Consider the following 230686-nt stretch of genomic DNA (forward strand, 5'->3'; position numbering starts at 1 on the left):
GCCGCGCAGAAGCTCCTATTCGGCTACACCGAGATGGGCGACCTGACCCCGCTGTTTTCCGACTACTTCGACACCCAGACCGGGCACAAGCGCGAGACGGATTCCTACCGCAAGATTGCCGACGCGATCGGCCTGCCACCCGCCCAGGTGCTCTTCCTTTCCGATATCCGCGAGGAGCTGGACGCCGCGCGCGAAGCCGGCATGCGAACGACGCAGCTGGTCAGGCCGCCGCAGCCGCTGACGGACGCCGGTCACCCTGCCGTGGCGGATTTCGATGCCATCACACCTTGATCCACGTCGGCGGACGCCGATCTACGTACTAGGGGCTTTCATTGCCGGCGCGTTGCTCACCGTGGGCCTGCTGCACCTGGGTCCGCCGTCGGCAACGGCGCGCCGCGAGCCCGTCGCGGTAACGGCGCTGGCGCCTGCGCCGACGCCCGCTGACACAGTGGCTGGAGTCCATCCCGCCGTCGCGACAAGCACAGCCATCGACGACACCTCGGTGGACGTCGACTCGGGCGACTGGCCCAGCGACGCACCGACGCCGGAACAGGTGTTCGCCGCCCAGCCTGAGGCCATGCGCAAGGCAGTCGCCGCGCTCGCCCCGCGCGCACCGGGCAAACCCAACGTCTATGTGCTGGCGTTTGGCGGCGATGGTTCGGAAGACGTGTTCCGTAACGAGGCCGAATACGTCGACAGTCTGGTGAGCAGGCGTTTCGCCAGCCCGGGGCATACGCTGGTGCTCGAGAACAATCCGGCGACGCTGTCCACGCGTCCGCTGGCAAGCTGGACCAATCTCGAGGGCGCTGTCGACGGCCTGGCGAAGGTCATGGATACCCGCGAGGACATCCTCGTCGTCTACCTCGCCACGCACGGCGGCAGCGACCACTCGCTCCTGGTCGACATGGACCCGATTCCCCTCGACCAGCTCGACCCCGAAGGGCTTGCGCAAATCCTGTCGAGGCACGCTTTCCGCTGGAAGGTCGTCGTGGTTAACGCCTGCTACTCGGGCGGCTTCATCCCGAAACTGAGCGGACCGGGAAGCCTCGTGCTGACCTCGGCACGCAAAGACCGCACATCGTTCGGTTGCGGCGTCGACTCGGACATCACCTACTTCGGTCGCGCATGGCTCGTCGATGGGCTGAACGCCACTCCGGACTTCGTCGAGGCATTCGGCAAGGCGAAAACGGAGATTGCTTCCTGGGAAGCGAAGGACGCGCTCGAGGCGTCCGAACCGCAGATCGCCGTTGGCGATGGGATCGAGGACAAGCTGGCGGCCTGGCGTAAGAGCTTGAAGGCCGGGCCTGCCGTACCTTTCGAACCCGCGAAGTAATCCTGTATTTGTAGGAGCCGGCTTTGCCGGCGATCCCGCGACAGCGGGGCCAGGCTGCCGCGAGCACCCTATCGCCGATGAATCGGCTCCCACATCCCACATCCCACATACCACATGAGCCGCTAGATCAGGCCGAGGTATCCAGCGAAAAGCGGTCGGCGTCCATCCATGCGGGGAACCGTTCGCGGTGAGCCTTCAGCGGTGCGGGATCCAGCGCCACGGTGACGACCTGCTCCTGCGTGCCCAGTTCCACCAGCGCCTCGCCGACCGGATCGATGACGCTGCTATCGCCAGCGTAAGGCAAATCGTTGCCGTCCACGCCGACGCGGTTCACCCCGATGACGTATGCAAGGTTTTCGATCGCACGCGCGCGCAACAAGGTGCGCCACGGCTGGCGACGCGGCGCCGGCCAGTTCGCGACGAACAGTGACAGGTCGTAGTCCATGCCACCGGCGGCTTCCTCGCGGCGGCCATTGCGCAGCCACACCGGGAAGCGCAGGTCGTAACAGACCTGCGGCAGGATGCGCCAACCCTTCAGTTCCACGATGAGGCGCTCGTTGCCGCCGCCATAGCGTGTGTGCTCGCCCGCCATGCGGAACAGGTGCCGCTTGTCGTAATAGGCCAGTGAGCCGTCGGGCGATGCCCAGATAAGGCGATTGAACACGGTATCGCCTTCGCGAATCACCAGGCTGCCGGTCAGCGTGGCGTTCACTTCGGTGGCGAGTGCGCGCATCCAGGCCACCCCGGTGCCGTCCATCGTCTCGGCGTTGGCGAGCGTGTCGTTCGTGAACCCGGAAAGGAAGGTCTCGGGTAGCACGATGAGGTCGCTGGGCGCGGCGCCACGCACCAGCTCGCCGTAGTAGTCGCGGTTGCCGGCCGCGTCGTGCCAGCGTGTCGCGCCCTGTACGAGGGAAACGGTCAGAGTTTGCACAGCAGCTCCGCGGCGGCTTCCATGGTGGCGTCGTTCTTGGCGAAGCACAGCCGGACCAGTCGCGTGTCCGGTGCGCTTTCGTAGAACGGGCTCAGCGGGATCGCGGCCACGCCACCTTCGCGCACGAGCCACTCGCTGAAGTTGATGTCGTCCAGGTCACGGATGGCGCTGTAATCGACCAGCTGGAAATAACCGCCCGGTACGTCCAGCAGCTTGAGCCGCGAAGGCGCGATCAGCTCGCGAAATCGATCGCGCTTGGCCTGGTAGAACGCCGGCAGGTCGAGGTAATGCTCGGGCGTGGACTCGAGGAACTCGGCAAATGCCCACTGCGCCGGATTGAACGTGCAGAAGGTCAGGTACTGATGCACCTTGCGGAACTCGGCGGTAAGCGCCTTGGGCGCCACGGCATAGCCGACCTTCCAGCCCGTGCAATGGTAGGTTTTGCCGAACGAGGAAACCACGATGCTGCGCGCGGACAGTTCCTCATGGCGAAGTACGCTCTGGTGTTCCGCGCCGTCGAAGACGATGTGCTCATAGACCTCGTCGGACAACACGACGATGTTCGTGTCGCGCACGATGGCGGCCAGTTCATCGAGATCCGCTCGCGAGAGCACCGCGCCGGAAGGATTGTGCGGCGAGTTAATCAGGATCATGCGTGTCTTCGACGTTACCGCCTCGCGCACGCGCTGCCAGTCGATCGCGAAAGTGGGCAGCGTGAGCGGGATATGTACCGCCGTCGCGCCCTGGAGCTCGATGGCCGGTTCGTAGCTGTCGTAGCAGGGGTCGAAAACGATGACTTCTTCCCCTGCCCTGACCACGGCGGCGATGGCGGAGAACAGCGCTTCGGTAGCGCCCGAGGTGACCGTGACCTCGGTGTCCGGACTGACCCGATGGCCGTACAGGCGTTCGGTTTTCGCGGCGATCTGCTCGCGCAGCTTCGCGATGCCGACACCCGGGGCGTACTGGTTCTTGCCTTCGGCCATGGCCCGCGCGATCGCTTCGCGCAAGGGCTCGGGCGGCTCGAAATCAGGAAAGCCCTGGCCCAGGTTGACCGCCTTGTACTCCAGCGCGAGCTGGCTCATGACGCTGAAGATGGTCGTGCCGACCTTGGGAAGCTTGGTTTCGAGCTGCATCGAACGTCCTTACTCGTTTGGACGGCCAAACGTGGCCGAAGGGCTCGATCCTAACATGCGGGCCATGGTGATCGCTCCGGCCTGGCTGGGATCGGCCGCCACCTTGTCGCAGTCCTTATGGAACTCGGCCTGCGCCTTGGGCAGGCGGTCGGCGAGGAAGTCCACGAAGCTGCGGATGGCCGGCAGCAAGCCGCGGCGGCTCGGGTAGACGAAGTGCAGCGTGCCCTGGGCGGTGGTGTATTCGGGCAAGACCCACTCCAGGTCACCGCTGGAGATAAGCGGGCCGCAGTAGTCCTCGGGCAGCAGGGCAACGCCACAGCACTGCACCGCCGCCGCGATCAGCATCGAGAAATCGCCGCTGACCAGGCGCGGCTTGACCTCGACCGCCGCCTTCTTGCCATGGGAGTCGACCAGTTCCCACACCTGTGCGCCTTCATGCTCGTACATGGACAAGGCGGGAAGCGCCGCCAGTTCGTCGAGGGTCTTCGGGCGGCCGTTGCTGTCGAGGAATTTCGGGCTCGCGACCAGCAGGTTGCGCGCATAGCCGATGCTTCGAAGGACCAGGGTGGCGTCCGTATCCAGCTTCTCGCGGACCCGGATGGCCACGTCGAAGGCTTCGCCGATGACATCGACACGGCGATTGGTCGCGGTCACGCGCACCTGCACCTTCGGGTGCTCGAGCAGGAAGGCCGGCAGCATCGGGCCGAGCACGTTCTGGGCGAGCGAGACGGGGCAGCTCACCCTGACGATGCCGCGCGGCTCGGTGCGCAGCTCGTCCACGGCGTCCTGGGCGGCCCGTGCCTCTTCGAGCACGGCGCGGCAGTGGGCGTAAAAGCGCTCACCGATCTCGGTCACGACGAAACGGCGGGTAGTGCGCTGGAGCAGACGTACACCCAGGCGCTCTTCAAGCTGGGCGATGCGCTTGCTCAGGCGGGACTTGGGGATGCCCAGGGCGCGGCCGGCGGCCGAGAACCCGCCGTGTTCGACCACGGAGGCGAAGAAATACAGATCGTTGAGGTCCTGCAGTGCGCCTTCCATCGTAGGTCCGTCGTTTCTGATTCGAAACAATGAGTCTACTCCAGGCCGGCTAATCAGGCGATTGTCGCTGGCGTATCGTCTTTCCTGTCCCGCATCCTGCGGTCTACGACTGAGGAAAACCCATGAAACTCCTGCATATCGATGCCAGCGCGCTCGGCGCCTACTCTGTTTCCCGCGGCCTGACGGCGGCCGTCACGGCGGAGTTCGTCAAGAACCACCCGGGCATCGAAGTCACCTACCGTGACCTGCACGCTGCCCCGCTCGGCCATTGGGGTTTGCCCGCTGGCGAGAACGATCCGGCTGCCGCCGAAGGCGCCGCCGTGCTTGAAGAGTTCCTCGCCGCCGACGTCGTCGTCATCGGTGCGCCGATGTACAACTTCGGCATCACCAGCTCGCTGAAGGCATGGATCGATCGCATCGCCGTCGCCGGCAAGACCTTCCAGTACACCTCGGCCGGCCCGGAAGGCCTGGCGGGTGGCAAGCGCGTGATCGTCGCGTCCTCGCGCGGCGGCGTATACAGCCTTCCCGGATCACCGGCCGCTGGCATGGACTTCCAGGAGCCCTACCTGCGCGCGGTGTTCGCTTTCCTCGGTGTCACCGACATCGAGTTCGTCCGCGCTGAAGGCGTCGCCATGAGCGACGACCACAAGACGCAGGCCATCGGCGGTGCGATCGCTTCCATCGGCGGCCTGCTGCGCAAGGCGGCTTAATCAGGAGCCCTGCTTGCCGGGCTTCTGTTTGGGATTGTTCTGGGATTCCTTTGGGTGCCCCTCGCCGGGCACCTTGGGCTTTCCCTGCGATGGTTTGAGGTTTTCTTCGCGGTAGCCGGACGTCGGCTGGTCTTTATCGCTGGTCATGGTGTCCTCCTGGCGCATCGTCAGTGCCTTTGCTGGCAGGCCGCGTGGCCGCACTCGCAGGCACCTCCTACATTCTGGCTCTCGGTCGCCATGCGACAGCTCTCGCTGCAGAAGTCGCGCGACACCGGGACCTGGCAATTACAGCCGACGTGATCACAGGGTTTGGTCGCCTCGTTCATGCCATCGCCTCCTTAGCCGCTTGAAAGGAACTCGAGCGAGCGTGCGCGGGTCGGCGTCTATTTTTCGTTACCGTGCAGCGAATGATCCTGCGCGTCCAGCGCAGCCCATCCGTGCGCTTCCACCAACAGGCCGCTGAGACTGCGTACGTCTTGCAGGTTGTGCGCGGCGACGCGCACGAGGTCCCCGGAAGAGCCGCCGCGAAGATAGGTTAGCCACGCGCGTGGCGCTTCCGATCCCGGCAGATCGTCTTCACGCACGATGCGCAGCAGTTTCCGCTCTGCTGTCTGCATCTTGCAGTTCTCCCAGATCTGGCGGTACCGACGCCGCATGGGATGTAGCAGATCCACGTGCGTCAGGCCGGCGAGCGGATTGGCCATGCGCGCGAGGCGATACCGCGTAGCGAGCAAGGGTGCGTCGTAGGATTTTCCGTTGTAGCTGACTAGTACCGTGTCGGCATCGATCCATTCGGAAAACGTACGCAACATGGCGGCTTCGGCGGCCATGGTGGTGATGTAGAGCTGGCGCACGCGCAAACCACCGTCATGCCAGTCGGCGGCGCCGATCATGAACGCGCGCGTGCCCGTGCCGCCGGCGAGTCCCGTGGTTTCGGTATCGAAGTGCAGGAGATGTTCGCGACGCGCGGTGGTGAGCCGGGCGAAAGTGAGGTCGAGTTCCGAAGGGGCATCTGGCCAGGCGAAACATTGTTCGAGGTAGCGCAGGCCGGGGAAGATTTCATCACCGGGAACGTCACGGCTGAAGTTGCGTGGTGGCAGGCGTGGCTGGCCGAGGCGTTCGCGCACGCCGGCCATGCGACGCAGCGCAGCGAGATCGATGGTGGTGGAGGCTCGTTGTGGGAGCCGATTCATCGGCGATTCCTGCGAAGCGAGGCCAACCCCTTTCGCCGCTGAAGCGGCTCCCACAGGAGCAGAAGGCTTGCCGCCAGCCTGGCGGCGGAGGGCAGCCAGCCTCGAGGCCAGCTCGCTCACGCGGCGGCTCCGAGCAGACGCAGCACGCGGGCGGTAAGCGCTCGCGGCGTTTCCTCGCGGTTCTCATCCGCCGCAAGGACGGGACCTACGCAAGCGGGACAGCCGGCCTTGCACTCGCAGCCCTCGACCGTAGCCAGTGCGTGCGTCACGAGCTCGGGTGCGCGCAGGAACAAGGGTTCACTCAGGCCGACGCCACCCGGGAAGTTGTCATAGAGATACACGGTGGGCAGAAAGCGCTCGAGTGCATCCGGCAACGCGAGGCCACCGTCCGGCGCGCGGATCTGCCCGCGACCCGCGGCGTCCACCTGCGCCGACCAGCCGCCATCACCCGACCCTACGGCTTTCTGCAAATCACGCGGCTCGGCCATCACCGCCACCACGGCAGCCGTGTGCAACGCATAGGCGGCGCCGAGGAAACCGTCGAGCGCATGCTGGCGTGAGCGAAAGGTATCGTCGAGCACACTCTGCGGCAACTGCCACCACACTGCCGTGGAATGCAGCTCCTGATCCGGCAGGTTCACCGGACCGTAGCCGATATTCTCGTGCGTGTAGTAACGGATTTTCTTGTAGCCGGATACGCGACGCACGACATGTACTTCGCCGTGTCGTGCACTGCCCTCGCCCGCCTTGCTGCCGTCGAAGCACTCGAGCTCCTTGAGCTTGGTGTAGTCGATGGCGTCCGTGTAGTAGTCAACGCGTGTGCGCGTGCAGTAGGCCTTGCGTCCTTCCCAATCGAGTTTCTCGACCTGGTACGGCACCGACTGGATCATGTGGATCGCGCCCTCGTAGAGGGTCAACGCCGCTGCCGAATAGTCGACCTCGGCGATGATCGTCTGCCGCCCCTCGGTGCGATCGACGACGACGAAATTGCCATCGGCGACCGAGCGCAGGCTCACCGCGTTGGCCGGATAACTATCCGCGATCCACTCCCAACGCTCGCCTTCCTGGTGCAGCACTTCGGCTTCGGCGAGGACCTGCAGGTAGGGGCCGGCGTCGTCCGGGCCGAAGGCATCCCCGGCGATAAAAGGCAGTTCGAAGGCCGCACAACGGATGTGGTCGAGCAGGATCAGCGGCTGGTCAGGCTGGATGCGTGCCTGCTCCGGTGTCGCTTCGGTGAGGAAGGCCGGATGTCGCATGAGGTACTGGTCGAGCGGCGCACTGGTGGCGACCAGCACGCCCAGCGAAGGTTGCTGGCGGCGCCCGGCGCGGCCGAAGCGCTGCCACGTGGCGGCGATCGAACCCGGGTAGCCATTGAGCACCACCGCATCGAGACTGCCAATGTCGACGCCGAGTTCGAGCGCCGACGTGGAGACGATACCGTCGACATCACCCGCGCGCATGGCGCGCTCCACCTCGCGGCGTTCGGTCGGCAGGTAACCGCCGCGGTACGCGCGTATGCGTGGCGGCAGGCGCGTGTCGTGGTCGAAGACGTCCTTGAGGTATTTGGTCAGTACTTCGACCATCAGCCGCGACTGCGCAAAGACCAGGGTCTTCATCTTCGCCTTGATCGCCACGCGCGCGATCAGGTTGGTCTGCGACCGGGCCGAAGCGCGTAGCCCGAGATCCGGATTGATCACCGGCGGATTCCACAGAAGGATGTGTTTGTCGCCACTGGGTGCGCCGCTGCGCGTGATGGTGACGACTTCGTCCTCGATGAGCGCTTGTGCATGCTCGGTGGCGTTGCCGATGGTGGCCGAGCACAGGATGAACTGCGGGCGCACGCCGTAGAAGGCACAGATGCGCCTGAGGCGTCGCAGCACATTGGCCAGGTGCGAGCCGAAAACACCCCGATAGGTGTGGATCTCGTCGATCACCACGTAGCGCAGGTTCTCGAAGAACTGCGCCCACTTCGTGTGATGCGGAAGGATGGCCTGGTGCAGCATGTCGGGGTTGCTGACCACCACGTCCCCGTGCAAACGAATGGCCTGGCGGGCATCGCCCGGCGTGTCGCCGTCGAACGTGAAGGCCTTGACGCCGAGATCGCCGGCCCGATTGAGCTCGAGCAATTCGGCGACCTGGTCCTGGGCCAGCGCCTTGGTCGGGAACAGATACAAGGCCTTGGCACCGGCCTCCAGCACCGACGACACCACCGGCAGCGTGTAGCACAGCGTCTTGCCCGATGCCGTCGGCGTGGAAACCAGGACATTACGGCCCGAGCGAGCGGCCTCCCACGCTTCCTGCTGGTGGCTGTAGAGGCGCTCGATACCGCGCGCCATCAGCGCCTTCGACAAACCCGACGGGAGGTCGTCCGGTAGCGGTACGAACCGGCCTTCGCGGCCGAACACGGTGAATGCCGTGGCGACGCGATCGCTGTACTTGTCGCTGAGCCGCCGGGCCAGCGTGCTTCCGTCATGGCTGATCGCCAGGGCGGAATCCGCCTCGTCAGTGAGGCGGGCTTTGAGGTAGGCGGCCATGGCGGCATCCGGGGGACAGGGGCGCCCGTTATCCCGCGCGACGATCTCAAATCCTGCGACCCCTGCCGAAATTGATTACCGGTGTGGGAGCCGCTTCAGCGGCGATAACCAGGTTGCCGCGATCCATCGCCGGCATAGCCGGCTCCCACAACAAGCTCAGGACGCTACGCCAGCCGCCAGACACCGTCTTCCTCCTCCACCTTGATCGCCACCTCGTGGCCCGGCAGGTTCTGGATCGACGTGATGAGCGCCAGCGCATGGCGCATGGCATCGTCGCGGGTCGGGAACTGTCCAACCAGGTCGGCGTTGCGGCGCAGGGTCCATTGACCGTGCGCCGAGGCGTTGAAGGGAACGTAGAGAATCGTGCGCTGCAAGAATGCCACTCCGCCGGGTGAAGGCCGGAGGCCCTCATGCAGGCGAAGCTAGGTGGCCTATCGTCGCGGAGGCGTTACGACGAGGTCGCCGCGCCGGTCACGTCAACCGGCAGAGGTGGTGCGCGCCGCGTCGAGCCAGTCGGCATGGCTGATGCCGCGTTCCATTGCGGCGTCGACTGCCAACCTCTCTTCCTCGAATTCGTCGAGCAGGGTGATCATGACGAAGTCGCGCGGGCCAGCGTGCATGGCAGGCTCGACGATGTACGCCGCCTTCCACACGCCGGAGGGAGCTCTCAGCGTGCGTACTTCCACCGAATACTGGCCAACGGTTCGACGGTGCACGATGCAACTCCCCCTATGGGCGGTGTGTGTGCCTGTGTGTCGATTCTTACGCCCTCACGACCCGGATGACAAGCCATGTCAGGCTTTCGGAGGAGCCTGTGCCGCGAGGCCTTCGCCACTGGCGGGGATGGTGAAGGTTTTCGTCTCGCCCTGGCCGACCGAGGCGTCGGCATCAAGACGCTCGCCACTGCATGCGCCGTGCGACAGCACGCTCAGCTTGCGCGTGCCCGAGGGAACGTGAAGCACCAGCTGTTGCCCGATTTCCATATCCGCGACGACCTTGTCGTCGAGATAGATGGCACTGGAGCAGCCGCCGCCCCACAGGCCCTGCTCGCGCACGATATTCAGCGTCGCGTTGCCGTCGGCGGTGTCCTGGTTGGAGAACGTCGTGCTCGAAAGCACATCATGAATCTCCACATGGCGCTGGTTCTGGGTGGCGCAGCCGGCGAGCAGCACGACACCGGCGAGGGCGATATAACGCATGGGGGTTGGCTCCGCGGGGAATGTGAAGAGCATTGGTTTCCGCCTGTGCACGATCTGTGAAAACGGCGCGGCGCCACGCGCCCACGTCGCGTAGACATGCGCACACGAACAATCCCGCGCCCACACCCCAAGGATTGCCCCATGGCCAGCCGAGACTGGATCGACATCGACTCGTTCGAAGCGATCGACGACACCGAGCAATTCGACCGGCCTGACATCCCACGCGTCGAGGCGGTGCTCAGCGGGGCGCCCGAGCGCGATTGGCAACAGTTCTTCATCGTTCGCGCCCGTGCGCTGGAGCAGACCCACCCTGGCCTGAAGATGGAGATCCTGGCCGACCGCCTGGGCTTTCACACGCGCGCCAGCAACGTGGAAGAGACCTGTCGCCTGGTCCATGAGGCCGTCCAGGGCACCAACCATGACTTCGCCGCACAACGGGCGGCCGAGGAACAGCGCATCGCCGACCGTAACGACGAAGTTCACGAACTGATGTCCCGGGTCAAGACGATCAATGCCGCGTGGCCGCCCCAGGAGCCCACGAGCTGACACCCCACGGAAAGTCTGGGAGGGATAGAATCCGCCCATGAACTTCACGCCGTCAGCGGGTCCCAATGCCCTGGTCTTCGATCGGGCGAGCATGGTTGCCGAGACGGTGGCCATGGTCCTGGAGGATGCCGGCTACCAGACCCGGGCGACCATGACCTACCGGGATGCGCGGCGCGCCTTCCAGGAAATGAACGAACTCGTCCTGATGGTGGTGCACGCGGACACACCGGGCGAGCGACGCGGCCGGGAACTGCTCAACGCCGCACTTCGCGACCGGCCGGACACGGCGATTGTCATCGTGTCCAGCCGGTTGCCCGAAGACCTGGGGCCGGCGCCGAGCTCGGCGGTCTTCCTGGTCAAGCCCTTCGATCGAGAGCAACTGCTCGACGCCGTCGAACGAGCCCGACTCGCGCGACCGGCCACCTGATCGTCGCGTCTACGCCGCGCGCCTGATCGCGGCGCTATGCTCGCCACCATGTGCGGACGTTATGCCACTTACGGCCCGGTAAGCGTGTCGCGCGAAGCCCGCGACGTGCTCGATCGTCTCGAGCTGGATCTCATCAGCGAGATCAACCAGCGCGAGGACCACTTCAATATCGCGCCGACCCAGCGTGCACTCGTGGTCACGGCCGAAGACGCCGCGCTCCACGTCGGTTTTTATCGATGGGGACTCATTCCTTCCTGGGCGAAGGACATGAGTATCGGCGCGAAGCTGATCAATGCACGCCGTGAAGGGATCGCCGCCAAGCCCGCGTTCCGTGCCGCCATACGCCGGCGCCGTTGCCTGATACCTGCCTCCGGTTACTACGAATGGCAGGGTGAGAAGGGCCACAAGCAGCCGTACTTCGTCCGGCCGCCGGACGGTAGCCTCATGGTGTTCGCGGGGTTATGGGAAACATGGCGCGACGCGGAGAACGCGCCGCTGCGCACGTACACCATCATTACCGGCGAGCCCGGCAAGGTCGGCGGCGACATGCACGACCGCCAACCGGTCATCCTCGCGCCGGGTACCTGGGAGGAGTGGCTGTTCGCAGCGCCCGACAAGGCAGTCGCGCTGCTGGACGCCGCCAACGAACCGGATCTCGTCTACTACCCCGTGACGAAGGCCGTCAGCTCGCCAAGAAACGATGGGCCCGAACTGGTCGAGCCCATCGAGCTCCCGCTTACCGGGCCGGGGGAGTAGCAGAAGTCGACGGAGCAGCCGGCGCCATCGGAGCGGCCGGTGCCGAGGGAGCAGCCGGTGCCAAAGGAGCAACCGGTGCAGCCGGAGGAGCCGACGAGAGGCAGGAAATCGCTTCCTCGCGATAGCTGCCGTTGTAGTCGCCCTTCACCTTCTGCAGTTCATACATCACGACCTGCGAGCCGGAGCCGCTGGCGGTGATCTCCAGGCGCTCGTAAGCGCCGTCCTTGCTGGCGTTGACCGTGCCCTTGTCTTGCTTGGCGTCGCCCTTGGCATCCGGCGCCAGCGCCTGCCACTTGGGCAACACGCACTGCACGTAGGCCGTCACGGTCTTGTCCGACTTGCTGCTGAGCTTGGGCAAGGTGTCCTTCATGCCGCTGGTGGCGCAACCCGCGAGGAGGACGGTGGCGGCGATCGCAAGAACGTGTTTCATGCTGGATTCCACGGTTAGGTCCCGGGATTCTAGCGGGTTCGCACGCTTGCCATCAGCCACCCGCACGAGCGACCGTGTTGGCTTCGACATGCGCCAGCTGTCCGTTCGTGCACTTCAGGTAGCCGGAGGATGCGAGCCAGCGCTTATCCGGGTAGTACGAGAACACCATCTGCCCGCCCTTGAGGGCGTCGATCAGCTGGTGCGCAATCGCCGTACGCACGGCCGGGCAACCCCAGCTGCGACCGATGCGACCGGCGACCTTCGCCATCGCCTCGTTCACGTAAGCGGCACCGTGGATGACGATGGCGCGAGCGAGCGCCTGATCGTTCACACCGGGCTCGAGCCCGGTCAGCCTCAGCGAATACCCGTTCTTACCCATGTACGTTTCCGACGTGCGAAAGAGGCCGATGCTGGAGGCAAGGCTTTCCGGCGCGTTGGAGAATCGTGTGGCGTTCGCGTCACCGCTGTTCTTGCCGTGGGCAACCAGCTCCTGGAACAGCAGCTTGCGCTTGACGGTATCGAACACCCACAGGCGCGGCTCGGAGGACGGCTTTGAGTAATCGATCACGGCCAGGCGATCGGAAGGCGCACCGCCCTGCGTCTGCGCGCATTCGGAGGCCTGGACGGCAAGTCCGATCACCTTGGGGTCGGCCGAGGGAGCCAGCCTGGCCAGTGCATCACCGAGGGTGTCGGCGGCGTGGGCCTGGGCGGGAAGGAAAAACGCGGCGCCGAGGAGCGGCGCGGACGCGATAAGCGTACGGAGCGATCGAATCATGCGGTAAGCCGGGAGGTGTTACGACGGGGCATCCTAACGCGCTGATCATTTATTGACCACAACACCGTCACATCTCTGCCCTTGATATGTGTGAAAGCGTGCAGGTACGCCAACGAATTCGGAATCGATTGATAATGACTATGGAAAAATGCGTGCCCGGCCGGCTTGTGCTATCGCTCATGGCCGCTTTTCTCCCTCTCTGCGCCGCGGCTCAAACGCCACCGGCCCCGTCCCAGGCCGCATCCGCCGCTTCGCCGCCGCCCATCGTCGCCCAGTTGCCGGCGACTGCGACCAGTGTCGCGGCACCCGCACCACCACCCGCCGACGACCTGGTAGCCACGGCCATTTACGGCCGCCTCCAGCAGATGACCCCGCTCCAGGGTGGCCCCCTGAGCCGACCGGACGCCGCGCTTGGCAAAGCCGTGAGTGACTTCTATGCCCAACGCCACTTCACCGCCGCCTGGTCCAACCCGACGAACGTGCAACAGCTGCTGGCCGGCCTGGCCTCGGTCGACAGCGACGGACTGCTCCCGGACGACTACGACCTCCCTGCCCTCAAAGCCACCGTCGATGCACCGGACTGGAGCACGGCATCGCCGGAGCGCCGTGCCGACTTCGACGTGGCCGCTACCGGCGCCTACATCACGGCGCTGGTCCAGCTCGCCCGCGGCAAGGTCGACCCCATGCGTCTGGACCCGACCTGGAACTTCGACCCGGCGGTGATCGACGCACAGCAGGGCATGTCCATGCTGCAAACCTCGATAGACGAAAGCAGCGTCGACCAGGCTTTCGCCATGGCGCGGCCGCAGAACCCGCTCTACGCCCAACTCCGCGACGCGCTCACGCAATTGCGGGCCATGGCAGCGCAAGGCGGCTGGCCCAGCGTTCCCGACGGTCCATCGTTGAAGCCGGGCATGAAGGATCCCCGCGTCGGTGCGCTCAGGGCCAGGCTCGTCGCTGGCGGTTACCTCGACCCTACCCTCGCCTATGGGGACCACTACGATTCGCCGTTGACCGACGCGGTCAAACGCTTCCAGGCCGACCAGTACCTGGACGCCGACGGCAGCGTCGGCGCCGATACCCTCACGGCGCTTAACGTGCCGATCGAAACGCGCATCGGCCAGGTACGAGTCAACCTGGAGCGGGCACGTTGGTTGCTGCATGCGCTGGAGGGCACCTTCGTGGTCGTCGACGTGGCCGGCTACAAGATCAGCTTCTACCGCGACGGCAAGCCGGTGTGGAAGTCACGTGTGCAGGTGGGCAAGCCCTACCGCAGCACGCCGATCTTTCGCTCGCAAATCACTTACATCACCTTCAATCCGACCTGGACCGTTCCGCCGACGATCCTCAAGAACGACATCCTGCCCAAGGTGCGCGCCAACAGCGCCTACCTGGCCAACAACCGTATCCGCGTTCTGGATAGCAACGGCAACACCATTTCCGCTGCCGGCGTGAACTGGGCAAACCCGCGTGGCATCACCCTGCGCCAGGACGCCGGTCCGGGAAATTCGCTGGGCCAGGTGGTGATCCGCTTTCCCAACTCCTTCGCGGTCTACCTGCACGACACACCCCACCAGGACCTCTTCTCCAAGACCAAACGCGATACCAGCTCCGGCTGCATTCGCGTCGAACATCCCCTCGAACTCGTGCAGCTGCTTTTCAACGACGACGAGAAATGGAATCGCCAGGCGATCGACGATCGCATCGCCATGAAGAAGACGCAGAACGTGACCCTGCCGACGTCGGTACCCGTGCTGCTGGCGTACTGGACCGTCGACATCAGCGACGATGGCAAACTCGCGTACAAGCCCGACGTCTACGATCGCGATGGCCCGCTGCTGGCGGCATTGGACAAGCCGCAGCCCCTGCGCACCCCCTGAGCCGGGCCGTTTGCCGCAGTCCGGCGTGCCGCAGGGGCCGTATACTGCGCAGATGAACGCCCCCCTCGAAGCGACCGAAACCACCCTCCACGACCAGGTGCGCGACGAGGGCTTCGCCTTCGTACAGGGTGACGCCATGCGTCGACTGGTCGAGCACATCGCACCGGTGGCCGACTGGGAGGCGTTTGCCGCCAGCTGGAATGCGCTCGAGCCGGATACTTACCTTGCAGCAACCGGGCGTTTTCGCCGACGCCGCCATGCGGTGTTCGCCGCCTCGCCGTTCGGCCACGTCGAAGCCCGACCGCACCAGGCGCACTTCCAGACACTCTCTTACAACACGCTGCAAGGCGACATCGAGCGCTGGTTCGCCCCGGTGCTGCCGGAGATCGCCCAGAGCGAGACCCTGCGCGCGATCCTCGACTTCTGTCGTGACTTTTTCGGCGGACTGTCGCCGGAGGTGGCCCAGTGGCACGTCGAGGCCCACCAGTTCCGTATCGAAGCCACGGCTGGTGCGGCAGGCGAGCCGACGCCCGAAGGCAGCCACCGCGACGGTGTGGATTATGTGTTGGTGCTCCTGATCGATCGAGAAAACATTGCCAGCGGCACGACGACAATCCATGCGCCCGACGGGCGTTCGCTCGGTGAGTTCACGCTCGCCCACGCGTTCGACGCCGCCCTGATCCACGATCCGCGCGTGTTCCACGGCGTCACGCCGGTCACGCCGCTGGACCAGAGCAAGGCCTCCCACCGGGACGTGCTGGTCGTGACCTTCCGCGCGGTGTAACCATCGCGCCGGCTGCACCGGCGTTTCACGGCCGCTGAGGCGTACTGCGCGGACCGCAGCCACGGAGCCTCGCCGTGACCACACGATCCACAGTCATGTTCCTCGTCACCGCCCTCGCGGCGACCTCCGCGTTCGCCCAGGACGCGCCGAAAGCCGATAACACGAAGATCAACCAGCGCGACCGGCATGGCGGGCAGACCACCGCTTTCGACCAGCCGAATGACGCCGAAGACATCAAGGTCGCCGCCGCCGTGCGCAAGGCCATCGTTGGAGACGATTCGCTCTCCCTGTCCGCACACAACGTGAAGTTCATCGCCTCCGATGGCACCGTCATCCTGAGGGGTCCCGTGAAGGACGACGCCGAGAAGGCACGCGTCGAGTCGATCGTGAAGGGCGTGCCCGGCGTTGCGACTGTCCAGAACCAGCTCGATAGCAAACACTGACCCGCGAGGACCGTCATGAAAGCATCCGTCTACTGCACCACCCGCACCGTCGAACAGGCCGAGCACATCGTCCTCGAACTCAAGCAGGCCGGCTTCACCAGCGACGATATTTCGGCGCTCCTGCCCGACCGTCGTGGCACGCGTGACTTCGCGCACGAACATCACACCAAGGCACCCGAAGGCGCGACGGCAGGTGGCGTGGTCGGCCTCGGCCTGGGTGCCGGGCTGGGCTGGCTGGCCGGTATCGGTGCGCTGGCGATACCGGGTGTCGGACCGTTCATCGCGGCCGGCCCGATCATGGCCGCGCTTGGCGGCGCGGCAGTCGGCACGGCGACCGGCGGCATCATCGGCGCCCTCGTCGGCATGGGCATTCCCGAGTTCGAGGCCAAGCGATACGACGCCAAGGTCCGTGAAGGCAGCATCCTGATTTCGGTGCACACCGAAAGCAGCCATCAGCGCGACGTGGCCCGCGACGTCTTCAAGCGAAACAACGCCGACGACATCTCCAGCGGCTCCGAAGCCAGCGTTCCTTCCTGATTGTTTTTGTGGGAGCCGATTCATCGGCGAAAACCCGGCCGCGACAACCTTCGAGTCATCGCTCCGCAGGAATCGCCGGCGAAGCCGGCTCCCACAAAAATCTCCCAGACAGATTTACAGCGCGGCCGGATTTACAGCGCTGCGTCGAACAGCGCTTTTGCTTTTGCCAATGCTTCCGCGTGCGTCGCCTCCTGCGGCACTTTCACATCCGCGCAAATCGGAACGCTCGCCTTCGCCGCATCCGTGCAGGTGCTCAGGAAGTCGTAATGCCCGACCCCGGGTAACCGCGTGATCGTCGCACCAGGAATCGCCTTCGCGGCAAGGTTCGCGTTCGTCGCCGGCTCGGCCACCTTGTCATCCAGACCGACCACGATCGCCGTGGGCACGTGGATCCGTACAAAGCTATCGGGCGCGATCGCCTGCACCAGCGCCGGTGCGAGCGTAAAGACAGCCTTCACTCCGGGAATCGAATGATCGTCCGTGGCGTGCGCAATCTGCGCCTTGATCGCGGGATCCTCGTAAGCCTTGTGGAACAGAGCAGGCCCGGAAATCTCCGGTGCTTCCTTCTGCGGCTTGCAGACACCGTCATCGGGATGACTGTCGCAGAAGGCCCTCAGGTGGGGGATATCCGTGCGCGCTCCGGCCAACAGAAACGCCGTGAAGCCGCCCGCCGAAAACCCGGCCACACCCAGGCGCACCGGATCGATATGCGCCGCGATGGCCTTGTCCTTGCGAACGGCGGCGAACGCCGCCTTCAGGTCTTCGGCGCGCTCCCACCACATCGCCGCACCGGCGGCGGTCATCGGCCCCATGCCGTTGTTGCCCGGATGATTCACCCCGACCACGACATAACCGTCTCGCGCCAGCTCCGTGCCGAACCAGCTCATCATGCGGGCCGTCCCGCCGAACCCGTGCGAAAGCAGCACGACCGGATGACGCCCGGGCGAGAACGGCGCGTCCTGCGCGGCGCGACCGGCGAGAAACAGCGGATGACCGGGCGAGCCCATGTCCAACGGCTCTTCCTTCACCCCGTCGACGGCGGGATACCACACCGTAATCGCCAGCGCGTCCGAGTGCGCCGCATCGCGCATGGCGGCGGTGGGCGTCGTGGTAGAGCGGTGCGTCTCGCCCACGGTGGTCGCCGAAGCGACACCAAGGATCGAGGTGAGTGCCAGCGCCAGGCAGGCGCGCGTCGTGAACGGCATGGTGGATCCCCTCTGTTGGTGACGGATTGGATGCGGTCAGGGCGCCAGGGGCACCCAGATTTCGACGCCACCCATGCCTGTCCGGGGGTCGAAGGCGGCATCGTAACGCTCGAAATCAGGCGCGTCGGCTGCCATTAGTCCCGAGGCGGGAAGCCAGGTTTCAAGGAAGGCGCGCCAGGTAAGCGGAATGGAGCCGATGTGCGCGGTGTGCCGGACGACGGCGTATGGACGTCGCGCTAGGCGCAGTCGCGTGTAGTCAGCCGGCAGGCCTGAGAAGTTGGCTACTTCATGGCCACAGAGATAGTCGAAGTTGCCTTCGTCGTCATAGTTGAAGCAGACGCCGTAGGCATAGTCCCGGTTCGAGCGCGCACAGGCATCCTGCTCGTAGCGCTGCCACTGTGCGGGAATGCCGGCGGAGTTCGAGGCGAGGTAGCGCGCGCCAAGGCCTGCGATCAACAGCGGGCCGGCCTCTTCCACGCGTGGAACCTGGACCTCAGGCATCGGTTCCTGCATCACCCGCATCGCCTCGACCATCCGCAGCCCCTCCAGCGAACCGCGCTGACGGACCTCCTCCGGGGTGGTGCCGAACTGCTCGCGGAAAGCTCGCGTGAACGCCTCGTGCGACCCATATCCGGCCGATAGCGCCACATCGAGGATGTCAGGTGCCCCGGCCGCCAATTCGCGGGCAGCCTCGGAAAGACGGCGGGCGCGCAGGTAGCGCACCACCGGCCAACCGGTAGCGGCCTGGAAGACACGCGTCAGGTGAAACGGCGACACGCCAGCCGCCGCCGCGACATCGCCCAGGGCCAGCCCGGCGCCGAAATGGCTTTCGATGTACCAGAGAGCTTTCTGCGCGGCGGCCATGGTCGCAGTCCTTATCGAAGTAGGCGCAATCCTAGCGCCCTGTCAGCTGCGGCACTTGATTGCGATTGCGGCCCGTTTTCGTGGCGAACCGGGGTGGCCGCCGTGTCACAATGGGCCCACATTCGATCGAAGTAGTGTCATGAATTCGTCCGGTAAATATGACTTCAAGCAGTTCCAGGACGAACTCGCCGCACTCGACCGCCAGAACGCCGCCGGCAAGCCGCCAGCGGTCGCCCCGCCCGTCGAAAAGCCGGTTGAGAAGATCCCTGAGAAGCCCGTGGAGAAGCCGCGCCGCGGTAGGCCGCCCAAGGTCGATCCGCTCGCCGACGCCCGCGCCGCATTCAACGCGTTGCGCGTGAGTTACGGCCTCAGCGTGGCCGACGTAGTGGCGTGGTTCCCTCCGGAGGAAGGCATCGCCTACCTGCAGTCCCTGATTGCCAGCGCCGAACCCAAGCCACGTAAGCCACGGACCAAGCGCTCGCCGGACGCCGAGTAAGCCGCCGATCGATGACCGTCCACTCGCGCACCCCGACCGTCCGCTCGATCCTGTTCACCCTCAACGGGTCCATCATCCCGGTGATCTGGCGGCGCGTGCTGTACACGGTGCTGCTTTCGGTCGGCGTGGTCTGGGCGGACTTTCATCTTTTCACGCTGAAAGTCGGCCTGAACGCGGCACCGCTCACCCTGATGGGCCTGACGCTGGCGATCTTCCTCGGCTTCCGCAACACCGTGGCCTACCAGCGCTGGTGGGAAGCCCGCACGCTGTGGGGCGAGTTGATCGTCGCCAGCCGCAATGTCGCGCGGCAAACGCTGGCCTTCCTGCCCGACGCGAGCCAGACCACCCGCCGCGAACTGGTGCATTCCGTGATCGCCTTCGCCTATGCGATGAGGCACCACCTGCGCGCCAGGGATCCCACAGCGGACCTGACGTCGTGGCTACCACCACCGACCCTTGTCAACGTCATGGCCTCGCCCAACCGGCCGAGTGCCCTTCTCGCTCACATGGGTATCGCCTACGCCACGGCGGCACGAGCGGAAAGCACGAATCCGATCCTGCTTGCCGCGATCGACAAGGAGCTGGGATCGCTGTCGCATGTGCTTGGCGGCTGCGAGCGGATCCAGGGGACACCCCTGCCCTACGCCTACCTCCTGCTGCTGCACCGGACGGTGCACATCTACTGCTTCCTGCTGCCGTTCTGTCTGGTCGGCCTGGTGGGCTGGTTCACGCCGCTGCTCGTTGGCGTGCTCGCCTACACGTTCTTCGGGCTCGACGCCCTGGGTGACCAGATTGAAGATCCGTTCGACATCCTGCCGAACGATCTTCCGCTGGATGCTTACTGCCTTACGGTAAAGAACGACCTGGTGGCTCTTGTTGGCGACGGCTCGGCTGACGCCGTCGCTTAGAGATCGCCGATGAATCGGCTCCCACAGGAGCCGCCGCACCGCCGATGTGTTGGAGCCGATGTGTGGGAGCCGATGTGTGGGAGCCGATTCATCGGCGATGCCCTCTCCCATCCCTCCCATCCCTCCCACCTCCCACACTCAAAACACCTTAACAAGCACCCAAAACAGCCCCGCCGCCAGCGCAATCGACACCGGAAGGGTGAGCACCCAAGCCATCAACATGCTGCGCACCGTGCTCCACTGCAGCCCCGAGCCATTCGCCACCATCGAACCGGCAACGCCCGACGACAGCACGTGCGTCGTACTGACCGGCAAACCGAAACGATCCGCAGCTCCAATAGTGATCATGGCCACCAGCTCAGCCGAAGCGCCCTGCGCATAGGTGAGATGCTCCTTGCCGATACGCTCACCGACGGTACGCACGATACGGCGCCAGCCGACCATGGTGCCCAGACCCAGCGCGATAGCGACAGCCACCTTGACCCAGGTCGGAATGAACTTCGTCGATTTATCGAGTAGTCCGTGGTAGTTGCCTAGCACCGCCTGGTCCTCCGGCGCGAACTGCGGCTGCTTGCTCTTCTCCATCAGCCGCAGCGCTTCGGAGCTGAGATACATGCTGTTGCGCACGTTGTTGATCTCGCCCTGCGGCACATCCGCAAGCGACGGACGCTGGGCTACCTGGTCACCGATGCGATCGGTGAGCGCGACGAGCGCGGAGAACGTCGCCGGCGTGGCCTGCTTGGTCTGGATGTAATGCTCGATCTCATCACGCGGCGACGCGACAGCCGGCGCGCCCGTGGCGTACTTGGAAAGGGTCTCGCTGGCGTGATGGGCGACAGACACGAAAGTCTGCGTCTCTCCCGGGGTCACGGCCTTGTTCAGTGCGTAAGCGCTAGGCACCGTACCGATCAGGATCAACATGATCAGGCCCATGCCCTTCTGCCCGTCGTTCGAACCATGCGCGAACGACACGCCCGTGCAGGTGAGGATCAGCAGGCTGCGAATCCAGAACGGCGGCGGCTTGTCGCCGTGCGGCTCCGCGTAGAGTTCGGGCGCTTTCACGAAACGTTTCAGGGTCATCAACAAGACGAAAGCCAGACCGAAGCCGATCAGGGGCGAGAACAGCAACGCTTTGCCAACGCTCAGCGCCTGGCTCCAGTCGACGGCCGCGTTCGCGTTGCCCGCATTCATCAGCTGGTTCATGAGACCCACGCCGATGATCGACCCGATCAACGTATGCGAGCTCGATGAAGGAAGGCCGAGGTACCAGGTGCCGAGATTCCAGATGATGGCTGCCAGCAACAGGGCGAACACCATGGCAAAGCCGGTCGAGGATCCGACGTTGAGCACGAGGGCGATGGGTAGCAACTGCAGCACCGCATAAGCCACCGCGCCACTGGAGATCATCACGCCAACGAAGTTCCAGCCGCCTGACCAGACGACGGCGAAGGTCGCCGGCAGCGACCGCGTGTAGATCACCGTCGCCACCGCGTTGGCGGTGTCGTGGAAGCCGTTGACGAACTCGAAGCCCAGTGCGATCAGCAAGGCGATGCCGAGCAGGACGTATTCGAAGGCAGGACTGGTCGGCGCGACGTGGAGGTCGTGGCCTAGCTGCGAACCGACGTAGATCGCTGCAGCGAGCAGGACGGCGGCGAATACGCCCAGGCTCAGGTAGCGGGTTAGCGGAGAGCCGGCTGTCGGCTCGCTCAAAACCGTACTGTTCATGGCGCGCCTCCGGTTAGGACAGACCAGAGGTAGCAAGGGGGTGTGACCGTCTTGTGTCAGTTAGTGAAAATCACCCTGAATGGCCAGGTTCGATGGGCAGTGGTGGCCGCCCGTGGCCGAAACTCCAGAGTTAACGAGGATCTGGGTCGTCCCCGTCCGCTTTGTCGCCGTCAGCCACCGTTGTCGCTGCACCGGCCTCACCCGAGACGCCTGTGCGAATGGACTTGTCGTCTGACGTCGTACGGGACGAAAACACCCACACCGTAAACACCAGGAACCCACCGAACGTGACTGCAAGCAGTGCAATGGAGGGGGACCGAACGTAGGAATAGAACGAGTTCAATGCGTCTGACAGGCCGTTGTGCGCCTTGCACAGAGCAAAGAGAAGAAGATAGAAACCCGCGAATCCGACTGCGAAAACGTGACCGAGCTTGAATTGCCGAAGGAAGCGGGCCATGGACCCAGTCTTGTGGCGAAAGATAAGCACAAAAAGAAGGCATAACAGAAAGAACGAGAGCACGATCGATCCTCATTGGTTGATTGGTAGTCACCGGCGTCCGCCAAGCGGCCTGCGACGGGGCCCTCCAATCGCAAAGATTGTGATGATGGCAATCTCTACGACTGGACCGCCGATCTCTATTCGATACATTCGTACATATCGTCGCCAAAGAGCTCGATCCGAGGATGTCGCTCAGCGCCAGAATGACGTTATCCCGCTTTTTCGACACAACCCATAACGAGAGGTAAGGTCGCTTCACCCACCGGCCCGATCGGGCCCCGGAGGAGCGATGAAGAAGTCGCGGTTTACCGAAGAACAGGTCATCTACGCGCTGCGCCTGGCCGAGTCCGGAACGCTCGTTACGGATGCCTGCCTGCACGGAAACGCTCTGTGCGTTCAGCGTGCCAGCATTGATCACATCGCCGCGTGTGGCGACGGACAGCGCGCCGCCGCTCTGCAGCACGCCGGTGTTGATCAATGTATCAGCCGACAGCAACGTGCCATGGTCGCTGGAGATAATCCCCTCGTTCGTCAGCGTCGTGCCGGACTGGATCGCCACCTGGTCGCCGGCGATCAGCGCGCCCTGGTTCTTCATGTGGTCCGCTGTCGCCTTGGACAGATACACCACGGACGAGAGCACGTATTGCCCATCGACCACCGTGTCCACCAGCCAGACGATGTCCGATTCGTGAGTGATTATGCCTTGTTCGTTCCGGATCAGAAGCCTCCGGACGCCATGACGCCGCCAGACCTACTGAGGTCAGACACTGTCGTATAAAGCCCCGGCTTATCGCAAAGGCCTAAACTGAACATCTGCTTGCCCTCCCAATTCCTCCTGAAGGCGATCAGCGAGCGCTTCTCCTCGAGCATTGTGTAAATCCCGCGCAATGTCCGACTCGAATCTGGAGTCAGGCGGATACTCCTGCGAAAATGTACGTTGAAACTGCGCATCCCATTCCGCGATCTCAGCAAGAAGACGCGACGATATGCCGAGTTCGGACAGCTCAACATGCCCCATATTATCTATATGAGGATTGAATAGCGGAGGGGCCCCGTACTCAGCGGACATTCTGAGAATCTTCATTTCAGTGGCTTCCATGTGCTAACAGGGTTGGCCCGAACAATAAATCCGTTTGAGCCCACACCAACGGAAATATACTTCGAGACGCCGCCATATGTAATCTGATAGACAGGCGCAGATCCGTTCGTTCCAACGATAGTGCCTCGAGTCACTGCCTCCATAACAACTGCAGGAATGTCGGACTGAGCGATTCCTTTGCTGACAAAGTCATCACCGTGTCGTTCAATGATATGTTGAAGACCTGCAGTCTGCGAGCCCGTTTCAAGGAAAACTACCGCGCCCTCTGACGTCGTTCCGGTCGCGACTACGTTCTGGGAAGTAAATCTCACGCCGTTTGCCGCGAGCGTATCTAAATCCGCTTGGCTAACCGCAAGATTGAGATAAGTCTCACGAGAATAGACATTGAATGCGGTCCACTGATTCACAGACCTATTTGCGGCGAAGGCCTCATAGGCAGCCGGGGACAGCTGCGTCACGGCGTAGGCAAGTTCAGCCGTATTCGGCGATAGACCCGCGTACTGAAAGAGCTGACCACCGGCCGTGTATGTAAACTGGCCGTTTACCATGGCGTACGCGCCTGCGTTGGCGTTATCCCACGCGGACGTCCAAAGATAACCGCCCGCCGCACAGCCCGAACCTGTAATGCACATTGCAAGACCACCAAAGGCCTGCACGCCTGCCGTCAGCCACTGAAACGTTCCGGCCGCCCGCGTCCCCACATTATTGTCGCTCAGGTAATCACGGATGCTGTCGATCGTCGATAGTTTGAACTGGTCCGGCGCTATTTGGTTTAGCTGCGCAAGCGTTGCCTGATACTGATCCGGAGTCATCGTTTGAAGTGTGGCGCTCACTTCGTCTTGAGTGTGCCCACTCATAAGGCCCAGGTTGTCACCGCTCCAGCAGTGGGTCTGGTTGCATGCGACCGCCCACACGGTGTTTCGATCGGCGCCTTGAGCGACTAGCTTATCAACCGCCGACGTCTCCTCAGGATGCATAGCGCGGTTGTATAGATCGCCAGCAAGGCCAGCCAGTGCGCCCTGCTGTGCGTCCCCACCCGCAAGCCACGAGCCCGCAGCACCCGAAACCGTCGAGGCTGCGGTCTGCTTCCATCCCTGAAGCCCGTTCGTATAAGTACTGATTCCCTCGGCGAAACCGGCACTCACCGCACCGTTCAAGAATTTTCCGCCGGTCAATTCGCTCGCCGTACCACCCGCGAGAGCATGCGCTGCAACCTTTTCGATACTACCGTTCGCGTAACCCTGAGTCAGAGTTCCCGCCTCATAGAACAGGCCCGCGCTAACCGCGCCGCTGTAAGCACCCTTGAGCGCTGCCTGCTTCCAGTCATTGCCCTGACTTGCGGCGCCGGCCGCACCGCCAGCGGCGCCAGCGACGGCGCCGGTGATAGCGGCCGCGCCTAATCCTGCTGCTGTTCCGCTAGAGGCAGCGGCGCCCGTCATCGCCGCTGCGGGCCCGCTTGCTAGGCCAGCCGTGAAGTACGTCACGACGATGGTGACCACGGCGCCGTAACCCTTCGTGATGCTCATGCCACTGGGTATGCGTTTCATCGACGCTTTGCCACGCGACCGTAGGGTCATTCTGTAGCGCGTAAATCCAGCCCGAGGAGGGATTGGCGGTGGCTGCACGCGCGATGGCCTGCGCTTGAGTTTCGCCTTCTTTCTGCCCGATGCCTACGGTAATGCCGCCTGCGGCCGCGATAGCCAACGGACCGCTGAACGTGCTCTGCCGCTCAGTGGTATCGATCTGTCCGCGGTGGTCCTGACCCTGATAGGCGACGTTGTGCTTGCTCGAGTCGCGCTGATAAGCGCTGCTATCCGTCGCCGTCACGAAGTCGATGTGACCACCGCTGACAAGAGCCGTTCCGGTGTCGCTGTGGACGTCAATCGCCTGGTAGGTTTGGTCGCCCGCACTGGCCAACACGATGGGGCCGTGCGCATCGAGTGTCGTGCCTACCGTGGTCACCTGCTGGGTTTTCGTTTCTTCCTTGCGCGTGCCTTGGTGCGGATTGGGCACCTGCTCGAAGCCCGATTCGCGGATACTCTGGCTGCTATCAGTCGTGTGGGTATCCTGAGCCGCGAGAATGGAAATATCATTTCCAGCTGCAACGCTGATGCCGCCGGCAGCGCTTCTTATCGCGCCACCCACAACCAATACATCGTGGCCCGCATCGATCACTACACCGCTCTGACCACTAACAGTGGTGCCCACCGCGTTGGTATCGGTTATGTCGTCGTGATTCGTGACCGTTCGGGTGCCGTAATAGTGACCGCTGCTCTTTCGGTCACTATCCGTCGTCGTCTCGCGCGTATCGAGGTCGGACAGGAGGTCTACGTCTCCACCGGCATGAAGCGCCACGGCACCGTCTGTGCTGGCAATGGTGGCGGCCAGCGCTGTCACATTTCGACCCGCGGAAATGAGAACTCCGTCGCCGCCACTCAGCGAAGTGCCAACGGCAGTCGTGTACGAGATGCTTTCCTCGCTATTGCTTTTGCTCTGCTTACCGAGCTGGCCAACCGCCGCATTGCCGCCGTAGGCACTGGACTTCGTGATGCTCTTATCGTGCTCCTCGGTGTGCACATCGTGTGCGTCGGTCAGATTCACGTCGCGCCCGGCCACGACGGTCACGCCGCGCTCGCCGCTTGCCTGGGTCGCTTGCAGGTTGACGTCGTTTCCGGCGTCGATGGCCACGCTACTGCCATTGATCGCTGTACCAATGACGTTACTGTCGGTGACGCTGTCGTGCGTACGCGTAGTCCTGCCTGAAAGCATGCCTCCGCTGGAGTGCTTGGCGTCGATCGAGCTGCTGTGGTTTTCCTGGGCGGCGTTAAGCGTGACGTCGTGGCCAGCACTTAGCGCCACGATGCCGCCGCCACCCGAAATGCTGGCAGCCGTCGCCGTCAAGTCATGCCCCGCAATCGCAGTAACCCCATTTGCACCGGTCAGACTCGTGCCCCTGACCGTCTCATCGCTCGTCGACTTGTTCGTAACGGTATGCCCGTCGATGTCGAGATCCGTCTTACCGCGTCGATCCGTCACAGCGTTGAGAGTGAGGTCATTGCCAGCCGTCAAAGCGAGCTGATTACCCGCCCCGAGCTGCGCACCGTCGCTGGTGAGGTCATGCCCCGCCTGAAGGACGAGGCTCCCGCCCGCATTGATCGCACTCGTCGCATAAGTCACTGCGTACTCACCATGCGAGGCTGTCTCACTCCGCGTCGCATGGCTCTGCGCCGCCATTGCCAGCACTGTGGCCTTTCATTCCCTGTTGCATCCCTGCTGAATATTCAAAGGTGCGCGTGCTGGTCCGTGCGTACGCCGCGCAAAACGTGCGGCATCGTAATGGACGATCGCTGGACGAACAACACGCGTTTGTCGAACCGACCTATCGGCCATCGCCACGGATTCTTTAGGCCCCGGAGAGCGATGCCGAAATGCATGACCACGCTTCTCATGGTATTTAGTCCGGATGCCACAACCGACCGCGCCGAGTATCCAAGCCGCCCTCGCCGCTCTGGCCGGTCGTGAATGTCGTGGCGTGGCTCGCGCCCTGGCTGACGTGAAAGACCGTCATCGGGGCATCCACGAAGCCCGCAAATCCTTACGGCGACTCAAGAGCCTTCTGACGCTCGGTGCGGAACCCTTCGCCAACCAGCTCCCGGCGCTGACCGAACGAATCGGCAAGCTGGCCACGGGCCTCTCCCCGTTGCGTGACTCCCACGTGGCGGTACACACGGCTCAGGTGTTGGCCGGTCCCGGCCCCTCGACCGAATGGCAGCAAGCCATCCATGCCCTGGAAAACCGTCGCGACGGCCGACTGGCCGCGGCGCTGACCAAGGATCCGCGCTTCCTCAAGCGGCGCCACCAGATTCGCGATCTCGGCGACGCCATCGAGGTGCTGCCCTGGAAGGCCGTCACCCGACGCACCATCGAGCAGGCGATCGCGCGCTCGGAGCGGCGGGTGGAAAGTGCCGAGAAACGGGTGCGCAAGGACGGCTCGATCGCCAACCTGCATCGTTGGCGGCGACGGGCCCGGCGCCTGCGCATGCAGTTGGAGTTCTGGCGCAAGGTATTGAAGGCCACCGGCAAATCCGCTCATAAGCGAGGGCCGCAGGACAAAGCAGCAGTGCATGCCATGACCCGGCTCTCCGACGCGCTCGGCGCGAAGCAGGACTTGCGGGCATTGCGCGCCACGTTGCGCACGCTCAAGGCGCCGCTCACGCTGGAACCGCTGCTCGAGCGCATCGCCCACGAGCTCAAGGCGCGACGAAAGATCGGCTGATGCCGGCCGCGATGCCCTAAGATCGCTGGATGACCAACCTCTCTCCGGCCGCATCGACGGCCTTGATCGACGTACGCAAGGCCGCTCAGGCCATGAAGCAGGCCGCCACCGACACCGCCACGGTGGCCGATGAACTGCGCCGCTACCAGAAGTTCGCCAAGCCCGGCCAGCCGTCGCCACATCTGGTGCAGGTCCGGCAGAGCCAGGCCAGGGTGCGCCAGGCCAGCAACCACGCGAAGCAGGCATTCCTGAAGGCATCCACCGCGTTCGTTCGCGAGGCGGCACTAAAGGTGCCGACGCGCCAGTCGCTCGAAACCTATGTCACGGCCTGGCTCGCAGCGAACCCCGAGGCGTGAGCGCTCGCCTCCCGGGGTTCTAGCCAGGGCTCAGGGCTTGGCTCCGTTGAGAGCCTGGATGACTTCAGGGTGGGATTTCTTCAGGTCGAGGTCGGTGGCGAGCTTTTCGCCATGCGCGGCGAGGAATTTACATCCGTCGAGCGTCGTCGATCCGGCGTTCTCACGTACCGCGCTGTCTTCCAGCGCCTTGCGCACATCGGGCTCCGAGGAAGCGATCGTCGCCTGTAGTCTGGCCATCACTTTTGCCTCGGATAGCCCATGCGCCTGCAGGACCGACATGGTCCTGGCATAAGCACCGGCGTTTTCGTTGACGAAGGTATTGACGAAGGCACTGACATCGACCGCCTGTTTGTCGCACACCTGTTTATAGGCAACGCGATTGAAGGTGTAGAAGGAAATGAAATTCTTCGCCGCCTCGAACTGAGGATCGGTCGGTGCGTGGCCGGCAGGCGCGCCCGATGGCGGATATGCCGGCGCTGCTGCCGGTACCGCTGCCTGCGCCACTGCCGCAGTCGCCGCGACGCTCGCGATCAAACCCACGGCGATCATGTTCAAACGGGACGGCATGCGTCATTGCTCCAGTCAGATCCACGGAGGCATGCCGTGACACGGCCGGATAGGACCCCGGCGACACCGCACGGTGACATATCCGGCACAACACGCCTACCCACTGGCCGAAAACGGTGACCGTCGTTGTCATGCCGGACATGGTGACGAGACAAGACATTTTTCCGGCCCTGCCGCGACGCATCAATCGACTTTCCCGACAATCCCAGCGTACTGGGTCAGAATGGCGTGACGGCGCCATTGCGGCGCGGCATGAGGTGTTAAAACGTTCTTCACGTCCACCGTCACATTTCGTCACATGGCAAATAGACAACGTTGTCATCGAGGACTACATCAGACGCCACCAACCCAGGCAGGAGGCGTTCGATGTTCACGAAGACGACAAGCGTGCGATCCCATGCGTTGCTCGGTGGCTGCTCCGGTACGTTGGGGGTAGCGATTGCCCTCGCCCTTTCTTCCGTCGTACCGATGCAGACGGCCCATGCCGCCGGCGCGTGCGCGGCGGCATGGAACGCCGGCTCGGTGTATACGGGCGGAAGCACGGCCAGCGAGAACGGAGTGAATTACGGCGCCAACTGGTGGACCCAGGGTGACGACCCCGCCACGCACAGCGGCGGAAGCGGCTCGGGCCAGCCCTGGACATCGCAAGGTTCGTGTACGGGCGGTGGCACCACACCTCCGCCGGACGACCCGCCGCCGCCGAACAACCCGCCACCGGCCGCAGGCGATCTGCTGTTCAGTCCGTACAAGGACATTACGATCAACCTCGACTGGAACACGAACATCATGTCGACGCTGGTCACCGGTACCCGCATTCCGGTCGTCGGCAGTGGCAGTCTCGTCTCCACCCAGGTGCCCAACCTTGGCGCCATAACGCTCGCCTTCGCCAGTGGCGAATGCGGTAGCGAGAACTGGGGCGGACTGCCCGCCGCGTCGTTCGCCGGCGCCAACATCAGCCGCCTGAACAGTGCCGGCATCAACTATGTCGTGTCCACCGGCGGCCAGGCAGGCACCTTCACCTGCGGCAGTAACGCGGGCATGGCCAGGTTCATTTCGACCTATATGAGCCCGCACATGGTCGGCGTCGATTTCGATATCGAGGCTGGTCAGACACCAGCGCAGATCAATTCGTTGATCGCCGGGGCCGTCGCTGCGCAAGGTCAGTATCCCAACCTGCGCTTCTCGTTCACCCTGGCCACGCTCGCCGCGTCCGATGGCAGCTTCGGTGGAGTCAACACGACGGGCGACATGGTGGTTCGCGCCGTGAAGGCCTCCGCGCTGGCGAACTACACGATCAACCTGATGACGATGGACTATGGCTCCGGGGCGAGCTCGGGCATCTGCGTCGTCGCCAATGGCAGCTGCGACATGGGCCAGTCCGCCATCCAGGCCGTGACCAACCTGCAGCACACCTACGGCATTCCGCTGAGCAGGATCGAGATCACGCCGATGATCGGGGTGAACGATGCATCGAGCGAAGTGGTCACCCTGGCCAACGTCGACAAGATCACGGCTTACGCCTCGACCAACAAGCTCGCGGGTGTGCATTTCTGGTCGCTGGATCGCGACACGCCGTGTGCCGGAGGGTCGGCTTCGCCGACGTGCAATTCCGTGCCCAGCACGACGGCACTGCAGTACACGAAGCGCTTCCTGAGCGACCTGGGGCGCTGAGAAAACGCCCAGCCAACCCTCATGGCGGGCACCCCGTGCCCCTGGACCCGAAGCTCGGGTCCAGGGGCACATGGCGTTCGTGAACGCCGTCCGAGCCGCCATTGACACGCGGAATCGGCAAATATAACGAAAGTGCTTACCGATCCTCCGCAACGCAGCACTATTCGTTGTCAGACTTGCCCAATGAGCCAGGGCACTTCGTACGGATAAGGAGGTGAGCGTGGAAGGAACCAGCAACGACCGTGTCGCATGGACGCAGATGGTGGCCGCCGCCGCTTCCTACGCCGCGTGTTACGAACTGACCCGCCATTTCTCGTTCTCCCACTGGATACTCCCGACGGGGCTACGGCTGGCCTGCGCGCTGCTGGTGCCGCGCCGCTTCTGGCCGGCGCTGATCATCGGCGAGACGCTACCGGTGCTGGAGAACGCCGCCCTGTGCATCCCGCGCTTCGGCATCGTCTGGGGATTGCTCGCCTCGACCCCGTTGATCGCGCCCTGCATGTTGCTTGTCGCATGGATACGCCGTTACGCCGGCATCTACCGCGACAGCGGCGAGATCAACATGCCGATGATCCTCTTCGCCACCGCGGGCGCTGCGGTCATCACCGCGGTGTTTACCGAAGCGGCACTGCTGGCCGCGCTGGCATCCGCCCCGGGCAGGTGGCCGGAAATCGATCCGGTCGCTTACTTCTTCGCTTACCTGCTCGGCGCCTATCTGGGTGCACTGACCCTCACGCCCACGATCCTGGCGCTACGTGAACGCTTCGCCCGAAACGAACATGTGTCGTGGTCCATCGTATGGGCGAGCCCGCTTGCGCGCGAACTTGTCTTTGCCGCCCTGCCCGTCTTGCTGGTGCTGACGCTGGGCGCGCTCTCCTCCGACGGTCACATGCAGCAGGGCCTTCGCCTTGCGATGGCCATACCGGTCGTTGTCATCACGGCCAGGCACGGCTGGCGTGGTGCCGCCGTAGCGGGCATGTTCGCCAGTATTGCGATGGCTTCGACGTCATCCACCCTGATGGATCCGAAGATGATCCAGACCCAGGTCGTGCTTGCGCTGATCGTCTCCACCTCGCTCATGGCCGGCGTGTATGTCGCGCGCCGCTCCACGGCGCGCGACGGCGTCAGGGTCATGAACGCGGACGCCGACGCGTTGTAAGCGTCGGCGTCCGCAACCCGATCAGGGGCCGTGGACACTGCACTCGGCGGGATTCTTGCAATCGCCGATGACCAGCAGGCTGATCGTGCCATTCGGCTGCGGTGTGGCCAGCACGCTGCTGCTGTCATCCTGGTAAATGGTCTCGCCCGTGGTGCCGGCAGGCACTGAGGACGGCTCGGATGGCGTCGCGAGCTGGTTAGCATCGATACCGATCGGCAAGCCGAAGATATCGCCGCCGGCATTGCCGAAGGCGGCACGCACGTTGCCGTTGAGATCGTTGATCTGGACATAACGGACGCCCAGACGCTCGAAAACATACACGTGGTAGTGCGGGCTGGCGCTGACGTCGGTCGCGTTAGGCCATGCCTGGCCGAGGCCGGTGGACGGCGGCGTCGCGGCGGCAGCGGTCGAGGCAAAGCCGGCCGACAGCAGGCCGGCCAGAAAGAGCTGTTGCATGCGTCCCATGGTGGTTCCTTATCCGAGTGAGAGTCCTCGGCCCGGGCGCCCGCCCGAACCGTCCGTCGACCACACATCGGCCGTCAAGGCGTGTGATCGACTTCGCAACTCTCTCGGAACCCCGCTACGAATGGGGCCTGGCTGCCGAATATGCACACAGCTGGCACCGAATTCCGGCCCGCGATTCAGCGGCGATGTGGCTTCCGGACGCCTGCCCCCTAGGCGTCTGTTGCAATATCGATCATAATGCGATCGATTCTCATTTCTATTGGCCCACCATGCATACCGCCGCGCTTCCGGCTCGCCGCCGCCTCACCCTTTCCATCCGCGCTGCCGTCCTCGGCACCTTCCTCGTCGCCGGCGTGGTCCATGCTGCCGATGAAAGCGACGATACCCAGCGCAAGCCCCAGGACAACGCGACCACGCTGTCGGGCGTCCAGGTCAGGGCCGACGTGGTAGCACCCACCGCGGCATACGCCGGTGGGCAGGTGGCCCAGGGTGGGCGTTTCGGCGTCCTCGGCAACCAGGACATGATGAACGTCCCGTTCGCCATGACCAGCTACACGGACAAGCTCATCCGCGACCAGCAGGCCCACACCCTGGGCGACGTGGTCGCCAACGACCCGGCGGTCCGCACGGGCTTCGGCTACGGCAATTATTCGCAGACCTTCGTGATCCGTGGGTTCCAGCTCAACTCCGACGACATCGGCTTCGATGGCCTTTACGGCCTTCTGCCGCGTCAGCTGCTGGCGCCGGAACTGGTCAGCCGCGTGGAAGTGTTCAAGGGCGCCAGCGCGTTCCTCAACGGCATCTCGCCGGGTGGCTCGGGCGTCGGCGGCAGCATCAACATCGCGCCCAAGCGCGCCACGGTCGACCCGATCACCCGCGTCGGTGTGGATTACGGCAGCGACGGGCAGATCGGTGGCACGGTGGACATCGGCCGTCGTTTCGGCACCAACAACGAGTTCGGCATCCGCGTAAACGCCGTCTCGCGTGACGGCAGCACCGCGGTCGATGGCGAGAACCGTCGCGTCAACGCCATCGGCATCGGCTTCGACTACACCGGCGAGCGCCTGCGCATCACCACCGATCTTGGCTACCAGAAGCAGACGATCAACGGTGGCCGCTCGGTGGTCTTCGTCGGCAACGTGGTGCCGAAGGCTCCCAGTGCCAGCAAGAATTACACGCAGTCATGGTCGGGCTCGTCGCTGGAAGACACCTTCGGCGTCGTACGCGCCGAATACGATATCAACGACTGGCTCACCGCTTATGCGGCCGTCGGTGCGCACCACGGTAACGAGTTCGGCGACTACGTCAGCCCGACCGTCAGCAATGCCGAAGGCGATGCCACCGAGTCTCGCTTCACCGTGCCGTACGTCGCCAATACCGGCACTGGCGAAGCGGGCTTCAACGCCCACTTCGATACCGGCGAGGTGAGCCACCGCATCACCCTTGGCTTCTCGGCGCTGGACACCAACAAGAAGGCGGCATACGCAGGCTCATCGACGTTCAACACGAACATCTACAATCCCGTCCAGGTCGCCCGTCCGGGCTACATCTACAACATCGGCCCGATCAGCGACCCCGGCTACACAGGCCGCACACAGCTACGCAGCCTGGCGTTCTCCGACACGCTCGGTTTCATGGACGACAAGCTGCAGGTGACCGTGGGCGTGCGTCGCCAGAAGCTTCATACGCTCGGCTATGCCTACGCAGTCAATGGCGTCAACGGTGCCAAGACCGCGGAATACGAGAAGTACACCAACAGCCCGATCTTCGGTATGAACTACCGAATCAGCGAGCAGTTCTCGGTCTACGCGAACCACATCGAGGCACTGACTCAGGGCGACACCGCGCCTTCCCTTTTCAACGGCGCGCCAGTGACCAACGCGGGCACCGTCTTCGCCCCATACAAGTCCAAGCAGAACGAAGTGGGCGTGAAGTGGGATGCGGGCACGTTCGGCAGCACCTTCGGCCTCTTCCAGATCAAGCAACCCAGCGGTTATGTGGATCCGACCACGAACACGTACACGATCGCCGGCGAGCAGCGTAACCGCGGTGCCGAATGGAGCTTCTTCGGTGAGCCGACCCAGGGCGTTCGCGTGCTCGGCGGTGCCAACTACATCCAGCCGGAGCTGACCAAGACCGACGGCGGCCTGAACAACGGCAACGACGCGATCGGCGTACCGCGTTTCCAGGCCAACCTCGGCGCGGAGTGGGATATCCCGAACACGCCGGACATCACGCTCAGCGCACGCGCGGTTCGCACGGGCAAGCAGTATGTCAACGTGACGAACACGCTGAACATCCCTGCCTGGACCACGTACGACGTGGGCGCCCGCGCCTCCAGCACGCTCGAAGGCGTGCCGGTAACCTTCCGCCTTACCGTGCAGAACATCACCAACAAGGGCTACTGGGCCTCGGCCACGGGCGGTTACCTCACCCAGGGCACGCCGCGCACGTTCCTGGCCTCGGCCACGTTCGATTTCTGAGCGAACCTGATGCTCTTTGTGGGAGCCGCTTCAGCGGCGATGGGTGTTACCGCAAGCACCCGATCGCCGCTGAAGCGGCTCCCACAGGATCATCGCGCGGCGTGGATCTCGGCGACGTAGCCGCCGGGGAACTGCACCATCGCCGCGTGTCGATCGCTCTCCTCGTGCGCCGGCACGACCACCTTCGCCCCGGATTGCGTCGCCCGCGCCAACGCGGCAGCGAGATCGTCCACCTCGTAGCCCGTGACCTCGGTGCCGTAGGGCCATACGAGATGACCGTCCGTAACCAGCACCGTTGCCTTGCCATACCCGGATGCCAGGCGGATGCGGCGGTACGTGCCCGATGTCCCGCCAATTTCCGTCACGGGTGCCTTCGCGTCGTCGGAGACGACCTTGCCGTGTGCGAACCGCGTGAATGCCGTGACGAACTTCGCCGCACTGGCGGCCGGCAGGTAGATGCGATTCTCCGGTACGTGGCGTAGTGCTTCGTAGCTGGGTTTATTCGTGTGCCAGTAGAGCTGCATGTTCACTCCGCCCGGCCAGCTGATCACGGCATCACGACCGATCGGATCGTCGAACGCGGTCACCACCGTGGCGGCACCGGCTTGTTCAGCCGCCTTGATCGCGGCATCGAGGTCGGTGACGAGATAGCCCGTGCGCTCCAGGCCGAACGGATACGGCACCGGCGTGCGGAAACCGAAGACGGACACCGCACCGGAGGGGCTCTGCACGAGCTGGGTCGATGTGCTCGACGGCGTCGGCGTCACCGTGGCAATGCCCTGCTTCGTCGACTGCCCTTCGAACGTGGCCGCGAAGCTACGCACGAAGGCGTCGACATCCTGTGGCGCTACGTAGACGTGCGTGGTGTCGTACTGCGGTCCTACGGAAAAGTCGGATGTGGTGGCGGCGGCGAAAGCCGGTGCGGCGGCGAGGGCGACACCGAGAAACAGGGGACGAAGGCGCATGAATGTTTCCTGCGTGGATAGGGGATAGCGCCAAGGCAGCTCGCCCATTGTAGGAGCCGATTCATCGGCGATGGGTCTGCCGCGAGCACCCTATCGCCGATGAATCGGCTCCTACAAGGGGCGGGGCTTGTCCGCGAGGACGGGGTTACTTGTCTGCGACGGTCCACAGCAGGGGGAGGTGCAGGTCGTCGCAGCCGTGCTCGCAGACGAACGTGCCGTGCTCGCCTTTGAGGGAAAGATGCCGGCCGCTGCTCAGCTTCAGGTCCATGGTCCCGTCCCAACCGCCGGGAGCGTGCGAAACGTCCTTCTTCGCAAGCGTAAAAGGCTGCGAATAGGCCTTGGGACCCCAGTGCCAGCTCACCGTTCCGCGCTGGCCATCGACGACGATATCGGCGCCGTCCATGGACTTGCCCGAGAGGTGGAGGTCGTCACCCGTGCAGCCTGAGACGAGGATGGCGAGACAGCAGATGAGCGGCTGGAGGCGAAGCGTCACGGGCAATCCTCGTTCAGGGTCGCAGGATCATCGGCCCGTGCCCCTCAAACTTTAGTGAGCACGCTCGCCATGCCACATTTGCACAATCCATTGGCCCGGCAACTTGGGACACTGGGAGCCAGCTTCCCTACGCACGGACCCTCGAGTGAACGTATCCGACACGGCGCTACTCCTGGCCCGGTGGCAGTTCGCCTTCACTGTGTCCTTCCACATCATATTCCCGGCCATCAGCATCGGGCTGGCCAGCTTTCTTGCCGTGCTGGAGGGCCTTTGGCTGAAGACCGGCAAGGTGGTCTACAAGGAGCTGTTCTTCTTCTGGTCGAAGATCTTCGCCGTGGGCTTCGGCATGGGCGTGGTCTCGGGCGTGGTGATGAGCTACGAGTTCGGCACGAACTGGTCGGGCTTTTCAGCCTTCGCCGGCTCGGTCACCGGCCCCCTGCTCGCCTTCGAGGTCATGACCGCCTTTTTCCTCGAGGCTGGCTTCCTCGGCATCATGCTGTTCGGCTGGACCCGGGTCGGGCCGAAGGCGCATTTCTTCGCCACGCTGATGGTGGCCACCGGCACGCTCATCTCCACCTTCTGGATCCTCTCGTCCAACAGCTGGATGCAGACGCCGCAAGGCTACGAAATCATCGACGGCAGGATCGTGCCGGTCGACTGGCTGAAGATCGTCTTCAATCCCTCGTTCCCTTACCGTCTCGTGCACATGGCGCTGGCCGCGTTCATCGTGGCGGCCATGCTCGTCGGCGCCTGCGCGGCATGGCACCTGCTGCGTGGACGGCGCGACGCAGGTATTCGCAAGTCGTTCTCCATGGCGCTGTGGATGATCCTCGTGGTCGTGCCGATCCAGATTGCCGCGGGCGACGCGCATGGCCTCAATACGCGCGAACACCAGCCGGCAAAAATCGCAGCCATCGAAGGCCTGTGGGAAACCGAGCACGGTGGCACCTCGCTCAACCTGATCGGCTGGCCCGACATGGAGAACGAGACCACGCATTTCGCGGTCACCGTGCCGCACCTGGGCAGCCTGATCCTCACCCACAGCTGGGACGGCGAGATCCAGGGACTGAAGTCCTTTCCGCGTGAAGACCGCCCGAACTCAACGATCGTCTTCTGGAGCTTCCGGATCATGGTCGGCATGGGCTTGCTGATGTTGCTGCTCGCGCTGCTGGGCCTGTTACTCAGGCGCAACGCGCGCCTCTACGAAGCGCGCTGGTTCCAGCGCTTTGCCCTGCTCATGGGGCCGAGCGGATTGATCGCGCTCCTCGCCGGCTGGATCACCACCGAAGCGGGGCGCCAACCATGGGTCGTGTATGGCGTGATGCGGACCCGCGACGCGGTGTCGACCTCGCTCACGGTGGACCAGGTCGGCACCTCGCTGATGATCTTCATCATGGTGTACTTCCTGGTCTTCGGCACCGGCATTTACTACATGCTCAAGCTCATGGCCAAGGGTCCCGACCTGCCACGCGACCAGGCCGAAGGTTCCTCTTCCGACGATACCGGCCGGGGTCGCGATCGTTTCGATCATCGCCCGCTGTCCCGTCCTACCGATCCCATCGACGAGTAACCACGCCATGCATATCGACTTGCCCGTGATCTGGGCGGCCATCATCGGCTTCGGCGTGTTTCTCTACGTCATGCTCGATGGCTTCGACCTCGGTATCGGCCTGATCTTTCCGTTCTTCGATCGCGAAGGCGAGCGGGAAGTGATGCTCAACACCGTGGCCCCGGTGTGGGACGGCAATGAAACCTGGATGGTGCTCGGTGGGGCTTGCCTGTACGCCGTGTTCCCCGTGGCCTACTCGGTGCTTCTTCCGGCCACGTACCTGCCGATCATCGCCATGCTTTGTGGGCTGATCTTCCGCGGCGTGGCGTTCGAGATCCGCGCAAAGGCGCGGCGCACGCAGCACCTGTGGGATCTCGCCTTCATCGCGGGCTCGGGCGTGGCGACGTTCGCCCAGGGCGTGATCCTGGGCAGCCTGTTGCAGGGTATCGACGTCCGCGACGGCAAGTTCGTCGGCGGCCCCTTCGACTGGTTCTCCCCGTTCAACCTGTTCACCGGCATCGGCCTGCTGCTGACCTATGCCACGCTCGGTTGCGGCTGGTTGCTGATGAAGACCGAAGGCGAACTACAACGCCGCATGGCCGTGCTGATGCGTCCACTCACGCTGTGCCTGGCCGCGGCGGTAGGCATCGTCAGCATCTGGACCCTCCTCGGACAGCCCGGGGTGGCCGAGCGCTGGCTGACCATGCCCAACCTGCTGTTCTTCCTGCCGGTGCCCGTACTCGTCCTCGCGTGCGTGATCGGCATCCTGACGAGCGTGCGGCGCGGGGCCGACCGGGCGCCCTTCCTGCTCACGCTGGCCATTGTCTTCCTGGGCTACAGCGGCCTGCTGATCAGCATCTTCCCGAACATCATTCCGCCCTCGCTGACCATCTGGCAGGCGTCCGCGCCACGTTCGAGCCAGGTGTTTACCCTGGTCGGCGCGGCCATCGTCATTCCGATCATCCTTTCGTACACCATCCTCGCGTACTGGGTCTTCCGCGGAAAAGTGCGACAAGGCGACGAGGGGTATCACTGATGTCGAAGCACCCGCGCCTGCGCCAGGCGGCCTGGTTCGTCGCACTTTATCTCGGGGGCATCGCCGCGGTAGCCTGTGTCGCCGGGCTGTTCCGGCTGCTGGTACCGCACTGAATCGATGTTCCAAAAGGCCGTCCATTTCACATTCTGATGACGCCTCGGGCCTCCGTCACGCTGTATGCTTCTCCCGGGTCGAATCAGGGACTTACGCCGTGCACCGCCAGGAAACCGATAGCCTCACCATGGGCGACATCATCTTCGACGCCGTAGCCATGAACGAGGCCGCGGTAGCCGGCGACCTTGACGAAAGCCGCTTCCGCGCGCGCCGCATCGCCTCCCTGGCAGCACCTGAAGGCTTCGACGGTATCGCCGAGGCGGCCTCGACCCTCAGCCGCCTGCTCGGACCGCCCGGCAGCGAACCGCAACCGGGCTATGGCGCGGCCATGGTCGCTATCTCCAACGAGATCGACCTCGCCTTCGGCGACGCCTGATTTATCGCGCCCGCTTATCGGGCAGGACAAGTGTCCCGACTGTTATCCGCGATGCCGGCGATCAACCAGTGGCCGTCGATACGCACCAGGTTCACCGCATCCGTTCCGCAGTGCTTCACCTGCCCGTTGACCAGGAAGTCGTATGACGCCCAGACGAAGGCGATGTCGCCGTCGACGCGGACCAGCGGATCGTACATGCGCTCCTCGATGCGGTCCTTCGCGGGCTTCATGTGGTCGGCAAATTCGCCCAACGTCATGCGCACCACTTTACCCTTGCGCAACAAAGCCACGCTGCCTTCGGGCTGAACCGTAGCCCGTATGGCAGCGCTGTCGTACTTCGCCATGCCATCGAAGAATGCCTGCACAGGTGCGAGCACCGCCTTGTCGTCACCGTCAGCAGCTGACGAAGGCATGGCGGTCGCCAGACCGAGGACGGTGAAGGCGGAAATAGCAAGAGACCTGGCATTCATAAGCAACCCATGACGTGGCTGAAAATGTGGGAGCCGATTCATCGGCGATCCCGCGGCAGCGGGCCGGGTCACCTCGACCGCCCACTCACGCAAGCGTACGCACTTTCGCCTCCCGCGCGAACTGCCGCGTAACCGCTAGCTTGACGAAGGCATCCGCGTCCGACGCCTTGACCACGCCCGCATCGGCTTCCAGTCCCGCCTTGGCAAAGAGCGCACGTCCACCGTCGTCCAGGGCCAGGGCCTTCAGGTGCCCGAAGGCATCGCGAACGAAGTCGATCGCAGCGGCTTCCTTCGCCAGTGCAGCGGCGCCATCCGCCGACAGGACCACGGCCACGGCATCGAAGTTGATCGACGGCGTACCCGCCAGCTGGCCGTCCGCAGCGAGCAACTTGCCATCGGCCAGTTTGGCTCCGCCGACCTTTGGCGCAACGATCTTTACCGTGGCCCCTGCTCCCTCTATGGCCTTGCGCAGCTTCGCCACCGCGGCGGCGTCGGAGCCGTCGTTGATCAGGATGCCCACGACACGCCCCTGCAGGGTCGCCTTCATCTTGCCGACGATCTGCAAGGCGGGAGAGGGCTTCATCGGCACGACGGGAGCGGCCGCCTTCGGCGCCTTCGGCAACGGTGACATGGCCAGGCCGGCGGCGACGCGCCTGGCGAGATCCTCGTCGACATGGCGAAGGTGACCGACGATCGCTTCACGCACGTGCACTGCCTCCACTTTCGACAGCTCGAACACGAACGCCGAAGCGATATGCGCCTGCTCGAATGCCGTCTGACTGGTAAAGAACAAACGCGCCTGACTGTAGTGATCGGCGAATGCCTCCGCACGTACGCGCTCTCGCGTCCCGTCTTCCTGCACGGCAGCGCTGCGGAAGCCACGGGTGGGATCTTCGCGCGGGGAGTCGGCCTGCAAAGAACTCGGCTCATACGCAACGCGACCCTTGGGCACCTGCGTCTGCATGTGCCCGTCGCGTTGCTGGTTGGCGAACGGGCACTTCGGCGCGTTGATCGGCAGCTGGTGGAAGTTCGGCGAACCCAGGCGCGACAGCTGCGTGTCGAGATAAGAGAAAAGCCGACCCTGAAGCAGCGGATCATTGCTGAAGTCGATGCCGGGTACGAGGTGCGACGGGCAGAAAGCCACCTGCTCGGTCTCGGCGAAGAAGTTGTCCGGCCAGCGGTCCAGCACCATCCGTCCGATGATCTTCAACGGGATGAGTTCTTCGGGGATGAGCTTGGTCGAGTCCAGGTGATCGAACGGAAACTTCGCGGCCTGCGCCTCGGTAAAAAGCTGCACGCCGAGTTCCCATTCAGGGAAGTTGCCGCCCTGGATCGCCTCGAACAGATCGCGGCGATGGAAATCCGGATCGGCGCCGGCAAGCTTCACCGCCTCGTCCCACACGGTCGACTGCAGGCCAAGCTTCGGCCGCCAGTGGAATTTGACGAAGGTGGATTTGCCCTTGGCGTTGAGCAGGCGGAAGGAGTGGATCCCGAAGCCCTCCATCATGCGCAGCGAGCGCGGAATGGTGCGATCGGACATCGCCCACTGGATCATGTGCATCGACTCAGGCGTCAGCGAGATGAAGTCCCAGAACGTGTCGTGCGCACTGGCCGCCTGCGGGAAGCCGCGATCGGGTTCCATCTTCACCGCGTGGATCAGGTCCGGGAACTTGATCGCATCCTGGATGAAGAACACCGGGATGTTGTTGCCGACCAGGTCCCAATTGCCTTCCTTCGTGTACAGCTTCACGGCGAAGCCGCGTACGTCGCGCGGGGTGTCCACCGAGCCCGAGCCACCGGCGACCGTGGAGAATCGCGTGAATAACGGCGTACGCTCGCCTACCTCGGTAAGTACGCGGGCGGTGGTGTACTCGGCCAGCGAGGCCGTCAGCTCGAAGAATCCATGCGCGGCTGAACCGCGCGCGTGCACGATCCGCTCCGGAATGCGCTCATGGTCGAAATGGGTGATCTTCTCGCGGAGGATGAAATCCTCCAGCAGCGTCGGGCCGCGGGCATTGGCCTTTAGCGAATTCTGGTTGTCGCCGACCACCAGGCCCTGGTTGGTCGTCAGCGGCGCGTGATCGCCGCCGGCCGTCTGGTGGAGTTCATCGCCCTGCCCGCGTCGGTCTTTGGGGAGTTCTGCGGCGTCTTTCTTGGCCATGGCACACCTCGGCTTGGTCGGGCGCCTAACATGCACTACGTGCCGTCAAAGCAGCCTTCACCGGTGTGAACCCGAATCAGGTGAGCATCACCACTTTGCCGATCGCTCCGCGGCTCTCCAGGAACGCGTGCGCCTTGCCGCCGTCGCGCAAGGGGAACGTGCCGGCAATCGTAGGAACCAGCGAACCTTTGCGAATAAGCGCGAACAATTCGGAGGCGCGCTGCCTGCGCACGTCGGCGTTGACGAGCACGTTCCATAGGTCACCGCCGGTGAGGGTCAGCGAGCGATCCATCAGCAGGCGCGGATCGACGGGGGCCGGATCGCCGCCGGCCATACCGTAGAACACGACGGTACCTCCCGTGCGAGTCGCTGCGAGGCTGTCGCCCAACGTGCTCCCGACCGAATCGTAGGTGACATGCACGCCCGCGCCCTCGGTCGCGTCCTGCACGCGCTCGACCAGATCCTCGTAGCCCATGACCATATCGGCGCCGGCGCGGCGCGCGGCGTCACGCTTGGCGTCGGACGAGGCGACGCCAATCACCAGCACGCCCCTGGCACGTAGCATCTGCACAAGAAGGAGGCCCACGCCGCCCGCAGCGGCATGCACCAGGGCCACCTGACCCGGCTGGGGCGTCGAGCTATCGGTGACCAGGTACTGCGCGGTCAGCCCTTGCAACAGGACGGCCGCGGCCGTTTCCGCCGAGATGTCGTCCGGCAACGGAATCAGCTTGTCCACGTCGACGACGACCAGTTCGGCGTTGGCGAACGGCATGTCGGCGAAGCCGACGCGGCTGCCTTGCGGATAAGGGCTCCCGGGCGACACGACGACGCCTGCCCCTTCGTAGCCAAGAATCCACGGCGCCGCGCCGGAGAGATGGTAGGTGCCATTGCGCCGGTACACGTCTGCGAAATTCAGGCCGACGGCCTGCGTACGGACGAGCACCTGGCCCGGGCCGGGAACCGGGTCGGCGATGCTGTCCCAACGCAGGACATCGGTACCGCCGAAGCGGTCGAACAGGAGGGCGTGCATGGGCGGACCTGTGGCCTTGTACCGGGATGGTGGCCGTATGGTAGGGCAGATATCGCCCCTCGCGCCCGGGCGGCGTATAACCCGTGAACACAGTCACATTCGCCACGTGCGGGGATCCCATGAACAGCAACGCCGCTTTGCAGCACGCCAGGGGCAGCTTCAGCGTCGAGGTCAAACCGCAGACGCCGGACAACCCCGCCGCCGAGGGCTCCGGCTTGTCCCGCCTCTCATTGCAAAAGCAGTTCCAGGGCGACCTCGAAGGTACCGGCCAGGGCGAGATGCTCGGCGCCGGCGACGGCAAGACCTCGGGCGGTTATGTGGCGCTGGAGAAGATCAGTGGCACGCTCGGCGGTCGCAAAGGGAGCTTCGTCATGATCCACCGCGCGCTGATGGTGGGAGGCGCCCCGACGGAGTGGACGATCGAGGTCGTTCCGGAGTCGGGCACGGATGAGCTGAAAGGCTTGAGCGGTTCGATGAAGATCATCATCGCCGATGGCAAACACAGCTATGAGTTCACCTATTCGTTGTAGGAGCCGGCTGCGCCGGCGAACCCTCAGCTTCCCGGCCCTGCGAATGAGGCGATGCAATGATCAGGCGAGCGCGCCGGCGTACTTGCGGCAGTGCTCGAGGTAGCCACCTTCGTGTGCCTGTACCAGCTCAACCACGCTACGCCATAGCCACGACGGCGCTTCGATGTTCTGCGGGCGGTTGCGTGCGAGTTCGCCGAGCCAGCTTTTGCGCTGGTCGCGATTCAACTGGGCCGCGTGCGCCCTGCCCACCACGTTGCCCAGATACCGGGCGACGTCCATGGCATCGGCGGGCTCCATCTGTTCGAGGTCGATCTTCAGGTCTTGCGGGCGCAACTCGCGAACGAAGACGGTCTTGCCCTGGATGCGCGAGGCCATCATGCGCTGCCCCAGGTTGGGGGCAAGGTGGAGCGCTCCCTCCTTCACGCGGAGCGCGTTGTCGCGAGGCATCTCCGCCGTGGCGCTTCGCGGCGCGGCAGCGCGCAGTGCTTCCTTGACGTCGACCAGGCAAAGCTCCTTGCCGCCGCTCACCCGCATCAGCAACGCATAGCGGAGTCGTCCCAGCGAGCTGCAGCCCTTGACCCAGTATTTGGCGTCGACGAGTTCGACAGTGGCATCGTCCTCGCGGTGCACGAGTTGCGTGACCAGATTCTGCATCTCGATACCCGAGGCCAACGCCTCGAGCTCGGAGCGTTCCTTCTCGGTGACCGGCCAGAAGCGGCGGCCCAGCGGAATGGTCGGCTTCGGCCCGGCGATGCGCTCCTCGGCCAGATGCTTCCAGCGGCGCCTGGTCGCCGCCTTCATGACCAGACTGATGCACGACGGACGCTCGACGAGGCGATACTCCTTTCGCCCGCTACCCATGGCGCGCTCGTAGCCGTCGATGAGTTGCTCGACCATGCGCGCGGTGATCACGCCCGGAAGGTCGGAACCGCGGGCGGCGGTGGCGAGCGACACAGCCAGGCGAACGATGTCATGCGCGGGGTTGCCCATCACCGTCTGGTCGAGGTCGCGGATCTGGATGTCGATGCCGCCGTTGTTGTCAGCGACCGGACCGATATTGCTTACATGGCAATCGCCGCAGATCCAGATGTCCGGACCCTTCGGCAACGCTCGTCCCGCATGTTCCAGCCAGTCGTAGAACTGCACCGTGTTGCCGCGGACGAAGGCGTGTGCCGAGCGTGCCATCTTGAGGTTACGTAGCGCCGTGAGGCTCGCTGCGCGATCTTCCGGTTCAACGGTTCCCTTGACTGCCACGAAGCGCCTCGTAAGTTCTTGCGCATCGATAGTGAGCGCGTATGGCCAGGGAGCGTGTCGTGGGGGGCGTGAAGTGAGTGCGAGGCGGAGGAGAACTGGCCCGCTGTCGCGGGATCGCCGATGAATCGGCTCCCACAGAGTCTGTGCAAGTCCGGCCATGGTTAGAAGGGTTTAGCCGGGGCGCGGGTCGGGGCGGGTTGAGACCAGGCGCAGGAAGGCTTCGTGCTGGTAGCGGCTCATGCGCAGTTTTTGTCCCGTGTCCATGGTGACCACATGGTGGCCGTTGAACCACGGGTGGATGGCCTGCACGCGACGGACGTTGATGATCGCCGAGCGGTGGATGCGGGCGAACTGGTTCGGGTTGAGTCGTTCGGCGAGAGCCGCCATGGTTTCCCGCAGTTCGTACTGACGATCGGCCAGGTGGATCTGCACGAGGTTGCCATCGGCCTTGATCCAGACGATGTCGCCTACGTCGACGAAGGCCACGTGTTCGTCGGTACGCACCGGGATGCGCTCCAGATAGTTATCGCGCTGTTTGAGCGCATCGAGCACTTGTTGAATGCCGGAGCCGCCAGCGGCATGCACCGCCACGGCGGACAACCGTGACTTGACGCGCTGCAAGGTCTCGGCGAATCGCTGTCGGCTGAAAGGCTTGACGAGATAGTCCACGGCGTTCGCTTCGAAGGCCTTGACGGCGTACTGCTCGAAGGCGGTGACGAAGACGGTGGCGGGCATGCGGGACGCGCCGATCGTCGCGACGACATCCATGCCATGAATGCCGGGCATCTGGATGTCGAGGAAGACCAGGTCCGGCGACTGGTTGCGGATGGCCTGAACGGCGGAGACGCCGTCGCCGCACTCTTCGAGTATTTCGATCTCCGGGTCGTCACGCAGCAGGCGCACGATGGCGCTGCGGGCCAGCGGCTCGTCATCGACCACCAGCGCGGTGATCGTCATGCGGTAACGACCTCGGGCGCGTCGTCGATTTCCTCGATCTCGCGAAACGGCAGCTGGATGCGGCAGACCACGCCTTCGGGCCAGATGATGTCCAGGCGCACGTGGGCAGCGTCGCCGTAGAGTTCACGCAGGCGCAGTTCGGTGTTGGACAGGCCGATACCGTGCCCTGCCCTCGTGCCGATGGCCTGTCCGTTCTTCTCCAGTGTGCTGTTTCGGTTGCGCACCTCGATGCGGAGCGTGTCACCGTCGCGGCGGCTCTCGATCTCGATGCAGTCGGCACCCAGCCGCTCGCCGATACCGTGGCGAATGGCGTTCTCCACAATCGGCTGGAGGATCAGGCTGGGCACGGCGCAATCGAGCGTATCGGGCGCCACGTAGATGCGCGTGGTGAGACGATCCTTGAAGCGCATCTGCTGGATACCGAGGTAAAGGTCCAGCAGCACCAGCTCGCGTCGCAGGCTGATCTCCTGGCCGTCGTAATCTTCGAGGAAGGCACGAAGCAGCTCGCTCAGGCGAAGCAGCATGTCTTCGGCGGAGAGTGCGTCCTCCTTGAGCAAGGTAGCGATGGCGTGCAGCGTGTTGAACAGGAAGTGCGGCTGCAACTGCGACTTCAGCGCCTGCAGGCGCGACTGCGCGAGTTCGGTCGCCAGGCGGCCGGCCTCGACTTCACGCCGCGTCTTCTCATCATGGAAGTACATGGCCTGCTGGATCGCGAACAGGGCCCAGTAGGTGAGCAGCCCCGTGGCGAAGTGCTGGCCGATGAACTGGCTCAGTTGTTCGCCAAGGGAACTCTCTTCGGTGAAGATCGAGAAGAAGGCGCCGATCAGCTGCGCCAGCATGGTCACGCCAAAGCTCAGCGGCAGCTGCATGCCAAGGCCACGCAGGCGTACCGGCGGGCGGATCGGAAACCGTGCCGCCAGGCGAAATACCTGGGGAGCCAGCGCCGCCCACACGTACCACTGGATCAGCGACCAGCGCAGGTAGTCGAAGATGCTCCAGGTGTGGCCGGAGAGGTCGTCCTGCAGGTAGTGCTGCTCGGCGAACACCACGGCGACGATCGTCCAGAGGCCGACATAACGTGCCAGCCCGATCTGTGCGGTACCGAGTCGAACCTTCATGGCGATGCGTCCGAGCTGGGATGGCGCCCATGTTAGGCCCCGGCCGTGGCGGCGGGAAGCGTGACGTATGACCCACTACGATTCATCCGCGCGCCACGACGATTCGTCACGAAACGCTTTTCGTCGTGCCCGGGAAACGGTTCCCTGAGGCCTCGAACAACCAAGGAGAGCCTCATGCGCACGAAACCGGTCCGTCTTGCCTTCGCCGTCGCGGCGCTGGTTGTCCTCGCCGCGGCCTGTCCCGCCCTTGCCGCCGACTTTCAGCCTCCGTCGGGTCCCGGCCGACTCTTCCGTATCGTCAACGCCAGCTTCGACAGCGTGACTGCGCTGGAGGTGGCCAACACGAACGCGACCGGTTACGAGTCGATCGACCTGCGCGAGCCGCTCCAGGGTGGGCTCACCTCGACCACGGTGCGCTTACCCGAAGGCACCTGCCTGCGAGATGTGCGCGCGACATTTCGCGACGGGCGTAGCGAGGTCTACCGGGACGTCGACGTCTGCAAGGCCAGCGGACTCCGGCTGTCCGCGAAGGGATTACCAGCCGCGCACTAGCGTGATGGTGATTTCCAGCATGATGAGCACGACGATGGATATCTCCAGAAGCTCCGCACGGCGGCTGGAGGCCTCCTCGTAGAGCGCTGCATAAGTGTCGCGGATAATGGCGAGCTTGCGGTCCACCGAGGCGCCAAGCGTGGGCACGCGGAACAGCCCCAGTGCGGTGCTGTAGACGCGGGCCAGGTAGACGTCCTCGGTGACCTGCAGCGCGTTGTCCACACGTTCGGTCAGTTCGGTCACCTCGGCAACGAGGGTGTAGAGCCGCCGGGCCAGGTTGGCGAAACGTCGCGACGCGAACACCGAGGCGGCGCTGCGCGCGTTCTCCACGCGGTCGTACATGCGCGGAAGCTCGTCGTCGAGCAAGGTGTCGTAGTAGCGGAATTCGACGAGCTGGGCGTTGGCCACTTCGATCACATCGGCCACGTCGGAATCGCGACGGGGCTCATAGATGAAGGCGCGATCCCAGGTAAGCACTACCAGGTCGTCGGCGTAGTAAGAAAAGCTGCGCGACATCAGTTCCTTTCGCGCGGCCGGCGACAGGCGCCGTTTCTCGCCGGAAAGCAGGCTGGTCAGGTCGACACGATCCTTCAGCGCCGCCGCATCCATTGGCTCATCGAACGCATGCACGGTACCGATCAGGTAGTCCTCTTCGAGGGAGGCATCGATGGCGGGTCGGTCCAGGGCGGGCGAGATGATGTCGCGAACGCGCGCGAGCAGTTCCGTCCAGAAGTCCATGGGGCCGGCCGGCCCGAGCAGACGATCGAGTGCATCGAAATCGGCGACGAACTGGCTCCATGGCTGGTTCTTGACCTTCACCCGCGCGGCCAGCGCCGCCACGCCGAAGTCGTAGAGGCGCACGGACAGCTGCACCACGACCGGGCCCGCACCCAGCATCAATTCCACTTCGCCCAGGGCAAGCCACAAGGGGGCGACGCCAAAAGCTACCGCCTTGGGCGGAGTGCTGGACAGGTACGAACGGCTGAACGCGCTACTGGCACGCGCCGCCCAGAGCGTCTGGGCCTGCACGAGGTCGATGGTGTAAGCGATGTCGATCAACCGCAGCGCGGTCAGTTCACCGGACGAGACCGTCAGTTCCTGGGATGTCACGGATGCAACCTGATGCGAAAGACGACCCAGTCTAGACCCGGTTCGTGACACTCGGCTGCGATCGGCCTGCAAAGCACTGCTTTGTGCAAGAGCTGGTATCCACGGTCCTTTAGCTTAGACAGGTATGCTGGCCGTCCGCCCGGCCACCCCTTCCCTGCTCCGGAGTCAGCCCATGTTCGTCATTCGCCACGCCGCCGACCGTGGCCACGCCAACCATGGCTGGCTCGATTCGCATCACAGCTTCTCGTTCGCCGACTACCGCGACGAAGACCACATGAACTTCGGGCCGCTTCGCGTGATCAACGAAGACCGGGTGGCCGCCGGCGCCGGCTTCGGCACGCATTCGCATCGCGACATGGAAATCATCAGCTACGTGCTCGAGGGCGAACTGGCCCATAGCGACTCCATGGGCAACAAGGTAGTGATCCGTCCCGGCGAGGTGCAGATCATGTCCGCCGGCAGTGGCGTGACCCATTCGGAAGAAAACCACGCGAAAACGCTTACCCACTTCCTGCAGATCTGGATCATCCCCAACCAGCTTCACCTGCAACCAGGCTACGAACAGAAAACCTACCCTGACGCCGAGAAGCGCGGCAAGCTTCGCCTCGTCGCCAGCCAGAGCGGCGAACACGGCTCGGTGACCGTACACCAGGACGTGCGCCTCTACGCCGGCCTGTTCGGTCCGGACGAAACAGCCCACCACAACATCGGCTACGAGCGACTGGTGTACGTGCACGTCGTACGCGGCACGGTGCACGTCAACGGCCATCCGCTATCGGCAGGCGACGCGGCGAAGATCACCGCCGAAGAACGCGTGGTCCTGAGCGATGGCGTCGACAGCGAGGTACTGGTGTTCGACATGGCTGCCCTGGACTGACGCCATGCCCGCGCCGGCAGCCATGACCGATCGGGACCCCCTGGTCGTCCTGCTCACCCTGCTTTCGCTGACCACCGGCATTGTCGATGCGACGAGCGTGCTCGGGCTGGGCAAGGTGTTCACCGCGAACATGACCGGCAACGTCGTGTTCCTGGGCTTCGCTGCCGCCGGTGCTAGCGGCTTTCACTGGGAGCTGTACGTGATCGCGCTGATCGCGTTCGGCCTGGGTGCGATCGGCGCCGGGCGACTCGGCAGGTTTTTCACCGGTCGCAGCCGGCGCCGCTGGCTCATCGTCTCCGCCACGATCGAAGCCAGCCTGCTCTGGATCGCTGCAGCCTGTGCGTTCGCCGCTCCGTCGGATACCGCCGCGGGCCTGCGTCTTACGCTGATCGCCCTGGTTGCCATTGCCATGGGGGCGCGCAATGCGACAGTGCGGCAGTTGAACGTTCCCGACCTGACCACCACCGTGGTCACCCGCACCATTACGGGGCTGGCCGCGGACTCCCGCCTCGCCGGTGGCCCGGGACACAACCTCGGCCGGCGAGTGCGCGCCATATTGGCCTTGTTCGTCGGCGCCGCCGTTGGTGCGTTCATGGTCCTGAGATGGGGGCTTGCCCCGCCCCTGGCCCTTGCCGGTGCGGCCGTGCTCGCCCTGTCGCTGGCCCTTGCGAAGGATGAAGCCAAGGAGTGAAGCTTACTCACGGCATCCCGGCTTTCCTCCCCTGAAGAGGTTCGTATGGCGACACGTACGCTAGCCCTGTGCACTCTTTCCCTGCTGACCGGTTGCTTCGCCGTGTCTGCAGAGGACGCGCCCGCGACACTGACCAGGCAGCTGGTCGCTTCCACGCAGGCTCTTGTCGACGCCATCCCGAAAGGTGACAGGGCGACATGGCAGCGACTTCTTGCCGACGATGCCGTGCTGGTCGACGAGTTCGGGCGGGTCACGCACAAAGCCGACACCATCGCATCCCTCCACCCCTTCCCTGAAGGCTTTTCGGGCAGCATCGAGCTTCGCGAGGCGCACGTGACCCAACATGGGAACACCGCGACCCTGCAGGTCGAGGAGTACGAACAGGAGACCGTGTTCGGTCAGAAGCTCACGGTGCGATACCAGGCACTTCTCACCTATGTAAAGGAAGGCAGCGACTGGAAACTGATCGGGTACGCCGACGTTACCCTGCCGACCGAACCGCCGAGGGTCGATGTGAAGAACGTACGTGCGGACGATTATGCAGGTACCTATCGCTATGCCCCGTCGCGAGCATGGACTGTCGTAAACAAGAACGGCGGACTCAGCTACACGACACACGCCGGCGGCACACCCAACATGCTCGAGCCCTTGGGCGGAGATATTTTCATGGGAAGCGACGACGAGCGGAACATTCTCATCTTTCGCCGTGGTGTCGATGGAAAAGTCGACAAGGTCATTGAGCGGCGCAAATTCAACGACCTGACGCTAGTGCGGGATAAGCAGTAGGCGCCCCTCCGCATCCTCAGCATAAGTCTTTGGAAACAGGAGTCGACGATAGCTCCTTCCGTTTATGCAGAACGAAATCGGTTGCGTCTATTCGCCGCGACCACGAACATCGCGTGAGTCAACGCCAGTCAATATAACGCGACTGTGGCGGTGAATTCCGGCTCGCGAGTGTGCGCGAGCCATGAGTGTTCAGCGATGGAATGCCGACATGAAATGGACTTTTATCCCATCGGTTCTTACCGTGCTCATCGCTACCATGGCGACGACTCCACCTGTTCATGCCCAGCACCTGATGTCGATCCCGGTTTTCAGGATTGACTTCGAACATGTGAAGGCATTTCGAGCGGTGGCCGACGTCCAGGGAACGGAATTCAGCCTCACGGAGAGAGGCGATAGAAGTGGTCCTGGCAGCCTCGCACTGAGTTCGGTAGAGAAGCCTGCCGCCCTTGACCCCCTGAGCCGCTCGCTTGATGAGAGGGCGATCTCCGAGAAATACGGCGATATCGAGGGGCACTTTCTGAGGATTGACGGCTTCAGCGGGAGCACAGAGGTGGCACTCACCCTCCGGAGGAGATCGCGCGTTGTTACGTTTGACTACGTCCTGAGCAATTCGGTCAGGCGTACGGACCCGTTCGACTACCTATTCATCTGCCGCTATTCCTCGGGCACGACCGATCGATATCCCGTCAGGGTAGCCAATCCTCCAAGATTGGCAGAAAGAACGCGCGGCAAGGTGACGTGCAGCGCTCCCGAGAATGCCTATGTGCAATCCATCGTCTTCTCGAACGCCACAGATGGCTCATATGAAACGTGGGTCGACAATATTGTCGGCGAGCGAAATATCCAGAGCGCACGCTGGAAAATCAGGGCAAGGCGATGAGCTCAGCCACTAGCTGCTGAGACGACTGGTTTCCCTGGCTCGAGCGACGCGCCGGCCAGCCAGCGTGATCTTCCAGTACTCGTCCGCGTCCTTCAGGACTAGCCCGAGTCGGGCCAGGCGGTCGCACACCGCGCAGTCGAGACGACCGATGGCCAGAAAGCTCGTGTCATCGAGCTGGCGCAACGTGGCCAGCTCGTGTTCGTCCAGATGGATGGCCGCGCCCCTGGCTCCGGCCAGGTGCGGTGATCGATGCTGCGCTGGCATGTGTTCTCCCTGTCCCAAGGCCATCATGGCGTTGGCGGGCGGTCGAGTCACCGACCTTGCCGGTAACCTGCCGATTCTGCGCATGGTTCGACCGCCGGGATCAGGACGGCGAGGTATCCAGCACGCGGGCGCCGGTGATGATCATGCGCAGCATCTGCGAGATCTGTTCAATGAGCTCGGGGTCGCGCTCGGGGGGCTGGTCCATCGCCACGGCACCCATGGCGAACACCAGGCGGGTAATCGCCTTGGAGACCAGCGCCGGCTCGTGCAGTCGGGCGCGTTCAGCGGCAGCCAGCCGGATCAGGTCGACCCGCAGCTCGTCCTCGAAGTAGCTCAGTTCACGCTCCACCGCCTGCTTGAAGGCGTCCGAGCCCACCGCGCCTTCGCGCAGGAGCACGTGCAGCAGCTTGTCGTCCGCGCGCAGCTGTTCCATGAACGTCTCGACCGACACGCGGATCACGCTGCGGTCGGTCGAGGTGGCGCGCTCGCGCGCCTGGCCGATGATGGTGCGCAGCGAGCGGCCGGCCAGGTCGATCAGGGCGATCGCCAGCTCGTCCATGTCGCGGAACTGGCGATAGAAGCTGTTCGGCGAAATACCGGCTTCGCGGGTTACCTCACGCAGGCTCACTGTCGACAGGCTGCGGTGCGGCCCGATCAGCTTCAGGGCGGCGATGATCAGGTCCTCACGCGCGATAGCCGGCTTCCGCGGCAGCGGAAGGTCGGATGACGGGGTCAGGATGATCGAGGTCATGGGGCGTCGGCAGCAGATGTGGCCTGAATCATACCCCGCCCAGCAGAATGCACAACTGTATACACAGGTGTGCGTGCATGCGTATAGTGTGCCCCATGAACGCGATACTAGCCCCGCGGCCCCTGTGGCCCATCCGCCTGGCCCGGCGCGTGGTGTCCCCGGCCCTGTTCGATTTCTGGGCCACCCGACTAAACCCGCTCTGGACCCTGGAACAGCCGCTGGCACGGCTCGTGTCGCGCTCCCAGGCCAGCCGCGACGCGGTCACGCTGGTGCTCCGGCCCAATCGCCATTGGCAGGGCATGCTCCCCGGGCAGCACGTCAATGTTGGCGTGGAGATCGAAGGCCGTCGGCTGGTCCGCAGCTACAGCCCCACCCCCCTGGACGACGGCAGCCTGGCGATCACCGTCAAGGCGATCGCCGGTGGCCTGGTGAGCGGGCATCTGGCCCGCGACGCCCGCATCGGTGACCTGATTTCTCTGGATACCGCCTTTGGCGACATGGTGCTGCCGGGCAAGACCGACGACCTGTTGCTCCTGGCTGCCGGTAGCGGCATTACGCCGATGCGCGCGTTGCTTCGCTCGTTGGCCGCGCGCGGGATGCCGATAAAGGTGGACCTTATGTACTGGGCACGCAGCCGCGACGAGTTGTGCTTCGTCGACGAACTGGATGCGCTGGCCGCAGCACACCCGCGCCTGCACGTGCGTCACCTGCTGACCCGTGAGGGTGCCGAGCCGGATCCGCGGGTCGATACCGTGCCGCTCGATGCGATCGCGGCGCTGGCTGATCGTCGTGTGCTGGCCTGCGGGCCCGGCGGCTTCGTGCAGGCCGCACGCCACCGCCTGGACGGCCAGGTGGCGCACTTCGACGCCGAAGCCTTCAGCATGCCGGCCGCCGCTGCCGCCGGGGACGAAGGCGAAGTACAGGTGCAGCTCGCGCGTAGCGGCCGCACCGTGCAGCTCTCCCGCGGCATGTCGCTGCTGGAAGGCCTCGAGGCGCAGGGCATTCGTCCGCGCCACGGCTGCCGCATGGGCATCTGCAACACCTGCGCCTGCGGTCGCCAGTCCGGCACCACGCGACAACTGCTCACCGGTGATCTCAGCAGCGAACCTTCCTCGCAAGTGCGCCTGTGCATCAGCGCGCCGAGCACCGACCTGATTCTGGACCTCTGAGTATCCCTATGAGCCGTGTCCGCAACCGCACCCTCTCGTCCGCCGAGCTGCAAGCCTTCGGCGATGAACTCGATGCCATCCGCGCCCGGGTCACCGCCGACATCGGTCCGCGTGATGCGGCGTACATCCGACGCATCGTCGCCTCGGTGCGCTGGTGCGGCGTCGCCGGCCGTGCGCTCCTTTTCCTCGGCGCGTTCGTACACAGCGTACTGATCCCCGCGTGGATCGCCGGCGTCGTGCTGCTGGCCCTGTCCAAGATCCTCGAGAACATGGAGCTGGGTCACAACGTCATGCACGGCCAGTACGACTGGATGAACGATCCCAAGCTCAACGGCCACACGTACGAATGGGACATCGTCGCGACCGGCGAAAACTGGCGCAAGACGCACAACTTCCAGCACCACACCTATACCAATGTCCGCGGCATGGACGACGACATCGGCTACGGCTTGCTGCGCATCTTCCCCGAGCAGCGCTGGCGTCCGTTCTACCTGATGCAGCCGGTCATCGCGATGGTGTTCATGGTGTTGTTCCAGTGGGGCGTGGCGATCCAGGAACTTCGCGTGGGTCGCTGGTTCGCCGGCAAGAAGTCCACCGCGCAGATGCGCGACGATTTCCGCCCGGTGGGCCGCAAGATGGGCCGCCAGCTGCTCAAGGATTACGTGGTGTTCCCACTGCTGGCCGGTCCGTTCTTCCTGCCGGTACTGCTGGGCAACATGCTGGCCAACACGCTGCGCAGCATCTGGACCTTCATCATCATCTTCTGCGGTCACTTCACGGCGGATGCCGAAGTGTTCCCGAAGGAATCGATCCGCAATGAATCGCGTGGCCACTGGTACCTGCGCCAGCTGCGTGGCTCGTCCAACATCGCCGGCGGCAAACTGCTGAACGTGCTTTCGGGCAACCTCAGCCATCAGATCGAGCACCACTTCTATCCCGATCTGCCGGCCAATCGGTACGCCGCGATCGCCGTCGAGGTGAAGGATATCTGCGCGCGCTACGGCCAGCACTACAACACCGGCTCCCTGCCCCGTCAGTTCGGCCAGGTCATCTGGCGTATCTGGCGGCATGCGTTGCCCAGCCGTCCCGGCAAGAAGCTGCGCGCGACCGAGCCGGCATTGCAAGGCGGCTAACCGGCACGCCTTACGCCGGTTCGACGACCTCGGCCATGGGCTGCCGGTGTTCCGCTCGCCAGCGGCTCGGCGTCTCGCCTGTCATGCGTCGGAACACATTGGAAAAGTGGGGTTGGTCGGCCATGCCGCAGGCCAGCGCAATCTCGCTCAGCGGCTGATCGGTCGAGAGCATCATCCATTTTGCGTACGCGATGCGCCGCCGCATCAGATACGCGCGCGGTCGCTCGCCGAAGCGCCCCTTGAAGGCGCGGCAGAAGTGCCCGACCGAAAGGTGCACGACGCTCGCGAGCTGGTACAACGGCATGTGCGCACTGAGGTTCGCTTCCATGTAGGCAGCTATGTGCCGGGCCTGAAGTTCACTGAGCCGCGCTTCGGGCCTGATATAAGCCACGTTTAATGCCTTTGCGACAGGCCGTGCAGGCGACGCATGCCCGCGAGCAGCCGGTGGAAGATATCCGCGTGCGACTCCGGGTTCACCGGCAGGTCCTTGAATGCTTCGGACGCGATGGCCCGGAAAGCGACGAGTCCGTCCAGCATGTCCTGCCCCGCCGAAGGATTGGCCTGCAGGATCGGCGTCAAAGCCGTCTTCGGAACCCAGGCGACGGAAACATGCCCGATGGCGCGCAGCTTGATGGGGACGCTCTCGCCGGTGAGAACACCGGCTCGTCCCACGGCATCGCCCGGCGACAATCGCGCGATCTCGACATAGCGCCCCGCGTGCTCCGCGAGCAACCCGGCGACACCGGAGGTGACGATGTAGAGCGCCCGGCGTTCGTCCGGGCACTGCACGCCCACCTCGTAGATCATCTGCCCCGGCTCGAACTGTTTTCGATCCATGGCATCGGCGAGTTGGCCGAGCTCCGCGTCGCTGAGGGAACGGAACATCTCGATCTCGCGAAGCAGGCTCACGGCGTCCTTGGACAGATCATGCACGGGTTGACCAGAAGACAGCGGGATACCGTTGGCAAGGAAATGCCTGTGGATCTGATCGATCAGTTGATTGCGCACCTTTACCTTCGCACTCATCGCATCGACGTAGACCACCACCCGGTAGTCGACGTGCTTACCCTTCAGGCCAATGGCGGCGACGGTCGGCGGTGGCGCAAGGAGAATGCCGCGCGTACTGGTCACCGCGTCCGTCAACGCGGCGATGACGCTGGCAGGACGCGCATGCGTGGTTACCTGGATGGGTACATCCACGCCGTGCGTTTTCTCCGGACGGCTCTGGTTGATGATGTTCGACTTGGCCGCGGAACTGTTCGGTACGATGACGGTGTTGCCATCGCCGTTGAGCAGGGTCGTCGCCCGCCAGTTGCTCTCGATGACCTCTCCCTGGATATCCCCGATGGAGACCGAATCGCCGATGCTGAAAGGCTCCGTCGCACTGAGCACGACGCCGGAGAAAACGTCCGCGAGCGTGCTCTGCACCGCCAGGCCGATCACGATGGCCACGGCGCCCGAGGTCGCGAGCAGACCGCCGACCGGAAGATTGACGACAAACACGAGGCCGGCTAACAAGGCACCCATGAACGTGAGCGCGCGGACCACGTCGCGAAAGAGCTTTTCGCGCAGGCCCTGGGGAAGCACGAAGGCGCTCATCAGGGCCGTCGCGATCTGCGCGAACTGCAGCCACCACATCAGCTCCAGCGCCTGGGCAAGGAAATGACGCAGCGGTTGGTCCTTCCACGGCGCCTCGCCGAACGGGACCATGCCATAGGTCCACAGGACGTACGACAGCAGGAGGAACAGTGGTATCCGCACGAAAGTGTGCTGATTCCTGCCGCGGAAGCGCAGGAAACGCCAAGACAGGAAATCGAGGGCGAGAACGCCGATGCCCAATAACATGGCGCGATCGAGGAAGGTCACGTGTTCTCCCCGTGGGGCTTGGATGGCAGCGTCCATGCTTTCAGACTAACGGAGCCATCGTTTCACGGAATCGTGTATAGCGACAAGCTGACTATGCTTTTTTACAACGGTATCCCGATGTGTCGGCTCAGCCGGCGAAGCTGGATCACCAGGTCAAGCTTCGATATCCAGCCGGCGTCGTCCAGTTGCGCGCCCAGGATCGCCTCGAGCCGTGCCAACCGGTAGTTGAGCGTGTTCGGGTGGATGCCGAGGGCGCTGGCGGTGAGCTTCCGGTGCTGGCCCTGGTCGAAGTAGGTCGCCAGCGTGGACAGCAGTTCCGGCTCGATCGATATCCGTTCCAGCAGTGAGTTGAGGTAGCGCAGCACGTTGTCGGTGCCGAGCACGCTATCGGTCACGGCCTGGTCGGAATACAGGAACACCGGCGGGTCATCGCCACGACGCCGCCCCGCCTGCAAGGCCTTGAATGCCTCGTCCACCGAGGTCGCCCATCCCACGGCACCCTCGTTCATCAAGCCCACGCCGACGCCATGAACCTGCGAAACGGCGCGAACCAGCGAGTGCGCATGTGTCCGCATCCGGCGGTCGGTGGTGAGCATGGATTCGCCGCGCACTGCCGGGACCCAGATCACCAGCCGTCCCTGGTGTACTGCACTGACCAGGTCGTCGGTCGGCAGCTTGAGCTGCCGGGCGATAGCCAGCACCAGTTGCTCCACTTCGCTCTCGTGTCGCGAGGCGAGGATGTCCGGGATGGCAAGGTCGAGCGCCAGGGCAACGCGAGGCATGGTCGAGTCCAGCCCCAGGGACTCGCAAGCGCGGCGGAAGCCGCTTGCATCGTCCGGGAAACTGAAGACCACGCACACCAGCTCGTTGCGCAGCGATTCACGCCATCTCGCCTGCCGCTGCTGCTCGTCGACATAGGCGACGCCAATGGACTGCGCCAGCTGGTCGAAGAACCCGAGCAGGCAGGGACACACCGTGGTGAGTAGCCCTTCGAGGACCTCGCGCTCCTCCAGGCCCACTTCCACCATCGCCCCCCAAAGTTCCTGCGAACCGATGCGAATGGCCGCGAGCAGCGCCGTCAGCGGCACACCCAGATGCACGCGGCGCCGACCATAGGCCTCCAGAAGATCGCGGTCGCCCGGGCCTGGCGAACGGCCGCCGAGCAACGTCTTGAACCAAAGCGCCACGGAGAAGGCGACGTGGGCATGCACGTCATCCCTGTGCGGCCCGGGAAGCGTGCGATACGCCTCGTCCGAAACCGTGATTGCCGCATACACCCGCTCGACGATACGGGCTTGGTCACTGGCTAGTTGCTCGGTTTTTGCCCGTAGTTTTGACCCCATTTCGGGAATGGTTACCGATATCCGCACAACATCCCTTGCATCCGCTCGCGCCTGTTCGCGCTCAATGCCTGTTGTAGCAGTTGACACATGGTGGGCCCATCGTCAAAAACGTGGTTCGGCTTGTGGAGTTTCACAGTTGCCCACGCGCATACTCATTAAAGATGGCCGGCATGCCCGGCGCGCCATGGGAGGATCCGCTTGTCCATGCACACTCCGCGCCTGCAGGGCCGCCTTCGGGAGATGGCCCGGGCGATCGCCGAGGATCCCGAACCCATCGTTGCGCGGATCGGCCGTACGCTGATCGACAACGACCGGGACTATGCGGCCCTCTCTGCGACGGTCAAGCAGGACGTTCGTGACTTCCTCGCCTTCTCCGCCGGCGTGTGGTTCCGCACCATCCTGGAGGGCGATGCCCCCACCGAGGCCGAACTGCGTGTCCTGGGTGACACGGCGCGGCGCCGGGTGCACCAGGGGGTCAGCCTTACCTCCCTGCTGCGCGCCGTGCGCCTGGGCTCGCGCGAACTGTGGTCGACGCTGCTGGAGGTGGCAAAGGACGATGCCGAGGCTCGCGACGAACTCGTTCTGGTGTTCTCCACCTATCTGCTGGACTACTTCGACGATCTGGCCGAGCGCATCGCCTCGGCCTACCTCGACGAGCAATTCCAGCACGCACGCTGGCGGGACGCCCTGCGTTACGAGTTGACGAGCGTCATTTTCAGTTTTCCGGACGACGATGCGGCCTTTCACAAGGCGGCATCGGCTCTCGGCCTCGACCCGTCAGCCCCGCGCGTCTGCCTCGCGCTGGATGTGGTCATGCCGCAGGTACTCCCTTCCCACGTGGAGGGCGAACTCGATCGCACGCTCCTGGCCATCTCACGCTGCATCGGTATCCCCGCCGATGACCTCGTCCGTTCCTTGTACCGCGAGCGCCTGGTGATCTGGCTACCGTTGACCCGCGGGGACTCCGTGCTCGCCGCCGACAACCTCGTGCAGCGGCAGGCCACGGAACTCGCGAACGCGGTCAACTGCGTCAGGCGGGTCGGCATCGGCCTGATGAACCAGGGCGCCCGCGGCTGGTCGACCAGCATGGATGAAGCCTTCCGCGCGCTGGACCAGGGTCCGCGACTGGCCCCGCAACGCCGTGTGTTCGCTTTCTCGGACATGGTCCTCAATGAAAGCGTGTTGCGCAGCGGCAATGCCCTGCGCTATCTCGACGCCATGGTGGAACGCCTTTCCCACGAAGTCGAACTGCTCACGACACTCGCGGTGTTCTTCGACAGCGGCCAGCATCGCAAGCACGCGTCCGAGCAGTTGGGTATCCATCCCAATACATTGAACTACCGGCTTGGTCGCATCGAGGAGATCCTCGGCGGCTCGCTCGACGATGCCGCGTGGATGTCGCGACTGCACGTGGCGCTAACGCTGCGCCGCGCGAGCGAGCGCGATCCGCCTGTGTAAAAACACATCCTCGTTGTGGGTTCGCACGATGCACGCGTGGGGCCTCAGGCGGTTCAATGGTTCCCCTTGGCGCCCGGCCATGGAGACCTCGCATGGATCACTTCGTGCCGCGGGCAAGCGGCAGTCTTGCCGAACTGGCGATCGCGCTGGCTCGGCATCCGCAGGCCATCGTCGAGCGTGCGAGCCATGCACTGCTTGAGGGTGATCCGGCCTACGCGGCGCTGCCGCCATCCATACGGGCGGACGTGCGCGAGTCGGTGGAGTTCGCGACACGGCTATGGCTGAGGGCCATCGTCGACGGTCGCTCGCCCGGCGATGAAGAGCTCATGACGATGGCCGAGTCCAGCCGCCGTCGCGTGCACCAGGGCGTGCCCCTGCCCAGCCTTCTGCACGCCGTGCGCCTTGGCTCTCGTGAACTGTGGCACACCCTGCTCGAGCAATGCGGCAGCGGCCCGGAGAGTCGCGAGCAACTGCTCACCCTGTTCTCTCCCTTCCTGCTCGACTTCTTCGACGCCATCTCACAACGGCTCGCGTCCGCTTATGTCGACGAGCAATACCAACGCGCGCGCTGGCGGGATGCCCTGCGCTACGAACTGCTAACCATCATCTTCAGCTTCCCGGACGATGCGGCTGCCTTCCGACGCACGACGGAAGCCCTCGGTCTGGATCCCGAGACGCCACGAGTAGCCCTGGCCCTCGATGTCGACCTTTCCGAAGTACTGCCCTCGCGCATGGAGGGTGAACTGGATCGCATCGTGCTTTCGGTCTCGCGTTGCCTGAAAGTTTCTGCCGGTGAACTTGTCCGGACGTTTCACCGTGGCCATGTGCTGATCTGGCTACCGACGGTGCGCGGCGACTCCGTGCTTGCGACGGATACCTTCATGCGCGCCTATGCCAGCGAAGTCATGGACAGCACGCGCGACGTCCGCGCCGTTGGCATCGGCCTCATGAACGCCGGGCCGACCGGCTGGGCCGCGAGCGCCAACGAGGCGCTCCGCGCCCTCGAGTCGAGCCGGCTCACGGCGGTAGCCGGCCCGGTCTCCTCCTATTCCGACTTCGTCCTCCAGGAAAGTGCCCTGCGCTCGGACAGCGCCCTGCGCTACCTCGAGGCACTGATCGACCGCCTGTCACACGAGCAGGAGCTCCTGCAGACGCTGTCACTGTTCTTCGAATACGGCCAACACCGCAAGCAGGCCTCGGAGCGGCTGGGCATTCACCCAAACACCCTCAACTACCGACTCGGTCGCATCGAGGAAATCCTCGGCGCGGACCTGAGTGACATCAACTGGCTGGCCAAGCTCCACGTTGCCATTCAACTGCGGCAGGTCAGCGATCGTGCCGGTGCTACGGAGCGACCATGATTTCACCGACCATTTCCGTGTTCGGCTCATTCTTTCCCACCTGGCTGCTTTTCGCCTTGCTCGGGGTGATCTTCGCCTTCGTAGTGCGCGCCATCTGCGTGGCACGGCACTGGGATGCCGCGCTCCCGCTTCCGGTCCTTTTCTATCTGGCCTGCGCCGCGGCGTTTACGTTCGGCAGCTACCTCGTGTGGCTGGCATGAACGCGCCCTCGCGCCGTGCCGGCACGGTGGCGACCGTCATCGCCGTCGCCCTCGCGGTCGGTTTCTTCACGCTGGTGCTTTTCCGCATCGATTCGCAACCACGCACTCACGTGGCCTATCTGTATGCCGACACCACGGCACTCGCGCCCGACGTGGATGGGCGCATCGTCGCGATCCACGCACACGACAACCAGGCGGTGCATGCCGGTGACCTGCTGGTCGTGATCGACCCGGAACCGTATGAACTGCGGTTACGCCAGGCACACGCGCAGGTCGCCGCCCTCGAAGCACAGGTGAGCCTGGCTGGCCGTCAGGTCACCTCGCAGAACTCAGGCGCCCAGGCGGCGCAGACGAATGTCGTACGTGCACGGACACAGCTGAAACTCGCCGACGAAACGCTCGCGCGGCTACAGCCCATGGTCGCCCCCGGCTATGTCACCCAGCAGAAGCTGGACGAAGCCGTGGCCAACCAGCGCTCCGCCGCAGCCGCGCTGGACGCGGCATCGAGCCAGGCCGATCAGGCGCGGCAAGGCGTCAGCGACACGCACACGCTGGAAGCCCAGCTCGAAGGTGCCCGTGCCGCCCTGCTGCTGGCCGAACGCGACCTGCGCATGACGCGGCTGGTCGCGCCGTTCGACGGTGTGGTGACGGGGCTGCAGATTGCCGAAGGCACGTACGCAGTCGCCGGACACCCGCTGTTTACCCTGGTCGACGCGCGTCATTGGTACGCGGTGGCGGACTTCCGTGAGACCGATCTGGCAGGGATTGCCGTAGGGGACCGCGCAGCTGTCTGGCTGCTCGGCGATACGGCGCGCAGCGTAGCGGGTCATGTGGAGAGCCTCAGTCCCGGCGTGCAGGGTGACGTGGGGGGCGGTCCCGGACTCCCCACGGTGGAGCGGTCGCTGAAATGGGTGGTCATCGCCCAGCGTTTTCCCGTGCGGATCCTGCTCGATGACCCGCCTCCGGCACGCATGCGCATCGGCGCGACGGTGACCGTCGTCGTGCGGGGACCCCATGTTCACTGACGACCGGACGGCATGGGTGAATATCGTTCGCAGCGAGCTGAGGATGGACCGCGTGCGCTGGGTGCGCATGGCCAGCATGACCGGCTGCGCCACCTTCCTTGCGACGGTGTTCCTCGTCTTCCGCGTGCCCTTGCCCGCGTATGGCGCCTATGTGGTGCTCATGGCAGCGCAGCGCGATGTCGTCACGTCGATCACGCTGTCCATCGGTGCGCTTGCTGCCGCCACGGCCGGCATCGCCTTCAGCACCCTGTTGTATATCGCGGACGTCGGCGAGCCTGCGCTTCGGGTGCCGGCCATGGCCGTGGTGATGTTCGGGGCGATGTACCTGTCGCGCATGCCGAAGGTGGGACCGATCTTCTTCCTCAGCGGCTTCATGTTAGTGGTCACGCAGACGCTGGTCGACCAGATCCCGAATACCGAGGCGCTGACGCACCTGCTGTTGTGGCTGCTTCTGCTGGTCTTCTGCGCCTGCACCCTGGTACCGCTGGTCGAGCTTTTCGTCGGGCGCAAGCCCGGCGCGGTGTTCGCCGACGGCATTGGCGAACGGGTGGCCCTGCGCACGCCGACGATTTCCTTGCGCGAACTCACCACCCTGGCTTCGCGTCTCGGTCCGCGGGCGCTGCGTCGTCTCGCTGCCGCCGTGCAACTCGAACAAGTCGCGGCGATCCACTCAACCGCCGGGAACGACGCGCTACTGGCCCGCGCAACGCAGCATTTCGCCAGGCAACTGGACAACCCCGGCGATGAAACCGGCACGCCCCTGCCCCCGTCGCCTGCCCAGCGCGATCACGTGGCAAGGGTGAGGTTCGCCTTCAAGGCCACGCTCGCCGCCATGCTCTGTTACATCCTCTATTCGGGACTGGACTGGTCAGGTATCCGCACCTCGATCATCACCTGCTTCTTCGTCGCCCTGAGCAGCACAGGCGAAACCATCCACAAACTCGGGCTTCGACTCTCCGGAGCGCTTATCGGCGGCGTACTGGCCGGTGTGTCGATCGTCTTCCTGTTTCCCGTCATGGACGATATCGGCGGTTTCGTCGTGCTGTTCGCTTCGGTCACCCTGCTCTGCACATGGGTAGCCACCGCCAGCCCGCTGCTCGCCTATGCCGGCCTGCAGATGGCCTTTGCCTTCTACCTCGGCGTGCTTCAGGACAGCGGACCGACCGATGACCTCACGGTGCTGCGCGATCGACTGGTCGGCATCGTGCTGGGCAATGTCGCCATGTCGCTGGTGTTCTCGACGCTATGGCCCGTCAGCACGACCGCGGCGGCGAAGGCCGTGCTCGCCCGTGTGATCAGGCGGCAGGCGCGGCTGCTCAACGAAAAAAAGCCGCCGGCCGCGGTGGACATCGTCGCCACCGCCGTCGACCTGGAAGAAGGGTCGCGCCTGAGCCTGCTTGCGTCCTTCGATATCGGTGAAGCGCGACACCCGGAGGCTGCACCGCTGGGCATGCTTGCGCCGCTCGCGCAGGTGGTGGCCTGGTCCAACGTGTGCCTTGTGGAACCCGGTGCAGACGAAGGCATCCGCGCGTCGATGCTCAAGGCGCTGGATGCGCTGGACGAGGAGACGACACATGCACGTTAGCCCTCGCGCAGCCTTTTACGCGCTTGCGTTGCTGTCCCGGGCAGCCATGGCCACACCTCCCGAAGAGGCACCGGTCCATGTCGTTCCCGGCCAGCGCTACGATCTCGCGGCGCTGATCGACATGGCCGAACAGCTCAGTCCCGAAACACGCGAGGCCTGGAATGAAGCGCGCGCCGCGGCAGCAGGCGCCGGCATCGCGCGCAGCGCCTACCTGCCGCAGATTGCCATCGAAGCACTTGGCGGTGCGCAGCGAACGCCACTGCCGGTGCCATCGAATCTCGTTCCCAAGGGCTACTTCGTCTCCGACACACGCGAGGTCATTCCCACCCTTACCGCAAAGTGGTTGCTGTTCGACTTCGGGCGGCGCGATGCCAATCTCGACCGTGCCAACGCGCAGACCTTTATCGCCAACGTCGCGTTCACCGGCGCTCACCAGACGCTCGTTTACACGGTCAGCCACGACTATTACGCGCTCGGCGCGTCCGCTGGCAAGCTGGGTGCCGCGAAGAAAGGTCTCGACACCGCGCGTATCGACAACGACGCGGTGAGTGAGCGCCGCCAACGTGGTGTTGCCACCTCGGTCGAGCAGGCACGCTCGGACCGACAGCTTGCGCAGGCGCGGTTCACCGTGGTCCGCGCGCAGGGCACGGCCGACCTCGCGCGCGCTACCCTCATCGCCGATATCGGCTTGCCGGCCGGGAGCGCACTGGAGGTTGCCGACAATGCCGCCGAGGTGCTTCCGCTTCCGCCTGCCAGCAACGTGGACAAGTACGTGAACGAGGCCTTGTCCGACCGGCCGGACCTGATCGCTGCGAAAGGCAAGATCGACGCGGCCGATGCGGCGATACGCGAAGCGTCCGCGGATTTTCGACCCACCATCGGTGCCACCGGACAGGCCTTCTTCAACGACGGGCGCCTTCGTTCGGACGGCGGGCCCTGGTCGTCCGTTCACCGGCCGGGTGGCGCGATCTTCCTGCAGTTCTCATGGACGCTCTTCGACGGCGGCGCCCGGCGGTCGAAGCTGGCCCTCGCGACCGCCCAGCGCGATGCCGCGACGGATGCCTATCACCGGTCCCGGGACGTCGCCGGCAAGCAGGTCGCCGAGGCCTTCAGTGCCTTGCAGACCGCGCTCGCCTCGGCAACCGCGGCCGCTGAAGTCACGCGCACCGCGACCATCGCCCATGATGCTTCGCTGGCTGCCTTCCGCCATGGCCTGGCGACCTTTGACGACCTGGCTGGCGAAGCCAATGCGCTGAGCACGGCACGGGCCGACGAGGAGGACGCGCGCGCCAGTGCTTTCACGGCGGCCGCCGCATTAGCGTTGGCAACCGGTCAGTCCAGGGCGACCGCGGAGCGCCTGCCATGACCGCTGACACGGTCCGACTGACGATGCGCGGCTTCAGATGCCCCCTCACCGGTCCAGACCATGCCCCTTCAAGGTGAGCGAAATATCGAAATGCCAGATATTGCGCGAGCCATTTTCCGGTGAGGCCAGACGATGCTGTAGCGATCCCAGGTCGTCGTGAACTTTCGGATAACGCGGACCATCGGAGCGGTTGCTTGACAGGTAGAGCTCGCCGAAGACGCGACCAGGCACCGGGGCGATGTCCAGCGATGCGCTGTTGATGTCGCCGGGAAGACGCTCCGGCTTCGCCCATTTCCCATCGTCCCCCCGGAAGCTGATGTAGATGTCAGTGCTACCGACCGAATCGCCCTCGTTGCCCGAGTACACGATGTAACGCTCCTGGGGATCGATACCAGGGTCCATGCGGTTCTGCGCCACGTCACCGAGCTCGACACGCTCCGGCGGCGAGTACCCCGACGGCGTGCGCCTTGCGACATAAATCTGATACAGCTTGCCCGAGTCGGGACGATGGGCGGAGAAGTAAATGTTGCCGTTGGCGGCGATGGATGGATTGTAGATCTGCGCGCCGTCGTTGAGCTGCCCATCGACATGTACCGGCGCACTCCACTTACCGTTCGGCTGTTGTTCGACGTACCAGAGATTCGTGCCCGGGAACTGCTTGCCACCCAGCTCCGCGACGAGCGCGGTACCGCCTTCCTGCACGGGACGGTTCGACACGAAGTAGAGACGCTTGCCGTCCGGTGAAATGGCCGGTTCAGAGTCGTGCCACTGCCCGGAGAACGGCGCGATCTCGGGCGTGGACCACTGCTTTCCGTCGCGGCGCGAGACCAGGATCGTATCGTCCTTCTCTGCAAAGTCCGATCGCATGAAATAGACAGTCTTCCCATCGGGGGTCACCGCCGCGGACGTCTCCTGCAGTCCCGTGGAGATGACACCGGGGGCCAGCAGCTCGCCGGCCATGGCAGTGGCGGCGATAAGGCCGAGAAAGAGACTGGTCGTCAGGATGTAGGTGCTCGATCGCATGACTTGTTCCTCGTCACAGGGTGGCTTGACCCCATGAACGATGAGCCTTCGCGAAGGCACCCGCATGCGAAATGTGATCGATGGTGTTGCGTGTGGGACGAACGGCGCGCAGCGCGGTGCGAACGGTCAGCTCATGCCCAACGCATGGCGCGCACTTGCGCGAAAGCGGCGGCTGAGGTTGAGCCGCGTACCGTCATGCAGAACCACTTCCGCACTGCCCTGGAAGAGCGGATGCACTTCGGCGATACGGTCCACATTGACCACGATGCCCCGGTGGATGCGAAGGAATCGCGTGGGGTCGAGCGTCGCCAGCAGTCCCGTCAGCGGTTCACGATGCAGGTGTGATGTACCGGCGGCATGGATACGTACGTAGTTGCCATCCGCGCGGATCCAGTCGATGTCCGCGGTAGCGATGACGCGGATATGTTCGCCGCTCGGCACACTGATCCGTTGCAGGTACGACGTCGCCGCGGTTGTCGGGGCGACGTTGAGGCCCTGCCAGTGCTGCCGCACCCGACACATGGCCTGGTCGAACCGGGCCTGGTCGATCGGCTTCAGCAGGTAGTCGATGGCATTGGCGTCAAAAGCCCGCAAGGCGTGCTGGCCGTAGGCTGTCGCGAAGACGATCATTGGCAACGCAGTTCGCTGCATCCCGTGCAGAAGACGGAAGCCGTCCATCCCGGGCATGCGGATGTCCAGGAAGAGGAGCTCCGGCTCCAGTGCCGCGATGGCCTGCTTCGCCTCAGCTGCGTTGCCGCACTCACCCACGACGGCGATATCCGGGTGCGAGGCCAGCGCCTGGCGAAGCGCAAGGCGCGCGAGCATTTCATCGTCGACGAGCAATGCACGGATGGCCGGCGCGCTCATGCCACCTGCTCCCGGTACGGGAAGCGCATCTCCACGCGCGTGCCACCATCGGCGCGCCGCGACAGCTCGAGCGTGGCCGAGCCACCGAAAAGCATGTTCAGCCGGGTTCGCGTGTTTCCCAGGCCAATGCCGTCTTTGGCACCCTCCGGCGGCAGTCCGAGCCCGTCGTCGTCGACCTGCACGTGCAGATCGTCGCCATGGCGACGCGTCACGATACACAGCGTGCCCCGCTCGGGCTTGTCCAGGAGGCCGTGTCGCAGGGCGTTTTCCACAAGCGGCTGCAGGATCATGTTGGGCACAAGCGCACGCACCGTGTCGCCGGCTACATCCATATGGGTGACCAGCCGGTCCTGGAAACGCACCTGCTGGATACCGAGGTAGCACTCCAGGAACTCGAGCTCACGCGACAGCGGTACCTGTTGCGCGTGCCGCTCCTCCAGCGTGAGCCGGAGGAAATCGCTGAGCCGCGAAATCATCAGGCGCGCCTGCATGGGATCGGCAAGCGCGAGCGCCGAGATGGCATTCAACGTATTGAAGAGGAAATGTGGCTGAAGTTGCACGCGAAGCGTCTGCAGCTGGGATTGGACGAGCTGCGTTTCCAGGTGTGAGTTACGCAGTCGCTCGTCGCGCAGACGCTGCTGCGAGTCGATCGCGCGAAGCAATACCAGCAACACCCAGTACGTGATGAAACTCAGGTGGGCGTTGTAGACGAACTGCATGTGCACGAAGGCCCCGAAGGAAATGTCCTTCATCGAAGGCGATGGCCCGCAGATCGACCAGTACAGGGTCAGCGTGAGCAGGACCTGCGCCGTCGCCAGAACCAGACCGGCCGGCACATGGATGGCAAGGAAGCGACCCCAGTTTTCCTTGGTGGTCACCCGGCCAAGCCAGGCGACCAGCGGCGTGATGAACATCCACAGGTAGAAGTCGATGAAGGTCCAGATGAGGGGCCTGCCCCAACCGACACTGTGGCCTTCCGCGCGGGAAGAGATCACCGAACTCGCTGCATAGGACACGGCAAGTACTGTCCACAGGGCCAGCACGAGGCCCCACTTCTTCCACGCTGGCCATGTCATCGGATCGGTCACGGCGTTTTCCCCAACGGAACGGGTCAAGTATGCGAGGGGTTCCAGGTCCAGAACAGTGCCGTCAGTCGGGTGCATGGTGGAACGCTACGACAAGATGGCGCGGGTGTCCTGCGCAACAGGGCGGACGGCGTGGCGCCTGTGACAAGCGGTACGGTTCGCGTGTCTAACGGTCGTCGCAACTACGCCGGACGGATGAATGCCACCAGCGCCCGGGCAGCGGGTGTGAACGCGATCGGCCCGGTAATGACCATGCTGACGATGATCGTGGAAACGCCCCAGATATAGGCCGGATGCACGCGACGCCGGATGATCATGTCGTAGATCGGCCCGGCCAGGCCGAAAGCCAGAATGGCGGCAAACATCACCATGGGCGCGGCGCGGCCAAACGATTCCATCGGCAACAGCCGCCCGATGCCGGGACCGAGGATGGAGATGGTCGCGCAGAGCATCAGGCGCTTGTGCCACTCCGCCTTCTTGCGCGCAAGCACGCCCGCGGTAACCAGGCCACCGAACACCACGATGCCGATCGTGTTCATCACGAGGAATAGCGGCGGCGGGAAGAACGACGGCACGGCGTTGAAGCGAATCGCGAACAGAGTAGCCGCCAACCCCATCACGAGCATCGCGAAGGCGAGCGCCGCGCCAATCCATCCGATCCGGCGGTGAAGCTTCAGCGAGCCGCGCGCGACGATTGCCGGTTGCGCGACGAACAGCACGATCCACAGCGTGAAAACCATGCCGTGGATGGCCAGCAGAAGCGGAAACCTCGTACCGGCCGTGAAATCGTCCGGCACCGTGCGCGAGAAGCCGGCAATGATGACCGCTGCCATCGCCAACGACATGACAAGGTAAAACGGCGGCCGCACGACCCTCGACGAGGTCCGGCCAATGTCCACGCTGCTCATTCCTCATCCCCGGGAAAGCTGCCACGAACGAGCCTAGCGGCGTGCGGCCGCTTCCGATAGCGCCCAAAAGTCGGGTACGGAGAGGTATGTCGCAAGGATTACGGAGATGCGTCGTGCCGATGGAGCGCCGTGATGATCCTCGCGACCACCTCGCCGATGCCTGTGCCGCCGTGGATGCTGATGCCAAGGCGCGCAACGACCAGCCGCTCCGACGGCACGATCACGATGTACTGACCGAAGGCACCGCGGGCGAAGTACATGTCTTTCGGCAGCTCCGGCAGACCCCACGGGGCGTCCCAGACCGGCACGCTGCCCTTGTTGACGAGGTTGGTCCAGAAACCCGCGCCATAGCCCGTATCGAGCGTCTGCGAGTGGCTGTAAGACACCCAGCCCTCGGGGAGGAGGCGTTGGCCGTTGACCACGCCGTCGTCGAGGTAAAGCTGTCCGAAGCGAGCAAAGTCCCGGGTGGAGGCGTAGACATGGCTCGAACCAACGGGCGTGCCCGCCCCATCGGTCTCGATCACCGCGTGGCGCATTCCCAATGGCGTGAAAAGCTCGCTGCGCACGAAGCGTTCCGCGGCGACGGCATCGCGAGCGCCTGCAGCATCCATCGCCATGCGCGAGAGCAGCACGTAACCGAGGTTGCTATACGCCCAGGCGGTACCGGGTGGATGCCCTGGCGGCACGGTGGCCGCATACCGGGCCATGTCGCTTTCGAGGAAGAACATGCGCGACATCGGGTTGAGCGGACCGTCGGTCTCGTCGAAAGGCAGGCCACTATCCATTCGCAGCAGGTGATCGACGGTGCCATCCCTGCGAAGCCTGCCCTGGCCGACCAGAATGCCGACCACGGCGTTGGTGACCGACTTCGACAGGGAATGCCCCCAGATCGGCGTTTTCGGCCCATAGCCGGGCGCATAGCGCTCCGCGATCAGTTTGCCGTCGTGGAGCACGACGATGCCCTTGGTCAGTCGCGGATTCTTCGGGTCGGGTTCGGAAAAGGCCTCGTCGAGCGCCTGACGGATGGCCGGGTCGGTGGGCTCGACGACCACGGAGCCCATGGGGTCGGACACATCGCCGGCATCGTTAACATCCGTGGTACTGGCGGGACCAAGGCCAGCGACATCGGGCACTTCCTCGTTGCCGTGAATGAGCAGGCATCCCAGCCCATCCCGATACACCGCCCGCGCCCCGAATGCGCCCAGCACCGTCGTCCGCACCTCGCGCCGTTGGCTGTCGACATCGTATCGAAGCGCCCATCCGATGCTGCGCATGTTCGGCAGCTGCTCCTCGCGGAAGAGGCGGTCGGGATCCACGTGCGAGATGAAGGCCGCGCCGCAAAGCGAACGGCTCACCGAGTTGGTCGCCGTGCGGAAGAGATCGCCGACCGATAGCGCATGGAAGCCGGCTGCCCCCGCCACGAGGACCACCACCACGCCGCCGACGATCTTGATGCTGCGAGAAACCATGCGCCCTTCCCTCCCCTCTGGTCAGGGCAGTACTTTCGCCCCTCACCGCCGCGCGTGCCAGCGGTAAGGGACGAACCGTGCAGAATCGGGGACGAAGGGGCGCAGAGCCTTCGGTGCCCACCCTCGCTGCTCAGACAGTCCTCCGCGCTCGGTTCGGAAGACCGCTTCGCGGCCCATGTCTTATGTGGCCTGCGGCCGCTCACTTGTGCGGAACTCGCCTCGAGGGTGGGCACCGAAGGCTCTCCCGAGCCCTGAGGTTCGCGTGGGTCGAGCCAAAGCGCGCGCGGCAGCATCGTCGGCCGGCATGTCAGCACGGGCGCGAGGAAGGTGTTGGGCAACCGGGTGCTAGCAACCGCGTCCGCATCGCCCCGGGCTCCGACAACGGTCGGGGGCAACGACGGCACCACGCAACGGCTCTCCTTCCACCCAACCGTATCGTCGTGAGAGACCTTGGTGTCCACCCTCGAGGCGAGTTCCGCACAAGTGGAGCGGCCGTAGGCCAGATAGATACATGGGCCGCGAAGCGGCCTTCCGCACCGAACGCGGAGGACTGTCTGAGCAGCGAGGGTGGGCACCAAGGTCTCCCCCGCGAGACGCCCAAGTGTAGAGGGCGACGGCGACGGCGAGCCATGCGCGAGGTGCGAAAGAATGCACGGCCTGAAAGCTGAGCGCCCGGCCCCGGTAATCCGCGAAGAACTTTTTCCTTGCTCTGACCGGGAGTAATATCCGGGGCGGCAGAGATTCCGGAGGCTAGCCATGAATGACCGGAACACGTTCACATCTTCGTCGGACATCATCAGCGACGCTGCGGAGCTCGCCGATGCGGTGGTCTCCAAGGACCTGACCGAAGCCCGGTTCCTGGCCGCCCTGGTTGTCATAGAAGCGCGTGAATCAGGCCAGCTGCGGATCATGGCCGCGGCGGCGAGCGTGATGGCTGCGCTGGGCACGAACGAAGCCGCTCCGCTGCCGGAGCTGGGCGTCGCGCTTCTGGACCTCGCGGATGAACTGGCGACGCTTGCGGCAAGCCATGCTGTCGCTCACCCGGATATTGCCTGGATAAAGTTCTCAGGCAGGCGATCGATGGCGACTGTCCCGGATCATCCCAGGCCTGCCCGCTCGCCACGAGTCCTGATCGTGGAAGACGACCCGACGCTCACGGACACCATGGTCCAGGCACTGGCGCGTTCGGGCATGACGGTGGTCGGTTGCGCAAGAGACGCCCGGACCGCCAATCAGATGCTGCGCCGACAACCGACGGTCGTCCTCGTGGACTACACCTTGCTGGACGGCCAGTGCGACTCCTTCATCGACCGCGTTCGTGCCACCGGGCTTCCCGTCGCAATGCTCACGGGCTTCCGGCCCAATGAGCTGCCCACGAAATACCGCCAGCTACCCATCCTGAGCAAGCCGTACGGAATAGACGCGTTGACGGCCCTGGTAGAGCGCCTCGGCTAGAAATTCGGTGACGCCTCCCATAGGAGCCGCTTCAACGCCGAAAGATCCTACGCCAAGGCCGCACGCGCGTATGAGCATTGGGACGTCCATACTTCCATCTTCACTTGACTTTGACTACGAGCCATGTGAATCCTCTGGAAGTCAATACAGCCCGAAGCCCCTCGCATGCCGAATTCACCGTCCCTGGCGATCGTTTACGAACACCCCGAATGGTTCAAACCGCTCTTCGCCACACTCGATCGTCGCGGCGTGGCGTACCAGGCCATCCAGTTCCAGGACCATGGATTCGATATCGCGGAGAAGGACGCACCGGCTCCGTTGGTGTTCAGCCGCCTGGCGATGAGCTCGTTCCTGCGTCAGGACGAGCACCCCATTTTCTACGCGCAATCGCTTTACGCGCACTGGGAGTTGAACGGTACGCGGGTGATCAACGGTACCCCCGCCCTCGCCATCGACGCGTCCAAGGCGCGCCAGATGTCGGTGATCAAGTCGCTGGGCCTGGATATCCCCGCCACGCATGTCGTTCATCGGCAGGCCGACATCGTCGCCGCCACGAAAGGCCTTCGCTTTCCTGTCATCGTGAAGGTGAACATCGGTGGGTCGGGCGCCGGAGTGTCACGCTACGACACGCTGGACGAGTTGAAGCAGGCCGTTGCCGACGGCACCACGCCGAAGGGCATCGACAGCGTCACCCTGGTGCAGGAATACATCCCCGCGCGCGACCAGCACATGGTTCGCATGGAAACCCTGGACGGCAAGTTTCTTTACGCCATCTCCCTCAATACCGACGGCGGAACGTTCGACCTGTGCCCCGCCGATGTCTGCCTGATCGACAAGCCGACGGTCACGGTGCGCGAGTACAGGCCCGATCCGGAAGCCATCCGCGCGGTCGAAGCCATCGCTCGCGCAGCGAAGCTCGATATCGGCGGCATCGAGTTCATGATCGACGATCGCGACGGCGCCCGTCGCTTCTACGACATCAACGGCCTTTCCAATTTCGTCGCCGACCCGCTCAACGTGCTGGGCTGGGATCCACACGAGAAGCTGGTCGACTACCTGACACACGCCATCGACGCCACCACGGGGAAAGCAGCATGAGGTATGGATTCTGGGCACCGGTTTTCGGCGGATGGTTACGCAACGTCCGCGATGAAAACATGGAAGCCAGCTGGGAGTATCTCAGCCGCCTTTGCCGACGCGCCGAGGAGATTGGCTACGATCTCACGCTCATCGCCGAACTGAACCTCAACGACATCAAGGGTGTTACCGAGCCCGCGCTTGACGCCTGGTCGAGTGCGGCCGCGCTGGCGGCGGTGACGCACAAGCTGGAGATCATGGTGGCGGTGCGCCCCAATTTTCACCAGCCAGCCTTGTTCGCCAAGCAGGCCGCCAATATCGACCGCATCTCCGGCGGCCGGCTTGCCCTGAACGTGGTGTCCTCCTGGTGGGCTGACGAGGCCAACCAGTACGGCCTGCAATTCGACCAGCACGACGACCGTTACGCACGAACAAACGAGTGGCTTCAGGTGGTCGACGGTCTCTGGTCGCAGACCCCCTTCACCTTCACGGGCGAGCGCTACCAGCTGAAAGATGCCATCTGCGAACCGAAGCCGCTTTCGTCGCCCCGTCCCACCATCTATGCCGGTGGAGAATCCGAGGCGGCCAAGTCACTCATCGCCGAACGCTGCGACGCCTATGTCATGCACGGCGACGAACCCGAATTCATTGCCGAGAAGATCGCGGACATGCGAGCCCGTCGTGAACGCCTCGGCTTGCCGCCGATGCAATACGGCATGGCCGCCTATGCGATCGTGCGGGACACCGAAGAAGAGGCGCTGGCCGAAGTCGAGCGCATCACGGAACTGGACACCGAGGCTCCCGGCTTCGCCAACTTCGACCAGTGGCTTTCCGGAACCCAGCTCGAGCGCGAGCTGAAGATCAAGGAATACTCCGTGTCCAATCGCGGCCTGCGTCCCGGCCTGGTCGGTACGCCCGAGCAGGTCCGTGCACGCATCGCCGAATTCTCCGCCGCGGGCCTCGACCTGCTGTTGTTGCAGATGAGCCCGCAGCTGGAGGAAATGGAGCGGTTTTCACGGCAGGTGATCCAGCTCACCAGCGATAGCTGACCCGCGTGTAGAGATAACGCCCGCTGTAGCCGAACGGTGAGTAATCCGGGTACGGCCATGTGCCACCCACGGCGCCATCGCTTCCGGCTTTGTACTTCTGTGGGTAGACATTGGTGAGGTTGTCGGCACCCGCGGTGAACGTCCAGCCGCTTAGCGCGTAGCTGGCCGACAGGTCCAGCAACCAGCGCGCCGGGAAGACCTGGTCGAAGCCGGGGTTGCTGACCGGATCCTGGTTGACGGTGAACTGGCCATAGCGGGTAAGCGCGCCGTGCAGGTTCCAGTGACCAAGGCCGTAGTCGGTTCCCAGAGCGATCTTGTCGCGCGGCGCACCGTTCGTGATGTAGCCCTGCGCGATATGGCCTACCCGTACCAGCTCCAGCCCGTTCTCCGCCAACGCGGGGGGATTGGGCGCGACGGAAAGGATCGACGTGTGGTTGCGATTGTAGGCAGCGGTGAACTGCAGCGTCCCGGCCGTGCCGAGGTCGAGGCGATAACCGCTGCTGAAGTCGACACCGCGCGTGCGTGTCTTCAGGGCATTGGTGAAGTAACTGCCACCCTGGATATTCGAGAAGCCCTGGCTTTGCAGATACCCCTGAACCTGGTCGCCGACGAGGTTCTCCGAAGGCACGATGCGATCACCGATGGTGATCTGGTAGAGGTCCAGCGAAAGCGTCCACGCGCCTGGCGCGTATACCGCGCCAAGGGTGTAGTTGTGCGACTTCTCGGCCTTCAGGGGCTCGGCCCCAAGGGCCTGTGCCACCGGGTCGTTCACGGCAAAGTTGCGGATCTGCGTCGGCATGCCGCCGATCACATTGGTCGACGTGGTGGAGTAGTACTGCTGGGGCAGCGAAGGCGCGCGGAAACCCGTACCGGCGGTACCGCGCAGCGCGAAGCTATCGGTAAAGTCATAGCGCGCCGACAACGTGCCCGAGGTCGTGTTGCCGAAGTCTGTGTAGTCTTCATGACGCACGGCCAGTGAGCCACTGAGCTTGTCGGTGATCTGGTTCTCGAGGCTCACGTACTCGGCAACATCGTGGCGGCTATGCTTACCGGAATCCCCAGGGGTGAAACCGGGAAACCCCTGCGAGCCCGTGCCGAAATACGAGGCCGGATCGCCCGGCTCGATTGCGTACTCCTGATGCAGGTATTCGACACCGAAGGCCAGCGTCACCGGGTTATCCAGCCATCCCAGCGCAAGATCCCGGGCGATGTCGACGTCGAAGGCCTTCTGCGTGGCGATCAGCCGGCCAGCGTTGAAACGCGTGGGGCTGGCCGCGCCCAGGTCCACGTTGAGCGTATGGATCGGATCGATGCTCACCCGGTTACGGCCGTAATTGCCGCTGATGTCCCAACGCCAGCCGCTTTGGGTTGTACCGCGAACACCGGCGACGATGGCGCTGTCGATCGACCGCACATCGTTGAGCGGCAGATAGCCATCGGGATAGATGGACGGCACGTTGCGCGTTCCGTTGTACGTGCGAAAGAGCGCCGGCGACGTGCCTTCGCGACTGCTGGTATCGGCGAAGGCGTAGAAGTCCACGTTCGACGCCAGGGCGTACTGGACGTTCAACAGCGCCTGGTGGGTGCGGATATCCGGCTCGCCGATCCGCTGCGTGCGCTGGCCGTACACCGGCGAGGTGGGATCGCGATAGTCGCGCCCGCCACGATCGGTGGCATCCGCATGGCCGTCGACCACGCTCAGCCGCGCCCAGCCCTTGTTACCGCCAAGAGGCACGCCAAGACTGGCTTCTCCCTGCCACTGTTTACCGTCGCCGGCGCTGTATCGGCCAGCGGTGATACTGGCCTCGTTGGTTCCCGGACCTGCGGCACCCTTCAGGACAATATTGATCACGCCCGCGATCGCGTCCGACCCATATTGTGCCGACGCGCCATCGCGCAGGATCTCGATGTGATCGATGGCCGAAAGCGGAATGGAGTTGAGATCGGCCGGTGCGGAGCCGCGGCCCAGTGCCCCCTGCAGGTTGAGCAAAGCGCCTGTGTGCCAACGCTTTCCGTTGACCAGAACCAGCGTCTCGTCCGGGGATAGACCACGCAATGCGGCCGGACGCACGATGCCCGAGCCGTCATTTCCCGGGGCCCGGGGAAAGTTGAGCGACGGAGCCAGCCGCGACAGCACCGCGCCGAGCTGCGTATCGCCGAAGGACTGGAGATCCTGCGCGGAAACGACGTCGATGGGCGACAGGCTGCTGCTCTGGCTACGGTTGACCGAGCGGGTCCCGGTCACCACGACGGTTTGCAGTTTCGTGGCCGAATCGCTGCCATCGCCCGTGGGTTTGTCCTGGGCGTGGGTCGCGTTGGTATACAGGGCGGCCGCGATCAGCACGGACAGGGCGACGCGCGAGGGCTGGGGATGCCTCATGGGGTATTCCTTTGTTTTTTCAGGCAACGCCGTGACGACGCGGCATCGAGCCGCGCGGCGCGCGTGGGACCGGGGAGCGAGCCGCCGGATCGGCGGTCGGGCTCAGCGCCTTAGCGCTGGCGGATCAGGCAGTGCGGCAACAACAACACGCAGCGATCGACGAAGCGACGGCCGTGGAATGCGTGTGGGTGAGCTGCTGCGGGATCAAGATGGTGTTGCCTCGCGATGTGTCCAGGGGGACGGGACGTTTAGATGTCCGAACCTCGCCACATGCTGCTGCAGGAAGTTTCGAATGTCAACTTCTTGCCAAAGGCATTCACAGGCAATTCGACGTACGTGTGGACAAGACAGGCGACAAGTACGGCCACGCCGACACACGTGAGCCACGCCAATCCGTATGGCATGCCCTGGTCGATCAGGATCGGCATGGTCACGTAACCGATCATCGAATGGACCAGGTACAGCGGGAAGCTGATGTCGGCAAGGAAATCGAGAATCCGGTTTTTCCTGAATCGGTTCTTTGCGAGGTAACACACCCAGAAAAGTACGAGGGCGTACGTGTAGTTCTTTACCAGTGGCCCGAAATATTGCTGTTCATAGAACGAACCGATCGCGACGAACAGACCGAAGATGATCAGCCCGTAACCGAACGCCGTGACCGCATCGAGTTCGTGGTAAAGCACGTAATAGAACAGGCAGCCGAGGAACATGAAACTCATGAACTTCGTATCCGAGATCAGGTACGAGAAGAACGATCCCGGATCCAGGCCATGCGTGGCGACATACGCGCCGACGCAGCACAGCGCAAGGAACCCGATAGAAAGCATGACGACCTTGTGTGCGCTCTTCCCGATCAGGGTGATCAAGGCGAACACGAGGTAGAACTTCACCTCCACGGCCAGCGACCAGCAGACGAAGTCCAGCGACGGTATGCCCGCCGCGCTATGAAGCAGTGGAAGATTGCGCGTGACGAAGGGCCAGGTGACCCGATCGGAAAGTGGCGTCGACCAGTACCGGGAACTGACTACGTACATGACCAGGCTGATCAGCAGGCAGAACCAGTACACAGGGTAGATGCGGAAGAACCGCCGCACGAGGAACTGCCCGGTCGAGAGATTCCTGAGGCTGACCGGGATGACGAAGCCGCTGATGAGGAAGAACACGGCGACACCGAAAGCGCCGTAGAGAAACCCGCCTGCCCCCGGCGCCAGGACATGCCGCGTGTATGCCGGCTGCAACGGGACGAAGCTCGCGGGCACCCCGACGATCGCGAGCACGGCTGGCACGAAGAAGATCCCCCAGTAGTGGTTCAGCACGACAGACAGCGCCGCGATGGCTCGCAACTGGTTGGCAAAGACGATCTTCATGGCATGTGGCACTTCCTGTAGGAGCCGCTTCAGCGGCGAAACGGGTCCGCCGTAACCTGGCCCGCTGCCGCGGGATCGCCGATGAATCGGCTCCTACGACAGCTGGGTCCGCCGTAACCTGGCCCGCTGCCGCGGGATCGCCGGCATAGCCGGCTCCCACAGCCGGCATAGCCGGCTCCCACAGGGTGAGTGCTCTTTAGAGGCTGGAAGGTTATGCCTCAGCCTGCCCGGGCTTGCTCCGCATGCACCACGAAGGCGAGGGCCTGCTGCAGCTCGCCGTAGCCGACCGGTTTGACGAGGTGGTAGTCGAAGCCTGCGCGGGTGGTTGCTGCCTTGTCGGCCTCCTGCCCCCACCCGGTCTGCGCGACGATGGGAAGATGCCCCAGGGCGGGATCCTCGCGGAAGGCGCGGCATACGGCGTAGCCGTCGATCGAAGGCATACCGATATCCAGCAACACTACATCCGGCCGGAAATCACGGGCGGCATCGAGGGCCGTCCGTCCGTCGAGCACGAGCTGGTGCTCGTGTCCCATGTCGTTCAGCAGCCAGCCTATGGTCTTGGCGATGTCCGCGTTGTCATCGATGACGAGGATCCTCAGCGCCCGACCGTTCAAGCCGGTGTCCGGAATGACACGCGCCGCGGCTTCGTCCTCGCTCGGCATGAGTAGCGGAAGGCGAACAGTGAAGCTACTTCCCGCGTTCTCTCCGTCGCTGCTTACAGCGATCGACCCTTCATGCATCGACACAAGCTGTTTCACCAGCGCCAGGCCGATGCCGAGCCCACCCTGCGAACGGGTCAGGTGTTCGCCCACCTGGGTGAACAACTCGAAGACGTTCGCCTGCATGGTCAACGGAATACCCATGCCGTTGTCCGAAACCGCAATGACGACATCCTGCGCATCGCGGTACGCGTCCAGCGTGATGCTGCCTGCCGAAGGCGTGTACTTGGCCGCGTTGTTGAGCAGGTTCCCGACCACTTGCGTCAAGCGGGTCTTGTCACCGTTGACCCACAGCGCATCAGGCCCCGTGTTGACCCGCAGGGTGTGGTTACCACCGTCAATGAACGGCTGGCTCGCCTCGAGCGCCGCATGGATGATATCTGCCACCTCGACCTTTTCACGCTTGAGGACGATCTTGCCCTGGCTGACCCGGGAGACATCGAGCAGGTCGTCAACCAGGCGCACCAGGTGCACCAGCTGCCGGTCCATGACACCGTGGATCTGTGTGGTCCTCTCAGGTGTCGGCTGGCCCCTGAGCACGTCAAGGCCCATCCGCAACGGCGTGAGCGGATTGCGTAGCTCGTGGGCAAGAATGGCCAGGAACTGGTCCTTGTAACGATCCGATCGGGTCAGGGTTTCGGCATAGGCTTCGAGTTCGTCGCGCTGCGCGGCTATCTGCTGCTTCTGGCGATGCAGGTCGAAGAAGACCCTCGTCTTGCTGCGCAGGATGTCCCATTCGACGGGCTTCTGGATGAAGTCGACGGCGCCGGCCTCGTAACCCCGGAACTTCCTTTGGTTATCCGTGTTGCTCGCCGTCAGGAAAATGATCGGCACATGGCGCGTGCGCTCATTGCCACGCATCAGCTCGGCAAGTTCGAAGCCATCCATCCCGGGCATCTGCACGTCGAGCAGGCCCAGGGCGACATCGTGGACCAGCAGGAGCTCCAGTGCCTCTTCTCCCGAGCGTGCCTTGAGCAGCACGAGGTCATCACGACGCAACAGTGCCTCGAGTGCGACGAGGTTGTCTTCGAGGTCGTCGACGAGAAGAAAATGAACCGGACTCATGGCAGCCGCGTCCTTACCGATGATGGGAGAAACCACGTCAAAGATCCTGCTTCTGGTAAATTCTTTCCTCCTGGACGAACTCCTGGAAAGCGCCAGCATGGTCGGAAAAACGGAGGCTTTCCTTCGAGCCAAGACCCAGGAACCCCTTGCGTATGAGCGAGTCACTGAAAAGCCCGATGGTCCGATCCTGCAGCGTGCTGTCGAAATAGATCAGCACGTTGCGGCAGGAGATAAGGTGCATCTCGCCGAACACGGCATCGGTGACCAGGCTATGGTCGGCAAACACGACCCGCTCCCGCAGCGAACGATCGAACGAGGCCTTTCCATACGCCGCCGTGTAGTAATCCGACAGCGAGGAACGCCCGCCGGACTGCTGGTGATTCTCCGTGAACCCCCGGATGCGATCCAGGTTGTACACCCCTGCGGCGGCCGCCTCCAGTGCTCCGGCGTTGATGTCCGTGGCGTAGAACATCGTTCGCTGGTCCAGCCCCTCCTCGCGGAAAAGAATGGCCAGCGAATAGAGCTCCTCGCCACTGCTGCAGCCGGCCACCCATACCTTCAAGGACGGATACGTGCGCAGGTGCGGCACGACGTGCTCGCGCAATGCACGGAAGTAGGAAGGGTCACGAAACATCTCACTGACCTGCACGGTCAGATAACTCACCACCTGCGGCCCCACGGACGGATCGTGCAACAACGCTTCGAGCATGGCCGAGTGCGTGCGGTAGCCAAGCCTGTCGCGCAACTGCTTCAGGCGTCGCGTGATGGAGGCCTTGGAGTAACCACGAAAATCATAGTGAAAACGCTGGAACAGCGCTTCGAGGATAAGGTCCACTTCGATCGCCTCGAGGCGATCCACCGTGCTCTCGACGAGGTTCATTGCGCGAGCCATACACGTACCAGCGAAAGCAGTTTGTCGACATCCAGGGGTTTGGCCATGTAGTCGCTCGCACCGGCCTGCAGGCACGTCTCCTGGTCGTCGGGCATGGCCTTGGCCGTAAGCGTAATGATAGGCAGCTTCTTCCAGCGAGGGTCGTCGCGTATCGCGCGCGTTGCCGTCAGGCCATCCATCACCGGCATCATCACATCCATCAGCACGAGGTCGATGTCCTTGCCTGAGCCGTCACTGGCCTTGTGCAGGGCATCGATCGCCTCCTGGCCGTTACGGGCGACCGTGAGCACGCAGCCACGCGGCTCCAGGATGTTGATCAGCGCGTATACGTTGCGTACATCGTCTTCGACGATCAGCACCCGCCTGCCCTCCAACAGTGCGTCACGGTGCTGCGCTTCCTGGATCATCCGCTGGTGTTCCGGCGGCAGGTCGGTGACCACCTGGTGCAGGAACAGCGACACCTCATCCAGCAGGCGCTCGGGTGACTTTGCACCCTTGATGATGATGGAGCGGGAGTAGACGCGAAGACGCGTCTCTTCATCGGCCGTCAGGTCGCGACCGGTGTAGACGATCACCGGCGGGAAGGCATGGATGCCCTCCCCGCTCAGCGTCTCGAGCAACGTGAAGCCGGAGGCGTCGGGCAGCGAAAGGTCCAGCACCATGCAGTCGAAGGTCTGGCCCTTGAGATGTTCCAGGCACTCCGCCGCCGTCGCCGCCGCGACGGTTTCGACATCCGCCGAAGCGAGCAGCTGGCGGATGGCGTCGCGCTGCACATCGTCGTCTTCGACCACGAGCACGCGCCGGACGCCTTGCGAGAGCCTCGCGTCGAGCTTGTTCAGCACCTCGGCCAGTTGCGCGCGCTTGACCGGCTTCAGCAGGTAGCCGACCGCGCCCATGGAAAGTGCCGCGTGGGAATGATCCGTCGCCGAAACGACGTGGATGGGGATATGGCGTGTCCGGACGTCACGCTTGAGGATATCCAGGACGGAGAGACCCGACTGATCAGGCAGGCCCACATCGAGCACGATCGCCTGCGGCAGGTAGTGCCTCGCCAGGGCAAGCGCTTCCTGGGCACTGGTGGCGATCAGGCAGCGGAAGTTCATCTCGCGCGCAAGCTCGAGCAGGATCCCGGCGAAACGCTCGTCGTCCTCGATGACCAGGATGGAGCGGCGATGGTCAGCGGCTTCGAAACGGTCGTCGGGGATCCGGGGTGCGATAGGGGACGCGGCCTCGACCACCACAGGAGCCGCGGATGTTGGCAGCCGGACGGCGCCCGGTAGCCGCGGAATCGTCAGGCTGAAGGTGCTTCCCCTGCCGACTTCGCTGTCCACGACGATGCCGCCGCCAAGAAGACGCGACAACTCGAGCGAGATGGACAGGCCAAGGCCGGTTCCACCGTATTTGCGGCTGATCGTGCCGTCCGCCTGCTGGAAGGCCTCGAAAATCCGCGTCTGCTGCTCCGCCGAGATACCGATGCCGGTATCGCTCACCGCGAAGACGAAATCGCCCTGCCGGTTGCACGAGACGTGCAGATGCACGCTGCCCTGCTCGGTGAACTTGAATGCATTGGACAGCAGGTTCTTGAGCACCTGCTCCAGCCTCTGGCGATCGGTCTCGACGATGGGCGGGCAGCCAGCCGACGTTGATACCTCGAAGGTGAGTCCTTTCTGCTCGGCGATCGGCTGGAACAGTGGAACGAGGCCCTTGATCATGCGGTCGACGGACAACGACTCCGCGTGAATCTCGATGTGACCCGCCTCGATCTTCGACAGGTCGAGGATGTCGTTGATCAGCGTAAGCAGGTCGTTGCCGGACGAGTGGATGGTATGGGCGAACTTGACCTGCTCTTCCGTCAGGTTGCCGCGAGGATTGTCCGCAAGCAGCTTGGAGAGGATCAGCGCCGAGTTCAGCGGCGTCCGCAATTCATGGGACATGTTGGCCAGGAAGTCCGACTTGTACCGGCTCGCACGCAACACTTCCTTTGCCTTGTTTTCGATCACTTCATTCGCGCGGGCCAGGTCGTCGCGCTGCGATTCCAGCTGGTTGGCCTGTTCTTCCAGGTGGGCGTTGGTCTGCTCCAGCTCGGCCTGCTGCTGCTCCAGCTCATGCTGGGATTGCTTGAGCGCGCGGCTCTGTTCCTCGAGCTCCTCGTTGGATGCCCGCAGCTCCTCGCCCTGATGCTGCAGCGAGTCCGACTGCCGGCGCGTTTCCTCGAGCAACCGGCTTAGGTCGGTGCGGTAGGTCGCCGAGCGGAGCGCGACGCCGATGGCGGCGGAAGCCTGCTCGAGAAGGGTAATGACGTCTTCGTCCACGGCGCTGAAGAAACCGAGTTCCAGCACGCCATTGACTTCACCATCGACCACGGTCGGCATGAGGACGAGATGCCGCGGCTTGTCCTGGCCCAACGCCGAGCCGATGGCCAGGTACCCGTCCGGCACGTCATTGACGACGAACGTCCTGCGCTCCGCAGCCGCCTGACCGAGCAAGCCTTCGGTCGGCAGGAAGCGCTCGACGACCTGATGGCCCGGGGCGAGTCCATAAGCGCCGATACGCTCGTAAGCATTGGCGGCACCGACGAAAAGGACCCCGGCCTGCGCATCGGCGAAACGCGCAAGGAACGACAGGATGTTCGCGCCAAGCGTCTCCGTCTCCTGCTCACCCGCCATGACGGCCGCCAGTTCGAGCTGCCCTGCCTGTAGCCAGGTCGCGCGTATTCGGGTGCGCGATGCATTACGGATCATCACGGCGACGAACACCGTCAGCGCTACGCCAAGCAGGCCGCTGAGAAGCCCGCTCGTCAACGCATTGCCATAGGCAGCAGTCATCTCGACGACGCGCTTGTCGCGCAGCGCCAGTTCCTCCGCCTGCATCCCGCCCAGGCCGGTCCGGACGGCATCCATGGCGGCCTTCCCGCGATCGCTGTTGACGACGGCCAGGGCCGCATCCAGACCGCGCGTTCGGCGCAACTCGATCGTCTCCTTGAGCTCGGCGAGTTTGTCGTCCAGACGGCCGGTAAGTTCCTTCAGGCGTGCCTGTTGACCCGCATCGTCCTGGGTGGCTGCCTTTATGGACTGAAGGCGCGCCGGTATGCTTGCCAGGGCAGCGCGATACGGCTCGAGATACCGCTCGTTCCCCGTCAGCAGGAACCCGCGCTGACCTGTCTCCGCGTCCTGGGCGCTGGAAAGAATGTCGCTAAGCGCGACGACCGTATGCTGCGACTGGATGACCTTCTGATTGCCGTCGCGAATGGTCCGTATGTTCACGTAAGCGAGAACGCCGCTGACCACGAAAAAGACGATAACGGCGACCAGCGCAATGGACGTGCGCTGATCCATCGCGCGCGAACGCGACGCACGGGGTGCTTTCGAAGTCATGGGGCCCAGGCTGGTTAACTGTCGTAGCGGGTAAATATATCATCGGGAAACCGTAATCAAGATGGTTTCCCCCGCGTACGAATCTCAGCTCGGAACCCGGCTCCGGACCGGCTTAATTCACCCCGTTTTCACGCTTGGTTAGGCAGCGACCGAAGGGCCTGGATCTACGCGGTCACCTTGCCCTCGACACGCTTCAACAGCTCATCCCACGCCGCAACAAAGGCATCGCCTCCATCGACCTGCAACTTGTCAGCCAGCACAGCGAGGTCGAGGCCACCGTCGGTGGCTACGCGCCGCAACGCCGCACCGGCCTCGCGGTCCAGGGTGCCGCCCTGGCTGACCGTTCCATGGTCGGCAAACGCACGCAGCGTCGCATCCGGCATCGTATTGATCGTCTCAGGCGCAACCAATGCCGTGATGTACAGCGTGTCGTCGGCTTCGGGATCTTTCACGCCGGTGCTCGCCCATAGAAGCGTCTGCGGCATCGCCCCGGCCGTAGCCAGCGTTTGCCAGCGCTCGGAGGCCAGGATGGACTGATAGGCGTCCCATACGTCCGCCGCGACCGCCAGTCCCAGGCGATTGCGCAGATCGGCGCGTCCCTGTTTCGCGGCGGCCGCGTCCCAGCGACTGACGAACACTGACGCGACGGAACGTACCTTCGGATCGAGGCCACCGAGGATGCGCCGTTCGATCCCTCGCATGTATGCCTCCGCCACGGCCACGTACTGATCTCGCGAGAACAAGAGGGTTACGTTGATCGCGATGCCCTGGAAGATCGCCTCCTCGATAGCCACGGCACCTTGCCGTGTGCCGGGAATCTTCACGAAGGCATTGGCCCGGTCCATCTGCGCGTGCAGCCGTTGTGCCCATTCCAGCGAGCCCTTGGCGTCGTTGATCAGGTGAGGCGACACCTCGATGGACACCCATCCGTCCTTGCCCGAGGTCGCCTCATGAATCGGGGCGAACAGGTCGGCCGCGCGACGAAGGTCCTGGACCATCAAGCGCAGCACGATTTCTTCGGGCGTCGCACCCGTCGCCCGCTCACTGGTGATCTGGGCGTCATAGTCCGAACCACCGGCAACCGCCTTGGTAAAAATGGAAGGGTTCGAGGTCAGGCCGGTGATCGAGAAATCGCGTATGTACGTCTCGAGCAGACCGGTATCGATCATGTTCCTGGAGATGTTGTCCAGCCACAGACTCTGGCCGATTTCCTGAAGCTTCGAGGTCGCATTCATGAGCTGTCCTGTGTGGGGCTGAAAGCCAGCAAACGCTACCCCAAGCCATGGACGCCGTATTGAAAAAACCTGTGTCGAGGGCGTGGCGCTGGCTTACGGTCGGGCCGGCTTCACAAGCTGTGACAGCAACGCTTTGTCCAGGCTGGCGGCGACGCCGACGCTGCGACCAGCGAGATTGGCGACGGCGTAATGGACCGAGCTGCCCAACACCTGCGCCGACTCGGAAAGCGTCAGCCCGTAGTCCTGGGCGAGCCATTTGATCAGGCCGGTGGTCGCTGCGCGCGTGGCTTCGTCGATGGAGCCGGCCTGCCCAAGCGCCATGATCTGCGTTGGCGATTCGACGCGCGGCATCGGCACTGTTTTTCCGTGGATCACGTCCACGGTGATCTCGACATCCATGGATGTCTCCAGCGCGTACTGCGAAGTCTCGCCATCGCCTTGAAGGGCATGCGCGTCGCCGAAGTACAACAGCGCGCCCGGCTGGTACACCGGCAGGTAGACCGTGTTGCCTTCGACGACCTGGTTGAAGTCCATGTTGCCGCCGGACCGACCGGTATCGCCCGTGGACATGGCGGGCGAACCGAAACCCGGCGCCACGGCCATGCCGCCAAGCATCGGCCGCACCGGAACGCTGTAGCTCGCCAGCGCCGGCGACGCACTCATCGGAGCAGCCAGTCCCCTGGCGAGATCCAGCTTCCACCGTACCGGCTTGCCCAGTTCCTGGGCTTTACCGGCGAGCGATTGCCCCAGCGCCGGCCCGACGATGCTGTCGAGACTATCCGCATAGTCCCGGTTAAGACGCAGACGCTTGATATGGACGGCGAGCGTATCGCCCGGTTCGGCCGACATGACGTAGAACGGACCCACCTGGGGATTGCCGAACAGCGCCACGGTATTGCCCTTCTCGTCCACGCCACCGGAGTCGATCGTCCGCGTGTGGATGCTGTCGCCCGGCCAGACGGTGAGCACAGGCGCGCGGGTGGCGGAGAACTCGTTGGCATAGTCTTTCGGGGTGAAGGTGTAGACCTTGGGCGACCCAGTCGGCCGCGCAGGCAAGCGCTTCCCGGTAAATGCATGAGTCACGCGTTTGCCCGGGGCATTGGTGTCGGGATCGTCCGCTATACCCACCATGCCCGCGCCGTCGACCGTGGCTTTCAGGCGGTAGGTCGCCTGATCCGAATCGGTGACAGTGAAATCCAGGCGGTTGCCCTGACGGGTTCCCACCAGCTTGTCGCCATCGAATGTGCCGCTAAGGACGTTGCCGTCCTGACTGAGCGTGAGGCTCTGGTAAGCGGTATTGCCCCACATATCGGTCTTCAGCAACCAGTTCTCCACCGGCGACTCGCCGGCATGAACGGACAGGGGAAGAAACACACCGATCAAGGCGAGGCGACGGAGCATGGTGGTCCTTCAGGCAAGCTGGAGGCTCAGCCTAGCAGCGCGTTGTGCCGGGTCACATGTGGCTGATGGGCCAGAAGACGGCCTCCCTTTACAGCCCTCTGGCGGCGTCGCATATTAGTGACATCCGGAACCGGGGGGAGCGGATGTTAATCAGTCTTTTGCTGGGCCTGGCAACCGCCGTGGCCCCACCTGCCGTGGACGACACCACGCGGCAACTCCTGCGCCGCGCGGACTTCGAAGCGGCCATGATCTCGCCGGACGGCGAACACCTTGCCGTGTCCTCGCATACGCCGGACGGCACCATTGTTTCCGTGCTCGACCGACGAACCATGGAAACCCAATACCAGGTGTTGCCGGGCAAGCGCGGCGAAGTCACCGAACTGACCTGGGTGGGCCCGAAAGTGCTGGTCGTCGGCGCGAACGTCGCCGACGAAAGATATGAGGCAGCCCTCGTCGATCCCGCCCTCTTCCTGGTCACGCTCGGCGAGAAGCATCCCAAGCCCCTGCCCGTTCGCTTCGCTGGCCTGATCGAAGGCAACGACCACGAGGTCCTGGTGGTTTCCTGTGCCGGATACGACGGGGAAGGCAACTGCAAGACAAAGATCAGCCGCGTCGACACCGACCACTTGTTGCGCGATGGCACCCCGGTAGCCTCCTCGCCCATCGCCGACGCCGTCATGACACTGGACCACGCAGGCAAGGTTCGCTTTGCCAGGGCAATGGACAAGAACGCGCGTCAACAGTTGCTCGTGCATGGCGACGACGACAGCTGGAAGCCGCTCAACGATAGTGCCAACAGCGCGGTCTACGTCGTGCCGGCGGGCATCTCGCGCGACAACCGCACCGCGTACCTGTTGACTGAACACGCCGCCGCCCCGGACAGCATCGACTCCTACGACTTCGCCACCGGCGCGCGTAAGACACTCCTGCAGGACAAGGTATCCGACCCGCTGGACATCATCATGTCCAGCGACGGACTCGAGCCGATCGGAGCCTGGTTCGGTCCAGGCGCACCGACGGCCCGCTTCTGGAACGATGCCGACCCGGATGTGGTCTGGCGTAAGGCGCTGAATACCTCGTTCCCCGGCGAACAGGTGCAGGTGACCAGCGCCGATGCCAAGGGCGAGCACCTCATCGTTCGTACCATCAGCGACCGCGACCCCGGGTCGTTCTATCTGATCGACCGGGCGTCGGGCCACGGCGCCTTGTTGTTTCGCGCCCGGCCGGCGGTCGATCCGGCGCGCCAGATGCCGACCACGACCATCAACGTCACGGCGCGCGACGGCCTGATCCTGCATGGTTTCATCACCCTGCCCAAGCCGACGGCCGAACTGCCGCCCATGGTCGTCATGGTGCATGGCGGTCCGTTCTTCATCCGCGACAAGTGGAGCTACGACGAGGACACCCAGATCCTCGCCCAGCATGGCTACGCCGTTCTCCGGATCAATTTCCGCGGGTCGGCCGGCTTCGGACAGGACTTCATGCACCGAGGCTACGGCCAGTGGGGTGCGGCCATGCAGGACGATGTATCGGACGCGACGCGGTGGGCAGTGGCGCAAGGCCTGGCCGATGGCCACCGTGTGTGTATCTACGGTGGCAGCTACGGCGGCTATGCCGCGCTCATGGGCGCACTGCGCGAACCGTCTCTGTATCGCTGCGCAGCAGGTCTGGCAGGTGTCTACGACCTCAACAAGCTGTATTCGTGGGGAGACATCTTTCGCAGCAACTACGGGATGACTTATCTGCGCACGGTGCTCGGCACCGACAAGGTGCAGCTGTCGTCACGCTCGCCGAGCGACCACGCCACGGACATCACGATTCCAGTGCTTCTCGCCCATGGCATCGCCGACGGCCGGGTACCTGTGGATCATGCACGCCAGATGCGCAAGGCGATGACGAAGGCAGGACACGAGCCGCAATACGTCGAATACCAGTACGAAGGCCACGGGCTGGCGGTAGAGAAGGATCAGCTCGACTTCTGGGGACGGTTGCTCGCGTTTCTCGACGCCAATACGCAATGAAGCAAGACCGCCCAGGGTTCTCCTGGGCGGCATTTTCGATCAGGCAATACCGAGCAGGTTCTGCAGCTGTGCCGCCACGGTCGAGCTCAGGGCCGAAGCCGCCGTAGCCGCCGTCGTCGACGTTGCCGCCGCGGCGGTCGCGGGGTCCGCCGTGGTCGACGTCGCAGCGGTCAGGCTGTCGGTGAAGGGATCCGTTGTCGTGTCGGCATCGGTGGAAAGCAGACCCTTTCCGCCGTGGCCGCCATGCCCGCCGCCGCCGCGAACGTGCATCGCGGGCATCGGATTGACGCTGGTGGACGAACCAATCGTAGTCATTTGCGAAAGCCTTTGTTGGGTGGTTCTCCGTGTCAGCAATGGCCGTGCCAAGTCGTTCGACATCACCGGCAACAGGCCGGTTTCGATCGCCAACGAGGTGGCGCGTCAGTTTGACGACGCGAGTTCGTTCGTCTCACGATGCGACCCGGCGAACCGCGTCAGGACCTTGACTCACGGCGTCAACGAATGCCCGGCGATAACTTGCGTATAGCGCAGGACACTGCGTAAAACCACGGGAAACTACGGGCGTGCAAACGCATCCGCTCTCGAAACTCAGCTCTTGATAAACGCCAGCAAATCCGCGTTGATCGTATCGGCGTGCGTCGTCGGCATGCCGTGCGGGAACCCCGGATAGATCTTCAGCGTGGAATTCTTCAGTACCTTGGCCGAAAGCACACCCGCGTCCTTGTACGGAACGATCTGGTCGTCGTCGCCGTGAAGGACCAGCGCCGGTTTGTCGATCTTCTTCAGGTCGTCGTTGAAGTCGGTTTCCGAGAACGCCTTGATGCAGTCGTAGTGGGCCTTGGTGCCGCCCATCATGCCTTGCCGCCACCAGTTGTCGATGACGCCCTGCGAAGGCGTCGCACCGGGACGGTTATAGCCGTAGAAGGGGCCAGTCGGCAGGTCGAGGTAGAACTGTGCCCTGTTGGCCGCCAGCGCCGCGCGCAGGCCGTCGAAGACCTCGATAGGCAGGCCCTCGGGATTGGAGGCCGTCTTCACCATGATCGGCGGCACCGAACTGAGCAGGGCAATCTTCGCCGTGCGCTCCTGTCCGTACTGCGCGACGTAACGGGTAACTTCACCACCACCGGTGGAATGGCCGATGTGCACGGCGTCGCGCAGGTCGAGGTGCTCGGTCAGGGCAGCGAGGTCGGCCGCGTAGTGGTCCATGTCGTTGCCGTCTTCGGTCTGGCTCGAGCGGCCATGTCCGCGGCGATCGGCGGCGATCACACGAAAGCCCTGGCGCAGGAAGAACAGCATCTGCGTGTCCCAGTCGTCCGCCGACAGCGGCCATCCGTGACTGAAGACGAGCGGCTGGCCCGTGCCCCAATCCTTGTAGTAGATCGTTACGCCGTCTTTCGTGGTGATCGTGCCGTCCATACAACGCTCCTAAACGAGGGGGAAGCGGACGTGGCGGCGCCTACGCCCGCAGGCTAGCGGATACGTAGGGAATCTTTGTTCAATTGACGATTGTTTTATTGAACAAACGTCTTTTTGCGGGGGCGCTGAGGCCAAGCCGCCTCAGGCCCCGCAACAAGTCCTGCGCTGCGCGCTATGCCGCTTCCGTCCGTGCGAGATCGCGCACCACTTCGGTGAGTTCGCCCGTATCGATGTTATAGAAGAAGCCGTAGACGTTCACATGCCTGGGCACACCGGGACTTGCGCGAACCAGCGCGACGTCGTACTCGAGCGATGAATTGAAATCCGAAATACTGATGCTACCGCGGTCGTATTCCGAAGAGATGTCGACGCCATGCTCGTGCTTGAACGCGCCGAGCATGCCGTCGGTGGTAAAGGACGTCGCCCCGCAGAACGAATGGTGCACGACGACCACGTTCTCGAGGCCGAAAAGATGCTCCATCGTTGAGATCGACTGCAGGCCAGCCACCGCGCGCCCGCCCGCCACCGATATCGGAAACAGGGTCCTGGTGTGTCCCACCCGGTTGCCGGCTTCGTCGATGACATTCTCGCCGGGGTAGATTTCGCCGGGGAAATGCCTTGCGACCACTTCCGGAATTTCGGCGGCCCGCGGGTCGAAACAGTGGATCACGATAGTCTTGAGGTTGATGGCCTGGGCAAAGAGCTTGCGGAAGCTGGCCTCGTCAAACCCGGGCATCGCGCTGAATACAAACTCATTGAACGTGGCTTTCGTCGTGCACATGGGTATCTCCAGGAATCGGGGGGAGTGGACCCGGTTCGTCGGCCGGGAGATACCTATTATGGGAATGCAGGAAATCGTCTCAATTACGTACGGGGTAATGAAGCCAGGGCCGGCGTAAACTCCAACCACCCAACGCACTTATTACCTCCGACGTAATTGACCCGGTGCGGCCTGCATCGAATGCTCCCCTCTTCCCATGCGGCGCAATGACATGACCACCCAAGCGGGCAGTCCCCCAAGCGAGCTCGGCCGGATCCTGAAAGCATGGCGAGGCATGCGCGGCATAAGCCAGTTCGAGCTCTCCCTCCATACGGGCGTCTCACAGAGACACTTGAGCTTCATGGAGAGCGGACGTAGTGCACCTACCCGGCAAACACTCATGGTCGTCGCGGACGGGCTCGACATGCCTTTTCGCGAACGCAACGAGCTGTTGCTCGCCGCCGGTTACGCCCCGCTCTACGACGTCGATGAGTCCTGGGACGCCGCCTCCTTCGCCATCGTCCGCCACGCGCTCGAGCGCATGCTCGCGCAGCACGAGCCGTTTCCGGCGTTAGTAATGGATCGCTACTGGAACGTGGTGATGGTCAATGAAGCGACCCGACGGATGCTCGGCTCATTCATCGATCTGGCTCGCTGGCCTCGGCCGCGGAACATTCTCCGGATGATCTTCGATCCCGCCGGCTTACGTCCCTTTGTCGCCGATTGGGAGCGACTGTCCGCGTCCCTGATCCAGCGCGTGCGGCGGGAGGCGGTCGGCGGTGCAATCGACGAACCGACCCGGGAGCTTCTGGACTCACTGCACGCTTATCCTGGTACGGAGCATATCGGCACGGACGACCGCGCCGCCGATCTCCCCGTCATACCGCTCACCCTCGTCGACGGGAATCGTCGGCTCAGCTATTTCTCGCTGGTGACCACGGTCGGGACGCCGCGCAGTCCGGGCCCCCAGGAATTGCGCGTCGAGTGCCTGGCCCCTGTCGACGAGGCGACGGAAGCCTGGCATGGCACGCCGTCAGCCTAGTGCTCCGCCAGCCATCGCGTATGACGGGTCCTGCGCGCCGGCAAGAGGACAGAACGCAGCCACCCCGATAGAGGGGCTTCAACGTAGCGATACATCGCGGCGGCCATGATGAGCGCCAGTGCGGGTTGAAGAACGAATCTCGAAAAGCCCGCCACGGGACCCGAAAGGCCGCACTGAGCCACTGCTGCGGTGACCACGATGAAGGCCAACACGTGGATGAGGTAAAGCGAGTAAGAAACATCGCCCAACCACACCATCCGCGCGGGCACCTGGAAGGGCCTCACCTTCGCGGACAGGACAACCCCCAGGAAAGCGATCGCCATCAACAATCCCCATCCCCTTGGCCCGTGGAAATTCACCAGGCCGAGGGCATGCCACCCCACGACGACTATCAGCAGGCTTGCCGCTGTGACCACGCCTATCAGCACCCGACGGTCGACCCGCAGCGACGACATGTAGATCCAGCCTGCCAGCATGCCCAGCACGAAGTCCCAGACGATGGGATTGAGGGCCAAAACGGTGTAGCGCAGCCCATGGACGATGTGGAGCGAACTCACGGAAAAGTCCAGCGTGCCCTGCACTACCGGCACGACGACCAGGGTGGTGGCGAACCAGGCCGCCAGTGCGAGGTAGCGGTACTTTCCGAACAGCATGGCTGCGGCGAACACCACGTAGAAGCCGAACTCGAAACACAAGGTCCAGGCCACTCCCACGGTCATCTGGAAGTACAGCGGGAAATGGACGGGATCGTGCGGGATGAACAAAAGGCCTTCGAGCGCCTGCACGAGGACACCGGGCTCGCGAAAGCCCTGCACACCATGTTGCCCGACAGCCACATAGGCAACCGTCACGATCGCGTAGATCGGCCAGATGCGCACGAATCGCTTGACCAGGAAGCGCCACGCATACCCGAGGCTACCGTCGAAGCCCCGGGTGGTCAGGACCATGATGAAGCCGCTGATCAGGAAGAACAGGTCCACGCCCATGCCCAGTGGGAACATCGCCTCGAAGGCGCCATCCAGCCCCGCGACCTTCAACGCCTCCCTGTCGTGCAGGAAAACCACCAACAACGCTGCGACACCGCGTAGCGCCTGAAGCCAGGCCAGCTTGTGCTCGTCCGACTTCATCAGGCCTCCCGGCCGTGCATGGCCCATGGCCGTCCCGTGAGTGCCGTTATCCGCTCACAATGGTTGCACGGGTGTTGCTCACGATCGAACGGCAGCCCATCCGTTCTATCCCCGGGAAAGTCTCCACGTAATGATGGCGGCCACCACGGCAGGAATCAGAAACACGATCAGCAGCACCGGAAGCTCCTCCCTCACGGTGTACCCCGCACGAGCCACTCCGATCCACAGGTTGGCAATGGTCACGAGCAACCAGACGGGAATGAAGGCCTTCAGGGCCGTTGCAAGAGACGCCGAGGCATCGCCGCCCCATAGATTGCCGAACAGCAGGAATAGACCCATCAGGACAATGCCTCCTACGATCACTAGCAGCGTGTGCATGATGTCTTCGATCTCCTTGGGTCCGGGAATCCCAGTCTAGTCGGCATCGCGGTTATTTCAGCAAAGCCCACCACTGCGACAAGCTGACCACGGCCGTTCCGACCATCACCAGCCCCAGGATGGTCCAGGCATCGCTGAGCTGGTTGCCAGGCGAGCAATAGGCGCCTGGGGCGAACATCGCTGCCGCCATGCCCGTGTAGTGCATACCCGTAACGGCCACCGCCATCACAATGGCCGCGGCCAGGCGCAGCGCCACGTGGGTCCAGTGATGGCTCGTACGCAGCCAGGTCATGATCAACAAAGCCGCGCCGCTCGCACCCAGCGCGATACCGGCCGAGGCCCAGAACAGCAGCGGCCGGTACTCGATGGCCGGCAGCATGCGCATGGCGTACATGCCACCGTAGTGCATCAGGCAGACGCCGGTCGCCATGAGCACCGAAGCAATCAACCAGGTAAACAGGCGCACACCATTGCGGATCACGTAGAAACCGATCGCGCTCACCGCCACCGCTACCAGCCATGAGGCCGCGGTGATCGGCAGATCGAAGCTCACGGGTGCGCCGATGGTCATCGCGGCGATACCCATGAAATGCATGGCCCATACACCGGTGCCGAAAGCGAAGGCTCCCGCTAGCACCCAGCGCCCTTTCTGATCAGGCGCGGCAGCCCGGACCCGAGCCGTCATCTCGATGCCGCAGTAACCGGTGAGCGTGGCGATCACGAACGAATACGCCACCATGACCAGGTCGTAATGCTGTTCCATCAGGTTTTCCTCTTGTCGATCAGGCGCGGGCGAAGGTGAAATAGGCAACATTGTCGGCAAGACCATCGGCCTGCTCGAGCATGTGCCGGCTGGCCGAACTGGCCTGTTTCAGAAGCGACTCGTGCGCCTGCATGGCCTGGTCGATCTGGTTGAGTGCCACGCTTGCCTTGCCGACGCCATGCGACTGCTGCGCACTGGAGCGGGCAATGTGGCCGACCACATCGGTCAGTTCGCGCACGCTGTGCACGATCCTCGCCAGGGTGTCGCCGGAACTGCCGGCCAGTTGTGTCCCGTCACCCACCTTCTCACGGCTTTCGGCGATCAGCTGTTTGATCTCGCCCGCGGCCACGGTGCAACGCTGGGCCAGATCGCGTACTTCACCGGCGACGACAGCGAATCCACGTCCATGCTCACCGGCACGGGCCGCTTCGACCGCCGCGTTGAGCGCCAGCAAGCGGGTCTGGAACGCTATGGCATCGATCAGGCCGACGATATCGGCGATTCGTCCACTCGATTCACCGATCGCTTGCATCGCCTGCTGCATCTGCGCAACGACGTCACCGCCATCCTCGGCACACCTGCGCGCTTCGCCCGCAAGACGATCGGCGTGGCGCGCGTGCTCTGCCGTCTGCTCGACCAGGGCCGAGACGGTTTCCATGCCCGTGGCGGTGTCGCGCAGTCCCGTAGCGTCTTCGATCAACTGGCGGGACAAGCTGTCGTTGTCGGACACCATCTGCACAGCGGCGACATTCACCGCACCGGCGCCATCGCGTACCTGGCGGATCACACCGGCCAGGCGCTCGTCCATGTCGCGGAAGGCAGCGCGAAGCTCGCCGATCTCATCGGAATAAAGTGTCGGAATGCGATTATCCAGGCGGCCGTCGGCTACGGTACGGGCCAACGCAAGCGCGTCACGAATGCGCGTGGTCACCGAGCGGACGAAGATGCCGTCGAGAATCACCGACAGAAGAAGACCGGCCAGCACAGCGCCAAGCTCGACCTTCAGAATGACATGCCCTTGTGCCATCTGAGCCTGCGCCAGCGCATCGAGCGAATGCCTGGCCTGGGCAAGCGAGGCATCCGTGGGGTGGCCTTCCATCTGACCTAACAGCTTGCCCGCGTGTTCGTAGACTGTCGCGGCATTGGCGTTTGCCCGGTCGATACCATAGAGGCCGGCTACGCCTATGACGACCAGAAATGTCAACAACAGTCCCAGCCGAAGTCCCATACGGACCTTGATCGTGTAGCGAATCATGACAGCCTCCCCGCTCTTGGACACTGCCGTGATTATCGACAGCCCGCAGGGAGACTTGAGGGGTATTTACGAGTCGCCTGAAGATAAGCCGCGCTATCTGATAAATCTGTTTTCAGTTGCCGAATTTGTGATTAATTTGATATCGCATGACTGTTGGCACGGGCTCTCGTGCACGGCTGCGAGCAGCATTCGGATGACATGACCCGACCCAAGAACGTTCTCGTTGTCGCCACGATCGCCATGGTCTCCCTGGTCGTCGTCCTGCTGGTTGCCGGGACGCTTTACAACCAGCTCGCGCTACACAAGTTGCGCTCCCTGGCGCACGCTCCCGGCGAGATCTACCGGGTCGACGGTTACGACGTGCATATGTTCTGTACCGGAGAAGGCTCCCCCACCGTCATGCTGGACACGGGCCTGGGCGATGACTTCACGACCTGGGTAAAGGTGCAGCCGGAGTTATCCAGGGTCACCCGCGTCTGCTCGTTCGACCGCAGTGGTTTCGGCTCAAGTGCCATGACGCCCCGCCCCCATGACGCGGACACGCTTGCCGCGCAGCTGCACGATCTTGTGCGAGTCGCGGGTATCGACACACCGTTTGTCCTGGTGGGCCACTCCATCTCTGGTCTTTACCTGCGCGCTTACGCCAAACGCTACGTGGGCGAGCTTGCCGCGCTGGTATTCATCGACGCAGCCACACCGCTTCAGGACGATCGCGTGCCCAGGAGCCTCGTCGCCATCCAGGAGTCCCAGCGAGCCGGGATGCCCTGGCAAAAATTACTCATGACGATCGGCTGGTACCGGCTACAAGGCATCTGCTCGAGCGTGCCGGCTGGCTTTGAGGCGTACAGCGCGGTCATTCAAGCGAACAACTGTGACCCGACGCAGTTCGATGCGCTTGAGGCCGAACTTGACGCCGTGCGGCAGTCCGGCGAAGAAACCCTCAAGGTCGGCCCCTTCCCTCACCTGCCCGTTCTCATCCTCTCGCGCGATCCCACCTCAATGCCGTCGAACTGGCCACCGGAAGTGGCCAGGGCGAACTCGTTGGTCTGGAACCAGATGCAGGAAGAGAGCAAGGACCTGTCGCCGATCAGTCGTCGCATCATTGCCAAGGGTAGCGACCACTATATTCATGTCGACCGGCCCGACCTGGTGAATCGTGAAGTGACGGGGCTTGTTGAGGCGCTCCGGCGGGGTGAGGTTTCTTATTCGCGAGCTGAGCCTACGATTGAAGAATAGGGTTTTTGCACTGGGGGGCGCTATCGCCGCTGAAGCGGCTCCCACAGGGGGGCGTTTGTCAGTGGGCTATTGCGGGGACTGCGCCGGGATCGATGTCCTTGTCGGGTTTGATGCGGAACCACAGGGCGTAGAGCGCAGGAAGGAACAGCAAGGTCAGCACCGTGCCACCGATCGTGCCGCCAATCAGGGTGAAGGCCAGCGAACCCCAGAAGACCGAGAAGGTTAGTGGAATGAAGGCGAGTACCGCGGCGAGCGCCGTCAGGATGACCGGTCGCGCACGCTGCACCGTCGCTTCGACGACCGCGTGGTACGTATCCAGTCCCTGTCGCTGGTTGGTGTGAATCTGGCCAATCAGGATGAGGGTGTTGCGCATGATAATGCCGGCCAGGCCGATCACACCCAGGATGGCGTTGAAGCCGAACGGCTGGTGGAACAGGAGCAGCGTCGGCACGACGCCGACCAGAGCCACCGGCGCGGTGGCGAGGACCATCAGCATGCCCGCGATGGACCTGACCTCGAACACGATCACGATCATCATCAGGAGCAGCATGACCGGGAAAACGGCGGCGAGCGCGACGTTGGCCTTACCCGCTTCCTCGAGCGCACCAGCGGTCGTGATCGCGTAGCCGGGCTGCAACGTTGCCATCAACGGCTTGAGATCGTTGAGCACCTGCATCGAAACGTCGGGTGGCTGGAACGCTTCGCCAATGTCGCCGCGCACGGTGATGGTCGTCATGCGATCGCGACGGCGAAGGATGGGGTCTTCCATGCGCACCTCCGTGTGGCCAAGCTGGTCCAGAGGCAGCCGCTCCCCATGCGAACCCACGAGCGTGAAGGCACTGAGCTGCGCGGGGTCCAGACGGGTCGGCCCGGAACTGCGGGCCACCACGTCGACTGAGCGGATGTCCTCGCGAACCTTCGTCACTGTTGTGCCCGTGAGCAGGAACTGCAGCTGGTCCGCGGCGTCGCGCGAGCTCAGGCCGATCGCCTGCAGGCGGTCCTGGTCGAGTACGAGATGTACCGTCGGCACGCGCTCGCCCCAGTCACTGTTGACCGTGCGCATGCTCGGATTCTTCTGCATCACATCGCGAACCTTCGCCGCGAGGTCGCGCACCCGGCCCTCGTCCGGACCGGAAACGCGGAAGGCCACCGGAAACGGCGAATACGGACCGAAAACGATTTGCGTAGCACGTACGCGCGCCTCGGGCGCAAGGCCATCCTGCACGGCCTGCCAGACGCGCAACTTGAGCGCATCGCGTGTCTTCTCATTGTCGGTGAGCACGACGATCTTGGCGAACGAGGCATCGGGAAGTTCCGGGGCGATCGCGAGGTAGAAGCGCGGCGCGCCCTGCCCGATGTAGCTGGTGACGATCTTCGCCTCGGGTTGCTTGCGCAACCAGGCCTCGACTTCGCCGACCGCCTTACTGGTCGCTTCGATCGACGTGCCTTCGGGCATCTGCACTTCGACCAGCACTTCCGGGCGGTCCGACGCCGGGAAGAACTGGTTCTTGACGAAGCCCATCCCCAGGACAGCCAATACGAACAGGCCGACCACGGTCAACGCGACGGCCAGCTTCCGGCGCACTGCGAAGGCAATCACGCGGCGCAGCTTCCTGTAGCGCGGGGTGCCGTAGATAGCGGCATGACCACCTTCCACCGGACGGATATCCGGCAGCAGCTTGACGCCGAGGTAAGGGGTGAAGATGACCGCGACGAGCCACGAGGTGAGCAGCGAGAACATCACCACCCAGAAGATATTCCCGGCGTACTCACCGGCGGTCGACTTGGCGAAGCCCACCGGCATCAGGCCAATGGCGGTGACCAGCGTGCCCGCCAGCATGGGCGCCGCCGTGTGCCCCCACGAGTACGTCGCCGCCTCGATGCGGTCCTTGCCCTCCTCCATCTTCACCACGATGGTCTCGATGACGATGATCGCGTCATCGACCAGCAGGCCTAGCGAAAGAATCAGCGCACCCAGGGTGATGCGATCGAAGTCGCGTCCGGTCACCAGCATGATGACGAACACGCCGGCCAGGGTAAGCGGCACGGCGGCAGCGACCACCAGACCCACGCGGAAGCCCAGGCTGACCAGGCTCACCGCGATCACCACCGCCAGGGCAACAAAGAACTTCAGCATGAATTCGTCATAGGCCTCGGCGATATTGACCGCCTGGTCGGTGACCTTCGAGAACGTCAGTCCCACCGGCATCGTCGAGGAGATCGCCGATGCTTCCTTCTCAAGCGCCTTGCCCAGGTCCAGACCGTTGTAGCGCTCCTTCATCACCACGCCGAGGATGAGCGCCGGCTCACCGTCGTTACGGATGAGGAACATGGCCGGATCCTCGTAGCCACGACGCACCGTCGCGACATCCGCGAGGCGAAGCGTGCGCCCGTTGGCGACGACGGGGGTGTCCTCGATGCGCTTGAGGTCGTCGAACGCGCCGTCGAGTCGTACGACCACGGAGGGTCCCTGCGTCTCGATCGAGCCCGCCGCGGCCAGCACGTTCTGTTTGTTGAGCGATTCGAAGATTGCCGTCGGCGCGATGCCGAGCGTGGCCAGTCGCTCATGTGAGAACTCGACGAAGATCTTCTCCGGACGCTCGCCGATGATGTTGACCTTCTTGACGCCCGGCACATGCAGCAACTGCTGCCTGACGGTCTCCGCTTCGCGCACGAGCAGGCGGTGCGGCTCGCCACGCGCCTTGAGCGCGTACAGGGCGAAGGTCACGTCGGCATATTCGTCATTGACCAGAGGTCCCGACACGCCGGGCGGCAGTTTCGCCGCTTCGTCGCCCAGCTTCTTGCGCGCCTGATAGAACTCCTCGGGCACCTCTGACGGCGGTGTGTCGTCACGCAGCGTCAGGGTGGTAAAGGCCAGCCCGGGACGGGAGAAGGTTTCGCTGCGGTCATACCATGTCAGTTCCTGTAGCCGCTTTTCCAGCGGCTCGGCGATCTGGTTCTGCATTTCCTCGGCGGTGGCACCGGGCCATGCGGTGACCACCGTCAACACCTTCACGGTAAAGCTCGGATCCTCCGCACGCCCGAGATGGAAGAAGGCAAAAAGGCCTGCCACCGATACCGCGATGATCAGGAACAGCGTGACCGCGCGTTCGCGTACCGCAAGCGCGGACAGGTTGAAGCCGATGCTCATTTCGTCGCTTCCTGCACATCGGCCACGCGTACCTGCTCGCCTTCGTGAAGCTGATGCGCACCCAGGGAAACGAAGCGCTCACCGGGCAAGAGGCCGCTGGTCACGGCCACTGTCTCATCGCCGAGGCTGCCCAACTGCACGTGGCGCCACGTCACCACCGGCGTCTTACCCTTCAGAACCCACACGCCGGGGCCCGCGCCGTTGTCGTAAACGGCGGCAAGCGGCACGGTGGTGGCCGCTTCGCGTCCGTCCGGCAGGCGGACAACAACGGTTGCACCCAGCGGCGCATCCGCGGCCTTGCCTTCCAGTACGTAGCGCGCTTCGAACGTACGCGTCGCGGGGTCGGCCGCATCGGACAGCACGCGAAGTCGTGCCGGCCCGGCCTCTCCTGCTCCGCCGAACACCGATGCCTGTGCCATCGAGTCAATGGCCGGGCGAACCGTTTCCGGCAAGCTGACCAGCGCCTCACGCGGGCCCGCATGGGCGAGGTGAATCACGGTCTGGCCCGCCGCGACCACCTGGCCCGGTTCGGCGAGGGTGTCGACCACCGTGCCGTCGGCGTCGGCGACGAGCACCGAGTAGCCGGCCTCGTTCGCCGAGACCGATGCCTGCGCCTGGGCGGCACGAAGGCGCGCCGCTCCGGCGTCGGAAGCGGCCTTGGCCAGGTCGTAAGCCGAACGGGAAACCGCACCGACATCGGCCAGGCCGCGCAGACGTTTTTCATCGGCGGCGGCCTGCACCGCCTGCGCGCGCGCCGCCTCCACTTGCTCGGTCGACGCGGCATTGGCGAGCGCGAGATCCGTGCGATCGATGCGCATCAGCGGCTGGCCTTTCCTGACGACCTGGCCGGCGTCCACGAGCCGCTCGGTGACTTTTCCCGGAACCCGGAAGCCCAGCCCACTCTGGACACGGGCCGACACGACACCGGAAAAGGCGCGCTCGCCGTGCGCACCCGGCGCTACGGTGGCCGTGCGCACCATGGGTGCCTGGAGCCGGGGATCCGCCTGCGTCTGCGAGCAGGCGGCAAGGGCCAGTGCCAGGGCAGCGACCCCGGGAGGCAGCAAACGACGGATCGGGAGCAACGTATCCACGGCGGGCTTCCATTAGGAAAGCCGCACTTTCGTATCTTGTGACCAATATGTCAACTGGTCACTGGAAACTCAGTTATACCGTCAGGGGGCGAGACTGCGCAGGATCAGGTTCGTGACTGCGGGTAATCCCTGGTCGATCTGATCGAGGTTGTGCTGGAGCAGGAGCGGGTGAGTAAACGGCGACGTGGCCAGGCAGATCGCCTTCAGGACCTCGTCCGCCGGCGTCTTGCGCTCGAACTCACCGGCTTCGCGTCCTTCCCGGATGATGCTGGCCAGTAACGCCTCGAACTCAACGACGTAAGCCGTTGAACTCGCCCAATTTTCGGCGCAGGAATGGATCACGATATCGTAGAGCTGCCGATCAGCGAAAAACTGGGCGCGATTCTCTTCCACCGTGGTGCGAAAGAGCACCCGCAGCTTCTCGTGGGCGCCTTGGGCAGCCTCGACGGCGGCTGTAATGGTTCCGAGCTGCGCGGAAAGGCAGCGCCAGCAGATGGCCTCGCCGATCGCTTGCTTCGAGTCGAAGAATTTGTAGATGTACGCCTTGGAGAAGCCGATCGCCTTGGCCAGGTCAGCAACGGTGGTCTTGGCGTAGCCGTACCGGCTGAAGTGCGCGTCGGCGGCCTCCACAATCTGCTCGCGGATGCCGGGAGCGCCCGTCGGGCTTGCCTCGGGTGTCGTAATCGCGTCGGTCATGGGCAAGATATACCGGATACACCCCCACCTTGACAACTAGTGACCGTTTCGTATTCGGGTAACCTTCATCAAGACCGAGCCTCCAGCACGATGTTGAACGGAGTCTCCGCGGCACGGCGAAGGCGTCGGAAGCCGCCGGCATCGACGATCACCTTGCGCAAGCGTGCCTCGCCGGCCTGGGCACCGAGTGCCGGACCATGCCGGGCGAGCGACACCGGTACGCAGATCATCGAAGACGCCGCGTAATACACGCGACCGACGGGATTGAGGTTGTCCGACGTGCTGTCGCCGGCAGCGGGCTCAACGATCATGCAGGTGCCGTCCTCCTTTAACGCCGTTCTCGCGTGGCGGGCTGCTCCGTCGGGATCGGCCATATCGTGCAGGCAATCGAAGAACGCGATGAGGTCGAAATCGCGGCCGTTATAACCGGTCGCATCCGCCTGTTCGAACGATGCATTGATCACGCCGGCCTCCCTTGCCCGCTCGCGAGCGACGTCGATCGACGGTGCGTGATAGTCATAGCCAACGAAATGCGATGTCGGGAACGCCTTTGCCATCAGCACGGTGCTCGCACCATGACCACAACCGACGTCGGCGACCTTGCCGCCACGCTTGAGCTTGTCGACCACACCTTCAAGCGCGGGCAACCACGCATCCAGCAGATGAGCGTGGTATCCGCCGCGAAAGAATCGTTCGACACCATGGAACAGACAGGGATGATGTTCGCCCCACTCCATGCCGGCACCGCTACGGAAGTTGTCGCGCACGCGTGGATAGGTGTGGAAGAGTGCCTGGGCGATTTCGTACGCCCCGGCAAGATCGACCGGGCCGGCAGGATCGGCAAGGCACACAGCCTGTTCTTCATTGAGCCGGTACTGGCCCGACGACGCGTCGTAGTCAACGTAACCACCCGCGGCCTGGTTGCCGAGCCACTCGCGAATATAGCGCTCGTTGGTGCCGGTGCGCTTCGCCAGCTCGACAGGTGTCAGGGACTCCTTTGCGAGCGCCTTGTACAAGCCCAGTTCGTCGCCGAGCAGGACAAGCACCGCGCTGAATGCGGCGCCGAGATCGCCAACGGCTTTTCCCAGAAAGGCGTTGAGTTTTTCTTCGTTAACGGACATGAGTTCGCGCTCCGCAAGAATGGCTTGATCAGGCGAGGGTCACCTTGATCTAGTCCAATCCTGCGCGCACGGCCACTGTACAAACGGCCTAGATATCACCAGCGAACTACGAAGAACTACTGAGGTTTTCAGCAGACGCGCTATTCGACGAAGGCAATGAAGCGCTTGTCGCTTTTTGTCAGCGCGCCCGCGTTCATGAGACTCGCTCCGGCTGAATCCAGAAGCGCCAGGGTGCGCTCCCGATGCGAAACCAGTACCCAATCCGGTTGAGACGTTCCCGGCAATGCATCGACCGACACCGCGTCGAGTGCTGCAAGAAAGTGTGATCGCTCTGGCGTATGGGTTACGACGCCCTCGTTGGTCAGTCCAGCCTCGACAATGCCGAGCAGCTCGCATAGACGCCCCTTTGCATCGGCCTCGCGATAGTCCGACCCACGTCGACTGTCGACCGCCTCGGCAACGGTCGTGTCGGCCCAACGACCCTCATCGGTTTGCAGCACCGTCCCGGTCGTCCATGCCTCAGGAGGACAGAGCTTCTGTGCAGGATCCACGGAAAGAAACGGGTTCACTTCGGCCGGATAGATGCGACATGCCATGGGCCGCCGCTCGTAGATGCCGCAGCTCATGTCACTGCGCAGGTTCGGACACGCCCCTTCGAAGGTGGCCAGCAGGGAGACAATGACGCGGACCGGAAGCGTTCCGCTCGCTGCCGCGAACGAGCGGTTGCGCTTATGCTGGGCCACGCCGTCGTCCGCCGGCATCTCCTGCGGCCAGGGGATGGCTTCGCAGAACAGTTCGACATCGCCTCCCTCGCCAAGCCAGTTCCGGGCTTCGGCAAGTCCGAGGGGCAGGCGCAGGCCGTGGCAACAACGGCCACACATGGTGCAGGAGAAATGAAGGGCATGGCATCCTGGTCCGGGTCGCGGGAAAGGCACGTATGACCATTCGCCTCAGAACCCGATCCGGTTACAGGTCCCCCTCAAATGCTTAGCGAAAAGCGACCGCCGGTTCGCCTTGCTTCAATACATAGCCACGCTCGGCCATGATCCGCGCCACCGCGTCCTCGGCGTCCTTGAATACGCACTCGAGCGGTTGGTTGGCGTCGATGTCCACGATCGGCGCACCGCTGTAAGTCAGGTACGGTGTTACCGCGATCTTCCGGGCAAGGGCATCCCGGCGATGGTCGGGCTTGCGCGCGAATGCGGTGTCGACGTCGACATTGAGCCTGAGCACCAGATCCGGCCGGTAGCTTGCCATCCACTCGAACATGGCCTGCTCACGCCGCGCCAGGGTGAGTACCAGCCGTGACCCGCCGGGACTGTCAGGAAAGCCCGGACCATCGTAGGCCCCCGGGACGGCAATCTGAGGGTAGCGGTCCGTGATGACGATGAGGCCCTGCTTCCTCATAGCGAGCATGCGCTTGAAGCGCCGCTTCCGTCGCAGGGTAAAAGCGCTGATGACCAGGGCCGGCAGCAGGGTGGGCTGCTTGTCTTCCTTGAGCCGGTCATTCACGTCGTCGGCCTTGCGGCGGATCAGACGATCCATGGCCGCACCGACGAGCGGCAATTGCCCGATAGCGCGCCCCACATTGCCCGACTGCTTGCCCAGATGGGCCCGCCCCGCCGGTCCGTAGCGGCCGACCCACTCGAGAATGTGGTCGGCCACGGTGGATTTCCCGGAGCCATCGCTACCGATTATGGCAATCAGTGGCGCCAAGGCGCCGGACTCTTCCCGCATTGTCATGCCCGAATTAAGAAAACTGTCATTGAAATCATACCAGCGCGTATCCAGATTGAGACAATTCGTAGGCTTCGTGGCCGGCGCCTTCGCATATGTGAAGGGGCGGTAGAACTCTGGTAGACGCAAAATGAACGATGTAATAAAATTGTATTCGTCTAGCACTAACCGGGGGGTATCTGGTGTGCGTACCTTTTCCCAACCCATTGATTCTTCTCGCCCCTTGTCTATCGTCGCCTTGACCGGCTGCGATGGTTCGGGCAAGTCGACCCTGCAAGCGGACCTCGTTGCGCAGCTGCGCGTGCTCGGTCCGACCGAGGCGCTTTACCTTGGGCAGTCGTCGGGACGCATCGGCGAATGGATCGCCACCCTGCCGGTCATCGGCCCGGCCATGAATCGCTATCTGGTCGGCAAGTCGGACAAGGTCCACGATCGGCCGTCCGCGCCCCCGGGTAATGTCACCGCCCTTGCCATCTATCTGCTATCGCGCTGGCGCGCCCACAAGTTCGCTCGCATGCTGGCCATGGCCAGTCGCGGCGTGCTCGTGGTGACCGACCGCTATCCGCAATCGGAGAAGGCCGGCTTTAATTTCGACGGCCCGCAGCTGGCGAAGACCGAGGGCGGCAACTGGTGGGTCCGCCGCCTCAGGGCCAGCGAACGGCGGCTCTACGAGTGGATGGCGACCAGCATTCCGATGCTGGTGATCCGGCTCAATGTCGACGCGGAAACGGCCCACGCCCGTAAGCCCGACCATAAGCTCGCCTCATTACGCGAGAAGATCGCCGGATGGCCACACCTCAAGTTCAACGGTGCCCCCATCCTCGACCTCGATGCGCGGGATGAGGCCAGTGCGGTCCTGAGCTCGTCGCTGCACGCGATTCGCGCCGCGCTCCAGGCGTCGCCCGCCCGGGCTTCAGCGGCGTGACGGTGAGTATGGGGCCGGTCGCCGGACTCATCGCCGTGGTCGGTTGCGACGGCACCGGCAAGTCGACGCTCACCCACGACCTGGTGAAAAGGCTGGGCAACGACGGCGCCGCGGTGCGTCGTTACCTGGGCCTGGTTTCCGGTGAGACCGGCGACAAGATCAAGCGCCTGCCGCTGATCGGCCCGCGCCTGGAGAAGCGCCTCGCGGCGAAGGCCGCGCACGCGCAGGACATGAAGAACAAGCTGCCCAACGCCTGGGGTGCGCTTGTGATGTATGGCCTGTCGCTGTGGCGCGCCGCGCACCTGCGCCGAGTGGTTCGCCTCGCGGAAAGTGGCGTGCTGGTCATCACCGACCGCTATCCGCAGGCCGAAATCGCCGGGTTCCGCTACGACGGTCCGGGACTGGGCATGGCGCGAAGCCAGAAGTGGCTGGTGAGCAAGCTCGCGGCACGCGAGCAGAAGTTATATGAGCGCATGGCGATGATCCGCCCGGCGCTGGTGATCAAGCTGGACATCGACCTCGCCACGGCTCAGGGACGCAAACCCGACCATGGCACGGCCGAGCTGACCGACAAGATCGCGGTGATGAGGCGCCTCCGGTTCAACGGTGCGCCCATCTTCGATCTGGACACCCGGGCACCCTATGCCGACGTGTTCGAGAAGGCGCTCCGCGCCGTTACCGCCGCCGTAGCACCGCTTCCGTTCGTCCAGGACGCCGCCGCATAGGCCGTCCCGCGACAAGCCCTGCTACAGAACGCAACCTCAAAGATTCGAACAGACTTGAACACACTACTTCCGACTTCGTCGCAAGCACCGCTATGGCGCCGCCTGCTCATCCGGGGCGGTAAACACTTCCTGCGCTGGAGCGGCGATTTCCAGGCGAAGCATTCGCTCGTGCCGACCACGCCCGTGATCGACAACAAGGAGTTCGACTGGGTGCCCCGCCTGGAGGCCGCATGGCCCGGGATTCGCGCCGAGCTCGATCACCTGCTCGAGCACCCGGAGGACATCCCGGCGTTCCACCAGCTCTCCCCTGACCAGAAGCGCATCTCCAAGGGTGATAACTGGAAGACGTTCGGTTTCTACATTTACGGCAAGCGCGTGGACGAAAACTGCGCCGTGTGTCCGCGTACCGCCGCCGCCCTGGATGGGCTGCCGGGGATGCGCACTGCCATGTTCTCGATCCTGAAGCCGCGCTACCGCATCGACGCCCACAAAGGTCCGACCCGCGCGGTGATCCGGGCCCATCTGGGCGTGAAGGTCCCGGCGGACCGGCAGAACGTGTGGATCCGGGTCGACGACCAGATCCTCCACTGGCAGGAAGGCAAGGTGGTGCTGTTCGACGACAGCTACGAGCACGAAGTCCACAACGACACCGACGAATACCGCGCGGTGCTGTTCATCGACATCGACCGGCCAAGCGACCGGATCGGCACGCTATTCAATCGCGCGATCTTTGCGCTGATCCAGGCAAGCCCGTACGTGAAGGCCCCGTTGAAGAACCTCGCGAAGTGGAATCAGGATCACAAACGACGCTGATCGGAAAGGACCCGGAAAGGACCCCGACTTCTGGCTGTAGCGTTGCTGAAGCAACTTCCGTATTCTTTAACGAAAGACTGAGTAAATTCTTAACAAACCGACCAATTATGGTACCATTAGGTACAGTAACCTCCTAGAAACAACATGGGAATGTCCCCATCTAGTTTCGGAGAACGCTTGAGAACGCGATAAGACCATGAGCGCAGACGGAAACATTGCCATCCAGGTCGGGCTACCCACGCCCACCATGAACACGGTGCCCCTGCGCCGTGCGGACTTTGCCAGCCTTGCAGAAGTGCTGGACTACGCCGCACATGGCGTCACTGGTGCCAACTTCTACGCGGGCGGCAAGCTTGACCTGGCCCTGCCCTACCGGACCCTCCGCAAGGAAGCCCTTGAGCTGGCGCAGCGACTCGCGACGCTCGGGCTGAAGCGCGGTGCCCGTCTGGCCATCGTGGCGGAAACGAACGCTGACTTCCTGCGTTTCTTTTTTGCCTGCCAGTACGTGGGCCTCGTTCCTGTCGCCCTACCGTCGACAGTGAATCTCGGCGGCCATGATGCGTACGTGAAGAAGCTTCGCGGCATGCTCCAGGCCGCTGGCGCCTCGGTGGCCGTTGCGTCGGAAGCCTTCATCGGTTTCCTCGGCGAGGCCGTCGCTGGTCTGGATATCGCCAAGTGGGGCACGCCCGCCGCGTTCGCCGAGCTGCCGATCCAGAACGTCGAACTGCAGCCACTCGGCCCGACCGAAGTCGCCTACCTGCAGTTCACCTCGGGCAGCACCGGTACGCCGAAGGCGGCGATGATTACCGAGCAGGCCCTGATGGCCAACCTGCAGGGTTCGAACAATCACGGCCTCGACCTGCGTGACGACGACCGCTTCGTGTCCTGGCTTCCGTTCTATCACGACATGGGCCTGGTCGGCTGTCTGCTCACCGTCATGGCGGGTCAGCGCTCGATCGACTATCTCGACACGCGCGAGTTCGCGATGCGTCCGCGTCGCTGGCTCGAGTTGATGAGCTCGTCGAAGGCCACGATCGCCTATAGCCCGCCGTTCGGTTACGAAATGTGCGCGCGTCGTGTGAAGCCGTCGGATATCGCTTCGTACGACCTGTCCCACTGGCGTGTCGCCGGCATCGGTGCAGAGCCCATCCTGCCCGAAGTCCCGGCTCGCTTTGCCGAGCTGCTTGCCCCGGCTGGCTTCGACGCTCGCGCGTTCGTGCCGTCTTACGGCATGGCCGAAGCCTCGCTGGCGATCAGCTTTTCGCCGCTGCAGGCTGGCATCGTGGTCGAGTGGATCGATCCCGCCAACCTGGCCGAAGACCTCATCGCGACGCCGGTCGCTGCCGGTACCGGTACGGGCTTCGTCCGTTGCGGCGGTCCACTGCCGGGCCACGAGCTCGAGATCTGGAACGACGCAGGCACGCAGCTCGCCGACCTCCACGTGGGCCGCATCATGGTTCGTGGTCCGAGCGTCATGTCGGGCTACTTCCAGCAGCCGGAAAAGACCGCTGAAGTGCTGGCCGCCGATGGCTGGCTCGACACCGGCGACATCGGCTACGTCGTCGACGGCGAAGTCGTCGTCACCGGTCGCCACAAGGACATGATCATCGTCAACGGCCGCAACATCTGGCCGCAGGACATCGAGCGCATCGTCGAGCGCCAGCCGGAACTGCGTTCGCAGGACGCGTCGGCATTCGGCGTGCCGGGCCCGGATGGCGCGGAAGTCGCTGCCGTGGTCGTCCAGTGCAATACCGACGATGTCGAGATTCGCGAGTCGCTGGTCAATCGTATCCGTGGCGATCTGCTCGAAGAGCTCGGCATTGCCTGCCTCATCGAACTGGTGCCGCGTCATACCCTGCCGCGCACCTCGTCCGGCAAGCTGTCGCGTTCGGCCACGCGTGTGGGTTACCTGGAGCGCCAGGCCAAGGCTCACGTACAGGCTCCCCGGGCCGCTGCCGCGGCATGATCGACCCTGCTGCCGCAAGGCAGCCCGTCGTCGCACTGACGGGTGCCACCGGTTTCGTTGGCACCGCGTTGCGGCAACAGCTGGTGGCTTCGGGCTACCGCGTACGTGCTCTCTACCGGCCCCGGGCCGACCGTGTCCTGAAGGACACCGATAACCTCGAATGGATCCCCGGCGATCTCGCCGATCGCGCCGCGTTGGCCACCCTGGTGAAGGGTGCCGACGCGTTCGTTCACTGCGCGGGCAGCGTTCGCGGCGCCCGGCGCGAGGACTTCGACCGCGTCAACGAACAAGGTGTTCTGGACACGGTCCAGGCTGCTGCCGGGGAGCCTTCCTGCGGCCGATACCTGCTGATTTCCTCCCTTGCCGCGCGCGAGCCGCAGCTTTCGGACTATGCGGGCAGCAAGTGGCGCGGTGAACGTGCGCTCGAAGCCAACGCCGGCCGCCTGGTCTGGGCCGCCCTCCGGCCGCCTGCCGTCTACGGCCCGGGAGATCGCGAAATGCTTCCCTTGTTCCAGGGCATGGGCCGTGGACTGGCGCCGATCCCGGGCGACGGCAAGGGCCGCTTTTCCCTCATCCACGTCGCCGACCTCGCGTCCGCGGTGGTCGCGTGGCTGGCATCCGAAGGCGATTCGGGAAATACTTACGAACTGGATGACGGCCATCGAGGCTACGACTGGGATACCGTGCTCGCCACGGCATCGCGCGTGCTGCGCGGGAATGCGCCGATTCGTCGGTTGACGATTCCCGCGTCATTATTGCGACTTGTTGGTGGCGTTAACCTCGTTGCGGCGCGCATCTTCGGATACGCGCCCATGCTGACCCTCGGCAAGGTGCGTGAGGTGACGCACGCCGATTGGGTGGGCGATGGCACTGCCTTCGAACACGCAACCGGGTGGCGACCCGTCTTCGGCTTCGAGCGCGGTCTTGCCGACACGCTCGGCAAACCCTCTGCGCACTGAACGGAGTGCCCTCATGAATCACCAAGATGTTGTTGCACAACTTATCGAACTCGTCACCCCCTTCGCGGAAGGTCGCCCGGTGGTGATCACCGAGAACACCGGCATCACGAGCGAGTTGGGGCTGGACTCGCTGAAGGTCATGGATCTGGTCGTCGCCGTCGAGGACGAGTTCGACATTTCCGTGCCTATCAATGCGCTGGCGGAAGTACGGACGGTAGGCGACTTTGCGTCGCTGATCCAGAAATCTGCAGGCGAGAACGCGTAAGCGAGCGGGCGACGTCGCGTCACTGATCCAGAATTCCACGGGCAAAAATCGCATGAAAGAGAATCCCAGGCTGAAGGCGGTTCGTGCCGTCCGGCAGGAGCTGGCAGCGGTCGGCATCGATCCGTTCGGCGTGCAGATCGACCAGATCGTCTCGCCCACCGAAGGCATCATCGACGGGCGGCCGACTATCCTCGCCGGCACCAACAATTACCTCGGCATGACCTTCGATGCCGACTGCATCGCATCGGCGCGCGAAGCCCTGGAATCGTCGGGCACGGGCACCACCGGGTCGCGCATGGCCAATGGCAGCTACGCCTCGCATCGCGAGCTCGAACTCGACCTGGCGCGGTTCTACGGCAAGCGCGATGCCATCGTGTTCTCCACCGGATACCAGGCCAACCTTGGCATGATCTCGGCGCTGGCCGGTCCGGGCGACACCGTGATGATCGATGCCGACAGCCATGCCAGCATCTACGACGGTTGCACGCTGGCCGGCGCAAATACCATCCGCTTCCGTCACAACGACGCCGACGACCTGGCCAAGCGCATGCGTCGCCTCGGTGACGGTGCCGCCGACGCGCTGATCATCGTCGAAGGCGTCTACAGCATGCTGGGCGACCGCGCACCGTTGCGCGAGTTCGTCCGCGTGAAGAAGGAATTCGGCGCCACCCTGCTGGTCGACGAAGCCCACTCCATGGGCGTGCTCGGCGAGAAGGGCCAGGGCCTGGCCGAAGTGGATGGCGTCCTTGCGGACGTCGACTTCGTCGTCGGTACCTTCAGCAAGAGCCTGGGCAATACCGGCGGCTTCTGCGTCGGCGACTCCGCCGACATGGACGTGCTGCGCTATGCCAGCCGTCCGTACGTGTTCACCGCGTCCCTCGCGCCGGCGACGATCGCGGCAACGCGTACGGCGCTGCGCAAGCTGGAGAAAGCCACCGACCTTCGCAAGCGTCTGCAGGCCAATGCAGAGCGCCTGCACGCAGGCCTCTCGGCCCTCGGTTTCCGCCTCGGCGCGGCGCCCAACGCCGTGGTCGCCGTGCTCGTCGGCGACAAACTCGAAGCGCTGCGTTTCTGGGATCACCTGCTCAAGCACGGTGTCTACGTGAACCTCATGGTGCCCCCGGCCACGCCGGGTAACGAATCGCTGCTTCGCTGCAGCGTGAGCGCCGCCCACACGCCGGAGCAGATCGACGCGATCTGTGCCGCGTTCGGGAGCTGGCCCGGCGTCAAGGCATGAAGCACTGGTTCTCCGATGGCGCGTTTCGCGCCATCGTGCGCAATGCGTCCATCCTCGGTTCGAGCAACGTCGTCAGTGCCCTGCTGAGCCTGCTGGCACTCGGCTGCGCGGGCCGCGGCATGACGCCGGCGCTGTTCGGTACTCTGGTCGTCGTCCAGGCCTACGCCAAGACGGTCAGCGATATCGCCAAGTTCCAGACCTGGCAGTTCGTCGTCCAGTTCGGCACCCCTGCCCTCGCCCACAAGGACGTCCAGCGCTTCCGTGACGTCACCGGGTTCTCGTTCGGCCTCGACCTGGCGAGCGGCATCGTCGCGGCCGTGGGCGGCATGATCCTGTTGCCCCTGCTCAGTCATTCGGTGGGCATCTCGACCGAAGACTTCTGGTGGGCGCTGGCCTACTGCACGCTGATCCCGACCATGACGGCGGCGACGCCCACGGGCATCCTCCGCTCGATCGACCGCTTCGACCTGATCGCCGTGCAGCAGGCCGTCACACCTTTCCTGCGCGCCATCGGCAGCATCATCGCCTACTTCGCCCACCTTGGTTTCCCCGGTTTCCTGGCGACGTGGTACCTGTCCAGCCTGGTCGGCGACATCGCGCTTTGGGTGTTCGCGGTCCAGGAGCTGCGCCGGCAGAACATCGAGCATGCCCTGCGGCCGGGGTTGTTTGCCCCGGCCCGACGCATCAAGGGCGCCTGGGATTTCGTCTGGACAACCAATTTCTCCCACTCGATCTGGTCGGCCCGTAATGCTGGCACCAACGTGCTGGTCGGCGTCATGCTCGGCCCCACCGCGGCCGGCCTGTTCAAGGTCGCGATGACCTTCTTCGACGCGGCCGGTACACCCGCCTCGCTCATGCAGAAAAGCTTCTATCCGGAGATCATGCGCCTCGATCCGGCCAGTACGCGGCCGTGGAAGCTCGGCCTGCGCTCGGCCGCCCTGGCCGGCGGGCTGGGCATCCTCGTCGCACTGTTGGTGTTCGTTGTGGGAAAGCCACTGATTTCCGCGGTGTTTGGCGCGAAGTATCTCGAGTCCTACAGTTTGCTGCAGGTGATGTGCGGCGCGCTCGTGGTTTCCATGGCGGGATTCCCCCTGGAATCGTTGCTGTACATTGCCAGCCGCCAGCGTGCGGCGCTGGTTGCGCAGGGACTCGCGGCGCTGATATACGTCGGGCTGCTCATCGGTTTCACGCATGTCTTCGGCATCATGGGCGCGGCTGTCGCCTATTTCGGCGGTCAGTGCCTGGAAGCGTTTTTCTTCCTGGTCCCGACCCTGTCCGCCTACCGCAAGCGGCACACGCTGTCGTTCTACAAGCCTGAGGAAGCGCAGTCATGACACGCCGTCGTGGCCCCACGTGGCAGAAATTCCCGGCCGAAACATTGCGGCGCTTATTCGACGCCGTGGATGTCGACGATATCGTCGACGCCCATGTCTCACTGCCCGATCCCATCGTGCTGGCATGCCCCGAGGAATCGATACGGCAGTGTTACGCGCTGTGCCTGCAGTTCTGGGAAGACGGTTTCACGCGCGAGGATGCATTGCGACTGGTCGAAAAATTGCTTCGTAACGAAGGGCTGAGCGCCGACGAACGTCTCGAGTTCAAGCACATCCGTGCGAGGTACAAGCATCTGCGTTTTGCGCAACGGCTATACAGCAAACCTCACCGATCGGACTTCCTGTTCGACCTCACGACGCGCGTCTTTGGCAAGCTGCAGGATGCGTTTCGCAGCGGCCGGCGTGGCGGCATCGTCCGCAATGGCCTCATGCTTCGGGTGCTGCTGTCAAAGCCGGTCTGGTCGATGGTCCAGCGAGCGATGGAAAACACGCGTCTGGCCAGCGAGCCGGGACTGATCGCTTTCCAGCAGGCGGAAATGCGCGACCTGAAGAAATCCATGGCACGCACCCACTTCGCCGGCCACCAGTTCCATACGGTGCGCAAGATCGTCAGCATGCAGGTGTCCTTCTACGACACGCTAAGGACGCTCGGTCCGAACGATCACGCCTTCCGCATGTCGCGTTTCCTTGCGGCGATCAACGGCCTGATGGGCTCACGCCACGACGAAATGGTTGCGGAAGCCCTGTCAGGCCGTCGACACTACGACACGCCGGCGCCGCTGGCCAAGGAAACCCGGTCCCGGCTGGAGACCCTGATCGCCCGCTATCCGCTGTAAGCGGGTTCAGGATGCACAGCAATGATCGGCAGTGGTGCGCGCATGTGGCAGAAATTTCCGGCGGAAACGCTGCGGCGTTTATTCGACGCCGTCGAGATCAACGACATCGTCGACGACCATGTCGCCCTGCCCGACCCCATCGTGCTGGGATGCCCGGAAGAATCGATACGGCAGTGCTACTCGCTGTGCCTGCAATTCTGGGAAGACGGCTTCACGCGCGCGGACTTGTTGCGGCTGGTCGAGAAGCTGCTTCGCGACGAAAAGCTGAGTGACGACGAACGTCGCGAGTTCAAGTACATCCGGGCGCGATACAAGCACCTGCGCTTTGCGCAACGCCTATACAGCAGGCATCACGTCTCGGACTACCTATTCGACCGGACGACGCGCCAGTTGGGCAAGCTGCAGGATGCGTTTCGCGGCGGTCAACGCCGTGGCATCGTTCGCAGCGGCCTCAAGCTACGCGTACTGCTGTCAAAGCCTGTGTGGTGGATCGTACGGCGTTCGATGGAGAACACGCGCCTGGATAGCGAGGCGGGGTTCATCGCTTTCCGTAAAGCGGAAATGCGCGGCCTGAAAAAGGCCATGGCGGACACCGCCTTCGCCGGTCATGAGTTCCATACGGTGCGCAAGATCGTCAGCATGCAGGTGTCCTTCTACGACACGCTGAGGACGCTCGGTCCGAACGATCACGCCTTCCGTATGTCGCGGTTCCTGGCGGCCATCAACGGCCTGATGGGTTCCCGCCACGACGAGATGGTCGCCGAGGCCCATTCCGGCCAACGGCATTACGACACCCCGGCACCACTGGCCGAGGGAATCCGTTCGCGCCTCGAGACCCTGATCGCCAGTTATCCGCTTTAGTCCGGGGCTGAATCTTCAGGGCTCGGCTCCGCCATCGCGTTTTGCACTCAGGCCTGGGTGCCGCAAGCACCCGATCGCCGATGAATCGGCTCCTACCAGGCAAGTGCCGTGCGTGCTCGTCGCTCTCGCTCTGCCTCCGGCCACCTCAGGGGTTGAGGGGACTCGTCCGCAAAGGCGATGGCGGAGCCGAGCCCTAGCGGCAAGACCTCAGCGCGGGGATTTGGGATCGCGGACGGACTCCGGCTGCCAGCCGCCGCCCAGGGCCATGATGAGGTTCACGCTGGCATCCAGGCGGCGCAGGCGAAGTTGCATGTCGCCGCGGACGCCATCGAGCGCCGCGTTGGCGGCATCCACGACGGCTGGATAGTCGGCGACGCCTTCCTTGTACTGGTTCCGTGTGACGCGGTCGGACTCCGTCGCCGCCGTCGCCGCCTTGGCCTGGAGCTCGGCGTTGACCGCCAGTGTGCTGATCACCACGAGGCCGTCTTCGACTTCACGGAACGCATCGAGCACGGTCTGTCGGTAGTTCGCGACCGCCTCGTTATAGGCCTCGTCGGCGTTGGTGAGCTGCCCGGTCAGGTGACCGCCGGTGAACAACGGCGCCCGGATATCCGCCGTTCCCGTCGGGCCCTTCAGGATACCGATGCCGGCGGCCAGACTGATCGAGGGCAAGGTCTCAGCCTTGGCGACGCCGATGCGGGCGCTGGCGGCAGCCATCCGGCGTTCGGCCGCGGCCACGTCCGGGCGGCGCTCCAGCAGGCTCGCAGGGACACCTGCCGGAATCACCGGCACATTCGCGTCAAAGGGCGCCGGGGCGATCGCAAACGCCGCGGGCGGCTTGCCGAGCATCACCGCGATCGCATGTTCGAGCTGCGCGCGGGCCGCCTTGGTATCGGCCAGTTGAAGTTGCGCGGAGCTTGCCTTTATCACCGCCCCGGCCACGTCGGAGCTGGACGCCTGGCCCTGCGCGTACTGATTGCCGACCATGCGGTGCAACTGTTCGGCGGCATCCGCGGAGCGTTGCATCAGTCCGATCACCGCATCGTCCTGGCGTAATGCAAAGTAGCTCTGCACGAGCTGCCCCTGCATCGACAACGTCGCGCCGGCGAGGTCGTCCTTACTTGCCTCGGCGATGGCGCGGTGGGACTCGACATCACGGCGGATCCGACCCCACAGGTCGAGCTCCCAGGTGACCCCGATACCCACATCGTTCTCGTTCTTGCGGCCCGACTTGAGGGTGCCGGCGCTGACCTGCGGCACCGACGCAGCCTGCGCCTCCTGAATGAGTGCCTGGGCCTGGCCTACGCGAGCCGCGGCAGCTGCGAGCGACTGGTTGTTCACCGCCACCTGCGACACCAGCGCGTTGAGCGTGGGGTCGCCGTAGATCTCCCACCACTTGCCGGCGATCGCCGGTTCCGCGTGCTGACCAGCCTGCAGGCTCGCTTCCTTGTACGCGGCAGGCACAGCCGTCGACGGACGCACGTAATTCGGCCCGACCTCGGTACAAGCGGCGACAAGCACCACGATGCCCGCGACAAGAACGGCGCGTAGACCGTGAGCGTGGAACCGCGCGCTCACTTCAGCGCTCCGTTGCGGCCTGCCGACCATGCGGCGTCCCCTCGGGCCCTGAAACTCTGCGTCCATCGTCCTGCCCACCTGCTGAATCTGTCGAGATAAAGGTACACAACCGGAGTCGTGTAAAGCGTCAACAACTGGCTCACCACCAGACCACCACCCATCGCGATGCCGAGCGGCGCGTGCATTTCCGAGCCGTCGCCGCGCGATATGGCCAGGGGCACCGCCGCGACCATCACCGCCAGCGAGGTCATCAGGATCGGGCGAAAGCGCAGGCGACAGGCTTTCTGGATCGCCTCGGCCGGCGTCAGCCCCTCGCCTCGCTGCGCGGCGAGCGCGAAGTCCACCATCATGATCGCGTTCTTCATCACGATACCGATTAGGGCGAAAACACCGATCAGGGCGATCACGTCGAAGTCGGTCCGGAACACGATCAGCGCGAATACCGCGCCGACCGCCGCGGACGGCAGCGTGGAAAGAATCGTCAGCGGGTGGAAGCAGCTTTCGTAAAGGATGCCAAGAACGATGAACAGCGTAAGGAACGCACCGAGGATCAAGGCCGGCTCGCTTGATGCCACCTGCCGCGCCGCACCCGCCGAACCGGCGAAAGTGCTACGCACCGAGGTCGGCATGGATGTGCGATCCACCGCACGCTGGATCGCCTGTGTCGCCTGCGATAGCGATACACCCGGCGCCCGGTCGAACGAGATCGTCGCCGACAGGGACTGCCCGAAATGAGAGATGCTCAGTGGCACGTTGAACTGGCGCACATGCCCCAGCATCAGTAATGGCACGTTGCTTCCACCGGCGCCGGGCACCTGGATCTGGTTGAATGCATCGGGCGACTGCGCGTGCTCGGGCGCCACGCCCATCAGCACGGGAACCTGATCCGCCGGCGAAAAAATCGTCGCCGCACGGCGGTCGGCGAAGGCATCGCGCAGGACGCCGTCGACGCGTGCGTAGCTGATGCCGTATTGCGCCGTGGTATCGCGATCGACATCCAGCGAGGTCGCCAGCGCCGTACCGCCATTGTCGCTATGCACATTGCTGATCTGCGGAATCGTCGTCATGGCCTGGGTAATCCGCGGCGCCCATGTGCGCAGGAGTTCCGGCGAATCGGCCTGGATGGTGTATTCGTTCGACGCGCGGCTGCGACGGCCACCGACGCGAATGTTCTGCACCGAGGTGACCGTAAACGTTCCGCCGGAGAGGCGAGCCAGTTTGGCGTTCAACCGGGCCGCGACTTCGTCGGCGCTCGCGTCGCGCTTCGCGAGCGGTTTCAGCGTCGCAAACAACGAGCCCGAATCGTGCTCGGCGTAGCCGGCAACGCTCTGGATGGCGGGGTCGGCGCGCACCACATCGAGGAACGTGGCCAGCTTCGCCCTGGCCACGGGGAAGGAGGCACTGTCATCGGTGTCGAAGTCGCCGGTGAGCTCACCGGTGTCCTGGCGCGGGAAGAATCCCTTGGGCACCACGATGTAGAGAACAACGCTCAGGCAAAGCACCGCGAGCAAGGAAAGCATGGTCAGCGGCGCACGGCGGAGCGCCACGACGAGGCTATCGTCATACGCCTTCTGCAGCCTGGCGAACGCGCGCTCGCTCCACTGGAAAACGCGGCCATGGCGACGACGCGAGCTTTCCGGCTTCAGCCACAACGCACACAGCATGGGCACGAAGGTCAGCGATACCACGAGGGAGATCGCGATCACTACCGCAAGCGTGACGGCGAACTCGCGCACGAACAGGCCGACGTAGCCACCCATCAGCAACAAGGGGATGAACACCGCGATCAGCACCGCGCTCATGGAAAGCACGGTAAGGCCCACCTCGCCCGCACCGACCCGTGCCGCCTCACGCGGCGCCATGCCGTCTTCGATGTGCCGGGCGATGTTCTCGACCACCACCACGGCGTCGTCCACGGTGAAACCCACCGCGATGGTCAGCGCCATCAGGGACAGGATGTCGAGGCTGTATCCGAGCAGATACATCACCGTCATGGCGCCCAGCAGGGAGATCGGTGCCACGGCGCTGGCGATCAACGCGGCGCGGACATCCCGAAGGAACAGCAGCATGACGACCACGACCAGCACCACTGCCAGGGCCAGCGTATGTTCCGCACCGCTCAGCGAACCGCGCACGGATGTCGCGCGATCGACGATAACGCTCACCTTCATGTCGCCCGGCAAGGACGCCTGCAGCGCAGGCAGACGCCGGGTGATGCCGTCGATCACCTCGATGATATTGGCGCCGGCCTTGTGCCGGACGAGGGCCAGCACCGCGGGTTCGCCGTTGGCGAGCGCCGCATTGTCGGGGTCGCGCACGGTATTGACGACACGGGCGATGTCACCGAGGGACACGGCGGTGCCGTCGCGGCCGGACACCACCAGCGCGCGGAATTTTTCCGCCGTATCGAGCTGGCCGTTCGTGGCCACCTGCAGGTAGCGGTCGCCAATCTCCAGCGCGCCGGACGCCTGGTTCGAGACGGCGGCGGCGACGGCGTGGCGCAGCTGCTCGAAGCCCACCCCGCGCTGGTTCATCGCCGTCGGATCCAGATCGATGCGCACGGCCGGCACGGAGCTACCGACGAGTTCCACGTCGCCCACGCCGTCCACCTGCGCCAGCATCTGGCTGAAGGTCGTCGAGGCGACGGCATACATTTGTCCCGGGCTCGCATCGCGCGAGGTCAGGCTGAGCACGAGCACGGGGGCATCGGCCGAGCTCACCGCACGGTAGGTCGGGCTGCCCGGCATGTCGGAGGGCAAGTCGCCGCGAGCGGCATTGATCGCCGCCTGCACGTCGCGTGTCGCGCCGACCACGTTGCGCGAGAAGTCGAAGCTCAGGCGGATATCCGTCGCGCCGTTCGTGCTCACCGAGGTCATCTCGGTCACACCGGCGATGCGTCCGAGCGCACGCTCAAGCGGGGTCGCCACGGCCGAGACCATCGTCGCCGGACTGGCACCGGGCAGAGAGGCCGAGACCTTGATGGTCGGCACGTCCACTTCGGGCAGCGAGGCGATCGGCAGCAGGCGCCACGCCAGCGCACCGGCGATCACCAGGCCCAGGCACAGCAGCGATGTCGCCACCGGCCGGTCGATGAATAGCCGTGAGATGTTCATGCCCGGCGACGCTGCAGCACGCGTTCGAAAGCAAGATAGATCACCGGCGTCGTGAACAACGTCAGCAACTGGCTCACCAACAGGCCCCAGAAGATGCCCACGCCCAGCGGATGACGCAGCTCCGCGCCCATGCCGCCGCCCAACATCAACGGCAACGCGCCGAGCATGGCGGCGAGCGTCGTCATGATGATGGGACGGAAGCGCAGCATGCAGGCCTGCACGATGGCATCACGCGGCGCGAGGCCCTGCTGCCGCTGCGCATCGATCGCGAAGTCGATCAGCATGATGGCGTTCTTCTGCACGATACCGATCAGCAGGATCACGCCGATGAGCGAGATCACGTCGAGCTCGAAGCCGCCGATCATCAGTGCCAGCAAGGCGCCGATGCCCGCCGAGGGCAGCGTCGACAGGATCGTCAACGGATGGATGTAGCTCTCGTAGAGCACGCCCAGCACGATATAAACGGTGATCAGCGTGGCCAGGATCAGCCACGGCTGACCATCACGCGACGCCTGGAAGGCCTGCGACGAACCCTGCCAGCGCATCTGCATGCTGGCCGGCATCTTCAGGTCGCGCCATGCGGCATCCACGGACTTTATCGCGCTATCCAACGCAACGCCTCGCGCCACGTTGAACGACACCGTCGCCGCCGGAAGCTGGTCGATACGGGTCACCACGAGGGGCCCCGTCCGTTCGCTGACCTGGGCGATGGACGACAGGGGAATCAAGGTGGACGACGGATCGCTCGCGTCCGCACCGGTAACACCCGTACCTGCCTGCGGCGCGAGATAGATGCCGCCCATCGCACCGGAGGTGCCATCGGCGTTGGGGGCCGCTTCGAGGATCACCCGGCGCTGGCTGGCGAGGGTCAGCAGCGTGCTCACCTGGCGCTGGCCGAAGGCGTTGTAAAGCGCGTCGCCCACGGCGGCCGACGTGATGCCATAGCGGCTCGCGAGGTCGTGATCGACCTGGACGAACGCCTCAAGGCCCTTGTCATGCTGGTCGCTGGTCACGCCCGAAAGCTTGCCGATGTTCTGTAGCGGACCGACGATGCGCGGCAGCCACTGCGAAAGCAGCGCGGGGTCCGCATTCTCGACTGAGAACTGGTACTGCCCCGGGCTCACGCGATCGTCGATCGTCAGGTCGGGCACGGGCTGCATGTAAAGCGTGATGCCATCGACCTTGCTGGCTGCCTCGGCGAGCCGTTGCATGACCTTGGGCACGCGATTGCGGTGGCCGAGCGGTTTGAGATGGATGAGCAGGCGGCCGCTGTTGAGCGACAGCGCGCCGTCGCCGACACCGATGAAGGACGCCACGCTCTCGACCGCGGGATCCTTCAGGATCTCCGCCGTCAACGCCTGCTGGCGACTGGCCATCGCGGCGAAGGATACCGTCGGCGAGGCGACGGAAATGCCCTGGATGTCGCCGGAATCCTGCGTCGGGAACAGACCACGCGGGATCACGAGGTAAAGCACGACGGCAAGCGCCGCCATCCCCGCCACCGTGACCAGGGTCGCGGTCTGGCGTGCCAGCACCCACTCGAGCCCCCGCGCATACTTCGCCAGCACGGTGTCGTGCCATTGCCGGCCCTTGCGGGCGACGCGTCCCTGCTGGGACGCTTCCGGCGTGCGCCGGAGCATGCGGGCGCACATCATCGGCGTGAGCGTCAACGACACCACGCAGGAAATCAGGATCGCCACCGCCAGGGTGATCGCGAACTCGCGGAACAGCCGTCCGACCAGGCCGCCCATGAACAGCAGCGGGATCAACACCGCCAGCAGCGACAAGGTCAACGACACCACGGTGAAGGCGATCTGACGTGAGCCCTTCAACGCCGCGGCGAAGGGATCCTCGCCTGCTTCCACATAACGGGCGATGTTCTCGATCATGACGATCGCGTCGTCGACCATGAACCCGGTCGCCACGATCAGCGCCATCAACGTCAGGTTGTTGATCGAGAAGCCGGCCAGGTACATGACCGCGAACGTACCGATCAGCGAGAGCGGTACCACCACGCCGGGGATGACAGTCGCCGTGCCGCTGCCCAGGAACAGATAGATCACGAACACGACGAGGACGATCGCGAAGATCAGTTCGAGCTGCGTGTCGCTCACGGCTGCACGCACGGTTTGAGTGCGGTCATTCAGGGTCGTGACATCGACCGCGGCCGGCAACGTCGTCTTCAGCTGTGGCAGCAGGTCGCGAATGCGGTCGACCACCTCCACCACGTTAGCGCCGGGCTGGCGACGAATCAGCAGGATGATCGCCGGGTCCTTGCCGGACCACGCGGCGAGGCGTGAATTCTCGGCACCATCGGCCACCTTCGCCACGTCACCCAGGCGAACCACGGCGCCGTCGCGGTGACCCACGGTCAGGCGCTCGAATTCGGCGGCGGTATCGATGGGGTTGCTGATAGCGATGTTCGAGGACCGGACCGGCCCCTCGAGGCTGCCCTTGGCCTGGTTCGAATTGGCGTCGTGGATGGCGCCGCGCAGGTCGTCCAGGGTCATGCCCTGCGCGCGGAGCTTCGACGGATCCGCCTGCACCACGATCGCCGGCTGCTGTCCGCCATCGAGGCTGACCAGGCCCACGCCGGTCACCTGGGAGAGCTTCGGCACCAGGCGCGTATCGGCCAGCTCACGGAGCACACGCAGCGACAGGGTCGGCGAGGTCAGGGCCAGCGTCATCACCGGCGCGTCTGCCGGATTCACCTTGCGATAGATCGGCGGCTGTGAGATGTCGGGCGGCAGCAGCGGCGCCGCGCCGTTGATCGCGGCCTGTACTTCCTGTTCGGCGACATCCAGCGGCAGCTCGAGGTTAAACCGTAGCGTGATCGTGGACGCACCGGCCGCACTCGTCGACGACATCTGGCTCAGACCGGGCATCTGCCCCATCTGGCGCTCGAGCGGTCCGGTGACGGTCGATGCAACGACCTGGGGGCCGGCACCCGGATACGCGGTGACGACTTCGATCGTCGGGAAGTCGACTTCCGGCAAGGCCGAGAGCGGCAGGAACCGGTACGCGAAGAGCCCGACCAGCAGAATCGCGATGGCCAGCAGCGAGGTCGCAACCGGCCTCAGGATGAACAGGCGGGACGGGTTCACGGGTTATGGCATTCCGGAGCACTCGCAGCGGACGCCGGTGCGGGCGTGGCACTCGCCGTAGCGGTGACCGACGTGCCGGAACGGAGCCTGTCCGCCCCCTCGACGACAACCTTCGCGCCGGGTGCGATCCCGGAGGCGATGACGGCCGTGGTCGTATCGCCCGGGCCCAGCTTGACCGGCACGACGGCAGCGGTCTTGTCGTCGTTGATCACATAGACAAACGGGCCCTGGGCGCCCTGCTGGATCGCCGCGGCCGGCACCAGTATCGCCTGCGGCAACACCTGGACAGGCAGCTTCGCGGTGACGAACTGGTTGGGCAGGAGCTCGTTGTTGGCATTGGCGAACTCGGCTTCGAACTTCACCGTGCCCGTCGCCGGATCGACCTCGTTGTTCGCCGCGCGCAGGCGCCCGGTGGCGAGCACGTCATCGGGGCTGTCGCCATAGGCATCGACCGGAATGCAGGTACCGGAGTTGAGACGCTGCAGCACACGCGGGACCACGTTCACCGGCACCGAGAAGATCACCTTGCTCGGCTGCGACTGGGTGACCACCACGATGCCACGCGCGTCGGACGGGCCGACCAGGTTGCCCGGATCCACGCGGCGCAAGCCCACCGTGCCATTGATCGGCGAGGTGATGCGAGCGTTCGCGACCTGCAGGTTGGCCGTACCGATACGGCCCTGCTCTGACTTCACTTCAGCGGCGTACTGCGCGACCAGCGACTTCTGGTCGGCCAGACGCTGGGCCGAGATGGAATCCTGGGTGGACAGCACCTGGAAGTGCTTGAGGGTTTCCTGCGCGTTCGCAAGCTTGGCCTGGCTGCTCGCCAGATCGCCGGTGGCGAGCTGAAGCTGTGCCTGGGATGCGCGCGGGTCGATCTCTGCAAGCAGATCGCCCTGCTTCACCGTCTGGCCACCGCTGAAGGCGATGCTCTTGAGCACGCCATCCACCTGGCTACGCACCAGGACGCTGTTGGACGGCGTCACGGTACCCGGCTGCGAACGGTAGACGACAAAGCTGCCTTGCCGGGCGGTGGCGACCACCACCGGCACGCTCTGGTCGGCGTCCGAGGCACCCTTCTTCGAACAGGCGACACCGGCGAGCGCGACGACGCCGAGGAGTATCGGTCCCAACCGGGAAAATGGGATGGTCATCAGAGCTCCTTCTCGTACACGCGGTAACGCTTGTAGTCGCGGCCGCCGATCGCTTCGATGATGTTACGCATGCCGTCGTTGTCTTCGAGGATCCACGACAGCTCCACTTCTTTCACACCGCGCGCGACGAGATGGTGACGCACGGCGTCGATGACCAGGAAAGCCAGGCCGGGGCCGAGCGGGGTGTTGTGGAAGCTTTTACGCACGCCCATCAGCGGCACGCGCGACGACTTCGGGAACTTCACCTTGAGGTTCCAGAGCAGCTTCACCCAGTTGAACGGCGCCAGCTTGCCGCCGAAATCCTTGATGACTTCGTTGACGTTCGGCAGTGCGACGATGAAGGCTGCGGGCACGCCATCGACTTCGGCAATCTGGATAAGCTCCGAGGCGATGAGCACCTTCAGGGTATGGCCCAGATCCTTGAACTCGGCCTCGGTGAAGGGCACGAAACCCCAGTTGTCCGACCAGGCGTCATTGAAGATATCGCGCAGCACGGCGAGTTCTTCATCGAACCGTTTACGGTCGAGCGGACGCACCGTGATGCTCTGCTTGGACTTGCCGAGCAGGCGCTTCATCACCTTGGGCGCAGGGAAGTTCGGCTCGACCACATAGGCCAGCATGTCCTTGGCCTTGTGGTAGCCAGCCTGCTCGATATGCGTGCCGTAGTACGGCTTGCTGTGCCCCATCATAAAGTAGGGCGACGTATCGAAGCCGTCCACCAGCAGGCCGACTTCATCATTGATCGAAAGGCTGAGCGGGCCGCGCACGCGCTTGATGCCCTCGCTGCGCAGCCACTCTTCGGCCACGCCCATCAGTGCGGCGAACGTCTCTGGATTGTCCTCGGCATCGAGCATGCCGAAGAAACCCGCGTCATCTTTATGCAATTCGAGGTGCAGGGAATCGATCTGTGCGCTAATCCTTCCAACCAGCTTAGTTCCACGATATGCAAGCCAGGCCTTCCAGCGCGCATGCTCGAACCAGGGATTGGTCTTCGCCCCAAGATGCAGGCGCCGTTCCAGGTGCAGCGGCGGGATCCAGGCCGGGTCGGAACCCAGGATAGCGTGAGGTAGCTCGATGAACCGACCGAGGTCCGCCTTGCTGTCAAGCGGGACAATACGCAGCGAAGCGGGTGTGCTCACTATGGGATTCCGGTGATCAAACAGAATAAAGCCCGCGCCAGACGGGCGCGGCTACTTCATCGTCGCCAGGCGTGAAAGCCATTGGCGAATTTTCTGAATGACATTTTAGGCCTGCCGGCATCCATTTGAATACCCTGCGACCTCGTCACAGAACCCTTGCGATGGGGGCATAGGTCACTTGTCGTCACGACTCATGAGGGATCCCACGATGCCGCCGAGCAGTGCACCACCCACGCCAGCGCGGCCCCGGCCACCCTCGCTCGGCATGTACTCGGCAATCTGGTGCGCCAGCCGCGAAATGGGCAGTGTCTGCAGCCAGATCTTCCCGGGGCCGGTAAGCGCCGCCAGGAAGATGCCGTCACCGCCGAAGAGCGCGTTCCTGATCCCGGGAACGGTCGTGATCGTAAAGCTCACCGAGCCCTCGAATGCGCCCACGTGACCCGGGTGAACCCGCAAGGTTTCGCCGGGCGCCAGCTGCTTCTCGATCAGCTCGCCAGAGAGTTCCAGCCACGCCGTACCCGTGCCGCCGATCTTCTGCAGCGTGAACCCACTACCACCGAAGACGCCGGCACCCAGTGACCGCTGGAAACCCACGCCGATGGTGACCTGGGGCGTGGCGCAAAGGAATCCATGCCGATGGACGAGGTATTCCTTACCCGGGCTCAGCGTGACCGGCACGATGTGGCCCGGCACCTTGGTCGCAAACGCCACTTCGCCGGAGGTCCGTACGGCCTTGTACTCGGTCATGAACAGCGTGCCGCCACCGATGACGCGCTTGAACGTCCCCAGGAAGCCACCACCACCACCCATCTGGGTGTGCGTGGTCATCTGGATCGACGAGCTCATCCACGACAGCTCGCCACTCTCGGCGAAGACGCTGTCATTCGGATCGAGCTGGACTTCCAACACGGGCATGACCGTGCCCTGGATACGGGTTTGCATGTGGTGTTTCCCCCTGAGGATGGCCGCGAAGTGCGCGCGGTGAGTCTTGCTCAGGGGGTGCGTTAGTTCAAGCGACGATCGAGTAGTCCATCTGCTTGAGGTCATCGATCAGGCCTGGACCTGTCGGGTTCCAGCCAAGGTGTTCCCGCGTCCAGGTGCTCGACGCCGGCATGTCCAGCCCGGCGAACATACCGAACCAGCCGAAGTGCCCGGCCGCTTCATCCTGGGACAAGGAAACCAGCGGCAGGCCCAGGCCGGCAGCCACTACCTCCGCGATCTCGCGTGCGGAGACACCCTCTTCGGCCACCGCGTTATAGCGCGCGCCAGCTTCGCCTTTGTCGAGAGCAAGTTGATAGAGCTTCGCGACGTCGAGCACATGCGCCGCGGGCCAACGATTCTTGCCTTCACCCACGTAGGCTACTTTTCCCTTGGCTCGCGAAATATCGATGAACGGTGAAATAAGTCCCTGCTTCACCGGATCGTGCACCTGCGGCAGGCGCACCACGGAGACATTGACTCCTGATTCCAGCAAGGCCTTGCCAGTGACCTCGGAAATGGTCCGCGGGTTGGGATGGTCGGCATTGAAGACATCTTCCCTCGCGACATCGCCGGACCGGTTGCCGCCCATGCCTGTACCGGAGGTGATGAGCAGCGGTCGATCGGAACCCTTGAACACCGAACCCAATGCCTCGATGACGCGCCTGTCCTTCTCGCAGTTGGCGGCGAAGTTGGCAAAGTCATGGTCGAAGGCCGTGTGGATCACGGCATCCGCTTTGGCCGCACCCGCACGAATACTGTCGAGGTCTTCCAGCGTGGCGCGATGCACCTCGGCGCCGGCCGCGTTGAGCGATCGCTCGCCGGCTTCGGAACGGGTCATGCCGATCACATGGTGACCGGCAGCAAGAAGTTCGGGAACGATGCGGCTGCCGATGAACCCGGTCGCACCAGTAAGGAATACGCGCATGAAGCCATCTCCGTGTTGTCTGGAGACTGTTATCGCGTCAAAGGTATTCCCGTAAAAGTAGGGGCTTTATCATGGTATGGCGACTAACAGGATCAAGGCTTCGTCGCGTCAATCCTGCCTTCGGTCAGTGACCACCGGGTGCGCACCTTTCCAGCGCCATCGAACAGCCTCAACTCGCCACCCTTCCCTCGCGCGGTCAGCTCCAACAGGCTGCGGTCACCCACGGATACGTCGGGATTCTCGAGCACGAAGGTGGCCGAACGGTCTTTGTCGTCCACGTACATGCCGATGGCATCGCGCTCCGGGTAATCGAACGCGATGGCGCCCCGGCCATTGCTGAGCCATGCCATGCCGCCACGCTCGTTGCCGTCGAGATCATGGATGGTGACGCCGACGGAGTCGCCGATGCGGTGGAACTGGGCGGGCACCTTACCCTTGATCTGCGGAGTCATGGCCTGGCCAACCGTCAGGCGGTCGTGACCCTGCTCGTCAAGAAAGAGCATCGCCATCGAGCGCTCGTCGTGTCGGATGCGACCTGGTACGTCCGGAAAGGGCGCACCGATGAGAATGCGTGGATGACCGTTGGCGTCGTCGATGACGAGACCTTTAGCGTGGATCACGCCGGGCTGGGTCGCGTCAGGTCCCGCGACTGCGAATGTGGTCCCCAGCGCCATACAAAGAGTCGCAAGCACACCGCAAATGACTGTGAGCTTCGTATTCCGGGCTTCGAGCCGCGCCAGCCGGGCCTCGATATCCATGTCGTCTCCTGATGGTCGGCGCGACAATGCGCCGATAGTCAGGATGCCTCTTGTGCGTAAGAGGTTTAGATGACCTGGCCTCAGCAGCAGGAACTGCGACGCGCATCCCACTTGCAGATCGCCGTATCATCGTCCGCATGAAACGCATCGGCTTCCTCTCCTTCGGTCACTGGACCGACTCACCGCACTCCGCGACCCGCACCGCACGCGACGTGCTCCAACAATCCATCGACCTCGCCGTCGCGGCAGAGCAGATCGGCGCGGACGGCGCGTTCTTCCGCGTCCATCATTTTGCCAATCAGCTCGCATCGCCGTTCCCGCTGCTGTCGGCCATCGGTGCGCGAACCAGCAAAATCGAGATCGGCACCGGCGTCATCGACATGCGCTACGAGAACCCGCATTACATGCTGGAAACCGCGGGGGCTGCCGACCTCATCAGTGGTGGTCGCCTGCAGCTCGGTATCAGTCGTGGCTCCCCCGAGCAGGTCATCGAGGGGTGGCGTCACTTTGGGTACGCGCCCGCCGAAGGCGAAACCGACGCCGACATGGGCCGCCGGCATGCCGAGGTCTTCCTGCAGTTGCTTGAGGGCAAGGGTTTCGCTGCGCCCAATCCCCGTCCCATGTTTCCCAATCAACCAGGCCTTCTCCGCCTCGAGCCCCATGCACCGGGCCTGCGCGAGCGCATCTGGTGGGGTTCGGCGTCCAACGCCACCGCCGTGTGGGCGGCCAACATGGGCATGAACCTGCAGAGTTCGACGCTCAAGGCCAATGAGACCAACGAGCCGCTCAGCGTTCAGCAGGCCCGGCAGATCCGCCTTTATCGCGACACCTGGGCTAACGCCGGGCACGGTCGGGAGCCACGTGTGTCGGTCCTCCGCTCCATCTTCCCCCTGATGAACGACATGGATCACGCTTACTTCGGGCGTAGCAAATCCACCGACCAGATCGGCTTCATCGACAACATGGAGGCCGTGTTTGGCCGCACCTATGCGGCGGTTCCCGAGGTTCTGGTGTCGGAACTGGCCGCCGACGAGGCGATCGCCGAGGCGGACACGCTTCTTCTGGCCGTACCCAACCAACTGGGCGTGGATTACAACGTCCACCTGATCGAGTCGATTCTTACCCAGGTGGCGCCAGCACTGGGCTGGCGCTGATCGGTTCGCCCTATCGGGGCGATAGTAATTAACGATTGGATAACGTTTCTGTTGCAGCGCATCATTCGCGCATGACTATTCAAGCGTTCTTCCACTCGCGAGCCCGCTCGCTTCCCTTCGCCCTGCTCTTCATCGGCATGGGCTCCTGGGCCATGTCGGCCGACCTGCCGGCGGCCCCGCAGGCTTCCGCGCCGACCACGACCAGCCGGAACGCGATGACCGAGGCGGGTTCCATTCCTCCTTACGGTGCCATCAGCCATGGCCTGAAGGCCACGCCGGAAGCCATCCTTCCGTACGGTGCTATCAGCCCGGATGCGACGGCCACCTCGGCAGCCGTGCTTCCTTACGGTGCCATCAGCCATGACGCGACGGTCGCATCGGCGACCGTCCTGCCTTACGGCGCAATGGGCCCGCACGCGGCTCCCTGAGCCGTTAGCGGTGCCGGTGAACGGGCCCCTGGCACAGGCACTCACCATCTTCATCGGCATGACCCAGTAGCGCATCGAGCAGATCGCCAGAAGGCGTCCACTGACCGATGGCCGGATGGATCAGCATTGCCTTGCGCGCCTCGAGCCGACGATCGTTCAACACCGAAGCGATCGCCGCACGCTCGTACGCCTTCACCGAACGCACCAGGCCGTTCACCGCATCGGGCAAGGGCGCGATGGGTCGAGGCACGATGGAATCCAGCGAGATATCCGACGCGATCTCGACGATGTCGTCGTCGGGCAGGTCCGGTAGTGCGCCTTGGTTACGCGTGTTCACCACGATGCGCGCGGGCTTCGCGCCGGTCAATGCGCTCATCACGTCGATAGCGATGCGGTGATAACCGGTCGCCACGCGGAACGGGTCGCCCTGCAGGCTCACGCCCTGGTCGAAGGCCGAACCGCCCTCGGCTTCCAGCTTCATATAGGAGCCGGAGCGTTGATTGAGGTAAGCGGCGTAGATATCCACGGCCGCGTCGCCGTCGCCCGCGTCCAGTCGCGCGGTAAGGGTCGCTAACAAGTCGTCGTTGAGTCGCTGGATCTCTCCGCCGCGGCTGCCGCCCTGCTTGCGCTGGTTGTCGAGAGCGCGCTGGCGTTCGTAGTAGAAGAACAGGTACTCGGTCGGGATGAGCCGCAATGTGCGGATCATGTCGAAGTCGAAAAGCGGCGCCAGGTAGAGCTGGCGCAACAGCTCGTCACTGTCGAGCAGCCGGTCGATCACCTCCTCGCCGCGCACGCGTACGCCACGCACCCAACCCAGATGATTGAGCCCGACGTAGTCGCATTCGACCTCGTCGGCCGGCTCGCCTAATGCGCGCGCAATGTTGTGGAACAGCTCCGTGGGCGTGTCGCAGATGCCGACGATGCGCGCGTTGCTGTGGTCGGTCACCGCCTGCGTGATCAGTCCGGCGGGATTGGTGAAGTTGACCAGCCAGGCCTGCGGGCTGAGGCGTTCGACCAGGCGCGCCTGCTCGATGGCCACGGGAATGGTGCGCAGGGCCATGGCGACACCGGCCGGCCCGGTGGTCTCCTGGCCGGGATACCCCTGCGCAATCGATGCGCGCTCGTCGGACGCCCGACCCGCGATGCCGCCGATGCGAACACTGTTGAGCACGAAGTCCGCGCCCTCGATCGTGTCTTCCAACGACGTCGCGCCACGCAGGCGCAAGTCGCCACCAAAACGGCGGACCACGGCCTTGCCGAGGTCGACCATGATGCGCAGTCGCGCGGGGTCCGGGTCGTACAGCACCATCTCGGCCGCGCCGAGGGCTTCGGCAGCCTCGTTCACACCAAATACGACAAGGGGTGAGCGGACACCGCCGCCTCCGATCAATGCGATCTTACGATCCGTACGTCTGCTCACGAAGGGTCCTCAATTGGGGGGAATGGGGAAGCGCTTGAAGGGCACCGGCCGCGGTCGTGCACAGCGCGCCACAGACGCAGCCGCGCTCGACACAACCATCGATGGCGTCGCCATCGAGCAGGCCATCGATGAGGCCCGCGTCGAACGCGTCGCCGGCACCGGTGGAATCGACCGCATCGATACGCGGCGCGGGGACACGGCGCAGGCCACGTTCGTCGGCAATCCACGCGCCGCCGGCGCCTTGTTTCATCACGGCGCGGCCGATGCCGGCGCCTATCGACCAGGCCTCGAACGACGAGGGTTCTTCGTCGCCGCTCAGCAGCGCGGCTTCCTTCGCATTGGGAAGGAACAGATCCAGGTCGCGAAAGGTGGGCCGGTTAACCGGGTCGCGCAGCCACGCCGGGCTGTAGCCGACATCCAGCGATGTCGTGCAGCCGGCTTGGCGCAGCAAGGGAAGCAGGATCGCAGCCAGGTCGCGCGGCAACGGCATCGCGAAGTGCACATGACGTGCGGCAGCGAGGTCGGCGACGATTTCCGGCGAGGCGAGTAACTCGGGCAATGCGCGGTTCACGCCTGCATAGGTGAAGAACGAACGGTCCTCCACCGTGGAAACACTGACCGTGATGCCGGTACCGTCGCTGCCGAGCCGGATGCCATCCATGCTCACACCGAAGTCACCCAGGCGGCTTTCGAACCAGTCCAGGTCGGCTTCACCGATCAGGCCGACCAGGCGCACGCGACGACCCAGCCGCGACAACGCGCAGGCCGTGTTGATGGCACCGCCACCGAGCTCGCGCAGGTAGTTCTCGGCGATCACCTCTTCGCCGGGACCGGGCCATTGGGGAAATCCGCTGAACACATGGTCGGCATAGATCTCGCCGACCACGGCAACGTCCCACGACTTCAGGGTTGCGGGAATGGCCACGTGCGGGACCTCCGTGCTTGCCACAGGAAAAGAAGGGTGCCGACGAACACCGCCGCCACCGCCGTCACGATCGACGAGGTGCCGGCGGTGGCAACGAGGTAGAGCCAGCCGATGACGCTGACCACGATCGGTAGCGGGTACAGCGGCATGCGGAAGACGTCCGCGTCCGCGCGTCGCTTGCGCAAGGCGACGACGGCGAAGCACTGCGCGATGTACTGGAACAGGATCTGCGTGACCATCAGGGTCGCGATCAGGTGCTCGAGCGAAAGGAAACACGCCGCCGCCGAGGTCGCGCCGACGAACAGCAGTGACACGGTGGGGAAGCCACCGCGTGGATGCAGCCGGGCAAATACGGGGAAGAACTGACCATCGGCCGCTGCCGCATAGGGCACGCGTGAGTAGCCCAGCAGGATCACCAGCGCGGAACCCCAACTGGCGAGCAGGATCAACAGCACGGCCAGTGTGCCACCGGTGCGACCGTGGATGGCCTGCATGAAATCGGCGACGACCGCCTTCGAATGCGCGGCCTGCTCCCAGGGCAAGACGCCGAGGATGCTGAGGTTGAGCCCGAGGTAAAGCACCGCCACGAGCGGAATCGAGACCAGCACCGCCATCGGAATCGTGCGCCGCGGCCGTTTCACCTCACCGCCCAGCATGCAGACGTTGTTGTAGCCGCCGTAATCGTAGACCGCGATCAGGGCGACCGCGCCCAGGCCGAGCCAGAAACCATGCGACGAGTCGGCGTGCACCTGGAAGAAATGGCTGGCCACGGCCGTATCGAAGTGCGTGATGCCGCTGAACACGATCCACGCGCAAGCGACGACGACGATAGCGGTGACGAAGACGGAGAGCCGCTGGATCTGACCCACCTTGCGATAGAGCACGGCGGTGTTGACCAGGCAGAGTCCCGCCGCGAGGAGTGACCTGCCGGTGTCGCCGAGCGAAGGGATCAGGAAGCCGGCGTACTGCGCGAAGCCCACGGCGGCGCCACCGATCGACAACGGTGCGGTGAGCAAGGTCTGCCAGAGGTAGAGGAAGCCGAACAGGCGGCCGGCCTTCTCGCGACCGTACGCCTCACGCAGGTAGTGATACGGACCGCCGGACTCGGGAATCGTGGAACCGAGCTCGGCCCAGACCATGCCGTCGCACAGGCACAGCAAGGCGCCGGCGATCCACCCGAGCAACACGGAGGGGCCAGCAAGCGCGGAGAGCGCGATGGGAATCGTCACGAACGGCCCGATGCCGATCATGTTGAGCACATTGGCCGACAGGCCGCCCCAGAAGCCGATAGCGCGTGGCGGCGAGGTCGGCACGCCGGGTTCGCTCACACTGGCACGCATCAGGGCCTCCTCGAGGCTTGCAGGCTTTCTGCCGCGGTGACGACTGCCGGCGCATGGCGGTGCAGGTCGAGCACCAGCAGTTCGTTATCGCCCGCGCGTAGCCATGGACCTGGACAGAACAGGCGCTGCTGGGGGCCGATGTTCCAGTAGCGGCCGAGGAGCTGGCCGTTGATCCAGAGGTAGCCCTTGGACCAGGCGGTCATGTCGATGTAGACGTCGCCGGGGGATTCGATGTTCAACGTTGATTTGAAGAAGATGGGGCCGCGAGGCGATCTGGTTTCCGCCGATGAATCGGCTCCTGCCGAGCCGGAGCCAGCACCCGCGGAACCTGCCGTTGTGGGAGCCGATTCATCGGCGATGGGGCGAAGCCCCCGTACCCAATCATCATCCAAAGGAATCGCCCACGCCTCGACATCACGCAACGGCAGCCCATCGATCGACGCCGGCCCGATCAGCCCCTTATGGTCGCCAATGCGAGGCCCGAAGTTGATATGCCCGAAGGTGTCGACCAGGATCTCGAGCGTACGCTCCGGGGAATTCGCATCCGGCAGCATCAGGTCAGGCTTCGAGTTAAGCATCGGGTGCACCACGCGCGACACTGACCCGACTTCTCTGCCATCGACATGGACCAGCGCGTAATCACGCACATTCTCCAGGCGCAACACCGCACCCTTGGCGATCCGCTTACGGTAAACAACGAGCCCCTGGTCCTGACCGAACAGAATCTCGTTCGGTCCTGGCGCAGGCAGGGTCACCGCCGCACCCGGCAGGTTGTCCCACAGCGCGGCGAATGGCCGCGGTGTCACCGGGGCAAACGTCGCCGAAGCCGGCTCGGGCGGCAGCGCGTGAGGCGTGACGCGCGTGACATCGGCGATCACACGACGCAGGCGCATGTACTGCTCCGTTGGACGCCCCCGCTCGTCGACAGGAGCACCGTAGTCGTAACTGGTAATCACGGGCTGGAACTGCGAGCCGTCGTCTTCGGCGTTGGAGCCCGCAGTGAGACCAAAATTCGTCCCGCCATGCACCACATACAGGTTGAACGAATACCCTGCACTCATGATGTGGCGCAACGTGGCTTCATAGTCTTTCGTGGCGAACGTCGGCTCACCCCAGTGGGTCAGCCAACCGGGATAGCCTTCGCCCACCCATACGGGTGACTCACCGGCAAATCCCCTGCCCTTCACCAGATCCGCCACGTCGGCACCGTCGAGGCCCAGCGCCGAACCATGCGGATAGGCCTTGCGGCGTTGCAGATCCTTCAGGCCATCGGACACCGAGAACGGGCCGGCAATGCCGTTCTCGCGCCAGATATCGCGCAACGCGTCGAGATAGCCGATGTCGTCAGCAAACATCGAGTACTCGTTCTCGATCTGCAGCATCAACACCGGACCGCCCGCACTGGCCATGAGCGGCGCGACGCGCGGCGCGAGCGCAGCGATGTAACGCCGCACCGCGGCCATGTAGCGCGGATCGTCACGCGTGCGCAGCCGGGTATCCGGATCGCGCAAGAGGTAAGCCGGCAAGCCGCCGTTGGTCCACTCGCCGCAGATGTATGGGCCCGGTCGCAGGTAAACCCACATGCCCTCTTCCGCGCAAAGGCGGATGAAGCCCGCCACATCCCGGTTCCCGCTTTCGAAATCGAACACCCCGGGCTCGCGTTCGTGGTGATTCCACATGACGTAGATCGCCACGGTATTGAGCCCCATGGCGCGGGCCATGCGGATGCGATGCCGCCAGTGCTCCTTCGCGATCCGCGCCGGATGCATCTCGCCGCTATGGACGCGGAACGCCTCGCCATCGAGCAGGAACTCGCGCTTGCCAAAAGTGAAGGCGTGCGGCTTGCCGTCCGGCGCTGCCGATGGGCGGCCGGTGGCAAGCGACGCCGCCCACCCACTACCGGCAAACGCCAGCGGGGTGAGCAGCGACAGCGCGAGGAAGCTTCGTCGATGCATGCTCAGAAGTTGTACTTCACGGTCAGCAGGGTGGTCCTTCCCGCATCGACGATATCCGAATTGGCCAGGCTGTTCTTGCCGATGTGCGACCAGTACGAGTACTGCTTGGTCAGGTTGCTGACCTGCAGGTCGAACTGCAGGCCGTTGGACATCGCATAGCCGACATGCAGGTCCACCCGGCGAATCGGCCGGATCCACAGGTCATCCCACGGACTACCCTGGTTGAGGAAGTCGTACGTCGACAGGTAGGACCCGGTGTAGTGGTAGCTGAGGTTCACCGAGAAACCGTATTTCTCGTAGAACAGCTCGGCGTTGGCCATGCGCTGCGGTGCCGACTGCAGGCGCTCGTTGTCGAAGCCGTCGCGACCCAGATCCACTTTCGAGTTCTGGCGCGTGGCGTTGACACTGAAGCCCAGGCCGTCGAACGGTTCCGGCAGGTTCTGGAACTTCTGTCGATAGGTCGCCTCGAGGCCGACCACGCGACCATCGCCACCGTTGGTCGGCGTCTTGGTCAGCACCGTACCCACGCCGGAGGTGTTCGGATCGGCCTGGCCGCCGCCGCTGTCGTAAATGTAGTTGCGCAGCTTCTTGTAGTAGCTGGCCAGCGACACATAGCCACCGTTCTCCGTGGTCCATTCCGCGCCGAGGTCCACGTTGGTGGCCTTGATCGGGCTGAGATTGGGGTTGCCGGTGGTGATGGTGGTCACGCCATCGGACACGCTGATCTGCGAGCCGCCGCCGAGCTGCACGAACGCGGGGCGGGTGTAGCTCTGCCAGATCGCACCGCGGTAGACGATGTTGCCGTCGGGGCGGAAGTTGATGAACAGGCTGCCCAGCGGTTCGTTGTAGATGGTGTGGTTGTTGGAGAAGTAGCCCGGCACCTCGTTCCCGTCGGCGTCCTGTGGCGTGGTCCAGAACGTGTTGCGAATCGAGGTGTGCTCGAAGCGCACGCCGGGGATGACCTCCCAGGGGCCGCTCTGGAACGTCGCCATCGCGTAGGCCGCGGTCACGGCCTCGGTGCCGCGCATGGTGTCGCAGTTGAAGTTGTTGTAGTCGAGCTGGCCGCAGGTATCCAGATCACCCGGCTGCAGGTGGTCCGCGATCAGTGCCGCAACCGCCGAGCGGCTGACCTGGGGCGTTGTCCAGTCGAACTTGCCCGGGAAGATCTGGTTGTAATAACCCTTGAAGATGCCGAGATCGTTGAGGGTGGTCGTGCCATCGTTGATACCGGCGGTCGAATAATCGCGATCGGTGAACTCGCGCGAGCTGTCGCTGTACTTGACGCCGAACTTGATCGACTGCAGCGGGCCGTCCTCGAAGTCGTAGCGCAGGTCGAGCTTGGCGCCACCACGCTTCTGACCCGAGCGGATGTCGGTGACTTCGCCATAGTCGTTGGCATACATGTTCTGGAGGTTGTTGACCGAGTTCAGCAGGCCCGGGGTCAGCACCGGATGCGGAAAGCCATTGCCGCCATAGCTGAGCAGCGAACTCTGGTTGTAGGCGAAGTTGTCCTGCGAATACTTGTCCTCGCGGCCGTCGATCTCGACGTGCTGCGGGCGATCGTTGCGGCCGATGCTCCAGAACACATTGGGTGAGATGGTCCAGCCACCGGCGGTCTTATCCGCTCCCAGCTGGATCGTGGCCAGGTCGGCGCGCTCGGGATTGGTTTCGTACCAGAAACGGTTGGCGATGCGACCGATGTTCGGGGCGTAAACCCCCGGCGCGGCCGTGGGAACGTAGGTCACGTCCTGCGGCAACAGCTGGTTATACGTGGTGTTCTGCTCGGTCAGCGCATAGGCATAGGTCATGCGCGCATACGCTTTCAGCGTGGAATCCACGTTCCAGTCGAGCGAGATATTGCCGCCGTAGCGCCGCTCGAAACCGGACGCCACGCCGACGTTGGTACCGAGGCTGGTCAGGTTATGCGCCGGGTCATAGCCGGGCGCGTTCTGGCCGTCGGAGGTGGCGTGCAGGAAAGCCCAGGAGCCGTCGTTCGAGGCACTTTCCGCCGCGCCGATCTCGCTGTTGGCGATGTTGCGATAGTCGTAATAGCCGCTCACGTACACGCCGAACTGCTTCTCCGCACCGAACTTGCCCTGCAGCTCGCCGGCAAGGCCACTGCCGAGCCCACTACCGCCGTAATCGCGTGCACGGCTCTCGACACGTCCACTGGCGGTCACGCTGCCGCTGAAATCCTTCTTGAAGTCGAACGCACTCGGTGTGCGGAAGTCGATCGTGCCGCCGATGGCGTCGCCGTCCATATCGGCCGTCGAGGTCTTGTTGAGCACGATGGTCTGCAGACCCGACGGCGGCAGCAAGCTGAGCTGCACGCTACGGCTGTACGGCATGCCCTGGGCGACGTTGCTGCCATTGACCAGGTTGACGTTGTACTCCGAGGGCAGGCCGCGCACCGAGGTGAACATGCCCTCACCGCGCGCCGCGCCGTCGATACCACCGAAATAGCCCGACCCCGTGGTCGTGACATTCACGCCGGACATCAGGCCCAGCGCTTCGGCGACGTTATGCACGGCGGTGTGCTGCAGGTCTGCCGCGGACAACACGTCCACTGTATTGATCGAATCCATGCGCATGTTGGTCGCGTCGTAGCGGTTGGCCACGACACTCAGTGCCTTCATCTGCACGGCCTTGTCCGGCTTGGCCGGCGTTGCCTGGCTGTCCGCCGTGGGCTTTACTGGCGGCGTAGACGACTTTGCCGGCGTGGTTGGCGTGGCCGGAGGTGCATCCTGTGCGAATGCTGTACTACCGAGCACGGCGTATAGCGCCACCACGAGACACTTCTTGTTGAAACCCTTATCAATAAACACGACTCACCCCCACCCCGAGATGCTTTAGAAAACATGCGCGACATTGCGCCGCGCGATGCGCAGTTCAGCTGATCAGCGGGTTCGTCGCGCGGTCCGGACGAAATACATCGCACACGCCAGCGCTAGCGGGCATGTGTCGACATCACGACGGACGGGTGAACGTGCCGATCAGGACAGTCGGACGATCAGAGGGAGCTTTGCGGCGGGGAATAGCCGGCGACGCACTTGCCGCGGGAGCGCAGGGCGCTCAACTTGGCACGTGCGAGGATCGGCAGGCCGTCGGCGAGGACGAGCGCGAACGGACGACCTGCAAGGACGCAGCTGGCGTTTTCATTTGAATTGGGCCGACGCATCGTAGCGGTCTGTCCGTCATTCATCGCGAGCTGCGTATCGGCATGCCAATAGGATGCCGGAAGGGTTACGCGAACGGACGTCCAAATTGGCGCGCGCTGCGTGCTGCAAGATATAGCGCACTGTAAAAAGGGCGTCAACTGCCAAAAATGCATAGGCGACGGGATGTTGCGTCGCAGCAGCTGAGGCGCCATCCGCACGCAAGAACTCGCGGTGCCCGTGCAGGTGCTCTTACGGGGTCATGATTCACCTCGACGACGACGTCGCACCGTATACAAAGCGCGGTCCGCCTCGGCCAGCGTCGCTTCAACGGACGCACCGTCCACGTGGGCTGCGCATCCCGCGGTGAAGCCACACAGTGCGGCATCCGCTCCGGCTGCCAGACGCCCGGCTAGTTCATGGGCCTCGGTGATCGCACTGTTGGGTAGAACGACAAGGAACTCGTCACCACCCAGGCGGATCACGTAGTCACCAGCGCGGACGTGACGCTGGAAGAACGTCGCCATCGCCACCAGGACTTCGTCGCCGCGTTGATGGCCGAAGGTGTCGTTTATCTCCTTGAACTTGTCCAGGTCCAGGGTGACGCACGCCCACGTCGTGCGGGAATCGGCGCTTTCCATATGCTGGGCGAGAAAGCGCCGGTTGTAACAGCCGGTCAGCGCATCGCGGATCGACCACTCGCGAAGACGCTGCTCCTGGAGCACTTGCTCGGTGATGTCCTGCGCGTGGCCCAACACCTGCGTTTCGCCAGCATGCGTGTCCACCATGTTGTGGTACTGCCAGACGCGCTGCGTGCCGTCCCGGGCCAGAAAGCGCAAACGCCCTGCGTCGGTACCACGCGCATTGATCCTCGCCAGGTACTCCGGTACGTGCGCCGCGTCACGTGCCGTCATGAGCTGGCCAACCTGCATGCCTATCATTTCGGCTTCCGAATAACCCAGTGACTGACACGCCGCCGGGTTAACCGTCAGCAGACGGCCATCGAGGTCGTGCGTGCAGATCAGGCCGAGGCTATAGGTGAACAAGCTGCGGAAGCGCCGCTCGCTGGCGATCAATGCGTCGATGTCCCGGCGACGCTCGGTGATGTCCTGGAACGCGCCAATCAGACGCGAGGCCTTCCCCTTCCGCTGTTCGACAGCACCATGGGCACGGACCCAGATCTGCCTGCCCTTGGCAGTGGTCATGGGCAATTCCAGGTCCCAGCCCTCGCCCTCCTCGATGCCGCGGAGTACCGCTGCCTCGAGAACCGTGCGCACCGCCGGGGCGTAGTAACCGATCGCCTCTTCGAGGGTGGGCTGGTGATCGGCCGGCACTTCGTGGATGCGGCAGGTCTGGGCGGTCCAGCGCAGGGTGCCCGTGGCCAGGTCCAACTCCCATCCACCGACGCCTGCGAGCACGCCGATCTGCTCGAGGAAATCCTCGCTGGTCCGTACTCTCCGACGAAGCTTTGCGATTGCAGATGGCTCACGGCGAGGGTTGGACGGCGAGACGAGTGGTTCATGCATCGCAGAATTCCGACAGATAAACCGGTGAGGCCTGCCCTTTTTCGGCAATGCGCCTGGAAGACGTAGGGGTGGCGAGCTTCAGGACTTCACGAATTCGGTCTCGATAAGAATCGTGACTTCGTCGGCTTCCAGCGGAACCCACTGACCTACGCCGAAGTCCGATCGCTTGAATGTAGCTTCGCCCGAAAAGCCCAGGCGTGGCGAAGCGAAGCCACGATAGACGACTTTCAGGGTAACCGGCTTCTTCACTCCGTGAAAGTCCAGAACACCATCTACAACCATGTGTTCACCGGTGATCTTCACCGTCGCAGAGGTGAAGGTGATGGCCGGGTACTTATCGGATTCGAAGTACTTCTGCGCGATTCTCTTGTCGAACGTCGGATCTCCTGTGCTGACCGAGTTGGGGTCGATGGAAATCGCCAGCCCGGACGCGGCTGCCTGCGAGGGGTTGAAGGAGAACCCGCCACTAACGCTGTCAAAGCGAAGCGAGTAGCGCGACAGATCCATATGGGCGAGTTTCGCCGTCACGGACGTGTGGTGCGGGTCGAGCTTGTATTCACCCGGCGCGGCCGCCTTGGGGTCTTTGGTCAGATTAAGGTTCTTGTACTGCGATGCGGCACTCGCGTCTTCCGCAGGCTTCTGAGCCGTTTGGGCCCTGACAGCCATGGGCATCGCGACAAGCAGTGCCAGCAACGCGGTGGAAGCGATCTTGAGCGTGGTCATGATGTCGATCCAGGAGGCAGGGTGGCTGAGCCATCGTACGGGACCACACTAGCCGACCGGTGGTGCGACGTCACTCCGACGTTTGGCCTGTGACCTCGCCCCGCCCGCCATGGATCCCTCTGGCCCGTATTCACCGCGTTTTGTAGTCGCCTTGGGCCACGGAACGTTCTATGGCGCGCGCCCGGAGTTTCAACGCAACGATGGAGCGTTTGCGCGAATTGTTTGCCAGCTCGATGACTGAGGGAGTCTCCTCGAACTTCCCCATGTCAACACATCTGGGCCCGGCGACCTATCCCTTCCGCCCCATTCTCCGGAGCACGCCATCCCGTTGCACGTAGTGATGGGCCAGGGCGGCAAGCGTGTGCAGCAGGACCAGCGCAGCGAACACGTTCGCAGCCAGTCCGTGCCATGCGTTCACGCGGAGGATCGTTGCCATGTCCTGCTTGCCCGGCACGGTCAGGACGTTGAACAGAGGAAAGCCATGCACGATCGTGTTGGCGAAGCCCAGCACCAGCACGATTCCCAGTACGACATACAGACCGATATGGACAACCTTCGCGGCCGCGCGCTCGACGGGTGTGCCCACGCCCGGCAGCCGGCTCCCCCGGCGCCACCGCCAAGCGATGCGTGCGATGAATACCACGGTGATGCAGATGCCGAGCAAGACGTGGACCGACCAGATGTCCACACGTAACGGACCACGCGCCATGAGGCCCGTCGTGCGGCCAATGAGCCACTGAACAGTCACGAGCACAGCCGTTAGCCAATGGAGGACGATCGTAGGGCGGTCATAACGTTCTTGCATGGCTTCGCGTACCAGGTGTTTCCGGATGGACGAAGTATGTGCTCCCGGAAAAGACTTTGGTTGTCACGGGTTGCATTGGCCGAAAAAGTTCACCCTACAACGGAAGAACTATTGCGCCAGCCTGTGCGCGAGGGGATTCTCGATACTTCTGTATCGCAATAATGCATATGCGAGTCCTCGTCACAGGAAGTGCGGGGCATCTGGGCGAAGCACTGATGCGAACCCTGAGGGCGGCCGGCCACAAAGCGATCGGACTGGACCTGAAGCCGTCGCCGTACACAAGCCTGGTCGGATCCGTTACGGACCGGTCGCTGGTGGCGAGAGGCCTGGTGGGCGTCGACGGCGTCGTGCATACGGCGACCCTGCACAAGCCGCATATCGCAACGCACCCATCCACCGAGTTTGTTGCGACGAACGTCGACGGGACGCTATGCATGCTTGAAGAATGCGTAAAAGCAGGCACTCGTTCGTTCGTGTTCACAAGCACGACCAGTGTGTTCGGACACGTGCTGACGCCTTCATGGGGCGAACCCGCGGCATGGATTACCGAGGACATCGTCCCGATTCCGAAGAATATCTACGGTGTCACGAAGCTTGCCGCAGAGCATCTGTGCGAAATGCAACATTACCGACATGGACTGCCCTGCGTCGTACTCAGGACATCGAGGTTCTTCCAGGAAGCAGACGATGACAGGGAAATGCAGAAACGATACGACCAGGACAACCTTAAAGTCACCGAGTATCTGTATCGCCGGGTAGACATGGAGGATGTGGTATCGGCACATCTGCTCGCCCTGGAGAACGCAACCCGCCTCGGTTTCGGTCGGTATGTCGTCAGTGCGACGACGCCCTTCTCGAAGGACGACCTGGTCGAGCTGCGCACGCAAGCCGACAGGATCGTTCGCCGGCACGTTCCTGCTTATGAGCATGAGTACAGCAGACGCGGGTGGACGATGCTTCCCGCCATCGATCGCGTTTACGTCAACGCGCTTGCAAGAGCGGAACTCGGCTGGACGCCGAAGTACGATTTCGGGTACGTGATAGAACGGCTAGCGCGCTCACTGGACTATCGGAGTCGTCTCGCCCGGACCATAGGTATCAAGGGATATCATGCCCAACGATTCCTCGACCCACCGTATCCCATCGAGGGCCTGACCCGAGCTGGGGATCGACGTGACTAAAGCCGACTACATTCGCGCGCTCTCGATGCATCGTCATCGTGAGGGCGGCTATTTCGCCGAGACGTACCGAAATAACATCACCATCGGCACGGGCCGCCCCGGAAAGGATGGAATGCGGAGCATCGGAACCTGCATCTACTACATGCTCACGGACGACGAGCCCAAGGGCTACCTGCATCGGAACCTCTCTCCCATCGTCCACTTCTTCCATGCGGGCGCGCCGATGACCTACTGGCTGCTGGACGAAACCGGTCGCGTGGCTCGGCACGTTCTCGGCCCGGACCTCACCGCCGGGGAGACCTTGCAGCTCGTTGTGCCCGGTGGTGCGTGGAAGTGCTCGGAGCTCCATCCTGGCGGCACCTACGGGCTTCTCAGTGAGTCGGTGATGCCGGGATTCGAATATGAGGACAGCCAGATTGCATCGCGGCGCGAGTTTGTCGCTCTTTTTTCGCACGCACAGGAACTGGCGGCGAAGTTTTGCCGATGGTGACGGGCTGTGCGCCAGGTCGCAAGATAATACGAATGTATGGTTGTCCGGGGCGCCGTAAGGAACGAGGCTGGCATAGCCACTGGCTGCACATCTGGCGCGTGACCGGGAAATGGGCAAATACCAGCATTTTCAGGGTGAACGATGCGGACGAACTGCACGAGATCCTGACCGCGCTGCCGCTGTTCCGCTACATGGAAATCGAGGTCATCGCACTGAACCGTCATCCCGCTTCGATCGAAGAAGCCACCACGGGAGATTGAGAAGCTGTGAGAACGCCGCTGGCTTTCGCCTCGCCGTGAGGGCAAGCTCCTCTCGGTAGCCGCGCTCGCGGCCTTGCGATATCGAGGCATTAGCGTGACGACATCGAAGCCAGAGTCCGGCGGGCCAGCGCGGCCGTTGCGACTGGTGCTCCTGGAAGACGACGACCTTCTGCGCGACCGGATCCTTGCGCCCAAGCTGAGGCAGTTCGGCTTCGAGGTCACCGCGACCGGCAGCGCGGCTGAGCTGCACGCGGTGGTCGGGAAAGGCGCCCCCGATATCTTTCTGCTCGACCTCGGCCTGCCCGACGGCGATGGCTTCGAAGTGGCGCGTTCGCTCCGTGCCGCCGTGCCCAGGGCCGGCATCATCATCCTGACCGGTCGCAGCGACAACGTCGACCGCGTGCGCGGCCTGTTCGAAGGCGCCGACGCCTACCTCACCAAGCCGGTAGAGATCGATGTCCTCGTGGCCACGCTCTATAGCGTGGCCCGGCGCCTGGAGCCGGCGACGGTACCGGCCGGCCATTGGGCGCTCAGCCCGGACGAATGGTTCCTGCTGGCGCCCTCCGGCGGCCGCGTCATGCTCAGCAAGAGCGAGCGCCGCCTGCTCGACGTGATGCTTCGGCGCACTAACGAAGTCGTCTCGCGCGAGGCCTTGATCGCCGTGCTCACCGATGACGTCGATGCCTTCGACCCGCACCGGCTCGACTCCATGGTGCATCGCCTGCGCCGCAAGGTTCTTGCCGCCCTCGGCGAACCACTGCCGCTAAACGCCGCCCACGGCACGGGCTACGTCCTGGAAGCCTGACGCCTCGGCGACCGATTCGATCCGTGGTAGCAACAGCCGGATTGTCGTCCCCTGCCCCGGCACGCTCTCTACCGTCGTCCTGCCGCCGGCCTGCACCACCAGATCGTGGACGACGCTCAGGCCGAGGCCGGTACCGCGGTCGACGGACTTGGTGGTGAAGAACGGCTCGAACATCTGCGCGCAGATCGATTCGACCATACCGATACCGGTGTCCTGTACCGACAGTGCCACGTATCCGTCGCTGTCTTCCAATGTGATCGTACAGCTGCCGCCCTCGGGCATGGCATCGCGGGCGTTCGTCACCAGGTTGATGATGGCCATCTCGAACTGGCTGCGGTCGAAACGGATCAGCCGCGACTCCGGCGGAAGCTCGATGCGCAGCTGGCAATGCGACGACAAGGATTGCCTCGCAAGCGGGCGCAATTCCTGCAGCGCCGCCACCGCATCGAATTCCTCGGTAAGGGTGACGTCGTTCCGGCTGAAGTTGAGCAGCTTGCGACACACCGCCGTGCCGCGCCGCGCCGCCAACTCGATGCCCTCCAGCGCATCGGCCACGGCGCGGGTGTTGCCGTCCATCGGTTCGTCGTCCGCGGGAAGTCGGTCACGCTCGGTGGAGAAGCCGAGGATGATGTCGAAGACGTTGTTTACGTCGTGCGCGACACCGCTGGCCAGCTTGCCAACGACGTCCATCTTCTGTGCATGAAGCAGTTGCTCCTGCGTGCGTTCGCGCTCGGCAATTTCCAGCGCCAGTTGCCGCCGACGCCGATCCGACTCGAGCAGGCTCTCGCGCAAGGCATAGATACTGCGGTCGACGATCAATGCAATCAGGAGGTAGCTGGTCAGCGCGCGCATCGGCAACAGGTTGTACATGGCAAGCAGAACACCTGGCGTATCGCCGGCGCCGGAAGCCTTGAGCGGATCGACGCTCACCACCAGGATCACCACTTCAGCCGCGTACGTGATCCATAGCGCCTTACGGCCGAGCATCAGGCCGCTCAGCGCCAGGATCATCATCAGCGTGAGGTTGCCGTCGGTGGCGTGGTAGCCGAACGCTGCATAGGCCACCGCGCCGGAGGCGAGCATGGTGCCCACGAACTGGGCGACGGCCAGCGGGAATCGTCCGCGACGGATCAGGTAGAAGCCCAACCACGCCGATACGGTCATCGCCAGATCGGTACCGAGGTCGATGGTGAGCGCCGCGGGCGCCCCGATGCGTGCCCTGGCGTAAAAATGTTCCTGCAGATACGACCCGTGCAGCCCGAGCAGATAGAGCTTGGTCGCAGGAATGCGCAAGCCCTCGAAGATCAACAGCAGCTGCATGAAACCTGCATTGCGTCGGTCGACCGGATCGTCGATCGGCGTATGGGCAAGCCAACTGCGAATCCGGGACATCATCGCGCTTTTCCCCTCGACGTCCGGCGGTGAGAACTCGGTGAGAAGCCGGCCAGTCGAGCGTGTGTGACTTTGCGATGGATGTAAAGCTATCGTCGGTTGTCCGCATGAACCTGCGTCATGCGGACGTGTGCCGAAGGGGCAGCCTTTTACGGGTTGGGCACAAGAACTTACGAGGCAAAACGGGCTCTTTTCCTTCGGGGGTACTATGTCAGTAATCACGTTCAGGCCTTGGCTTGTGGGAGGCGCGCTGCTCGCTGCCGCCAGTGCCGCATGCGATGCGCACGCCGCTGCCGCTACCGCAACGGTAGGCAGCATCACCACCACGCCGTTGATCACCAAGTCGGTCGACAAGAGTCAGATGACGACGCTGCCAGGCAGCGTGCCTGCCAGGGTCCGCAGCAGCGCCGATGCCGGTCCCATGGGAACCACCGAGGTAATTTCCTCGATGACCCTGGTGCTCAAGCGCAGCGACGACCAGCAGAAACGCTTCGATGCCTACCTCGCCTCGCTGGACAATCCTTCCTCGCCCAACTTCCACCAGTGGCTGACCGCAAGCCAGGTGGGCGCGCAGTTCGGACCGAACCAGAAAGACATCGTCGCGGTGAAGGCATGGCTCGCCAGCCAGGGCCTTGGCGTGAAGAACGTATCCGCCGACGGCATGCTTATCCGTTTCACCGGATCGGTGGGTGCCGTGCAGCAGGCATTCGGTACCTCCCTGCACCACTTCACCGGCGCCGATGGCAAGCGTCATTTCGCCAATAGCGCCGAGCAGAAGTTGCCCACGGCCCTCGTACCCGTCGTCCGCGGTGTCGCCTCACTGACCGACTTCTTCCCGAAGCCGCAGAAGAAGGACGCCCAGCCGGTCAAACGCAACAAGAAGGGTGAATGGGTCACCGCCGGTGCACCCTCCTCCGACTTCAACTTCGTCTACCAGGGCGACGTCCAGTTCGATGTCGTGCCGGCCGACTTCGGCACCATCTACAACGTCAACCCGCTGTGGAGCCAGACGAACCCGGTACGTGGTGCCGGCCAGACGGTCGCCGTGCTCGAGCGCACCAACGTGCTGGATGCCGATGTCGCCACCTTCCGGCATACCTTCCTGCCGGCCGATGCCAAGGGCGTCTTCACGCAACTGCACCCGGCGGGTTTCGCCGGCGACACCAGCTGCGGCGATCCGGGAACCAATGCCGACGAAGGCGAAGCCGCGCTCGATGCCGAGTGGGCCGGTGCCGCGGCGCCTGACGCCAACGTGACGCTGGCCTCCTGTGCGGATAGCGGTGCTGACTTCGGTGCCTTCCTCGCCGCGCAGAACCTGCTGGAGCAGGACGCCCCGCCGCCGATCATGAGCCTGAGCTACGGCGAGTGTGAATCCGTCAGCGCCGCCGTGGGCGATCTCGATGAAGCCGCCGCGCTGTGGTCGACCGCCGCTGCCGAAGGCGTGACCGTCTTCGTCTCCACCGGCGACGCGGGCTCGGCCGGTTGCGACCAGAACCAGATCGCCTCCAGCTTCGGTATCGCGGTGAACGGACTGGGTAGTACGCCTTACAACATCGCCGTCGGCGGCACCGACTTCGACGACTTCAAGAAAACGCAGAAGTACTGGCTGGCCGGCAACGGCGAGCTCGGCGCCAGTGCGATCAGCTATATCCCGGAGCAGACCTGGAACGATTCCTGCGCCAGCGCCAAGCTCGATGCGGTCCTGGGTATCGCCAATCCGAACAACGCCTGCAACTCCGCTGCCGGCGAGAACTTCCTGAACACCGCCGGTGGCAGCGGCGGCCCGAGCTACGTCTGGTCCCAGCCGACCTGGCAGCAGGGTATCGCCGGCATGGACCAGAACGTCACGCGGGCGTTGCCGGATATCTCGCTGTTCGCTGCGAACGGCCTCTATGGTCATGCACTGATCTTCTGCATGTCCGATAGCGATCAGGGCGGCGTGCCGTGCAACTACCTGGATCCGACCGACTCGCTCTTCAACAGTGCCGGCGGCACCTCGTTCGCCGCCCCGGCCATGGCCGGCGTGCAAGCCCTCGTTGACCAGGCAAGCGCCAACCGCCTGGGCAATGTCGGCCCGACGCTCTACGGTCTGGCTCGCGCGCAATACGGCACGGTCGCCACGCCAGCAGCAGGCTGCAAAGCCAACGACACCAGCTGCGTGTTCCACGACGTTGCCACGGGCGATATCGACGTGCCCTGCTTCGCAGGCACCGGCGATTGCTTCGTCAAGAAAGGACAGCAATACGGCGTCGTCAGCGACGGTGGGCGCGCCTCGCTGGTCACCGCGTGGAAGGCCGCCAAGGGCTACGACTATGCCACCGGCCTGGGCTCGGTCAACGTGACCAACCTGACCAACGCCATCGCCGCCAGACAGACCCGCGGACAGATCATCCCCCGCACCTGGGATCTGGCAGGCGCCAACGACAGCGCCAACCCAGGCGTGGGCCTGAACTCCGTCCTCGACGGCAAGAGCACCTTGCTTCTGGTCGGCCCGAAAACCGGTAACGCCACCCTGGTGCGCATGAACGGGAGCACCGTGCTCAGCAGCGACACGTGGATCCCCGTCAATCAGGGCGCTCAGGTGGCCGACGGCTTCCAGCCGGGTGATCAGGTCAAGGCCATCCCGTTCGACATCTTCGGCGGACAGCTCACCAACCAGACAGTGATGGAAAGCGACAACCCGACGAGCAACACCCTGAACCTGGCGGTCTACAGCTATGGCTGGGAGAACTTCCGCTTCCCGTATCCGGCGGGCTGGAGCCTGGTCGGCGCCGGACTGGTCGACGCCTCGGCGAAGTCGAAGGAAGTCTGGTTCAACGCAAGCACCGGTAAGGTGTCGTTCTGGGCCTTCGATTGCAGCGGCACCATCAAGTTCGGCCGCTTCGACACCATGGGCTGCGAACAGGGCGCGACCACGACGGTTACCGCACCCGCGGGCTTCACGCCCAACCTGGCCGATCTCAATGGCGACGGCATCCTGGATATCGTCTGGACCGGATCGAAGAACGCGGTCAAGTACTGGATCAACGATGGCCAGGGCGGCTTCACCAAGAGCGATGGCAGCAACGCACCGGCAGGTTTCGCGCTTGTCGGCGTCGGCGAGATCGCCGGCAGCGGCAAGACCGACCTGATCTGGTTCAATGCCTCTACCGGCAAGCTGCGCTGGTGGGAGATGGACGGCGCGAGCGTATCGAGCCAGAAGACCATGGCGGCGCCGGACGGCTACAGCGTCGCGACGATCGAAGACTTCGACGGCGATGGCCTGGCCGACCTGCTGTGGACCAACGCCAAGGGCAAGGCTGTCCTCTGGCTAGGCATCGGCGACAGCTTCGTGTCGCAGCAGGTCGCCGATGGCGAAGGCACGGCGTATGTCGTGCCCGCTGGCTACAAGGTGCAGATGAATCGCGTGCAGGGCGTGGTCAATGCGGCCTCACCGACCACCAGTGCGCAGGTGGCGGCGGTCGGTACGCACTGACCCGGCGCGCGTACAAGCGGAGGGGCGGACGGGCAACCGTTCGCCCCTTCTAGTGCCAGATGGCCTTGGTTCTCCGCAACCACTCCTCGCGCTGGGCCAGGCCGACATATCCGCCGTTGATTCTGCGGGTAATGAGCTTGATGGCATCCGCGTCGGCCAGAGCGTTGCATCCTTTCTGCTCCCAGACGGCCGCGGCAGATGCCACGCACCAATCGGCGCTGACGGCATCATCAGGCGATGCGACCAGATCAGGCGCGTTACCCGGGAACTTCGAGCGAATCAGCTCCGTGACAGCGCGGTACTCATCTTTTCCCGTGAGTTGAATGAGGCCCCGTCCGCGATACTTGTAGCCGTCTCCTGGCGCATCGTTCCCCATCCGACCGCCATAGACTTCGTTGGCCAGCTTTTCCGGGTTGTGCGCATATTGGGACGGATCGAGCGGCCCCTTCGGTTGAAACCGAGCAGGCCACACCACCGGCAGCCTCGGCGCGCTGTAGTTCAGATTCTCGAACTGGAAAGTCAGCCCGCCAGATTCATGAAGGACCTGCGCCATGAAGTGCGCAACACGAAGCGCATTGTTGGATATGCCGAACCGGTCGAGCACGGTCTGGGCCTGGGCAAACCCCTGGCGGTAGCTGGACCGCGCACTGGGTGCGAGGCTCTGGATATCCGCGTCAATGACCCTGATCGTCATGTGCCCCGCCCCGATCGAGTTGAAAGCTCGTCATACAACCGCGACACAGCCACCGCAATCGAACGAATGGGCGTATCACTCGCGATACACGGTGCTTTTACTTCCGCAGTGACACACGCAGCTTGCCGAATTTGCGTCCGGTGATCGAGACGGCCGGTCTGAAATCAACCCGTGCCGTTGATACTCCGCGCCACCGCTTCCGCCACGCGAATCCCATCGACCGCCGCAGAAAGGATGCCGCCGGCGTAACCGGCACCTTCGCCGGCGGGGAACAGACCGCGCGTATTGAGGCTCTGGTAATCGTCGTTGCGGCGAATGCGCACCGGCGATGACGTGCGCGTTTCCACACCGGTGAGCAGCGCGTCGTGCATGCCGAAGCCCTTGATCTGGCGATCGAATGCCGGGAGTGCTTCGCGGATGGCGTCGATGGCGTACTCCGGCAGGGCTGACGCGAGATCGGTCAGATGCACGCCAGGCTTGTACGAAGGCTGCACCGTGCCGAATTCGGCGGACGGCTGGCCCTTGATGAAATCGCCCACCAACTGGGCCGGCGCGCTGTAGTCGCGGCCGCCGAGTTCATAGGCACGCGATTCGAGTGCGCGCTGCAAGGCAATGCCGGCCAACGGGCTGCCGCTATCGTCGAACGCCGCGAAGTCCTTCGGCTCGATACCCACCACGATGGCGGCGTTCGCATTGCGTTCGTTACGCGAATACTGGCTCATGCCGTTGGTCACCACGCGCTCCGGCTCAGACGCGGCGGCGACGACGGTTCCGCCCGGACACATGCAAAAACTGTAGACCGAGCGACCATTCTTGCAGTGGTGCACAAGCTTGTAGTCGGCCGCGCCGAGAAGGGCATGACCCGCCTGCGACCCAAAGCGTGCCTTGTCGATGATCGACTGCGGATGCTCCACGCGAAAGCCGATGGAGAACGGCTTGGCTTCCATGTACACACCGCGGTCGTGCAGCATGAAGAACGTATCGCGCGCGCTGTGCCCGACGGCGAGCACGACGTGATCGCTCAACAGTTGCTCGCCACTGGCCAGCACCACCCCACGGAGCTGGCGCGAACCGTCGGTGGCGGTGTCCACCAGCACATCGTCGACGCGCTGCGTGAAGCGAATCTCGCCGCCCAGCGCCTCGATGGTCTCGCGCATGGTTTCCGCCATCGTCACCAGGCGGAAGGTGCCGATATGCGGCTTGCTGACGTAGAGGATCTCGTCAGGCGCGCCGGCCTTCACGAACTCGCTGAGAACCTTGCGGCCGTGGTGGTGCGGATCGGAAATCTGGCTGTACAGCTTGCCGTCGGAGAACGTGCCCGCGCCGCCTTCACCGAACTGTGCGTTCGACTCGGGATCCAGCTTGCGCTTGCGCCACAGGTCCCAGGTGTCGACCGTGCGCTCGCGCACCGCCTTGCCACGGTCGAGGATGATCGGCTTGTAGCCCATCTGCGCGAGCAGCAGGCCGGCGAACAGGCCGCACGGCCCAAGACCGATCACGATGGGGCGTTGTTTCAGATCGGCCGGCGCCTGCGCCACGAACTGGTAGCTGGTGTCCGGGGCCGGTTGCACGTGCTTGTCGTCAGCATGCCGCTTGAGCAGACCGGCTTCGTCAGCCACTTCCACGTCCAGCGTATAGATCAGCTGGATGTTGCCGCGCTTGCGCGCATCATGGCCGCGACGGAACACCGTGAAGCCGAGCATGCCGCTCTTGCCCAACCCCAGCCTGGCGCAGATGGCAGCCTCGATGGCGCCTTCGGCGTGATCGAGCGGGAGCTTGATGTCGGTGAGTCGGATCATGCGGGCGGGCGGTCAGGCGATTTGGCCGGGCATTTTCGCATGTTTGGGCCCATTGAGGTCCAAACCAGACCGGATTGCGATCCACCGCGAGGATCGAACGAGATCGTCATCGGTTCACCGCTCCGGCGAACGTGAAGAACGACAGGTGCGTCCAGGCTTTCGTCCACGGGGTTGATATCGACGCTCGTCACCAGGACGTCGCCATTGCGCAGACCGGCCCCGGAAACAATGCGGCAAGGTGCATGGCAGAGGACTGTCGTAGGTGGTAAGACATCATGCGGTCGGGCTGACAAGCCGACGCAAACCGCCACGAGCGACATCCGCAAACTTCGACGGATCGCCGAAAGCCCGCGCGGTGAGCATCGCGCCACAGATAAGCGAGATGAACGCCTCGGCTTCCGTACTTGCCGCGCCCTGGAGGCGAAACACGCCCTGCTGTGCGCCCTTGGTGAGAATGGTCTCGAGCCATCGCGACAAGTCACGGAAATGCGCGCGGACGCACTCCGCCAGCTCGGGTGGCAATGAAGGCAGCTCCGCCGCCAGCATGCCAGCGACGCAAAACGGAGCTGACGCGTCTGCGATGCATTGCTCCCAGTACCCCGTGTAGAAACCCAGTTTCTGCACCGGATCGAAGTCGTCGCCGTCGAGCAACGCGATCTGCTCGACGATGCCGGCTCGCGATTCTTCAACGACCGCGCGCGCCAGGTCGGCCTTGGCCGGGAAATGATGATGGATGCTCGCCTTCCGGACCTGGACCTGCTCGGCGACATCCGCATAGCTGAAGCCGTTGTAGCCGCGGGTCTGGATCAGATAGCGCGCTGAGTCGATGAGTTTCTGCTGGGTGTTCATGGGCGAAGCCTACCATTTAGTAGGTCTGCTCTTCAACATGATGGGCTCAGAAGCGCGTTCATGCTGACGCTTGACTCTGTAACCTACCTACTAGTAGGGTTATTTCCTCACCCAAGGAATCCCCCCAATGAACACCTTACGAAGCTTCTACTTTCTCCGCTCTGGCGTCGCCTTCGCCTGGGTCGCGCTGGTGGTGCTGCTATCGAACCTGGGAGTGCCACCCGTCGTCTCCGGCGCCCTCCTGGTCCTCTATCCCGCGTGGGATGCGCTGGCGAACATCCTCGACGCACGGCGATCTGGCGGCTTGCGCTCCAATCCAGGTCAGCGACTCAACGCCGTGGTCAGCATCGCGACGGCGGCCGTCCTCGTCGTCGCCCTGACCGTCCGCGGGAACGCTGGCGGGCTCTTCATCTTCGGTGTATGGGCCCTGCTGGCTGGACTACTCCAGCTTTTCGTCGGCATCCGCCGCAGGAAGATAGGCGGCCAGGTATTCATGATGATCAGCGGCGCGCAGTCGGCGCTGGCTGGCGTCTTCATGACCATCCAGGCATTCGGAGATGCCCCGACGATCGCCAAGCTTGCCCCTTATGCGGCGTTCGGTGGGCTGTACTTCTTACTGTCGGCGTTGCGCCTGACCTTCAAGCGTCCGACTTACGACGCCTATCAGAGTGAGTCCACCTGATATCAGGCCCGCATCCCCAACCAGATGACGGCTTCGGTCGCCGACGAGACCACCGGATTCAATAACCGGGACCACAGGCTGCTCTGCGCGACATGCGAAGCAGCCTGATCGTGGTGGAGGCGCTCTTCCATCACGATGGCCGATATCGCCAGAACAGCGGCCTCATCGATACCCCGCAAATCGATGAGCTGCTGTTCCAGGTGTCGGAGCACCACGCTCTCGACCGCCACCGTCGTCGCCGAGATGGCGGAGCGTCCCAGCAAGCCAGTCACCAAGCCGAGGACGAGCCCACCTGAACCGCAGAGCCAGTAGCTTTTGCAGCGGGGCCGCCCTCTTCTGTTCAATTCAGCGGCAAAGATGGCGCGGTGGCCACGTTCGTGCGATCGGAATTCGATGAGCTCGGGGACGAGGTCCCGGGCAAACAGCTTCGCCATGACTATCTGACCGGTATAAATCGATATGGCGCCGAACTCGCCGGCGTGATCGACCTTGATAATGCGACTTCCGATGTCCGTGACGGTCATTCGGATCTCACTTGGCTGGCGGGGAGTCCTTGCATCGCCGAATAGTAGCGACTGATCGCTTGAGGCGCACATTCGCCGAATTGCAAGCATGCACCGTCCTGCTCGCCCTGCGCGCCTTGCTCATCGGTCGCCTAGGGTGTTGTCGGAACGGCTCGATGTATCCAACAGATCCCTGAATTGCGTCAGCTCGGCTTGATCCATGTCCGAAACAATCGCGGCGGGCTGCCCGCCCAGCATCGTGCCTTCCAGCACATACCCCTGCAGTTGAACGGGTCCGTCGCTACCATGCACCGCCGTCGCTGGCAGTACGAAGACGTCGATTACATGCTTGCCATGCCGATAGACGAGCACGGGAACACGGTCGGTGCCGACATAATCGATGCGGCCGCCGATGAGTGCGTATCCCTGGGTGGAAAAGTCCCGCACGACGGGTGCCGTAGCAATCTTTCCCGCGAACCAGGGCTTGACGGTATGTTGATCCGTGGACACCACATCGATGGGAGATGCCGCAGCCAGCGCACGCCAGTGGCTGGAGAACAGATCGCGCGTGAGCCGCGATTGCTCTTGTCCAGCGGTCGATGCATGGTTCCACACAGCCAATGTCGTGCCACCCGCGATGAACGCGATCACCCATGATGCCGCCAACGCGAGGCGGGGCCGCTGCCATCGAGAGGACTGACGGGCGGACGAAGCTGCCGCCTCCTCCCGGATGCGGGAACGCAGCGCCTCGGGCGCGCTGTAGCGTGGCGCATCCTTACGCAACGAGCTGCGCAACGTATCGAGTTCGATCAGGGTGGTACGGCAATCGGCGCATTCATCCAGGTGCGCTTCGAATTCGCGACTGGTGGCACGATCCAGCTCGCCGTCGAAGTACAGTGGCAACAGATCGTTGGCAGCTTTACAGTCCATGAGGGGCCTCCATGGTGCCGTTATCGGTCAGTGCCTTCTGTAACAGTGCACGCCCACGGGCCAGCCGGGACATGACGGTACCAATGGGCGTTTGTAATACGTCGGCGATTTCCCGATAAGACAGTTCTTCGATCTCACGCAGAATCAGCACTTCGCGAAAAGTCTCCGGCAGGTTTCGTAAGTGCATCTCGATCCGTTCGCGGCGTCTGGAGCTATCCAGGCGCTCTTCGATATCATCCGCATCGGCGCGCGGCATCCAGCGCTCGGCTGCGACAGGATTATCATCGATCGCAACGTTCTTCTTTTCCTTGTTGCGCGCGGCGAGGCGGGCGAGACAACAATTGCGGACGATCGCCAGCCACCAAGCGCGCTCGTTACCGCCGGCATAGGTGTCCGAAGCACGTGCGGCGCGCAGGTAGGCGTCATGTACGGCATCGGCCGCATCCTGTTCGCTACCGAGCAACCATCGGCCGAGATTGTAGGCAGCGTCAAGATGGCGCAGTGCCAGATCGTCGACAAAGGCGCGGCTACTCGTCGACATCATGATGACGGCGTCCTCATACCGGTTATACGCGCAACATACGCTGGATCACCCCGTCGCGGTCAATGAGCCGGTGCTTCAGGGCGGCTCCCAGGTGACCTACCACGAGGATACACAGGACCCAGACCAGGCTCACATGGAGGGTGTCGGTAAGCAGGCGCAGCGGCTCGTCCTTACCCACGAGAACCGGCAGGAAACCGATTCCGAAAAAGCTGACCGGGTGTCCGCCCGCCATGCGATGCAGGTAGCCGGTAAGCGGAACCAGGAGCATCAGCGAATACAGCACCCAGTGCAGGGTATGGGCGAGCTTCTGCTGCCACGACGGAATATGGGCGGGCAACGCAGGTGGCTTGTGGGTGGAGCGCCAGAACAAACGAAACACGGCAAGCATGAAGATCAGGCTGCCCAGCGAGGCGTGGTAGAACAACACCTCGTCATGTCCGGGCGCTTTCTTCGGAAAGGTTTCCATGAAGAAGCCAAGGCCGACGTTGCTGAAGATCAGCAGCGCGATGAGCCAGTGCATGGCAACGGCCACCTTCGTATAGGACGTCGGTCGCGCGGTCGCGACAGCGTATGAGGCTTGGGCGGGAACAGACATAACGGGGACCTCCGGTTCGCGGCACGGATGCGTGCCCACGACAGCTAAGATCGTCCCGGGCACGATTTTATTCCCACCCTGTCGGACGCCCCCTGGGGCTCCCCTGCACTAGCGAAGACCCGCTGAGTGCTCGACGGCCGCCGCGGGCGGCGAATCAGGTACCTTGGCGGCAAGTAAACCGGTTATCGGGCCCGCGATGTGGCCTTGGGGGGCGCTATGGTCAAGAGGATTCTGCTGGCGGCGGTCATCGGCGTGACCGTCACGCTCGGACTCATCGCTCTTTCTTTCGCAGCCGATGATGCAGGCCACGAGGCATTATCGAACGTGTTGTTCTGGCAGAACTGGGTTCTGCAGGCCCTCGTGCCCGCGCCGAACATCGGGTCGGCGGAAAATCCGTTCGCCGAGGGAACGCCACTGACGTTCATTGCGTGGTTCGCGAGCGTCCCGCTTGGATTCATTATTTACGGGGTGGCCGCCTTTGTCCTCATGCGAAGACTCAACGAAAGAAAGGTTCATCGCATCGACGATGCCTGAAGCTTTCTGTGGGAGCCGGCTATGCCGGCGATGGGGTTGGGGCAAGCTGTTTATCGCCGCTGAAGCGGCTCCCACATGAACGCGAACGAAAAAAAAGCCGCCTGGGGGTCCAGGCGGCACTGGGGAGACGCATGTTGCCCTCGCAGGGCACTCTTCTTATAAGTCGATCCGTTGCTTAGAAGTCGTACGTTGCCGTCAGACGTGCATAGCGCGGCGTCTGGTAGTACTGGCCAAGGTCATAGTTGTTGAAGACCGTCTGCGGTGAGGCTTCATACGTCGAGAAGCTATTGAGCGGCTTGAGCTCATTGGTGACGTTGAAGACGCTCAATCCAAAGGCCAGCTTCCCGTCGAACGCGGCCGGGCGATAGGTCAGGGCCAGGTCGAGCTGCTTGATCCACGGATTGCGCGTGTCACCCGGATGCGAGGGAACACCGTTGCAATTGTGATACGACGACATGTAGCCGATCGGATCCGGATCTTCCGCGCCATCGAGGTAACCGAGGCAGGACTTCGGCGAGCCGGAGGCCAGGCGAAGGTTCCCCGACACCATCCACTCCGGTGCGATCTGATAGGCGCCGTAGGCCTTGAACTGGTGCGTACGGTCGTTGGCGAGCAGGCCGTTCGCGTTATCCATCAGCAGGGCCGAGTCCCAGTCCTGGGTCTTGGAGATGTCGGTCTGGCCGATGTCCGACTTGGTCTGGCCCTCGGTGTTCCCGTACGAACGGGAGAACGTGTAGTCGATGCGGCCCTGCCACTTTCCGTCAAACGGGTGGTCGAGATACAGGTCCAGCGCATAGTAGCGACGCTTCGCCTTCTCGTCGAAGCCCCAATCGGCCGCACTCATCTGCACGTCGGTACGACCGATGCCGTTGGCATTGGCAAGGCTGAAGGTGTTGGTGAATCCGGGGTTGAAGATAACGCAGCCCGGAATGGAAACCGAGTCCGGGTCGATGCCTTCAGAGGCCAGCTTGTCGCCAATCCTGCCGGTGTCGCAAACGTCATCGATGGCCGTTCTGAGCTTGCGTACCGTGATCTTGGCGCCAGTCACCCAATTGGCCCCGAGGGTCTTGTCGAAGCCAATGATGCCTTCGTCCTGGTACTGCGAGCGAAGATCGCGCGCGGAGACGGAGACCGGATCGATCGGCTGACCGTACTCGCCGTCCGGCGATATCGGGCCCTTGCCGATGGGGGTCAGACCCGTCGGGCGTCCCAGGTTATCGATACCCGTGTAATCGAAATACTCATACGTGAGCGTCGACGGCGAAGCACCGCGCACGGCGACATTGTTGGGAAGCGCGAGGAAATAGCGACCGAAGTTGCCATAGATCTTCAGGCTCGAGTCGCCGAAGACGTCCCAGGCGGCACCGAGGCGAGGCGCCCACTGCGCGGCGTTGTTGACGTAGCTCCTGCCCTGGTCATTGAAGTTCTTGAAGCGGTCGTTGCGCACACCAATGCTCAGCAGCACCTTGTCGCTGACCTGCCAGCGATCCTCGAGGTACTGCGCACGCTGATCGAGGGACATGCTGGTGACCGACGAGAAAATGCGCCTGCTGACGTAATAGCCGTCACCGCCGGGTGCGCCCACGCCGCCCGAAGGACTGATGGGAAGGGTCGGATCCGCTGCGACACCGTACCGCCAGTAGTAGCCCGGACCGCTGGTAGAGGTGCCGACGTTGTGACCCTGGTAGTGCATGTTGTCGATGCCGCCGGCGATCTGGTGATCACCGATGTGCCAATCGAGGTCGACACGAAGACCACGCGTCTTGCTGTTTGCACCCGGATCCTGCGAGGTCGCGGAGGAGTTCAGGTTGGTCAGCTGGTTCCCACCGGCAAGCGCGGGGTCCTGGTTGTAGGGGCGGTCAATGTAGGGCTGTTCACCCAGGCCCGGCGTCGGGTTGTGCAGGTAGTCGTCCGTCCAGCTCTTGCCGTAGGTCGCCGACAAGGTGAGGTCTTCGGTGATGTACGAGGTGTACTTGGCGATGGCGTACTTGGAATCGAGCTTCGAGGTATCCGCATTGGCGCCGGTCGGACCGGTGCTTGAACGCGTGTCGTAGTCATAACCGACGTACGTACCACGCTGCTCATCGGTCGAGTGGATGCCTGTCAATTCCAGGATATTGGAATCGTTGATATTCCAGTCCAGTTTCGCGTAGTACTTCGGCAGGTTGTATGTGTAGTGGTTGGTGGCCACCGGGTTGGCTTCCACCGAATTGGTCGAAGCGCCTTCGGATTTCTCGGCTTCCGCCGCAACGAAGAAGAACAGCTTGTCCTTGATCAACGGACCGCCGACATAAGCGCTGTACGTGGTCGTCCATTTCTTGTTGTCTTCGCGGTTGCGATACAGCGTGCCGGGTGCGTTCGGATCTTCGAAGCCGTAGCCCTCGGGCAAACTACGATTCTTGTAATAGATGTTGCCCGGGCTGGCCGCTGCGAACTTCGGCTCCCAGAGCACCTGCGCGCCAAAATGCCATTCATTCGTGCCGCGCTTGCCGACCTGGGAAATCACGCCGCCATCGGAACGACCGTACTTGGACGAGTAGCCGCCCGTATACACTTCCTGCTGGTCGATCGCGCCATACGGCAGGCCCACGCCGCCGAGGTTGCGGTACGGATCGGAAGTCGAATAACCGTTGATGTAGTAGGCATTCTCGGATGCACCGCTACCACCAAACGATACCGTGCGGTAACGACCATTGCCGAGGTTGCCCGAACCTGCGACCGCACCCGGCGCCAGGAGGGCAATCGCTTCGGCGTTGCGTCCCAGTGGGAGTCGGGCCAGCGTGGCAGCAGTGACAACAGTACGCGAGTCGACAGCCGTCGCATCGATCGGCGGCAGGCTGTTGGCCACGACCGTTACCGAATCGAGCGCCTGGGCGTTGGCCGCGGACGCCGGCTGGTTGAACGAAACATCCGTGCTGCCGCCGACCTTGATTTGCACGTTGGCACGCGAATCGACCACGTGGCCGTCCTGCAGAACATTGACCGTATACGCACCCAGCGGCAGGTTGCCGATGCGGTAGCGACCTTGTGCGTCGACGGCTACCTCTCGTGTGACGCCAGTCGACCCCACCACGGATACCGTCTTTCCGGCTGCCGTGTCGACCTGACCGGCAATGTCACCCGTGGTTGACTGCGCATGGACACTCATCGATGTGCCGAGCACGACAGCGAGCGCCACGGCCAGCGTCGTCGGACGCAACGACGCCCGCCTGGTACGGTGAAGATAATTCATGAACTCCCCATTGCCCCAATAGAGCAGTAATCGCCATTCACAGGACTTCCCTGCCGCGCACCAGGCAGGCGTAGCCAGTGCCGTCCGCAAATACGCGGACAGCCTTGAGCACCTGTATGGCTATTTAAAAGTCGATGCGCTGAAGCGGCCCGGCTGGCCGCCCTTCCCCTGAAACACCCTGCCCGTTCCTTCCACGCCCCCTTGGCATGTGGTGGAAACCTGGGGTGAAAGTTAGCATCGCGTTGACAGGCTATGTGTCGACTTGAGGGAAGAACAGTGTGTCCTGCAAGGCACCAGTCGCCTCGCTTCGGAGCTGCGGAGCACTGTCTCGCGGACGTCACGTGCATCAAGGCAATGACATCGTCGCGGCTTTGGCAGTTACCGTGGGATCCTGCCAGGTGAGCAGCATCGACCGGGCAAGATCGCCCGGCCGATGCCGTGAGCTTACTTGCTGATGCGGTACATCACCGTGGCGTGCGGCTCCAGCTTCGTCTTGATCGAGCCATCGCCCTTCGCGTCCGTGTGTGCCCACAGGTCGCGCATGGTGTAGCTGCCACCCGCTTTCAATCCAATCTCGGTGGCGGCAACGGTGACGTCCTTCGCGGTATCGGCTTCGTTGAACACCGCCACCGCACGACCGCCGTCCTTCAGCGGCTTGACGATGACGTGGATGCCGTCCGCGTCGCGTACCTGCTTGCCCTGCACGCCGAGCGGGTCCTGGTCGATGGCGATGACGTCCTTGTTGAGCAGGATCTGCAGCGCCTCGGGCTTCACCGTGCGCAGGTCGGTGCCGATCAGCAACGGCGAGGCCATGATCGACCACAGGCTGAAGTGGCTGCGGTACTCGACATCCGTCATGCCACCGTTACCCACTTCGAGCATGTCGGGGTCGTTCCAGTGACCCAGGTGCGCGTAGCTATCGAGTACCACGTTCTGCTTGAAGATCTTCAGCATCGAGGCGTAGTTGTCGCTGATGTCCCCGGTAGTGCGCCAGGAGCTGGCGTCGACCGGGTCCTTGCCCGCCCAGAGCCAGGGCTTGTTCTCGCCCCATTCGCACATGCTGAAGAAGATGTGCCGGCCGCTACCGCGCAGGGCCTCGGCCATGGCGGTGTAACGCTTCCTCGCATCCACCTTCTGGTTGTTGCAGTTGTCGTACTTGAGGTAATCCACGTGCCACGAGGCGAACGTCTTCGCGTCATCCTTCTCATGGCCCAGACCACCCGGGAAGCCCCGATTTTCTTCCAGCGGCTCGCACGTGGAAGTACCCGCGCTGGAATACAGGCCGAACTTCAGGCCGCGCTGGTGAATATAGTCGGCGAGCGCCGCGATGCCGCTCGGGAAGCGCTTCGGATTCGGCTGCAGGTGACCGTCCTTGTCGCGCTGCCAGTTGGCCCAGCAGTCGTCCACGTTGACATAGGTGTAGCCGGCATCACGCAGCCCGAGGCTGATGAACTTGTCGGCGACGCCGTGGATCATCCCTTCGTCGAACTCGGCCCGGCAATGGGTGGAGTTCCAGTTGTTGAAGCCCATCTGCGGCAGGACGGATGCGGTCTCGTCCGCCTTCGCCGGCGCGGCGATGCCGGCGGCGCAGACCAGGGCACTGAGAACCGCGCCTCGCAGGATGTTCGTCATGGAATCGCTCATCGATACGCCTCGTGTCGGGAGAAAGGAAGGGGTCATGGCATGCCCACCGTGGACGTGCCGAGGATCGGCTGCTTGCGTGTGCTGAGCACAGGCGCACCTTCGACCAGCAGGTCGAGCACCACGAGCTGGTTGTCATGGGGTTTAAGCCACACGCCGGGTACGTAGAGCGTGCGTTGCGGGCCGATACGCCAGGTACGCCCCAGCGCATGGCCGTTGAGCCAGACGAAGCCCTTGCCCAGCCCGGCCGTGTCCAGGAACGTGTCCGCGGCGGCATTGCCGGAGGCAGGTGCGTCGAACGTCGCGCGATAGAAGCACGGCGCATGCTTGCACGCCGCCGAGGCGTAAGGCAGCGACGCAGGGTTGGCGAAGGGCAGTGAGTAGTTCTGCCAGTCACGCAGCGGCTGGCCGTTCAGGCTGACGGCACCAAGGATGCCCTTGCGCTCGTTCAACATCTTCTCGCCGAAGTTGATGCGCCCGTCGTTCTGCACCAGAAGATCCAGCGTATCGCCCTTGTGCAAGGCCACCTTCAGGCGGTCCTGCTTCAACCGGCGATCGAGCGTGCCGATCCGTTTACCGTTGACATAGACCTGCGCGTAGTCGTGCAGGGTGTCGATGCGCAACTCACCGGACGCGTCCGCGTCGATGCGTTTTCGATAGAGAATATCCCCGTAGGCCTGGTCCAGAGACTCCATGGATCTCGGCTCGGCCGAGGACACCGGCGCTGGGAGGTTATCCCACAGCGATGCGGATTCACCCAGTCGGATGCCGTCGATCGCCTGCGTCCCCGGTGTGGCGGGCACGGGTGGCAAGGAGACGCCGGTTTCTTTGGCGATCACCTCGCGTGCCGCCAGGTACTTCGGCGTCGGACGCCCGCTCTCATCGAGCGGACTGTCGTAGTCGTAACTGGTGACATCGGGCTGGTAATTGTTGTCGTCCCAGTTGGCCCCGTTCATCCAGCCGAACGAGGTGCCACCGTGGAACATGTAAAAGTTGACCGAGTAGCCCTGCTTCAGCATCCATGACAGTTCGTCAGCCACCTTTTTCGCCGGGGCGACGTGGTGCGGAGCACCCCAGTGGTCGAACCAACCGATCCAGTACTCGCCTACCATGTACGGGCCGCCGGGCTGCCAGGTATGCAGCTTTTCAAACTTCTGCGGCGCGTGACCCACACCGAAGTTGATGACCTGCAGGACGCCAGGCAGCGAGCCGGGCTGTTCCGCACTGTCGGACGTGGTGAGCAGCGAAGCGTTGAACCCACCGTCGACGATGCCGCGACGGATCTGCTCCATATAGGCGGTGTCCGTACCGAAACTGCCGTACTCGTTCTCAACCTGCACGGCAATAATGTTGCCACCGCGGCTCAACTGCAGCGGTGCCAACTCCTCGCCCAACCGATGCAGCCAGCGCTGGGCGGGCTGCATGAACTTCGGGTCGGTGCTGCGCAGCTTGACATCAGGGTCCTTGAGCAACCATGCGGGCAAACCACCGAGCTCCCATTCGGAGCACACGTACGGGCCCGGACGCAGGATCACGTACAGGCCCTCCTCCTTCGCCTCACGGATGAACTCGGCGACGTCGTTCTGCCCGCTGAAGTCGTAGTGCCCCGGGGTCGCCTCGTGGGCGTTCCAGAACACGTATGTGGTGATGGTGTTCAGGCCCATCGCCCTGGCCATCTTGAGGCGGTCTCGCCAGTACTCGCGGGGCACCCGGGCGTAGTGCATCTCGCCGGAAACGATGCGGAACGGTTTGCCATCGAGGACGAAGTGCCCCTTCTCGATGGTCATCGGCTGACCCGCGGTGGCGGGCTCTGCGGACGCGATACCGCAAGACAGGGCACCCATGAGCAGCATGGACGCTACGACGTTCCTGGATCGACTCACTAAGGCACCTCGCTTGAAGTACAAAGGCATCGGCACCGGCTCGCGCGCTGGCGAGCCGGTGCCGGGTTACATCATGTCCCGGGGGACATCAGAACGTTCCGCGCAGGCCCACCGTGTAGACGGTGCCGTCCGCCTCGGCATACAGGAAGCGATTCTTGTACACGGAGTAGTCGTAGAGATGCTCGTGCGTCAGGTTGGTACCGGAGACAAACACCGACACGTGCTTGTTCAACGCGTAGCTCGCGCTCAGGTCGACCTGGCCATAAGCGCTACGCGTGGCCGGCTGGGCGCCTGAACCGTAAGCGAGGCTCTCCAGGTACTTACCACGCCAGTTGTACGCGACGCGCACCTGCACCGGACCCTTTTCGTAGTACACGCTCGCGTTGGCCGAGTCGCCAATACCGGGAACGGCGAACTTGCCCGATGCCGCGATGACGCCCGGACTCAGCGCAGTGCTGCTCTTTACGTGCGTGTAGTTAAGGGCCATGCCCAGGCCGTTGAAGGGTTCGGGCAACAGATGCGTGAACTGATAGTTGAAGGTGATCTCTTCGCCGTAGATGTTCGACGAGTTGAGGTTGATCGGTTGCGTAAGCGACCAGATGAACGGAGCCCCGGTATTCGCGTTCGTGAGGAACGGCACCGGCGTGCTTACCAGCGTGCTGAAGTTACTGACCTTCTTGTAGAACCCTTCCAGGGCGATGTAGCTGGCATCGTCGATGTACCACTCCAGGCCCATGTCGTAGTTGCGCGAGGTGTACGGCTGGAGCTGCGGGTTACCCTGCGAGATGGTCAGCGAGTTCGGGCGCGTGCCAAAGCTCTTGTTGTAGTACAGGTTGCTCAGTGCGGGCGGCGTCAGTGTCTTGGACAGCGAGAAGCGGTAGATCAGGTTGTCCAGCAGGTTCCACTTCAGGTTCATCGACGGCAGCCACTTGTGGTAGCCACCCTTCGCCGACTGCGGCGCCAGCGGGCCGTAGGTCACCTGGCCATTGCTGGTGTCGTTCGGGTCCACGTAGTACGCGATCGGCGGCTGGTTGACCGCCGTGGACGTCGAGACGATGTTGAGATAACGCACGCCCACGTCGATAGCCCAGGGCATGTTCCACGCCGTGCCTTCGAAGACGGCCTTGGTGAAGAACGACTTCTCCTTCTCGCCCACGTTGTTGTAGCTACCCGGGTTGGGAATGGCGTCCAGGGTGCCGCCATTAGCCGCCAGGCCAGCAAGCAGCGCCTCGCGCTTGTCATCGGGGAGCTGGTTATACGCGGCCGGCGAGGCCAGCCAGCTCAGATAGGCCCGCGGGTCGTACTGAATCCACTGCGACGGCAGACCGGGCGACGAAACACCCTTGATCTTCGACGGCGCATTGAAGACGTACGCGCCGATGGCGTCCGGCGGAACGGGAATGGTATAGCCACAATACGCGTTGCAAAGGATGCCGTTCGGCGTGCCGAAGCTGACCGACTTCACCCATTCGTTGGTGTACTGGACACCGGCCTCGAGCCGCGTGAGCACGCCGTCGTTGAAAGCTTTGTCCAGCTTGAACTGGTAGTTTTCGACCTTGTTGGTCACGTTGTTGCCGGAGCCCGCGTTGCAGCAATGCGCCGCGAGGTTGTCCATGTTGGTGGACGAGAGGATGTTCGAGGAGGTCGGCGGCTGGTTGTCGCCGTTATTGGTCCAGGTTGGGTTGGTACCGAAGTTCTTCGCGCCGACCACGAGGAAATAGCCGTCGGCGCTCTGCTTGTTCCAGGCCTTGGAGTTGGACACGTCAAGGCTGAGCTTGGTCGAATCATCGATGTCGAAGCCGAGGTTCAATCCGTTCTGGTAGCTCTTTTCGTAGCTGGGCGCATACGACGCGACATAGTCGTTCGCCATGACGTTCGGACCGGAGCTGTTACGTACATAGCTCAGTGCGGTGCCGTTGGCGTCCGTCGTCAGCGACTGGATATCCGAGGTGTTTCCGTACTGACCGAACTCGTGCTCGATCGGGTCGACCTTGTAGCTCGAGTACAAGGTGTCGAACGCGACAGTGAGCTGGTCCGTCGGCTTCCAGTCCATGGCGCCGCTGAAGCCCTTGCGGGTACGTGTCTCATCCAACACGTTGCTTGCCAGGGTTTCCGGGAGCGCCACGTTCGTATACGTAGGGTTGGCAGCGCCCGGCACCGTGTAGATGTCCTGGTTGGCATACCAGGAATTGGCCTGCGTATTGAGCTGGGTATCCTTCCGCTTGTAGTAGGAGGCCGAAGCCATCCAGCCGAAGGTGTGGTCCTTGTTCGTCCAGCCGAACAGGCCCGAGGCCTTCGGCGTGGTCTTGCCCTTCCAGTCACCCGTCAGGTTGCTGTTGATGCCCGCCCCACTCCACGCCCCGTGATACCCATTGAAATCCAGCGGCCGCGCGGTCTGGATGTCCACCACGCCACCGATGTCGACCTCGGAGATATCCGCGGAAGAGGTCTTGTTGACCTGGGCGACACTGATGATTTCAGACGGTAGTACATCGAAGTTGAAGGCACGCGAACCGGAGGCGGTAGCCATCGGCCGGCCGTTGATGGTGACGGCGACGAATTCGGGACCGAAGCCGCGCACGGCGATCTGGCTGGACTCACCGCCACTGCGGTTCACCGATACGCCAGGAACTCGCTGGAGCGCGTCGGCCACATTGGGGTCGGGAAACTTGCCCGCTTCTTCCGCTGAAATGGAGTCGACGACGTTGACCGAGTCCTGCTTGATCGCCTGCGCGCGCTGGAGCGCCGCCAGCTGGCCGGTGACAGCCACACCTTCAAGCTCGGTTACTTTCTTCTCGTCGTTCTTGCCCTTGGCAGGCTTGGCCGCCTTATCAGGCGTCGCCGCTGATTGCGCTTCTGCCGGAGCCGCCCCTGGTCCTTGCGCTGCTGCTGGTGCTGTCTGTGCATACCCTGGTGCGCCGTAACCGACCATCCAGGCGACACCCGTTGCCACAAGCGACCGCCGCACGGCGACCGCCAATTTCGTTAGCTGCATGGCTACCCTCCCCCACTCTGTGGAATATCCCCGTCCAACGAGCACATACAGCTTGCCGTCCCACGCCCACCAGCACCGTTACCCACAACGACACCACGAAGGCTCGACATCCCAGTCACCCCTACCCCTGAAAGACCGGCCCGCTGCTACCGTCTATTTGTAGTATTTAATGATTATGCCTAGCTTCACCCGCGCAACAAGCTGCGGCGCAGCATGAAAAAGTCCGGTATCCAGGCGGCCGAAGAATTCTTGACATCGCGGCCTGAGCCGGTCTAGGTTCATTTGTCCTACAAATGGATTTCCCGGTGCAGCTGCACCTAAAGGGGCGTTGATGACTACCGAAGATCAGCAGACTTACCTCGATCAAGCGCCTTCCGAACCGATGGATCGGCGCCGATTCCTGAGAATGACCGGCGCGATGGCCGCGGTGTTGCCATGGATTGGCCTGCCGAGGTTTGCCGAAAGTCATCCCGTGCAGCGCCCCGCTGGGCCCATGCCGGCATCGGAAGCAAGGCATACCCTTTGGTACAAGACGCCTGCACCCGAGTCGAACGTGCTGCGCGAAGGCTTGCCTATCGGTAACGGACGCCTGGGTGCACTGGTCGGAGGCGACCCCGCGTCGAGTTTCCTCTATCTCACTGATGCCTCCATGTGGCTGGGCAAGCGTGATGTAGTTCTCGGAAACGACGGACAGTTTGAATACACCACCGGGTACTTCGGTAGCCTGGTGATGTTGGCCAAGTTGTATCTGTCGGTGGAAGGCCATGAGGCCGCAAATATCACCGGGTATCGTCGCGAGCTGGATCTGGACCAGGGAACCATCCGCGTTTCGTATCGGAAAGATGGTGTCGCGTATACGTGTGAAGTCTTCGCCAGCCACCCTGATGACATGATCGCCGTCCGTCTATCGCAGGCAGGCGGCGGCCTATATAACGGTTCGGTTCAGTTGCGTGGCATGCATGGCGAGACCTCTCGCGCACAGACCGACCATGGGGCGACCGACAGCGCAGCCAGCCATTTCGAAGGTGTCCTGGACAATGGCCTCAGGTATGCGGCGAACGTCATGGCCGTTGCGACGGCCGGGACCGTAAAGGCAGACGTAAAAGGACTCCACTTTACGAACTGCAGTGCGCTTACCGTCATATTCTGCGGTGGCACCAACTACACGCCCGACCTGGCGAAGAACTACATGGATGCGTCGCTCGATCCATTGAAGCTATCGATACAGAAAACAAAAGCCGCCGCCCTGCAGACGCCGGCCGTGTTGTTGCATACGCATGTAGCCGACTACCGTGCCTTGTTCGACACGATGCGTGTCGACCTCGGTGCATCGACGAAAGCACAGCGCGAAATGGACACGTGGACACGCCTGCAGGCGCGGGCAACTGCCGACTCCCCTGCGGATCCGGAACTGGAGGCGTCCTATCTGCAGTTCGGGCGCTATCTGACGATCGCCGGTTCACGTGATAGCTTGCCGACCGGCTTGCAAGGCCTCTGGCTGAGCGACAACTCCCCTCCCTGGATGGCTGACTATCACAGCGACATCAATATCCAGATGAACTACTGGCTGCCCGATCGCGCCGGCCTGCCTTCCTGCTTCGATGCCTTGACCGACTACTGCCTCAGCCAGGTGGAATCCTGGACAGCCATTACGCAGAAGTACTACAACGATCCACGCAACGGGTATCGCAATAGTTCGGGCAAGATCGCCGGCTGGACCATGGGCATTTCCACCAATATCTACGGCGGCGGGGGTTGGCGATGGCACCCGGCCGGGAATGCGTGGCTGTGCAATAGCCTATGGCAGCACTATCAATACAACCTGGATCGCAGCTACCTCGCGCGCATCTATCCCTTCTTCAAGGGCGCTTGCGAGTTCTGGGAATCCCGGTTGATCAGCGTGAGCGTGAAAGACCCGGCGACCGGCCTTGCACGCGATGTCCTTATCGACGACGCGGACTGGTCGCCAGAGCACGGCCCGACCAGCGCCAAGGGCAACACGTATTCGCAGGAGTTGGTCTGGGACCTGTTCGAGAATTATCGCCAGGCGAGCTCGCTACTGGGCAAGGACGCGGACTATGCCGCGTCCATAACGACGCTGCAGGCGCGGCTCTACCTGCCCCAGGTCAGCAGCAAGACCGGCTGGCTGGAAGAATGGATGACGCCGGACGACCTGGGTGAACCGCAGCACCGGCACTTGTCTCCGCTGATCGGCTTTTTCCCCGGCGATCGCATTCGGACCGACGACAGCCCGCCTGCGCTGATCGAAGGAGTTACCCGGCTGCTCGAGGCACGAGGCACGGGCAGCTACGGCTGGGCTGGTGCCTGGCGTGCGATCTGCTGGGCACGCCTCAGGCAAGCTGAGAAGGCCTATCGGCTGTTGCTCACCAACCTGTTGCCATCGAAGAACCATAGCAACGGCACCGCGCAGAATTTCTTCGATGTGTACAACATCGACGCCGATACCGATTGCTTTCAGATCGACGCCAACTTCGGCACGCCCACGGCCATGCTCGAGATGCTGATGTCGTCACGGCCCGGCATGATCGAGCTGTTGCCGGCGTTGCCCAAGGCATGGGCGGCATCGGGCAGCGTGACGGGCATCGGTGCGCGCGGTGGTTTCCGGGTCGACCTGTCCTGGAGAAGCGGCAAACTCGCATCCGTCACGGTGCGAAGCATCGGCGGCGAACAGACACGCCTGAAATGGGGCGCATGGACGAAGACGATTACGCTCCGCCCAGGCACATCGATCACCATCGACCCTCACGCGGCCTGATCGCTCGCAATGAAAGGGCACGTCCGCTGCCGTTGCAGGAGCCGCTTCAGCGGCGAATCCTCAGCGCAGCTATAGCGACGCGAGGCCGAAGGCGAGCCCGCCCCGGAACATGCGATGAAGCTATTTTTCGAGCCGGAACACATACGCATACCGCCCCACCGGCTTCACCGGCAATGTCAGACGCAAACCATCCATCTCCTGCGCCCACGGCACGGTCTTACCGTCGGCTAGCATCGTGACCTTGCGCACGCGATCGTCCGCTGTCACCGAACGAATCTTCAGCGTGCCATCGCTCGGCCAGCCTAGCGCGATCGCATACAGGACGCCGTCGCGTGTCGTGAACCGGATGTCCTGCGCGGTGAATGGCTGGCTCTTCCCTTCCTGCATCGTGCCCGCAACGTTATGCGTCGGACCCTCGCCGAACACCCGCCATGGCCTGGACGCATAAATGGCCTCGCCATTGATCTTGAGCCAACCGCCGATAGCGAGCAGCGTCGTACGCTCTTCGTCGGTAATCGAACCGTCGGCGCGGGGTCCGATATTGAGCAGCAGGTTTCCATTCTTGCTGACAACATCCGCCAGCGTATGGATCACGGTCTCGGGCGACTTGTAGGTGTCGCCTTTGACATAGCTCCACGAGCCGTTGCCCAGCGATGTATCGGTCTGCCAGTGGGAGGGATGGATACCGTCTAGCTGGCCGCGCTCCACGTCCAGCGTGCCGGCGCCCTCGGGAAAGGCGCCCAGCTTGTAGTCGACCACGACACCGCCGCGTTTCGCCCCTTCGTTGTAGTAGTAAGCAAGCACCGGCGGCAACGCATTACGGAAGGAAGGGTGCCCGATCCACCAGTCGAAATAGATCAGGTCGGGGTGATAGCGCTCGACGATTTCCGCGGTGCGAGCCGTCCAGTCGTCCAGCCACGCCTGCGATACGTACGTCCAGTCGGCTGCCAGGTCGAGGTCGCCGCGCGTGGCGACGTGCGCATGGGCCGGACCATAAAATGCGGCATAGCGCGGGTCGTTCACGTCCGAAGCGATCGTCCGGCCGTTATCGAAGAACCAGTCGTGCTCCGCGCGGTGCGAGGACAGCCCCAGGTGCATGCCCTCGGCGCGGATGGCAGCGGCCAGCTCACCGACGATGTCGCGATGCGGCCCCATCTTCTTTGCCGTCCAATCCGATAACTGGCTGTCGTACATCGCAAATCCATCGTGATGCTCGGCCACCGGCACGACGTAACGCGCACCGGCCTCGCGGAACAGCGTGGCCCAGGCGCGCGCATCGAAGCGCGGCGCCTTGAACAACGGGATCAGGTCCTTGTAACCAAAGCGGTCCTGTGTCCCGTATGTCGCGATGTGGTGCGCGAACTCCGGCGTCCCCGGCTTGTACATGTTGCGCGAGTACCACTCGTTGCCGAACTCGGGAACCGTATAGATGCCCCAGTGGATGAAGATGCCGAACTTCGCATCCTCGTACCACGTCGGTGCGCGATAGCCCTGCAGCGAGGCCCAGTCCGCGCGGAAAGGCCCCTGGGTGGCGCCTTCGGCCACGCGCCCCAGCAAGCGATGACGTTCCGCGTCGAACGCCTTACCCGACTCATGCCAGACCTGGTCGATGGTTTCCGCACTGTTGGTGCCGGCGGTCGGCGCCGCGACCTGCGCATGCGATGCACAGGAGGCAAACAAGGCAGCCGCCAGGAACCCGCGCAGGAAACCGGTGACCGAATCAGGCATGCGCATGCTGTATTTCTCCCCACCCGCGCCCCCGCGCGGTCGTGGGGTTGGAAACTACAGGCAAGAGGGTAGCGAATGTACGTTTGCGGCAAACGCAAACGAATAAACGTCAATCCCGAGAGCAATTTCGTAATTGTGCGCAAGAACGCATCCCCCCAGCATGCAGCCCAGTCGCATGCCGCCCGTCGAAGAGGGGCGACGGTCTGCGATCCGGGGCCATGGCGTCGGGAGCTCAGTGAGGACACCGGTTGGGTACTGGATGTCCGTTGGGGAGCCCACCGCTTTCAGGTAAAGGGTTTCGCCGCGCGCAAATAAGGCGCGCGGGTGGGTCACTGTGGCAAACATCCGGCGAGCACAGCCTCCCGGAACGAAGAACACATTTCGGGGAGAGTCAAAAGAATGAATCACCGGTCCGTACAGACCAGGGGTCAGCGCGCCGACCAGCGCCTGACCATCGCCCGCTTGTCCGCGGGTATCGCTATTGCCATCGCCTTGATGCATGCGCCCGTGCACGCACAGGATGCTTCGCCCGCCAAGCCGGCTACGGAGCCGAAGAAGACCGAGGGGCAAAAGAAGGCCGAGGCGAACAAGCAGGTCGATCCTACCGCCACCGAGTTGGGCGGGATCACCGTGACCGGCGTGCGCGCCAGTCTCGAGTCGGCGGCACAGATCAAGCAGAACGCGGACCAGATCGTCGATTCGATCGTGGCCGAAGACATCGGCAAGCTGCCTGACAGTAATGTCGCCGAGGCGCTCCAGCGTATTTCGGGCATCCAGATCGACCGCAACTACGGCGAAGGCAGCAGCATCGCCATTCGCGGCCTGACCCAGGTACGCACCGAGGTCAACGGCCGTGACGCGTTCACCGCCAATGGCGGTCGCGCACTGAGTTTCGAGGACGTACCGTCGGAACTGCTCGCCGGCATCGACGTCTACAAGAACCCCTCGGCGGAAATTATCGAGGGGGGTCTGGGCGGCACGGTGAACCTGCGCACGCACAAGCCCTTCGATTTCGACGGCCGCAAGATCGCCGTCACCGGCGAATATGACTACGCCGACCTGGCCAGCAAGGGCAATCCGTCCGCCTCCGGCCTCTTCAGCAACCGCTGGAATACCGATATCGGCGAATTCGGCGTGCTGCTCGACGTCGCCTACCAGAAGCATGCGTTCCGCCAGGATGTCGTTTCGACCGAACCGTTCTACCAGGTCAATGAAGGCACCGGCGGCCCGGACACGATCTATCCGGGCTACGAAGGCAAGACCCTCAACGTGCCACACGGTGGCGGCGTTGGCGAAACCAATGGCGACCGCAAGCGCCTGGGCACCGCGCTGGCATTGCAGTGGCGCCCGAACGGCGACTCCGAGGTGTACCTGCAAGGGCTGCGCTCGGACTATAAGTTCCAGTGGAAGGACTATTCGGTTTTCGGATACAGCAGCGCGAACGGCATGGTTCCCCAGCCCGGCGCACCCTTCCAGTTCGGTCCCAACGGCGACTTCCAGAGCGGCACGTTCAGCGGTACGACCGACGCCGCGAGCGGCGCGTATACCCCCGGCATCCCGGTCGACTCCAACTCCAGCCTGGCGACCCGTCACTCCAAGACCACCGACATATCCTGGGGCGGTTCGTGGAATGCGACGAACTCGCTCACGCTGAGCACGGACTTCCAGTACATCAAGGCCACCACGGACCAGCTTCGTTACATCCTCAACGCGCACACCACGGCACCGTCGATGTTCCAGGACATCTCCGGCGGCGTTCCGATCCTTACCGTCCCACAGGGCTCGCTCACCGACCCCTCGACCCAGCAGATGGGCTTCGCGCTGGACGATCGGGACAAGAGCAAGGGCCGCGAGTTCGCGTGGCGCGCCGATGCCGAGTACACCCTCGACAGCGACTTCTTCCAGTCCGTGAAGTTCGGCGTACGCACCACGGACCGCAAGGCCGACACGGAAACGACCGGCTACCGCTTCAGCTACCTCGGCAGGGACCTTTCGTCGCTTCCGTCGTCGGACTGGATCATCAATTCGTATGACGATTTCTTCCGTGGCAAAGCGAATACCTTCGGTGAAACCATCGCGCCGAACCCAGCCCTGCTATCGGACTATCCGGGCTCGCTCACGGCACTCGGCATCACCGATCCACTGACCTACAACGCGTTCCTGGCCAACCACCAGACCGAGAAGACTTACGCGGGCTACGGCGTGCTTCGCTTCGGCTGGCGCATGTGGGACATTCCGGTCGACGGCAACATCGGCATGCGCGGCGTTCGTACCAAGGTGGGGACCTCGGGCTTCATGTCCAATCCCGACGGTAGCGGCACGTACTCGCCGCTCGACGTCAGCAGCACGTACAACTCGTACCTGCCCAGCCTGAACCTCAATATCCACCTGACCGACACGCTGCAGTGGCGCTTCGCGGCATCGAAGGCGCTGACCCGTCCGAACTTCGACCAGCTCAACCCGACGCTTTCGCTGTCCACGCCGGATGCGAGCGGTGCCAACGCCCTCACCGGCTCCGCGGGCAATCCCAACCTCCAGCCGATGAAGGCCAAGCAGTACGACACGTCGCTGGAGTGGTATTACAACCCCACCAGCATGCTGTATGGCGCGCTGTTCTATAAGAGCGTCGATGGTTTCATTGCCAACGGCGTCTTCAACGAAACCTATAACGGACAGGTCTACCAGGTCACGCGCCCGGTGAACGGCGATAACGGCGTGATCAAGGGCGCCGAGGCCGGTTACCAGACCTTCTTCGATTTCCTGCCCGATCCCTTCAACGGCCTGGGTGTGCAGGCGAACTACACCTATGTGTACAGCAAGGCTCCGAGCCCGAGCGCGACCGATACCTCCGGCCGTCCCTTGCAGGTTCCCCTGGAAGGCCTGTCTAAGAACAGCTACAACCTCATCCTGATGTACGAGAAAGGCCCGATTTCCACGCGTATCGCGTACAACTGGCGTAGCCAGTGGGTGGAAACGACAGCCGGCAACGGCACGGGCAACCTGCCTATCTACGACAAGTCGTTCGGCCAGGTGGATGCATCGGTTACCTACCATGTCACCGATGCGTTCTCGCTCACCGGTGCCGCAGTGAACCTGACCAACACGAAGCGAGCGACCATCTTCGGTCTGGATACGCGTCCGCGCGATGTGCAGATCAACGATCGTCTGTTCAGTCTGAAGGCACAGTTCACATTCTGACCATGCAAGACCCGACAGCCCGCTCTGAGCGGGCTGTCGGCATGCTATAGCTTTCGGGGAGAAGGATGGGCAGCTACCGATACAGGCGGTCATGGGGGAGCGCGTTGCTGACAATCGGGGCCGGACTTCTGTCGGGCGGCCTGCTCGCCGCAACCGCCGCGCGCGACGCCATTCCCTACACATGGAACAGCGTGCGTATCGGTGGCGGTGGCTACGTCAGCGGCCTTTCCTGCCACCCGCATGTGCAGGGCCTGTGCTATGCGCGCACCGATGTCGGCGGCGCATACCGATGGGACGCGACAGCCAAACGCTGGATACCGCTCACCGACTGGATCGATGCGGACGATTTCAACCTGGCAGGCATCGACAGCCTCGCACTCGATCCCTCCGACCCCGAGCGGCTCTACCTGGCCGCCGGCACTTACACGACGGAGAAGGTCGGCAACGGCGCGATCCTCCGTTCCGACGATCGCGGGGCGACGTTCCAGCGCACCGATCTGCCTTTCAAGCTCGGTGGTAACGAACTGGGGCGAGGCAACGGCGAACGCTTGTCCGTGAATCCCGCCGATGGCCACCAGCTCATGTTCGGCTCCCGCGGAGCCGGTCTGTGGCGCAGCGACGACCGCGGCGCCACCTGGGCGCACGTCGACAGCTTTCCCGCCGTCGCCACGGCCCTGTCGTCCACGGCGGCGAATAGCTGGCGCCGGCAATCCATCGGCATCGTTTTTACCGTCTACGACACGGCGACCATCTATGCCGGTGTGTCGACACGCGAAACCTCCGTGTTCGAATCCCGCGACGGCGGAAAGGCATGGAAACCCGTCCCAGGACAGCCGACCGGCCTGCGCCCGACCCATATGCGTGCCGACGGTCGCGGCGGCTGGTACCTGACCTATGGGGATGAACCCGGTCCGGACAGCATGAACGACGGCGCGATATGGCATTACCAGCCGTCGAATCACGCCTGGACGGATGTGACGCCGATTCCGCGCGATGACAAGCCCAGCGGTTTCGGCTGGGGAGATATCGCTGTCGACATGAAGAACCCTGCCCGTTTGCTGGCGAGCACGCATGCCCACTACAAGCCGGCCAACGACCTGTTGTTTCGAAGCACCGATGCCGGCAAGCACTGGACGGAGGTGTTCGCCCGCTCCGACTTCGAACACGACACCGCTACCTGGACCCGCGATCACGTGCCGCATTGGATGACCACGGTCGTCATCGACCCGTTCGACAGTGATCACGCGATGTTCGTCACCGGCTACGGTATCTGGGCCTCGCGAAACCTGCAGGCCTTTGACAGTGGGGCGCGGGTGTCATGGTGGTTCCAGGACGAAGGTCTCGAGGAAACCGTACCGCTCGGACTGGTGAGTCCCGCCAAAGGTCCGCCACTCATCAGCGCCGTAGGCGACCTTGACGGGTTTCGTCATGACGACTTGACCCGTGCGCCGCTGCAGCTCGCCGGTCCGCCGCGCTACATGAACTCCGAAAGCATCGATGTCGCGGGCCAGGCACAAGACATCGTCGTTCGCGCAGGACGCATCCGCGGAACGCCCACGGCGGTGCGTGCGGCTTACTCCACGGATGGCGGTCAGTCGTGGCAAGCCTTCGCCAGCGAACCCGCGGACGGCGACGGCGCAGGAAGCATCGCCGTCGCCGCCGACGGTGCCTCCGTTCTATGGATCCCCAAACAGGCGAACGCCGCGTGGTTGACCGTCGACCACGGGGTGCACTGGACGCGGGTCGCCGGTGTACCGGCAAGCTCACGCGTTTTTGCCGACCGCGTCGATCCGAAACGCCTCTACGCATGGTCGGCGACGGACAGCCAGCTCTACATCAGCCGCGATGGGGGCCGTCGGTTTACGGCCCTTACCGGCAGCCTCGCCGCCGCAGTGGTGGGCGAAGCCGGCGAGGCATTCGCTGCACCGGGCAGAGCCGGTGACCTGTGGTTCGCCAGCCCGGCTCATGGACTCATTCACGGGAACAGTGACGGCCGACTGATCGGCCGTGCTCCGCATATCGATGTCGCCGACTCGCTGGGTTTCGGCAAGCCGGCATCTGGAAGCACCACGCCCACGTTGTTCGTCGCCGGTAAGCGCGAAGGAAAACGCGGTCTCTATCGCTCGACCGACAACGGTGCGAGCTGGGTAAGACTCAATGACGACGCACACCAGTTTGGACGCATTGGCCACGTCACCGGCGATCCGCGCCTCTTCGGACGCGTGTACTTCGCCACGGGAGGCCGGGGAATCTTCTATGGCGATGAACGCAACTAATCGAAGGCTCGCGCCGCTTGCCGGGGCGTGCCTGCTGTTCTGCCTGCCCATGGTCGCCCATGCGCAGCTCGACCTCCCACTGGTCTACACCAACGGTGCCGTTCTTCAACGCGACCAGCCCATGCATGTCCTGGGCTGGTCGACGCCCGGATCGACCGTGCGTGCCACCTTCGACGGAAAATCGGCCAGGGCGAACGCAGGGTCCGACGGTCACTTCGACATCGCCCTCCCCGCGCACAAGGCCGGCGGCCCGTACGTCCTCACCGTCGACAACGGCAAGGAGCACCGCGATATAAGCGACGTTCTCGTCGGCGACGTCTGGCTCTGCTCCGGTCAGTCGAACATGGAATTCATGGTGTTGCAGACACGCGATGCAACCCGTGAAATCGCCAACGGCACCGACCCCGCCATCCGCCACTTCAAGATCCCCAATTCATGGGCGGCCACGCCCGACGAGCATCTTGCCGGCGGCGAGTGGGCTGCCGCGTCACCCGCGACCGTCGGCAGGTTTTCCGCCGCATGCTGGTTCTTCGCACGCGAGATGAAGGCGAAGAGCGGCGTGGCGCAAGGCCTGATCAACAGCACCTGGGGCGGAAGCCGCATCGAAGCGTGGATGAACGCGTCTAGCGCGGGGGTTCGCGCCGAGGATGTCGCCGCGCACATGAAGCAGATGGACGCCGACGAACAGGTCAAGACGGACGAAACGCGCCAACACCTCGCTCGCTGGGACCAGACCACACCGCCTGGCGGAACGACGTGGGCTTTGCCCGATCTGGACACGAAAGACTGGGTGCCAATTAACGTCCCCGGCTACTGGGAAGACCAGGGCTATTACGGCATGGACGGCACGGCGTGGTATCGCACCACGTTCACGCTGTCGGCACGGCAGGCGGCCAAAGGCATCACGCTCGGTCTCGGCACGATCGACGATTCCGACACCAGCTTCGTCAATGGAACGCAGGTCGGCGCAACGCAGGCCCGATGGAACGATATACGTGCCTATCGCGTCGCACCCGGGAATCTCCATGCGGGGACGAACACGATTGCCGTCAAGGTCGAGGACCTCGCAAACAACGGTGGCATCTACGGCGATGCAAACCTGCTTTACATCCAGACATACGACGGTGAAAAGCACCCGCTGAAAGGACCGTGGCTGTTCCACCCGGATGCCGTCACGGTAACCGCCACCACAGGACGAAACGAGCTCGCAACGCTGCTCTACAACAAGATGATCCACCCGATCGTCGGCTACCCGCTGCGCGGCGTGCTCTGGTACCAGGGTGAAGCGAACGCCAATCCACGTGAGGCGCTCGCTTACCGTGAACAGTTCGCGGGCCTGATCCGCCAGTGGCGAGGCGAGTGGAAGCAACCCGCCCTGCCCTTCGTCTGGGTGCAGCTGGCCAACTGGATTTCCGGCATCGACACCGCCGATGAGAGCCCGTGGGCCGAACTGCGCGAATCGCAATCGGCGAACCTGGCGCTACCGGCGACCGCTGAGGCCGTCATCATCGACATCGGCAATCCGAAAGACATCCACCCGACGAACAAGCAGGATGTCGGGCATCGACTTGCGCTCGCCATGCGCCATGCAGCGTTCGGCGACACCGCTACGTGGTCGGGTCCGCGCTATCGCAATCTGAAGATCGACGGCGCGAACGCCATCGTGGGTTTCGACCTGTATGGCGGGCAGCTCGCCGTCCGCGGCGGTGGCCTTCCCGAAGGTTTCGAGGTCGCGGGTGACGACCAGCACTTCCACCCTGCCACGGCACGCATCGAAGGCAGCAGCATCGTCGTTTCCAATGCCGAGGTCGGCCATCCGGTCGCCGTACGTTACGGCTGGAGCGACAACCCCGAACACGCCAACGTGACGAATGAGCAAGGCCTGCCCGCCTCGCCATTCCGTACGGAAGGCGCGATCCAACGGAGTACCCCATGAAACGAAGCACACTGACCAGCGCGCTGCTGATTTCACTGGCGACCTGCGCCACCAGCTGGGCCAGCGACACGCCGCGCGTGGTGAGCGAACAAGGACGCCATGCGCTGATGGTCGACGGCAAACCGTTCCTCGTCCTCGGTGCACAGGTGAACAACTCAAGCGCATGGCCCGCGATGATGGGCAAAGTCTGGCCTGCGATCGAGCAACTGCATGCCAATACCGTGCAGGTTCCCATCGCATGGGAGCAGATCGAGCCGACCGAAGGCCGTTACGACTTCAGCTTCCTCGACACCCTGGTTAACCAGGCACGCGAGCACAACGTTCGCCTCGTGTTGCTGTGGTTCGCCACGTGGAAGAACAACGGTCCGAACTACGCACCCGCCTGGGTGAAGCTCGATAACAGCCGTTTCCCGCGCGTGATCAATCGCGATGGCAAGACCCTGGGATCGCTATCACCCCATGCTCCCGCCACGCTGGACGCCGACCGCACGGCCTTCGTCGAGTTGATGAAGCACCTGCGCGATATCGACGGCGACCGCCACACCGTCATCATGATGCAGGTGGAGAACGAATCGGGTACCTACGGTACCGACCGCGACCACTCACCGACGGCCGACAAGCTCTTCGCAGGCGCGGTGCCCGATGCCCTGCTGAAGCGCGACGGAAAGAAGCCCGGCACCTGGCAGCAGGTTTACGGTGCCGATGCGGCAGAGTTCTTCCACGCCTGGTCGGTCGCCCACTACATCGAGCAGGTCGCCCATGCAGGCAAGGCGGTGTACGAACTTCCCATGTACGCCAACGCGGCCCTGCGCGATCCGTTCAAACCCGGGCCGCCGGGTGGCTACTCCAGCGGCGGTCCCACCGACAACGTGCTCGATGTGTGGAAGACGGCGGCACCCTCGCTCGACCTGCTGGCTCCGGATATCTACATGCCGGACTACGAACGCTATACCGCCGTGCTCGATCGCTACGCCCGTCCGGATAATGCCCTGTTCGTCGCCGAAACCGGCAATGCGAAGCCGTATGCGCGCTATGTGTTCGCCGCGCTGGGCGAGCGGGCCATCGGCTTCTCGCCATTCGGCATGGACTTCACCGGCTACTCGAACTACCCGCTCGGCGCCCGCAAGGTCGACAGCGAGACGATCGACGCCTTCGCCGACAACTACAAGCTGATCGAACCCCTGGCCGGCGTACTCGCCGAGCTGTCCTGGCAGGGCAAGGTCTGGGGCGTGGCCGAACCGGTCGACCGGCACACCCAGGATATCGACCTGGGCGCCTGGTCAGCACACATCGGCTACGGCCAGCCGCAGTTCGGTGTCGATCCGGCGCCCGGCAATGCCGAACCCGTCGGCGGCGTGCTGATCGGCCAGATCGGCAAGGACGAGTACCTCGTCACCGGCCGCCAGGCCCGCGTGAACTTCGGCAACGGCAAAGCCGACGCGCGGCGCAACTTCATGCTTGCGCGCGTCGAGGAAGGCCATTACGAGAACGGCCGCTGGGTGTTTGATCGCCTGTGGAACGGCGACCAGACCGACTACGGCCTCAACTTCACCGACGTGCCGCAGGTGCTGCACGTCAAGCTCGCTACGTTCTGAAGGAAGGCACGATGCTGAAGAAAGCACTTACCGTCGCGTTACTGACGGGACTCGCCGCGGGTTCGGCGGTCGCACAGATCGCCTCCGTCGACGACACAGCGGTGGATCGGCGTGTCGACGCCATGCTCGGCAAACTGACTCTCGAACAGAAGGTATCCCTGCTCGGCGGCGTGGAGAATTTCTATGTCCGTCCGGTTCCCGAGATCGGCCTGGCGAAGCTCACCATGTCCGACGGCCCGTTCGGCGTTCGCGCGCCCGGCCCATCGACGGCTTATGCCGCGGGAATCGGCCTTGCCGCGAGCTTCGATCCTGAACTGGCCCAGCGCGTCGGCACGGCCATGGGCCGCGATGCGCGCGCCCGCGGTGTGAACTTCCTGCTCGGCCCTGGCGTGAACCTCTATCGGGCGCCGCAGAACGGCCGCAACATGGAGTACTACGGCGAAGATCCACTGCTGGCTGGCAGGATCGCCGTCGGGCTGATCAAAGGTGTACAGGGCGAAGGCGTCGTCGCCACCGTGAAGCATTTCGCGGCGAACAACTCCGAGTACGACCGCCGCCACCTCGACACCGTCATCGACGAGCGCACCCTGCGCGAACTCTACCTTCCCGCGTTCGAGATGGCCGTCAAGGAAGGCCACGTCGGCGCGGTGATGACCAGCTACAACCTCGTCAACGGCAATTATCTCTCCGAAAACAAACCCATCAGCCACGACATCCTCAAGGGCGAATGGGGTTTCCGCGGCATGCTGATTTCCGACTGGGAGGCAACCCACGACGGCATCAAGGCGTTCCAGGCCGGGCTCGATCTGGAGATGCCGGCCGCCACGGCGATGAAACCGGAGACGATACTTCCGGCGCTGCGTGACGGCCGCCTGACCGAAGCCGCCCTGGACGACAAAGTCCGCCGCATCCTGCGCACCGCCGCGCGCTTCGGCTTCCTCGACCGGGACCAGAAAGACAGCACGCTGCCCCTGTTCGACCCACAGAACAACAAAGCCGCGCTGGACTCCGCGCGCGAAGCACTCGTTCTTCTCAAGAACGACAAGGTCCTTCCGCTCGACGCAAACACCATCCACACGATCGCCGTCATCGGACCGGCCGCCCATCCGGGCAGCGCCAGCGCGGGCGGCAGCTCGCATATCGACACCTTTCGTACGCAGAGCATCCTGACCGGCCTGACCGATCGCCTGGGCGGCAAGGTTCGCGTGCTCTACGCCCGGGGCCTGCCCTCCCCCGAGCAGGTCTTCAAGCAGGAAGCCTTCGTCACCACGAACGGCACGCCCGGATTGAAACGCGAGACCTTCGCCAACGCCAACTTCGACGGCAAGCCCACGGCCAGCGATGTGGACGGCAAGATCGACCAGTGGAAGCCGGAACTGTGGACCACGCCCGCCGTCGACCGGACCAGCATCCGTTGGAGCGGCCGTTTCGTACCGAAGACGTCCGGCCGCTTTCTGTTCCTGTCCGCCGCCGCGAGCAAGGACACGTACACCCTGTTTATCGACGGCAAGCCTGTCACGACGCAGCCGGAGCGTGAGGGCCAGGCGCCGCTGTACGCGACGGTCGAGCTTCAGGCAGGCAAGGCCGTCGACATTCGCCTCGATTACAAGCCGGACGTCAGCTATAGCCGCATGGGCCTGGGCGTGGTGTCGCTCGACGAGCTGATCTCCGCCGATGCACGCAAGATTGCCGCATCGGCCGACGCCGCCGTCGTGGCTGTCGGTTTCGATCCCACCTCGGAAAGCGAAGCTTACGATCGCACCTTCGATCTGCCGTGGGGCCAGGAAGCCCTGATCGAAGCGGTGGCCAAGGCCAATCCCAGAACGGTCGTTACCGTCACGTCCGGTGGCGCGTATGCCACGGACCGCTGGCTCGCCAAGGTCCCCGTGCTGTTGCAGAACTGGTACCCCGGCCAGGAAGGCGGGCAGGCTATCGCGGAAGTCCTTTTCGGCGATCGCGCGCCCGAAGGCAAGCTACCCATCAGTTTCGAACATCGCTTCGCCGATAACCCGGTCCACGACTTCTATGACGCGCCCGCCCATCCTGCTGGCACCAACCCCACCGTCAAGTACGGTGAAAGCGTGTTCCTCGGTTATCGCTGGTATACGAGCAATCCAGGCAAGGCGCAGCCGCTTTATGCCTTCGGCTACGGCCTGACCTATACGAGCTTCCGTTTCGCCAACCTGACGCTGTCCGCGACGCAGGCCCATGCGGGCGACAGCATCACGGTCGATGTCGATGTCACCAACACCGGTTCACGCGATGGCGCGGACGTGGTGCAGGTCTACGTCGGCGATCCGTCGGCGAAGGTCGCCCGTCCGGCGAAGGAGCTCAAGGGGTTCGAGAAAGTACGACTGGCTCCCGGCCAGACGCGACATGTCTCGCTCACCCTCGACCGCCGCGCCTTCGCTTACTACGACGTAAAACGCCACGACTGGCAGATCGACACCGGCCGCTTCAAGGTCTATGTCGGCGACGCCTCTGACCATACGCCGCTCGCGGCTGACCTTACGCTCGGAAACTGATCATGAAGCCAACCAGCCTCGTTACCCTGCTCCTTACACCGCTCGCCGCTGCACTGCTCGCCAGTTGCGCGTCGTCGCCATCGGCCCAGGCCACGCCGCCGGCCAGCCACGTGACGCGCATCGCGGACGGTGCCGTCGTTGCTGTCGATCACTCGACACAGAAGGTACGCCTGCAACTCGTATCGCCGAAGATCGTGCATGTCACGGTCGCGCCGGACGGCAACTTCAACCTGCCCGCTAGCCTGATGGCGGTCAGGACGGGCGGCGATGGATCGTTCTCGCTCGATGAGTCCGGTGCCGAGGTCGTCCTGAAGACACCGGCCCTCGAAGCCCATGTCTCCACCAACGATGGCACTGTCCGCTTTACCGATGCACAGGGAAAAGCGATCCTTGCCGAACGCAGCGGCGGCCGCAGCTTTACGGCGACGACTGTCGAAGGCAAACCGTTCGTCGCGGTTCGCCAGCGTTTCGAATCACCCGACGACGAAGCGTTCTACGGCCTGGGTCAACACCAGAACCGCCAGATGAACTACAAAGGCGAGGATGTCGAACTCGCCCAGCACAATATGGACGTCGGCGTGCCGTTCGTCGTCTCCACGCGCAATTACGGATTGCTATGGGACAACAACTCGATCACGCGTTTCGGTGATCCGCGCGAGTACCCGCTGGCCGGCCAGACGCTGAAGTTCTACGACGCCGATGGCAAGGAAGGTGGCCTGACCGCCCGTTACTACGCCGGTAAAACACTCAAGGCGACGCGCGTCGAGCACGAGGTCAACTACGCCTACATCAAGGACCTGACGACCTGGCCGGCCGAGCCGACGGCAAAGAAAACCGATCGGGTGGTCTGGGAAGGTTCGATCGAAACCTCGTCCTCGGGTGAGCAGAAGTTCCGGTTGTACTCGTCCAGCTATGCGAAGGTCACCATCGACGGCAAGGTGGTCTACGACGACTGGCGCCAGAACTGGAACCCCTGGTATCACAACATCCGCTTGCCGATGGACGCCGGCACGAAGCACACGATCAAGATCGAGTGGAAACCAAACGAAGGCTATATCGCGCTCTACCATCTCGACCCACAGCCTGCCGCGGAGCAGCGCGATCTCTCCCTGTATTCGGAGGTGGGTCACGCGGTCGATTACTACTTCGTTTCCGGCTCGAATCTCGACGACGTCGTTTCCGGCTACCGCACCGTTACTGGCAAGGCACCGGTGCTGCCGCGCTGGGCCTACGGTTTCTGGCAGAGCCGCGAGCGCTACAAGACGCAGAAGGAAATCGTCGACACCGCGACCCAGTACCGAAAGCGTGGCCTGCCGCTGGACAACGTCGTCGAGGACTGGAGCTACTGGCCCGAGAACGCGTGGGGCTCGCACGAGTTCGACGCCACGCGCTTTCCCGATCCGAAGGGCATGATGAAACAACTGCACGACATGCACGTGCAGCTGATGATTTCCGTATGGCCGAAGTTCTATCCGGAAACGAAGAACTACAAGGAACTGGACGCCAAGGGTTACATCTACCGCCGCAACGTCGAAAAGGGCGAGCGCGACTGGATCGGCAAGGGCTACCTCAACTCCATCTACGACCCGTACGCGAAGGAAGCGCGAGACATCTACTGGCGGCAGATCCAGGAGAACCTCGGCGTGCTCGGCATCGATGGGTGGTGGCTCGACGCCTCCGAGCCCGACATTCATTCGAACCTCGATATCGCCGAGCGCAAGCTACGCATGGGCCCGACGGCTCAAGGCCCGGGTGCCGCGTTCTTCAACTCCTTCCCGCTGATGCATACGACAGGCGTCTATGAGGGCCAGCGTGCCAGTGCGCCGGATCGGCGCGTCTTCATCCTCACGCGTTCGTCGTTCGCCGGTCAGCAGCGCAATGCTGCCGCCACATGGAGTGGCGACGTCGCATCGCGCTGGAGCAACCTGCACGACCAGATATCGGCGGGCGTGAACTTCTCGCTCGCGGGCATTCCGAACTGGACGACCGATATCGGTGGCTTCGCGCTGGAACCGCGCTACGAGAAGCCCGGTGCGGCCGACCTGAAAGAATGGCGCGAGCTCAATCTTCGCTGGTTCCAGTTCGGCACGTTCACTCCCCTGTTCCGCTCGCACGGCCAGTTCCCGTATCGCGAGATTTTCAATCTCGCGCCGAAGGGTTCGGACGTCTACGAGTCCCTCGCGTGGTATGACCGCCTCCGTTATCGCCTGATGCCGTACATCTACACCCTCGCCGGCGATACCTGGCAGAACGACGGCACCATCATGCGTGGCCTGGTGATGGACTTCCCGAACGACACCAGGGTGCGCACCATCGACGACGAGTTCATGTTCGGTCCGGCCTTCCTGGTCGCCCCGGTGCACGAATACGGTGCGCGCAGCCGCACGGTCTATCTGCCTGCCGGCTCGGACTGGTACGACTTCCAGACAGGCAAGCGCCATGCCGGTGGCACGACCATCGACGCCGACGCACCACTCAACCGCATGCCGCTGTTCGTTCGCGCCGGCGCCATTGTTCCGGTTGGCCCGGCGATCCAGTACACCGGGCAGAAGCCCGATGCGCCGATCACGGTTTATATCTACCCCGGCCACGACGGCAGCTTCTCGCTCTACGAGGATGAAGGAACCAATTACGGCTACGAGAAAGGCGCCTCCAGCCGCATTCCCATGACGTACGACGATGCGACGCATACGCTCCACCTGGGCGAACGCCAGGGCAGCTTCCCCGGCATGGTGGAGAAGCGTCGGTTCCGCGTGCGTCAGCTTGCGGAGAAGGCGCGGCCCGGCGTGGATTTCGAAGCAAGGGCCGACAAGGAAGTGGACTACACGGGACAGGCGGTGACGATCCAGCTTTAACCCTTCCCTGAGTCACTTCTTGGCGAGCCGGCCTTCGGGCCGGCTTTTTTTTGCTCGTGTAGGAGCCGGCCATGCCGGCGATGGCCCATGTGGGAGCCGGCTATGCCGGCGATGGACTCTCCCGCTAAACCGCTCCGTTGGCTTTCGCCGATGAATCGGCTCCTACAGGGGCGTTGCCCGGTCCTAAGCGGCGGTCGATTCGTCAGGCCCGCCATTTCACGCGGTGACGACATGCCTACCAGCTTCATCGGTGCATCCCCCTGCCCGGCTATCTGGCTACCCAAGGAGCCTGACGATGATGCTTCGTCCCACCCTTTTGGCTCTCGCAGCTACTGTCATGACGTTGCCGGCCGTGGCCAGGGACATCACGCTGCTCAACGTGTCCTACGATCCCACGCGCGAGCTCTATAAAGCGGTGAACACGGCCTTCGTGACTGAGTGGAAGGCAAAGCACGGCGACACCGTCACCATCCAGATGTCCCATGGCGGCTCCGGCAAGCAGGCGCGTGCGGTCGTCGACGGATTACCCGCCGATGTCGTGACGCTCGCCCTCGCCTATGACATCGACGCCGTGGCCGACCGTGGCCTGCTGGGCAAGGACTGGCAAACACGCTTGCCGGAAAATGCCTCGCCCTATACGTCGACCATCGTCTTCCTCGTCCGCAAGGGCAACCCGAAGAACATTCGCGACTGGGGTGACCTGGTCAAGAACGGGGTCCAGGTCGTCACCCCCAATCCCAAGACATCCGGCGGCGCCCGCTGGAACTTCCTTGCCGCCTGGGGCTACGCGCTCAAGCTACCCGGTGGCAACGACGACAAAGCCAGGGCCTTCGTCAAGACACTCTTCCAGCACGTGCCGGTGCTCGATACGGGAGCACGGGGTGCCACGACAACGTTTACCCAGCGCGGCATCGGTGACGTGCTTGTCGCCTGGGAAAACGAGGCGCTGCTGGCGAAGAAGGAAGCCGGTGGCGAACAGTTCGACATCGTCATCCCGTCCATCACGATCCTTGCCGAGCCACCGGTGGCTGTCGTCGACAAGAACGCGGCCGAACGCGGCACACGCGAGGTCGCGGATGCCTACCTCAAATTCCTGTACTCGCCCCAGGCCCAGGACATCGAAGCACGCAACTTCTACCGCCCACGCTCGCCCGAGGTGGCCGCGAAGTACGCCGCGCAGTTCCCGCAGGTGAAGACCTTCACCCTGGCTGAGGTGTTCGGCGACTGGCGCAAGGCCCAGGCGAAGTTCTTTGCCGATGGCGCCATCTTCGACCAGATCGGCCCGGGCAACTGACCATGCGCCGAAGGGTCCTGCCCGGCTTCGGATTGAGCCTCGGGTTTGCAGTCACCTACCTTGGCCTCATTGTGCTGCTGCCGCTCGCGGCCCTGGCATGGAAGGCATCGGATGTCGGTTTGGCCGGCATCCTGAAGTTGCTCGCATCGCCCCGCACGCTGGCGGCGCTCAAGTTGAGTTTCGGTGGTGCGCTGTTGGCCGCCGGCCTCAATGTCGTGGTCGGCCTGATGGTGACATGGGCGCTCGTCCGCTATCGCTTCCCCGGCCGGCGAATACTGGACGCTCTTATCGACCTGCCATTCGCGCTGCCCACCGCCGTGGCCGGCATTGCGCTGACAGCCATCTATGCGCCTAACGGCTGGTTCGGTCGCTGGCTGGTCCCGCTGGGCATCCAGGTCGCTTACACGCCGCTTGGCGTGCTTCTCGCGATGGTATTCGTCGGTTTCCCCTTTGTCGTGCGCACGCTCCAACCGGTGTTGCAGTCGCTGGAACGGGAAGTGGAAGACGCCGCCGAGACCCTCGGGGCGACCGGTCTGCAGACCTTCCTCAGGGTGGTTCTGCCCACGCTGGTGCCGACCCTGCTGACCGGCTTTGCCCTGGCGCTGGCCCGGGCCGTGGGCGAGTACGGCTCGGTGATCTTCATTGCCGGCAATATCCCCCTGCGCTCGGAAATCGCACCCCTGCTCATCGTCCAACGCCTCGATGAATTCGACTACGCCACGGCGGCGGCCCTGGGCGTGGTCATGCTGACGTTTTCGCTTGTTCTCCTCGTCCTGGTTTCCGCGCTGCAGCGTTGGACCCGGCGATGGGCGGAGCAGTCCGCATGACGGCGGGACGCCCCGGGCGGCCGGCAAGTGCCATGCGACGTCTTGGCCGGGCGTCGATCATCGTGGCCTCCATACTCTTTCTCTGTCTCTTCCTCGTGGTGCCGCTGGCTTCCGTGTTTGTCGAGGCGTTCCGCCAGGGAGCCCACGCTTTCGTTGAGAGCATCGACCAGCCCGAGGCGATGGCTGCCATCCGGCTGACCTTGCTGGTGGCGGTCATCACCGTGCCGCTCAACGTGGTATTCGGGCTCGCCGCCGCATGGGCCATGACCCGGTTCCAATTCCGGGGGAAGGCATTGCTCGGTGCGCTCATCGACTTGCCGCTGTCGGTATCACCGGTGGTCTCTGGCCTGCTGTACGTCCTTATGTTCGGCGCGCAGGGCTGGTTCGGGCCCTGGTTGGCGACGCATGGAGTGAAGATTATCTTCGCCGTTCCCGGCCTCGTTCTCGCCACGATCTTCATCACGCTGCCCTTCGTCGCGCGCGAACTGATACCTCTGATGCAGGCCCAGGGAAGCGAAGAGGAAGAAGTCGCACGCGTGCTCGGCGCAAGCGGCCTGCAGACGTTTTTCCGGGTGACGCTTCCCAATATCCGTTGGGCCCTGCTCTACGGTGTATTGCTCTGTAACGCACGCGCCATGGGCGAGTTCGGTGCGGTGTCCGTCGTTTCCGGACACATTCGCGGGCTCACAACCACCATGCCGCTGGAAGTGGAGATGCGCTACAACGAGTACAACTACGTCGGCGCCTTCGCCATCGCTTCGTTGCTTGCCCTGTTGGCCCTTCTTACCCTGGCGCTGAAATCCGCCCTGGAATGGCGTTATCAAGCCGCTGAGAATCATCGATGACACTCGCTCTCAAACGGCTGAGCCGCCACTTTCCCGACATCGCCGCGCTCGACGACGTGAGTCTCGACATTGCCCCGGGAGAATTCGTCGCGCTCGTCGGGCCCTCCGGGTCGGGCAAGACGACCTTGTTGCGTATCCTCGCCGGGCTCGACTATCCCGATGAAGGGAGCGTCACCCAGAACGGGCAGGACTTCCTGGCCGCCAGTGCAAGGGAACGCAATGTGGGCCTCGTGTTCCAGCACTATGCGTTGTTCGGTCACCTGACCGTGCGCGAGAACGTGGCCTTCGGTCTGCGTGTGCGGCCCAGGCGTCGCCGCCCTTCACGTGACCAGATCCGCGTGCGCGTCGACGAGTTGTTGAAGCGCGTGCAGCTGGCGGAACTGGGCAACCGCTATCCGAGCCAGCTCTCCGGTGGCCAGCGCCAGCGCGTCGCCCTCGCACGTGCATTGGCCGTCGAGCCTGACGTCTTGCTGCTCGACGAGCCCTTCGGTGCACTCGATGCACAGGTACGCACCGCCCTGCGCCGTTGGCTGCGTGAGCTGCACGAGGAGCTCGGCCTGACCACCGTGTTCGTGACCCACGACCAGGAGGAAGCGCTCGAGCTTGCCGATCGCATCGTGGTCATGAACAAGGGTCGCATCGAGCAGGTGGGTCGACCACACGAGGTCTACAAGGATCCGGAGACGCCCTTCGTCTGTGAATTCATCGGCCGGACGAACCGCATTGCGCTGGAGCGGCGAGCGAACACGTGGGGCGCGGGAAGTTGGTCGCTTCCGGCAGGCGCGTCGGGCGGGCTGTTTCACTCCGCCGTGGGTTACGTCAGGCCGGAGCATCTGTCCCTGTCGGTACCAGAAGGTCAGCCGGCTTGGGAGGCGCGACTGCGGCACGTCTATCTCGCGGGAAGCATCGCGCATCTGGACATCTACGTGGCGGACATCGATCAGACCCTTGAAGTCGACGTGGCCAGTGAGGATCTGGGTCGAGGGGCGCTCACGCCCGGGGCCGTCTTGCGCGTCGCGCCGACGAGGCTGGTCACCTTCCCGCTCGGTGACGGCCCCGCCGGCGCGCCCGTTCTCGGCGAGCGCTGGATCATGCGTGGTCCGAATTCCACGTCATAACCGCTACATCACTTCACGGCAGCATCCAGCGCAGCGTCCTTGCACTGCCCTTTCTTCGTCAGAATCGGGTTGCAACGAACCGTCACGCCACCGGGGAATCCCACCGAGTAACCGTGCTCCGACGGCTCGCCCGCCGGGTAGTCCGTGCTGATCAGCTGCGCACCGCTTGCCAGGACCACGTCACGACGCGAACCGTCGTTCTTCAGGCCCTGCCCCTGGGCGGGATCGTCGGTACGCGCACGCACGATATAGCCACGACGCACCAGCCCATCGATGTCTTCGGCCGAGCACTCGTTGCATTCGGTGAAGGCAGCGTCCTCGGCGCCCGGCGTGGCGTTGGTGAAGATCAGGCGGCCACGCAGCGACGGATGGCCTTCGCTGTAGACACCTTCCATCTTCCGCTGATCGAGCAGGAAGACCACCTTGCCACGTGCCTTGTTCACGGTGGGCCAGCCACCCTGGCGCACGGCTTCATCCAGGCTCGCGTGCCCACCGCGCACATCATCGGGTACGACCATCTCGTTGCGCGGGAAGACCGAAGCGATCTCCGCATCCAGCGCATCGAACACGGCCGGGGTGAACGGCTCCGGTGTCACCGTCGGGATCTTCACCTTCAGCGGTTCCTGCTTGGTCTCGACCAGCACGAACAGGGGCGTGTGCCCCGGGTGCGCCTTCGACCACGCGCGAAGTTCGGCCAGGCACGCGGTGAACGGCTGGCAGGTGCTGCGCTGGTCCACGCCCTGGATGTGCATCACCTTGAAACCCGGCTTCTCCCAGGTGCCCGGCGCCGCCGTCGGCGGATCAGCCGGAAGGCCATTGAGCGCGATCATGTGATCCATCGCGGGATCGAGGTACAGGCCACCCTTGGCGTCCGAGAACACGTCCAGTTCCACCTGACGCACGCCGTCGTCGAGCTGGCGGGTCAGCGACGGATGGCTATAGTCGATCGCGAAGAATTCCTTCGGTGCTTCTTTCTGCATCACGCGCCTGGCGCTGGGCGCGAAACCCGCGTGATAACTGTTGTGCGTACCGATGACCTGGATCTGGTTGATATGGATCTCGCTCGTGGCGGCAAGCAACGACGCCGATGCGACAAGGGACGAGGCTGCAGCGAATGGCAGCAGGTAGGAACGTAGGGAAGCCATGAATATCCTCGGGTAGATCAGCGGCTATGGCGTTTGCAAAGGGCGAAGTCGGCGTCGGACAACGACGGCGGCGGCGAGGTCGTACCCCAGCGCGACGGCGTCGGACCCATTACCAGATCCAGCGTGCCGCCTCCGGCGATCTGGCCGTGGCGGAACCACGCGGCGTCGAGCGGCTGGCCATTGAGCGTGGCCGACTGCACGTAGCGGTTCGTGCCATCCGGCGTGAAGTTCTCGGCGTGGACACGGAAAGTCTTGCCACCGCCAAGATCGATCGTCGACTCGCGGAACGACGGCGTACCGATCAGGTACACGTCCTGGCCCGGGTTCGGATAGAAACCCATCGACTGGAAGGCGTACCAGCTGGACATGGCGCCGGAGTCATCGTTACCCGGGATGCCACCACGATCCGCGCCGAAGGCCCGATGCAGGAACGTGGTGACACGATCGGCGGTGAGGTCCGGACGGCCGGCCCAGATATAGAGGTCCGGGATCAGGAAGCCCGGTTCGTTCGTGATGTCGAAATGCAGGTGGTCGAAGACCGTATCCAGGCGCTTCACGAAGGCCTCGTTGCCGCCCGACATCGCGATCAGCTTGCGTACGTCCTGCGGGGCGTACAGCGAATACGTCCAAAGGTCCGCTTCATAGTAGAAGTCCGGCCACGTGCCGCGGCGGACCAGGTACTGCGGTGCCCAGGTGCCATCTTCATTGCGCGGACGAAGGAAGCCGGTGACGCCTTCCTGCTCGCTCGTCGCGTCCCACAGGTTCGCCCAGTTGCCGGCGTGCGCGCGGTAGAGCTTCGCTTCGTCGTCATGACCCAGGCCACACGCCACTTCAGCGATGCTGAAGTCGTTGTATGCGTATTCCACGGTGCGCGAGCCAGCGCGCTCCGTCGGCTGGGCCACGTAGCCGAGACGGTTGTACGTTTCCAGACCGCCACGTCCTTCCTTGCGCGCGTCGGCGGGCGCCACCGTGGCGTCCTTCACCATGGCCTTGAATGCCGTCGCGTAGTCGATGCCGGTGAGACCCTTGACGTACGCATCCGCCACCAGCACGTTCGCGTTGCTGCCACCCTGGGTACGACCGTTGTCGTTACCGACGCGCGCATCGGGCATGTAGCCGGCATGGCGGAAGGTATCCACCAGCGACCGCACGATATCGCGCTGCACGTCCGGCGCGATCAGGGTGAGAAGCGGGCCCTGGCTGCGGAACGTATCCCAGATCGCCTGGAAGTCGTCGTAATACGGCTCGGCGGACTTCCACTTCGGGTTCTCACCCGTATGGTCCGACGGCATCATCATCGTGTGGTAAAGCGCCGTATAGAACGTGCGGCGCTGGGTGTCGTCCGCACCGGCGATCTCGATGCGGCCGAGTGCCTTGTTCCATGCGGCAACGGCTGTCTGGTGCACGCCGTCGAAGTTCCAGCCGCGCGCCTCCTCCGTCGCATTGCGATGGGCCTGTGCCTCGCTCACGAAGGAAATACCGACCTTGGCCTGGATCGCCTGCCCGGCCTTCACCTGGTAATCGAACGAGGCACCGAGCGGCATGGCGCTGGTGGCGTGCACCGTCGACGACGCGCTCACGGTCTTGTCGAGCCATGTGCGTGTCGATGCCGCTGGTGTATCGACGATCATGTCCACGTAGACGTCATACGGGCCACCTTCGTTCCAGCCGCCGGCATAGTGCCCCACGCCGGCGATCTCGGTGGGCGAGACCACGCGCAGGTCGCCGCCCAGGAACTGCTGGGTCTCTTCCCCCGTACCCTTGTAGAGCAGGTCGAGGTCGAGCGTTACATGTCCGTCGCCGTCCTTGGCGAACGTATACCGATGCATACCCATACGCCGCGTGGCAGTCAGCTCCGCCTTCACCTGGTAGCGCGTCAGATCCACGGCGTAGTAACCCGGGCTGGCCATTTCATTCGCGCGTGGCGAATGGAAGGCGCCCGGTTCGAGATCGCCAGTGGTCGCAATCACACGAGCGTTCTCGTACTTGCCCGAACCACCGCTCAGGTGCAGGTGGGAGAAACCGCGAATGTCGCCGGTGCTCTGGAAACCCTTGCGATAGCCGTAGTCACGCACGTCAGGACCGACCTTCACCATGCCGAAGGGCATCGTGGCGCCGACGAAGACCTCACCGAACCAGTCCGACCCAATGAACGGGTCGACGTCGGTGGCATGATCGGCAGCCATGGCGGCAGGTGCCGCCATGGCCAGGGAAGCGACGGCGACCGCGAGGGTACGCCGTGCGATGGAGTTGAGACTGTGCATCGATGGACTTTCCTTTTAAGCCTGCCGATCAGAACGTGTAGGTAGCCTGCACGGTGTAGTTGCGACCTGCCAGGTAGTAGAAGGTCGGATCCTTGGCCAGGCCGTTGCCCTGGATGGCCGTGCGGTGGTCGAACAGGTTATTGGTCGACAGTTGCAGTCTCAGGTCAGGCGTGAAGCGATAGCCGATGTTGAAGTTGGTGTAGTTGTAGGTCGGCAGCTTGGTGTTCGGGTTGTACTTGGCACCACTGGTCTCGCCTGTGCCGGTAAAACGCGTGCCCACGTACTTGACCAGGAACGAGCCGTACAGCGGGCCCTGGTCGTAGATGAAGCCGACATCGGCCGTGGACATGGGCGAGTTGGAAATCTGCAGGTGCGTCGTCTTGGAGTACGCGCTGTTGATACTGCCGTTCGCCGTGAAGCTGAAGCCGGAATCGCCCAGGATGTGCGTCAGTTCACCTTCCACGCCCTTGTAGATCACGCCACCCTGGTTGGCGAACACGCTGATCAGCGAACCGCCCGGACCGATCGGCTCCTCGACGCTGCTCACCAGGTTGCCGAAGTCGATGTAATAGACATCGATGTCCGCCACGGTGGTCGGGGTCTTCCAGACCACACCGGCCTGGTAGTTCGTGGTCGTCTGCGGATCGATATGGCCGGCCGGACCCTGGATGATGTTGACCTTCGGCGCCTGGAAGCCCTTGGCCACCTGCGCATACGCCGCGAGGTTCGGCGAGAACCGGTAATTGGCCGCCACCGAGCCAAGCGTGGTGGCGAAGTGGCCATCACCGCCGACCGGCAGGAAGTTGGACACACCGTCGATCGTGCGATCGAACACGATCTGCTTCACACCCGGCACGATGCTCAGGTTCTCCAGCGGCCGCCACTCGATCTCGAAGTAGCTCTGCGTCGTATTGGTGTGCTGGTTGGTATCGATGATGTTGGCGTTCGGCTCGCCCTTGAGCACCTGCGGCGTCATCGTCGAGAGGTCGACCGTGACCTGGTCCTGCACCTGATAGGTGCGCTCGGCCCAGATGCCCGCCTTCAGGGTGCTCTCCAGCCAGTCGCTGCCGATGTCCTTCTCCGCCGTGAGGAAATCGCCGGCGGCGCGGTAACGGCTGTGGTTGATCGCACCGGGGACGCCACCGTTGGGCAGCAATGCGATGTTCGGCGTGTTGCCGAGCAGGTCCACGCCACCCGGACCGCTGTCACGCAGGCCGTAGGTATAGAACTTGTTGTCGATGCGCCAGCTGCCGTAGTCGCCATGCAGCTGAAGGTATTCGAAGTCCGCATGGCGGTCATCGATGTTGTAGTTGGCGAAGCCCTGCGAGGCGGGATCCTGGTTAAGGCCGCCGAAGTCCAGCCCGAGGATGTCCGTCCGCTTCTTCGGTTGAGCGGTAAAGGTGTTCCATTTCACCTTGTTGTAGTCGGCCACCAGAGTCAGCGTCGTGTTGTCGCCCAGCGGCTGCTTCACCTTGAACAGGATATTGTCCTGCTTGAAGCCCGCATCATCGATCAGGCCATTGGATTCGATATGGCTGTAATTGACCGACGCCTCGGTGCCGATCTTGTTGAGCACGCCCGTATTGCCGTCGCCGGCGACCTGCCAGGTCGCACCGCTGCCATACATGGCGGACACCTCACCGGACGGCTTGTCGGTCGTGGGTGCCGAGTACAGCGCCACCGTGCCACCGAAGGTCGCATTGCCGAGGTTGCTCGCCGTGCCCGGGCCGCGGTCGACCACCACCTTGTCCAGCGAGGGGCCCGGGAAAAACGCCGTCGTCGCATGGCCGAAGGCGCCCGGATCGCCGAACGGGATGCCGTCGAAGGTCACGTCGTACTCGCCATCCTGGAAGCCGCGGATGGTGCCGCTCTTGCTGGAGAAGCCCGCTCCGTTGGGGGATGCATTCACCGCCGAGGGCGTGAGCTCCAGCAACGCAAGGTAATCCGCCTTGGGTGTCGCGATCGTCTGGATGAAGTTCCGGCTCAGGACCGACTGCGGCTCGATCTCGAACAGATTGCCTTGCGTCGGCGCGAGTGCCGCCGCGCTGCCGGGCGGTGCGAGGTTAGGGTCGTCAATGCCGGCGGAAACCGCGACGCCCTGCAGGTTCGTCGTGTGTTTCGTGATATCCGCGTCCGTGGTTTCGGCGGCGGCGCTGATAGCGGCTGCGAGAGCAGCCAGACCAAATCCAAAACGTACAGCGTGATGCATTGCGTTGAAACTCCTGCCTGAATCGGCCGCGCGGTTACCCGCGACGGTCAGCTCTGTCGAGCCCGAAGGAATGGGATACGGAATGTTGGGGAGGGGTGGTGGAAAACAGTAGTTAACGCTACTGTTTGCATATGACAGAGCTTTGACGCTTACGTGGCACGCGACACGTTTCGTGCAGGTATCGCGCTGCAGCACGCACGCTGCAGCGAAATAAGTATCATCTGGAACCAATTTGTCTTCGTTCAAAATCACGAAGACGCTCGCCGAGGTCTACCCCATGAATAGCGCCACGCGTCGGAAGAAAGCCGATGCGCTTCCCGCGATCCCGCTGGACACCAAGCAACAACCGATGCAACAACGCTCGGTCGAAACCTTCGAGTTGATCCTCGAGGTCACCTCGCGCCTGCTCGGCGAAGTAGGCGTGGAACGTCTGTCGACGAATCTGGTTTGCGCGAAGGCCGGTATCTCGCCACCCGCGCTCTATCGGTACTTCCCGAACAAGTACGCCATCCTCAAGGAGCTCGGCGAGCGCCTGATGAAATGCCAGAACAAGGCGTACAGAGCCTGGCTGGAAGAGGAAAAGGCGCTCGACTACGACGGCTCGCGTGAAGCCAGCATTCGTGGCCTGCGTGACATGCAGGCGGCGATCAACGCGGCAACGCTCGCCTTTCCTGGCGCGGTATGGATCATGCGGGCGCTTCGCGCGGTACCCACGCTACGGCACATTCGTCTGGCCTCACACGACGACGTGGCGGAGACGAGCTACGAAGGCCTGCGCGATCGCTACCCGAGCGCCGACCCGGCCGCCCTGCGTGTTGCGATGCGCCTGTCCACCGAAGTGATGTACGCGGCCACGGAAATGGCCGTGGACAATCCGACGATGGACAGCCATATCATCAATACCGAGGTCGCCGAAATGGTCGTGCGTTATTACGACAAGTTCGTCGAGGGCGAAGAACGCTATGCGGCCGCCGTGAAGAAGAGCAAGGTCAAGCGCTCAGCTGCGACATCAAAGTCAGTGCGTTAGGTATCGCCTCGCCCCGCGCCGTGTTGTCGAAGATGCACCAGACGACGGCGCCCTTCTCCTCCCACGCCAAAACGACGTTGAGAGGTAGTTTCCTCATGAGAATGTGGAGCCGCCGTCATCCCTGCTTGTTTATAGTCCGGGCGAGTCTTCAGCTCGCAACGTGACTTCCGGCAGGGTATCCCACGCGCCACCGCGGTTACGCTCGGCGTTTCCCCTCCCCGGAACGCCATCATGCTTCGTGCGCTTGCCCTCGCCTGCTGCTTCGCCGCCCTTCCCGCCATCGCCGCGGACACCGTCCCGACCGCCGCCGAGAAGGCGCAGGGTTGGCAATCGCTTTTCGACGGCAAGACGCTGCAGGGCTGGCACTCCTTCGGTCAGAAGGGCACGGGCAAGGACTGGAGCGTCGTCGACGGCGCGATCCAGCTCGACCGTGATCTCAAAGCGCCCGACGCCGACTTCGCGGATCTCGTCACCGAGAAAGAATACGAGAACTTCGACCTCAAGCTCGACTGGAAGATGACTGCCTGCGCCGATGCTGGTGTGATCTTCAACGTCAAGGAATCGCCGAAGTACAAATACACCTGGGAAACCGGGCCCGAGATGCAGATCGCCGACCTCGTGTGCACCAAGCCGGACAGCTATACGCTGTACGAACGCTCCGGTGACCTCTTCGACCTGATCTCCTCGGACATCGAGAACGTCAACGAGCACGGCCACTGGAACGCCATCGAGATCATCGTCGACCACGGCCACGTGCAGTTCTTCCAGAACGGACACAAGACCGTCGACACCACCCTGTGGACGCCGGAATGGACCGCCCTTGTCGGAAAGACGAAGTTCGCGAAGATGGAAGATTACGCACGCTTCCACAAAGGCCGTATCGCGCTGCAGGGCGGCGAAGACAAGGGCGTGCCGCCCATCCAGATAGCGTTTCGCAACATCCGGATTAAAGAGCTGAACTGAGAGGCGGCCTTCAGCCTGCCACAGAAAAGTCGATCTCAACTTCGATCCTCGTGGCATTCGCCACGGGACGCACCTGATTGTTCGCCTCTTTCGACAGAGACACCAATCCGTACTGCGACATGTTTGCCAGCGTTCGAGAGAGGTTGCCTTGCTGACGCCCTGTGGTCCGCGCCAACTCGCTTACCGACGCCGGATGGGTCTCCTGGATGACCTTCAGAAGCCCAATATTCTCTGGGCTAAGGAGCTGAGCAAGCGCCTGAGTCGAGGTGATCCAAACCTTGGGGTCGTGGTCAGACGGCTTCAAAGCACCCGAGGCGATATCAATCGTCCTCTTGCGGATAGCCTCCTTCGAACTCACGCCAATCCGAAGCACCTTCTCTTCGACCTTGATTTCTTGAACCTCAATCATGACGGTATCTCCTTAAGGAGCGCAGCGTCCACAGCCTTCCAGAAATCAGCAACAAGCTCACCGGGGCTGTTGAACTCATAATGGACCGCTGATGGGTTGGGCCGTCCAGTGTAGACATGCTCGTGATCGAAGCTGATGACGCGTCCGGCGTACTTGTAAGGGCTTCCAGCAAGCGGAATGCCATGCGCATTGTCGAAGCCGAGAATTCGCGGCCCACCCGGTCGATGAAGGCTCAACGAGTAGCGGATACCGTGGGGAATCCGGTCTGTTGGTGTTACGTGGTGAACTTCAAACTTCACCCAATAAAGCTCATCTAGAATGACCCTTTCGCCATCGAGATTGAGGAGCGCATCGAGGTCGTTCTTTGTCGAACTCATGGTAACTATATCATCCGATGATATGAAGTCAAGCGAAGCACAGTCAGCTAGATCAACGTATCAAGACGACTTGAAGTTTTCTGTAGGCACAGCCCCTGAGGCACCCGTAAATCAGCCCGTTGTCGTACAGACGAAAAAAGCCGCGCTCCTTCCAGAACGCGGCTTTTTAACGAGATCAGAAATCCCTCCCCCTCGTCGATCAGCGCACGTAAGTAGCCAACACGGTGACGTTCTCCATGTCCTTGACCGCCGAGAGCCGCACGAACCACGTCCCCGCCACCGGCGCGTTGACGATCACGCTTTCGGTGTTGCCCGGATGCACGGAGCGCGCCGTAGCATCCGAGCCGTCCGCTGCCGGTGCCGCGCCTGCCTTGACGAACAGGGAAGCATCGCCGGTGCCGCCAATACTGCGAATGATCAGGTTCCGTGCCCCGGCCGGCACGTCGATGGAAAACACCGCGGACCCACCTGCCGCGCGCAATACCGGCGTGGAGAGCGCACCGGGTACGAGGACCGTGATCTGCTCGGGCAGCTGTACGCCGGTGACCGTGGCGACAGCCCGCTGGGCGTCGAGGATGCCACTGCCGACAAACTTGTCAGGCGTGCGCGGAAAGGGCCGTGTGCTCGCTGCCAGCATGGCCTTGATGTCGGAGGGTGCCGGCCGCGGCAGGCTCATCCGGCTTGCGGCGTCGAGCATCAGGGCGACCGTGGCCGCCACGTGCGGCGTCGCCTGTGAGGTGCCGGCCATGCCGGCATAGGTCACTCCGCCGTCTGCAATCGAAATCGGCGTGGTGAGCCCACTGTTGTACGCCGCCCAGATAAAGCCGTCGGGATTGGCGACGGTGCCGTTGGGTGCGTCATTCGTATAGATGCCACCGCCCGGTGCGGCCAGGGTCACCGTACTGCCGTAGTTCGAGTAAAACGCACGGCGCCCCGTGATCCCGGTGGCACCCACGGTGACGACGCCCGGGCAACTCGCCGGCGTGTAATTGGCCGCGTCATCCGAGGAATTGCCCGCGGCGACCACGACCGTCGTGCCAAGGCCGATCGCCAGGTTGATGGCGTCCCGCGTCACACTGTCGTCGACGCACGCGCCACCTCCGCCGAGGCTCATGTTGATGACATCGGCCCGATGGGTGTTGTCGGGAACGCTGTCGACCTGACCTCCAGCGGCCCAGACAATGGCGTCCGCGATGTCGGAGGTGTACCCGCCGCAATGACCCAGCGCACGGATAGGCAGGACTTTCGCTCCCGGCGCCACACCGGCTGTGCCGATAGCGTTGTTCGTCCGCTCGGCAATGACGCCGGCGACGTTGCTGCCGTGCCAGGTACTCGATTCGGGCGGGTGATCGATGTCCGTGCATTCGGAGAGCCATGGTTCTGCATTGGTCCAGTCGCCAAGATCCCAGCCGCCAGCGACACGTCCGTCGGAGACACGGCCAGAAACGAAGCTGTCCACAATGAAGTCGTATCCCGCCGAGGCGAGGTTCGTGTCGAGGTCGTCGTGCTCGGTGATGCCGGTGTCGATGACGGCCACGGTGACGCCGGTGCCATCGACACCGGGAAAGCTGTCCCACACGGCAGGCAGGTTCATGCCACCCGTGGCGTTGGTCAGGTCCCACTGGGCGACGGCGAAGTACTCATCGTCAGGCACCGCGGCAGCCCGATTCACCTTTGTCGCATGCATCATCAGGTCGGGTTCGACATGTAGCACGGCAGGATCCGCCGCGATGGCCCGCATCACGCTCGACGCTTCGGAAGAAGCCAACGCACGGGAGAACTTCACTACCGTGCCTCCGACCGCCATCTGACGCAACGCGCGAGCCGTGACGGGGACGGTACGGCCAGTCGTCGGAATGGCACGGGCAAGCGCCGCGGTGATGTTCTGCACAACCGCATCAGCACGCGTGCGCTCGTTGCTGCCGGCGCGGTAGCGAACAATGAAACGGTCGTAATGGCCAGTGGCCTGGATGCCGGTGACATCGGCCTTCCGGTCGGTCACCGCCGCTGCCGCACTCGCCGGGAAGGCAGTAAGGATGGCGAGGGCAAGCGCGGCGGGAATGAAAACACGAACAGGATTCATGATGAAGGTCCTCACAGGTCGACACCAAAGCCGATGCCGGCGGAATTCTCGGAGCCGCTGAAAGCGCCGCCGATGCTCATGCGGGTGCGTTCACCCAGTTGCGTGGCGTAACCGACCGACAATGCGCGCTCACCACCCTGGACACCTGCGCCAACGGCGACGCGTCCACCGGAGGTGCTCGCGCCCGCCGCGTTGATGGCCATCTGCGTGCTTGCGGCACCCATCGCGCCGATACGGTCGACGCGGCGGTCGATGGTGCGGAAGCGATCGTCGAGCTGACTCTTCATCGAGTCGAAGCGCTGATCGGTATACGCCTTGGCACTACCCAGCGTTGTTGCATCCTGGCTATCGGCATACGACTTCGCCGACTGGAGGGCCTGATCGACCTGGCCGACATTCGCGGCGTCGGTCGGCGTGGTGCCCGCCGCCACGTTGGTCACGCGGCGCTGAAGCGTGGCCGAGCCGACCGAGACCGAATCGGCGTCCGCCGCCACGGATCCCGCACCGAGGGCAACGCTGTTGGCGCCCGAGGCCGAAGCCCCCTGCCCGACAGCAGTCGCCGAGGGTGCACTCACATGGGTATCGGCGCCGATCGCAACCGCATTGGTCGCGGTCGCATCGATCGTCGCGTTGCTACCCACCGCCGTGCTGCCATCGGCGCCGACGGTGGCGTTCTTGCCGATAGCCGTGTCGCGGCCATCGGTCGCCATGCTTCCGTCACCCACTGAGACGCCGTTGCCGTGGCCATGCCCCGGACCCTGACCGCCGTTGCCGCCGCCCGCCTGCTGGAGATCTCGGATGCTGTTCAGCGCCCCGGTCAGCGATCCGTCGAGAGCCGCAAACGCGCCACCGACGTCACTATAGGCATTGCCCTGGATGAGATAGCTCGGTGCGGTCACGCCCTGGAGCCCGTAGGTCGCGCCACCGCCGAAGGCCGTGGCGATCGATGCGCCATTCTGTGACGCGCCGCCCGAGACCCCTGCAATGGCATCCGTGAGCTGCCCGACGTTGACCGCATCGGTCGCTTCACTGCCTGCAGCCACATTGGTGATCTGCCGGTCCAGCATGGCGTGCTGGAAGCCCATGCTATCGGTCCATGTCGTTGCCGCACCCACGGATACCGAGTTGTCACGGTCGGCCATGGAGCCCTGGCCAAGGGCCACGCTGTTGGTACCGAGCACCATGGCGTTGCTGCCAATCGCAATGCCGCCCAGGCCGAAGGCGCGCGAACCATCGCCGATGGCGATGGCATAGTCCGCGTCCTCGTCGGGCGACGCGCCGGCCGCTTTTGACTTGACGCAGATCAGGCAACCGCCAGGGTCGCCGGGATCGCCGCTGCCCGGCTGCGACGGCCGCTGTCCGCCAGTCATGGCGTTCGAACCCAGGGCGATGCTACCGACGCCGCGCGTCTGCGAATACGAGCCTGCGGAGATCGCGTAATCGTCCTGGGCCCAGCCGCCTCCGACAGCGAGCGATGCGTAGCCGTCGGCCAGCGACGCCGTCCCCAACGCGCTGGAGTTGCCACCATAGGCGTGTGCATAGGTGCCCACCGCGGAGTCGGCACCGAACTGGCTCGAGGCGATGGCAGCCTCACCGACGGCGAGCTGGTTGTCGCCGGTGGTGTAAGCGCCCGTGCCGATGGCGGCAGATCCCTCTCCCGACGCACGCGCGTTATTACCGACGGCGAGCGACCAGCGCGACGACGCCTCCGCGCCGTAGCCAATGGCCTCGGACAGAAGGTCGTCCGCATGCGCGTAGTTACCTATGGCCATCGACGCCGGGCCCGTTGCCTGTGCCTGCAGGCCAATGGCGACGCCCTGATCACCCGAGGCATTGGCTCCCACGCCAAGAGCGAGGCCATAGTCGGCCTGCGCCGTGGCACCGGATCCGACAGCGACACCCGCATAGCCACTGGCCGTGGTCGTCGCCTCGATCAGGTGATCCCCGGTGGGATCCGGAATGCTCGCAGCCCCGCCCAGCGCCATAGCGCCCGTATTCGACGAAACGCTGCCATAGCCGAGGGCCACGCTGCTGTCACCGGTGGCGGTGGCAAATGCGCCAATAGCAGACGCGTTGAGGCCGCCGGCAAAGCTGAAGGCACCAAGGGCCAGCGCATTGTCGGCGAAGGCCTGGCTTGCGTAACCAAAGGCGCTGCTGCTGTTGCCAAGCGCGCTGCTTGATGCCCCAATGGCGACCGAGCCCGTGCCGGGTTCCGCATAGGCGTCATCCGATCCATCATTCGCGCCATCAACGGCAACATAGGTGCTGCCGGCAGCGGCTGCCCTGGTCGCCGCAGCAACATGGGCCTTCGGAGTCTCCGCGGCCATGGCGAAGGCAGGCGCAGTCATGGCCAGCGCCATTGCAAAACGCAGGCGCCCGAACGTCTCAGGTAGTTGCTTCACTTCTAGCTCCCTAACGGAATTACACGTTGGCCCCGTCGGTTGCCCCCCGGCATCCCTCCCCGAACGGTGGCCCTGTGTCCTGTCTTTCCGGCATTGCGCCGGCCGTCACATCGTAGGGATGTCATCACCTCGTCACACGCACCGAGTGTCACCGATGCTAACCAAACCTAACTGGATGCGAAGACTCGATCAGCGCTACGCGCCCGCACTCAGATGGCTGATGCTGTTCATCCTCGTCACCGTGCCGGCGAGCTGGGCGTATCACCTCGGCGTGGTGCGCACTCCCCTTCGCCACGATGTGACGATCGATGTCGCCGCTGACGTCGTTGTCTGGACGGCCGCCGCGATTTCCCTCTGGCTCATACAGAAGGGTCACGTCCGTCGCGCAACGACCCTTTTCGTGGGCGCCATGTTGATCGCGCTGACGACGATGTACGTGAGCATCGGGCTGACGCGGCAGTTGCTCGACCAGACCTATCCGGTGCTCACCATCGTGCTTGGCGGCCTTGTGCTGGGGCGACGCGCACTCTGGACCATCTATGGGCTGCTTACCCTCATGTTCTGCGCAGGTGGCATCGTCGATGTGATCAATCTGACACAGGCCGCCTATGCTCGCCCGTGGATAGGTGCCGCCAACCTGCCGTCGCTGATGATGAGCTACTTCGCCATCACCTTCGTCGTCGACCGCTGCGTCTCCGCCTTGCGCGACGAGATGCACGCACGGGAACAGGCGCAGGAAGGCCTGCTCCACGCCCAGAAGATGGAAACGGTCGGACGCCTTGCCAGCGGGGTCGCACACGACTTCAACAATGTCCTTGCCGTCATCTCCGGTTACGCCGAGCAGATGCGGACCACACCCGCCCCCGGGCCCATGAAAGACGCCGTGCAGGGCATCGCCCTTGCCGCGCGGCGCGGCGCAGCTGTGAGCCGCAAGCTCCTGACCTTCAGTCGACGCGAAGCCATACGCCCCGAGGTGGTCGACATCGTTGCAGCTTGGGAGGAAGCCGCACCCATGTTGCGACAGTTGTTCGTCGACACGCATGTCGTTTCGTTCGACCAAGGCCTACCGCATCCGGCCCATGTACTCATCGACCGTGCGCAGTTCGAACTCTCGCTGCTCAACATCGCCGCCAATGCGCGCGACGCGATGCCCGGAGGCGGCCGCTTCGAGGCGACGCTACGGCAATGGCAGGACGGAGGCGTCGACGGCGTCGCTGTCGAGCTTCGCGATACCGGCTCAGGCATGAGCGAAGCAGTCCGCCAGCGCATCTTCGAGCCCTATTTCACCACCAAGCCCATCGGCGCCGGGACGGGCCTCGGCCTCGCCGTCGTTCGCGACGCCTTCATGGCAAGTGGTGGCTGGGTGCAGGTCGACAGCGTTCCAGGCGAGGGCTCGTCTTTTCGGCTCTGGCTTCCCATGGTCGACAGCATGCACGACGGGAGCAGAAAACAGGCGCCTGAGACCCGGCCAGAAAGAGCACCGCGCGTGCTGGTGGTCGAAGACGACGAGGAACTCCGGGCGCTTCTTATGGATGCGTTCGACGATGCCGGCTGTGTCGCCATCGGCAAGGCGACGGGCGAGGAAGCCACCGTGTTACTCGACGACCCTGGCTACACGTTCGATGTCGTCGTCAGTGACTGCCATGCGCCGGGGAATCCGGATGGCCAACTCGCATGGCTGGAAACCACCCAACTGCCGGTCGTCCTTATCTCGGCCCATGGCGCTGCAGAAGCCGAACGCCTGCAGCGCTTCGGTGTGGACATCCACTGCCTGCCCAAGCCTTTTGTGCCCACGGTGCTGGTCGATACCGTCCGTCGCCTGGTGCGCCGACCTCAGGTCATCATGACGTAACCGGTGCCCCTCACGGTGCGAAGTGGCAGGGCCTCGCCGGTGGCATCGGCAATCTTGCTGCGCAGACGGTGGACCATCATCTCGAGGCGGTGCGGATCGAAATCGTAGATGTCCTCTGACAATGCCGCGGCCATGTCGGCACGAGGAACAACCGCCCCCGGCACCTCCATCAGCAGGCCGAGCACCTTGCGCTCGGCCACATTGAGCGCGATGCGCCTGCCGTTCGGGGCAACGAGGCACCAGCCTCCGACGGTGAGCTGCCAGACGTTATCGACAAGTGGCTCGGGACGAAGGCGACGAAGCACACTGTGCAAAGTAGCAACGAGCTCGTCGAGGTCGACCGGTTTGGCCAGATAGGCGTCCGCACCCTCGTTGAGGCCGCGCACCCGGTCGGTCGTCGCATCGCGGCTGGTGAGCATCACGATACCGATTCGCATCGTGCGGTGAAGCTCGCGCGCCAGTTCAAAACCGTTTGCATCCGGCAAGCCGACGTCGAGGATCACGATGTCATACGGGGCCTTCTGCATCGCACCCCTGAGTGCCGCGGCAGAGCCGAACCCATCACAGTGGAAGCCGTGGGCAAGCAGCCACGGCATGAGAATGTCATCGCGAAGGGCGTCATCGTCTTCGACGAGCGCGATATGGGGCGGTGTCACGGGTATAGGCATCGGGCATGGATAACCATCCAACCCGGGCATGTCAACCAGTCAACGCCGTTTTACCCAACACATAGCGCTCGATCGCGACGGCAACGCCGTCCTCGTTGTTGCTGGTGGTCACATGATCCGCCACAGCCTTGACGGCATCGATCGCATTACCCATGGCCACCGCGACCCCGGCGAACTCGAGCATCACCAGGTCGTTCTCCTGGTCGCCGATCGCCATGATCCGCTCCGGGGCAACGCCAAGATGCGCCGCCAACGTTTCGAGTGCCCTGCCCTTGCCGGCTTCCGGGTGAAGGATCTCGAGGAAATCGGCGGCGCTCTTCACCACCGTATAGCGCTGCATGAGTTCGGGCGGAAGGTTGGCGATGGCCCTGTCGAGGACAGCTTCGTCGTCCACCATCATGAACTTCCGGAAGCGCCATGCCGGATCTACCTGTTCCACGGAACGGTAGATCAACGGTGTGCGTGAGATGTACGCATCGCGCACCGTGTGCGAGCTGATGTCCGCATTCGGCGTCATCATGCTCCGCTCGTAGAGCACATGAAAATGCACGCCGAGGTCCCGTGCGACTTTCTCGCAGTAAATGAAATCGTCGTAGCCGAGCGTGGTTTCCGCCACAGATCTCGTGCCTGCGGCGTTTTGTATCACAGCGCCGTTGAACGTAATGCAGTAATCGTCCTCGCCAGCCAGGCCGAGTTGCTCCAGGTATTCCTCGATGCCTGAGAAGGGTCGCCCGGTCGCCAGGACAATGCGGACGCCCTGGGCGCGCACGGCGGCAATGGCCTTCTTCACCCGAGGCGAGATGGCGTGGTGGGAGTCAAGCAGCGTGCCGTCCATGTCGATGGCAATCAGGTCGATCATCGGAGGTGTTCGGTAGGGGGATGCGATATGTTACTGCATTGCACCAAATGCGCACGGAGCCCGAGCGGCTGGTCTCCAGAAATGTCGTGATGCTAAAGAGGTTGGCTGCAAGCCATCGCATCGGAGCGCGGGAGCACCGCCGAGCGCTGCAGATGGCCCTCACCCCATAAGCGCACCGATTCAATGATCGGCAGCAACGTCTGCCCGTAGGGTGTCAGCTGGTAGATCACCGGCGCAGGGACCGCGCCGGTCGGCGTCCGATCGACGATGCCATCGGCTTCGAGTTCGCGCAGCTGTTCCGTCAGCACCTTATGGGAAATGGGTGCGGCGCGCCGCTCTAGCCCCGCGAAATGCAGCTCGCCATGTGCAAGCCAATACAGGATCGTCAGTTTCCACTTGCCACCGATCGCCCCGAAGGCCGCCGAAAGCGGACAACCTTCGATCTGGGCATGGTTACCTGTAGGTGCCTTCTTGTTCATGGTCCCCTCGCCATCGCATCCTTCCCGCATCTCGCCGAACGGGACAAGACAATGCTGAACACCCTGCAACACCGCTCCAGCAGTGCGTTCCTCTGGGTGGCGTTGCTGACTATGGTCGCCCTGGCCATGCCTTCGCAAGCCTCCCCCAGCGTTGGCCCGGTGGACGGGCAGCACGACTTCGACTGGGAGATTGGCACCTGGAAGACCGAGCTGCGCCGGCTTGCAAAGCCGCTGTCCGGGTCAAGCGAATGGGTCGAATACAGCGGAACCACGGTCGTGCGAAAAGTTCTGGACGGCCGTGCGAACCTGGTCGAGTTGCGGGTGAAAGGCCCCTCCGGGCAGATCGAGGGCATGAGCCTGCGTCTCTACAACCCACAGACCAGGCAGTGGAGCCTGAACTTCGCAAGCGCGCGCAATGGCGTCATGACCGAGCCTGTGTATGGCGGATTTCGGGATGGTCGCGGTGAGTTCTTCGGGCAGGACAGTCTCGATGGCCGGGCTATCTTCGTGCGGTTTGTCATCTCGAAGGTCACGGATGCCTCGTGGCGTTTTGAACAGTCTTACTCGGAGGATGGTGGGCGCACCTGGGAATTGAACTGGGTCGCGACCGATACTCGCGTCCCGGCCGATATGTGACGCACGTTCCAAGCCGCGCTCGCGTCGAGTGGCACGATGCTCTCCCCTCCCCCGAGCGACGCCCCCCATGATCCGCGCTCCGTACACACGATTCATTGCATCGGCAGCCCTTGCACTCGCTGCCTGTAACACGCACGCCACAAATGTCCTCGACCCATGGGTAGGAACCTGGGGCGTAGCTCCGCAGTCCTACACGGGTGATGGCGCTCCCACTGGCAAGACCCTACGCCAGATCGTGCATACCAGCATCGCCGGCACGGCCCTGCGCATCACGGTGTCGAATCTCTATGGCAACGGGCCGTTGACCTTGTCGAACGTTCACGGTGCACTCGCCACGACAGGTTCTACCGTCGATGCTGGCACGGACCACGTCCTGACCTTCAACGGTCTCTCCTCAGTCACGCTTGCACCCGGTCAGGCGATCACCAGCGACGGCATCGACTTCCCTGTTCCGGCCCTAGGCAACGTGGCCGTGAGTTTCTTCGTTGCCCAGGCGCCGTCCACTTTCACGGGACATTCCTTCAGCCAGCAGGATCGCTATGTGGCCGACGGCGATGTCGCGGGCAACCCGACCATCAATGCGACTGCTATCGGCGACTATGAGTTCCTGACCAATGTCGACGTGCAGAGCCAGACGACCCGTGGTGCGGTCGTGGCGATCGGTGCATCGATCACCGATGGTTACGCGTCGACCTATGGGGCCAACCATCGCTGGCCGAACCGGCTCGCCGAGCGCCTGCAAGCTGCCGGTATCGATGTCGGTGTCATCAATGAAGGCATCAGCGGAAACAACCTCTTTGCGGATGGCTCCGGCGAGAGCGGGCTCAAACGCTTTGGCCGCGATGCCCTGGGTCAGGCAGGCGTTCGTTGGGTGATCTTCTCCGACGATCCGCTGAACGACCTCGGCAGCGGCAATCCCCAGGCGACGGTACCGGGCGTGATCGCGGCGATGCAGTCACTCATCGACAGCACACATGCCAAGGGAGTCCGCTTCGCCTGCTCGACGCTCACCCCGTGGGAGGGATCCTCGAGCTGGACCGCCGCGCGTGAAATCGTGCGCCAGGGCATCAATGCCTGGATCAAGGGTCCGGATTCCACCTGCGACGCGGTCGTCGATCAGGATGCGGCCACGCATGACCCGGCACGTCCCACAGCGTTCCTGCCCGCCTATGACTCCGGTGACCACCTTCATCCCAATGATGCGGGTTACGTCGCCATTGCCGGCGCCGTGAATCTCGCACTGTTTACCCCCGTCAGCCTGGCGACGGTAACGGCACCGACCGGCTGCGGTGCTTTCCAACCCGGTAATGGGCTGAAGCCCGGCCAGACGCTTCAATCCTGCGACGGGCGCTTCACGCTCCTCCTTCAGAACGACGGCAACCTGGTTCTCTATAAGGGTTCGTCGCAGCCGCTCTGGTCCACTGGCACCGTCAACCAGGACAGCGCGCAGCTCGAGCTGACGCCGTCGGGTGACTTCGTGCTCTACGGCGAACTCGGTGAATCGCTGTGGCGATCGGGCAACGCGGGCCAGACGGCGGCGCAGGCGTTCTTGCAGGGCGACGGAAACCTCGTCATCTACGGGCCGACATCGGCTGTGTGGGCGTCGAATACGGCGGGTCAATGAAGGCTTCGCCGATCAGGTCGCGAGTCTATGGCTGCGGCGTGACGGTCGGTTTTCCATCCACCAGCTCAAACCGAAACGCATAGTCGAGACTGAAGGGCGCATTTTTACGTTTCTGGGACATGTTTCCCCGGGCATCCTCGACGTCCTCAACCACCGTCATCGGCGTGAACTGCCAGCGGAGGACCGCTTCCCGGCAGGCGGCGAAGAAGGCTGCGTGGGACGGCGTCGAGGCCACATCCAGATCTCTGACATCGGTGACGTGGCCCTGTTCGTCGATGATCGCTTTCACGTGAATGCTGACTGGCGGAAGCTGCTGGCCGACCATGGACGCCGGATAGACCGGCGCATCGCGAGCGATGGGCTGCGCCCCAAAAGCGTGTTCGCTGTGTTTGAGCTGGTAAGCCCCCGACGAAGCCGTCGGAACAACGCTGTAACTGACAGCACCGGCTTTATCGGGAGTTTGTCCCTTCACGGGAGGGGACGTAGCGGTTTGGCAGCCCGTTAGCGCGAGGAAACCCCCGAGCAACATGCACCCAAAGAAGACGCTAACGGAAGTCGAACCCTGCTCACGCAACTGGTTGCCCTGAAGCATTTTCTATCCCCATGTTGACCGATGTGGAATGGCAGCCCGAGGGCCGGCGTCCGGCCTGGCACACCGGTGCATCCTAGCCGTATTTCTGTGGGGTCAGAAACTTGATCTGATGGCGAACCCCAGGGAGCGCCGTGCTGCACCAGCTACCCGGACATGTGATGATCCGACCGCCGGATCTGCCGCGAAAGCTGGCCAGGGGTATCCGGCCCACCTTCTCTGTCGATCCTAGGCGCTGGAACCATCCGGGGACTCTTCATGCGTTTGCTCTTGGTTCTGGCAGGAATGGCTATCGGGTTTATAGCGGCTCCCATCTGGGCGCAGACGCCCGACCTCTCGCCCCTGGCAACCCAACTCGAAAAAGTCCGCCACTCCCACGGCATAAACGAGGAGCGCGATGCCGGACCCGAGTTCACGCCGGTGAAACAGGCATTGCGCGCATGGGTGGAGCAGCAGCTACCTCCGGCACCCGGCACGAGCATGCCGGATGGCACGACCTACTACCTGGCGTCCGACGACTTGACGCCGCTGAGTGCGCGGCTGAACCAGACACTGGATGCGGCCAGACTGACTTGCGGCCGACCGGACTCGAAGGAGTACAGGTGTGGTGCCGATCCCACGCGCACGGAGGACCAGCGGGGGTATCTCGACGAGGTCCGCATCGCCCGCCTCGACGATCGCTACCTTCTGGTGGTGACAGGTGTGGGCATGAACTGCGGTTTCGACCAGTCGGCTTATGTCTACGAACAGGGGCCGGATCACCATTGGCGCCTGCTGATCAGTATCGAGCAGGACCGCTATGGCAAGGACGAATACAAGCCCCAGCATTTTCTCTCGCTCGCGACATCCCCTTCGGACACGGCATGGAACGAACCTGCACCGCCGCCCCTCGTGGTTACGCTCGGCTACTCGCCCTGGTGTTCATCGAACTGGCAAGTCCTTTACACGACACTGTGGCAGGCATCCAGGAGCACGACGACCCCGCCCGCTCTGATAGATCGGGAGGATTCGCTCTATATGGGCGATGACTTTGTTGCCGCAGCGCACCTGGCGAACAACGACCTGCTTGTGCAGTTCATGGGCTCCAGCATCGACGGCATTGCGCTGGTCCGGCCGCATATCCTCCATTATCGAATCGGGCCGAATCATGTAGTCACGCGTATTGCGCCTGCCGCCCTCGACCCTCAGGCCTTCGTCGATGAGTGGATGACCACTCCCTGGGCGGACGCATCCCGCTGGTTACCTCCATCCGCCGAGAGAACCGCATTGGCAAAGTTGCACGCCGAAGAGAGACGCGGCCCCCTCACCGGTGAGGTCGACGGCCCTCCCACGCGTTGCCGCAAGTCCACGTCCCTGTGGCAGGTGACCTTCAATGAGGACACCGATGGGAATCTCGTACCGCGGTATTTCAAGGTCCAGTGGACGGCCCCGTACGACTTCAACCTGGTTGCCTCTTCCACCAAACCCTTTCCGGGCTGTGACGAGAAGGCGGCGCCCCAATCGACCGTAGGGACGTTGTTTCCGCGTCAGGGGTGGACGCCGTGAGTCGCCGTGAAGGAGACAAACTCAGGAGCCATTCATATACTGATGAGTATAGTTATTCCCAAGGCAGCCGAGAGGCGCCCGGTCCCAGGCATTTAGCGGTTCCCCTGCCGCATTGCATTGACGGATTACTCCAGAAGAGCCCACGGCCCCCTCCGTGGGCTTTTTCTCGTCTCACGATCCCTGCCCCTTATCCTGCCCCTCAAAGAGCTAGGCGGTTCTTGCCGCATTTTCACGTGTGAATTAGACGCCTTCGGCGACTTTCTGGACGACCTGGCAGCAGCGGCTGCCGCCAAGGTACTCGGCGTCATCGAGAAGCTGGAGAAGGGCCATAAGAGCGGTTTGAAGCCCTTGGGCGAGGGCCTGGCGGAATGGCGCATTGATTGGGGGCCAGGTATTCGGCACGATGACGATGACGAGGACGGGAAGAACGAACACCACGACGATGACGGTAGACCCGCGGGTGCGCATCATTGCGCGCCTGCGCCGCGATCCAGATTTTGCGATGGCCACGGTGGGCGAAGCTGTCGAAATGCTGGCCGATGGCCATGCGTCGGACGAGGTCGCCTGTGCTCATCGCTCAACCTGCACGCGAACCGCCAACAGCTTCAGCCCCCGATGAATACCAACCTTGATGGCTGATTCCGATAAGCCACTGCATCGGGCCGCCTCTGCCACGGAGAGGCCCTGCAGTTTCACCAGCTCGATCGGCACGCGATGACGATCAGGCAAGGCCTCAAGCAAGCCGGCCACATCCCGGCGAGCATCTGCCGCTTCTACATCCGACTTGCCGAAATGTAACTCGTCATCGACCACCTCATGCAATGCCTCGCGCCGGGCATGGCGACGAAAGAAGTCCATGAGCTTGTAACGAGCGATAGCCCTCGCCCAGGTGGTTAACGGCCGGTTGCTTTGGTAGGTGTGCAGCGCGTCATGCACAGCCAGCAGAGTCTCCTGAAGAATATCTTCGACATCATCGAGACGATGCGGAAGTCGCCGGCGAAGGAAGGTGCGCAGATGCCCGGACAGCCCATCGAGGAACTGGCAATACACGAAGGCATCGCCAGCCAGCCCGAAGAGCAGTTGCCGCTTTAACCTGGCCTCTAGGGACCCATAAGAGTCCTGGAGCGAAGGCACCGCCATACCGTCGTCTCTCGACCACCTTACTTTCTTAGTACGGGGTAGCCCTGAACATAGATCCAGTCGGTGTCTTTGGCCGGAACGTGGCAGCCCTGGCAGTCGGTGTGATAGTCGGTGGATGTGGTTTTCTTGGTGTCCCCAGCGTCAAACCACGACCAGCCCCAACCATCTCCCCAAAGTTTGTTGCCCGGATGACTGTTCTTTTCATCCTTGATCATCACGAACCACCCCATCAGCTTCTCCGAGTGGCTGACAATTCCAGTGGTCATCGGCGCCGTCCCGGTCTCGTAGACTTCCTTTACCAGCACATCACCATCCGAGAACTTGCCGTTCTTCTTGTAGCCATCGACCGCCTTGGGCGACGCATAGACTGAATGAATCTGGGCCGCGCCATCTTTTCCCTTGGGCGCCGCGACGGACCAGGAGCCAAGGTAGTCGTATGAGGTTCGATAGCCCTCCGGCACATGCAGGGCACCGGAGGCGTCCGCAATCGATGCCGGAGCAGCGGCGACCTTCTCCTTGGCGTTGACGGGCGCAACGAGCGTGGCGATGGACAGGGCAAGCGACGCCATCGCGACGGATACTTTCCGGATCATCGGGGGTTCCTCTGAGTTAAAGGTGCGTGTTCGTACAGCCCGGCGAGATTGCCAGCCATCGTGGGAAGAGCAACTGGACCCCGACATGGGAGCGACGTCCTCGTTATCACCCCTAGTGAACCCGCGATCGCCCATCCGGGATAGCCCCGAACGAGTCTACGTATCGGCGTTCGTTCTCAATCGCCCGCGCGAGCCAGTGCGTAGTCGCCACCCGTATCGACAGCACGCCGATAGGCCGGACGCGCTTGCAGGAGACGAATCCACGTATCCAGCGCCGGATAGTCGTTACGATCGACCAGAAGCGCTGCCACTTCGGCCACGAAGCTCATTTGAACATCGGCCGCGGTGAACAACTCGCCCAACAGGAACGGGCCGTCTTGCAGCGACGTATCGATGTAGCTCAGGTGAAGATGAAGCTCGGACGCGACGAGATTCTTCAGAGGCTGCCACTTACGGTCGAGCCTGTTCACCGTACCTTTCATGATCAGTGGCAGCGACGCCGAGCCTTCGGCGTAGTGCAACCAGTGGACATACTGATCGTAGTCGTCGGTTTCCGGGGCGGGCGTCAGACGTCCCTTCCCGTGCCGACGAATGATGTAGTCGATGATCGCCCCCGACTCGGCAATGGTTCTGCCGTCATCCGTCACGATGGGCGACTTCCCCAGTGGATGAATCGCCTTGAGCGACTCGGGAGCCATCCCTGTCCTGGCGTCACGCTCATAATGCTGGATTCGGTACGGCACGCCGAGCTCTTCGAGAAGCCAGGCGATTCGGTGCGATCGGGAGTTATTGAGGTGATGGACAGTCAACATCAGCTGGCTCCGTTCATGAAACCTATCCCATGACCGTAAAGTCGATCGCCGCAAGCGCTTCGTTCCGCGCGCGGGTCGCCTGGTCAGGGTCGAGAAAAGCGGTGGCCTGCACGGCGAGGAAATGCAGGGTCTTCAAACCCATGCTACCCAGCACCACCGACAGATACGGCGTAAGAAAATCGGGCTGATTGGCACGCTCGCCGCTAAAGACGCCACCGGAAGCGATGCCGATAAATACCGGGCGATCCTGGAGCATGCCCACCTTCCCTGCCGGCGTCGACATGAACGTGCGACCGGCGCGCAGCACCTGGTCGATCCACGCCTTGAAAACCGACGGAACGGTCAAGTTGTTCATGGGCGTCCCGATGACAACCACGTCGGCCGCCTCGATCTCCTGAATAAGCACTTCGGAAAGGTCCAGAGAGCCCTTCGGTGGTGCTGCCAGGGTAGCTGGCGTCGACAGAGCGGTCGCGTAGTCGGGCGAAGCATGCGGCAGTGGTGCGGTGCCGAGGTCTCGCCGGCAGATGCTCGCGCCGGGCGTGGCCTCGAGAAGCATCTTGACGATGGCCGCTGAAAGATCGCGGCTGTGCGATCCCGGACGCGGGCTGCAGTCGATATGGAGAATATTCATGCCAAATCCATCTCCATGGTCAGATCGATCCCGCCGGTGTAACGGCGGGATAATCCTTCTCGGGATCGAACACGTTGTTGAGGAAGTTCGTCAGCGAGTACACGGCCACCAGCGCAACGATTTCCATGAGATTCGCATCCGTGTAGCCGGCATCGCGGACGGCCTGCAGATCGGCGTCACCGACCTGGCCACGATGCTCGATGACTTTCCGTGCAAACTGGACAGCCGCATCCCGCTTCGGGTCGCTTGCATGGCCCTTCCGGGCGAGAATGATTTCGTCGGCCGGCAGCTTCGCCATGCTGGCTGCAAGGCTATGAACCGCCAGGCAGTAGTTGCAGCCATTCACCTCGGACACCGCGAGGCTGATGACTTCCCGCGTCTTCACGTCGAGCGCCCTGTTCAACGCCCCGCGAAGGGTCGCCCAGGCGTTGAATGCGATCGGACTCTGCGCAAAGGTCGCCAGCATGTTCGGCGTGAACCCGATGCTCCTGGTGAACATATCGAGAGCCGGCTTCGAATCCGCCGGCACGTGCTCCGGACTCAGCGCAGTAGTCCTGGGCATGTCAGATCGCCCCAGCCGGCGTAACGGCGGGAAAATCCTTCTCGTGATCGAACACGTTATTGAAGAAGTTCGTCAGCGAGTACATGGCCACCAGTGCGACGATCTCCATGATATTCGCGTCCGTGTAGCCGGCATCGCGGACAGCCTTCAGATCCGCGTCACCGACGTTGCCGCGAGTCTCGATGACTTTCTTCGCAAACTGGACCGCGGCGTCCCGCTTCGGTTCGGTCGCATGCCCCTTCCGGGCCAGAATGATTTCATCGGCCGGCAGCTTGGCCATGTGTTCGGCGGTAAAGCTGTGAACGGTCAGGCAGTAATTACAGCCATTCACCTCGGACACGGCAAGGCCGATGCTGTCACGCGTCTTCACGTCGAGCGCCTTGCTCATGGAGCCGAGCAGCGTGGCCCACGCGTTGAACGCGATCGGGCTTTTTGCGAAGGCGGTCATCATGTTTGGCGTGAACCCGATGTTCTTGGTGAATGCATCGAGCGTCGACTTGGATTCGGCCGGCACCTGGTCCGGGGTCAGAGCGGTAATTCGTGACATCGTAGTTATCCTGGTATCAGTGATTTGATGAACGCTTAAACGAGATTGAGCACTTCGGTAATCGGGCGGCGCGGCTTCTGTGCCCAGTTTCCCGAGCGCTCCGTGCCGATGGACAGCAACATGACCGGTACTTCGTCCTTCGTGAGGCCGAACTCGCGGTGTACCGCTTCATCATCGAAACCGATCATCGGCGTCGAACCCAGGCCCATCGAGCGGGCGGCGTAGATCATCGCCGCGGCACCGAACGTGGCGGTGCGTACGGCCTCGTCGCGCTGACGCTGCGGGTACGCCATGTATAGATCGCGTGCGGGGATTTCCCATTCCTGAACCATCGTTTCCGGCATGACACCAGACGCCACCAGGGGAGCAAGGCGATCCGGAATGACACTGGAATCGGCCAGCTGGCCGCAGACGATGAAGGTGACAGCCGCGTCCGTGATGGCCGGCTGACTCCAGGCGATGGGACTCAACCGGGCCTTGGCCTCAGGCGAGCGAACGGCGATGAAGCGCCAGTTCTGCAGGTGAAAGGAGGTCGGCGCGGTGGTGCCGATTCGCACGAGCTCGCGGATATCGTCGTCACTCAAGGTGGCGGCAGGATCGTAGTACTTGGCGGCGGTGCGACTGAGGATGGTTTCGATGACGGCGTTATTCATGATGATTCCGATAGGTAAAGGGAGTACGTAGCGCTACGAGAGCACTTGCTTCTGTTCTTTCAGTGATAGACGCACCGAGGTACGGTGCCGGCCTTCCGGCGATTAACGAATGCGGATGACCGTCTTGCCTTTGCGTCGCTCGGTCGAGTTGAAGGTGGCGATGGCGTTGTCGAGGTTCGAAACGTCGCCGATGTTCGTCCGCAGTCGTCCGTCTCGAACGCGCTCGACAATCTCACTCAGCTGGGCGCGATCGGCCTCAACAACGAAATCGATCACCCGGCAGCCATCAGGCAGGTCCTCGTACGGTCCGATGACGGACACCAGCGTTCCTCCGGATCGAAGCAGGCGCGCCGATCGTTTCCCGACATCGCCACCGATGACATCAAACACAAGGTCAACGCTGCCGATGTCTTCCAGCGACTCGTTGCCCAGGTCGACGAACTCGTGTGCGCCGAAGTCAAGCGCGGCCTGGCGGTCAGCGGCACGTCCGGTGCCGATCACGTAAGCGCCGAACTCCCGGGCGAGTTGCGCCACCATCGACCCGACCGCGCCGGCTGCGCCGTGCGCAATCACCCGCTGTCCCGCCTGAAGGCGGCCGTGCACGAACAGGCCCTGCCATGCTGTCAGCCCCGAAATCGGTAAGCTCGCACCCACCGTGAAGTCGACATCGTTCGGCAGCGGAGCGAGGTTGCGTGCCTCGATGGCTGTGTACTCCGCGAGGGTGCCGTCGCGATACCAGTCCGCAAGGCCGACCACCCGCTGTCCGATCGAGAACCCCGTCGTGCCGTAGCCAATAGCGGTAACCACGCCAGCAAGCTCGTGCCCGAGGATCGCCGGCGTCCTGTCGCGGTCGAGCCGATCGGTCCAGGTCGAAGGCCACTCCGCCTCGGTGTTGACGAAGCCCGACGCATGCACCTGAACAACGACATCATTGATCGCCGCTTGCGGTTCGGTCCGCTCCATCAGTTTCATCCCGGCCGCTCCCGCAGCCTGGTCGGTTACCACGATCGCTTTCATCGGAATGGGCTCCTCGGTTTGTCGATGCTCTTCAGCATGGGTCGTTCTCGGCGGCGTTGGCTCGATGAAGAGTGTCCGCCGGAACGCCGTGCAGAGGATCCGGCAGTGGAATCCGTTCTTCCACTAACCGTCGACCGCCCTCGACCCGCCCCGACTAAGCGGTAGACGAACGGTATTCCGACGGGTCCATGCCAAAGACCTTGCGAAAGGCGCGGGCAAAGCTGCTGCGGCTTTCATACCCTGTGTTGCGGACGACCTGTTCGATGGGAACCTGCCCTGTCTGAAGCTGCTCGGCTGCCTGACGCATCCTCAGGTCGCGCAACACGTTCATTGGCGGCTGGCCTACCACGTCGGTAAACCGCGCCATGAAAGCCGATCGCCCCAGGTACGCACTTTGGGCTAATGAATTGACGGTATGCGGTGCGCCAGGATTGCTCGCCATCTCGGCGAAAGCACGGGCGATCTGAGGGTCGCGCAGGAGCGAGAACCGCTCCACCCAGACGTTGTTGGAATGCAACGAGCGACGAAGAATGTTGACGATGACCAGCTTGAGTAGCGCCGAGCTCATGGCACCCGAGCCGACCTCCTGGGTGACCAGCTCGCCAATGGCACTCTTGAGCATCGTGTCCAGCCGATCGACTTCGGAGAACTGTTCCACGATCGGCGTGGTCAGCGTGCCGAACAGGTTCACCGCCGAGCCATAACAGGCGTCGAAGTACCCACAGATGAGCATCACCTCCGGATCGCCTTCTCCAGCGACGATATGGAGGATCGAGTCTTTCGACACGGCAACCAGCAGGCCGTCGACGGTGCGCAGGTTCTGCATCCCTCGGTGGAAGCCATCCGCCTCGATGCGGAACGGCGCATTCGGTGGAACGATGACCAGGGTGTGGGGCTTGAGTTCGATGGGCGGGCTTCCCTTGATCACCAGGCGCCCGCTACCGCGGATGTTGTAATGGATACCCGGGGCGTTGATGCTCCCCATCTCAAGGCAGTAACCCTCGCTGACCAGGCACTCGGCGAGGGCAACGAAGCTCACCTCAAGACTCTTCAGGAGTCGGTTGAGGTCTTGAGGCGAAATACGTACGGCGGGTCCTGTCAGCACTGCGTCACCCCAAAAAGATCGCTGATCGATGAAGTGCAGGCAGCCGCCCTCTGGCTGTGCGCCTGATAAGGTCGCTCGGCCAGAGGGTCGGCAGTGGCACTAAGATATTTAGCCAATTGCGGCCGTCTGTCCAGAATTCTAGAGTCTCACTCCAGTGTTGGACTAACGGACTCCGGCGACGGACTCAGCGCGTGGTCCGGTCGTCCGAAACGCCTCTGTTTTCGCAGGCTTCCTTCATTAGCCGCATGTGAGTGCCTCTTCCAATGGCTGTGTCGAGCATGTCGGTTCCCTGAATCAATCGTGTCTCAATGTCCGATCCGCGCGCCATCGTCAGGTGGACCGGGCAGCGCATGGCCACGTCCAGCAAGGCGTGGACCTGGACCGCGGTCAACGCCCCGACCATGTGGATCTCTTTAAGAAAGCGATCCTTCGATGCCAGGGCGGGTCGACCGTGACTGACCCGCACCACCAGCCGCTCCAGGGGCCATTCGCGCTCGGTGGCGTAACAGCGCATCGTCAACAGTGAACACGAACCCAAAGACGCGCTCAGCAGATCGAACGGCGTGGGTCCTGACCCAAGCCCGCCCGTACCGAAAGGCTCGTCCACCATGAAGGTGGACGACGCCGATCGAACGACGACCTGATAAGGCCCGTACCTTCCTTCGCCCATGTGGACCGACTCCGCGTCCGTGTCTCTCATTACTGTCGTCTCGGTCAGTGAGGTTTTCACAAGACGAACTGTAAGGAAGGCTCCGCGATCCCGGGTCCTGCAGCTGCGTCCAATAATCCGAAGATGCGCTCAAGACAGGCGACGCCACGTGTGTATCGCGGTGCGCATCCATACGGATGATTTAGACGATGTCTCGGATGATCGGTCGCCAAACCGCCAGCAAGATGGGCCGTAAGCCCATCTCCCCCGTGCCCCATGACGATATCTCTCGCAACAAGCCTCCTTCCCGACCTCGCAAGCCCCGGCCGTATTCGTACCGGCATGGGGGGCTGGGTATTCGCGCCCTGGCGCGGCGTGTTCTATCCGGACCATCTCGTGCAGAAACGCGAGCTGGCGTACGCCAGCCGACAGGTCGCGTCGATCGAGATCAACAGCACGTATTACCGCGCACCCGAAGTGGCGACGTACCGAAAATGGGCGGCGGAAACGCCGGAGGGATTCATCTTCTCGGTCAAGGCGCCGCGCCATATCGTGCAGACGAAAAAGCTCGCGGCCGAGGGCGATCAGATCAAGCGCTTCGTCGAGGGTGCCAGCGCCCTGGGCGACCGGCTCGGCCCGGTCGTCTGGCAGCTCCTGGCCACGCGTCCGTTCGATGCCGACGACATGGCCGCCTTCCTCGACCTTCTGCCCGAAGAGGCCAATGGAGTGCCGTTGCGGCACGCAGTCGAGGTGCGCAACAAGAGCTTCATGGACGAGCGCTGGCTGCAACTGGCTCGGGACCGCGGTGTGGCCACCGTGTTCACCGACTCGCCGGAACACCCCTCCTTCGCTGATCTGACGGGACCCTTCGTCTACGCACGCCTGATGCGCAGTCGCGCGACTGAAACGAACGGGTATCCCGCGGAGGAACTGAAGGGCTGGGCGAAGCGCGCCGCGACATGGGCCTCCGGTGGCGATCCGCTCGGCCTTCCCCACGTAAGCGACGCGCAGCCGAACGGCGCCCCCAGGGACGTCTTCGTCTATTTCATCTCGGCGGCGAAGGAGCGCAACCCCTCGGCCGCCATCGCGCTCGGCAAGCGCGTCGATAATGCCTGATCACCCCGGCACCGATCACGGATGCCTGGTTCAACCATTCAGGCCAGCAGAGCGGATGAACAGTTCGAACCAATGCTCTTTACCCTTCGCGTCGTGGTACTTGCGAAGCTCGGGGATGAGTTCATTTTCCTCGCACCACGCGGCGAAGGTCTTCCAGGCCGCGTTGTAGGGATGGGTCGGATTGCGGATGTCGTATCCCGGCGTCCAGCGAAACGTCTGCAGAATCAGCGCGATGGTCGCGTTCTGACCCGCGCCCAGCTGTACCGGTTTGATTTCCGCGCCGGCCAGGATACGCGTCGTGAACTGCGTTTTCGCCGTGTCGAAGAACTCCAGCACCTGCCGGAGATCCTGCTGCGCACAAGGCCCTTGCTGGTCCGCCAGGAGTTCGAGGTCACGCATGCAGTCGGCTTTCGCACAGCGCTCGGTCACGCGAAGCATTGCGCCTAATGTTGCGCTCATACAGAGAGTTCCGTTGGAATGGCACTGAAAGCGGACGGCCCGATACGCGAGCCGCCCGCACGTTATTTGACGGTCTGCTCCCAGCCGCCACCCAGAGTCCGGATCAGGTTCACCGTGGAAGTGGCTTGAACGCCGCGTAGCCGGACCGCGGTCAGGCGGCCTTGAAGGACCACCCGTTCCGTGTCGATGACATTGATATAGGCCGCGGAACCGTCTTCGTATTGCGTCTTCGACAGCTCGGCCGCGCGAGCAGATGCCGCCACCTCGTCGCCCTGGACGCGCGTCTGGTTTTCCAGGATACGCAGGTTGACCAGATTGTCTTCCACCTCCTGGAACGCCACCAGCACCTGTTGGCGGTATCTGGCTACGCTTTCGTCGTAGCGCGCCTTGGCGTTCGCGAGATTTCCCTTGCGCACGCCTCCGTCAAAAATGGGCATGCTCGCGGCAGTGCCTACAAGCGGCCCAAGTAGGAAGCTCCGGCTCGACCACTTGAACAAATCACTGAACGCCGACGATTCATAACCGCCCGTTCCCGTCAGGACCAACGACGGAAAGTAAGCGGCGCGGGCCACACCGATACGGGCGTTCTCGGCCGCCATCGCGCGTTCCGCCGCAGCAATGTCGGGCCGGCGTTCGAGCAGCGACGACGGCATCCCCGGCGGAATGGCCACCGCCACCGGCTCCAGGGGCCTGGGCGCGACGGCAAACTCCGAAGGTGGCTTGCCGAGCAGGACCGCCAGCGCGTGCTCCGAGGCAGCGCGTTGACGCTCCAGGGTCATCGCGTCCGAGGTGGCCGAGGCCAGTTCCGCTTTCGCTTGCGCCCATTCAAGGTCGCTCACCTCACCCGCTTCAGCGCGGTGCTGCACGAAAGTGAGCGCTTCGGTTCGAAGCTCCACGGCACGGCGATAGACTGCCTGCTCCGCGTCGAGCTCGCGCAGGTTGAAGTAGTTCTGTGCCACATCGGCCTGCAGGGCCAACTGAACCGAACGGAACAAGGCTTCACTTTGCTGCGTGTCCGCGTGGGCCGCGCGCACGGTGGAGGCCACGCGACCGAACAGATCCACTTCGTAGGAGATATTCGCTTGCGCCCGCCAGACGGTCTGCGCGTCCGGACGCTGAGCGCTCGCCGGAACACCCAACGAACCTGATGCGTTCTGTTGACGCGAAGGACCAAATCCCGCCGCTACGTTCGGAAAGCGGGCCGCACCCGTTACGCCCTCGATCGCTCGCGCTTCCTGCACGCGCGCCGCAGCCGCCGCAAGTTTCTGGTTGGCGGCAAGCGCCTGACCCTCCAGATCATCCAGCTGGCTGTCCTTGAAGACCTTCCACCACTCGCCGCGGGCGGCACCGTCTGCGGGCATGGCGGTCTGCCAGGTGCCAACTTCTGCGGGGGTCAGCGCTTCCTTGAACGCGGAAGACTGGGGCGCGGACGGCACGCCGTACTTCGGGGCCAGCGAGCAACCGCTCGCGCCAGCCAACAGAAATCCGCCGCAGATCATCATCGCGAGGGTCTTCATGGTGCGCTCCCCGGGCCTGCATCCTCGATGCCGATGACGCGACCATTCTTCCCGTGCTTGTCCTCGAGACGGTGACCACCGGCCAGGCGTCGCAGCAGCACATAGAACACCGGCGTGAGCATCAGGCCGAAGAAGGTAACGCCGAGCATGCCGAAGAACACCGCGATGCCCATGGCATGACGCATTTCGGAACCCGCCCCCGATGACAGGACCAGTGGCAATACACCCATGATGAACGCAATCGATGTCATCAGGATGGGACGCAGACGAAGCCGGCTAGCTTCAATCGCTGCCTCGACGATCGAGCGTCCTTGAATCTCCAGCTCCCGCGCAAACTCGACAATCAGGATCGCGTTCTTCGACGCCAGTCCCACCAATACCATCAGCCCCACCTGGGTGAAGATGTTGTTGTCGCCGTTGTCCAGCCAGACGCCAGCCAAGGCACAGAGCAGGCTCATCGGCACGATCAGGATCACCGCCAACGGAAGGGTCAGGCTCTCGTAGAGCGCCGCAAGGGTCAGGTAGACCAACAGGAGGCTCACCGGGAACACCACCAGCGAGGCGTTGCCGGCAATGATCTGCTGGTAGGTCAGGTCGGTCCATTCCAGCTTGAAGCCTCGGGGCAACACTTCAGCCGCAATACGCTCCACGGCCGCCTGCGCCTGCCCCGACGAATACCCCGGAGCCGGGCCGCCGTTCACGTCGGCGGCCAGATAGCCGTTGTAGCGCACCACTGATTCCGGGCCGAAGGTCGTCGACACCTTGACCAGTGACGCCAGCGGAATCATTTCGCCGGCTGCGTTACGCGTCTTCAATAATCCGATATCTTCAGGATGCGCGCGGAACGGCGCATCGGCCTGCACACGCACCTGGAAGACACGACCGAAGCGGTTGAAGTCGTTGACGTACTGGGAACCGAGATACACCTGCATGGTGTTGAAGACATCCGTCACGGCCACACCCAACTGCTTGGCGTTGTCGCGGTCGAGGTCCACCTTCAATTGCGGTACGTCGATCTGATAGTTGGAGAACGTGGGCCCGAGCTCGGGGGTCTTCGCCGCCTTCGCCAGGAACGCCTTCAAGGCATCGTTGAGCGCCGTGTAGCCCTGCGCTCCACGGTCTTCAATCTGGAACTTGAAACCGCCGAGGGTGCCCAGGCCGAGCACGGGCGGTGGCGGAAACACCGCGATGAACGCACCTTTTATGCTGGCGTACTTCTGGTTCAATGCCGCGGCGATCGCAGCCGCCGACTCAGCGTCACCGTGACGCTCCTTGAATGGCTTGAGCTTGATGAACATGACCACGGCGCTTGATGAATTCACGAACCCGTTAACCGACAAACCGGGATGCTGCACGGCGTGTTCGACACCGGGTTGCTTCAGTCCGATATCGCCCATCTCTCGAGTGATAGCCTCGGTGCGGTCCAACGACGCGCCGTTCGGAAGCTGGGCAATCGCAATGATGTATTCCTTATCCTGCGCCGGCACGAAGCCCCCGGGCACGATGTGGCCGAACAACGCCGCCGCGCCAAGCAAGAGCAGGTACACCAGCACCGTGCCACCCTTGTGGTGGATGACCCGGGTGACGGTACGACCGTAGCGTTCCGAACCATTCCGGAAAACCCGATTGAATCCAGTAAAGAATCCGCCCAGCCCCTTGTCCATGACCCGGGTGAGCCAGTCGCGGGGCTCGTCCCGGCCCTTGAGCAAGAGGGCTGCCAGCGCCGGTGACAACGTGAGCGAATTGAACGCGGAGATCACCGTGGAAATAGCGATGGTCATGGCGAACTGCTTGTAGAACTGACCGGTCAGACCCGACATGAAAGCCAAAGGGACGAATACCGCCACCAGCGTCAGCGCGATGGCGATGATGGGCCCGCTCACTTCGCTCATCGCCTGGTACGTCGCGTCCCGCGCCGATAACCCGGATTCGATGTTGCGCTCGACGTTCTCCACCACCACGATCGCATCGTCGACCACGATGCCGATCGCCAACACCATGCCAAAGAGCGACAGCGCATTGATGGAATAGCCCAGCACCAGCAAGAGCGAGAATGTACCCACGATCGAGACGGGAACGGCCAGCAGAGGAATCAGCGATGCTCGCCAGGTCTGCAGAAACAGGATCACGACCAGCACCACCAGCGTGATCGCCTCGATGAGCGTATGCACCACGGCCTCGATGCTGGAGCGAACGAAGGTGGTCGGGTCGTACACAATGCTGTACTCGACGCCCGGCGGCATGTCGGTCTTGAGGTCCTTCATCGCCTCGCGGACGTCGTGTGAGACCTGAAGCGAGTTCGCTCCCGGAAGCTGGAAGATCCAGATTGCGGCCGCCTGCTTGTTGTCCAATAGCGCCCGGGAGCCAAATTCGGCGGCACCCAGCTCGACGCGCGCAACGTCCCGCAGGTGCGTAAGCGCGCCGTTCTGACTCTTGAGCACGATGTCGCGGAACTCGTCCTCCGACTGCAGGCGTCCCTTGGCGTTGATGCTCAGCTGGAGGGGAACCGCCCCCTCCATGGGTGCCCCGCCGATGACGCCCGCAGCCACCTGGACATTCTGTTCCCGGATGGCAGCGACGACATCTGCGGCACTGAGGTTGCGCTCGGCCAGCTTGCGAGGGTCCAGCCAAACGCGCATGGCGTAGTCGCCCGCGCCTTTGATGACCACCTGGCCGATGCCGGTGATTCGCTTCAGCCGTTCCTGTACGTTGATCAGCGCATAGTTGCGCAGGTAGGTCTGGTCATAGCGATTGTCGGGCGAGATCAGATGCACCGCGAGGGTCAGCGTGGGTGACGATTTGATCGTCGTCACGCCGAGCAGCTGCACATCCGGCGGTAGTCGCGGCAGTGCCTGCGAGACGCGATTCTGAACGAGCTGCTGGGCCTTGTCCGGGTCGGTGCCCAGACGGAAGGTTACCGTCAAGGCCATGTTGCCGTCGCTGCTGGCCTGGGACTGCATGTAGAGCATGCCTTCCACGCCGTTGATCTGCTCCTCGAGCGGCGAAGCCACCGTGTCTGCCAGCACCTTCGGGTTGGCGCCCGGGTAGGAGGCATACACCACCACCGATGGCGGAACGACTTCCGGGTACTCGGAAATCGGCAACTGAAAGACCGCTATTACGCCCGCCAGCAGGATGAGCGTCGAGAGTACCCCCGCAAAAATCGGCCTATCGACGAAGAAGCGGGAGATGTTCACGGCGTCTCACCCGTCATGGGGACCACGCTGGCTTTGACCGTGTCCCCGGGATGAACCCGCTGCAAGCCATTCACGATGATCTTCTCGCCCGGCTTCAGGCCGGAATCCACCACGCGCAGTCCGTCGACCATCGTGCCGGGGAAGATTTCCCGATACTGGGCACTGCCCTTCCCGTCCAGCACCAGGACAAACTTCTTCGCCTGGTCCGTAGAGATGGCGCGATCGTCAATCAGAACGGCCGGGTGAGCCGCTCCGCCGCCGACGGCGACACGTGCGAACATCCCCGGGAGCAGCGTGCCGTCCGCATTGGCGAATGTCGCACGCACCCGAATCGTGCCCGTCGTGCTATTCAACTGGTTGTCGACCGAAGCGATCTTGCCTATACGCGAGAAACCCGCTTCATTGACCAGACCGAGCCGAACCGGCACGTCGCGGCCGCCTGCGCGGCTCAGATACTTCAGATAGGTCTGTTCGTCCATATCGAAGCCCGCGTAGATCGGGTCTATCGATACGAGCGTGGTCAGCGGCACCGAACTAAGTCCCGCAGCCACGATGTTGCCCACCGTTTGCTCGGCACGGGACATGCGACCATCCACCGGCGCCACCATCTTCGTGTAGCCGAGGTTGACCTTCGCATCCTCGAGGGCGGCTTCTGCCGCCTTTACATTGGCTGTGGCTTCCAGGGCGCCGTTGGCGCGATCGTCAAAATCACGTTTCGAGATAGCGTTGCCCGACAGCAGCTTCTGGGCACGCGCAAAGTCATCGGAGGTGAACTTCTGCCGGGCGCGAGCCGCGGCCAACTGCGCGGCGGCGCGATCGACAGCGGCGGAGTACGTGCGGGGATCGATCAGAAATAGTGAATCGCCCTTCTTAACCGCCTGCCCGTCCTTGAAGTAGACGGCCATGATGGTGCCCGGGACCTGGGCACGGATGTCGACGTGATCGACAGCCTGCAACCGACCCGAGTAGTCCTGCCAGTCGGTGATCGATCTGTCGATAACAACCGCTACATCAACGGCGGGCCCACCGCTCGTTGGTGGCGCCGCTTGCTTACTGCAAGCGGCGACGGATATTGCCAGGGCGAAAGGCAGACCCCAGCTTACGGCCTTAAGGAAAGGACCAGGAACGATATTCATTGTTTATACCCTGCGGTGCGTCGCCGGCAGATGCGGCGATGCCTGGCAGTGTCGTGAGATCACGTCTCCGGCGATAGAACTCCGAATGTCGCATTTGGACGACACGACATCATGAAACGTCCAGGAAGCCCCGGACGATGGCGATCGTCACCGCATGCGTTCTGTCGTTGGCGTGGAGCTTGGCCAGGATCGACTTCATCCGTGTCTTGACGGTCTCCTCGGCCAGGCTCAGTTCCTCACCGATCTCGCGGTTACCCAGACCTTGCGACGCCAGGCGAAGAACGGCCAGTTCGCGCGTGCTCAACGGTTCGGCACCGCGATGGGCGCCCATGTCCTCGAGCGCATTAGGTGAAATGTGGCTGCGACCTACAAATGCCGAGCGAACGGTGGCAACGATTTCGTCGCTCGAGGCCGTCTTCAGCAGATAGGAAGTCGCGCCAAGCGCCATCGCGCGGGACACCCGAGCGTCGCCAAGGTACGTTGTCAGCACCACAATGGAAGCATCCGGACAGGCGCTGCGAATGGCTTCGATAGCGTACGCGCCGTCGTAACGCGGCATCTGCAAGTCCATGATGACAACGTCCGGACGTAACCTGGCGAAACTCTCCACCGCCTCGGCGCCGTCGGCCACCTCGCCCACGATCTTCATGTCCCTTTCTATCTCAAGCGTGGATCGAAGCCCCTCCCTCATCATGGGGTGGTCGTCGGCGATGAGTACCCGGATGATGATCTCGTGAGCCATTACGTCTGGATTCCTTCGGCAATCGCACCGCACCCATGGTGAGCCGGCATGTCGATCTTGCACGCATGTGACCGTGAGTGCAGCACCCGTTCGAGTGCTGCGGATTTCGACTCATTCGAGGCTTCGTCTGAAAGCCGAGTCGCTGGAGACTAGCGGAACGATTTCCAGGACGAGCGAGAAGGTTGTTATGTCGAAGATCAGACAAAGTCACCGCATTGAACGCATCTTTGGTGTTCGGGGCATACAGGGATTCTCGGTCTTCACGCCCACGGGGCAGCCTCTCACGGTCATTGAACTCGAGTTGTTGCCAGGTCGCGGTGGATCAGGGCATGCGCCAACCAATGACGACGCGTACCTGATCGTTACCAATGTCGGAGCACCGTGCGGGATGAGCGTCGTCCGTGACATCCGCACCGTCTTTGATGACATCGTCCCGGTGGGTCGAACTATCGCTATCGATCTGGCACAACCGTTCGATGTCGCATGGTCCGGCCCCCTGCACGCGATTGCCGCCTACTTGCCTCGACACGCCATTTTCGAAGGGCATAAGGGCCTCGAGCAGCATTCCATCGTAGACAACACCGTGCTTGACGATGATTTGCTGGGCGCCATCATGGCCTGCCTCAGGCAGACGGCGGGACCATCGAACCCCCAGGCATTTGAATTGTTCGCACGCCAGCTCCTGGCGGCGGCCTGCTCCTGTCTTGCCCGCACCCACTCGGTCCTGATGAGCGAGCCGCGCTTGCGGCGCCTCGCCCTGTCGGATGAGCAGCGTCAGAGCGCTATCGATTACATTCTCTCCCATCTCGACTCCGCGTTCTCCATGCACCACGTTGCTGCCGTGTGCGGGTTGTCTTATCGCCTGTTCACTCGCGCATTCAGGCTATCGCTCGGAGCCTCCCCTCAGGACTGGACGAACGCCACGCGGGTGAATCGCGCCAAACGGCTCATGCAGGACCCCTCCTTGCGCCTGAGCGATATCGCGCTGATGGTCGGTTTCTGCGACCAGAGCCATCTGAATCGCGTGTTCTTTCGGTTCTGTGCGTGCACACCCGGCGAATGGCGACGAAACCACGAGCAAAAAAGAACGATCGAACAGCACGAACCCGCTTGAACCGTCAGTGCCCAGGCACCTGAATCGGAATACGTAGAACGACACCGGTCCCGCTGTCGTTCTTCCGGAAAATAGTCAGCCTGGCGTCCAGGGCCGAAGCTCGCTCATACATGCCCACGATGCCAAAGTGGCCGTAGCGCTGTCGCTCGGTGACGACCCGGCTATCGATACCGCAACCATTGTCTTCGACGCGAACCGTGAGTGATCGATTCCGGAAGCACAACCTGACCGTCAGCAGGTCGCAGCCCGAGTGCGTCACCGCATTGCGAATCGCCTCGCGCACTATGCCGAGCACGTCGTTGGCCACATCGCCGGGTAGCGTCCGCTCGCGACCCCTCACTTCAAACCGGAACCTGACCTGCCAAATCGCCGTCTCGACGTCGCCATCCCCTCGAATCAGGTCGGCGATGTATTGACGCTCCTTCCCGTTGTTTCGCAGTTGGAAAATCTTGTCGCGACCCTCGATCACGATGGCGCGCGTCTGCCGCGCGACCTCCCTGATCTGCTCGCGGCAGTCCTCGGACAGGTCCTGGTCCTTGCCCCAGAGGTCAAGCCGAAGAAGTACCGCCTGGAAAGCCTGCAGCAGTGTGTCGTGCAAGTCGCGCGCGATGCGCTCGCGCTCCATCTGGCGGGCCTCCGACCACGCTCTGGTTCGCGCCCCGCGCTTTCCCACGCGGTCGCGGAGCACGACCCAGAACATGATGGCAGCCGTCACAGCATGACCCGAGTACAACCACCATGGCCCTGATGAGGTCATCTTGCCGCTGCAGATAAGGTTCTCATGGCGACGAGGGTGCCACGACCACCGGCGCATTCCGTCCGCGATGTCGCACAAATCGTCCGAGTTTGCTTATCGGCGACGGCATACGGAAGAATGCGGTACGGCACCACGTCACCCGGTCGCTCGGCCAGGCCCTTCTCGAGGCCTTGCCGCCGGGCGATGCGCAGCTCCGTATTAATGTGGACGTGTCCTTAATTTTCTGTACTGCTTCGGCTTCTGGGTACGCATTCATGCATTGCACTGCTGTAAAATGACCGCCTGCGCTTTCGAGCAGCGCACGCTCGCTGTTCGTACCGCCATCATTGTCCGTTTTGCTCGATACGCTTTGTACAGTCAGGAGTTACCGTGAGCCGTTCGGCCGTTGCGCAATCGCCAAAAACCCACAAGCTTTCCACCCAGTTCATCGTCTTCATGGTGCTCGCCGCTGCAGCACCGCTTGCCTCGATGATCGGCAATCTTCCCATCGCCATCTCGCGTGGCACGGGCGGGAACGTACCCGTCGCCTTCCTGATCGCAGGCTTGATCCTGGTCGCATTCACCACGGGCTATGCCTTCATCGGCCGCCGGGTGGTCAGTACCGGTGCGTTCTATACCTATGTGTCCGAAGGCCTGGGTAAGCCGCTCGGCGTCGGGACCGCGTATAGCGCGATCCTTTCGTATGGCGCGTTTACCTTTGGTCTCGCGGCGGCATGCGGGTATTTTGACGAGCAGGTGTCTATCGCGGTCGGCCACAGGGTCGACTGGACGATCTGCGCCGCTGTGTCTGTCGTGCTCGCCGGCATCCTCAACTATCGGTCGATGGATGCTTCGACCAAACTGCTGGCGGTCATCATCATTGTCGAGAGCGCCGTGCTCGTCGTCTTCGATGTCAGCGTCATTGCCATAAAGGGATGGGCAGCCTTCCCGCTTGCATCCTTCGCGCCCAGCCAGTGGTTGGCCCCCGGCATAGGCGTCTCGCTGATGACGGCATTCACCTGCTTTGTCGGATTCGAATCCGGCGCCCTTTATTCAAAGGAAGCGGCTGATCCCGTACGAAGCATCCCGCTGGCCAGCTATGTCTCGGTCATCCTGATTGGTTCGTTTTACCTCTTGACCGCGTGGATCACCGTTGGCGCGCTCGGCGTCAGCGAGGCGAAAGCCACGGCTGTCGCGCATGGCGGCACGCTCATTCTCGATCTCATCAAAGATTACGATGGGCAGACCGCATCCGATATCGCCGGTGTCCTGCTGTGTACGTCGATGCTGGCGACCTATATCGCTATCCATGCCGCCGCCTCTCGCTACATCTTCGCGCTCGCTCGCGAAGGCTTGCTGCCGCGGATGCTGGCTCGGTTCGATGAGGTTCGCAATGTGCCGGTGGCGGGAACGATCACCATGTCGGTAGCGACTGTTATCTGCCTTGCTTGTATCGCTTCTACGCGAACCGATCCCTACGCGGCGATTATTCCTGTACTGATCGGCATGGGGACGTTGGGGATCATTGCGCTTCAGGCAGCGGCGGCGATTGCCATCGTTTCTTACGTGTTTCGACGCAGGCGCGAAGCGGGGCCGGTTGTTCTGATTTCGTCGGTGTGTGCGGCGATCGGGCTTTCCGTGGCGCTGACGACCGTGTGTGTCAACTTTACGCTGCTGTCGACGGTGAATACGCCGTTTGTGGCCTGGTTGCCGGCGCTGTATCTGGTGACGCTTGCTGCCGGGCTTGGCTTCAGCCTCTGGCTGCGAGGAGCGCGTCCGGGGAAATATGCTCGGTTGGTGCTTGTCGAGCATCGGGCTAACGCCGGCTAAAGACTCGCGCCGTTGCGAAGTACGCAGCGTCGCCGCCCTGCCCGTTGGTTGCCCCAATACGGCCACTCCGCACCGGTAGCGTGCTGCCTGTCCGAGATGCACGGCTGTTTACACGCCGTGACATCTCGGAACGGTATCGTCACGCCGCAGCGTGACGCCTCAAAGGGAAGTGATCATGCTGGACCAGCACCAAAGCACACGCCAACCGCCATAGCCTTCATCCACCCTTCCCCATCGTGGCAAACATGACCACGGCAGCTGCGAGCATGACGAGGGTGGCGACCCAGCCGAGAACCCTCAGGCCACGGCCGACACCGTGGTTGCCCATGGTCTTCGGTCGATTGGCAATAATCATGATGGCAACCATCATGGGCACGGCACAAACACCGTTGACCACCGCGCTCCAGTAAAGGGCTTTGACCGGGTCGATGGGCGTGAGGTTGAGTAAGGCCCCCACCAGCATCGAGGCCACGAGCACGCCATAGAAGAGCTTCGCGTCCGCCGGCTTGTGCTCGAGGCCATACACGGCTTGCATCGTCCCCGCGACGGAGAACGCGGTAGCGCCCGCAAGTACGGGCACGGCAAGCATCCCCGTGCCGACGATGCCCATCGAGAAAAGGGCAAAGGCAAACTTTCCGGCAACGGGTTTGAGGGCTTCGGCGGCTTCGGAAGATGACTGAATGTCGGTCTTTCCGTGAGCATGAAGAACGACGGCAGCGGTGAGGATGATGAAGAACGCCACCACATTCGAAACCACCATGCCGACAGAGGTATCGATGGCAATGCGCTTGAATGCATCGGGAGCTTGTTCGTCGGCATGCTTTAGCGGCTCGCGCTCATCGCTGTCGCGGATCTCCTCGACTTCCTGGGCAGCTTGCCAGCTGAAGAGGTACGGACTGATGGTGGTGCCGAGGATGGCGACGACGGCTGTGGCGTATGCGGCGGTTCCCTGAAATGCGGGAATGAAGGTCCCTTTCATCGCCTCGCCCCAGGGCACCTTGATGACGAAGACGGTCGCAACATACGTGAGCAGGCTTAAAGCCAGAAACTTCAAAATGGGGGAGTAGCGATTGAACGGCACATAGACCTGCAAGACAGTCGAGACGATGGCCAGCACACAGGCGTACAACAAGGTCGGGCCACCGATGAGCAGATTGACGGCCGCGCCCATGGCACCCAGATCCGCGCCAATGTTGATGACGTTGGCGATGATCAGCAGCACGGTGATGCCCCAAACCAGCCCCTTGGGGAAGTTGCGGACCATGTTGTCGGCCAGACCCCGTCCGGTCACACGCCCGATGCGAGCACTCACGGTCTGGATACCAATCATCAGGGGCAACGCCAGAACCAGGGCCCACAGCGTGGCATACCCGAACTGCGCCCCGACTTGCGAGTAGGTGGCAACGCCACTCGGGTCGTCGTCCGCCGCACCGGTGACAAGCCCGCCTCCGAGACGCTTCCACCAGGGGTCGGACGAGGCGGAGTCGGGCTTGGTCATGAGCGCGTCCGAATGGCGGGTTTTGCGGATGCTTCGCTGCCGGCCGTGAACCCGCCGCGAAGCATCCTTCCGACACTTCACCAATCTTTCCTGGAACTTTCGTCCTTACTCTGCCGGTTCGAGCTCGACTTTTATCCAGCCCGGCTGGCGCTGGTCGAATTGCTCATAGGCACTGATGGCATCACTCAAAGGTTCGCGCTGGGTGAGGATGGCGGTCGGCACGACCTGACCTGTGCGGACAAGCTCAACGAGCATCGGCACGTATTTCCTGTGGTTGCAGTTGCCCATCCTGATGGTCAAGTTCTTGTTCATCGCTGCACCAATCGGGAAGAGATTGTCACCGGGCGGGTAGACGCCAATGATGGCAACGGTGCCCGCCTTCGCGACCGCATCGACGGCCCATGCGAGGGACTGCATCGGACCGTCACCGGCCTTGAAATGCTCGCCCTCCTCCCGCGCAGTGGATGACGCCTTCTTGGCATCCTCCGACGTATTGCTCTTCTGGGCAGGGCCACTGTGAGCGTGTTCGGCATCCACACCAACCGCATCAATCACCGAGTCGACACCTATTCCGCCCATGAGTTTCTTGATGGTCTTAACCGGGTCTTCTTTCGAGAAATCGATGATTTCCGCGCCCTGGTTGCGAGCCATTTCCAAACGGTCGGCATGCTGGTCGACGGCAAACACGCGCCCAGCCCCGAAGAGCTTTGCAGAAGCAATGGCAAATTGGCCTACCGGGCCACAACCGAAGACCGCCACCGAGTGGCCGGGTTTGATGTCGGCAAGGTCAGCACCGAAGTATCCGGTCGGAAAAATGTCGGAAATCAGAATGGCTTCGTCGTCACTGATCCCGTCTGGAAGTCCGACGAGATTTATGTTGGCAAAAGG

197 protein-coding genes and 1 pseudogene (2 of these 198 cut by a window edge) are annotated in these 230686 nt (G+C 63.5%); 81 read left to right on the forward strand and 117 right to left on the reverse strand.

Going from position 1 to position 230686, the window contains the following annotated elements; genetic code table 11:
• Positions 1 to 291, forward strand: the 3' end of a protein-coding gene (gene mtnC, locus C8J98_RS06120) for an acireductone synthase (RefSeq protein WP_107911910.1). 393 nt of this gene lie to the left of the window's left edge; the window shows 291 of its 684 coding nt (coding positions 394-684); the start codon falls outside the window, past its left edge; its stop codon occupies positions 289 to 291.
• Complete coding sequence (locus C8J98_RS06125; RefSeq protein WP_107911912.1) at positions 275 to 1333, forward strand: C13 family peptidase; 1059 nt, start codon at positions 275 to 277, stop codon at positions 1331 to 1333. The genes mtnC and C8J98_RS06125 overlap by 17 nt, the downstream gene beginning before the upstream one ends.
• A 127-nt stretch (positions 1334 to 1460) precedes the next feature.
• Here the strand turns inward: C8J98_RS06125 and C8J98_RS06130 are convergent, their stop codons facing one another.
• From C8J98_RS06130 to C8J98_RS06140, 3 genes are read right to left on the reverse strand one after another with little or no spacing between them, the layout of a single operon-like run.
• The gene (locus C8J98_RS06130) at positions 1461 to 2264 is read right to left on the reverse strand and encodes an amidohydrolase (RefSeq protein ID WP_107911914.1); all 804 of its coding nucleotides are present in this window, start codon (positions 2262 to 2264) and stop codon (positions 1461 to 1463) included.
• Entirely contained in the window at positions 2252 to 3397 is a 1146-nt protein-coding gene (locus C8J98_RS06135; RefSeq protein ID WP_107911915.1) for a pyridoxal phosphate-dependent aminotransferase, read from the reverse strand. Before C8J98_RS06135 ends, C8J98_RS06130 begins: the two co-directional genes overlap by 13 nt.
• Positions 3398 to 3406: 9 nt before the next feature.
• Positions 3407 to 4435 carry a LysR substrate-binding domain-containing protein gene (locus C8J98_RS06140; protein WP_107911917.1) on the reverse strand — a complete coding sequence of 343 codons (1029 nt, stop codon included), beginning with the start codon at positions 4433 to 4435 and terminating at the stop codon, positions 3407 to 3409.
• A gap of 122 nt (positions 4436 to 4557) precedes the next feature.
• Here C8J98_RS06140 and C8J98_RS06145 point away from each other — a divergent pair, with 122 nt between their 5' ends.
• Entirely contained in the window at positions 4558 to 5145 is a 588-nt protein-coding gene (locus tag C8J98_RS06145) for an FMN-dependent NADH-azoreductase (RefSeq protein WP_107911918.1), read from the forward strand.
• Here C8J98_RS06145 and C8J98_RS22010 read toward each other — a convergent pair whose 3' ends face one another.
• From C8J98_RS22010 to C8J98_RS06165, 6 genes and pseudogenes are all read right to left on the reverse strand, one after another.
• Complete coding sequence (locus C8J98_RS22010; protein ID WP_158272615.1) at positions 5146 to 5292, reverse strand: hypothetical protein; 147 nt, start codon at positions 5290 to 5292, stop codon at positions 5146 to 5148.
• A gap of 236 nt (positions 5293 to 5528) precedes the next feature.
• Positions 5529 to 6302 (reverse strand): annotated as a pseudogene (locus C8J98_RS06150) (ribonuclease H-like domain-containing protein); the annotation flags it as partial.
• Between the two features lie 152 nt (positions 6303 to 6454).
• Positions 6455 to 8872, reverse strand: a complete 2418-nt coding sequence (locus tag C8J98_RS06155; protein WP_107911922.1) for a DEAD/DEAH box helicase — start codon at positions 8870 to 8872, stop codon at positions 6455 to 6457.
• A gap of 164 nt (positions 8873 to 9036) precedes the next feature.
• Positions 9037 to 9246 carry a hypothetical protein gene (locus C8J98_RS06160; protein WP_107911924.1) on the reverse strand — a complete coding sequence of 70 codons (210 nt, stop codon included), beginning with the start codon at positions 9244 to 9246 and terminating at the stop codon, positions 9037 to 9039.
• 102 nt (positions 9247 to 9348) lie between these two features.
• The gene (locus C8J98_RS21925; RefSeq protein ID WP_146171553.1) at positions 9349 to 9588 is read right to left on the reverse strand and encodes a hypothetical protein; all 240 of its coding nucleotides are present in this window, start codon (positions 9586 to 9588) and stop codon (positions 9349 to 9351) included.
• 78 nt (positions 9589 to 9666) lie between these two features.
• The gene (locus tag C8J98_RS06165; protein WP_107911926.1) at positions 9667 to 10071 is read right to left on the reverse strand and encodes a hypothetical protein; all 405 of its coding nucleotides are present in this window, start codon (positions 10069 to 10071) and stop codon (positions 9667 to 9669) included.
• Positions 10072 to 10212: 141 nt separating this feature from the next.
• Between C8J98_RS06165 and C8J98_RS06170 the strand changes: the two genes are divergently transcribed.
• Genes C8J98_RS06170 through C8J98_RS06180 form a run of 3 tightly spaced genes read left to right on the forward strand, consistent with a single transcriptional unit; the run spans position 10213 to position 11800 of the window.
• Complete coding sequence (locus C8J98_RS06170) at positions 10213 to 10617, forward strand: hypothetical protein (protein WP_107911928.1); 405 nt, start codon at positions 10213 to 10215, stop codon at positions 10615 to 10617.
• A 37-nt stretch (positions 10618 to 10654) separates the two neighbouring features.
• A complete protein-coding gene (locus C8J98_RS06175) occupies positions 10655 to 11044 on the forward strand; it encodes a response regulator (protein WP_107911930.1) in 390 nt (129 codons plus the stop codon).
• A 36-nt stretch (positions 11045 to 11080) separates the two neighbouring features.
• Entirely contained in the window at positions 11081 to 11800 is a 720-nt protein-coding gene (locus C8J98_RS06180; RefSeq protein ID WP_199229827.1) for an SOS response-associated peptidase, read from the forward strand.
• On the opposite strand, the gene C8J98_RS06185 is transcribed toward C8J98_RS06180, so the two are convergent.
• Both C8J98_RS06185 and C8J98_RS06190 read right to left on the reverse strand, forming a co-directional pair.
• On the reverse strand, positions 11781 to 12230 hold the full coding sequence (locus C8J98_RS06185; RefSeq protein ID WP_107911932.1) for a hypothetical protein: 450 nt from the start codon (positions 12228 to 12230) through the stop codon (positions 11781 to 11783). The genes C8J98_RS06180 and C8J98_RS06185 overlap by 20 nt on opposite strands.
• Positions 12231 to 12282: 52 nt before the next feature.
• Positions 12283 to 13005 (reverse strand): murein L,D-transpeptidase catalytic domain family protein, encoded by a 723-nt coding sequence (locus C8J98_RS06190; RefSeq protein ID WP_107911934.1) that lies wholly within the window; start codon positions 13003 to 13005, stop codon positions 12283 to 12285.
• A gap of 179 nt (positions 13006 to 13184) precedes the next feature.
• Between C8J98_RS06190 and C8J98_RS06195 the strand changes: the two genes are divergently transcribed.
• From C8J98_RS06195 to C8J98_RS06210, 4 genes are all read left to right on the forward strand, one after another.
• Positions 13185 to 14885, forward strand: coding sequence for a L,D-transpeptidase family protein (locus C8J98_RS06195; RefSeq protein WP_158272616.1), 1701 nt, complete (start codon positions 13185 to 13187; stop codon positions 14883 to 14885).
• Between the two features lie 52 nt (positions 14886 to 14937).
• Entirely contained in the window at positions 14938 to 15669 is a 732-nt protein-coding gene (locus tag C8J98_RS06200) for a 2OG-Fe dioxygenase family protein (RefSeq protein ID WP_107911937.1), read from the forward strand.
• Between the two features lie 74 nt (positions 15670 to 15743).
• Positions 15744 to 16112: a BON domain-containing protein gene (locus tag C8J98_RS06205; RefSeq protein WP_146171555.1), complete on the forward strand. Its 369-nt coding sequence runs from the start codon at positions 15744 to 15746 to the stop codon at positions 16110 to 16112.
• A gap of 15 nt (positions 16113 to 16127) precedes the next feature.
• Complete coding sequence (locus C8J98_RS06210) at positions 16128 to 16649, forward strand: hypothetical protein (RefSeq protein WP_107911941.1); 522 nt, start codon at positions 16128 to 16130, stop codon at positions 16647 to 16649.
• 131 nt (positions 16650 to 16780) lie between these two features.
• Here C8J98_RS06210 and C8J98_RS06215 read toward each other — a convergent pair whose 3' ends face one another.
• Positions 16781 to 17854: an alpha/beta hydrolase gene (locus tag C8J98_RS06215; protein WP_233260128.1), complete on the reverse strand. Its 1074-nt coding sequence runs from the start codon at positions 17852 to 17854 to the stop codon at positions 16781 to 16783.
• Positions 17855 to 17890: 36 nt separating this feature from the next.
• Positions 17891 to 18718, reverse strand: coding sequence for an AraC family transcriptional regulator (locus C8J98_RS06220; protein WP_107911943.1), 828 nt, complete (start codon positions 18716 to 18718; stop codon positions 17891 to 17893).
• Between the two features lie 139 nt (positions 18719 to 18857).
• Between C8J98_RS06220 and C8J98_RS06225 the strand changes: the two genes are divergently transcribed.
• Together C8J98_RS06225 and C8J98_RS06230 are read left to right on the forward strand one after the other, a co-directional pair.
• Positions 18858 to 19214, forward strand: a complete 357-nt coding sequence (locus tag C8J98_RS06225) for a hypothetical protein (RefSeq protein WP_107911945.1) — start codon at positions 18858 to 18860, stop codon at positions 19212 to 19214.
• 11 nt (positions 19215 to 19225) lie between these two features.
• Positions 19226 to 20122 carry a bestrophin family protein gene (locus tag C8J98_RS06230; RefSeq protein WP_107911947.1) on the forward strand — a complete coding sequence of 299 codons (897 nt, stop codon included), beginning with the start codon at positions 19226 to 19228 and terminating at the stop codon, positions 20120 to 20122.
• 138 nt (positions 20123 to 20260) lie between these two features.
• Here the strand turns inward: C8J98_RS06230 and C8J98_RS06235 are convergent, their stop codons facing one another.
• Entirely contained in the window at positions 20261 to 21847 is a 1587-nt protein-coding gene (locus C8J98_RS06235; protein WP_107911949.1) for an inorganic phosphate transporter, read from the reverse strand.
• Between the two features lie 864 nt (positions 21848 to 22711).
• On the opposite strand from C8J98_RS06235, the gene C8J98_RS06245 reads away from it, so the two are divergent.
• The gene (locus C8J98_RS06245; protein WP_158272617.1) at positions 22712 to 23038 is read left to right on the forward strand and encodes a hypothetical protein; all 327 of its coding nucleotides are present in this window, start codon (positions 22712 to 22714) and stop codon (positions 23036 to 23038) included.
• A 388-nt stretch (positions 23039 to 23426) separates the two neighbouring features.
• Here C8J98_RS06245 and C8J98_RS22015 read toward each other — a convergent pair whose 3' ends face one another.
• Together C8J98_RS22015 and C8J98_RS06265 are read right to left on the reverse strand one after the other, a co-directional pair.
• On the reverse strand, positions 23427 to 24971 hold the full coding sequence (locus C8J98_RS22015; RefSeq protein WP_158272618.1) for a hypothetical protein: 1545 nt from the start codon (positions 24969 to 24971) through the stop codon (positions 23427 to 23429).
• Positions 24862 to 26679: a hemagglutinin repeat-containing protein gene (locus C8J98_RS06265; RefSeq protein WP_107911959.1), complete on the reverse strand. Its 1818-nt coding sequence runs from the start codon at positions 26677 to 26679 to the stop codon at positions 24862 to 24864. The genes C8J98_RS22015 and C8J98_RS06265 overlap by 110 nt, the downstream gene beginning before the upstream one ends.
• Before the next feature lie 298 nt (positions 26680 to 26977).
• Here C8J98_RS06265 and C8J98_RS06270 point away from each other — a divergent pair, with 298 nt between their 5' ends.
• Both C8J98_RS06270 and C8J98_RS06275 read left to right on the forward strand, forming a co-directional pair.
• Entirely contained in the window at positions 26978 to 27721 is a 744-nt protein-coding gene (locus C8J98_RS06270; protein ID WP_158272620.1) for a CHAD domain-containing protein, read from the forward strand.
• Between the two features lie 29 nt (positions 27722 to 27750).
• Positions 27751 to 28077 carry a hypothetical protein gene (locus C8J98_RS06275; RefSeq protein ID WP_107911963.1) on the forward strand — a complete coding sequence of 109 codons (327 nt, stop codon included), beginning with the start codon at positions 27751 to 27753 and terminating at the stop codon, positions 28075 to 28077.
• A gap of 30 nt (positions 28078 to 28107) precedes the next feature.
• Here C8J98_RS06275 and C8J98_RS06280 read toward each other — a convergent pair whose 3' ends face one another.
• The gene (locus C8J98_RS06280; RefSeq protein WP_107911965.1) at positions 28108 to 28644 is read right to left on the reverse strand and encodes a hypothetical protein; all 537 of its coding nucleotides are present in this window, start codon (positions 28642 to 28644) and stop codon (positions 28108 to 28110) included.
• Positions 28645 to 29010: 366 nt separating this feature from the next.
• On the opposite strand from C8J98_RS06280, the gene C8J98_RS06285 reads away from it, so the two are divergent.
• Both C8J98_RS06285 and C8J98_RS06290 read left to right on the forward strand, forming a co-directional pair.
• Positions 29011 to 30315: a carbohydrate-binding protein gene (locus C8J98_RS06285; RefSeq protein WP_107911967.1), complete on the forward strand. Its 1305-nt coding sequence runs from the start codon at positions 29011 to 29013 to the stop codon at positions 30313 to 30315.
• Between the two features lie 220 nt (positions 30316 to 30535).
• Positions 30536 to 31474, forward strand: a complete 939-nt coding sequence (locus tag C8J98_RS06290; RefSeq protein WP_146171559.1) for an MASE1 domain-containing protein — start codon at positions 30536 to 30538, stop codon at positions 31472 to 31474.
• 21 nt (positions 31475 to 31495) lie between these two features.
• Here the strand turns inward: C8J98_RS06290 and C8J98_RS06295 are convergent, their stop codons facing one another.
• A complete protein-coding gene (locus C8J98_RS06295; protein WP_233260129.1) occupies positions 31496 to 31939 on the reverse strand; it encodes a hypothetical protein in 444 nt (147 codons plus the stop codon).
• 269 nt (positions 31940 to 32208) lie between these two features.
• On the opposite strand from C8J98_RS06295, the gene C8J98_RS06300 reads away from it, so the two are divergent.
• Positions 32209 to 34422 (forward strand): TonB-dependent siderophore receptor, encoded by a 2214-nt coding sequence (locus C8J98_RS06300; protein WP_158272621.1) that lies wholly within the window; start codon positions 32209 to 32211, stop codon positions 34420 to 34422.
• Between the two features lie 89 nt (positions 34423 to 34511).
• On the opposite strand, the gene C8J98_RS06305 is transcribed toward C8J98_RS06300, so the two are convergent.
• Together C8J98_RS06305 and C8J98_RS06310 are read right to left on the reverse strand one after the other, a co-directional pair.
• Positions 34512 to 35387 carry a glyoxalase gene (locus C8J98_RS06305; protein ID WP_107911972.1) on the reverse strand — a complete coding sequence of 292 codons (876 nt, stop codon included), beginning with the start codon at positions 35385 to 35387 and terminating at the stop codon, positions 34512 to 34514.
• 145 nt (positions 35388 to 35532) lie between these two features.
• Positions 35533 to 35880, reverse strand: coding sequence for a hypothetical protein (locus C8J98_RS06310; protein ID WP_107911974.1), 348 nt, complete (start codon positions 35878 to 35880; stop codon positions 35533 to 35535).
• A gap of 145 nt (positions 35881 to 36025) precedes the next feature.
• Between C8J98_RS06310 and C8J98_RS06315 the strand changes: the two genes are divergently transcribed.
• The 4 genes from C8J98_RS06315 (at position 36026) to C8J98_RS06330 (ending at position 38955) form a co-directional block, all read left to right on the forward strand.
• Positions 36026 to 37450 (forward strand): cytochrome ubiquinol oxidase subunit I, encoded by a 1425-nt coding sequence (locus C8J98_RS06315; RefSeq protein ID WP_107911976.1) that lies wholly within the window; start codon positions 36026 to 36028, stop codon positions 37448 to 37450.
• A 7-nt stretch (positions 37451 to 37457) separates the two neighbouring features.
• Complete coding sequence (cydB, locus tag C8J98_RS06320; protein ID WP_107911984.1) at positions 37458 to 38465, forward strand: cytochrome d ubiquinol oxidase subunit II; 1008 nt, start codon at positions 37458 to 37460, stop codon at positions 38463 to 38465.
• Positions 38465 to 38578, forward strand: coding sequence for a DUF2474 family protein (locus C8J98_RS06325; RefSeq protein WP_107911986.1), 114 nt, complete (start codon positions 38465 to 38467; stop codon positions 38576 to 38578). The genes cydB and C8J98_RS06325 overlap by 1 nt, the downstream gene beginning before the upstream one ends.
• A 98-nt stretch (positions 38579 to 38676) precedes the next feature.
• Complete coding sequence (locus C8J98_RS06330; RefSeq protein ID WP_146171561.1) at positions 38677 to 38955, forward strand: hypothetical protein; 279 nt, start codon at positions 38677 to 38679, stop codon at positions 38953 to 38955.
• A gap of 14 nt (positions 38956 to 38969) precedes the next feature.
• Here C8J98_RS06330 and C8J98_RS06335 read toward each other — a convergent pair whose 3' ends face one another.
• The 3 genes from C8J98_RS06335 to C8J98_RS06345 form a co-directional block, all read right to left on the reverse strand.
• A complete protein-coding gene (locus C8J98_RS06335) occupies positions 38970 to 39425 on the reverse strand; it encodes a nuclear transport factor 2 family protein (protein WP_107911990.1) in 456 nt (151 codons plus the stop codon).
• 85 nt (positions 39426 to 39510) lie between these two features.
• The gene (locus tag C8J98_RS06340; protein WP_107911992.1) at positions 39511 to 41586 is read right to left on the reverse strand and encodes a catalase; all 2076 of its coding nucleotides are present in this window, start codon (positions 41584 to 41586) and stop codon (positions 39511 to 39513) included.
• Positions 41587 to 41662: 76 nt separating this feature from the next.
• Complete coding sequence (locus tag C8J98_RS06345; RefSeq protein ID WP_107911994.1) at positions 41663 to 42616, reverse strand: quinone oxidoreductase; 954 nt, start codon at positions 42614 to 42616, stop codon at positions 41663 to 41665.
• Positions 42617 to 42735: 119 nt separating this feature from the next.
• On the opposite strand from C8J98_RS06345, the gene C8J98_RS06350 reads away from it, so the two are divergent.
• Positions 42736 to 43146, forward strand: coding sequence for a DUF3224 domain-containing protein (locus C8J98_RS06350; RefSeq protein WP_107911996.1), 411 nt, complete (start codon positions 42736 to 42738; stop codon positions 43144 to 43146).
• Positions 43147 to 43206: 60 nt separating this feature from the next.
• On the opposite strand, the gene C8J98_RS06355 is transcribed toward C8J98_RS06350, so the two are convergent.
• The 3 genes from C8J98_RS06355 to C8J98_RS06365 form a co-directional block, all read right to left on the reverse strand.
• On the reverse strand, positions 43207 to 44400 hold the full coding sequence (locus tag C8J98_RS06355) for a DUF2252 family protein (protein WP_233260130.1): 1194 nt from the start codon (positions 44398 to 44400) through the stop codon (positions 43207 to 43209).
• Positions 44401 to 44571: 171 nt separating this feature from the next.
• A complete protein-coding gene (locus C8J98_RS06360; RefSeq protein WP_107912000.1) occupies positions 44572 to 45357 on the reverse strand; it encodes a response regulator in 786 nt (261 codons plus the stop codon).
• A complete protein-coding gene (locus C8J98_RS06365; protein ID WP_107912002.1) occupies positions 45354 to 46475 on the reverse strand; it encodes a histidine kinase in 1122 nt (373 codons plus the stop codon). Before C8J98_RS06365 ends, C8J98_RS06360 begins: the two co-directional genes overlap by 4 nt.
• Before the next feature lie 174 nt (positions 46476 to 46649).
• On the opposite strand from C8J98_RS06365, the gene C8J98_RS06370 reads away from it, so the two are divergent.
• Positions 46650 to 47027, forward strand: a complete 378-nt coding sequence (locus tag C8J98_RS06370; RefSeq protein ID WP_107912004.1) for a hypothetical protein — start codon at positions 46650 to 46652, stop codon at positions 47025 to 47027.
• Here the strand turns inward: C8J98_RS06370 and C8J98_RS06375 are convergent.
• The gene (locus C8J98_RS06375; protein ID WP_233260131.1) at positions 47010 to 48137 is read right to left on the reverse strand and encodes a hypothetical protein; all 1128 of its coding nucleotides are present in this window, start codon (positions 48135 to 48137) and stop codon (positions 47010 to 47012) included. The two genes, C8J98_RS06370 and C8J98_RS06375, sit on opposite strands and share 18 nt — an antisense overlap.
• 172 nt (positions 48138 to 48309) lie before the next feature.
• Between C8J98_RS06375 and C8J98_RS06380 the strand changes: the two genes are divergently transcribed.
• From C8J98_RS06380 to C8J98_RS06395, 4 genes are all read left to right on the forward strand, one after another.
• A complete protein-coding gene (locus C8J98_RS06380) occupies positions 48310 to 49014 on the forward strand; it encodes a pirin family protein (protein WP_107912005.1) in 705 nt (234 codons plus the stop codon).
• 4 nt (positions 49015 to 49018) lie between these two features.
• Entirely contained in the window at positions 49019 to 49705 is a 687-nt protein-coding gene (locus tag C8J98_RS06385; protein ID WP_199229828.1) for a YoaK family protein, read from the forward strand.
• A 45-nt stretch (positions 49706 to 49750) separates the two neighbouring features.
• Complete coding sequence (locus C8J98_RS06390; RefSeq protein ID WP_107912007.1) at positions 49751 to 50491, forward strand: nuclear transport factor 2 family protein; 741 nt, start codon at positions 49751 to 49753, stop codon at positions 50489 to 50491.
• Between the two features lie 208 nt (positions 50492 to 50699).
• The gene (locus tag C8J98_RS06395; RefSeq protein WP_107912009.1) at positions 50700 to 51371 is read left to right on the forward strand and encodes a hypothetical protein; all 672 of its coding nucleotides are present in this window, start codon (positions 50700 to 50702) and stop codon (positions 51369 to 51371) included.
• A gap of 9 nt (positions 51372 to 51380) precedes the next feature.
• Here C8J98_RS06395 and C8J98_RS06400 read toward each other — a convergent pair whose 3' ends face one another.
• Both C8J98_RS06400 and fabR read right to left on the reverse strand, forming a co-directional pair.
• Positions 51381 to 51635, reverse strand: a complete 255-nt coding sequence (locus tag C8J98_RS06400; RefSeq protein WP_146171563.1) for a hypothetical protein — start codon at positions 51633 to 51635, stop codon at positions 51381 to 51383.
• 100 nt (positions 51636 to 51735) lie between these two features.
• Positions 51736 to 52386, reverse strand: coding sequence for an HTH-type transcriptional repressor FabR (gene fabR, locus C8J98_RS06405; RefSeq protein ID WP_107912013.1), 651 nt, complete (start codon positions 52384 to 52386; stop codon positions 51736 to 51738).
• A 95-nt stretch (positions 52387 to 52481) separates the two neighbouring features.
• Here fabR and C8J98_RS06410 point away from each other — a divergent pair, with 95 nt between their 5' ends.
• Positions 52482 to 53555, forward strand: coding sequence for a ferredoxin reductase (locus C8J98_RS06410; RefSeq protein WP_199229829.1), 1074 nt, complete (start codon positions 52482 to 52484; stop codon positions 53553 to 53555).
• Positions 53556 to 53563: 8 nt separating this feature from the next.
• The gene (locus tag C8J98_RS06415) at positions 53564 to 54688 is read left to right on the forward strand and encodes an acyl-CoA desaturase (protein WP_107912017.1); all 1125 of its coding nucleotides are present in this window, start codon (positions 53564 to 53566) and stop codon (positions 54686 to 54688) included.
• A 10-nt stretch (positions 54689 to 54698) separates the two neighbouring features.
• Here C8J98_RS06415 and C8J98_RS06420 read toward each other — a convergent pair whose 3' ends face one another.
• The 3 genes from C8J98_RS06420 to C8J98_RS06430 all read right to left on the reverse strand — a co-directional run bounded on the left by C8J98_RS06420 (position 54699) and on the right by C8J98_RS06430 (position 57765).
• Positions 54699 to 55016: an AraC family transcriptional regulator gene (locus C8J98_RS06420; RefSeq protein WP_146171566.1), complete on the reverse strand. Its 318-nt coding sequence runs from the start codon at positions 55014 to 55016 to the stop codon at positions 54699 to 54701.
• Between the two features lie 65 nt (positions 55017 to 55081).
• Positions 55082 to 56554 (reverse strand): mechanosensitive ion channel family protein, encoded by a 1473-nt coding sequence (locus C8J98_RS06425; protein ID WP_158272622.1) that lies wholly within the window; start codon positions 56552 to 56554, stop codon positions 55082 to 55084.
• A gap of 101 nt (positions 56555 to 56655) precedes the next feature.
• On the reverse strand, positions 56656 to 57765 hold the full coding sequence (locus C8J98_RS06430) for a helix-turn-helix domain-containing protein (protein ID WP_199229830.1): 1110 nt from the start codon (positions 57763 to 57765) through the stop codon (positions 56656 to 56658).
• A gap of 336 nt (positions 57766 to 58101) precedes the next feature.
• Between C8J98_RS06430 and C8J98_RS06435 the strand changes: the two genes are divergently transcribed.
• The 6 genes from C8J98_RS06435 (at position 58102) to C8J98_RS06460 (ending at position 64892) form a co-directional block, all read left to right on the forward strand.
• Complete coding sequence (locus C8J98_RS06435) at positions 58102 to 59355, forward strand: helix-turn-helix domain-containing protein (RefSeq protein ID WP_107912024.1); 1254 nt, start codon at positions 58102 to 58104, stop codon at positions 59353 to 59355.
• A 92-nt stretch (positions 59356 to 59447) separates the two neighbouring features.
• Complete coding sequence (locus C8J98_RS06440; RefSeq protein ID WP_158272623.1) at positions 59448 to 60716, forward strand: helix-turn-helix domain-containing protein; 1269 nt, start codon at positions 59448 to 59450, stop codon at positions 60714 to 60716.
• Complete coding sequence (locus C8J98_RS06445) at positions 60713 to 60916, forward strand: YtcA family lipoprotein (protein ID WP_107912028.1); 204 nt, start codon at positions 60713 to 60715, stop codon at positions 60914 to 60916. The genes C8J98_RS06440 and C8J98_RS06445 overlap by 4 nt, the downstream gene beginning before the upstream one ends.
• Positions 60913 to 61941: a biotin/lipoyl-binding protein gene (locus C8J98_RS06450; RefSeq protein ID WP_107912030.1), complete on the forward strand. Its 1029-nt coding sequence runs from the start codon at positions 60913 to 60915 to the stop codon at positions 61939 to 61941. The genes C8J98_RS06445 and C8J98_RS06450 overlap by 4 nt, the downstream gene beginning before the upstream one ends.
• A complete protein-coding gene (locus C8J98_RS06455; RefSeq protein WP_107912032.1) occupies positions 61931 to 63526 on the forward strand; it encodes an FUSC family protein in 1596 nt (531 codons plus the stop codon). The genes C8J98_RS06450 and C8J98_RS06455 overlap by 11 nt, the downstream gene beginning before the upstream one ends.
• Complete coding sequence (locus C8J98_RS06460) at positions 63516 to 64892, forward strand: TolC family protein (RefSeq protein ID WP_158272624.1); 1377 nt, start codon at positions 63516 to 63518, stop codon at positions 64890 to 64892. The genes C8J98_RS06455 and C8J98_RS06460 overlap by 11 nt, the downstream gene beginning before the upstream one ends.
• A gap of 45 nt (positions 64893 to 64937) precedes the next feature.
• On the opposite strand, the gene C8J98_RS06465 is transcribed toward C8J98_RS06460, so the two are convergent.
• From C8J98_RS06465 to C8J98_RS06485, 5 genes are all read right to left on the reverse strand, one after another.
• On the reverse strand, positions 64938 to 65915 hold the full coding sequence (locus C8J98_RS06465; protein ID WP_107912036.1) for a PD40 domain-containing protein: 978 nt from the start codon (positions 65913 to 65915) through the stop codon (positions 64938 to 64940).
• A gap of 126 nt (positions 65916 to 66041) precedes the next feature.
• On the reverse strand, positions 66042 to 66782 hold the full coding sequence (locus C8J98_RS06470; RefSeq protein WP_107912038.1) for a LytTR family transcriptional regulator DNA-binding domain-containing protein: 741 nt from the start codon (positions 66780 to 66782) through the stop codon (positions 66042 to 66044).
• Entirely contained in the window at positions 66779 to 67870 is a 1092-nt protein-coding gene (locus C8J98_RS06475) for a histidine kinase (RefSeq protein WP_233260132.1), read from the reverse strand. Before C8J98_RS06475 ends, C8J98_RS06470 begins: the two co-directional genes overlap by 4 nt.
• 179 nt (positions 67871 to 68049) lie before the next feature.
• Positions 68050 to 68775: a hypothetical protein gene (locus C8J98_RS06480; protein WP_107912042.1), complete on the reverse strand. Its 726-nt coding sequence runs from the start codon at positions 68773 to 68775 to the stop codon at positions 68050 to 68052.
• A 98-nt stretch (positions 68776 to 68873) separates the two neighbouring features.
• Complete coding sequence (locus tag C8J98_RS06485; protein ID WP_107912043.1) at positions 68874 to 70244, reverse strand: serine hydrolase; 1371 nt, start codon at positions 70242 to 70244, stop codon at positions 68874 to 68876.
• 756 nt (positions 70245 to 71000) lie between these two features.
• On the opposite strand from C8J98_RS06485, the gene C8J98_RS06490 reads away from it, so the two are divergent.
• The 3 genes from C8J98_RS06490 (at position 71001) to C8J98_RS06500 (ending at position 73825) form a co-directional block, all read left to right on the forward strand.
• The gene (locus tag C8J98_RS06490; protein ID WP_107912045.1) at positions 71001 to 71699 is read left to right on the forward strand and encodes a response regulator; all 699 of its coding nucleotides are present in this window, start codon (positions 71001 to 71003) and stop codon (positions 71697 to 71699) included.
• A 165-nt stretch (positions 71700 to 71864) separates the two neighbouring features.
• The gene (locus C8J98_RS06495) at positions 71865 to 72797 is read left to right on the forward strand and encodes an alpha-L-glutamate ligase (protein ID WP_107912047.1); all 933 of its coding nucleotides are present in this window, start codon (positions 71865 to 71867) and stop codon (positions 72795 to 72797) included.
• Positions 72794 to 73825 (forward strand): LLM class flavin-dependent oxidoreductase, encoded by a 1032-nt coding sequence (locus C8J98_RS06500; RefSeq protein WP_107912049.1) that lies wholly within the window; start codon positions 72794 to 72796, stop codon positions 73823 to 73825. Before C8J98_RS06495 ends, C8J98_RS06500 begins: the two co-directional genes overlap by 4 nt.
• On the opposite strand, the gene C8J98_RS06505 is transcribed toward C8J98_RS06500, so the two are convergent.
• The 7 genes from C8J98_RS06505 to C8J98_RS06535 form a co-directional block, all read right to left on the reverse strand.
• Positions 73809 to 76205 (reverse strand): TonB-dependent receptor, encoded by a 2397-nt coding sequence (locus tag C8J98_RS06505; RefSeq protein WP_107912051.1) that lies wholly within the window; start codon positions 76203 to 76205, stop codon positions 73809 to 73811. The two genes, C8J98_RS06500 and C8J98_RS06505, sit on opposite strands and share 17 nt — an antisense overlap.
• A 248-nt stretch (positions 76206 to 76453) precedes the next feature.
• The gene (locus tag C8J98_RS06510) at positions 76454 to 77572 is read right to left on the reverse strand and encodes an acyltransferase (RefSeq protein WP_107912053.1); all 1119 of its coding nucleotides are present in this window, start codon (positions 77570 to 77572) and stop codon (positions 76454 to 76456) included.
• A 218-nt stretch (positions 77573 to 77790) separates the two neighbouring features.
• Complete coding sequence (locus C8J98_RS06515) at positions 77791 to 79392, reverse strand: response regulator (RefSeq protein WP_199229831.1); 1602 nt, start codon at positions 79390 to 79392, stop codon at positions 77791 to 77793.
• Between the two features lies 1 nt (position 79393).
• On the reverse strand, positions 79394 to 80236 hold the full coding sequence (locus C8J98_RS06520; protein WP_107912055.1) for a CheR family methyltransferase: 843 nt from the start codon (positions 80234 to 80236) through the stop codon (positions 79394 to 79396).
• Positions 80233 to 83622, reverse strand: coding sequence for a response regulator (locus C8J98_RS06525; protein ID WP_199229832.1), 3390 nt, complete (start codon positions 83620 to 83622; stop codon positions 80233 to 80235). The genes C8J98_RS06520 and C8J98_RS06525 overlap by 4 nt, the downstream gene beginning before the upstream one ends.
• 164 nt (positions 83623 to 83786) lie before the next feature.
• The gene (tal, locus tag C8J98_RS06530) at positions 83787 to 84857 is read right to left on the reverse strand and encodes a transaldolase (RefSeq protein WP_107912059.1); all 1071 of its coding nucleotides are present in this window, start codon (positions 84855 to 84857) and stop codon (positions 83787 to 83789) included.
• A gap of 93 nt (positions 84858 to 84950) precedes the next feature.
• Positions 84951 to 86258 carry an acetamidase/formamidase family protein gene (locus tag C8J98_RS06535; protein WP_107912061.1) on the reverse strand — a complete coding sequence of 436 codons (1308 nt, stop codon included), beginning with the start codon at positions 86256 to 86258 and terminating at the stop codon, positions 84951 to 84953.
• 143 nt (positions 86259 to 86401) lie between these two features.
• Between C8J98_RS06535 and C8J98_RS06540 the strand changes: the two genes are divergently transcribed.
• The gene (locus C8J98_RS06540) at positions 86402 to 88279 is read left to right on the forward strand and encodes a prolyl oligopeptidase family serine peptidase (protein WP_158272625.1); all 1878 of its coding nucleotides are present in this window, start codon (positions 86402 to 86404) and stop codon (positions 88277 to 88279) included.
• Between the two features lie 39 nt (positions 88280 to 88318).
• Here C8J98_RS06540 and C8J98_RS06545 read toward each other — a convergent pair whose 3' ends face one another.
• From C8J98_RS06545 to C8J98_RS06555, 3 genes are all read right to left on the reverse strand, one after another.
• Positions 88319 to 88594: a hypothetical protein gene (locus C8J98_RS06545; protein ID WP_107912065.1), complete on the reverse strand. Its 276-nt coding sequence runs from the start codon at positions 88592 to 88594 to the stop codon at positions 88319 to 88321.
• Between the two features lie 273 nt (positions 88595 to 88867).
• A complete protein-coding gene (locus C8J98_RS06550; protein WP_107912067.1) occupies positions 88868 to 89695 on the reverse strand; it encodes an alpha/beta hydrolase in 828 nt (275 codons plus the stop codon).
• A 172-nt stretch (positions 89696 to 89867) separates the two neighbouring features.
• Positions 89868 to 90476, reverse strand: a complete 609-nt coding sequence (locus C8J98_RS06555; RefSeq protein WP_107912069.1) for a carbonic anhydrase — start codon at positions 90474 to 90476, stop codon at positions 89868 to 89870.
• A gap of 211 nt (positions 90477 to 90687) precedes the next feature.
• Here C8J98_RS06555 and C8J98_RS06560 point away from each other — a divergent pair, with 211 nt between their 5' ends.
• Complete coding sequence (locus C8J98_RS06560; protein ID WP_107912630.1) at positions 90688 to 91497, forward strand: helix-turn-helix transcriptional regulator; 810 nt, start codon at positions 90688 to 90690, stop codon at positions 91495 to 91497.
• Here the strand turns inward: C8J98_RS06560 and C8J98_RS06565 are convergent.
• The 4 genes from C8J98_RS06565 to C8J98_RS06580 form a co-directional block, all read right to left on the reverse strand.
• Positions 91494 to 92624 carry an acyltransferase gene (locus C8J98_RS06565; protein WP_158272626.1) on the reverse strand — a complete coding sequence of 377 codons (1131 nt, stop codon included), beginning with the start codon at positions 92622 to 92624 and terminating at the stop codon, positions 91494 to 91496. The two genes, C8J98_RS06560 and C8J98_RS06565, sit on opposite strands and share 4 nt — an antisense overlap.
• Before the next feature lie 105 nt (positions 92625 to 92729).
• A complete protein-coding gene (locus C8J98_RS06570; RefSeq protein WP_107912072.1) occupies positions 92730 to 93002 on the reverse strand; it encodes a hypothetical protein in 273 nt (90 codons plus the stop codon).
• Between the two features lie 52 nt (positions 93003 to 93054).
• Positions 93055 to 93765, reverse strand: coding sequence for an MHYT domain-containing protein (locus tag C8J98_RS06575; protein ID WP_158272627.1), 711 nt, complete (start codon positions 93763 to 93765; stop codon positions 93055 to 93057).
• A 19-nt stretch (positions 93766 to 93784) separates the two neighbouring features.
• Complete coding sequence (locus C8J98_RS06580; protein ID WP_107912076.1) at positions 93785 to 95020, reverse strand: methyl-accepting chemotaxis protein; 1236 nt, start codon at positions 95018 to 95020, stop codon at positions 93785 to 93787.
• Positions 95021 to 95218: 198 nt separating this feature from the next.
• Between C8J98_RS06580 and C8J98_RS06585 the strand changes: the two genes are divergently transcribed.
• Positions 95219 to 96256, forward strand: a complete 1038-nt coding sequence (locus tag C8J98_RS06585) for an alpha/beta hydrolase (protein WP_107912078.1) — start codon at positions 95219 to 95221, stop codon at positions 96254 to 96256.
• Between the two features lie 58 nt (positions 96257 to 96314).
• Here C8J98_RS06585 and C8J98_RS06590 read toward each other — a convergent pair whose 3' ends face one another.
• The 6 genes from C8J98_RS06590 to C8J98_RS06615 form a co-directional block, all read right to left on the reverse strand.
• Complete coding sequence (locus C8J98_RS06590; RefSeq protein WP_199229833.1) at positions 96315 to 99407, reverse strand: efflux RND transporter permease subunit; 3093 nt, start codon at positions 99405 to 99407, stop codon at positions 96315 to 96317.
• Positions 99404 to 100489 (reverse strand): efflux RND transporter periplasmic adaptor subunit, encoded by a 1086-nt coding sequence (locus C8J98_RS06595; protein ID WP_343125719.1) that lies wholly within the window; start codon positions 100487 to 100489, stop codon positions 99404 to 99406. The genes C8J98_RS06590 and C8J98_RS06595 overlap by 4 nt, the downstream gene beginning before the upstream one ends.
• 90 nt (positions 100490 to 100579) lie before the next feature.
• A complete protein-coding gene (locus tag C8J98_RS06600; RefSeq protein WP_107912080.1) occupies positions 100580 to 101194 on the reverse strand; it encodes a TetR/AcrR family transcriptional regulator in 615 nt (204 codons plus the stop codon).
• A 68-nt stretch (positions 101195 to 101262) separates the two neighbouring features.
• Positions 101263 to 102315, reverse strand: coding sequence for a class I SAM-dependent methyltransferase (locus C8J98_RS06605; protein ID WP_107912082.1), 1053 nt, complete (start codon positions 102313 to 102315; stop codon positions 101263 to 101265).
• Between the two features lie 140 nt (positions 102316 to 102455).
• The gene (locus C8J98_RS06610; protein ID WP_107912084.1) at positions 102456 to 103196 is read right to left on the reverse strand and encodes a YkgJ family cysteine cluster protein; all 741 of its coding nucleotides are present in this window, start codon (positions 103194 to 103196) and stop codon (positions 102456 to 102458) included.
• 106 nt (positions 103197 to 103302) lie between these two features.
• Positions 103303 to 104259 carry a thymidylate kinase gene (locus C8J98_RS06615; protein ID WP_233260135.1) on the reverse strand — a complete coding sequence of 319 codons (957 nt, stop codon included), beginning with the start codon at positions 104257 to 104259 and terminating at the stop codon, positions 103303 to 103305.
• A 16-nt stretch (positions 104260 to 104275) separates the two neighbouring features.
• Here C8J98_RS06615 and C8J98_RS06620 point away from each other — a divergent pair, with 16 nt between their 5' ends.
• From C8J98_RS06620 to C8J98_RS06665, 10 genes are all read left to right on the forward strand, one after another.
• Complete coding sequence (locus C8J98_RS06620; protein ID WP_107912087.1) at positions 104276 to 104977, forward strand: hypothetical protein; 702 nt, start codon at positions 104276 to 104278, stop codon at positions 104975 to 104977.
• A 2-nt stretch (positions 104978 to 104979) separates the two neighbouring features.
• Positions 104980 to 105702 (forward strand): hypothetical protein, encoded by a 723-nt coding sequence (locus C8J98_RS06625; protein WP_199229834.1) that lies wholly within the window; start codon positions 104980 to 104982, stop codon positions 105700 to 105702.
• A 54-nt stretch (positions 105703 to 105756) separates the two neighbouring features.
• Positions 105757 to 106515, forward strand: a complete 759-nt coding sequence (locus C8J98_RS06630; RefSeq protein WP_199229835.1) for an aspartyl/asparaginyl beta-hydroxylase domain-containing protein — start codon at positions 105757 to 105759, stop codon at positions 106513 to 106515.
• A 196-nt stretch (positions 106516 to 106711) separates the two neighbouring features.
• Positions 106712 to 108481, forward strand: coding sequence for a fatty acyl-AMP ligase (locus tag C8J98_RS06635; protein WP_107912091.1), 1770 nt, complete (start codon positions 106712 to 106714; stop codon positions 108479 to 108481).
• The gene (locus tag C8J98_RS06640) at positions 108478 to 109440 is read left to right on the forward strand and encodes an NAD-dependent epimerase/dehydratase family protein (protein WP_107912221.1); all 963 of its coding nucleotides are present in this window, start codon (positions 108478 to 108480) and stop codon (positions 109438 to 109440) included. Before C8J98_RS06635 ends, C8J98_RS06640 begins: the two co-directional genes overlap by 4 nt.
• A gap of 13 nt (positions 109441 to 109453) precedes the next feature.
• The gene (locus C8J98_RS06645) at positions 109454 to 109705 is read left to right on the forward strand and encodes an acyl carrier protein (protein WP_107912223.1); all 252 of its coding nucleotides are present in this window, start codon (positions 109454 to 109456) and stop codon (positions 109703 to 109705) included.
• 52 nt (positions 109706 to 109757) lie between these two features.
• Positions 109758 to 110942, forward strand: coding sequence for an aminotransferase class I/II-fold pyridoxal phosphate-dependent enzyme (locus C8J98_RS06650; protein WP_107912225.1), 1185 nt, complete (start codon positions 109758 to 109760; stop codon positions 110940 to 110942).
• Positions 110939 to 112276: a lipopolysaccharide biosynthesis protein gene (locus C8J98_RS06655; RefSeq protein WP_107912227.1), complete on the forward strand. Its 1338-nt coding sequence runs from the start codon at positions 110939 to 110941 to the stop codon at positions 112274 to 112276. Before C8J98_RS06650 ends, C8J98_RS06655 begins: the two co-directional genes overlap by 4 nt.
• Complete coding sequence (locus C8J98_RS06660) at positions 112273 to 113112, forward strand: hypothetical protein (RefSeq protein ID WP_107912229.1); 840 nt, start codon at positions 112273 to 112275, stop codon at positions 113110 to 113112. Before C8J98_RS06655 ends, C8J98_RS06660 begins: the two co-directional genes overlap by 4 nt.
• 21 nt (positions 113113 to 113133) lie before the next feature.
• On the forward strand, positions 113134 to 113973 hold the full coding sequence (locus C8J98_RS06665) for a hypothetical protein (protein ID WP_199229836.1): 840 nt from the start codon (positions 113134 to 113136) through the stop codon (positions 113971 to 113973).
• 207 nt (positions 113974 to 114180) lie between these two features.
• On the opposite strand, the gene C8J98_RS06670 is transcribed toward C8J98_RS06665, so the two are convergent.
• The 8 genes from C8J98_RS06670 to C8J98_RS06705 all read right to left on the reverse strand — a co-directional run bounded on the left by C8J98_RS06670 (position 114181) and on the right by C8J98_RS06705 (position 126725).
• Positions 114181 to 115551, reverse strand: coding sequence for an efflux transporter outer membrane subunit (locus C8J98_RS06670; protein WP_158272628.1), 1371 nt, complete (start codon positions 115549 to 115551; stop codon positions 114181 to 114183).
• Positions 115548 to 118664 (reverse strand): efflux RND transporter permease subunit, encoded by a 3117-nt coding sequence (locus C8J98_RS06675; RefSeq protein WP_107912232.1) that lies wholly within the window; start codon positions 118662 to 118664, stop codon positions 115548 to 115550. Before C8J98_RS06675 ends, C8J98_RS06670 begins: the two co-directional genes overlap by 4 nt.
• Positions 118661 to 121768, reverse strand: a complete 3108-nt coding sequence (locus C8J98_RS06680) for an efflux RND transporter permease subunit (protein WP_107912234.1) — start codon at positions 121766 to 121768, stop codon at positions 118661 to 118663. The genes C8J98_RS06675 and C8J98_RS06680 overlap by 4 nt, the downstream gene beginning before the upstream one ends.
• The gene (locus C8J98_RS06685) at positions 121765 to 122922 is read right to left on the reverse strand and encodes an efflux RND transporter periplasmic adaptor subunit (protein WP_107912236.1); all 1158 of its coding nucleotides are present in this window, start codon (positions 122920 to 122922) and stop codon (positions 121765 to 121767) included. Before C8J98_RS06685 ends, C8J98_RS06680 begins: the two co-directional genes overlap by 4 nt.
• Positions 122922 to 124061 carry a hypothetical protein gene (locus C8J98_RS06690; RefSeq protein WP_199229837.1) on the reverse strand — a complete coding sequence of 380 codons (1140 nt, stop codon included), beginning with the start codon at positions 124059 to 124061 and terminating at the stop codon, positions 122922 to 122924. Before C8J98_RS06690 ends, C8J98_RS06685 begins: the two co-directional genes overlap by 1 nt.
• A 174-nt stretch (positions 124062 to 124235) precedes the next feature.
• Positions 124236 to 125003: a TIGR00266 family protein gene (locus C8J98_RS06695; protein ID WP_107912239.1), complete on the reverse strand. Its 768-nt coding sequence runs from the start codon at positions 125001 to 125003 to the stop codon at positions 124236 to 124238.
• 67 nt (positions 125004 to 125070) lie between these two features.
• Positions 125071 to 125967, reverse strand: a complete 897-nt coding sequence (locus tag C8J98_RS06700; protein ID WP_107912240.1) for an SDR family oxidoreductase — start codon at positions 125965 to 125967, stop codon at positions 125071 to 125073.
• A 92-nt stretch (positions 125968 to 126059) separates the two neighbouring features.
• The gene (locus C8J98_RS06705) at positions 126060 to 126725 is read right to left on the reverse strand and encodes a hypothetical protein (RefSeq protein ID WP_107912242.1); all 666 of its coding nucleotides are present in this window, start codon (positions 126723 to 126725) and stop codon (positions 126060 to 126062) included.
• Between the two features lie 137 nt (positions 126726 to 126862).
• Between C8J98_RS06705 and C8J98_RS06710 the strand changes: the two genes are divergently transcribed.
• Both C8J98_RS06710 and C8J98_RS06715 read left to right on the forward strand, forming a co-directional pair.
• The gene (locus tag C8J98_RS06710) at positions 126863 to 127879 is read left to right on the forward strand and encodes an LLM class flavin-dependent oxidoreductase (protein ID WP_107912244.1); all 1017 of its coding nucleotides are present in this window, start codon (positions 126863 to 126865) and stop codon (positions 127877 to 127879) included.
• A gap of 71 nt (positions 127880 to 127950) precedes the next feature.
• Positions 127951 to 128307 carry a hypothetical protein gene (locus C8J98_RS06715; protein ID WP_107912246.1) on the forward strand — a complete coding sequence of 119 codons (357 nt, stop codon included), beginning with the start codon at positions 127951 to 127953 and terminating at the stop codon, positions 128305 to 128307.
• A 4-nt stretch (positions 128308 to 128311) separates the two neighbouring features.
• Here the strand turns inward: C8J98_RS06715 and C8J98_RS06720 are convergent, their stop codons facing one another.
• From C8J98_RS06720 to C8J98_RS06760, 9 genes are all read right to left on the reverse strand, one after another.
• Complete coding sequence (locus C8J98_RS06720; protein WP_107912247.1) at positions 128312 to 129727, reverse strand: 6-phospho-beta-glucosidase; 1416 nt, start codon at positions 129725 to 129727, stop codon at positions 128312 to 128314.
• Positions 129705 to 130652, reverse strand: a complete 948-nt coding sequence (locus C8J98_RS06725; RefSeq protein ID WP_233260136.1) for a carbohydrate kinase family protein — start codon at positions 130650 to 130652, stop codon at positions 129705 to 129707. Before C8J98_RS06725 ends, C8J98_RS06720 begins: the two co-directional genes overlap by 23 nt.
• Complete coding sequence (locus C8J98_RS06730; protein WP_107912249.1) at positions 130631 to 131992, reverse strand: APC family permease; 1362 nt, start codon at positions 131990 to 131992, stop codon at positions 130631 to 130633. Before C8J98_RS06730 ends, C8J98_RS06725 begins: the two co-directional genes overlap by 22 nt.
• Complete coding sequence (locus C8J98_RS06735; RefSeq protein WP_107912251.1) at positions 131992 to 133947, reverse strand: beta-galactosidase; 1956 nt, start codon at positions 133945 to 133947, stop codon at positions 131992 to 131994. The genes C8J98_RS06730 and C8J98_RS06735 overlap by 1 nt, the downstream gene beginning before the upstream one ends.
• A gap of 2 nt (positions 133948 to 133949) precedes the next feature.
• Positions 133950 to 136772, reverse strand: coding sequence for a TonB-dependent receptor (locus tag C8J98_RS06740; RefSeq protein WP_233260137.1), 2823 nt, complete (start codon positions 136770 to 136772; stop codon positions 133950 to 133952).
• Between the two features lie 185 nt (positions 136773 to 136957).
• Complete coding sequence (locus C8J98_RS06745) at positions 136958 to 137149, reverse strand: hypothetical protein (protein WP_107912252.1); 192 nt, start codon at positions 137147 to 137149, stop codon at positions 136958 to 136960.
• A gap of 213 nt (positions 137150 to 137362) precedes the next feature.
• Positions 137363 to 138628 carry a sensor domain-containing diguanylate cyclase gene (locus tag C8J98_RS06750; protein WP_107912254.1) on the reverse strand — a complete coding sequence of 422 codons (1266 nt, stop codon included), beginning with the start codon at positions 138626 to 138628 and terminating at the stop codon, positions 137363 to 137365.
• Positions 138629 to 138706: 78 nt separating this feature from the next.
• A complete protein-coding gene (locus tag C8J98_RS06755; RefSeq protein ID WP_107912256.1) occupies positions 138707 to 139351 on the reverse strand; it encodes a YceI family protein in 645 nt (214 codons plus the stop codon).
• A 289-nt stretch (positions 139352 to 139640) separates the two neighbouring features.
• On the reverse strand, positions 139641 to 140156 hold the full coding sequence (locus tag C8J98_RS06760) for a cytochrome b (protein WP_107912257.1): 516 nt from the start codon (positions 140154 to 140156) through the stop codon (positions 139641 to 139643).
• 167 nt (positions 140157 to 140323) lie between these two features.
• Between C8J98_RS06760 and C8J98_RS06765 the strand changes: the two genes are divergently transcribed.
• From C8J98_RS06765 to C8J98_RS06780, 4 genes are all read left to right on the forward strand, one after another.
• Entirely contained in the window at positions 140324 to 141337 is a 1014-nt protein-coding gene (locus C8J98_RS06765) for an NAD(P)-dependent oxidoreductase (protein WP_107912259.1), read from the forward strand.
• The gene (locus C8J98_RS06770; RefSeq protein WP_199229838.1) at positions 141330 to 141827 is read left to right on the forward strand and encodes a cupin domain-containing protein; all 498 of its coding nucleotides are present in this window, start codon (positions 141330 to 141332) and stop codon (positions 141825 to 141827) included. The genes C8J98_RS06765 and C8J98_RS06770 overlap by 8 nt, the downstream gene beginning before the upstream one ends.
• Before the next feature lie 32 nt (positions 141828 to 141859).
• Positions 141860 to 142087 (forward strand): muconolactone Delta-isomerase family protein, encoded by a 228-nt coding sequence (locus tag C8J98_RS22455; protein WP_255417721.1) that lies wholly within the window; start codon positions 141860 to 141862, stop codon positions 142085 to 142087.
• Between the two features lie 94 nt (positions 142088 to 142181).
• Positions 142182 to 142892 (forward strand): response regulator transcription factor, encoded by a 711-nt coding sequence (locus tag C8J98_RS06780; protein WP_233260140.1) that lies wholly within the window; start codon positions 142182 to 142184, stop codon positions 142890 to 142892.
• Here the strand turns inward: C8J98_RS06780 and C8J98_RS06785 are convergent.
• Positions 142851 to 144287: an ATP-binding protein gene (locus tag C8J98_RS06785; RefSeq protein WP_158272629.1), complete on the reverse strand. Its 1437-nt coding sequence runs from the start codon at positions 144285 to 144287 to the stop codon at positions 142851 to 142853. The genes C8J98_RS06780 and C8J98_RS06785 overlap by 42 nt on opposite strands.
• A 235-nt stretch (positions 144288 to 144522) precedes the next feature.
• On the opposite strand from C8J98_RS06785, the gene C8J98_RS06790 reads away from it, so the two are divergent.
• Entirely contained in the window at positions 144523 to 147759 is a 3237-nt protein-coding gene (locus C8J98_RS06790; protein WP_158272630.1) for a protease pro-enzyme activation domain-containing protein, read from the forward strand.
• Positions 147760 to 147808: 49 nt separating this feature from the next.
• Here C8J98_RS06790 and C8J98_RS06795 read toward each other — a convergent pair whose 3' ends face one another.
• The 3 genes from C8J98_RS06795 to C8J98_RS06805 form a co-directional block, all read right to left on the reverse strand.
• Positions 147809 to 148453: a glycoside hydrolase family 19 protein gene (locus C8J98_RS06795; RefSeq protein WP_199229839.1), complete on the reverse strand. Its 645-nt coding sequence runs from the start codon at positions 148451 to 148453 to the stop codon at positions 147809 to 147811.
• Between the two features lie 164 nt (positions 148454 to 148617).
• Entirely contained in the window at positions 148618 to 150252 is a 1635-nt protein-coding gene (locus C8J98_RS06800) for an NAD(P)/FAD-dependent oxidoreductase (RefSeq protein ID WP_107912266.1), read from the reverse strand.
• Positions 150253 to 150525: 273 nt separating this feature from the next.
• A complete protein-coding gene (locus C8J98_RS06805; RefSeq protein WP_107912268.1) occupies positions 150526 to 151101 on the reverse strand; it encodes a TetR/AcrR family transcriptional regulator in 576 nt (191 codons plus the stop codon).
• A 127-nt stretch (positions 151102 to 151228) separates the two neighbouring features.
• On the opposite strand from C8J98_RS06805, the gene C8J98_RS06810 reads away from it, so the two are divergent.
• Positions 151229 to 151783 (forward strand): hypothetical protein, encoded by a 555-nt coding sequence (locus tag C8J98_RS06810; protein ID WP_107912270.1) that lies wholly within the window; start codon positions 151229 to 151231, stop codon positions 151781 to 151783.
• 2 nt (positions 151784 to 151785) lie between these two features.
• Here C8J98_RS06810 and C8J98_RS06815 read toward each other — a convergent pair whose 3' ends face one another.
• The 4 genes from C8J98_RS06815 to C8J98_RS06830 form a co-directional block, all read right to left on the reverse strand.
• A complete protein-coding gene (locus C8J98_RS06815) occupies positions 151786 to 152307 on the reverse strand; it encodes a demethoxyubiquinone hydroxylase family protein (RefSeq protein ID WP_107912272.1) in 522 nt (173 codons plus the stop codon).
• Positions 152308 to 152427: 120 nt separating this feature from the next.
• A complete protein-coding gene (locus C8J98_RS06820) occupies positions 152428 to 153189 on the reverse strand; it encodes a zf-HC2 domain-containing protein (protein WP_158272631.1) in 762 nt (253 codons plus the stop codon).
• A gap of 16 nt (positions 153190 to 153205) precedes the next feature.
• Positions 153206 to 153760, reverse strand: a complete 555-nt coding sequence (locus C8J98_RS06825; protein ID WP_107912275.1) for a sigma-70 family RNA polymerase sigma factor — start codon at positions 153758 to 153760, stop codon at positions 153206 to 153208.
• A 22-nt stretch (positions 153761 to 153782) separates the two neighbouring features.
• Complete coding sequence (locus tag C8J98_RS06830) at positions 153783 to 154355, reverse strand: cytochrome b (RefSeq protein WP_107912277.1); 573 nt, start codon at positions 154353 to 154355, stop codon at positions 153783 to 153785.
• 216 nt (positions 154356 to 154571) lie between these two features.
• Between C8J98_RS06830 and C8J98_RS06835 the strand changes: the two genes are divergently transcribed.
• On the forward strand, positions 154572 to 154889 hold the full coding sequence (locus C8J98_RS06835) for a hypothetical protein (RefSeq protein WP_107912279.1): 318 nt from the start codon (positions 154572 to 154574) through the stop codon (positions 154887 to 154889).
• Positions 154890 to 155064: 175 nt separating this feature from the next.
• On the opposite strand, the gene C8J98_RS06840 is transcribed toward C8J98_RS06835, so the two are convergent.
• The 4 genes from C8J98_RS06840 to C8J98_RS06855 all read right to left on the reverse strand — a co-directional run bounded on the left by C8J98_RS06840 (position 155065) and on the right by C8J98_RS06855 (position 164640).
• A complete protein-coding gene (locus tag C8J98_RS06840) occupies positions 155065 to 158121 on the reverse strand; it encodes a TonB-dependent receptor (RefSeq protein WP_107912281.1) in 3057 nt (1018 codons plus the stop codon).
• A 444-nt stretch (positions 158122 to 158565) separates the two neighbouring features.
• Positions 158566 to 159765 (reverse strand): glycoside hydrolase family 27 protein, encoded by a 1200-nt coding sequence (locus C8J98_RS06845; protein WP_233260141.1) that lies wholly within the window; start codon positions 159763 to 159765, stop codon positions 158566 to 158568.
• Between the two features lie 32 nt (positions 159766 to 159797).
• The gene (locus C8J98_RS06850) at positions 159798 to 161645 is read right to left on the reverse strand and encodes a glycoside hydrolase family 35 protein (protein ID WP_233260142.1); all 1848 of its coding nucleotides are present in this window, start codon (positions 161643 to 161645) and stop codon (positions 159798 to 159800) included.
• Positions 161646 to 161733: 88 nt separating this feature from the next.
• On the reverse strand, positions 161734 to 164640 hold the full coding sequence (locus C8J98_RS06855) for a TonB-dependent receptor (protein WP_107912284.1): 2907 nt from the start codon (positions 164638 to 164640) through the stop codon (positions 161734 to 161736).
• Positions 164641 to 164971: 331 nt separating this feature from the next.
• Between C8J98_RS06855 and C8J98_RS06860 the strand changes: the two genes are divergently transcribed.
• The gene (locus C8J98_RS06860) at positions 164972 to 167416 is read left to right on the forward strand and encodes a glycoside hydrolase N-terminal domain-containing protein (protein WP_233260143.1); all 2445 of its coding nucleotides are present in this window, start codon (positions 164972 to 164974) and stop codon (positions 167414 to 167416) included.
• Between the two features lie 120 nt (positions 167417 to 167536).
• Here the strand turns inward: C8J98_RS06860 and C8J98_RS06865 are convergent, their stop codons facing one another.
• A complete protein-coding gene (locus C8J98_RS06865; protein ID WP_233260144.1) occupies positions 167537 to 169150 on the reverse strand; it encodes an alpha-L-fucosidase in 1614 nt (537 codons plus the stop codon).
• Positions 169151 to 169543: 393 nt separating this feature from the next.
• Here C8J98_RS06865 and C8J98_RS06870 point away from each other — a divergent pair, with 393 nt between their 5' ends.
• The 10 genes from C8J98_RS06870 to C8J98_RS22560 all read left to right on the forward strand — a co-directional run bounded on the left by C8J98_RS06870 (position 169544) and on the right by C8J98_RS22560 (position 187613).
• Positions 169544 to 172342, forward strand: coding sequence for a TonB-dependent receptor (locus C8J98_RS06870; protein WP_107912286.1), 2799 nt, complete (start codon positions 169544 to 169546; stop codon positions 172340 to 172342).
• A gap of 104 nt (positions 172343 to 172446) precedes the next feature.
• A complete protein-coding gene (locus tag C8J98_RS06875; RefSeq protein ID WP_233260145.1) occupies positions 172447 to 174618 on the forward strand; it encodes a cellulase in 2172 nt (723 codons plus the stop codon).
• Positions 174605 to 176554, forward strand: a complete 1950-nt coding sequence (locus C8J98_RS06880; protein ID WP_233260146.1) for a sialate O-acetylesterase — start codon at positions 174605 to 174607, stop codon at positions 176552 to 176554. Before C8J98_RS06875 ends, C8J98_RS06880 begins: the two co-directional genes overlap by 14 nt.
• 107 nt (positions 176555 to 176661) lie before the next feature.
• A complete protein-coding gene (locus C8J98_RS06885; protein ID WP_233260161.1) occupies positions 176662 to 178149 on the forward strand; it encodes a DUF5597 domain-containing protein in 1488 nt (495 codons plus the stop codon).
• An 11-nt stretch (positions 178150 to 178160) separates the two neighbouring features.
• Positions 178161 to 180674: a glycoside hydrolase family 3 C-terminal domain-containing protein gene (locus tag C8J98_RS06890; protein WP_107912292.1), complete on the forward strand. Its 2514-nt coding sequence runs from the start codon at positions 178161 to 178163 to the stop codon at positions 180672 to 180674.
• A gap of 2 nt (positions 180675 to 180676) precedes the next feature.
• Complete coding sequence (locus C8J98_RS06895) at positions 180677 to 183529, forward strand: TIM-barrel domain-containing protein (protein WP_107912293.1); 2853 nt, start codon at positions 180677 to 180679, stop codon at positions 183527 to 183529.
• A 298-nt stretch (positions 183530 to 183827) separates the two neighbouring features.
• Entirely contained in the window at positions 183828 to 184823 is a 996-nt protein-coding gene (locus C8J98_RS06900) for a sulfate ABC transporter substrate-binding protein (RefSeq protein WP_107912650.1), read from the forward strand.
• A complete protein-coding gene (gene cysT, locus C8J98_RS06905; RefSeq protein WP_233260162.1) occupies positions 184820 to 185650 on the forward strand; it encodes a sulfate ABC transporter permease subunit CysT in 831 nt (276 codons plus the stop codon). The genes C8J98_RS06900 and cysT overlap by 4 nt, the downstream gene beginning before the upstream one ends.
• A gap of 32 nt (positions 185651 to 185682) precedes the next feature.
• A complete protein-coding gene (gene cysW, locus C8J98_RS06910; protein ID WP_304598379.1) occupies positions 185683 to 186495 on the forward strand; it encodes a sulfate ABC transporter permease subunit CysW in 813 nt (270 codons plus the stop codon).
• The gene (locus C8J98_RS22560) at positions 186492 to 187613 is read left to right on the forward strand and encodes a TOBE-like domain-containing protein (protein ID WP_107912298.1); all 1122 of its coding nucleotides are present in this window, start codon (positions 186492 to 186494) and stop codon (positions 187611 to 187613) included. The genes cysW and C8J98_RS22560 overlap by 4 nt, the downstream gene beginning before the upstream one ends.
• Before the next feature lie 8 nt (positions 187614 to 187621).
• Here C8J98_RS22560 and C8J98_RS06920 read toward each other — a convergent pair whose 3' ends face one another.
• From C8J98_RS06920 to C8J98_RS06930, 3 genes are read right to left on the reverse strand one after another with little or no spacing between them, the layout of a single operon-like run.
• The gene (locus C8J98_RS06920) at positions 187622 to 188758 is read right to left on the reverse strand and encodes a phosphatidylinositol-specific phospholipase C1-like protein (protein ID WP_107912300.1); all 1137 of its coding nucleotides are present in this window, start codon (positions 188756 to 188758) and stop codon (positions 187622 to 187624) included.
• Between the two features lie 17 nt (positions 188759 to 188775).
• Complete coding sequence (locus tag C8J98_RS06925; RefSeq protein ID WP_107912302.1) at positions 188776 to 191022, reverse strand: GH92 family glycosyl hydrolase; 2247 nt, start codon at positions 191020 to 191022, stop codon at positions 188776 to 188778.
• A gap of 28 nt (positions 191023 to 191050) precedes the next feature.
• Positions 191051 to 193231, reverse strand: coding sequence for a TonB-dependent receptor (locus C8J98_RS06930; RefSeq protein WP_107912303.1), 2181 nt, complete (start codon positions 193229 to 193231; stop codon positions 191051 to 191053).
• 232 nt (positions 193232 to 193463) lie between these two features.
• On the opposite strand from C8J98_RS06930, the gene C8J98_RS06935 reads away from it, so the two are divergent.
• Both C8J98_RS06935 and C8J98_RS06945 read left to right on the forward strand, forming a co-directional pair.
• Positions 193464 to 194258, forward strand: coding sequence for a TetR/AcrR family transcriptional regulator (locus C8J98_RS06935; protein ID WP_199229840.1), 795 nt, complete (start codon positions 193464 to 193466; stop codon positions 194256 to 194258).
• 231 nt (positions 194259 to 194489) lie between these two features.
• A complete protein-coding gene (locus C8J98_RS06945) occupies positions 194490 to 195221 on the forward strand; it encodes a DUF1080 domain-containing protein (RefSeq protein ID WP_107912305.1) in 732 nt (243 codons plus the stop codon).
• A 10-nt stretch (positions 195222 to 195231) separates the two neighbouring features.
• On the opposite strand, the gene C8J98_RS06950 is transcribed toward C8J98_RS06945, so the two are convergent.
• The 4 genes from C8J98_RS06950 to C8J98_RS06965 all read right to left on the reverse strand — a co-directional run bounded on the left by C8J98_RS06950 (position 195232) and on the right by C8J98_RS06965 (position 200492).
• Positions 195232 to 195630 carry a transcriptional regulator gene (locus C8J98_RS06950; RefSeq protein WP_107912307.1) on the reverse strand — a complete coding sequence of 133 codons (399 nt, stop codon included), beginning with the start codon at positions 195628 to 195630 and terminating at the stop codon, positions 195232 to 195234.
• Positions 195627 to 196007, reverse strand: coding sequence for a hypothetical protein (locus C8J98_RS06955; protein ID WP_107912309.1), 381 nt, complete (start codon positions 196005 to 196007; stop codon positions 195627 to 195629). Before C8J98_RS06955 ends, C8J98_RS06950 begins: the two co-directional genes overlap by 4 nt.
• A 199-nt stretch (positions 196008 to 196206) precedes the next feature.
• Entirely contained in the window at positions 196207 to 198090 is a 1884-nt protein-coding gene (locus C8J98_RS06960) for a S8 family serine peptidase (protein ID WP_107912310.1), read from the reverse strand.
• A gap of 11 nt (positions 198091 to 198101) precedes the next feature.
• Entirely contained in the window at positions 198102 to 200492 is a 2391-nt protein-coding gene (locus tag C8J98_RS06965) for an adhesin (RefSeq protein ID WP_146171572.1), read from the reverse strand.
• Positions 200493 to 200667: 175 nt separating this feature from the next.
• On the opposite strand from C8J98_RS06965, the gene C8J98_RS06970 reads away from it, so the two are divergent.
• Complete coding sequence (locus C8J98_RS06970; protein WP_158272632.1) at positions 200668 to 202344, forward strand: ATP-binding protein; 1677 nt, start codon at positions 200668 to 200670, stop codon at positions 202342 to 202344.
• On the opposite strand, the gene C8J98_RS06975 is transcribed toward C8J98_RS06970, so the two are convergent.
• From C8J98_RS06975 to C8J98_RS06985, 3 genes are all read right to left on the reverse strand, one after another.
• Positions 202326 to 203000, reverse strand: a complete 675-nt coding sequence (locus C8J98_RS06975; RefSeq protein ID WP_233260147.1) for a response regulator transcription factor — start codon at positions 202998 to 203000, stop codon at positions 202326 to 202328. The two genes, C8J98_RS06970 and C8J98_RS06975, sit on opposite strands and share 19 nt — an antisense overlap.
• A gap of 43 nt (positions 203001 to 203043) precedes the next feature.
• A complete protein-coding gene (gene yidA, locus C8J98_RS06980; RefSeq protein ID WP_107912317.1) occupies positions 203044 to 203871 on the reverse strand; it encodes a sugar-phosphatase in 828 nt (275 codons plus the stop codon).
• 92 nt (positions 203872 to 203963) lie between these two features.
• Entirely contained in the window at positions 203964 to 204350 is a 387-nt protein-coding gene (locus tag C8J98_RS06985) for a helix-turn-helix domain-containing protein (RefSeq protein WP_107912318.1), read from the reverse strand.
• A gap of 51 nt (positions 204351 to 204401) precedes the next feature.
• Here C8J98_RS06985 and C8J98_RS06990 point away from each other — a divergent pair, with 51 nt between their 5' ends.
• Both C8J98_RS06990 and C8J98_RS06995 read left to right on the forward strand, forming a co-directional pair.
• A complete protein-coding gene (locus C8J98_RS06990; protein ID WP_107912319.1) occupies positions 204402 to 204986 on the forward strand; it encodes a hypothetical protein in 585 nt (194 codons plus the stop codon).
• 67 nt (positions 204987 to 205053) lie between these two features.
• On the forward strand, positions 205054 to 206610 hold the full coding sequence (locus tag C8J98_RS06995; protein WP_158272633.1) for a GDSL-type esterase/lipase family protein: 1557 nt from the start codon (positions 205054 to 205056) through the stop codon (positions 206608 to 206610).
• Between the two features lie 25 nt (positions 206611 to 206635).
• Here C8J98_RS06995 and C8J98_RS07000 read toward each other — a convergent pair whose 3' ends face one another.
• On the reverse strand, positions 206636 to 207202 hold the full coding sequence (locus C8J98_RS07000; protein ID WP_107912321.1) for an energy transducer TonB: 567 nt from the start codon (positions 207200 to 207202) through the stop codon (positions 206636 to 206638).
• Positions 207203 to 207457: 255 nt separating this feature from the next.
• On the opposite strand from C8J98_RS07000, the gene C8J98_RS07005 reads away from it, so the two are divergent.
• Positions 207458 to 208744, forward strand: coding sequence for a hypothetical protein (locus C8J98_RS07005; RefSeq protein WP_107912323.1), 1287 nt, complete (start codon positions 207458 to 207460; stop codon positions 208742 to 208744).
• 240 nt (positions 208745 to 208984) lie between these two features.
• On the opposite strand, the gene C8J98_RS07010 is transcribed toward C8J98_RS07005, so the two are convergent.
• The 11 genes from C8J98_RS07010 to C8J98_RS07060 form a co-directional block, all read right to left on the reverse strand.
• Positions 208985 to 209215, reverse strand: a complete 231-nt coding sequence (locus tag C8J98_RS07010) for a hypothetical protein (RefSeq protein WP_107912325.1) — start codon at positions 209213 to 209215, stop codon at positions 208985 to 208987.
• Between the two features lie 99 nt (positions 209216 to 209314).
• A complete protein-coding gene (locus tag C8J98_RS07015; RefSeq protein ID WP_107912326.1) occupies positions 209315 to 209884 on the reverse strand; it encodes a sigma-70 family RNA polymerase sigma factor in 570 nt (189 codons plus the stop codon).
• Positions 209885 to 209904: 20 nt separating this feature from the next.
• The gene (locus C8J98_RS07020; RefSeq protein ID WP_107912328.1) at positions 209905 to 210477 is read right to left on the reverse strand and encodes a cytochrome P460 family protein; all 573 of its coding nucleotides are present in this window, start codon (positions 210475 to 210477) and stop codon (positions 209905 to 209907) included.
• Positions 210478 to 210653: 176 nt separating this feature from the next.
• Positions 210654 to 211289 (reverse strand): glutathione S-transferase, encoded by a 636-nt coding sequence (locus C8J98_RS07025; protein WP_107912330.1) that lies wholly within the window; start codon positions 211287 to 211289, stop codon positions 210654 to 210656.
• A 22-nt stretch (positions 211290 to 211311) separates the two neighbouring features.
• Positions 211312 to 211920: an NAD(P)H-dependent oxidoreductase gene (locus tag C8J98_RS07030; protein WP_107912332.1), complete on the reverse strand. Its 609-nt coding sequence runs from the start codon at positions 211918 to 211920 to the stop codon at positions 211312 to 211314.
• A gap of 19 nt (positions 211921 to 211939) precedes the next feature.
• The gene (locus C8J98_RS07035; protein WP_107912334.1) at positions 211940 to 212482 is read right to left on the reverse strand and encodes a carboxymuconolactone decarboxylase family protein; all 543 of its coding nucleotides are present in this window, start codon (positions 212480 to 212482) and stop codon (positions 211940 to 211942) included.
• 1 nt (position 212483) lies between these two features.
• Positions 212484 to 213029 (reverse strand): peroxidase-related enzyme, encoded by a 546-nt coding sequence (locus C8J98_RS07040; protein ID WP_107912336.1) that lies wholly within the window; start codon positions 213027 to 213029, stop codon positions 212484 to 212486.
• 35 nt (positions 213030 to 213064) lie between these two features.
• Positions 213065 to 213682: a nitroreductase family protein gene (locus C8J98_RS07045; RefSeq protein ID WP_107912338.1), complete on the reverse strand. Its 618-nt coding sequence runs from the start codon at positions 213680 to 213682 to the stop codon at positions 213065 to 213067.
• 102 nt (positions 213683 to 213784) lie between these two features.
• A complete protein-coding gene (locus tag C8J98_RS07050) occupies positions 213785 to 214699 on the reverse strand; it encodes an NADP-dependent oxidoreductase (protein ID WP_107912339.1) in 915 nt (304 codons plus the stop codon).
• Between the two features lie 154 nt (positions 214700 to 214853).
• Entirely contained in the window at positions 214854 to 215804 is a 951-nt protein-coding gene (locus C8J98_RS07055) for a helix-turn-helix domain-containing protein (protein WP_107912341.1), read from the reverse strand.
• Positions 215805 to 215988: 184 nt separating this feature from the next.
• A complete protein-coding gene (locus tag C8J98_RS07060; RefSeq protein WP_158272634.1) occupies positions 215989 to 216474 on the reverse strand; it encodes an OsmC family protein in 486 nt (161 codons plus the stop codon).
• Positions 216475 to 216729: 255 nt separating this feature from the next.
• On the opposite strand from C8J98_RS07060, the gene C8J98_RS07065 reads away from it, so the two are divergent.
• Positions 216730 to 217569: a DUF72 domain-containing protein gene (locus C8J98_RS07065; RefSeq protein ID WP_107912346.1), complete on the forward strand. Its 840-nt coding sequence runs from the start codon at positions 216730 to 216732 to the stop codon at positions 217567 to 217569.
• A gap of 30 nt (positions 217570 to 217599) precedes the next feature.
• On the opposite strand, the gene C8J98_RS07070 is transcribed toward C8J98_RS07065, so the two are convergent.
• The 5 genes from C8J98_RS07070 to C8J98_RS07090 all read right to left on the reverse strand — a co-directional run bounded on the left by C8J98_RS07070 (position 217600) and on the right by C8J98_RS07090 (position 224620).
• The gene (locus C8J98_RS07070; RefSeq protein ID WP_146171574.1) at positions 217600 to 218028 is read right to left on the reverse strand and encodes a hypothetical protein; all 429 of its coding nucleotides are present in this window, start codon (positions 218026 to 218028) and stop codon (positions 217600 to 217602) included.
• A gap of 62 nt (positions 218029 to 218090) precedes the next feature.
• Positions 218091 to 219545, reverse strand: coding sequence for an efflux transporter outer membrane subunit (locus C8J98_RS07075; RefSeq protein ID WP_107912350.1), 1455 nt, complete (start codon positions 219543 to 219545; stop codon positions 218091 to 218093).
• Complete coding sequence (locus tag C8J98_RS07080; protein ID WP_107912351.1) at positions 219542 to 222742, reverse strand: multidrug efflux RND transporter permease subunit; 3201 nt, start codon at positions 222740 to 222742, stop codon at positions 219542 to 219544. The genes C8J98_RS07075 and C8J98_RS07080 overlap by 4 nt, the downstream gene beginning before the upstream one ends.
• A complete protein-coding gene (locus tag C8J98_RS07085; protein ID WP_107912353.1) occupies positions 222739 to 223878 on the reverse strand; it encodes an efflux RND transporter periplasmic adaptor subunit in 1140 nt (379 codons plus the stop codon). Before C8J98_RS07085 ends, C8J98_RS07080 begins: the two co-directional genes overlap by 4 nt.
• A gap of 109 nt (positions 223879 to 223987) precedes the next feature.
• Complete coding sequence (locus C8J98_RS07090) at positions 223988 to 224620, reverse strand: response regulator transcription factor (RefSeq protein WP_107912355.1); 633 nt, start codon at positions 224618 to 224620, stop codon at positions 223988 to 223990.
• A gap of 187 nt (positions 224621 to 224807) precedes the next feature.
• Here C8J98_RS07090 and C8J98_RS07095 point away from each other — a divergent pair, with 187 nt between their 5' ends.
• A complete protein-coding gene (locus C8J98_RS07095; RefSeq protein ID WP_107912357.1) occupies positions 224808 to 225734 on the forward strand; it encodes an AraC family transcriptional regulator in 927 nt (308 codons plus the stop codon).
• Positions 225735 to 225738: 4 nt separating this feature from the next.
• Here the strand turns inward: C8J98_RS07095 and C8J98_RS07100 are convergent, their stop codons facing one another.
• Positions 225739 to 226434, reverse strand: a complete 696-nt coding sequence (locus C8J98_RS07100; RefSeq protein ID WP_158272635.1) for a histidine kinase — start codon at positions 226432 to 226434, stop codon at positions 225739 to 225741.
• Positions 226435 to 226860: 426 nt separating this feature from the next.
• Here C8J98_RS07100 and C8J98_RS07105 point away from each other — a divergent pair, with 426 nt between their 5' ends.
• Positions 226861 to 228300, forward strand: a complete 1440-nt coding sequence (locus C8J98_RS07105) for an APC family permease (protein ID WP_107912361.1) — start codon at positions 226861 to 226863, stop codon at positions 228298 to 228300.
• Positions 228301 to 228517: 217 nt separating this feature from the next.
• On the opposite strand, the gene C8J98_RS07110 is transcribed toward C8J98_RS07105, so the two are convergent.
• The gene (locus C8J98_RS07110; RefSeq protein WP_107912652.1) at positions 228518 to 229798 is read right to left on the reverse strand and encodes an Nramp family divalent metal transporter; all 1281 of its coding nucleotides are present in this window, start codon (positions 229796 to 229798) and stop codon (positions 228518 to 228520) included.
• A 105-nt stretch (positions 229799 to 229903) separates the two neighbouring features.
• Positions 229904 to 230686, reverse strand: the 3' portion of a protein-coding gene (locus C8J98_RS07115; RefSeq protein WP_107912363.1) for a zinc-dependent alcohol dehydrogenase. 408 nt of this gene lie beyond the right edge of the window; 783 of the gene's 1191 nt are visible here — the last part of the coding sequence; its start codon lies off the right edge, out of view; its stop codon occupies positions 229904 to 229906.

It is taken from the genome of Luteibacter sp. OK325 (genome assembly GCF_003050935.1).
Lineage (GTDB): Bacteria > Pseudomonadota > Gammaproteobacteria > Xanthomonadales > Rhodanobacteraceae > Luteibacter.

Excerpts from the sequence above, each read along its gene's own strand:
- C8J98_RS06955 (WP_107912309.1), bottom strand. The coding sequence starts at position 196,007 with ATGAGTTCGACAAAGAACGACCTCGATGCGCTCCTCAATCTCGATGGC.
- C8J98_RS06840 (WP_107912281.1), bottom strand. The coding sequence starts at position 158,121 with ATGAATTATCTTCACCGTACCAGGCGGGCGTCGTTGCGTCCGACGACG.
- C8J98_RS06155 (WP_107911922.1), bottom strand. The coding sequence starts at position 8,872 with ATGGCCGCCTACCTCAAAGCCCGCCTCACTGACGAGGCGGATTCCGCC.
- C8J98_RS06795 (WP_199229839.1), bottom strand. The coding sequence starts at position 148,453 with ATGACGATCAGGGTCATTGACGCGGATATCCAGAGCCTCGCACCCAGT.
- C8J98_RS06340 (WP_107911992.1), bottom strand. The coding sequence starts at position 41,586 with ATGGCCAAGAAAGACGCCGCAGAACTCCCCAAAGACCGACGCGGGCAG.
- C8J98_RS06445 (WP_107912028.1), top strand. The coding sequence starts at position 60,713 with ATGATTTCACCGACCATTTCCGTGTTCGGCTCATTCTTTCCCACCTGG.
- C8J98_RS06810 (WP_107912270.1), top strand. The coding sequence starts at position 151,229 with ATGAACACCTTACGAAGCTTCTACTTTCTCCGCTCTGGCGTCGCCTTC.
- C8J98_RS06675 (WP_107912232.1), bottom strand. The coding sequence starts at position 118,664 with ATGAACATCTCACGGCTATTCATCGACCGGCCGGTGGCGACATCGCTG.
- C8J98_RS06235 (WP_107911949.1), bottom strand. The coding sequence starts at position 21,847 with ATGAACAGTACGGTTTTGAGCGAGCCGACAGCCGGCTCTCCGCTAACC.
- C8J98_RS06450 (WP_107912030.1), top strand. The coding sequence starts at position 60,913 with ATGAACGCGCCCTCGCGCCGTGCCGGCACGGTGGCGACCGTCATCGCC.
- C8J98_RS07045 (WP_107912338.1), bottom strand. The coding sequence starts at position 213,682 with ATGAATAACGCCGTCATCGAAACCATCCTCAGTCGCACCGCCGCCAAG.
- C8J98_RS06615 (WP_233260135.1), bottom strand. The coding sequence starts at position 104,259 with ATGGGTTGGGAAAAGGTACGCACACCAGATACCCCCCGGTTAGTGCTA.
- C8J98_RS06170 (WP_107911928.1), top strand. The coding sequence starts at position 10,213 with ATGGCCAGCCGAGACTGGATCGACATCGACTCGTTCGAAGCGATCGAC.
- cydB (WP_107911984.1), top strand. The coding sequence starts at position 37,458 with ATGCATATCGACTTGCCCGTGATCTGGGCGGCCATCATCGGCTTCGGC.
- C8J98_RS06745 (WP_107912252.1), bottom strand. The coding sequence starts at position 137,149 with ATGAATGACGGACAGACCGCTACGATGCGTCGGCCCAATTCAAATGAA.
- C8J98_RS06730 (WP_107912249.1), bottom strand. The coding sequence starts at position 131,992 with ATGCGTGCCAGTGTGAGCGAACCCGGCGTGCCGACCTCGCCGCCACGC.
- yidA (WP_107912317.1), bottom strand. The coding sequence starts at position 203,871 with ATGATCGACCTGATTGCCATCGACATGGACGGCACGCTGCTTGACTCC.
- C8J98_RS06600 (WP_107912080.1), bottom strand. The coding sequence starts at position 101,194 with ATGACCGACGCGATTACGACACCCGAGGCAAGCCCGACGGGCGCTCCC.
- C8J98_RS07025 (WP_107912330.1), bottom strand. The coding sequence starts at position 211,289 with ATGTTGACTGTCCATCACCTCAATAACTCCCGATCGCACCGAATCGCC.
- C8J98_RS06750 (WP_107912254.1), bottom strand. The coding sequence starts at position 138,628 with ATGCATGAACCACTCGTCTCGCCGTCCAACCCTCGCCGTGAGCCATCT.
- C8J98_RS06195 (WP_158272616.1), top strand. The coding sequence starts at position 13,185 with ATGGCCGCTTTTCTCCCTCTCTGCGCCGCGGCTCAAACGCCACCGGCC.
- C8J98_RS06575 (WP_158272627.1), bottom strand. The coding sequence starts at position 93,765 with ATGGAACAGCATTACGACCTGGTCATGGTGGCGTATTCGTTCGTGATC.
- C8J98_RS06185 (WP_107911932.1), bottom strand. The coding sequence starts at position 12,230 with ATGAAACACGTTCTTGCGATCGCCGCCACCGTCCTCCTCGCGGGTTGC.
- C8J98_RS06230 (WP_107911947.1), top strand. The coding sequence starts at position 19,226 with ATGACCGTCCACTCGCGCACCCCGACCGTCCGCTCGATCCTGTTCACC.
- C8J98_RS06880 (WP_233260146.1), top strand. The coding sequence starts at position 174,605 with ATGAACGCAACTAATCGAAGGCTCGCGCCGCTTGCCGGGGCGTGCCTG.
- C8J98_RS06350 (WP_107911996.1), top strand. The coding sequence starts at position 42,736 with ATGAACAGCAACGCCGCTTTGCAGCACGCCAGGGGCAGCTTCAGCGTC.
- C8J98_RS06900 (WP_107912650.1), top strand. The coding sequence starts at position 183,828 with ATGCTTCGTCCCACCCTTTTGGCTCTCGCAGCTACTGTCATGACGTTG.
- C8J98_RS06580 (WP_107912076.1), bottom strand. The coding sequence starts at position 95,020 with ATGATTCGCTACACGATCAAGGTCCGTATGGGACTTCGGCTGGGACTG.
- C8J98_RS07030 (WP_107912332.1), bottom strand. The coding sequence starts at position 211,920 with ATGAATATTCTCCATATCGACTGCAGCCCGCGTCCGGGATCGCACAGC.
- C8J98_RS06395 (WP_107912009.1), top strand. The coding sequence starts at position 50,700 with ATGAAATGGACTTTTATCCCATCGGTTCTTACCGTGCTCATCGCTACC.
- C8J98_RS06925 (WP_107912302.1), bottom strand. The coding sequence starts at position 191,022 with ATGCACAGTCTCAACTCCATCGCACGGCGTACCCTCGCGGTCGCCGTC.
- C8J98_RS06815 (WP_107912272.1), bottom strand. The coding sequence starts at position 152,307 with ATGACCGTCACGGACATCGGAAGTCGCATTATCAAGGTCGATCACGCC.
- C8J98_RS06460 (WP_158272624.1), top strand. The coding sequence starts at position 63,516 with ATGCACGTTAGCCCTCGCGCAGCCTTTTACGCGCTTGCGTTGCTGTCC.
- C8J98_RS06165 (WP_107911926.1), bottom strand. The coding sequence starts at position 10,071 with ATGCGTTATATCGCCCTCGCCGGTGTCGTGCTGCTCGCCGGCTGCGCC.
- C8J98_RS06490 (WP_107912045.1), top strand. The coding sequence starts at position 71,001 with ATGAATGACCGGAACACGTTCACATCTTCGTCGGACATCATCAGCGAC.
- C8J98_RS07035 (WP_107912334.1), bottom strand. The coding sequence starts at position 212,482 with ATGCCCAGGACTACTGCGCTGAGTCCGGAGCACGTGCCGGCGGATTCG.
- C8J98_RS06985 (WP_107912318.1), bottom strand. The coding sequence starts at position 204,350 with ATGAACAAGAAGGCACCTACAGGTAACCATGCCCAGATCGAAGGTTGT.
- C8J98_RS06665 (WP_199229836.1), top strand. The coding sequence starts at position 113,134 with ATGATCGGCAGTGGTGCGCGCATGTGGCAGAAATTTCCGGCGGAAACG.
- C8J98_RS06125 (WP_107911912.1), top strand. The coding sequence starts at position 275 with ATGCCATCACACCTTGATCCACGTCGGCGGACGCCGATCTACGTACTA.
- C8J98_RS07095 (WP_107912357.1), top strand. The coding sequence starts at position 224,808 with ATGTCGAAGATCAGACAAAGTCACCGCATTGAACGCATCTTTGGTGTT.
- C8J98_RS06995 (WP_158272633.1), top strand. The coding sequence starts at position 205,054 with ATGATCCGCGCTCCGTACACACGATTCATTGCATCGGCAGCCCTTGCA.
- C8J98_RS06700 (WP_107912240.1), bottom strand. The coding sequence starts at position 125,967 with ATGCGCGTATTCCTTACTGGTGCGACCGGGTTCATCGGCAGCCGCATC.
- C8J98_RS06890 (WP_107912292.1), top strand. The coding sequence starts at position 178,161 with ATGCTGAAGAAAGCACTTACCGTCGCGTTACTGACGGGACTCGCCGCG.
- C8J98_RS07040 (WP_107912336.1), bottom strand. The coding sequence starts at position 213,029 with ATGTCACGAATTACCGCTCTGACCCCGGACCAGGTGCCGGCCGAATCC.
- C8J98_RS06470 (WP_107912038.1), bottom strand. The coding sequence starts at position 66,782 with ATGAGCGCGCCGGCCATCCGTGCATTGCTCGTCGACGATGAAATGCTC.
- C8J98_RS06380 (WP_107912005.1), top strand. The coding sequence starts at position 48,310 with ATGTTCGTCATTCGCCACGCCGCCGACCGTGGCCACGCCAACCATGGC.
- C8J98_RS06265 (WP_107911959.1), bottom strand. The coding sequence starts at position 26,679 with ATGGCGGCGCAGAGCCATGCGACGCGGAGTGAGACAGCCTCGCATGGT.
- C8J98_RS07075 (WP_107912350.1), bottom strand. The coding sequence starts at position 219,545 with ATGAAGACCCTCGCGATGATGATCTGCGGCGGATTTCTGTTGGCTGGC.
- C8J98_RS06390 (WP_107912007.1), top strand. The coding sequence starts at position 49,751 with ATGGCGACACGTACGCTAGCCCTGTGCACTCTTTCCCTGCTGACCGGT.
- C8J98_RS06535 (WP_107912061.1), bottom strand. The coding sequence starts at position 86,258 with ATGCTCCGTCGCCTCGCCTTGATCGGTGTGTTTCTTCCCCTGTCCGTT.
- C8J98_RS22560 (WP_107912298.1), top strand. The coding sequence starts at position 186,492 with ATGACACTCGCTCTCAAACGGCTGAGCCGCCACTTTCCCGACATCGCC.
- C8J98_RS06655 (WP_107912227.1), top strand. The coding sequence starts at position 110,939 with ATGAAGCACTGGTTCTCCGATGGCGCGTTTCGCGCCATCGTGCGCAAT.
- C8J98_RS06885 (WP_233260161.1), top strand. The coding sequence starts at position 176,662 with ATGGTCGACGGCAAACCGTTCCTCGTCCTCGGTGCACAGGTGAACAAC.
- C8J98_RS06180 (WP_199229827.1), top strand. The coding sequence starts at position 11,081 with ATGCTCGCCACCATGTGCGGACGTTATGCCACTTACGGCCCGGTAAGC.
- C8J98_RS07110 (WP_107912652.1), bottom strand. The coding sequence starts at position 229,798 with ATGACCAAGCCCGACTCCGCCTCGTCCGACCCCTGGTGGAAGCGTCTC.
- C8J98_RS06505 (WP_107912051.1), bottom strand. The coding sequence starts at position 76,205 with ATGAGGCATCCCCAGCCCTCGCGCGTCGCCCTGTCCGTGCTGATCGCG.
- C8J98_RS06865 (WP_233260144.1), bottom strand. The coding sequence starts at position 169,150 with ATGCGCATGCCTGATTCGGTCACCGGTTTCCTGCGCGGGTTCCTGGCG.
- C8J98_RS06520 (WP_107912055.1), bottom strand. The coding sequence starts at position 80,236 with ATGAACCTCGTCGAGAGCACGGTGGATCGCCTCGAGGCGATCGAAGTG.
- C8J98_RS06465 (WP_107912036.1), bottom strand. The coding sequence starts at position 65,915 with ATGCGATCGAGCACCTACATCCTGACGACCAGTCTCTTTCTCGGCCTT.
- C8J98_RS06835 (WP_107912279.1), top strand. The coding sequence starts at position 154,572 with ATGGTCAAGAGGATTCTGCTGGCGGCGGTCATCGGCGTGACCGTCACG.
- C8J98_RS06870 (WP_107912286.1), top strand. The coding sequence starts at position 169,544 with ATGAATCACCGGTCCGTACAGACCAGGGGTCAGCGCGCCGACCAGCGC.
- C8J98_RS06545 (WP_107912065.1), bottom strand. The coding sequence starts at position 88,594 with ATGACTACGATTGGTTCGTCCACCAGCGTCAATCCGATGCCCGCGATG.
- C8J98_RS06220 (WP_107911943.1), bottom strand. The coding sequence starts at position 18,718 with ATGGCCGCCGCGCAGAAAGCTCTCTGGTACATCGAAAGCCATTTCGGC.
- C8J98_RS06455 (WP_107912032.1), top strand. The coding sequence starts at position 61,931 with ATGTTCACTGACGACCGGACGGCATGGGTGAATATCGTTCGCAGCGAG.
- C8J98_RS06385 (WP_199229828.1), top strand. The coding sequence starts at position 49,019 with ATGCCCGCGCCGGCAGCCATGACCGATCGGGACCCCCTGGTCGTCCTG.
- C8J98_RS06510 (WP_107912053.1), bottom strand. The coding sequence starts at position 77,572 with ATGAAGATCGTCTTTGCCAACCAGTTGCGAGCCATCGCGGCGCTGTCT.
- tal (WP_107912059.1), bottom strand. The coding sequence starts at position 84,857 with ATGAATGCGACCTCGAAGCTTCAGGAAATCGGCCAGAGTCTGTGGCTG.
- C8J98_RS06365 (WP_107912002.1), bottom strand. The coding sequence starts at position 46,475 with ATGAAGGTTCGACTCGGTACCGCACAGATCGGGCTGGCACGTTATGTC.
- C8J98_RS06695 (WP_107912239.1), bottom strand. The coding sequence starts at position 125,003 with ATGCAAACCCGTATCCAGGGCACGGTCATGCCCGTGTTGGAAGTCCAG.
- C8J98_RS06845 (WP_233260141.1), bottom strand. The coding sequence starts at position 159,765 with ATGAGCGATTCCATGACGAACATCCTGCGAGGCGCGGTTCTCAGTGCC.
- C8J98_RS06570 (WP_107912072.1), bottom strand. The coding sequence starts at position 93,002 with ATGCACACGCTGCTAGTGATCGTAGGAGGCATTGTCCTGATGGGTCTA.
- C8J98_RS06285 (WP_107911967.1), top strand. The coding sequence starts at position 29,011 with ATGTTCACGAAGACGACAAGCGTGCGATCCCATGCGTTGCTCGGTGGC.
- C8J98_RS06800 (WP_107912266.1), bottom strand. The coding sequence starts at position 150,252 with ATGATCCGACTCACCGACATCAAGCTCCCGCTCGATCACGCCGAAGGC.
- C8J98_RS06135 (WP_107911915.1), bottom strand. The coding sequence starts at position 3,397 with ATGCAGCTCGAAACCAAGCTTCCCAAGGTCGGCACGACCATCTTCAGC.
- C8J98_RS22015 (WP_158272618.1), bottom strand. The coding sequence starts at position 24,971 with ATGAGCATCACGAAGGGTTACGGCGCCGTGGTCACCATCGTCGTGACG.
- C8J98_RS06755 (WP_107912256.1), bottom strand. The coding sequence starts at position 139,351 with ATGACCACGCTCAAGATCGCTTCCACCGCGTTGCTGGCACTGCTTGTC.
- C8J98_RS06550 (WP_107912067.1), bottom strand. The coding sequence starts at position 89,695 with ATGGACGGCACGATCACCACGAAAGACGGCGTAACGATCTACTACAAG.
- C8J98_RS06860 (WP_233260143.1), top strand. The coding sequence starts at position 164,972 with ATGACTACCGAAGATCAGCAGACTTACCTCGATCAAGCGCCTTCCGAA.
- C8J98_RS07085 (WP_107912353.1), bottom strand. The coding sequence starts at position 223,878 with ATGAATATCGTTCCTGGTCCTTTCCTTAAGGCCGTAAGCTGGGGTCTG.
- C8J98_RS07005 (WP_107912323.1), top strand. The coding sequence starts at position 207,458 with ATGCGTTTGCTCTTGGTTCTGGCAGGAATGGCTATCGGGTTTATAGCG.
- C8J98_RS06400 (WP_146171563.1), bottom strand. The coding sequence starts at position 51,635 with ATGCCAGCGCAGCATCGATCACCGCACCTGGCCGGAGCCAGGGGCGCG.
- C8J98_RS06895 (WP_107912293.1), top strand. The coding sequence starts at position 180,677 with ATGAAGCCAACCAGCCTCGTTACCCTGCTCCTTACACCGCTCGCCGCT.
- C8J98_RS06500 (WP_107912049.1), top strand. The coding sequence starts at position 72,794 with ATGAGGTATGGATTCTGGGCACCGGTTTTCGGCGGATGGTTACGCAAC.
- C8J98_RS06970 (WP_158272632.1), top strand. The coding sequence starts at position 200,668 with ATGCGAAGACTCGATCAGCGCTACGCGCCCGCACTCAGATGGCTGATG.
- C8J98_RS06420 (WP_146171566.1), bottom strand. The coding sequence starts at position 55,016 with ATGGAAGCGAACCTCAGTGCGCACATGCCGTTGTACCAGCTCGCGAGC.
- C8J98_RS06585 (WP_107912078.1), top strand. The coding sequence starts at position 95,219 with ATGACCCGACCCAAGAACGTTCTCGTTGTCGCCACGATCGCCATGGTC.
- C8J98_RS06785 (WP_158272629.1), bottom strand. The coding sequence starts at position 144,287 with ATGATGTCCCGGATTCGCAGTTGGCTTGCCCATACGCCGATCGACGAT.
- C8J98_RS22455 (WP_255417721.1), top strand. The coding sequence starts at position 141,860 with ATGTATGGTTGTCCGGGGCGCCGTAAGGAACGAGGCTGGCATAGCCAC.
- C8J98_RS07000 (WP_107912321.1), bottom strand. The coding sequence starts at position 207,202 with ATGCTTCAGGGCAACCAGTTGCGTGAGCAGGGTTCGACTTCCGTTAGC.
- C8J98_RS07100 (WP_158272635.1), bottom strand. The coding sequence starts at position 226,434 with ATGTTCTGGGTCGTGCTCCGCGACCGCGTGGGAAAGCGCGGGGCGCGA.
- C8J98_RS06225 (WP_107911945.1), top strand. The coding sequence starts at position 18,858 with ATGAATTCGTCCGGTAAATATGACTTCAAGCAGTTCCAGGACGAACTC.
- C8J98_RS06410 (WP_199229829.1), top strand. The coding sequence starts at position 52,482 with ATGAACGCGATACTAGCCCCGCGGCCCCTGTGGCCCATCCGCCTGGCC.
- C8J98_RS06565 (WP_158272626.1), bottom strand. The coding sequence starts at position 92,624 with ATGAAGTCGGACGAGCACAAGCTGGCCTGGCTTCAGGCGCTACGCGGT.
- C8J98_RS06305 (WP_107911972.1), bottom strand. The coding sequence starts at position 35,387 with ATGCGCCTTCGTCCCCTGTTTCTCGGTGTCGCCCTCGCCGCCGCACCG.
- C8J98_RS06605 (WP_107912082.1), bottom strand. The coding sequence starts at position 102,315 with ATGTCCGTTAACGAAGAAAAACTCAACGCCTTTCTGGGAAAAGCCGTT.
- C8J98_RS22010 (WP_158272615.1), bottom strand. The coding sequence starts at position 5,292 with ATGACCAGCGATAAAGACCAGCCGACGTCCGGCTACCGCGAAGAAAAC.
- C8J98_RS06525 (WP_199229832.1), bottom strand. The coding sequence starts at position 83,622 with ATGACTTCGAAAGCACCCCGTGCGTCGCGTTCGCGCGCGATGGATCAG.
- C8J98_RS06295 (WP_233260129.1), bottom strand. The coding sequence starts at position 31,939 with ATGGGACGCATGCAACAGCTCTTTCTGGCCGGCCTGCTGTCGGCCGGC.
- C8J98_RS06300 (WP_158272621.1), top strand. The coding sequence starts at position 32,209 with ATGCATACCGCCGCGCTTCCGGCTCGCCGCCGCCTCACCCTTTCCATC.
- C8J98_RS06335 (WP_107911990.1), bottom strand. The coding sequence starts at position 39,425 with ATGAATGCCAGGTCTCTTGCTATTTCCGCCTTCACCGTCCTCGGTCTG.
- C8J98_RS06990 (WP_107912319.1), top strand. The coding sequence starts at position 204,402 with ATGCTGAACACCCTGCAACACCGCTCCAGCAGTGCGTTCCTCTGGGTG.
- C8J98_RS06715 (WP_107912246.1), top strand. The coding sequence starts at position 127,951 with ATGACTATTCAAGCGTTCTTCCACTCGCGAGCCCGCTCGCTTCCCTTC.
- C8J98_RS06930 (WP_107912303.1), bottom strand. The coding sequence starts at position 193,231 with ATGCATCACGCTGTACGTTTTGGATTTGGTCTGGCTGCTCTCGCAGCC.
- C8J98_RS06140 (WP_107911917.1), bottom strand. The coding sequence starts at position 4,435 with ATGGAAGGCGCACTGCAGGACCTCAACGATCTGTATTTCTTCGCCTCC.
- C8J98_RS06640 (WP_107912221.1), top strand. The coding sequence starts at position 108,478 with ATGATCGACCCTGCTGCCGCAAGGCAGCCCGTCGTCGCACTGACGGGT.
- C8J98_RS07070 (WP_146171574.1), bottom strand. The coding sequence starts at position 218,028 with ATGAGCGCAACATTAGGCGCAATGCTTCGCGTGACCGAGCGCTGTGCG.
- C8J98_RS06245 (WP_158272617.1), top strand. The coding sequence starts at position 22,712 with ATGCCTGCCTGCACGGAAACGCTCTGTGCGTTCAGCGTGCCAGCATTG.
- C8J98_RS06765 (WP_107912259.1), top strand. The coding sequence starts at position 140,324 with ATGCGAGTCCTCGTCACAGGAAGTGCGGGGCATCTGGGCGAAGCACTG.
- C8J98_RS06705 (WP_107912242.1), bottom strand. The coding sequence starts at position 126,725 with ATGGATATCGAGGCCCGGCTGGCGCGGCTCGAAGCCCGGAATACGAAG.
- C8J98_RS06760 (WP_107912257.1), bottom strand. The coding sequence starts at position 140,156 with ATGCAAGAACGTTATGACCGCCCTACGATCGTCCTCCATTGGCTAACG.
- C8J98_RS06645 (WP_107912223.1), top strand. The coding sequence starts at position 109,454 with ATGAATCACCAAGATGTTGTTGCACAACTTATCGAACTCGTCACCCCC.
- C8J98_RS06950 (WP_107912307.1), bottom strand. The coding sequence starts at position 195,630 with ATGATTGAGGTTCAAGAAATCAAGGTCGAAGAGAAGGTGCTTCGGATT.
- C8J98_RS06710 (WP_107912244.1), top strand. The coding sequence starts at position 126,863 with ATGAAACGCATCGGCTTCCTCTCCTTCGGTCACTGGACCGACTCACCG.
- C8J98_RS06920 (WP_107912300.1), bottom strand. The coding sequence starts at position 188,758 with ATGGCTTCCCTACGTTCCTACCTGCTGCCATTCGCTGCAGCCTCGTCC.
- C8J98_RS06210 (WP_107911941.1), top strand. The coding sequence starts at position 16,128 with ATGAAAGCATCCGTCTACTGCACCACCCGCACCGTCGAACAGGCCGAG.
- C8J98_RS06560 (WP_107912630.1), top strand. The coding sequence starts at position 90,688 with ATGACCACCCAAGCGGGCAGTCCCCCAAGCGAGCTCGGCCGGATCCTG.
- C8J98_RS06175 (WP_107911930.1), top strand. The coding sequence starts at position 10,655 with ATGAACTTCACGCCGTCAGCGGGTCCCAATGCCCTGGTCTTCGATCGG.
- C8J98_RS07010 (WP_107912325.1), bottom strand. The coding sequence starts at position 209,215 with ATGATGCGCACCCGCGGGTCTACCGTCATCGTCGTGGTGTTCGTTCTT.
- C8J98_RS06360 (WP_107912000.1), bottom strand. The coding sequence starts at position 45,357 with ATGACGATCACCGCGCTGGTGGTCGATGACGAGCCGCTGGCCCGCAGC.
- C8J98_RS06735 (WP_107912251.1), bottom strand. The coding sequence starts at position 133,947 with ATGCATCGACGAAGCTTCCTCGCGCTGTCGCTGCTCACCCCGCTGGCG.
- C8J98_RS06495 (WP_107912047.1), top strand. The coding sequence starts at position 71,865 with ATGCCGAATTCACCGTCCCTGGCGATCGTTTACGAACACCCCGAATGG.
- C8J98_RS07015 (WP_107912326.1), bottom strand. The coding sequence starts at position 209,884 with ATGGCGGTGCCTTCGCTCCAGGACTCTTATGGGTCCCTAGAGGCCAGG.
- C8J98_RS07020 (WP_107912328.1), bottom strand. The coding sequence starts at position 210,477 with ATGATCCGGAAAGTATCCGTCGCGATGGCGTCGCTTGCCCTGTCCATC.
- C8J98_RS06145 (WP_107911918.1), top strand. The coding sequence starts at position 4,558 with ATGAAACTCCTGCATATCGATGCCAGCGCGCTCGGCGCCTACTCTGTT.
- C8J98_RS07050 (WP_107912339.1), bottom strand. The coding sequence starts at position 214,699 with ATGAAAGCGATCGTGGTAACCGACCAGGCTGCGGGAGCGGCCGGGATG.
- C8J98_RS07065 (WP_107912346.1), top strand. The coding sequence starts at position 216,730 with ATGACGATATCTCTCGCAACAAGCCTCCTTCCCGACCTCGCAAGCCCC.
- C8J98_RS06830 (WP_107912277.1), bottom strand. The coding sequence starts at position 154,355 with ATGTCTGTTCCCGCCCAAGCCTCATACGCTGTCGCGACCGCGCGACCG.
- C8J98_RS06685 (WP_107912236.1), bottom strand. The coding sequence starts at position 122,922 with ATGACCATCCCATTTTCCCGGTTGGGACCGATACTCCTCGGCGTCGTC.
- C8J98_RS06960 (WP_107912310.1), bottom strand. The coding sequence starts at position 198,090 with ATGAATCCTGTTCGTGTTTTCATTCCCGCCGCGCTTGCCCTCGCCATC.
- C8J98_RS06215 (WP_233260128.1), bottom strand. The coding sequence starts at position 17,854 with ATGCCGTTCACGACGCGCGCCTGCCTGGCGCTGGCACTCACCTCGATC.
- C8J98_RS07090 (WP_107912355.1), bottom strand. The coding sequence starts at position 224,620 with ATGGCTCACGAGATCATCATCCGGGTACTCATCGCCGACGACCACCCC.
- C8J98_RS06855 (WP_107912284.1), bottom strand. The coding sequence starts at position 164,640 with ATGCAGCTAACGAAATTGGCGGTCGCCGTGCGGCGGTCGCTTGTGGCA.
- C8J98_RS06660 (WP_107912229.1), top strand. The coding sequence starts at position 112,273 with ATGACACGCCGTCGTGGCCCCACGTGGCAGAAATTCCCGGCCGAAACA.
- C8J98_RS06555 (WP_107912069.1), bottom strand. The coding sequence starts at position 90,476 with ATGTGCACGACGAAAGCCACGTTCAATGAGTTTGTATTCAGCGCGATG.
- C8J98_RS06415 (WP_107912017.1), top strand. The coding sequence starts at position 53,564 with ATGAGCCGTGTCCGCAACCGCACCCTCTCGTCCGCCGAGCTGCAAGCC.
- C8J98_RS06635 (WP_107912091.1), top strand. The coding sequence starts at position 106,712 with ATGAGCGCAGACGGAAACATTGCCATCCAGGTCGGGCTACCCACGCCC.
- C8J98_RS06485 (WP_107912043.1), bottom strand. The coding sequence starts at position 70,244 with ATGGTTTCTCGCAGCATCAAGATCGTCGGCGGCGTGGTGGTGGTCCTC.
- C8J98_RS06345 (WP_107911994.1), bottom strand. The coding sequence starts at position 42,616 with ATGCACGCCCTCCTGTTCGACCGCTTCGGCGGTACCGATGTCCTGCGT.
- cysW (WP_304598379.1), top strand. The coding sequence starts at position 185,683 with ATGCGACGTCTTGGCCGGGCGTCGATCATCGTGGCCTCCATACTCTTT.
- fabR (WP_107912013.1), bottom strand. The coding sequence starts at position 52,386 with ATGACCTCGATCATCCTGACCCCGTCATCCGACCTTCCGCTGCCGCGG.
- C8J98_RS06435 (WP_107912024.1), top strand. The coding sequence starts at position 58,102 with ATGCACACTCCGCGCCTGCAGGGCCGCCTTCGGGAGATGGCCCGGGCG.
- C8J98_RS06275 (WP_107911963.1), top strand. The coding sequence starts at position 27,751 with ATGACCAACCTCTCTCCGGCCGCATCGACGGCCTTGATCGACGTACGC.
- C8J98_RS06280 (WP_107911965.1), bottom strand. The coding sequence starts at position 28,644 with ATGCCGTCCCGTTTGAACATGATCGCCGTGGGTTTGATCGCGAGCGTC.
- C8J98_RS06825 (WP_107912275.1), bottom strand. The coding sequence starts at position 153,760 with ATGATGTCGACGAGTAGCCGCGCCTTTGTCGACGATCTGGCACTGCGC.
- C8J98_RS07060 (WP_158272634.1), bottom strand. The coding sequence starts at position 216,474 with ATGGGCGAAGGAAGGTACGGGCCTTATCAGGTCGTCGTTCGATCGGCG.
- C8J98_RS06805 (WP_107912268.1), bottom strand. The coding sequence starts at position 151,101 with ATGAACACCCAGCAGAAACTCATCGACTCAGCGCGCTATCTGATCCAG.
- C8J98_RS06190 (WP_107911934.1), bottom strand. The coding sequence starts at position 13,005 with ATGATTCGATCGCTCCGTACGCTTATCGCGTCCGCGCCGCTCCTCGGC.
- C8J98_RS06610 (WP_107912084.1), bottom strand. The coding sequence starts at position 103,196 with ATGTGTGGCCGTTGTTGCCACGGCCTGCGCCTGCCCCTCGGACTTGCC.
- C8J98_RS06325 (WP_107911986.1), top strand. The coding sequence starts at position 38,465 with ATGTCGAAGCACCCGCGCCTGCGCCAGGCGGCCTGGTTCGTCGCACTT.
- C8J98_RS06370 (WP_107912004.1), top strand. The coding sequence starts at position 46,650 with ATGCGCACGAAACCGGTCCGTCTTGCCTTCGCCGTCGCGGCGCTGGTT.
- C8J98_RS06200 (WP_107911937.1), top strand. The coding sequence starts at position 14,938 with ATGAACGCCCCCCTCGAAGCGACCGAAACCACCCTCCACGACCAGGTG.
- C8J98_RS06540 (WP_158272625.1), top strand. The coding sequence starts at position 86,402 with ATGTTAATCAGTCTTTTGCTGGGCCTGGCAACCGCCGTGGCCCCACCT.
- C8J98_RS06480 (WP_107912042.1), bottom strand. The coding sequence starts at position 68,775 with ATGAGCAGCGTGGACATTGGCCGGACCTCGTCGAGGGTCGTGCGGCCG.
- C8J98_RS06650 (WP_107912225.1), top strand. The coding sequence starts at position 109,758 with ATGAAAGAGAATCCCAGGCTGAAGGCGGTTCGTGCCGTCCGGCAGGAG.
- C8J98_RS06945 (WP_107912305.1), top strand. The coding sequence starts at position 194,490 with ATGCTTCGTGCGCTTGCCCTCGCCTGCTGCTTCGCCGCCCTTCCCGCC.
- C8J98_RS06440 (WP_158272623.1), top strand. The coding sequence starts at position 59,448 with ATGGATCACTTCGTGCCGCGGGCAAGCGGCAGTCTTGCCGAACTGGCG.
- C8J98_RS06590 (WP_199229833.1), bottom strand. The coding sequence starts at position 99,407 with ATGAGCATCGGCTTCAACCTGTCCGCGCTTGCGGTACGCGAACGCGCG.